The sequence below is a fragment of the Streptomyces sp. NBC_01294 genome (assembly GCF_035917235.1).
Lineage (GTDB): Bacteria > Actinomycetota > Actinomycetes > Streptomycetales > Streptomycetaceae > Streptomyces > Streptomyces caledonius.
The window spans coordinates 2,407,637-2,638,322 of sequence record NZ_CP108423.1 but is presented as its reverse complement, the minus strand read 5'-3'; the positions used below and the strand labels follow the sequence as shown (position 1 = coordinate 2,638,322).

Annotated in this window: 197 protein-coding genes, 1 tRNA gene and 1 riboswitch (2 of these 199 cut by a window edge); of the genes, 125 read left to right on the top strand and 73 right to left on the bottom strand. The window is 71.3% G+C overall.

Translation table 11 applies throughout. The annotated features are described in order from the left end of the window. The 4 genes from OG534_RS11590 to OG534_RS11575 form a co-directional block, all read right to left on the bottom strand. Positions 1-1,021, bottom strand: the 5' portion of a protein-coding gene (locus tag OG534_RS11590) for a type I restriction-modification system subunit M (RefSeq protein WP_326588003.1). It extends 539 nt beyond the left edge of the window; only the first 1,021 of its 1,560 coding nucleotides appear in the window; its start codon is at positions 1,019-1,021; its stop codon lies off the left edge, out of view. Beyond that, positions 1,018-2,568 carry a restriction endonuclease subunit S gene (locus OG534_RS11585; RefSeq protein ID WP_326588002.1) on the bottom strand — a complete coding sequence of 517 codons (1,551 nt, stop codon included), beginning with the start codon at positions 2,566-2,568 and terminating at the stop codon, positions 1,018-1,020. Before OG534_RS11585 ends, OG534_RS11590 begins: the two co-directional genes overlap by 4 nt. A 5-nt stretch (positions 2,569-2,573) precedes the next feature. Then, positions 2,574-6,134, bottom strand: a complete 3,561-nt coding sequence (locus OG534_RS11580) for a DEAD/DEAH box helicase family protein (RefSeq protein ID WP_326588001.1) — start codon at positions 6,132-6,134, stop codon at positions 2,574-2,576. Between the two features lie 114 nt (positions 6,135-6,248). Beyond that, positions 6,249-6,320, bottom strand: a tRNA-Arg gene (locus OG534_RS11575). Between the two features lie 82 nt (positions 6,321-6,402). On the opposite strand from OG534_RS11575, the gene OG534_RS11570 reads away from it, so the two are divergent. The 25 genes from OG534_RS11570 (at position 6,403) to OG534_RS11450 (ending at position 32,805) form a co-directional block, all read left to right on the top strand. Beyond that, entirely contained in the window at positions 6,403-6,897 is a 495-nt protein-coding gene (locus OG534_RS11570) for a response regulator (protein WP_326593560.1), read from the top strand. 142 nt (positions 6,898-7,039) lie between these two features. Beyond that, complete coding sequence (nrtL, locus tag OG534_RS11565; protein ID WP_326588000.1) at positions 7,040-7,990, top strand: ArgS-related anticodon-binding protein NrtL; 951 nt, start codon at positions 7,040-7,042, stop codon at positions 7,988-7,990. A 19-nt stretch (positions 7,991-8,009) separates the two neighbouring features. Further along, positions 8,010-9,401: a diaminopimelate decarboxylase gene (gene lysA, locus OG534_RS11560; RefSeq protein ID WP_326587999.1), complete on the top strand. Its 1,392-nt coding sequence runs from the start codon at positions 8,010-8,012 to the stop codon at positions 9,399-9,401. A gap of 123 nt (positions 9,402-9,524) precedes the next feature. After that, complete coding sequence (locus OG534_RS11555) at positions 9,525-10,829, top strand: homoserine dehydrogenase (RefSeq protein ID WP_326587998.1); 1,305 nt, start codon at positions 9,525-9,527, stop codon at positions 10,827-10,829. A 7-nt stretch (positions 10,830-10,836) separates the two neighbouring features. Beyond that, positions 10,837-11,907 (top strand): threonine synthase, encoded by a 1,071-nt coding sequence (gene thrC / locus OG534_RS11550; RefSeq protein ID WP_326587997.1) that lies wholly within the window; start codon positions 10,837-10,839, stop codon positions 11,905-11,907. Positions 11,908-12,269: 362 nt separating this feature from the next. Then, positions 12,270-13,196 carry a homoserine kinase gene (gene thrB, locus OG534_RS11545; protein ID WP_326587996.1) on the top strand — a complete coding sequence of 309 codons (927 nt, stop codon included), beginning with the start codon at positions 12,270-12,272 and terminating at the stop codon, positions 13,194-13,196. Between the two features lie 430 nt (positions 13,197-13,626). Then, entirely contained in the window at positions 13,627-15,753 is a 2,127-nt protein-coding gene (gene rho / locus OG534_RS11540; RefSeq protein WP_326587995.1) for a transcription termination factor Rho, read from the top strand. 445 nt (positions 15,754-16,198) lie between these two features. Next, a complete protein-coding gene (locus OG534_RS11535) occupies positions 16,199-17,299 on the top strand; it encodes an LCP family protein (RefSeq protein ID WP_326587994.1) in 1,101 nt (366 codons plus the stop codon). A 236-nt stretch (positions 17,300-17,535) separates the two neighbouring features. After that, positions 17,536-17,754 carry a 50S ribosomal protein L31 gene (gene rpmE, locus OG534_RS11530; RefSeq protein ID WP_030708126.1) on the top strand — a complete coding sequence of 73 codons (219 nt, stop codon included), beginning with the start codon at positions 17,536-17,538 and terminating at the stop codon, positions 17,752-17,754. Positions 17,755-17,871: 117 nt separating this feature from the next. After that, complete coding sequence (gene prfA, locus OG534_RS11525; RefSeq protein ID WP_326587993.1) at positions 17,872-18,951, top strand: peptide chain release factor 1; 1,080 nt, start codon at positions 17,872-17,874, stop codon at positions 18,949-18,951. Between the two features lie 51 nt (positions 18,952-19,002). After that, positions 19,003-19,848, top strand: a complete 846-nt coding sequence (gene prmC, locus OG534_RS11520) for a peptide chain release factor N(5)-glutamine methyltransferase (RefSeq protein WP_326587992.1) — start codon at positions 19,003-19,005, stop codon at positions 19,846-19,848. Between the two features lie 49 nt (positions 19,849-19,897). After that, complete coding sequence (locus tag OG534_RS11515) at positions 19,898-20,545, top strand: L-threonylcarbamoyladenylate synthase (RefSeq protein ID WP_326587991.1); 648 nt, start codon at positions 19,898-19,900, stop codon at positions 20,543-20,545. Further along, the gene (locus tag OG534_RS11510) at positions 20,542-21,198 is read left to right on the top strand and encodes an arsenate reductase/protein-tyrosine-phosphatase family protein (protein WP_326587990.1); all 657 of its coding nucleotides are present in this window, start codon (positions 20,542-20,544) and stop codon (positions 21,196-21,198) included. The genes OG534_RS11515 and OG534_RS11510 overlap by 4 nt, the downstream gene beginning before the upstream one ends. 216 nt (positions 21,199-21,414) lie before the next feature. Then, positions 21,415-22,644, top strand: a complete 1,230-nt coding sequence (glyA, locus tag OG534_RS11505) for a serine hydroxymethyltransferase (protein ID WP_326587989.1) — start codon at positions 21,415-21,417, stop codon at positions 22,642-22,644. 116 nt (positions 22,645-22,760) lie between these two features. Then, complete coding sequence (locus OG534_RS11500; RefSeq protein WP_326587988.1) at positions 22,761-24,095, top strand: MraY family glycosyltransferase; 1,335 nt, start codon at positions 22,761-22,763, stop codon at positions 24,093-24,095. A gap of 274 nt (positions 24,096-24,369) precedes the next feature. Next, on the top strand, positions 24,370-24,807 hold the full coding sequence (locus OG534_RS11495) for a hypothetical protein (RefSeq protein WP_326587987.1): 438 nt from the start codon (positions 24,370-24,372) through the stop codon (positions 24,805-24,807). Between the two features lie 211 nt (positions 24,808-25,018). Then, the gene (gene atpB, locus OG534_RS11490; protein ID WP_326593559.1) at positions 25,019-25,855 is read left to right on the top strand and encodes a F0F1 ATP synthase subunit A; all 837 of its coding nucleotides are present in this window, start codon (positions 25,019-25,021) and stop codon (positions 25,853-25,855) included. 71 nt (positions 25,856-25,926) lie between these two features. Next, entirely contained in the window at positions 25,927-26,157 is a 231-nt protein-coding gene (gene atpE / locus OG534_RS11485) for an ATP synthase F0 subunit C (RefSeq protein WP_031039373.1), read from the top strand. A gap of 50 nt (positions 26,158-26,207) precedes the next feature. Beyond that, positions 26,208-26,741, top strand: coding sequence for a F0F1 ATP synthase subunit B (locus OG534_RS11480; RefSeq protein ID WP_045321207.1), 534 nt, complete (start codon positions 26,208-26,210; stop codon positions 26,739-26,741). Next, complete coding sequence (locus OG534_RS11475) at positions 26,738-27,553, top strand: F0F1 ATP synthase subunit delta (protein ID WP_326587986.1); 816 nt, start codon at positions 26,738-26,740, stop codon at positions 27,551-27,553. Before OG534_RS11480 ends, OG534_RS11475 begins: the two co-directional genes overlap by 4 nt. Before the next feature lie 129 nt (positions 27,554-27,682). After that, positions 27,683-29,278, top strand: coding sequence for a F0F1 ATP synthase subunit alpha (gene atpA / locus OG534_RS11470; RefSeq protein WP_326587985.1), 1,596 nt, complete (start codon positions 27,683-27,685; stop codon positions 29,276-29,278). Positions 29,279-29,298: 20 nt separating this feature from the next. Further along, positions 29,299-30,216, top strand: a complete 918-nt coding sequence (locus tag OG534_RS11465; RefSeq protein WP_326587984.1) for a F0F1 ATP synthase subunit gamma — start codon at positions 29,299-29,301, stop codon at positions 30,214-30,216. After that, positions 30,216-31,658, top strand: coding sequence for a F0F1 ATP synthase subunit beta (gene atpD, locus OG534_RS11460; RefSeq protein WP_326587983.1), 1,443 nt, complete (start codon positions 30,216-30,218; stop codon positions 31,656-31,658). The genes OG534_RS11465 and atpD overlap by 1 nt, the downstream gene beginning before the upstream one ends. A gap of 165 nt (positions 31,659-31,823) precedes the next feature. Continuing rightward, complete coding sequence (locus tag OG534_RS11455) at positions 31,824-32,195, top strand: F0F1 ATP synthase subunit epsilon (protein WP_150259378.1); 372 nt, start codon at positions 31,824-31,826, stop codon at positions 32,193-32,195. A gap of 163 nt (positions 32,196-32,358) precedes the next feature. Continuing rightward, a complete protein-coding gene (locus OG534_RS11450; RefSeq protein ID WP_326587982.1) occupies positions 32,359-32,805 on the top strand; it encodes a DUF2550 domain-containing protein in 447 nt (148 codons plus the stop codon). Positions 32,806-32,867: 62 nt separating this feature from the next. On the opposite strand, the gene OG534_RS11445 is transcribed toward OG534_RS11450, so the two are convergent. The 3 genes from OG534_RS11445 to OG534_RS11435 form a co-directional block, all read right to left on the bottom strand. After that, entirely contained in the window at positions 32,868-34,769 is a 1,902-nt protein-coding gene (locus tag OG534_RS11445; RefSeq protein WP_326587981.1) for a glycoside hydrolase family 18 chitinase, read from the bottom strand. Between the two features lie 145 nt (positions 34,770-34,914). Continuing rightward, positions 34,915-35,568 carry a response regulator transcription factor gene (locus tag OG534_RS11440; RefSeq protein ID WP_326587980.1) on the bottom strand — a complete coding sequence of 218 codons (654 nt, stop codon included), beginning with the start codon at positions 35,566-35,568 and terminating at the stop codon, positions 34,915-34,917. After that, a complete protein-coding gene (locus OG534_RS11435; RefSeq protein WP_326587979.1) occupies positions 35,565-36,815 on the bottom strand; it encodes a sensor histidine kinase in 1,251 nt (416 codons plus the stop codon). The genes OG534_RS11440 and OG534_RS11435 overlap by 4 nt, the downstream gene beginning before the upstream one ends. Before the next feature lie 106 nt (positions 36,816-36,921). Here OG534_RS11435 and OG534_RS11430 point away from each other — a divergent pair, with 106 nt between their 5' ends. After that, a complete protein-coding gene (locus tag OG534_RS11430; RefSeq protein ID WP_326587978.1) occupies positions 36,922-37,494 on the top strand; it encodes a hypothetical protein in 573 nt (190 codons plus the stop codon). Between the two features lie 38 nt (positions 37,495-37,532). Here OG534_RS11430 and OG534_RS11425 read toward each other — a convergent pair whose 3' ends face one another. Beyond that, positions 37,533-38,105, bottom strand: coding sequence for a cob(I)yrinic acid a,c-diamide adenosyltransferase (locus tag OG534_RS11425; protein WP_326587977.1), 573 nt, complete (start codon positions 38,103-38,105; stop codon positions 37,533-37,535). Between the two features lie 486 nt (positions 38,106-38,591). Between OG534_RS11425 and OG534_RS11420 the strand changes: the two genes are divergently transcribed. The 3 genes from OG534_RS11420 (at position 38,592) to OG534_RS11410 (ending at position 42,667) form a co-directional block, all read left to right on the top strand. After that, complete coding sequence (locus tag OG534_RS11420) at positions 38,592-39,440, top strand: 3-hydroxyacyl-CoA dehydrogenase family protein (protein ID WP_326587976.1); 849 nt, start codon at positions 38,592-38,594, stop codon at positions 39,438-39,440. 173 nt (positions 39,441-39,613) lie between these two features. Further along, positions 39,614-39,937, top strand: coding sequence for an STAS domain-containing protein (locus tag OG534_RS11415; protein WP_326587975.1), 324 nt, complete (start codon positions 39,614-39,616; stop codon positions 39,935-39,937). Positions 39,938-40,129: 192 nt separating this feature from the next. Beyond that, positions 40,130-42,667, top strand: coding sequence for an ATP-binding protein (locus tag OG534_RS11410; protein ID WP_326587974.1), 2,538 nt, complete (start codon positions 40,130-40,132; stop codon positions 42,665-42,667). 73 nt (positions 42,668-42,740) lie between these two features. On the opposite strand, the gene nucS is transcribed toward OG534_RS11410, so the two are convergent. Next, on the bottom strand, positions 42,741-43,412 hold the full coding sequence (gene nucS, locus OG534_RS11405; RefSeq protein ID WP_031148292.1) for an endonuclease NucS: 672 nt from the start codon (positions 43,410-43,412) through the stop codon (positions 42,741-42,743). A gap of 220 nt (positions 43,413-43,632) precedes the next feature. Between nucS and OG534_RS11400 the strand changes: the two genes are divergently transcribed. After that, positions 43,633-44,025 carry an SCO5389 family protein gene (locus OG534_RS11400; RefSeq protein ID WP_030660337.1) on the top strand — a complete coding sequence of 131 codons (393 nt, stop codon included), beginning with the start codon at positions 43,633-43,635 and terminating at the stop codon, positions 44,023-44,025. Between the two features lie 16 nt (positions 44,026-44,041). Here OG534_RS11400 and OG534_RS11395 read toward each other — a convergent pair whose 3' ends face one another. Beyond that, the gene (locus OG534_RS11395) at positions 44,042-45,073 is read right to left on the bottom strand and encodes an LLM class flavin-dependent oxidoreductase (protein ID WP_326587973.1); all 1,032 of its coding nucleotides are present in this window, start codon (positions 45,071-45,073) and stop codon (positions 44,042-44,044) included. A 228-nt stretch (positions 45,074-45,301) separates the two neighbouring features. On the opposite strand from OG534_RS11395, the gene OG534_RS11390 reads away from it, so the two are divergent. Further along, complete coding sequence (locus OG534_RS11390; protein WP_326587972.1) at positions 45,302-45,628, top strand: ATP/GTP-binding protein; 327 nt, start codon at positions 45,302-45,304, stop codon at positions 45,626-45,628. Positions 45,629-45,699: 71 nt separating this feature from the next. Here OG534_RS11390 and OG534_RS11385 read toward each other — a convergent pair whose 3' ends face one another. The 7 genes from OG534_RS11385 to mce form a co-directional block, all read right to left on the bottom strand. Next, positions 45,700-46,533: an ABC transporter permease gene (locus OG534_RS11385; protein ID WP_326587971.1), complete on the bottom strand. Its 834-nt coding sequence runs from the start codon at positions 46,531-46,533 to the stop codon at positions 45,700-45,702. After that, positions 46,530-47,645: an ABC transporter ATP-binding protein gene (locus OG534_RS11380; protein ID WP_326587970.1), complete on the bottom strand. Its 1,116-nt coding sequence runs from the start codon at positions 47,643-47,645 to the stop codon at positions 46,530-46,532. The genes OG534_RS11385 and OG534_RS11380 overlap by 4 nt, the downstream gene beginning before the upstream one ends. Before the next feature lie 146 nt (positions 47,646-47,791). Beyond that, entirely contained in the window at positions 47,792-48,565 is a 774-nt protein-coding gene (locus OG534_RS11375) for an ABC transporter permease (protein ID WP_326587969.1), read from the bottom strand. Positions 48,566-48,567: 2 nt separating this feature from the next. Further along, on the bottom strand, positions 48,568-49,596 hold the full coding sequence (locus tag OG534_RS11370; protein ID WP_326587968.1) for an ABC transporter ATP-binding protein: 1,029 nt from the start codon (positions 49,594-49,596) through the stop codon (positions 48,568-48,570). Between the two features lie 100 nt (positions 49,597-49,696). Beyond that, a complete protein-coding gene (locus tag OG534_RS11365) occupies positions 49,697-50,635 on the bottom strand; it encodes a cellulose-binding protein (protein WP_326587967.1) in 939 nt (312 codons plus the stop codon). A 196-nt stretch (positions 50,636-50,831) separates the two neighbouring features. Continuing rightward, entirely contained in the window at positions 50,832-55,388 is a 4,557-nt protein-coding gene (gene scy, locus OG534_RS11360) for a polarized growth protein Scy (RefSeq protein WP_326587966.1), read from the bottom strand. Positions 55,389-55,570: 182 nt separating this feature from the next. Next, a complete protein-coding gene (mce, locus tag OG534_RS11355; RefSeq protein ID WP_326587965.1) occupies positions 55,571-55,999 on the bottom strand; it encodes a methylmalonyl-CoA epimerase in 429 nt (142 codons plus the stop codon). A gap of 135 nt (positions 56,000-56,134) precedes the next feature. Here mce and OG534_RS11350 point away from each other — a divergent pair, with 135 nt between their 5' ends. Continuing rightward, positions 56,135-57,334: an acetyl-CoA C-acetyltransferase gene (locus tag OG534_RS11350; protein ID WP_326587964.1), complete on the top strand. Its 1,200-nt coding sequence runs from the start codon at positions 56,135-56,137 to the stop codon at positions 57,332-57,334. Positions 57,335-57,430: 96 nt separating this feature from the next. Next, complete coding sequence (meaB, locus tag OG534_RS11345; protein ID WP_326587963.1) at positions 57,431-58,393, top strand: methylmalonyl Co-A mutase-associated GTPase MeaB; 963 nt, start codon at positions 57,431-57,433, stop codon at positions 58,391-58,393. Between the two features lie 259 nt (positions 58,394-58,652). On the opposite strand, the gene OG534_RS11340 is transcribed toward meaB, so the two are convergent. The 5 genes from OG534_RS11340 to OG534_RS11320 form a co-directional block, all read right to left on the bottom strand. Beyond that, on the bottom strand, positions 58,653-59,210 hold the full coding sequence (locus tag OG534_RS11340; RefSeq protein WP_326587962.1) for a PepSY domain-containing protein: 558 nt from the start codon (positions 59,208-59,210) through the stop codon (positions 58,653-58,655). A gap of 117 nt (positions 59,211-59,327) precedes the next feature. Beyond that, the gene (locus OG534_RS11335; RefSeq protein WP_326593558.1) at positions 59,328-59,804 is read right to left on the bottom strand and encodes a MarR family winged helix-turn-helix transcriptional regulator; all 477 of its coding nucleotides are present in this window, start codon (positions 59,802-59,804) and stop codon (positions 59,328-59,330) included. Between the two features lie 65 nt (positions 59,805-59,869). Beyond that, positions 59,870-60,673 carry an AIM24 family protein gene (locus OG534_RS11330; protein WP_326593557.1) on the bottom strand — a complete coding sequence of 268 codons (804 nt, stop codon included), beginning with the start codon at positions 60,671-60,673 and terminating at the stop codon, positions 59,870-59,872. A gap of 11 nt (positions 60,674-60,684) precedes the next feature. Beyond that, positions 60,685-61,335 carry an AIM24 family protein gene (locus tag OG534_RS11325; protein WP_326587961.1) on the bottom strand — a complete coding sequence of 217 codons (651 nt, stop codon included), beginning with the start codon at positions 61,333-61,335 and terminating at the stop codon, positions 60,685-60,687. Further along, positions 61,335-61,973, bottom strand: a complete 639-nt coding sequence (locus OG534_RS11320) for an AIM24 family protein (RefSeq protein ID WP_326587960.1) — start codon at positions 61,971-61,973, stop codon at positions 61,335-61,337. Before OG534_RS11320 ends, OG534_RS11325 begins: the two co-directional genes overlap by 1 nt. Positions 61,974-62,151: 178 nt before the next feature. Here OG534_RS11320 and OG534_RS11315 point away from each other — a divergent pair, with 178 nt between their 5' ends. The 5 genes from OG534_RS11315 to OG534_RS11295 all read left to right on the top strand — a co-directional run bounded on the left by OG534_RS11315 (position 62,152) and on the right by OG534_RS11295 (position 65,158). Continuing rightward, a complete protein-coding gene (locus tag OG534_RS11315) occupies positions 62,152-62,496 on the top strand; it encodes a DUF3817 domain-containing protein (RefSeq protein ID WP_326587959.1) in 345 nt (114 codons plus the stop codon). After that, positions 62,493-62,789, top strand: coding sequence for an MTH1187 family thiamine-binding protein (locus OG534_RS11310; protein ID WP_326587958.1), 297 nt, complete (start codon positions 62,493-62,495; stop codon positions 62,787-62,789). Before OG534_RS11315 ends, OG534_RS11310 begins: the two co-directional genes overlap by 4 nt. Before the next feature lie 364 nt (positions 62,790-63,153). After that, positions 63,154-63,852, top strand: coding sequence for a hypothetical protein (locus OG534_RS11305; RefSeq protein WP_326587957.1), 699 nt, complete (start codon positions 63,154-63,156; stop codon positions 63,850-63,852). Further along, on the top strand, positions 63,849-64,529 hold the full coding sequence (locus OG534_RS11300; RefSeq protein ID WP_326587956.1) for a DUF4166 domain-containing protein: 681 nt from the start codon (positions 63,849-63,851) through the stop codon (positions 64,527-64,529). The genes OG534_RS11305 and OG534_RS11300 overlap by 4 nt, the downstream gene beginning before the upstream one ends. Further along, entirely contained in the window at positions 64,526-65,158 is a 633-nt protein-coding gene (locus tag OG534_RS11295) for a TetR/AcrR family transcriptional regulator (protein ID WP_326587955.1), read from the top strand. Before OG534_RS11300 ends, OG534_RS11295 begins: the two co-directional genes overlap by 4 nt. 23 nt (positions 65,159-65,181) lie before the next feature. On the opposite strand, the gene OG534_RS11290 is transcribed toward OG534_RS11295, so the two are convergent. Then, positions 65,182-66,216 carry a glycoside hydrolase family 6 protein gene (locus OG534_RS11290; RefSeq protein WP_326587954.1) on the bottom strand — a complete coding sequence of 345 codons (1,035 nt, stop codon included), beginning with the start codon at positions 66,214-66,216 and terminating at the stop codon, positions 65,182-65,184. Between the two features lie 119 nt (positions 66,217-66,335). After that, on the bottom strand, positions 66,336-67,331 hold the full coding sequence (locus tag OG534_RS11285; protein WP_326587953.1) for an ArsR/SmtB family transcription factor: 996 nt from the start codon (positions 67,329-67,331) through the stop codon (positions 66,336-66,338). A 198-nt stretch (positions 67,332-67,529) separates the two neighbouring features. Here OG534_RS11285 and OG534_RS11280 point away from each other — a divergent pair, with 198 nt between their 5' ends. From OG534_RS11280 to OG534_RS11260, 5 genes are all read left to right on the top strand, one after another. After that, on the top strand, positions 67,530-68,786 hold the full coding sequence (locus OG534_RS11280; protein WP_326587952.1) for an MFS transporter: 1,257 nt from the start codon (positions 67,530-67,532) through the stop codon (positions 68,784-68,786). A gap of 20 nt (positions 68,787-68,806) precedes the next feature. Next, complete coding sequence (locus OG534_RS11275) at positions 68,807-69,316, top strand: MarR family winged helix-turn-helix transcriptional regulator (protein ID WP_326587951.1); 510 nt, start codon at positions 68,807-68,809, stop codon at positions 69,314-69,316. A gap of 62 nt (positions 69,317-69,378) precedes the next feature. Continuing rightward, entirely contained in the window at positions 69,379-69,708 is a 330-nt protein-coding gene (locus tag OG534_RS11270; protein ID WP_326587950.1) for a DUF3817 domain-containing protein, read from the top strand. Positions 69,709-69,794: 86 nt separating this feature from the next. Further along, positions 69,795-71,495: an acyl-CoA mutase large subunit family protein gene (locus OG534_RS11265; RefSeq protein WP_326587949.1), complete on the top strand. Its 1,701-nt coding sequence runs from the start codon at positions 69,795-69,797 to the stop codon at positions 71,493-71,495. Positions 71,496-71,548: 53 nt separating this feature from the next. Further along, positions 71,549-72,004 carry a hypothetical protein gene (locus tag OG534_RS11260; RefSeq protein WP_326587948.1) on the top strand — a complete coding sequence of 152 codons (456 nt, stop codon included), beginning with the start codon at positions 71,549-71,551 and terminating at the stop codon, positions 72,002-72,004. A 12-nt stretch (positions 72,005-72,016) separates the two neighbouring features. Here OG534_RS11260 and OG534_RS11255 read toward each other — a convergent pair whose 3' ends face one another. Next, complete coding sequence (locus tag OG534_RS11255; protein ID WP_326587947.1) at positions 72,017-72,637, bottom strand: TetR/AcrR family transcriptional regulator; 621 nt, start codon at positions 72,635-72,637, stop codon at positions 72,017-72,019. A 249-nt stretch (positions 72,638-72,886) separates the two neighbouring features. Here OG534_RS11255 and OG534_RS11250 point away from each other — a divergent pair, with 249 nt between their 5' ends. From OG534_RS11250 to OG534_RS11235, 4 genes are all read left to right on the top strand, one after another. Beyond that, entirely contained in the window at positions 72,887-73,894 is a 1,008-nt protein-coding gene (locus tag OG534_RS11250) for a tetratricopeptide repeat protein (RefSeq protein WP_326587946.1), read from the top strand. Between the two features lie 660 nt (positions 73,895-74,554). After that, on the top strand, positions 74,555-75,199 hold the full coding sequence (locus tag OG534_RS11245) for a DUF6230 family protein (RefSeq protein ID WP_326587945.1): 645 nt from the start codon (positions 74,555-74,557) through the stop codon (positions 75,197-75,199). A 107-nt stretch (positions 75,200-75,306) separates the two neighbouring features. Further along, positions 75,307-75,912 carry a DUF6114 domain-containing protein gene (locus OG534_RS11240; RefSeq protein ID WP_326587944.1) on the top strand — a complete coding sequence of 202 codons (606 nt, stop codon included), beginning with the start codon at positions 75,307-75,309 and terminating at the stop codon, positions 75,910-75,912. Further along, positions 75,902-77,167 carry a hypothetical protein gene (locus OG534_RS11235; protein WP_326587943.1) on the top strand — a complete coding sequence of 422 codons (1,266 nt, stop codon included), beginning with the start codon at positions 75,902-75,904 and terminating at the stop codon, positions 77,165-77,167. The genes OG534_RS11240 and OG534_RS11235 overlap by 11 nt, the downstream gene beginning before the upstream one ends. A gap of 102 nt (positions 77,168-77,269) precedes the next feature. On the opposite strand, the gene pyk is transcribed toward OG534_RS11235, so the two are convergent. The 3 genes from pyk to pta form a co-directional block, all read right to left on the bottom strand. Next, positions 77,270-78,700, bottom strand: a complete 1,431-nt coding sequence (gene pyk / locus OG534_RS11230) for a pyruvate kinase (RefSeq protein ID WP_326587942.1) — start codon at positions 78,698-78,700, stop codon at positions 77,270-77,272. 62 nt (positions 78,701-78,762) lie between these two features. Further along, entirely contained in the window at positions 78,763-79,977 is a 1,215-nt protein-coding gene (locus tag OG534_RS11225; RefSeq protein ID WP_326587941.1) for an acetate kinase, read from the bottom strand. Between the two features lie 47 nt (positions 79,978-80,024). Beyond that, positions 80,025-82,115 carry a phosphate acetyltransferase gene (pta, locus tag OG534_RS11220; RefSeq protein ID WP_326587940.1) on the bottom strand — a complete coding sequence of 697 codons (2,091 nt, stop codon included), beginning with the start codon at positions 82,113-82,115 and terminating at the stop codon, positions 80,025-80,027. Positions 82,116-82,339: 224 nt separating this feature from the next. On the opposite strand from pta, the gene OG534_RS11215 reads away from it, so the two are divergent. After that, positions 82,340-83,365, top strand: a complete 1,026-nt coding sequence (locus OG534_RS11215) for an ATP-dependent 6-phosphofructokinase (RefSeq protein WP_326587939.1) — start codon at positions 82,340-82,342, stop codon at positions 83,363-83,365. 55 nt (positions 83,366-83,420) lie between these two features. Here the strand turns inward: OG534_RS11215 and OG534_RS11210 are convergent, their stop codons facing one another. Continuing rightward, positions 83,421-84,044 (bottom strand): XRE family transcriptional regulator, encoded by a 624-nt coding sequence (locus OG534_RS11210; RefSeq protein WP_385156949.1) that lies wholly within the window; start codon positions 84,042-84,044, stop codon positions 83,421-83,423. 323 nt (positions 84,045-84,367) lie between these two features. Here OG534_RS11210 and OG534_RS11205 point away from each other — a divergent pair, with 323 nt between their 5' ends. After that, positions 84,368-84,760: a MerR family transcriptional regulator gene (locus OG534_RS11205; protein ID WP_326587937.1), complete on the top strand. Its 393-nt coding sequence runs from the start codon at positions 84,368-84,370 to the stop codon at positions 84,758-84,760. 13 nt (positions 84,761-84,773) lie between these two features. Beyond that, positions 84,774-85,124 carry a thioredoxin gene (gene trxA, locus OG534_RS11200; protein WP_326587936.1) on the top strand — a complete coding sequence of 117 codons (351 nt, stop codon included), beginning with the start codon at positions 84,774-84,776 and terminating at the stop codon, positions 85,122-85,124. Here the strand turns inward: trxA and glgB are convergent. The 4 genes from glgB to OG534_RS11180 all read right to left on the bottom strand — a co-directional run bounded on the left by glgB (position 85,114) and on the right by OG534_RS11180 (position 92,721). Further along, the gene (glgB, locus tag OG534_RS11195) at positions 85,114-87,402 is read right to left on the bottom strand and encodes a 1,4-alpha-glucan branching enzyme (RefSeq protein WP_326587935.1); all 2,289 of its coding nucleotides are present in this window, start codon (positions 87,400-87,402) and stop codon (positions 85,114-85,116) included. The two genes, trxA and glgB, sit on opposite strands and share 11 nt — an antisense overlap. Beyond that, a complete protein-coding gene (locus OG534_RS11190; protein ID WP_326587934.1) occupies positions 87,399-88,856 on the bottom strand; it encodes a maltokinase N-terminal cap-like domain-containing protein in 1,458 nt (485 codons plus the stop codon). The genes glgB and OG534_RS11190 overlap by 4 nt, the downstream gene beginning before the upstream one ends. Before the next feature lie 155 nt (positions 88,857-89,011). After that, positions 89,012-90,730 (bottom strand): maltose alpha-D-glucosyltransferase, encoded by a 1,719-nt coding sequence (treS, locus tag OG534_RS11185; RefSeq protein ID WP_326587933.1) that lies wholly within the window; start codon positions 90,728-90,730, stop codon positions 89,012-89,014. Then, on the bottom strand, positions 90,727-92,721 hold the full coding sequence (locus OG534_RS11180; RefSeq protein WP_326587932.1) for an alpha-1,4-glucan--maltose-1-phosphate maltosyltransferase: 1,995 nt from the start codon (positions 92,719-92,721) through the stop codon (positions 90,727-90,729). The genes treS and OG534_RS11180 overlap by 4 nt, the downstream gene beginning before the upstream one ends. 517 nt (positions 92,722-93,238) lie before the next feature. On the opposite strand from OG534_RS11180, the gene OG534_RS11175 reads away from it, so the two are divergent. From OG534_RS11175 to OG534_RS11160, 4 genes are all read left to right on the top strand, one after another. After that, positions 93,239-94,108, top strand: coding sequence for a hypothetical protein (locus OG534_RS11175; protein ID WP_326587931.1), 870 nt, complete (start codon positions 93,239-93,241; stop codon positions 94,106-94,108). After that, positions 94,095-94,625 carry a hypothetical protein gene (locus OG534_RS11170; RefSeq protein ID WP_326587930.1) on the top strand — a complete coding sequence of 177 codons (531 nt, stop codon included), beginning with the start codon at positions 94,095-94,097 and terminating at the stop codon, positions 94,623-94,625. The genes OG534_RS11175 and OG534_RS11170 overlap by 14 nt, the downstream gene beginning before the upstream one ends. 76 nt (positions 94,626-94,701) lie before the next feature. Further along, positions 94,702-97,338: an alpha-glucan family phosphorylase gene (gene glgP, locus OG534_RS11165; RefSeq protein ID WP_326587929.1), complete on the top strand. Its 2,637-nt coding sequence runs from the start codon at positions 94,702-94,704 to the stop codon at positions 97,336-97,338. A 309-nt stretch (positions 97,339-97,647) separates the two neighbouring features. Beyond that, complete coding sequence (locus OG534_RS11160; protein ID WP_326587928.1) at positions 97,648-98,280, top strand: hypothetical protein; 633 nt, start codon at positions 97,648-97,650, stop codon at positions 98,278-98,280. A gap of 142 nt (positions 98,281-98,422) precedes the next feature. Here OG534_RS11160 and OG534_RS11155 read toward each other — a convergent pair whose 3' ends face one another. Then, on the bottom strand, positions 98,423-100,690 hold the full coding sequence (locus tag OG534_RS11155; RefSeq protein WP_326587927.1) for a M4 family metallopeptidase: 2,268 nt from the start codon (positions 100,688-100,690) through the stop codon (positions 98,423-98,425). A gap of 382 nt (positions 100,691-101,072) precedes the next feature. Here OG534_RS11155 and OG534_RS11150 point away from each other — a divergent pair, with 382 nt between their 5' ends. Next, complete coding sequence (locus OG534_RS11150; RefSeq protein ID WP_326587926.1) at positions 101,073-102,548, top strand: sugar transferase; 1,476 nt, start codon at positions 101,073-101,075, stop codon at positions 102,546-102,548. Between the two features lie 20 nt (positions 102,549-102,568). Here OG534_RS11150 and OG534_RS11145 read toward each other — a convergent pair whose 3' ends face one another. Continuing rightward, the gene (locus OG534_RS11145) at positions 102,569-103,513 is read right to left on the bottom strand and encodes a GDP-L-fucose synthase family protein (RefSeq protein ID WP_326587925.1); all 945 of its coding nucleotides are present in this window, start codon (positions 103,511-103,513) and stop codon (positions 102,569-102,571) included. A gap of 284 nt (positions 103,514-103,797) precedes the next feature. Between OG534_RS11145 and gmd the strand changes: the two genes are divergently transcribed. The 4 genes from gmd to OG534_RS11125 all read left to right on the top strand — a co-directional run bounded on the left by gmd (position 103,798) and on the right by OG534_RS11125 (position 108,947). Further along, positions 103,798-104,811 (top strand): GDP-mannose 4,6-dehydratase, encoded by a 1,014-nt coding sequence (gene gmd, locus OG534_RS11140; RefSeq protein WP_326587924.1) that lies wholly within the window; start codon positions 103,798-103,800, stop codon positions 104,809-104,811. A gap of 247 nt (positions 104,812-105,058) precedes the next feature. After that, positions 105,059-107,842, top strand: a complete 2,784-nt coding sequence (locus OG534_RS11135; protein ID WP_326587923.1) for a DNRLRE domain-containing protein — start codon at positions 105,059-105,061, stop codon at positions 107,840-107,842. A 96-nt stretch (positions 107,843-107,938) separates the two neighbouring features. Further along, positions 107,939-108,613, top strand: a complete 675-nt coding sequence (locus OG534_RS11130) for a hypothetical protein (RefSeq protein ID WP_326587922.1) — start codon at positions 107,939-107,941, stop codon at positions 108,611-108,613. A gap of 118 nt (positions 108,614-108,731) precedes the next feature. Continuing rightward, positions 108,732-108,947, top strand: coding sequence for a DUF6458 family protein (locus tag OG534_RS11125; RefSeq protein ID WP_326587921.1), 216 nt, complete (start codon positions 108,732-108,734; stop codon positions 108,945-108,947). A gap of 119 nt (positions 108,948-109,066) precedes the next feature. Here the strand turns inward: OG534_RS11125 and OG534_RS11120 are convergent, their stop codons facing one another. Together OG534_RS11120 and OG534_RS11115 are read right to left on the bottom strand one after the other, a co-directional pair. Beyond that, positions 109,067-110,182 carry a glycosyltransferase gene (locus tag OG534_RS11120; protein ID WP_326587920.1) on the bottom strand — a complete coding sequence of 372 codons (1,116 nt, stop codon included), beginning with the start codon at positions 110,180-110,182 and terminating at the stop codon, positions 109,067-109,069. Next, positions 110,179-110,718 carry a WcaF family extracellular polysaccharide biosynthesis acetyltransferase gene (locus OG534_RS11115; protein ID WP_326587919.1) on the bottom strand — a complete coding sequence of 180 codons (540 nt, stop codon included), beginning with the start codon at positions 110,716-110,718 and terminating at the stop codon, positions 110,179-110,181. Before OG534_RS11115 ends, OG534_RS11120 begins: the two co-directional genes overlap by 4 nt. A 126-nt stretch (positions 110,719-110,844) precedes the next feature. On the opposite strand from OG534_RS11115, the gene OG534_RS11110 reads away from it, so the two are divergent. Continuing rightward, complete coding sequence (locus OG534_RS11110; protein ID WP_442807063.1) at positions 110,845-112,356, top strand: hypothetical protein; 1,512 nt, start codon at positions 110,845-110,847, stop codon at positions 112,354-112,356. Between the two features lie 189 nt (positions 112,357-112,545). On the opposite strand, the gene OG534_RS11105 is transcribed toward OG534_RS11110, so the two are convergent. From OG534_RS11105 to OG534_RS11095, 3 genes are read right to left on the bottom strand one after another with little or no spacing between them, the layout of a single operon-like run. After that, entirely contained in the window at positions 112,546-113,802 is a 1,257-nt protein-coding gene (locus tag OG534_RS11105; RefSeq protein WP_326587918.1) for a hypothetical protein, read from the bottom strand. Continuing rightward, on the bottom strand, positions 113,799-115,577 hold the full coding sequence (locus OG534_RS11100; protein ID WP_326587917.1) for a lipopolysaccharide biosynthesis protein: 1,779 nt from the start codon (positions 115,575-115,577) through the stop codon (positions 113,799-113,801). The genes OG534_RS11105 and OG534_RS11100 overlap by 4 nt, the downstream gene beginning before the upstream one ends. Continuing rightward, on the bottom strand, positions 115,574-116,785 hold the full coding sequence (locus OG534_RS11095) for a glycosyltransferase (protein ID WP_326593555.1): 1,212 nt from the start codon (positions 116,783-116,785) through the stop codon (positions 115,574-115,576). The genes OG534_RS11100 and OG534_RS11095 overlap by 4 nt, the downstream gene beginning before the upstream one ends. 150 nt (positions 116,786-116,935) lie before the next feature. On the opposite strand from OG534_RS11095, the gene OG534_RS11090 reads away from it, so the two are divergent. Continuing rightward, entirely contained in the window at positions 116,936-117,439 is a 504-nt protein-coding gene (locus OG534_RS11090; protein ID WP_442807061.1) for an adenylyltransferase/cytidyltransferase family protein, read from the top strand. Here the strand turns inward: OG534_RS11090 and OG534_RS11085 are convergent. Together OG534_RS11085 and glgX are read right to left on the bottom strand one after the other, a co-directional pair. Next, the gene (locus tag OG534_RS11085) at positions 117,420-118,148 is read right to left on the bottom strand and encodes a CDP-alcohol phosphatidyltransferase family protein (RefSeq protein ID WP_326587915.1); all 729 of its coding nucleotides are present in this window, start codon (positions 118,146-118,148) and stop codon (positions 117,420-117,422) included. The genes OG534_RS11090 and OG534_RS11085 overlap by 20 nt on opposite strands. A gap of 152 nt (positions 118,149-118,300) precedes the next feature. Continuing rightward, a complete protein-coding gene (glgX, locus tag OG534_RS11080) occupies positions 118,301-120,643 on the bottom strand; it encodes a glycogen debranching protein GlgX (protein ID WP_442807060.1) in 2,343 nt (780 codons plus the stop codon). Between the two features lie 183 nt (positions 120,644-120,826). Here glgX and OG534_RS11075 point away from each other — a divergent pair, with 183 nt between their 5' ends. The 8 genes from OG534_RS11075 to OG534_RS11040 all read left to right on the top strand — a co-directional run bounded on the left by OG534_RS11075 (position 120,827) and on the right by OG534_RS11040 (position 129,492). Then, positions 120,827-122,047 (top strand): L,D-transpeptidase, encoded by a 1,221-nt coding sequence (locus tag OG534_RS11075; protein WP_326593553.1) that lies wholly within the window; start codon positions 120,827-120,829, stop codon positions 122,045-122,047. Between the two features lie 153 nt (positions 122,048-122,200). Then, positions 122,201-123,256 (top strand): MSCRAMM family protein, encoded by a 1,056-nt coding sequence (locus OG534_RS11070; protein ID WP_326587914.1) that lies wholly within the window; start codon positions 122,201-122,203, stop codon positions 123,254-123,256. 100 nt (positions 123,257-123,356) lie between these two features. Beyond that, a complete protein-coding gene (locus OG534_RS11065; protein WP_326587913.1) occupies positions 123,357-124,082 on the top strand; it encodes a L,D-transpeptidase family protein in 726 nt (241 codons plus the stop codon). A 168-nt stretch (positions 124,083-124,250) separates the two neighbouring features. After that, positions 124,251-125,492, top strand: coding sequence for a L,D-transpeptidase (locus OG534_RS11060; RefSeq protein WP_398561799.1), 1,242 nt, complete (start codon positions 124,251-124,253; stop codon positions 125,490-125,492). A gap of 95 nt (positions 125,493-125,587) precedes the next feature. Beyond that, positions 125,588-126,355, top strand: coding sequence for an enoyl-CoA hydratase/isomerase family protein (locus OG534_RS11055; protein ID WP_326587912.1), 768 nt, complete (start codon positions 125,588-125,590; stop codon positions 126,353-126,355). A 242-nt stretch (positions 126,356-126,597) separates the two neighbouring features. Beyond that, positions 126,598-127,110, top strand: coding sequence for an ATP-binding protein (locus OG534_RS11050; RefSeq protein ID WP_202199635.1), 513 nt, complete (start codon positions 126,598-126,600; stop codon positions 127,108-127,110). Positions 127,111-127,474: 364 nt separating this feature from the next. After that, on the top strand, positions 127,475-128,308 hold the full coding sequence (locus tag OG534_RS11045) for a polysaccharide deacetylase family protein (RefSeq protein WP_326587911.1): 834 nt from the start codon (positions 127,475-127,477) through the stop codon (positions 128,306-128,308). Continuing rightward, complete coding sequence (locus tag OG534_RS11040) at positions 128,305-129,492, top strand: YncE family protein (protein WP_326587910.1); 1,188 nt, start codon at positions 128,305-128,307, stop codon at positions 129,490-129,492. The genes OG534_RS11045 and OG534_RS11040 overlap by 4 nt, the downstream gene beginning before the upstream one ends. A 133-nt stretch (positions 129,493-129,625) precedes the next feature. Here the strand turns inward: OG534_RS11040 and OG534_RS11035 are convergent, their stop codons facing one another. Further along, positions 129,626-130,864 (bottom strand): cytochrome P450, encoded by a 1,239-nt coding sequence (locus OG534_RS11035; RefSeq protein ID WP_326587909.1) that lies wholly within the window; start codon positions 130,862-130,864, stop codon positions 129,626-129,628. Then, entirely contained in the window at positions 130,845-131,612 is a 768-nt protein-coding gene (locus OG534_RS11030) for a tRNA-dependent cyclodipeptide synthase (protein ID WP_326587908.1), read from the bottom strand. The genes OG534_RS11035 and OG534_RS11030 overlap by 20 nt, the downstream gene beginning before the upstream one ends. A gap of 254 nt (positions 131,613-131,866) precedes the next feature. On the opposite strand from OG534_RS11030, the gene OG534_RS11025 reads away from it, so the two are divergent. After that, entirely contained in the window at positions 131,867-132,079 is a 213-nt protein-coding gene (locus tag OG534_RS11025; RefSeq protein ID WP_326587907.1) for an EF-hand domain-containing protein, read from the top strand. A 55-nt stretch (positions 132,080-132,134) separates the two neighbouring features. On the opposite strand, the gene OG534_RS11020 is transcribed toward OG534_RS11025, so the two are convergent. Beyond that, the gene (locus tag OG534_RS11020) at positions 132,135-132,683 is read right to left on the bottom strand and encodes a PadR family transcriptional regulator (RefSeq protein ID WP_326587906.1); all 549 of its coding nucleotides are present in this window, start codon (positions 132,681-132,683) and stop codon (positions 132,135-132,137) included. An 84-nt stretch (positions 132,684-132,767) separates the two neighbouring features. Here OG534_RS11020 and OG534_RS11015 point away from each other — a divergent pair, with 84 nt between their 5' ends. Together OG534_RS11015 and OG534_RS11010 are read left to right on the top strand one after the other, a co-directional pair. Continuing rightward, a complete protein-coding gene (locus tag OG534_RS11015) occupies positions 132,768-133,517 on the top strand; it encodes a flavodoxin family protein (protein WP_326587905.1) in 750 nt (249 codons plus the stop codon). A 96-nt stretch (positions 133,518-133,613) separates the two neighbouring features. After that, positions 133,614-134,258, top strand: coding sequence for a dihydrofolate reductase family protein (locus OG534_RS11010; protein WP_326587904.1), 645 nt, complete (start codon positions 133,614-133,616; stop codon positions 134,256-134,258). Positions 134,259-134,397: 139 nt separating this feature from the next. Here OG534_RS11010 and OG534_RS11005 read toward each other — a convergent pair whose 3' ends face one another. The 5 genes from OG534_RS11005 to gcvT form a co-directional block, all read right to left on the bottom strand. Continuing rightward, on the bottom strand, positions 134,398-134,910 hold the full coding sequence (locus OG534_RS11005; protein ID WP_442807224.1) for an AMIN-like domain-containing (lipo)protein: 513 nt from the start codon (positions 134,908-134,910) through the stop codon (positions 134,398-134,400). A 192-nt stretch (positions 134,911-135,102) separates the two neighbouring features. Beyond that, positions 135,103-136,485: an L-serine ammonia-lyase gene (locus tag OG534_RS11000; RefSeq protein WP_326587902.1), complete on the bottom strand. Its 1,383-nt coding sequence runs from the start codon at positions 136,483-136,485 to the stop codon at positions 135,103-135,105. 394 nt (positions 136,486-136,879) lie between these two features. Then, positions 136,880-138,136: a serine hydroxymethyltransferase gene (glyA, locus tag OG534_RS10995; RefSeq protein ID WP_326587901.1), complete on the bottom strand. Its 1,257-nt coding sequence runs from the start codon at positions 138,134-138,136 to the stop codon at positions 136,880-136,882. A gap of 15 nt (positions 138,137-138,151) precedes the next feature. Then, entirely contained in the window at positions 138,152-138,532 is a 381-nt protein-coding gene (gene gcvH / locus OG534_RS10990) for a glycine cleavage system protein GcvH (protein WP_326587900.1), read from the bottom strand. Positions 138,533-138,633: 101 nt separating this feature from the next. Next, positions 138,634-139,749 carry a glycine cleavage system aminomethyltransferase GcvT gene (gcvT, locus tag OG534_RS10985; RefSeq protein ID WP_326587899.1) on the bottom strand — a complete coding sequence of 372 codons (1,116 nt, stop codon included), beginning with the start codon at positions 139,747-139,749 and terminating at the stop codon, positions 138,634-138,636. 171 nt (positions 139,750-139,920) lie between these two features. Next, positions 139,921-140,024, bottom strand: a riboswitch (glycine riboswitch). A 206-nt stretch (positions 140,025-140,230) separates the two neighbouring features. Between gcvT and OG534_RS10980 the strand changes: the two genes are divergently transcribed. From OG534_RS10980 to OG534_RS10930, 11 genes are all read left to right on the top strand, one after another. Beyond that, on the top strand, positions 140,231-140,887 hold the full coding sequence (locus OG534_RS10980; protein ID WP_442807058.1) for an AAA family ATPase: 657 nt from the start codon (positions 140,231-140,233) through the stop codon (positions 140,885-140,887). A 320-nt stretch (positions 140,888-141,207) separates the two neighbouring features. Then, the gene (locus OG534_RS10975; protein ID WP_326587898.1) at positions 141,208-141,942 is read left to right on the top strand and encodes an enhanced serine sensitivity protein SseB; all 735 of its coding nucleotides are present in this window, start codon (positions 141,208-141,210) and stop codon (positions 141,940-141,942) included. A gap of 61 nt (positions 141,943-142,003) precedes the next feature. Then, entirely contained in the window at positions 142,004-142,744 is a 741-nt protein-coding gene (locus tag OG534_RS10970; RefSeq protein ID WP_326587897.1) for an enhanced serine sensitivity protein SseB C-terminal domain-containing protein, read from the top strand. Between the two features lie 522 nt (positions 142,745-143,266). Then, the gene (locus tag OG534_RS10965; protein WP_326587896.1) at positions 143,267-144,268 is read left to right on the top strand and encodes an ABC transporter permease; all 1,002 of its coding nucleotides are present in this window, start codon (positions 143,267-143,269) and stop codon (positions 144,266-144,268) included. Positions 144,269-144,346: 78 nt separating this feature from the next. Then, entirely contained in the window at positions 144,347-146,095 is a 1,749-nt protein-coding gene (locus tag OG534_RS10960; protein ID WP_326587895.1) for an ABC transporter substrate-binding protein, read from the top strand. A gap of 149 nt (positions 146,096-146,244) precedes the next feature. After that, entirely contained in the window at positions 146,245-147,252 is a 1,008-nt protein-coding gene (locus tag OG534_RS10955) for an ABC transporter permease (protein WP_326587894.1), read from the top strand. A 134-nt stretch (positions 147,253-147,386) separates the two neighbouring features. Beyond that, a complete protein-coding gene (locus OG534_RS10950; RefSeq protein WP_398561946.1) occupies positions 147,387-148,391 on the top strand; it encodes an ABC transporter ATP-binding protein in 1,005 nt (334 codons plus the stop codon). 14 nt (positions 148,392-148,405) lie between these two features. Further along, complete coding sequence (locus OG534_RS10945) at positions 148,406-149,500, top strand: ABC transporter ATP-binding protein (protein ID WP_326587892.1); 1,095 nt, start codon at positions 148,406-148,408, stop codon at positions 149,498-149,500. A gap of 218 nt (positions 149,501-149,718) precedes the next feature. Then, positions 149,719-150,372 (top strand): trimeric intracellular cation channel family protein, encoded by a 654-nt coding sequence (locus OG534_RS10940; protein WP_326587891.1) that lies wholly within the window; start codon positions 149,719-149,721, stop codon positions 150,370-150,372. Positions 150,373-150,419: 47 nt separating this feature from the next. Then, entirely contained in the window at positions 150,420-151,274 is an 855-nt protein-coding gene (locus OG534_RS10935; protein WP_326587890.1) for a thioesterase family protein, read from the top strand. 183 nt (positions 151,275-151,457) lie between these two features. Beyond that, a complete protein-coding gene (locus tag OG534_RS10930; protein WP_326587889.1) occupies positions 151,458-152,621 on the top strand; it encodes a cysteine desulfurase family protein in 1,164 nt (387 codons plus the stop codon). Positions 152,622-152,678: 57 nt separating this feature from the next. On the opposite strand, the gene OG534_RS10925 is transcribed toward OG534_RS10930, so the two are convergent. Then, positions 152,679-153,371 (bottom strand): N-acetylmuramoyl-L-alanine amidase, encoded by a 693-nt coding sequence (locus OG534_RS10925; RefSeq protein WP_326587888.1) that lies wholly within the window; start codon positions 153,369-153,371, stop codon positions 152,679-152,681. A gap of 60 nt (positions 153,372-153,431) precedes the next feature. Here OG534_RS10925 and mnmA point away from each other — a divergent pair, with 60 nt between their 5' ends. Beyond that, positions 153,432-154,565 (top strand): tRNA 2-thiouridine(34) synthase MnmA, encoded by a 1,134-nt coding sequence (gene mnmA, locus OG534_RS10920; protein WP_326587887.1) that lies wholly within the window; start codon positions 153,432-153,434, stop codon positions 154,563-154,565. Positions 154,566-154,576: 11 nt separating this feature from the next. Here the strand turns inward: mnmA and OG534_RS10915 are convergent, their stop codons facing one another. Then, on the bottom strand, positions 154,577-155,500 hold the full coding sequence (locus OG534_RS10915) for an NADP-dependent oxidoreductase (RefSeq protein WP_326587886.1): 924 nt from the start codon (positions 155,498-155,500) through the stop codon (positions 154,577-154,579). A gap of 103 nt (positions 155,501-155,603) precedes the next feature. Here OG534_RS10915 and OG534_RS10910 point away from each other — a divergent pair, with 103 nt between their 5' ends. From OG534_RS10910 to gatB, 11 genes are all read left to right on the top strand, one after another. Continuing rightward, positions 155,604-156,569 carry a GlxA family transcriptional regulator gene (locus OG534_RS10910; RefSeq protein WP_326587885.1) on the top strand — a complete coding sequence of 322 codons (966 nt, stop codon included), beginning with the start codon at positions 155,604-155,606 and terminating at the stop codon, positions 156,567-156,569. Positions 156,570-156,658: 89 nt separating this feature from the next. After that, the gene (locus OG534_RS10905; protein ID WP_326587884.1) at positions 156,659-157,003 is read left to right on the top strand and encodes a DUF1330 domain-containing protein; all 345 of its coding nucleotides are present in this window, start codon (positions 156,659-156,661) and stop codon (positions 157,001-157,003) included. Positions 157,004-157,005: 2 nt separating this feature from the next. Then, positions 157,006-157,968, top strand: a complete 963-nt coding sequence (locus OG534_RS10900) for a hypothetical protein (RefSeq protein ID WP_326587883.1) — start codon at positions 157,006-157,008, stop codon at positions 157,966-157,968. 31 nt (positions 157,969-157,999) lie between these two features. Continuing rightward, positions 158,000-158,689: an SDR family oxidoreductase gene (locus tag OG534_RS10895; RefSeq protein ID WP_326587882.1), complete on the top strand. Its 690-nt coding sequence runs from the start codon at positions 158,000-158,002 to the stop codon at positions 158,687-158,689. Next, positions 158,686-159,669 (top strand): methionine synthase, encoded by a 984-nt coding sequence (locus tag OG534_RS10890; protein WP_326587881.1) that lies wholly within the window; start codon positions 158,686-158,688, stop codon positions 159,667-159,669. Before OG534_RS10895 ends, OG534_RS10890 begins: the two co-directional genes overlap by 4 nt. Before the next feature lie 30 nt (positions 159,670-159,699). Further along, a complete protein-coding gene (gene ligA, locus OG534_RS10885) occupies positions 159,700-161,901 on the top strand; it encodes an NAD-dependent DNA ligase LigA (protein WP_326587880.1) in 2,202 nt (733 codons plus the stop codon). Positions 161,902-162,297: 396 nt separating this feature from the next. Continuing rightward, the gene (locus OG534_RS10880) at positions 162,298-164,478 is read left to right on the top strand and encodes a putative bifunctional diguanylate cyclase/phosphodiesterase (RefSeq protein ID WP_326587879.1); all 2,181 of its coding nucleotides are present in this window, start codon (positions 162,298-162,300) and stop codon (positions 164,476-164,478) included. 265 nt (positions 164,479-164,743) lie between these two features. Beyond that, on the top strand, positions 164,744-165,040 hold the full coding sequence (gene gatC, locus OG534_RS10875; protein WP_030010586.1) for an Asp-tRNA(Asn)/Glu-tRNA(Gln) amidotransferase subunit GatC: 297 nt from the start codon (positions 164,744-164,746) through the stop codon (positions 165,038-165,040). Between the two features lie 5 nt (positions 165,041-165,045). Then, positions 165,046-166,539 carry an Asp-tRNA(Asn)/Glu-tRNA(Gln) amidotransferase subunit GatA gene (gene gatA, locus OG534_RS10870; RefSeq protein ID WP_326587878.1) on the top strand — a complete coding sequence of 498 codons (1,494 nt, stop codon included), beginning with the start codon at positions 165,046-165,048 and terminating at the stop codon, positions 166,537-166,539. Further along, positions 166,536-166,781: a hypothetical protein gene (locus tag OG534_RS10865; RefSeq protein ID WP_326587877.1), complete on the top strand. Its 246-nt coding sequence runs from the start codon at positions 166,536-166,538 to the stop codon at positions 166,779-166,781. The genes gatA and OG534_RS10865 overlap by 4 nt, the downstream gene beginning before the upstream one ends. A gap of 16 nt (positions 166,782-166,797) precedes the next feature. Beyond that, complete coding sequence (gene gatB, locus OG534_RS10860; protein WP_326587876.1) at positions 166,798-168,309, top strand: Asp-tRNA(Asn)/Glu-tRNA(Gln) amidotransferase subunit GatB; 1,512 nt, start codon at positions 166,798-166,800, stop codon at positions 168,307-168,309. 66 nt (positions 168,310-168,375) lie between these two features. Here gatB and OG534_RS10855 read toward each other — a convergent pair whose 3' ends face one another. The 3 genes from OG534_RS10855 to OG534_RS10845 all read right to left on the bottom strand — a co-directional run bounded on the left by OG534_RS10855 (position 168,376) and on the right by OG534_RS10845 (position 173,394). Next, positions 168,376-170,316 (bottom strand): serine/threonine protein kinase, encoded by a 1,941-nt coding sequence (locus OG534_RS10855; protein ID WP_326587875.1) that lies wholly within the window; start codon positions 170,314-170,316, stop codon positions 168,376-168,378. A gap of 247 nt (positions 170,317-170,563) precedes the next feature. Beyond that, positions 170,564-171,223 (bottom strand): GNAT family N-acetyltransferase, encoded by a 660-nt coding sequence (locus tag OG534_RS10850; RefSeq protein ID WP_326587874.1) that lies wholly within the window; start codon positions 171,221-171,223, stop codon positions 170,564-170,566. Next, positions 171,220-173,394, bottom strand: coding sequence for a penicillin acylase family protein (locus OG534_RS10845; protein ID WP_442807057.1), 2,175 nt, complete (start codon positions 173,392-173,394; stop codon positions 171,220-171,222). The genes OG534_RS10850 and OG534_RS10845 overlap by 4 nt, the downstream gene beginning before the upstream one ends. An 85-nt stretch (positions 173,395-173,479) precedes the next feature. Here OG534_RS10845 and OG534_RS10840 point away from each other — a divergent pair, with 85 nt between their 5' ends. Continuing rightward, entirely contained in the window at positions 173,480-174,214 is a 735-nt protein-coding gene (locus OG534_RS10840; RefSeq protein ID WP_326587873.1) for a siderophore-interacting protein, read from the top strand. Positions 174,215-174,340: 126 nt separating this feature from the next. Here the strand turns inward: OG534_RS10840 and OG534_RS10835 are convergent, their stop codons facing one another. Together OG534_RS10835 and OG534_RS10830 are read right to left on the bottom strand one after the other, a co-directional pair. Then, on the bottom strand, positions 174,341-174,841 hold the full coding sequence (locus OG534_RS10835) for a DinB family protein (RefSeq protein ID WP_326587872.1): 501 nt from the start codon (positions 174,839-174,841) through the stop codon (positions 174,341-174,343). 43 nt (positions 174,842-174,884) lie between these two features. Further along, positions 174,885-175,679, bottom strand: coding sequence for a GNAT family N-acetyltransferase (locus OG534_RS10830; RefSeq protein WP_326593549.1), 795 nt, complete (start codon positions 175,677-175,679; stop codon positions 174,885-174,887). A 60-nt stretch (positions 175,680-175,739) separates the two neighbouring features. On the opposite strand from OG534_RS10830, the gene OG534_RS10825 reads away from it, so the two are divergent. From OG534_RS10825 to OG534_RS10800, 6 genes are all read left to right on the top strand, one after another. Continuing rightward, positions 175,740-176,189: a signal peptidase I gene (locus OG534_RS10825; protein ID WP_326587871.1), complete on the top strand. Its 450-nt coding sequence runs from the start codon at positions 175,740-175,742 to the stop codon at positions 176,187-176,189. A 207-nt stretch (positions 176,190-176,396) separates the two neighbouring features. Next, positions 176,397-178,646: an MMPL family transporter gene (locus tag OG534_RS10820; RefSeq protein WP_326587870.1), complete on the top strand. Its 2,250-nt coding sequence runs from the start codon at positions 176,397-176,399 to the stop codon at positions 178,644-178,646. Positions 178,647-178,685: 39 nt separating this feature from the next. Continuing rightward, a complete protein-coding gene (locus OG534_RS10815; protein ID WP_326587869.1) occupies positions 178,686-179,240 on the top strand; it encodes a GNAT family N-acetyltransferase in 555 nt (184 codons plus the stop codon). A gap of 94 nt (positions 179,241-179,334) precedes the next feature. Continuing rightward, positions 179,335-179,904, top strand: coding sequence for a hypothetical protein (locus OG534_RS10810; RefSeq protein ID WP_326587868.1), 570 nt, complete (start codon positions 179,335-179,337; stop codon positions 179,902-179,904). Between the two features lie 188 nt (positions 179,905-180,092). Further along, on the top strand, positions 180,093-180,284 hold the full coding sequence (locus tag OG534_RS10805; protein WP_326587867.1) for a hypothetical protein: 192 nt from the start codon (positions 180,093-180,095) through the stop codon (positions 180,282-180,284). A 59-nt stretch (positions 180,285-180,343) separates the two neighbouring features. After that, positions 180,344-183,409 carry a helix-turn-helix transcriptional regulator gene (locus OG534_RS10800; RefSeq protein WP_326587866.1) on the top strand — a complete coding sequence of 1,022 codons (3,066 nt, stop codon included), beginning with the start codon at positions 180,344-180,346 and terminating at the stop codon, positions 183,407-183,409. Here OG534_RS10800 and OG534_RS10795 read toward each other — a convergent pair. The 3 genes from OG534_RS10795 to OG534_RS10785 all read right to left on the bottom strand — a co-directional run bounded on the left by OG534_RS10795 (position 183,372) and on the right by OG534_RS10785 (position 185,963). After that, entirely contained in the window at positions 183,372-183,542 is a 171-nt protein-coding gene (locus tag OG534_RS10795) for a DUF6191 domain-containing protein (protein WP_326593548.1), read from the bottom strand. The genes OG534_RS10800 and OG534_RS10795 overlap by 38 nt on opposite strands. A gap of 51 nt (positions 183,543-183,593) precedes the next feature. Next, positions 183,594-184,850 (bottom strand): PQQ-dependent sugar dehydrogenase, encoded by a 1,257-nt coding sequence (locus OG534_RS10790; RefSeq protein ID WP_326587865.1) that lies wholly within the window; start codon positions 184,848-184,850, stop codon positions 183,594-183,596. A gap of 105 nt (positions 184,851-184,955) precedes the next feature. After that, complete coding sequence (locus OG534_RS10785; protein ID WP_326593547.1) at positions 184,956-185,963, bottom strand: aldo/keto reductase; 1,008 nt, start codon at positions 185,961-185,963, stop codon at positions 184,956-184,958. Between the two features lie 73 nt (positions 185,964-186,036). Here OG534_RS10785 and OG534_RS10780 point away from each other — a divergent pair, with 73 nt between their 5' ends. The 6 genes from OG534_RS10780 (at position 186,037) to serA (ending at position 195,877) form a co-directional block, all read left to right on the top strand. Continuing rightward, positions 186,037-186,984, top strand: a complete 948-nt coding sequence (locus tag OG534_RS10780) for a 2-hydroxyacid dehydrogenase (protein ID WP_326587864.1) — start codon at positions 186,037-186,039, stop codon at positions 186,982-186,984. Between the two features lie 282 nt (positions 186,985-187,266). Next, positions 187,267-190,179, top strand: coding sequence for a putative bifunctional diguanylate cyclase/phosphodiesterase (locus OG534_RS10775; RefSeq protein WP_398561832.1), 2,913 nt, complete (start codon positions 187,267-187,269; stop codon positions 190,177-190,179). Between the two features lie 204 nt (positions 190,180-190,383). Then, positions 190,384-192,270: an acetolactate synthase large subunit gene (locus OG534_RS10770; RefSeq protein ID WP_326587863.1), complete on the top strand. Its 1,887-nt coding sequence runs from the start codon at positions 190,384-190,386 to the stop codon at positions 192,268-192,270. 32 nt (positions 192,271-192,302) lie between these two features. Next, positions 192,303-192,827, top strand: coding sequence for an acetolactate synthase small subunit (gene ilvN, locus OG534_RS10765; protein WP_267824446.1), 525 nt, complete (start codon positions 192,303-192,305; stop codon positions 192,825-192,827). A 128-nt stretch (positions 192,828-192,955) separates the two neighbouring features. Then, positions 192,956-193,957 (top strand): ketol-acid reductoisomerase, encoded by a 1,002-nt coding sequence (ilvC, locus tag OG534_RS10760; RefSeq protein WP_326587862.1) that lies wholly within the window; start codon positions 192,956-192,958, stop codon positions 193,955-193,957. Between the two features lie 330 nt (positions 193,958-194,287). Continuing rightward, the gene (serA, locus tag OG534_RS10755) at positions 194,288-195,877 is read left to right on the top strand and encodes a phosphoglycerate dehydrogenase (protein ID WP_326587861.1); all 1,590 of its coding nucleotides are present in this window, start codon (positions 194,288-194,290) and stop codon (positions 195,875-195,877) included. Positions 195,878-195,962: 85 nt separating this feature from the next. Here serA and OG534_RS10750 read toward each other — a convergent pair whose 3' ends face one another. Further along, entirely contained in the window at positions 195,963-197,519 is a 1,557-nt protein-coding gene (locus tag OG534_RS10750; RefSeq protein WP_326587860.1) for an MFS transporter, read from the bottom strand. An 89-nt stretch (positions 197,520-197,608) separates the two neighbouring features. Here OG534_RS10750 and OG534_RS10745 point away from each other — a divergent pair, with 89 nt between their 5' ends. Both OG534_RS10745 and OG534_RS10740 read left to right on the top strand, forming a co-directional pair. Further along, positions 197,609-198,196 carry a TetR/AcrR family transcriptional regulator gene (locus OG534_RS10745; RefSeq protein ID WP_326587859.1) on the top strand — a complete coding sequence of 196 codons (588 nt, stop codon included), beginning with the start codon at positions 197,609-197,611 and terminating at the stop codon, positions 198,194-198,196. A 152-nt stretch (positions 198,197-198,348) separates the two neighbouring features. Next, positions 198,349-199,248 (top strand): hypothetical protein, encoded by a 900-nt coding sequence (locus OG534_RS10740; protein WP_326587858.1) that lies wholly within the window; start codon positions 198,349-198,351, stop codon positions 199,246-199,248. Between the two features lie 209 nt (positions 199,249-199,457). On the opposite strand, the gene OG534_RS10735 is transcribed toward OG534_RS10740, so the two are convergent. Next, on the bottom strand, positions 199,458-199,874 hold the full coding sequence (locus tag OG534_RS10735; RefSeq protein ID WP_442807056.1) for an alcohol dehydrogenase catalytic domain-containing protein: 417 nt from the start codon (positions 199,872-199,874) through the stop codon (positions 199,458-199,460). Between the two features lie 105 nt (positions 199,875-199,979). Beyond that, entirely contained in the window at positions 199,980-201,473 is a 1,494-nt protein-coding gene (locus tag OG534_RS10730) for a PucR family transcriptional regulator (protein WP_326587857.1), read from the bottom strand. Between the two features lie 159 nt (positions 201,474-201,632). Here OG534_RS10730 and OG534_RS10725 point away from each other — a divergent pair, with 159 nt between their 5' ends. Beyond that, a complete protein-coding gene (locus OG534_RS10725; protein ID WP_326587856.1) occupies positions 201,633-202,559 on the top strand; it encodes a proline dehydrogenase family protein in 927 nt (308 codons plus the stop codon). Positions 202,560-202,590: 31 nt separating this feature from the next. Further along, entirely contained in the window at positions 202,591-204,222 is a 1,632-nt protein-coding gene (gene pruA / locus OG534_RS10720) for an L-glutamate gamma-semialdehyde dehydrogenase (protein WP_326587855.1), read from the top strand. A gap of 135 nt (positions 204,223-204,357) precedes the next feature. Here pruA and OG534_RS10715 read toward each other — a convergent pair whose 3' ends face one another. Further along, on the bottom strand, positions 204,358-205,059 hold the full coding sequence (locus OG534_RS10715) for a nitroreductase family protein (protein WP_326587854.1): 702 nt from the start codon (positions 205,057-205,059) through the stop codon (positions 204,358-204,360). Positions 205,060-205,168: 109 nt separating this feature from the next. On the opposite strand from OG534_RS10715, the gene OG534_RS10710 reads away from it, so the two are divergent. Further along, a complete protein-coding gene (locus OG534_RS10710; protein ID WP_326587853.1) occupies positions 205,169-205,723 on the top strand; it encodes a GNAT family N-acetyltransferase in 555 nt (184 codons plus the stop codon). 90 nt (positions 205,724-205,813) lie between these two features. On the opposite strand, the gene OG534_RS10705 is transcribed toward OG534_RS10710, so the two are convergent. Beyond that, the gene (locus OG534_RS10705; RefSeq protein WP_326587852.1) at positions 205,814-207,844 is read right to left on the bottom strand and encodes a phosphocholine-specific phospholipase C; all 2,031 of its coding nucleotides are present in this window, start codon (positions 207,842-207,844) and stop codon (positions 205,814-205,816) included. Between the two features lie 119 nt (positions 207,845-207,963). Continuing rightward, the gene (locus OG534_RS10700; RefSeq protein WP_326587851.1) at positions 207,964-208,977 is read right to left on the bottom strand and encodes an NADP-dependent oxidoreductase; all 1,014 of its coding nucleotides are present in this window, start codon (positions 208,975-208,977) and stop codon (positions 207,964-207,966) included. Positions 208,978-209,078: 101 nt separating this feature from the next. On the opposite strand from OG534_RS10700, the gene OG534_RS10695 reads away from it, so the two are divergent. From OG534_RS10695 to OG534_RS10680, 4 genes are all read left to right on the top strand, one after another. Then, complete coding sequence (locus tag OG534_RS10695) at positions 209,079-209,948, top strand: LysR family transcriptional regulator (RefSeq protein ID WP_326587850.1); 870 nt, start codon at positions 209,079-209,081, stop codon at positions 209,946-209,948. Positions 209,949-210,209: 261 nt separating this feature from the next. Then, positions 210,210-210,338, top strand: a complete 129-nt coding sequence (locus OG534_RS10690) for a hypothetical protein (RefSeq protein ID WP_326587849.1) — start codon at positions 210,210-210,212, stop codon at positions 210,336-210,338. 82 nt (positions 210,339-210,420) lie between these two features. Continuing rightward, positions 210,421-211,461 carry a 3-isopropylmalate dehydrogenase gene (locus OG534_RS10685; RefSeq protein ID WP_326587848.1) on the top strand — a complete coding sequence of 347 codons (1,041 nt, stop codon included), beginning with the start codon at positions 210,421-210,423 and terminating at the stop codon, positions 211,459-211,461. A gap of 226 nt (positions 211,462-211,687) precedes the next feature. Next, positions 211,688-212,773: a branched-chain amino acid aminotransferase gene (locus OG534_RS10680; protein WP_326587847.1), complete on the top strand. Its 1,086-nt coding sequence runs from the start codon at positions 211,688-211,690 to the stop codon at positions 212,771-212,773. Positions 212,774-212,926: 153 nt separating this feature from the next. On the opposite strand, the gene OG534_RS10675 is transcribed toward OG534_RS10680, so the two are convergent. Beyond that, positions 212,927-214,354, bottom strand: a complete 1,428-nt coding sequence (locus OG534_RS10675; RefSeq protein ID WP_326587846.1) for a cytosine permease — start codon at positions 214,352-214,354, stop codon at positions 212,927-212,929. 156 nt (positions 214,355-214,510) lie between these two features. Here OG534_RS10675 and ureA point away from each other — a divergent pair, with 156 nt between their 5' ends. The 6 genes from ureA to OG534_RS10645 all read left to right on the top strand — a co-directional run bounded on the left by ureA (position 214,511) and on the right by OG534_RS10645 (position 222,254). After that, positions 214,511-215,326, top strand: a complete 816-nt coding sequence (ureA, locus tag OG534_RS10670) for an urease subunit gamma (RefSeq protein WP_326587845.1) — start codon at positions 214,511-214,513, stop codon at positions 215,324-215,326. After that, on the top strand, positions 215,323-217,065 hold the full coding sequence (locus tag OG534_RS10665; RefSeq protein WP_326587844.1) for an urease subunit alpha: 1,743 nt from the start codon (positions 215,323-215,325) through the stop codon (positions 217,063-217,065). The genes ureA and OG534_RS10665 overlap by 4 nt, the downstream gene beginning before the upstream one ends. Positions 217,066-217,093: 28 nt before the next feature. After that, a complete protein-coding gene (locus OG534_RS10660; protein ID WP_326587843.1) occupies positions 217,094-218,143 on the top strand; it encodes an agmatine deiminase family protein in 1,050 nt (349 codons plus the stop codon). 40 nt (positions 218,144-218,183) lie between these two features. Further along, the gene (locus tag OG534_RS10655; protein WP_326587842.1) at positions 218,184-218,804 is read left to right on the top strand and encodes a TetR/AcrR family transcriptional regulator; all 621 of its coding nucleotides are present in this window, start codon (positions 218,184-218,186) and stop codon (positions 218,802-218,804) included. Between the two features lie 324 nt (positions 218,805-219,128). Further along, entirely contained in the window at positions 219,129-220,748 is a 1,620-nt protein-coding gene (gene cimA / locus OG534_RS10650) for a citramalate synthase (RefSeq protein ID WP_326587841.1), read from the top strand. Between the two features lie 162 nt (positions 220,749-220,910). Then, positions 220,911-222,254, top strand: a complete 1,344-nt coding sequence (locus tag OG534_RS10645) for a hypothetical protein (RefSeq protein ID WP_326587840.1) — start codon at positions 220,911-220,913, stop codon at positions 222,252-222,254. Positions 222,255-222,321: 67 nt separating this feature from the next. Here the strand turns inward: OG534_RS10645 and OG534_RS10640 are convergent, their stop codons facing one another. Further along, entirely contained in the window at positions 222,322-222,945 is a 624-nt protein-coding gene (locus OG534_RS10640) for a YceI family protein (protein ID WP_326587839.1), read from the bottom strand. 272 nt (positions 222,946-223,217) lie between these two features. Between OG534_RS10640 and OG534_RS10635 the strand changes: the two genes are divergently transcribed. Both OG534_RS10635 and OG534_RS10630 read left to right on the top strand, forming a co-directional pair. After that, entirely contained in the window at positions 223,218-224,801 is a 1,584-nt protein-coding gene (locus OG534_RS10635) for an acyl-CoA carboxylase subunit beta (protein WP_326587838.1), read from the top strand. Between the two features lie 23 nt (positions 224,802-224,824). Continuing rightward, on the top strand, positions 224,825-225,025 hold the full coding sequence (locus OG534_RS10630) for an acyl-CoA carboxylase subunit epsilon (protein ID WP_326587837.1): 201 nt from the start codon (positions 224,825-224,827) through the stop codon (positions 225,023-225,025). Positions 225,026-225,232: 207 nt separating this feature from the next. Here OG534_RS10630 and OG534_RS10625 read toward each other — a convergent pair whose 3' ends face one another. The 5 genes from OG534_RS10625 to OG534_RS10605 form a co-directional block, all read right to left on the bottom strand. Continuing rightward, a complete protein-coding gene (locus OG534_RS10625; protein ID WP_215149809.1) occupies positions 225,233-225,820 on the bottom strand; it encodes a GTP-binding protein in 588 nt (195 codons plus the stop codon). Further along, on the bottom strand, positions 225,801-226,343 hold the full coding sequence (locus OG534_RS10620) for a DUF742 domain-containing protein (RefSeq protein ID WP_326587836.1): 543 nt from the start codon (positions 226,341-226,343) through the stop codon (positions 225,801-225,803). Before OG534_RS10620 ends, OG534_RS10625 begins: the two co-directional genes overlap by 20 nt. Positions 226,344-226,436: 93 nt before the next feature. Further along, entirely contained in the window at positions 226,437-226,850 is a 414-nt protein-coding gene (locus OG534_RS10615; RefSeq protein WP_030037347.1) for a roadblock/LC7 domain-containing protein, read from the bottom strand. Between the two features lie 10 nt (positions 226,851-226,860). Continuing rightward, on the bottom strand, positions 226,861-230,049 hold the full coding sequence (locus OG534_RS10610; protein ID WP_326587835.1) for a sensor histidine kinase: 3,189 nt from the start codon (positions 230,047-230,049) through the stop codon (positions 226,861-226,863). A 292-nt stretch (positions 230,050-230,341) separates the two neighbouring features. Beyond that, positions 230,342-230,686: the 3' portion of a GTP-binding protein gene (locus tag OG534_RS10605; protein WP_326587834.1), read on the bottom strand. 240 nt of this gene lie beyond the right edge of the window; 345 of the gene's 585 nt are visible here — the last part of the coding sequence; its start codon lies beyond the right edge, outside the window; it ends in the stop codon at positions 230,342-230,344.

Genomic DNA, 230,686 nt, shown 5'->3' with positions numbered 1-230,686 from the left:
CGAAGAGCACGTTGTCCGGGAGGACGACTGCCGCTCGGCCGTTCATCTCCATCAACGACATGATGTGCTGGAGGAAGTTGAGCTGCTTGTTGGTGGTGGTGGCGCGGAAGTCATCTCGGTCGTAGGAGATGTCCTGCTTGTCGGCCTTGCCGTCGGTGCCGACGATGGTGATCGCGGACTTCTTGCCGAAGGGCGGGTTGGCGAGGACGAGGGAAGCATGCTGCTTGGGCTGTTCGGCGAGCGCGTCCCCCTCAGTGATGAGGGATTTGCCGTCGGCGTCGCCGATGCCGTGGAGCAGCATGTTCATGGCGGCGAGGCGGGCGGTGCCGGTGACCAGCTCGTTGCCCCAGATCTTGCCGTCCCCAAGGGCGAGCCGCTCCTCGCGGGAGAGGTTCTGCATGTGGTGCTTGCGGATGTAGGCGTGCGCGGCGATGAGGAAGCCGGCGGTTCCGCAGGCGGGGTCGGTGATGGTGTCACCCGGCTGGGGCTGCATCACGTCGACCATGGCGTCGATGAGCGCGCGGGGCGTGAAGTACTGGCCGGCGCCGGTCTTGGTGTCCTCGGCGCCCTTGGCCAGCAGGCCCTCGTAGGCGTCGCCCTTGAGGTCGGTGCCCTGGATCGTCCAGTCTTCCTTGCCGATCAGCTCGACCACGAGCTTTTCGAGGAGGGCGGGCTCGGTGATCCGGTTCTGCGCCTTGGCGAAGATCCGGCCGAGGGTGGTACCGGGGCTCTTGCCGAGCTCGGCCAGAATCTCGCGGTAGTGGACTTCGAGCTCGATGCCCTTCTTGGAGGCGAGCGACTGCCAGTCGTACTTGGCGGGTACGACGGTCCGCGCTTCGGCCTCGGTGAAGGGATCGGAGGCGATCTCGTCGGCCATCTTGAGGAAGAGCAGGTAGGAGAGCTGCTCGACGTACTCGATGGTGGACAGGCCGTTGTCCCGGAGAACGTTGCAGTAGTTCCAGAGCTTCGCGACCAGGGTGTTGGTTTGTGCGTGCGCCAGGGCGGGGGATGCGGGGGTCACAGCGGAAGCTCCTGCTGAACGGCGGTGGCGGGGGAGGGGGTTGAGGCGGGTGCCGGGGGCGGCGCGGCTTCGGCCGCCTTACGCGGCCGGCGGGTGCCCCGCTTGGCCTTGCCGCCCTGTGCTTCGCGCTCGGCCCGCATACGGTCGAGCGCGGAAGAGGTGGGCTCGTCGGAGGTGTTCTGCGGGACGAGCCGCCCGGTGAAGGCGCGGTTCAACAAGGCTCCTCGCAGAACGGCGCTCCTGGCAGAAGAGAGCTTTACTGCTCTCGCGGCAGCCGCGATCGCCGTAGTCTGCTGCTGTACTTCCTCGACGATCTGCTTCTGAGTGGCGATTGGAGGTACAGCTACGGGCAGAGCCCGAATTGAACCAATGTTGACACCCTTGACAGCCACACCACGGGCATGTGCCTTCAGGTACCGCTGCGTGAAGCTGCTTTGAAGATAGAGTTGAAGATATTCAGGATCGATTCCTGGAAGCGGCGCGAGTCGAGCGACATCGCGGCTGACGTTGGCGCCCTTCAGGCCTGATGGGACGACAGCCGATCGATCGTACGAACCTCGCACGGCTAGGAGGACGTCACCTGGCTGGATCCGCGCACCCGCAAACTGTTCGTCAAGATCCTTGCTCGTCAGGTGCAGCTTCTTTTCGTGAAGCGAGCATCCCTTAAGGTCCTTTACTTCCACGTAGGGAACCGTGCCGTCGTGCTTTACCTTCGGCATCAGAATGCCGTAGCGAATGAGTCGGACCGGGTCAGTGAGGGCTTCCAGGCTGTAAACGGTCCAGCTGTCCGGGGATTGGGGGGTGTGGTCCAGGTTGGGTGCAGCAGGTTCCTTGTATTTCTTCACCTGCGTGGATTCCCAGAATTCGCGACGCTGCTTCAGGAAATCCGGAACAACATCGGCGGTTCCGGTGTTCAGTCTTCCTTCTGTGGCTGTGGTGTAGAGAGAGCGGCGCTGCAGTGGGATCAAGGCTTGTACGTGAGCGAGTGAAATTGATGCTGCGTCGAGGCGGGAAAGGTGGTCTTCGAGTGCCTCGACGATACGGTGCTGCTCGGCAAGCGGGGCGAGGGGAAGCCGGATGCTCTTGAGAGAGCTACCCGAGATGCCCGCTTGCCCAGCGGTCGTCTTCACGTGTTGCCGCAGCTGGGTCTGCGTTTCGGCCCAGGCCCATGCATAGCAGAGGAAGCGACTGTCGACCTCGGCAGGCAGAGCAACCCGGATGAGTTTGTCTGGATAGGCCACGACGGGGGCATGGTCAGGTACCCGAGCGCAGGCACCGACCAGCTTGATGTTCCCGTTGTATCGGGTGAACAAAAGGTCCCCGGGCTTAGCGATCCCGTCCTTCGCCTCAACCTCGTCCAACGACATGCCTGTGTAACGGAGATCGGATGTACTCAGCTGCATGGGGCGCACCGCGCTGATGCGAAGGATGGGTACCCCGTCAGGCTCAGTGCCGGGTCGCGAGACATAGATTCCGTTCTTCACGGAATTTGCCATGTCTCCCAGAGCGACCCAACTCCACCCCGTCGGAAGCTCGACGTTGTTCAACCCGCTCAAGCCAATTCTCGATTCAACTCACTCAACAGAGACCGGACGTCCCGCCCCGGGAAAGCGTGCTGGAAACCGCGCCCCCCGCCCTTCCCCTTGAAGGGCTCCGCGTTGAACTCCTTGGTACTGATGCCGACATCACTCGCCACCACGTCCCGTATGGACCGCAGCCACCACAGCTGCTCCTCCGAGAACTCCGCCCCGGCCTGGCTCTGCTTCAGCAGCCACGCCTCGAAGCGCTCCTCCACCGTCTCCCGGTACGGCCGCAGCTCCTCGTCCACGCCCAGCTCGTACCGGATCAGGGAGATCAGATCCGGGACGCCCGCCTCACGGCCGGGGGAGTGCGCCGCCGCGCCCAAGTCCTCGTAATACGTCCACAGGACCTTCGGGGTCCACGCGAAGTGCGGGCGGCGGATCTCCAGCGCCAGTTCCTGGAGCGCCGCGTACGTTTCCGCAGGCGAGACCGATCGCGGGCTCGTCAGGGCGATGCTGACCGCCGCGATGCGGTCGCGCTCCTCCTTCAGGAGCCGGCTCCAGCGGTCGACCTGCTCCTTCGCCCGCTCCTCGCGCGGGATCTTGTTCAGATCCGTCACCGCGACGGGCGTGAACTCGTCGAAGACGTAGTCCTTGTCCCGCCGGATCTCGATGATGTGCCGACGCAGCTCGGGCCGCTCCGTCAGCGGCGCGATCGCGTTCTCGATCAGCGCGCGCGCAGCCGCCTGGCCGCCCTCGTCCAGCGCGCGCTCCTGCCGGTCCGGGTCCACTGCTTTGACGATCGCCCCCGCGATCTCGGACAGCGTCTGCCCGCCCGCAGCCCGCGTCAGCTGGTCGCGCTCCTCCGTCGTCAGCTGCTGGTTCAGGCGCGCCAGCCGGCCCGCCAGGATCTCGGCCTCGTTCGCGCTGATGGACTTCGTACCGGCCTTGTCGAGCAACTTGGCCAGCGACACCTGGCGCTCACCCGCCGGAACCAGCGGGCGGGCGTCCACCAGCGGCGAGTCCGTCACGCCCACCGCGTCCACGAGCACGAAGCGGTCCTTGCGCACCGACGCGTCCGCGTCCGGCGTGACCTCCTGGAGCTCCGTCGCGTCGATGGTCCGGGCGCCGCGCCCCTTCATCTGCTCGAAGAGCACCGCGCTGCGCACCTCGCGCAGGAAGATGACACACTCCAGGGCCTTCACGTCCGTACCCGTCGCGATCATGTCGACGGTCACGGCGACCCGCATCCGGGGCGAGGTCCGCAGCGCGCGGATCAGCTCGTCCGGGTCCTCGCCAGCCTGGCGACTCTTGTACGTGATCTTCTTGGCGAAGTCGTCCCCACGCCCGAAGATCTCCTTGACCTGGGCCAGGACGTCCTCGGCGTGGTCCTCGCCGACCGCGAAGATCAGGGTCTTGGGGAGTTCGCTACGCCCTGGGAACCAGCGCTGCCAGTTGTCCCGATACGCCGTCAGGACCGCCCGGATCTCGTCCACCGTGACCACCGACCGGCCGATCTGCCCGATCGTGTACGTGAAGTCGTCGTCCAGCTCCTGGTAGCGCTGCCGCCGGGTCTTACGGTCCTTGATCCGTACCGTCGTACCCGACTCGATCTTCGCGCCGCCGTTCTCGCGCAGGTCGGTCCGCATCCGTACGACGTCGAAGTCGACGTTCACCCCGTCCGCGACCGCCTGCGGATAGGTGTACTCGGAGACCAGGTTGCGGCCGAAGAAGCCGAGGGTCTGGAGCGTGGGCGTGGCGGTCAGACCGACGAGATGCGCGTCGAAGTACTCCAGGACGCCCCGCCACAGGCCGTAGATCGACCGGTGGCACTCGTCCACGATGATCAGGTCGAAGGACTCGATCGGCACATCGGGGTTGTAGGAGACGTCGATCGGCAGGTCGGTCGCGTACGTGTCCTCGTACGCCTCGCTGTCCGCGGCCTCGTCCGCCTGCTCGTCCTCGGCGAGGGTTTCCCCGCGCAGGAGCGAGTACATCTTCTGGATCGTGCAGATGGTGACCGACGAGGTGTCCTGGAGTCCGGCGGCGCCCAGGCGGTCGACGTTGTAGATGTCGGAGAGCTTGCGGCCGTCGTCGGGCGTCGTGAACTTCCGGAACTCGTCGTACGCCTGCCTGCCCAGGTTGTTGCGGTCCACGAGGAACAGGACCCGGCGCGCCTTGGCGTGCTTGAGCAGTCGGTACGTCTGCGCCACGGCTGTGAAGGTCTTGCCCGCGCCCGTCGCCATCTGGATCAACGCCCGCGCGCGGTCCTCGCCCAGGGACTTCTCCAGACCGGTGATCGCGTCGATCTGGGCGAGGCGCAGGCCGTTGGCCTCCAGTACCGGCAGCTGACGCAGAGCCGCACGGAACGTGAGGGCGCCCGGTGTCTCCTCGGCACGCCGCATCCACGCGGCCACCGTCTCCGGCCGGTGGAACGAGAAGACCTCGCGGGAGCGGGCGTCGGGGTCGAGGCGGTTGATGAAGTACGTCTCGGTGCCGGTCGTCGCGTACCGGAACGCGAAGGGCTCCGCCTCGCGCCAGACCGCGAGGCGGTGCTCCTTCAGGACTCCGGACGCGTAACGGTCGTTCTGCTCGACGGCGCTGGACAGGTGGTCGCCCTCGCGCTTGGCCTCGACCACGCCCACGATGTGCCCGTCGACGTACAGGACGTAGTCCGCGCGGCCGGTCGCGAGGGTGAACTCGCGGACCGCCACGCCCTGACCCGCCTCCGGGTTGACCTGGTCGCGGTCCTGCACGACCCAGCCGGACGCGCGCAGCATCCCGTCGATGGCGTCGCGGGCCTGCACCTCATTGAGCGGGGCCGGCCGCTGCGCACGGTGGATGATCGCCTCGCGGCGCTTGGCGTCCACCTGCCGGGGCTGCTGACGGGCAGCCTCGTACTTCGTCTGCTGAGTGGTGCGCAGCTCATCGATCTGCGAGGTCAGCTGCTCGACGCGGGCCAGCAGCTCGCTCTTGTTCGCGTCGGCGCTGGCGATGAGGTGCTCGGCCTCGGCCCGCGCCTTGCGCTCGGCTTCGAGAGCGTCGCTGGACTCGGCGAGCCGGGTCCGGGCCTGGGTGAGGGCTTGACGGTGGCCGTCGAGGGCCTCCCGCAGCTCGGCCAGCTCGGCCGGGTCCGTGACCTGTGCGCTGTCACCGGGATCGGTGGGCGGTACGAACTCCGCGACCGTCCGCCGCCCCTCGATGGCGTCGTGGAACCAGAGGCCGAGTTTGTAGCAGACGCGTACGGCGGCCAGGGCCCGTGCCGTGTCGAACAGGTGGCTGTGCGCGGCCTTGTTCCGGTCGCGGCGCAGCCGGTCGAAGTCGTCACGGATCTCGGGGACGAGTACGCCGGCGCGCGTCAGCGCGGTCAGCCGGTCGACCTGCCGGTCGCCCTCGATCCGCATACCGATGCGGGTGATCAGCTCCTCGGCGAGGACCTCACCGAACTGGCCGGCCTGGACCAGGGACGAGTTCGGGTGAGTGAATACCGTGGCTTCCGCCGAAGCGCCGTAAAGAGAGAGCAGCGGCTGATGCTGGTAGAGGACCCCGAAGTTCGGTGATCCCTTCGCGAAGTCGCGGAGTCTGTCGTCCACGGTGTCGGTCCCCCCCGAATGCTGGTCTGCGGGTATCCATGGTGCGAAACACAAGAAGACCCTCCGAACAGTAATGACACTGTTTGGAGGGTCTCTTTGGCACTTCCTGCGAAGTGCCCCCGGCAGGATTCGAACCTGCGCACACGGCTCCGGAGGCCGTTGCTCTATCCCCTGAGCTACGGGGGCGCGTCGTTCGCTGTGCGGCGACGGGTTGAACACTACCAGCTTCCTCGGGGTGATCAGGAACCTGTTTCCGGGGGAGGAGGGGGTGGGTCGCCCGCAGGGGGTGGAAGTGGCAAAAACCCGGACGCGGGGGCTCGGCTCGACCTACTCTCGAGTTGTGCCAGGCGTCTCAGGCCGGGTGCTTGTTGTCGACGACAACAAGGTCATCCGGCAGCTGATCAAGGTCAATCTCGAGCTGGAGGGCTTCGAGGTCGTGACCGCGAACGATGGTGCCGAGTGTCTGGACGTCGTGCACCGTGTGGCTCCCGATGTGATCACCCTTGATGTGGTCATGCCCCGGCTGGACGGGTTCGGGGCCGCCGCGCAGTTGCGGGCCGATCCGCGGACCAGGGACGTGCCCCTGGCCATCGTCAGTGCCTGCACGCAGCAGGAGGTGGAGGCCGGGATCACGGCCGGGGTGGATGCCTTCCTCGCGAAGCCCTTCGAGCCCGCCGAGCTGGTACGGGTCGTGCGGCGGCTGGTCGAGCGCAAGGACCGGCGTGACGGGAGAAAAGGGGCGCCCGCCGGGAGGGGGAGGTGACACCCGCCCCCCGAGACGCTTGGCGCGCTCTGCACCCCCTTTGCCTTTGCGCGTGTGCCCGCCGCGCCTTCGTGCGCGTGTGCGCTGTTCACATGGCGAAACCCTTCGCGTGATGGCGGGGGGTCTCCCCTAGGCTGGTCCCGTGACCCCCGCAGACCTCTCCCGTTGCGTCGTACGCGCCGTGCGCTGCGCCGTCGAGGACGGGGAACTGTCAGGGGAAGGGGCCGTGCCGCAGCGTGTCGTCGTCGAGCGGACGCGGCCCGGTGGCGTGGGGGAGTACGCCACCCCCGTCGCCTTCCAGATCGCGAAGAGTGCCGGACGGCGCCCGGCCGAGGTCGCCGACGTGCTGGCCCGCCGACTGGCCGGCGAGCCCGGGATCGAGCGCGTCGAGATCACCGGCGCCGGGTTTTTGAATTTTGTGTTGGACCCCGCATCTGCTGTGCAGATTGTTTGTGCCGTGCGGGCCGGCCGCTACCCGCTCCGCGGCCTCGCCGCCGACGTCGCGGTGTCCGGCGAGCTGCGCGCGCGCCTCGTGCGGCAGGCCGTTGCGCGGATCGAGGCCGTTCAGGGGCTTCCCTCCCTCCCGTACATCCAGAACATCGCGCCCGTCGCCCAGCGGGACGGTGACGTCGTGGCGCGCTACGGGGCCGGTGCCGCGGCCTGGGCCGTGCTCACCGTCCCCGCGCGCGAGACCCCCGTGTTCCCCGACACCCTGCTCCTGCAGGGCGAGGCCAGTGAGTTCTTCCGGGTGCGGTACGCCCATGACCGCGCCTGCGCCCTCGTACGCAATGCCGCGCGGCTGGGCTTTCACCCGGAAGCGGGCGAGGTCGACGCGCCCGCGCTGCTGCGGGTCCTCGCCGACCACCCCCTCGTTCTCGAAGCCGCCGCGCACCACCGTGCGCCCGAGCGGCTCGTCCGGCATCTCGTGGAGCTCGCCGACGCGCTCCTCGACTTCCAGTACCGCGTACTGCCCCAGGGGGACGAGAAACCCTCGGCCGCCCACCGTGCCCGGCTGGCTCTTGCCGAAGCCGCCGGGACGGTGCTGGCCGGCGGCCTGTCCCTGCTCGGCATAGACGCACCGACACGCCTGTGACCTGCAAAGAGAGATACCGATGAGCCGTTCCGCGCACCCCGCCGGACCCCGCCACGCCGACGTCCTGCCCGAGGGGCACTACTCCCCGCCGGCAGCCGACCTGAACGTCCTGGACGAGAAGGTCTGGGCCCGGACCGTCACGCGCGACAGTGAGGGCGTCGTGAGCGTGGGCGGCATCGAAGTCACCAGGCTCGCCGAGGAGTTCGGAACGCCCGCGTACTTCCTGGACGAAGAGGACTTCCGGGCGCGGTGCCGGGCCTGGGCGCACGCCTTCGGCAAGGACGCCGATGTCTTCTACGCCGGGAAGGCGTTCCTCTCCAAGGCCGTCGTGAAGTGGCTGAAGGAAGAGGGGCTGAACGTCGACGTGTGCTCCGGCGGGGAGCTGGGTACCGCCCTCGCCGCCGGGATGCCCGCCGACCGGATCGCATTCCACGGCAACAACAAGTCCGAAGGCGAGATCCGCAGGGCCATCGAGGCCGGGGTCGGGCGCATCGTGCTCGACTCGTTCCAGGAGATCGCCCGCGTCGCGCACATCGCCCGTGAGCTGGGCGTGCGCCAGCCCGTCCAGATCCGCGTGACGGTCGGGGTGGAGGCGCACACCCACGAGTTCATCGCCACCGCCCACGAGGACCAGAAGTTCGGGATCGCCGTCGCGGACGGGTCCGCCGCCGAGGCCGTGCGGCGCGCGCTCGGGCACGACTCGCTGGAGCTGCTCGGCGTCCACTCCCACATCGGCTCGCAGATCTTCGACATGGCCGGCTTCGAGGTCTCCGCCAAGCGCGTCGTGCGGCTGCTGGCCGCCGTGCGCGACGAGCACGGCGTCGAGCTGCCCGAGATCGACCTCGGCGGCGGCCTCGGCATCGCCTACACCTCGAACGACGACCCCCGCGAGCCGCACGAGATCGCCAAGGCGCTCACCGAGATCGTGGCCCGGGAGTGCGAGGGCGCCGGGCTGCGCGCCCCCCGGATCTCCGTCGAGCCCGGCCGCGCCATCGTCGGCCCGACGGCGTTCACGCTGTACGAGGTGGGGACGATCAAGCCGCTGGAGGGCCTGCGGACCTACGTGAGCGTGGACGGCGGGATGTCCGACAACATCCGGACGGCCCTGTACGACGCCGAGTACTCCATCGCGCTCGTCTCCCGCACGTCCGACGCCGAGCCCATGCTCGTGCGCGTCGTCGGCAAGCACTGCGAGAGCGGTGACATCGTCGTGAAGGACGCGTTCCTGCCCGCCGACCTGGCGCCCGGCGACCTGCTCGCCGTCCCCGCCACCGGCGCGTACTGCCGTTCCATGGCCAGCAACTACAACCACGCGCTCCGCCCGCCCGTCGTCGCCGTGCGTGACGGACAGGCCCGAGTGATCGTCCGCCGCGAGACGGAGGAAGATCTCCTGCGCCTCGACGTCGGATGATGAAATAGGTGTCTCACTCAATGGACCGAGGATGGAAAGTGCTGTCCATTGAGTGAGACTGGTTCCACCCGGCGTGCAAACCGCGCGGCGGGTAACGATGGAAGATCGAAAGGCGTAGGTCGAATGATGCGTACGCGTCCGCTGAAGGTGGCGCTGCTGGGCTGTGGAGTGGTCGGCTCAGAAGTGGCTCGCATCATGACGACGCACGCCGACGACCTCACGCAGAGGATCGGCGCGCCCGTCGAGCTCGCCGGCGTGGCCGTGCGCCGCCCCTCCAAGGTGCGCGAGGGCATCGACCCGGCCCTGATCACCACTGATGCGACCGCCCTGCTCAAACGCGGCGACATCGACATCGCCATCGAGGTCATCGGCGGCATCGAGCCGGCCCGCGCCCTCATCACCACCGCCTTCGAGAACGGCATCTCCGTCGTCTCCGCGAACAAGGCGCTGCTCGCCCAGGACGGCGCCGCGCTGCACGCCGCCGCCGAGCAGCACGGGCTGGACCTCTACTACGAGGCCGCCGTCGCCGGCGCCATCCCGCTGGTCCGCCCGATGCGCGAGTCCCTCGCGGGCGACAAGATCAACCGGGTGATGGGCATCGTCAACGGCACGACGAACTTCATCCTCGACAAGATGGACTCCACCGGCGCCGGGTACCAGGAGGCGCTCGACGAGGCCACCGCCCTCGGGTACGCCGAGGCCGACCCGACCGCCGACGTCGAGGGCTACGACGCCGCCGCCAAGGCCGCGATCCTGGCCGGCATCGCCTTCCACACCCGCGTCCGCCTGGACGACGTGTACCGCGAGGGCATGACCGAGGTCAGCGCCGCCGACTTCGCCTCCGCCAAGCGGATGGGCTGCACCATCAAGCTCCTCGCCATCCTGGAGCGCGCCGCGGACGGCGAGTCCGTCACCGCCCGCGTGCACCCGGCGATGATCCCGCTCAGCCACCCGCTCTCCTCCGTCCGCGAGGCGTACAACGCCGTCTTCGTCGAGGCGGAGGCCGCCGGGCGGCTCATGTTCTACGGGCCCGGCGCGGGCGGCGCTCCGACCGCGTCCGCGGTCCTCGGCGACCTCGTCGCCGTCGCCCGCAACAAGCTCGCCGAGTCAACGGGGCCCGGTGAGTCGGCGTACACCCAGCTGCCGGTCAGCCCCATGGGCGACGTCGTCACCCGCTACCACATCAGCCTTGATGTGGCCGACAAGCCGGGCGTCCTCGCCCAGGTGGCGACGACCTTCGCGGAGCACGGGGTCTCGATCGACACCGTAAGGCAGCAAGGACGTCCTGACGGGGTCGGCAAAGAGGCCTCCCTCGTCGTCGTCACTCACCGCGCACCCGACGCCGCCCTCTCCGGGACCGTCGAGGCGCTGCGGAAGCTGGACACCGTCCACGGTGTCGCCAGCATCATGCGTGTTGAAGGGGAGTAAAGGACCCATGAGCAGCAATCGCACCCACCAGTGGCGCGGCATCATCGAGGAGTACCGGGACCGCCTGCCGGTGACGGACTCCACTCCCGTGGTCACGCTCCGCGAGGGCGGCACTCCCCTCGTCCCCGCGCAGGTGCTCTCCGAGCGCACCGGCTGCGAGGTGCACCTCAAGGTCGAGGGGGCCAACCCCACCGGGTCCTTCAAGGACCGCGGCATGACCATGGCGATCACCAGGGCCAAGGAGGAGGGCGCGAAGGCGGTCATCTGCGCCTCCACCGGCAACACTTCGGCCTCCGCCGCCGCGTACGCGGTGCGCGCCGGGATGGTCTGCGCGGTGCTGGTGCCCCGCGGCAAGATCGCCCTCGGCAAGATGGGCCAGGCCCTCGTGCACGGCGCCAAGATCCTGCAGGTGGACGGCAACTTCGACGACTGCCTGAACCTGGCTCGCGCGCTCTCCGACAACTACCCGGTGGCGCTGGTCAATTCGGTCAATCCGGTGCGCATCGAGGGCCAGAAGACGGCCGCGTTCGAGATCGTCGACGCGCTCGGCGACGCACCCGACATCCACGTGCTGCCCGTCGGCAACGCCGGCAACATCACCGCGTACTGGAGGGGCTTCAAGGAGTACAAGGCCGACGGCCTGGCCTCCCGTACGCCCCGCGTGTGGGGTTTCCAGGCCTCCGGCTCCGCGCCCATCGTGCGCGGCGAGGTCGTCAAGGAGCCGCACACCATCGCCACGGCGATCCGGATCGGCAACCCGGCCTCCTGGGACTACGCGCTGGCCGCACGCGACGAGTCGGGCGGCTTCATCGACGAGGTGACGGACCGCCAGATCCTCGCCGCCTACCGGCTGTTGGCCGCTCAGGAGGGCGTCTTCGTCGAGCCCGCCTCGGCCGCGTCCGTGGCCGGTCTGCTCAAGGCCGCCGAGCTGGGCCTGGTCGACCCGGGCCAGACGATCGTGTGCACCGTCACCGGCAACGGCCTGAAGGACCCCGACTGGGCGATCGCCGGCGCACCGCAGCCGGTCACCGTTCCGGTGGACGCCGAAGCCGCGGCCATCCGCCTCGGCCTGGTCTGACACCGCCTCGTTCCGGTCTGACCACCGCACCACCTGCGCGAGCCGGGTTCCGGAGGGATCCTGAAGGCCTCCCGAGGTCTTCCCGAGACCTCCGGAACCCGGCAACTCGCCCCGTACGGCCACAAAAATGCGGCTGAAGTCGGTCGAAGTCGGTCGAAGCCCGCGACACGCATCGTGCGCCTCCTGTGCGCCCTATGTCGCGAGAGAACCTTCCTTCGATACGCTGTACTTACATCCGCCACCGCGCATATGACTGCGGTGCTGCCCCGAGGGCCTTCGGGTGTCGTACGTTCTCCAGTACATTCGCAGCGAGCCAGCGAAGAGCAAAGATCTCGCACAGTCACAAGGAGTGTCATCGGACGATGGCCGGTCCAGCGTTCCGCGCCGCCGCCGTACGGGTGCGCGTCCCCGCCAGCAGTGCCAACCTCGGCCCGGGCTTCGATGCCCTCGGCCTGGCCCTGGGGCTCTACGACGACGTAGTCGTCCGGGTGGCCGACTCCGGCCTGAACATCGACATCGCGGGTGAGGGCGCCGACACCCTCCCGCGGGACGAGAGCCACCTGCTCGTACGCTCCATGCGCACCGCCTTCGACCTGCTCGGCGGACAGCCGCGCGGCCTCGAGGTCGTCTGCGCCAACCGCATCCCGCACGGCCGCGGCCTCGGGTCCTCCTCCGCCGCCATCTGCGCCGGCATCGTCGCCGCCCGCGCCGTGACCATAGGCGGCGAGGCCCGGCTCGACGACGCGGCGCTGCTGGAGCTCGCCACCGAGATCGAGGGCCACCCCGACAACGTCGCCGCCTGTCTGCTCGGCGGCTTCACCCTCGCCTGGATGGACGGGGGCAGCGCCAAGGCCATCCGGATGGAGCCTGCCGAATCCATCGTTCCGGTGGTCTTCGTACCGTCCAGGCCGGTCCTGACGGAGACCGCGCGCGGCCTGCTGCCGCGCAGCGTCCCGCACGTGGACGCGGCCGTCAACGCGGGCCGTGCGGGCCTGCTCGTGGAAGCCCTGACCAGGCGTCCCGAGTTCCTGCTGCCGGCGACCGAAGACCGGCTCCACCAGGAGTACCGGTCCCCGGCGATGCCCGAGAGCGTGGCACTCGTCAACCGGCTGCGGGCGGACGGCATCCCCGCGGTCATCTCCGGCGCGGGCCCGACGGTCCTTGCGCTGGTCGACAACGACGCGGCCGACAAGGTCGCGCAGCTCGCGGGCGAGGGGTGGGCGGCCAACCGGCTCGCACTCGACGCCGCGGGCGCGAGCGTCCTTCCGCTGGGCACCCAGGGCGGCTAGTCCGCCGCTTCGGATGCACAGCCGGCCACGGGGCGGGCGGCCAGGGCAGGCCGCCCGCGCGGAAGGGTGCGATTGCCGGTGATTGAGAGGGGGAATAACTATTGGATCCGGTAGTGTTAGTCTCAAGTGCGCATCGGAAGCCGCCATGGCTCGGTGCTCAGTGTCCCCATTCGGGACCACATTTCTTCCGGGAGCCTCCCCGACTGCTTTGATCACTTCCAGCAGTTATGAGCACGCTCCGGAATCGGCGTGACATTCCCACGCTTTCAGCTCGGGGGCTTCTCGCCGGAACCACCCATGCACGTTTCTCTCCGCCGTATCTATCGGCGGACCACCGCCCCGGCACGGTCCACACCTAGGACTGTTGTCGGACAGCACAACCGGTCGCCGAGCCAGACAGGCCGACGTCCGCTCCAGGGAAGGACCCTTCGTGAGCGACACCACCGATCTGATGGGCGCTGCCGACACCTCTGTCGACACCAGTGCCCCCGCCGCGGGCGCCGCCCCCAAGCGTCGACGCACCGGCACCGGCCTTGACGGCATGGTCCTGGCCGAGCTGCAGCAGGTCGCGTCGGGCCTCGGGATCAGGGGCACTGCGCGCATGCGCAAGAGCCAGCTGATCGAGGTCATCAAGGAGGCGCAGGCGGGCAGCAGCGCCCCCAAGGCCGCGGCCTCCGCCGCCGCTGACACCGCCGAGGCCAAGCCGAAGCGCCGTGCCACCAGCAAGGCCCGCACGGGTGAGGCCGCCGCAGAGGCGCCCGCCGAGAAGCCTGCCGCGCAGGCGCAGATCGAGATCCCGGGCCAGCCGGCCAGCGACGACGCCCCGGTCGGCGAGCGCCGCCGCCGTCGGGCCACGGCCCCCTCCGGCAGCCCGGAGACCTCGGCCCCCGTCGCCGTGCAGGTCGAGCAGAAGACCGAGACCGTACCCGCCGCCACCGCGCCCTCCGAGGCCAAGGCCGAAGCCGCCACCGCGGTCTCCGCCGGCCAGGCGCAGGGCCAGGACGGCGAGGGCCGCGGCCGTCGCGATCGCCGCGACCGCGGTGACCGCGGTGACCGCGCCGAGCGCGGCGACCGACAGCGCGACCGCCGCGACCGCGGCGCCAAGGCCGACGACCAGGGCCAGGGCGGCCAGGGCCAGGGTGGCCAGGCTCCCGGCCAGGGTGCGCAGGGTGGCCAGGGCGGCGGCCGTCAGGACCGCGCCGACCGCCAGCAGCAGGGCGGTCGCGGCCAGGGCCAGGGCCAGGGCCAGGGCCAGGGCCAGGGTCAGCAGGGCCGTCAGGACCGCCAGGACACCGGTCCCCAGGACGACTTCGACGGTGAGGACGGCCGCCGTGGCCGCCGTGGCCGCTACCGCGACCGCCGTGGCCGTCGTGGCCGCGACGAGTTCGCGCCGGCCGAGCCGCAGGTCGCCGACGACGACGTCCTGATCCCCGTCGCGGGCATCCTCGACATCCTCGACAACTACGCGTTCATCCGGACCTCGGGCTACCTGCCCGGCCCCAACGACGTGTACGTCTCCCTCGCCCAGGTCCGCAAGGCCGGGCTGCGCAAGGGCGACCACACCACCGGTGCCGTGCGCCAGCCCAAGGACGGCGAGCGCCGCGAGAAGTTCAACGCCCTTGTGCGTCTGGACTCGGTGAACGGCATGGCGCCCGAATCGGGCCGCGGCCGACCGGAGTTCCAGAAGCTGACCCCGCTCTACCCGCAGGACCGGCTCCGCCTGGAGACCGACCCGGGCGTGCTGACGACCCGCATCATCGACCTCGTGTCGCCGATCGGCAAGGGCCAGCGAGGCCTGATCGTGGCCCCGCCGAAGACCGGCAAGACCATGATCATGCAGGCGATCGCCAACGCGATCACCGTCAACAACCCCGAGTGCCACCTGATGGTCGTCCTGGTCGACGAGCGTCCGGAAGAGGTCACCGACATGCAGCGGTCGGTCAAGGGCGAGGTCATCTCCTCGACCTTCGACCGCCCGGCCGAGGACCACACCACCGTCGCCGAGCTGGCCATCGAGCGCGCCAAGCGTCTCGTCGAGCTGGGTCACGACGTGGTCGTCCTGCTGGACTCCATCACCCGTCTGGGCCGCGCGTACAACCTCTCGGCCCCCGCCTCCGGCCGCATCCTGTCCGGTGGTGTCGACTCGACCGCGCTGTACCCGCCGAAGCGCTTCTTCGGTGCCGCGCGCAACATCGAGGACGGCGGCTCGCTGACCATCCTGGCCACCGCGCTGGTCGACACCGGCTCGCGCATGGACGAGGTGATCTTCGAGGAGTTCAAGGGCACCGGCAACATGGAGCTCAAGCTCGACCGGAAGCTCGCCGACAAGCGCATCTTCCCGGCCGTCGACGTCGACCCGTCGGGCACCCGCAAGGAGGAGATCCTCCTCAACGCGGAGGAGCTCGCCATCGTCTGGAAGCTGCGCCGGGTGCTGCACGCGCTCGACTCGCAGCAGGCGATCGAGCTGCTGCTCGACAAGATGAAGCAGACGAAGTCGAACGCCGAGTTCCTGATGCAGATCGCGAAGACGACCCCGTCGGGCAAGAACGACGACTGAGGTCGGACCACGGCATCACCACGGCAGCCCCCGTCGCACCCGCGGCGGGGGCTGCCGTGCGTCTGAGAGGGCGTCGGCGTGCGCCTGTGCCCGCGTGCGCCTGTGCCCCCGTGCGTCCGTGCCCCTGGTCTCCCCGGGTCCTCCTGTGCCCGTGCCGCCGTCCACGCGGCCGTACGGGGGCCCGTACGGCTGCGTGGGCCCCGTGCGAGCTTCGCCACACTCCCGCCCCCGGTCGACGCCGGCGCGTAGCTCCGTCCGTATGGGGAACCCGCAGGTGGAGGCGGGCCGCGCAGGGTGCCCCGGCCGGTGCCGCGACTGTGGCGATCCGGGCGGTTCCTGTGGGTGTGGAACCCTCCGGCACGTTCGTCCGTCTGTGTCAGAGGACCCGCGGGGTGGACGTCGGGCCGGAACGGATCAGGGGACCCGACTCAGGACCGAGGAGCGCATGACCGAGGACAGCAGGGGCAGCGGCCCGCGTGTCGCGGGCCGGCGCCGACGCAAATCGGCGAAGCGGCGCAGGGCCGTCGTCATCGCCGCCTGGAGCGCTGCCGGAGTGGTCCTGCTGGGGGGCGCGGGCCTCGGCTACTTCTACGTCAAGTTCAACGGCAACCTGAAGACCGTCGACATCGACCAGGCCCTCGGCACCGACCGCCCGCAGAACGTCGACAACGGCTCGATGGACATCCTCGTCCTCGGCTCCGACTCCCGCGGCGGCGCCAACGGCGAGTACGGCCGGGACGACGGCGGCTCCGCCCGCTCCGACACCGCGATGATCGTCCACCTGTACGACGGCCACGAGAAGGCCAGTGTGGTGTCGATACCGCGCGACACCATGACGGCCCGTCCCGAGTGCCCCACCGGCAAGGGGAAGACGGACCCCGGTGGCACCCGCAAGCAGTTCAACGAGGCCTACACGATCGGCGGGGCCGCTTGCGCGGTCAAGACCGTCGAGAAGATGTCGGGGATCCGCATGGACCACTACATCGAGGTCGACTTCACCGGCTTCAAGAAGATCATCGACACCCTCGGCGGGGTCCACGTGACCACCACCAAGCCGATCAAGGACGCGTACAGCCATCTGGACCTCCCGGCCGGTCCCAACCAGCTGAACGGTGAGCAGGCCCTCGGCCTCGTCCGTACCCGCCACGGCGTCGGGGACGGCGGCGACCTCGGCCGAATACAGCTGCAGCAGGCCTTCATCAAGGCCTTGATCAAGCAGGTCAAGGGCGTCGGCCTGTTCGACAACCCCAAGAAGCTGCTCGACCTCGCGGACGCCGGCACCAAGGCGCTCACCACCGACAAGGCGCTCGGTGACGTGAAGTCCCTCGCGGGCTTCGCCCAGGGCCTCCAGGGCATCGACGCCCAGGACATGCAGATGATCACCCTGCCGGTGACGACCGACGCCGTCGACCCGGACCGCGTCACCCCGCTCAAGAAGGGGTCGCAGCTGGTCTGGGACGCCCTGCTGGCGGACCAGCCGATACCCGCCGAGGCCACCGAGCACTCGACCGGAGACAAGAGCACGGCCGGCGGGGTCGTCCAGTAGAGCCCCTTGGAGCCCCTGGAAGCCCCTGCCCGGACAGGTTCCGGGATGGTTCCGGGTGGCTGTCGGGCGGGTTCCGCAGGGGCGCGGAATAGATGCGGGCCCCCCTCCGTTGAGGGAGGCGTCCTCAGAATTTTGACAGGCAGCCCGGTCCTGGCAGACTGGTCTGTCGGCCCCGGTTCACGCAGTGCGCAATTCGGCTCCTGCGACCCGGCGCCCTCCCGAATCTAGGAGACACCTTGAAGCGCGATGTTCACCCCGAGTACGTCGAGACCCAGGTCAGCTGCACCTGTGGCGCGTCGTTCACCACCCGTAGCACCCTGACCGAGGGCTCCATCCGAGCCGAGGTCTGCTCCGAGTGCCACCCGTTCTACACGGGCAAGCAGAAGATCCTCGACACCGGTGGCCGCGTGGCCCGCTTCGAGGCGCGCTTCGGCAAGGGTGCGGCCAAGAAGTAGCGCGACCCAGGCGCCGGTCTGCGGCCGCTCCCTGTCCACTCGGGGGCGGCCGGACCGGCGCCTTTGTCGTCGTTTCGCCAAGCCACCCCGTTCGTACTTTCACCACAGGAGCCCCCGATGTTCGAGGCGGTCGAGGAACTGATCGGCGAGCACGCCGATCTCGAGAAGAGGCTCGCCGACCCTTCGGTCCACTCGGATCAGGCCAACGCGCGCAAGCTGAACAAGCGCTACGCGGAGCTGACCCCGATCGTGGCGACCTTCCGTGCCTGGAAGCAGTCGGCCGAGGACATCGAGACGGCCAAGGAGTTCGCGGCCGTCGACCCGGACTTCGCAGCCGAGGCCAAGGAGCTGACCCAGCAGCGCGAGGAGCTCACCGAGAAGCTCCGCCTGCTGCTGGTCCCGCGCGACCCCAGCGACGACAAGGACGTGCTCCTCGAGGTCAAGGCGGGCGCGGGCGGCGACGAGTCGGCGCTGTTCGCCGGCGACCTGCTGCGCATGTACCTGCGCTACGCCGAGCGCGTGGGCTGGAAGACCGAGATCATCGACGCCACCGAGTCCGAGCTCGGCGGCTACAAGGACGTCCAGGTCTCCGTGCGCACCAAGGGCGGCAACGGCGCCACCGAGCCCGGCCAGGGCGTGTGGGCCCGCCTGAAGTACGAGGGCGGCGTGCACCGCGTCCAGCGGGTTCCGGCCACCGAGTCCCAGGGCCGCATCCACACCTCCGCCGCCGGCGTGCTCGTCACCCCGGAGGCCGAGGAGGTCGAGGTCGAGATCAACATGAACGACCTCCGCATCGACGTGTACCGCTCGTCCGGCCCCGGCGGCCAGTCCGTCAACACCACCGACTCGGCCGTGCGCATCACGCACCTGCCGACCGGTGTGGTCGCCTCCTGCCAGAACGAGAAGAGCCAGCTCCAGAACAAGGAGCAGGCCATGCGCATCCTGCGTTCGAGGCTGCTGGCCGCGGCCCAGGAGGCCGCCGAGCAGGAAGCCTCCGACGTGCGCCGCAGCCAGGTGCGCTCCGTGGACCGCTCCGAGAAGATCCGGACGTACAACTACCCGGAAAACCGGATCTCGGACCACCGGACCGGCTTCAAGGCGTACAACTTGGACCAAGTGCTCGACGGTGACCTCGACCCGGTCATCCAGGCCTGCGTGGACACGGACTCCGCGGCCAAGCTCGCGGCCGCGCACTGACCCTGATCCCTGCTTCACCCCCCCCGTACGACAGCAGCCCGGAGGACCAGCGTGAACTTGCTGCTTGCCGAGGTGGCCCAGGCCACCCAGCGGCTGGCCGCCGCCGGCGTGCCCTCACCGCGCTTCGACGCGGAGGAGCTCGCGGCCTTCGTGCACGGCGTCAAGCGGGGGGAACTGCACCACGTCAAGGACGCGGACTTCGACGCCCGCTACTGGGAGGCCGTCGCGCGCCGCGAGGCGCGCGAGCCGCTCCAGCACATCACCGGCCGCGCCTTCTTCCGGTACCTGGAGCTCCAGGTCGGGCCCGGGGTCTTCGTACCCCGGCCCGAGACCGAGTCGGTCGTGGACTGGGCCATACACGCCGTCCGGGCCATGGACGTGGTCGAGCCGATGATCGTGGACCTGTGCACCGGTTCCGGCGCCATCGCGCTGGCCATGGCGCAGGAGGTGCCGCGCTCGCGCGTGCACGCGGTCGAGCTGTCCGAGGAAGCCCTGCGGTGGACCCGCAAGAACGCCGAGGGCTCCCGGGTCACCGTCCACCAGGGCGACGCCCTGAGCGCGCTGCCCGAGCTCGACGGCCAGGTCGACCTGGTCATCTCCAATCCGCCGTACATCCCGCTCACCGAGTGGGAGTACGTCGCACCCGAGGCCCGCGACCACGACCCGGAGATGGCGCTCTTCTCCGGCGAGGACGGCCTCGACACGATCCGCGGTATCGAGCGCACCGCCCACCGGCTGCTGCGGCCCGGCGGCATCGTCGTCATCGAGCACGCCGACACCCAGGGCGGCCAGGTCCCGTGGATCTTCGCCGAGGAACGGGGCTGGGCCGACGCGGCCGACCACCCGGACCTCAACAACCGCCCGCGCTTCGCGACGGCCCGCAAGGCACTGCCGTGACCGGCGCGACGATTCCCGCCACCACCCTGCTGCACGAGGAGGCCCGCTGATGGCCCGGCGATACGACTGCAACGACGCGACGGACCGTAAGACGGGTCTGCGTGAAGCCGCATCCGCCGTGCGCCGCGGCGAGCTCGTCGTGCTGCCCACCGACACCCTGTACGGGATCGGCGCGGACGCGTTCAGCCCGGAGGCCGTCCACGACCTGCTCGCCGCCAAGGGGCGGGGCCGCGGCATGCCCACCCCGGTGCTCATCGGCTCCCCGAACACCCTGCACGGCCTCGTCACGGACTTCTCCGAGCAGGCCTGGGAGCTCGTCGACGCCTTCTGGCCGGGCGCGCTGACGCTGGTCGCCAAGCACCAGCCGTCGCTGGCGTGGGACCTGGGGGACACCCAGGGCACCGTGGCCGTGCGGATGCCCCTGCACCCCGTCGCCATCGAGCTGCTGACCGAGGTCGGCCCGATGGCCGTGTCCTCCGCCAACCTGTCCGGGCACCCGGCGCCCGAGGACTGCGACGCGGCGCGCGAGATGCTCGGGGACTCCGTGTCCGTGTACCTGGACGGCGGCCCGACGCCCGGCATCCAGCCGTCGTCGATCGTCGACGTCACCGGCAAGGTTCCCGTCCTGCTGCGCGAGGGGGCGCTGACCGCCGAGCAGCTGCGGGAGGTCGTACCCGACCTCGAGGTGGCCCCGTGAGCCCTGAGGGGCGTGGCATAGCAGGGTGGCACCACTCGGCGGGCGCCGAGGAAAACACTTTCCGCATACTCCACGTCAGCACCGGCAACGTGTGCCGCTCGCCGATCACCGAGCGGCTGACGCGGCACGCCCTGTCGCACCGGCTGGGCGGGATCGTGACCGGCGACCTCATCGTGGAGAGCGCGGGGACCTGGGGCCACGAGGGCGCCCCGATGGAGGCCAACGCGGCCGCCGTGCTGGCGGACTTCGGGGCCGACGCCTCCGGGTTCACCGGGCGGGAGCTCCTCGACGAGCACGTCATACGCGCCGACCTCGTCCTGACCGCCACCCGTGACCACCGGGCGCAGGTCATCTCGATGGGTCATTCGGCGGGGCTGCGCACCTTCACGCTGAAGGAGTTCACCCGGCTGGTGCGGGCCATAGACCCGGCCACGCTGCCGCCGCTGGACGACGGCATGGTGGAGCGGGCGCGGTCGCTGGTGCGGGCCGCGGCCGCGCTGCGGGGGTGGCTGCTGGCGCCGTCGCCCGACGCGGACGAGGTGTACGACCCGTACGGGGCCCCGATCACCTTCTTCCGGTCGATCGGCGACGAGATCAACCAGGCGCTGGATCCCGTGGTGACGGCCCTGACGGGTGTGACCGCGCCGCGTTGACCCTGCGGGGTGCGTGTGTGCTCCGCTGCGCGGGGCTTCTCTCCCCGCCCCGCCCTTTCTCCGTTTCCCGGGCGCTGCCCGGACCCGCGCCTCAAACGCCGGCGGGGCTGGATTCGGCCCGGCGGGGCTGAATGTGCGTCGGCGGGGTGAAAGCGGGCGTGATGGGTGGCCTCGGCCTACAGTGGCTGGTACCCGGTACCACCCTGGAGTCGCGCCATGAGCGTCATCACCCAGCCCACGGACCTGCTGCGCCGGCAGGACCCGCAGATGGCCGACGTACTCGCCGGGGAGCGGGACCGGCAGGCCAGCACGCTGCAGCTGAGTGCTGCGGAGAACTTCACCTCGACCGCCGTACTCGCCGCGCTCGGCTCCGCGCTCGCCAACAAGTACGCCGAGGGGTATCCCGGCGCCCGGCACCACGGCGGGTGCGAATACGCCGACCTGGCCGAGCGGATGGCCGTCGAGCGGGCCAAGGTGCTGTTCGGGGCCGAGCACGCCAACGTGCAGCCGCATTCCGGCTCCTCCGCCGTGCTCGCCGCGTACGCCGCGCTGCTGCGCCCCGGGGACACCGTGCTGGCGATGGGGCTCTCGTACGGGGGGCACCTCACCCACGGGTCGCCCGCCAACTTCTCCGGGCGATGGTTCGACTTCGTCGGGTACGGGGTCGACGCCGAGACGGGCCTCATCGACTACCAGCAGGTGCAGGACCTCGCCCGCGCGCACCGGCCGAAGGCCATCGTGTGCGGGTCCATCTCCTACCCGCGCCACCCCGAGTACTCGGCCTTCCGGGAGATCGCCGACGAGGTCGGGGCCTACCTGATCGCCGACGCCGCCCACCCGATCGGGCTGGTGGCCGGCGGGGCCGCGCCCAGCCCCGTGCCCTACGCCGACATCGTCTGCGCGACCACGCACAAGGTGCTGCGCGGGCCGCGCGGCGGGATGATCCTGTGCGGCTCCGAGTTCGCCGAGCGCATCGACCGGGCCGTGTTCCCCTTCACACAGGGCGGGGCGCAGATGCACACCATCGCCGCCAAGGCCGTGGCCTTCGGCGAGGCGGCCGGGCCGGCCTTCACCACGTACGCGCACCGGGTCGTCGCCAACGCCCGGGTGCTGGCGGACGCGCTCGAGGAGCGCGGGTTCGCCATCACCACCGGCGGCACCGACACGCACCTGCTCACCGCGGACCCGGCCCCGCTGGGCATGGACGGGCCGACCGCCCGCGGCCGGCTGGCCGCCGCCGGGATCGTGCTCGACACCTGCGCCCTCCCGTACGGGGATCAGCGGGGCGTCCGGCTGGGCACGGCCGCCGTGACCACCCAGGGGATGGGGGAGGCGGAGATGCTCCGGATCGCGACGTTGTTCGCCGCCGCGCTGCAGGGCGATGGCGCGAAGACACGTACGGAGGTCAATGAGCTCACACTCGAATTTCCCCCTTACAGGGAGTAACTGGTACAAGAAGGGCGTACTGCAACCGGGATACGGTCCCCTCGCGTCCTCGGAGGAGGGGACATCGCAGCTAATGTGTGGGGCTGAGATGGCCGGCGATACATCTGGGGCAGCCCGTGCGTGAATATCTGCTGACGCTTTGCGTCACGGTCGCGGTGACCTACCTGCTGACCGGGCCCGTGCGGAAGTTCGCGATCGCGGCCGGGGCCATGCCGGAGATCCGTGCCCGCGACGTCCACCGCGAGCCCACGCCACGGCTGGGCGGCATCGCCATGTTCGGCGGTCTGTGCGCGGGACTGCTGGTCGCCGACCACCTGCGGAACCTCAACGGCGTCTTCGAGCTGTCGAACGAACCGCGCGCGCTGCTCTCCGGCGCGGCCCTGATCTGGCTGGTCGGCGTCCTCGACGACAAGTTCGAGCTCGACGCCCTGATCAAGCTCGGCGCTCAGATGATCTCCGCCGGCGTGATGGTCATGCAGGGTCTGACCATCCTGTGGATCCCCGTCCCGGGCATCGGCACGGTCCCGCTCACCCAGTGGCAGGGCAACCTGCTCACCGTGGCCCTCGTCGTGATCACCATCAACGCGGTGAACTTCGTGGACGGCCTCGACGGCCTCGCCGCCGGCATGGTCTGCATCGCCGCCGCCGCGCTCTTCCTCTACGCGTACCGGATCTGGTTCGGCTACGGCATCGAGTCGGCCGCGCCCGCGACCCTCTTCGCCGCGATCCTGATGGGCATGTGCCTGGGCTTCCTGCCGCACAACATGCACCCTGCCCGGATCTTCATGGGCGACTCCGGCTCGATGCTCATCGGCCTGGTGCTGGCCGCCTCCGCGATCTCCCTCACCGGTCAGGTGGACCCGGACGCGCTGGCCCTCTTCGCGGGTGGCGAGCGCAACGCGACCCACGCGATGCTCCCCGCCTACATCCCGCTGATCCTGCCCCTGACGGTCATCGCGATCCCGATGGCGGACCTGGTCCTGGCCATCGTCCGGCGTACGTGGAAGGGCCAGTCGCCCTTCGCGGCCGACCGCGGACACCTGCACCACCGGCTGCTGGAACTCGGGCATTCGCACAGCCGCGCGGTCATGATCATGTACTTCTGGTCGGGGCTGATCGCCTTCGGCACGGTGGCGTACTCGGTGCACTCCGCCACGATGTGGATCGTGATGGCGATCGCCATGCTGAGCGCGGTCGGCCTGGTCCTGCTGCTCCTGCCGCGCTTCACCCCGCGCACCCCGCGCTGGGCGGAGGGTCTGGTCCCGCCGCGCTACCGGCACGCCGCACGGGCCGCCGAGGCCGCCGCGGAGGCGGCCGCACGGGACGCCTCGGGCGCGGAGCCGAAGCCCGCCAGGCCCATCGCGGCGGGCGTCTCCGGCGTCAACGGAGCGACCGCCGTGGGCCCCCGTTCGCGCTTCCCCGACCGGCGTAAGGCTGAATCCACCCGCTGACCGCCGGGTCGCATGTCGGACAAGGATGCCCTTTAGCAGACAAGACGCTCTCTTGTCCCGCACACACGCGCAGGGTCCCTCTCATGTGTGACAGTCAGCACATCCGGCAGGTAAAGCTCTCATCAAATAGTTTGTGATACCGTTCACTAAACCCGGCGACAGAGCCGAAGGACCGTAGTGCGACGGTCCCTTGGCCCGAGGTTCCCTCTCGGACCGGGCTTACGCTCGTCCCGTACGAGTCCAGTGCCCCCACCACCACGCGGAGCAAACCGCCATGCGGTCAGATGACGTCCGACTCCTCCTTCAAGCCGCCGTACCCACCGCTGCCGTCGGCGCTCTCGCCGCCGTGATCAGCGGGCTGGTCGTCGGCGGCAAGGGTGTGATCGGGGCCGTCATCGCGACGCTGATCGTGATTCTTTTCATGGGTATCGGATTCGTCGTTCTGCAGCGCACGGCGAAATCACTCCCGCATCTCTTCCAGGCCATGGGGCTCATGCTCTACACGGCCCAGATCCTGTTGCTTTTCGTGTTTGTCGCGGCGTTCAAGAACACCACCCTGTTCCACCCCAAGGCGTTCGCGATCACGCTCGTGGCGACCACCCTCGTGTGGATCGCCGCGCAGACCCGTGCTCACATGAAGGCCAAGATTCTTTACGTCGAGCCGGACTCGACGAAGGGCGACAAGCCCGAAAACCCTGGGCCGAAGTCGTGAAGGGTAGGGCCGGGATAAGTGGGCGTTCGAGATCCTGCTATCGTCCGGTGCCAACTGCGGCACTGCGGGCGCGGGCATCTGAAGCTGACGCCTGTTCCATCGCGAGGCTCGATGCCTGACTGCCGCCCCACCATCCGTAACACCAGTCCAGTGCCGAACCGCGGCTGCGCGCCGCGCCGACACAACGAGGTTGCCGTACCTATGCGCCACGCTGAAGGAGCCCGCGGTGAGTGCTGATCCGACGACGGTGCTCGCCTTCGAGACCGACTGCCACATCTTCGACGGTTGTGGCTTCCCGGCTCCCGGTCTGCACTCGTTCCTGTTCGAGCCGATCTTCGGCAACGCGGACAGCAACACCTACTTCAACAAGACGATGCTGCTGGCCTTGCTCGGCACGGTCGTCATCGTCGGCTTCTTCTGGCTGGCCTTCCGCAAGCCGAAGGTTGTCCCGGGCAAGCTCCAGATGGTCGCCGAGGCCGGGTACGACTTCGTACGCCGCGGCATCGTGTACGAGACGCTGGGCAAGAAGGAGGGCGAGAAGTACGTCCCCCTGATGGTCTCGCTGTTCTTCTTCGTCTGGATGCTGAACCTCTGGTCCATCATTCCGCTGGCCCAGTTCCCGGTGACGGCGATCATCGCGTACCCGGCCGGCCTCGCGGCCATCGTGTACGTGATCTGGATGAGCGTGACCTTCAAGCGTCACGGCTTCGTCGGGGGCTTCAAGAACCTGACGGGCTACGACAAGTCGCTCGGCCCGGTTCTGCCGATGGTCATGGTCATCGAGTTCTTCTCGAACGTCCTGGTCCGCCCCTTCACCCACGCGGTCCGACTGTTCGCGAACATGTTCGCCGGTCACACCCTGCTGCTGCTCTTCACCATCGCCAGCTGGTACCTGCTGAACGGGATCGGCATCGCCTACGCGGGCGTCTCGTTCGTCATGGTCCTCGTGATGACGGCTTTCGAGCTCTTCATCCAGGCTGTTCAGGCGTACGTCTTCGTGCTCCTGGCCTGCAGCTTCATTCAGGGCGCGGTCGCAGAGCACCACTGACCATCCCCCTGAACCCTTAGTCGTCCGGTGGCCAACCCCCACCGGTCCGTGAAAGAGAAGGAAGAACTGGCATGTCCCAGACCCTTGCTGCCGTCTCCGGTTCCCTCGGCTCCATCGGTTACGGCCTCGCGGCCATCGGCCCCGGTGTCGGCGTCGGCATCATCTTCGGTAACGGCACCCAGGCTCTCGCCCGTCAGCCCGAGGCTGCCGGCCTGATCCGCGCCAACCAGATCCTCGGCTTCGCCTTCTGTGAGGCGCTCGCGCTCATCGGTCTGGTTATGCCGTTCGTCTACGGCGTGTGATCTTCGGATTCACGACCATCCACTAGACGAAAGGCACTGATGTGAACCTCATGGTTCTCGCGGCCGAGGAAATTCAGAGTCCTCTCATCCCGCCGCTCCCCGAGCTCGTCATCGGTCTGATCGCCTTCGTCATCGTCTTCGGCTTCCTTGCGAAGAAGCTCCTCCCGAACATCAACAAGGTTCTGGAAGAGCGCCGCGAGGCGATCGAGGGCGGTATCGAGAAGGCGGAAGCCGCTCAGACCGAGGCCCAGAGCGTCCTGGAGCAGTACAAGGCCCAGCTCGCCGAAGCCCGGCACGAGGCCGCGCGCCTGCGCCAGGAAGCGCTGGAGCAGGGCACTGCGCTCAAGGAAGAACTGCGCGCAGAGGGCCAGCGGCAGCGTGAGGAGATCATCGCTGCCGGCCACGCCCAGATCGCGGCCGACCGCAAGGCCGCTTCCCAGGCGCTGCGCCAGGACGTGGGCAAGCTCGCCACCGACCTGGCCGGAAAGCTCGTCGGCGAGTCCCTTGAGGACCACGCCCGGCAGAGCCGCACCATCGACCGTTTCCTCAGCGAGCTTGAGGAGAAGGCCGAGGCAGCCCGATGAACGGAGCGAGCCGCGAGGCGCTGGCCTCCGCGCGTGAGCGTCTCGACGCGCTGACGGACAACACGTCCGTCGACGCGGCGAAGCTCGCCGGTGAGCTGGCTGCCGTCACCGCGCTGCTCGACCGTGAGGTCTCGCTGCGTCGGGTCATCACGGACCCGGCGCAGGCAGGCGAGGCCAAGGCCGAGCTGGCCGGTCGGCTGCTCGGCGGTCAGGTCGGCGGGGAGACCCTCGACCTGGTGTCCGGCATGGTGCGGTCCCGCTGGTCGCAGTCCCGCGACCTGGTGGACTCGCTGGAGGAGCTGGCGGCCACCGCCGACCTCACGGCGGCCCAGCAGGGCGGCGCGCTCGACAACGTCGAGGACGAGATCTTCCGCTTCGGCCGGATCGTCTCCTCGAGCACCGAGCTGCGTGCCGCGCTGACCGACCGTGCGGCCACCGTCTCCGCCAAGAGCGAGCTGCTGCGCAGCCTGCTCGGCGGCAAGGCGAACGCCGTCACCGAGCGCCTGGTGGTCCGTCTCGTCACGCTTCCGCGTGGACGTAGCCTGGAAGCGGGACTCGAGTCCCTTTCCACGCTCGCCGCCGAGCGCCGCAACCGCATGGTCGCCACCGTGACCAGCGCGGTTCCGCTCAGCGACGTGCAGAAGGCGCGTCTCGGCGCGGTGCTGGCGAAGCTGTACGGCCGCCAGATGCACCTGAACCTCGACGTGGACCCCGAGGTCCTCGGCGGGATCTCGGTGCGAGTCGGCGACGAGGTCATCGACGGCACCATCGCGGACCGCGTCGAAGAGGCGTCCCGCCGCATGGCCGGCTGACCAGCCACCAAAAGAACAACGCATTCCTAGCGGCCCGGTTGGGCCGTGCAGAACTTGCAGAAGATTCCTGGGGGTCGCCCCCAGACCCCAAAGAAGCTTCAGGCCCAACAAGGAGAGCAGGGAACCCAGATGGCGGAGCTCACGATCCGGCCGGAGGAGATCCGGGACGCACTGGAGAACTTTGTCCAGTCGTACCAGCCGGACGCGGCCTCGCGCGAGGAGGTCGGAACGGTCAGCGTTGCCGGCGACGGCATCGCGAAGGTGGAGGGCCTGCCCTCCGCCATGGCGAACGAGCTGCTGAAGTTCGAGGACGGCACCCTCGGTCTCGCCCTCAACCTCGAGGAGCGCGAGATCGGTGCGGTCGTCCTCGGCGAGTTCAGCGGTATCGAGGAGGGCCAGCCGGTGCAGCGCACCGGTGAGGTTCTCTCCGTCGGCGTCGGCGAGGGTTACCTCGGCCGCGTTGTCGACCCGCTCGGCAACCCGATCGACGGTCTCGGCGAGATCGCGACCGAGGGCCGCCGCGCCCTCGAGCTGCAGGCCCCCGGCGTCATGGTCCGCAAGTCGGTCCACGAGCCGATGCAGACCGGCTACAAGGCCATCGACGCGATGGTCCCCGTCGGCCGCGGCCAGCGTCAGCTGATCATCGGCGACCGTCAGACGGGTAAGACCGCCCTGGCCGTCGACACGATCATCAACCAGCGCGACAACTGGCGCTCGGGCGACGTGAACAAGCAGGTTCGCTGCATCTACGTCGCCATCGGCCAGAAGGGCTCGACCATCGCGTCCGTTCGCGGCGCCCTGGAAGACGCAGGCGCGCTCGAGTACACGACGATCGTCGCCGCCCCGGCGTCCGACCCGGCCGGCTTCAAGTACCTGGCGCCGTACACCGGTTCCGCCATCGGCCAGCACTGGATGTACGCCGGCAAGCACGTCCTGATCATCTTCGACGACCTGTCGAAGCAGGCCGACGCCTACCGCGCCGTGTCGCTGCTGCTGCGCCGCCCGCCGGGCCGCGAGGCCTACCCGGGTGACGTCTTCTACCTGCACTCCCGTCTGCTGGAGCGCTGCGCGAAGCTGTCCGACGACATGGGCGCCGGTTCGATGACCGGTCTGCCGATCGTCGAGACCAAGGCGAACGACGTGTCGGCGTTCATCCCGACCAACGTCATCTCCATCACCGACGGCCAGTGCTTCCTGGAGTCCGACCTGTTCAACGCGGGCCAGCGCCCGGCGCTGAACGTCGGCATCTCGGTCTCCCGCGTCGGTGGTTCCGCCCAGCACAAGGCCATGAAGCAGGTTTCCGGCCGTCTGCGCCTGGACCTCGCCCAGTACCGTGAGCTGGAGGCGTTCGCCGCCTTCGGTTCCGACCTGGACGCCGCGTCGAAGTCTTCGCTGGAGCGCGGCAAGCGTCTGGTCGAGCTGCTGAAGCAGGGCCAGTACCAGCCGATGCCCGTCGAGGAGCAGGTCATCTCCGTCTGGGCCGGCACCACCGGCAAGATGGACGACGTCCCGGTCAACGACATCCGTCGCTTCGAGTCGGAGCTGCTGGAGCACCTGCGCCGCGAGCGCAAGGACCTCCTCACCTCCATCGCCGACGGCGGCAAGATGTCGGACGACACCCTGACGTCCATCGCTGACGCCATCGCCGGCTTCAAGCGCCAGTTCGAGACCTCGGACGGCAAGCTCCTGGGCGAGGACGCACCGGCCGTCAACGTCTCCAAGTGACGACGGAAGGGACCTGACTCATGGGAGCGCAGCTCCGGGTCTACAAGCGTCGCATCCGTGCCATCACGGCGACCAAGAAGATCACCAAGGCGATGGAGATGATCGCCGCCTCGCGCATCGTCAAGGCGCAGCGCAAGGTGGCGGCATCGATGCCGTACGCGACCGAGCTCACCCGTGCGGTGACCGCGGTGGCGACCGGCTCGAACACGAAGCACGCCCTGACCACCGAGGTCGAGACGCCGACCCGCGCCGCGGTCCTGCTCATCACGAGCGACCGCGGTCTGGCCGGCGGCTACTCCTCGAACGCCATCAAGCAGGCGGAGCGGCTCACCGAGCGGCTGCGCGCTGAGGGCAAGGACGTCGACACCTACATCGTCGGCCGCAAGGGTCTGGCCTACTACGGATTCCGCGAGCGCAAGGTCGCGGATTCGTGGACCGGCTTCACCGACAGCCCGGCCTACGCCGACGCCAAGCGCGTCGCCGGGCCGCTGATCGAGGCCATCCAGACGGAGACGGCCGAGGGCGGCGTCGACGAGCTGCACATCGTCTACACGGAATTCGTGTCGATGATGACGCAGAACCCGGTGGACGGTCGGATGCTGCCGCTCAGCCTTGAGAAGGCTGCGGAGGAGACCGGTGCGAAGGGCGAGATCCTTCCGCTGTTCGACTTCGAGCCGTCGGCGGAGGACGTCCTCGACGCCCTGCTGCCGCGCTACGTCGAGAGCCGCATCTACAACGCACTGCTGCAGTCGGCCGCTTCCGAGCACGCCGCCCGCCGCCGCGCGATGAAGTCGGCGACCGACAACGCCGGGGATCTCATCAAGAGCCTCTCCCGGCTTGCCAACGCGGCCCGCCAGGCCGAAATCACCCAGGAAATCAGCGAGATCGTCGGTGGCGCCAGCGCCATGGCAGACGCGACCGCGGGGAGTGACAAGTAATGACGACCACTGTTGAGACGGCCGCCGCCACGGGCCGCGTCGCCCGGGTCATCGGCCCGGTCGTCGACGTGGAGTTCCCCGTCGACGCGATGCCCGAGATCTACAACGCGCTGAAGGTCCAGGTCGCCGACCCGGCCGAGGACGGCGCGCTCAAGACGCTGACCCTGGAAGTCGCCCAGCACCTGGGTGACGGCCTGGTCCGCACCATCTCCATGCAGCCCACCGACGGTCTGGTCCGCCAGGCCGCGGTGACCAACACGGGCGAGGGCATCACCGTCCCCGTCGGTGACTTCACCAAGGGCAAGGTGTTCAACACCCTCGGTGAGGTGCTGAACTACCCGGAGGAGAACGCCAACGTCACCGAGCGCTGGCCGATCCACCGCAAGGCCCCTCGCTTCGACGAGCTCGAGTCGAAGACCGAGATGTTCGAGACCGGCGTCAAGGTCATCGACCTTCTCACCCCGTACGTCAAGGGTGGAAAGATCGGTCTGTTCGGTGGTGCCGGTGTCGGCAAGACCGTTCTGATCCAGGAAATGATCTACCGCGTCGCCAACAACCACGACGGTGTGTCGGTCTTCGCGGGCGTCGGTGAGCGTACCCGTGAGGGCAACGACCTCATCGAGGAGATGGCCGAGTCCGGCGTCATCGACAAGACGGCGCTTGTCTTCGGTCAGATGGACGAGCCCCCGGGCACCCGTCTGCGCGTCGCCCTTGCCGGTCTGACCATGGCGGAGTACTTCCGCGATGTGCAGAAGCAGGACGTGCTGTTCTTCATCGACAACATCTTCCGGTACACCCAGGCGGGTTCCGAGGTGTCGACCCTGCTCGGCCGTATGCCCTCCGCGGTGGGTTACCAGCCGAACCTGGCCGACGAGATGGGTCTCCTCCAGGAGCGCATCACCTCGACCCGTGGTCACTCGATCACCTCGATGCAGGCGATCTACGTCCCCGCGGACGACCTGACCGACCCGGCGCCGGCGACCACCTTCGCCCACCTCGACGCGACGACGGTTCTCTCCCGTCCGATCTCCGAGAAGGGCATCTACCCGGCCGTGGACCCGCTGGACTCGACGTCCCGCATCCTCGACCCGCGGTACATCGCGGCGGACCACTACGCCACGGCGATGCGCGTCAAGGGGATCCTGCAGAAGTACAAGGACCTCCAGGACATCATCGCGATCCTCGGTATCGACGAGCTGGGCGAGGAGGACAAGCTCGTTGTCCACCGTGCCCGTCGCGTCGAGCGCTTCCTGTCGCAGAACACCCACGTCGCCAAGCAGTTCACCGGTGTCGACGGTTCGGACGTTCCGCTGGAGGAGTCGATCACCGCGTTCAACGCGATCTGCGACGGTGACTACGACCACTTCCCCGAGCAGGCGTTCTTCCTGTGCGGTGGCATCGAGGACCTGAAGGCGAACGCCAAGGAGCTGGGCGTCTCCTGATCCGGCGCGCTCCGCGAGGGGCGCATCCGGTTCACAGGCCACCGGCGGACGCCGACAGCGTCTGCAGACGGAGAGGGGCGGGTGTGTCCCGTCCCTCTCCCCACGCCCATTAGAATTTGACCCAACACCCGGCCGACCCGCCGGGTGGTGACCCGAGGAGCCACCTTGGCTGCTGAGCTGCACGTCGAGCTGGTCGCGGCGGACCGCAATGTCTGGTCCGGCGAGGCCACCCTTGTTGTCGCCCGCACCACGTCCGGCGACATCGGCGTCATGCCCGGTCACCAGCCGCTTCTCGGTGTGCTGGAATCGGGCCCTGTGACCATCCGCACCAGCGAGGGCAACACTGTCGTCGCCGCGGTGCACGGCGGTTTCATCTCGTTCGCGGACAACAAGCTGTCCCTGCTGGCCGAGATCGCCGAGCTCGCGGACGAGATTGACGTCCAGCGTGCGGAGCGGGCACTGGAGCGCGCGAAGGCGGAGGCCGATGCGGCCGCCGAGCGTCGCGCGGATGTCCGGCTGCGCGCCGTAACGGGTTGAACGCCCGTCGGAGTTTGATCGTTTGAGTCCCGGGGGGCGACCGCCGGGACTCGGCAGACCTCAGCCGCGGTCCGTTCTGGAATTTTCCAGACCGGGTCGCGGCTGAGGCGATGCAGGTCCGTTTTTTCTCATGCGTATTCGATGAGCGAGGAGGTCGGTGAAGATGCTCCTCGCTCTGCTTGTGAGCGGCCTGGTCGTAGCCCTGGTGGTGATCGGGCTGTTTGTCTTCGGACTGCGCCGCAGGCTCATCCAGCGGTCCGGCGGAACCTTCGACTGCAGCATGCGCTGGGGTGTGTCCGAGAAACCCGACATCTCCGGCAAGGGCTGGGTGTACGGGGTCGCGCGCTACAGCGGTGACCGGATCGAGTGGTTCCGGGTGTTCTCGTACTCCCCGCGACCGCGCCGGCTGCTGGAGCGCTCCTCCATCGAGGTCGTCGCCCGCCGCGCCCCGGAGGGCGAGGAGGAGCTGGCCCTGCTCTCCGACGCCGTCGTGCTCGGCTGTGTCCACCGGGGGACCCGCCTGGAGCTGGCCATGAGCGAGGACGCCCTGACCGGCTTCCTGGCCTGGCTGGAGGCGGCGCCGCCCGGCCAGAGGGTGAATGTCGCGTAGCGCTTTCAGGACATGAGGAAGCCGGGGAGACGGGGGCGGACCCGTCTCCCCGGCTTCGGCCTTTACTGGAGCCCGGTGTGGATCGCGTTCGCGAGCTCACCGTTCGCGGTGTCGCCGCTGAACTCCCAGAAGAAGGCTCCCTTCAGGCCCTGCTGCTTGGCCCAGGTCATCTTCCCGGCGATGGTGGCGGGGGTGTCGTAGCTCCACCAGTTGCTGCCGCACTTGGCGTAGGCCGTGCCGGCGACGGTGCCGGTGGCCGGGCAGCTGGTCTTGAGCACCTTGTAGTCCTCGATGCCCTGTTCGTACGTGCCCTGCGCCGGTCCGGTGGCGGTGCCGCCGGGGGCCGCCTGGGTGACGCCCGTCCAGCCGCGGCCGTAGAAGCCGATGCCGAGGTTGAGCTTGGCGCCGGGGACGCCCTTGGCCTTGAGCTTGGCGATGGCGTCGGCGGAGTTGAAGCCGGCCTGCGGGATGCCGGCGTACGAGGTCAGCGGGGAGTGCGGGGCCGTCGGGCCCTGCGCCGCCCAGGCGCCGAAGAAGTCGTACGTCATGACGTTGTAGAAGTCGACGTACTGCGCGGCGCCGCCGTAGTCGGCCGCGTCGATCTTGCCGCCGCTGGAGGCGTCGGCGGTGATGGCCGCGGTGACCAGGTTGTTCGCGCCGAACCTGGCGCGCGTCGCCTGCATCAGGTTCTTGAAGGCGGCCGCGCCGCTGGTGTCGCAGGACAGGCCGCAGGCGTTCGGGTACTCCCAGTCCAGGTCGATGCCGTCGAAGACGTCGGCCCAGCGCGGGTCCTCGACCAGGTTGTGGCAGGACTGGGCGAAGGCGGCCGGGTTGGCGGCGGCCTGCGGGAACCCGCCGGACCAGGTCCAGCCGCCGAAGGACCACAGCACCTTGATGTGCGGGTAGGCCTTCTTCAGCTTGCGGAGCTGGTTGAAGTTGCCGCGCAGGGGCTGGTCCCAGGTGTCGGCGACGCCGTCGACGCTCTGGTCGGCGGTGTAGGCCTTGTCGTAGTCGGCGTAGGAGTCGCCGATGGTGCACTGGCCGTTCTGGACGTTGCCGAACGCGTAGTTGATGTGGGTGATCTTGCTCGCCGAGCCCGAGGTGACCAGGTTCTTCACGTGGTAGTTGCGGCCGTAGACGCCCCACTCGGTGAAGTAGCCGAGCTTGACCTTGCCGCCCGGGTCCGGGGGAACGACCCCGCCGGTCGTGGTCACCGTGGTGGAGCCGGAGGAGGGTCCGGTCTGGTCGACGGTGTCACGGGCGGTGACGCTGTACGTGTACGTGGTGCCCTTGGTCAGGCCCGAGTCCGCGTAGCTGGTCCCGGTGACGGTGGCGATCTTGGCGGAGCCCCGGTAGACGTCGTAGTTCTTGACGCCCTTGTCGTCCGTGGCCGGGGTCCAGGTCAGGGTCAGCGAGGTGTCGGCGACGTTGCTCGCGGTGGGGGCGCCGGGAGCGGTGGGGAGAGTGTCGCCGGGCTGGGTGCCGCCGTCGCAGGAGGCGCCGTTGATCTTGCAGCCGCTCGGGGCGCCGGAGCCGGCGCCGTTGAAGCCGAAGCTGGCCGTCCCGCCGGGGGCGAGGGTGCCGTTCCAGCCGACGTTCTTGGCTGTCCAGTGGGTGCCCGAGGAGGTGACGGTGGCGTCCCAGGCCGAGGTGACCGAGGTGCCCGCCGGGTAGTCCCACTCCACGGTCCAGCTGGTGAGGGTGGTGGTGCCGGTGTTCTTGACCACCCACTTGCCCTCGAAGCCGGTGCCCCAGTCGGAGACCTTGGTGTACGTCGCGGTCGCGGAGGTGGCGGCCTGGGCCGGGCCGGCCAGGACGACGAGACCGGTGACGGGCAGGGCGAGCGCGGCCACGACGGCCGCGACGCGGGTGAAGAACCGGGAACGCCTGGTGCGGGGTGGGGATGCTGTGCTCAAGGGTGATCCTCCGTAGGTCCGTCGTGGTCGTGGGGCCGACTTCGACATGGGGTGGGACCTGCGCCGCCCGTGAGCACGCTTTGTCATGGCACGCTCACCACAGTGTGCGGCGAGCGTAGAAAGGTCTGGACCAAGCGTCAAGAGGTCCAGACCTCCTCCGTGAGAACTCGCCGGGAATTCCCCGGAGTTCCCGTCAGCGCTCCAACTCCTGCGCCAGAACGGCCGCTTGGACCCGGCTGCGCAGCTCCAGCTTGCCCAGCAGCCTGCTGACGTGCGTCTTCACCGTCGCCTCGGCCATGGACAGCCGCACCGCGATCTCCGCGTTCGAGAGCCCGTCGCCCAGGCAGCCGAGCACCTCCCGCTCCCGGGGCGTCAGCGAGGCCACCGCGGCCAGCGTCGCCGGCGGGACCTGCGGCCGCCGGGCCTGCGGAGCCGCGAACTCGGCGATCAGCCGCCGGGTCACCGCCGGGGCGATCAGGCCCTCCCCGCGCGCGACCGTCCGCACCGCCTCGATCAGCTCCGCCGCGTCCGCGTTCTTCAGGAGGAAGCCCGCCGCCCCGGCCCGCAGCGCCCCGAAGACGTACTCGTCGAGGTCGAAGGTGGTCAGCACCAGGACGTCGGCCAGCCCCTCCGCGACCACCTGGCGCGTCGCGGACACCCCGTCGAGCCGGGGCATCTGCACGTCCATGAGGACGAGATCCGGCCGCAGCTCCCGGGCCAGGCGCACCGCCTCCTCCCCGTCGCCGGCCTCGCCCGCCACCTCGATGTCGCCCGCGCTGCGCAGGATGAGCACCAGCCCGGCGCGCACCGCGCTCTGGTCCTCCGCCACCACGACCCGGATGGTCATGCCTCCACCGCCTTCTCGTCCGCGGGCAGGGTCGCCCGTACCTGCCACGTCTCGCCGGACCGGCCCGCCGAGAACTCCCCGCCCAGCAGCTCCGCCCGCTCCCGCATGCCGATCACGCCGGCGCCGGAGCCGGGGGCCCGCGGGCCCGCACGGTGCCCGTACGGGGAGTCCACCGCCACGGTCAGCAGGCCGTCCGCCCGGGCCACGCGGACCGTGACCGTGCCCGCGACGGCGTGCTTGAGCGCATTGGTCAGCGACTCCTGGACGATCCGGTACGCGGCCAGGTCCACGGGGGCCGGCAGCGTCTCCTTCTCCGGCGGCCGGTCGTCGTGCAGGACGAAGTCCAGCCCGCTCGCCGAGCCGTTGCTGCGGGCCTGCCCCAGCAGGGCGTCCAGGCCGGCCAGGGTGGGCAGGGCGACGGGCTCCGTCCCGGCTCCGGCGTCCCGCAGCAGCCCGATCAGGCGACGCATTTCGGCCAGGCCCTGGACGCTGTTCTCCCGGATCACCCCGAGCGCCTCGCGGCTGGTGCCGGCCTGGTCGATGGAGAGCGCGGCGGTGGAGTGGATGGCGATCGCGGAGAGGTGGTTGGCCACCATGTCGTGCAGCTCCCGGGCCATCCGGGCGCGCTCGGCGGCGACCGCCTGGCTGCGGTCCATCTCGGCCAGCAGCGCGGTCTGCTCGGCACGCAGCCGGGCGGCCACGGCGGCCTCGCGGTGGTTGCGCAGGGTGGCGCCGGTCAGCGCCGGCGCGAAGCTCACGAGGCCGGTGACCACGCCGATGAGCAGGGCCTCCGGGGTGCGGAACCAGGCCAGGAAGCCGATGGTGACGGCCACGGTGACCAGGCCGGTGCTGATCGGGAGCCGCCGGGCCGCGGCGGGTGACCCGTACACGACGGCCGCGTACATCAGGTCGGTGAAGATCAGGACGGTCACGAGGCTGCCGACCGTGAACTCGTTGGCGATCACGCCGAGGGTGCCGACGGCCAGGGCCAGGGACGGCCTCGTGCGGCGCAGCAGCTCCATCGAGGCGAGGACCACGAGGGGGATCAGGGCGGCCCAGGCGGGCAGGAGGTGCCGGACGGCGCTGCTGTAGACGCCCAGCGACCACATCACCAGGCCCGCGATCAGGCTGACCACGGCGAGGAGGACGTCGTGGCGGTGCGGGCGCAGGCTCTTCTTGGTCACCGTCCCATCCAACAGGGTGCGCGGGGCGCCTGCCTCGGCGGAGAGGCCGAGTTGTCGGTACATCGAAGGATGCAGCCGCTTTTCCTCACAGGCGACGACGAAACGGGCCGGACCCGACGGGAGTCTGGAGGGGAAGCGTCAGTCAGTCCCGAGTGGAACGGAGATCCCCGTGATCGTCGCCCTGATCATCGCCTGCGAGGTCGGCTTCTGGGTCCTGCTGGCCGCCGGCCTGGCCCTGCGCTACCTCGCGAAGATGCCCCGGCTGGGCGCGGCGGTCCTGCTGTGCGAACCGATGCTGGAGCTCGTCCTGCTGGTCGTCACCACGCTCGACCTCAAGAACGGGGCCGCGCCGGACTGGAAGCACGGCGTCGCCGCGCTCTACATCGGCTACACCGTCGCCTACGGCCACTACACGATCAAGTGGCTCGACGGCCACGCCGCCCACCGCTTCGCCGGCGGACCCAAGCCGGCCGGTGCCGGGTACGGCGCGGCGCGGGCCGCCCACGAGTGGAAGCTGTGGGGCCGCACCGTCCTGGCCGCCGCCGTCGCCCTCGGCCTGCTCCAGCTCGCGATCTGGTACGTCGGCGGCGCGGGCGACGTCAGCTCCCTCAAGGCGTGGCAGTCGGGCGCCCTGCGCGCGGTCGGCATCCACGCCCTGATCGCCGTCGCGTACACGGTGTGGCCCAAGAAGGCCCCGGCCGGTGCCGAGGACCGGAACCCGCTCGTGAAGACCGAGCGCTGAGCCCCCGGGGCGGGGGCCCAGGGCCCGGGGCCGGCGGGCTAGCGCTCGCCGCCCGGCACCCAGAGCACGTCCCCGACCTCCTTGTTGGCCACCCGGGCCAGGATGAACAGGAGGTCGGAGAGGCGGTTCAGGTAGGTGGCGGTCAGCGGGTTCATCACCTCGCCGTGCACCTCCAGCGCCGCCCAGGTCGAACGCTCGGCACGCCGCACCACCGTGCAGGCCTGGTGCAGCAGGGCCGCGCCGGGGGTGCCGCCGGGGAGGATGAAGCTGCGCAGCTTCTCCACCTGCTCCAGGAACAGGTCGCAGTCCGCCTCCAGCTTGTCGATGTAGAACTGCTCCACCCGCAGCGGCGGGTACTCCGGCTTCTCGACCACCGGGGTGCACAGGTCCGCGCCCACGTCGAACAGGTCGTTCTGCACGCGGACCAGGACCTTCACGACCTCCGCCGGCAGGCCGCCGAGCGCGATGGCCGTCCCGATGGCCGCGTTGGCCTCGTTGGCGTCCGCGTACGCGGAGATCCGCAGGTCGGTCTTGGCCGTGCGGCTCATGTCGCCGAGGGCCGTCGTGCCCTTGTCGCCGGTACGGGTGTAGATGCGCGTGAGGTTCACCATGCGGCCAGCGTAGTGAGGCCCGGTGGAACGGCGCACGCCGAGCCGACGTGAAGCCGACGCGAGCTCGACGCGAGGCCGACGCGGAGGCCGACGCGAGGCCGACGCGGAGCCGCACGCGGGAGTCGCCGGCGCAGCCGCGCGACCGGTCCGTACGTCCGCAGTAGGACCCGAATGGGCCCATGTAGCCGAAGAGGTTGTGGTTTGACCGGCATGGCCGGAATCGGCATCGGGCCGAACCGGCCGGGTGGACCGGTGTCTTGGCGGGCGCGCGGGCCCCGCGCCACGCCGGGGAGCGCACCGCGCACCGAGCGACTGCGGGCGGCCGGGGAGCGGTTGGGGAACCGCGGGGGGACTGGCCCGTACCGGTGTGATGTCCGTCATCTGAGACGTGACGCGTGTTACTTCGCGGTCACACCGCACCCCCCGGGCGCTAGTCTCCGCCGGAGTGGCTACGTGACTGTGCCGTAGGGAAACGAGGGGTGTGTAGTGGCTGGGAAGCTCGCCGTCATCGGTGCGGGACTCATGGGTTCCGGGATCGCTCAGGTCTCCGCTCAGGCGGGTTGGGACGTCGTGCTGCGCGATGTCACCGACGCCGCGCTGACCCGCGGGACGGACGGGATCAAGGCCTCGTACGACAAGTTCGTCTCCAAGGGCAAGCTCACCGCCGAGGACGCCGAGGCGGCGCTCGCGCGCATCACGACCACCACCGACCTCGACGCCGTCGCCGACGTCGACATCGTGGTGGAGGCCGTCTTCGAGAAGATCGAGATCAAGCACGAGATCTTCCGCGCCCTCGACAAGATCGTGCGCGAGGACGCGATCCTCGCCTCCAACACCTCCGCCATCCCGATCACCAAGATCGCGGCCGTGACGGAGCGTCCGGAGCGGGTCGTCGGCGCGCACTTCTTCTCGCCCGTTCCGATGATGCAGCTGTGCGAGCTCGTGCGCGGCTACAAGACCAGCGACGAAACCCTCGCCACCACGCGGGCGTTCGCCGAGTCCGTCGGCAAGACCTGCATCGTCGTCAACCGCGACGTCGCCGGCTTCGTGACGACCCGTCTGATCTCCGCGCTGGTCGTCGAGGCCGCCAAGCTGTACGAGTCGGGCGTGGCCTCCGCCGAGGACATCGACATCGCGTGCAAGCTGGGCTTCGGACACGCGATGGGGCCGCTGGCCACCGCCGACCTCACGGGTGTCGACATCCTGCTGCACGCCACCAGCAACATCTACACCGAGTCCCAGGACGAGAAGTTCGCGCCGCCGGAGCTCATGCGCCGGATGGTGGACGCCGGGGACATCGGCCGCAAGAGCGGCCAGGGCTTCTACAAGCACTGAGGCCGGGTCGGCGACTGATCCTTTCGTTCGAACGCCTTCACCCCTCAGGGTGATTTAGGTATCGGTTCGCTCACGGTCGGCAACTTCCCTGCCCGCGCGGCAGTCAGTTGCAGTGAGAGTTGCCGACCACGGACCAGTCGGACCATACGTACGCAGTACTGCCGGGAGTACACATGCACATCAGGGGCGACCACGCCGAACTCGCTGTCGGGGGCCGCCTCGACGTGCGCAGCGCGGCGGACGCCCGTACGGCCCTCCACTCCGCCCTCGACGACGGCCACGGCGACCTCGTGCTCGACCTCACCGGGCTCGACTCCTGGGACGCGACCGGCCTCGGCGTGATCATGGGTGCGCACCGGAGGGCCGGGCGGACCGGACGCCGCCTCGTCCTGCGCGGGGTGCCGCCGCAGATGCAGCGCCTGCTCGTGGCGACCCGGTTGCACCGGATCCTCGCGATCGAGGGCGGCCTGGAAGCCGATTCCCTTCCCCGGGTCTGACCCGCAAGCCGCTGACCTTTGCATTTCCTGCGGAAACGTAACGGTCCGGTGGTGATCGCCCCCCTGCGGTTTCCCCCGCCACCGGCCACGGTCTAGGGTTCGGGCGGAAACCGGACCAGGAGCGACAGCGGGTGCGCCGAGGCCGGGCGGTACGACGGCGAGGCGCGCGGCCCGCGATCGGGGGACTGGGTCATGGACCGTACACAGGGGCGGACCGAGCAGGACGAGCAGTCCGCGGGCGGCTCCACGCCGCCCGCACCCCTGCCGGCCGCGCAGGCGGCGCCCATCGCGCCCGCACGGGTCGTCAGGCTGACCGCGGGCGGCTTCACCCTCACCGTGAACCCGGTCGACGGCAGCGAGATCGAGCCGCTGCGGCCCGGCACGGAGCAGGGCCGCCCCGCCAAGCGCGACGCGGCCGCCCGCGCGGCCCGTGACGCCGCCGCACGGCCGCCCGCACTCCCCGGCCCGGCCCTGCCCGCCCGGCCCCTGCTGGAGCGCGGGGAGGAGCAGGAGCGGCTCGTGCGCCTGCTGGGCCGAGGGCGGTCCGTACGACTGACCGGACCCTCAGGATCCGGGCGCAGCGCGCTGCTCGACGCGGTCGCCGCCCAGTGCGTGGGCATCGCGCCCGACGGCGTCGTACGGCTCTCCGGCCACGGGCACCAGCAGCCCGCGGAACTGCTCCAGGCGCTCTACGCGACCGTGTACGAGGCTCCGCAGGAGCGGCCCGAGCGGGACGAGCTCCTCGCCCGCGTACGGGAGATAGGCGCCGTCGTCCTCTTGGACGACCTGGAGATGGGCGGGAGCGCCCTCGACGAGCTGCTGCGCGCCACCCCCGAGTGCGCCTACCTGCTGGCCACGACCCCCGACACCCGCGCCCCCTCCGACGACTCGCACATCGAGGAGGTCTTCCTCGGCGGGCTGGGCAAGGCCGACTGCCTGGAACTGCTCGAGGCGGGCGTCGGACGGCCGCTGACGGACGAGGAGACCGCCTGGGCGGGGGACCTGCGGTTCGCCTCCGAGGGGCTGCCGCTGCGCTTCGTCCAGGCCGCGGCGCTGCTGCGGCAGCGCGACGAGCTCAACCACAGCGACGCGGACGACGAGGAGGAGGAGCCGGGCGTCTTCGAGGAGCGCCCGCGCGACGCCGCCCACGTACCGCTGCCGACCCTGGCCGAGGGCGCGGCCCCGGCGGAGCTGCTGGCCTCGCGGGTCAGCGAATCGGCGCGCGCGGCCCTGCGGATCGCCTGCGCGCTGGGCGGGGAACTGCCGCACCACGCGCACCTGCCGGCCCTGGTGGGGGACACCCACGCCGACACGGCGGTGGCGGAGCTGCTGGCCTGCGGGCTGCTGACGCCCGTCGGGACGCGCTACCGGCTGGCCGCGGGAGTCGCACGCCAGCTGGAGGAGGCCGCGTACGGGGACACCGCGGCGGAGGAGGCCCGTACGGCCGCCCGGCACTACGCCTGGTGGACCGGGCACGCCTCGGTGACCCCGGAGCGGGTCGCGGCGGAGGCGGACGCGGTGCTCGCGGCGCTGGCCGGCGCGGACGTGGTGGCGGCGGTGCTGCTGGCGCGGACGGCGGCTCCGGCGTTCGCGGCCTCGCTGCACTGGGAGGCCTGGGAGCGGGTGCTGCGCTCGGGAGCGGAGGCCGCGCGCAAGGCCGGTGAGGTCGCCGAGCAGGCGTACTTCCACCACGAACTGGGTGTGCTGGCCCTGTGCGAGGGGCGCCTCGACCGGGCCCGGGCCGAGCTGGAGACCTCGATCGGACTGCGGGGCGCGCTGGCGGACAAGCGGGGCACCGTCGCGGGACGGCGGGCGCTGGCGCTCGTCGTCGACCAGGAGGCGGCAGGGGTGGCGGCGTCGCCGCCGCTGCGGCTGGAGGCGCCGGCCCTGGCGGCGGGCTCGGAGGCGGTGACGGCGGTGACCCCGGCCGCCCAGGCCGGTGCGGCCGGTGCGGCCGGTGCGAAGAAGACCCCCGCGGCCGCCTCGACCGCCGTGACCCGCCCGATCCCCTCGACCCCCGCTGCCGCCTCAACCCCTGCTGCCGCCGCGGCCCTCCCGGCCGCGTCCCCCGCGGCCGGCCGGGTCGGCCCGGTGGCCCGTGTGGCCCCGGTGGTTCCGGTGTCCTCCGACGCGGTCACGCGGATGACCCCGGTGGTGCCGGTGACGCAGCACTCGGAGACGCCCACCACGCTGTCGGAGGTGTTCGAGGACGCCTTCCCGCTGACCCCGAAGCAGCCCCCGGCCGCCGCCCCGGAGCCCGCCGCCGCACCGGCCCCGGCCCCCGGCCGTCGCCGGCTGGTGCTGCTGGCCGCCGCGGGAGCGCTGACGGTGGTGGCGCTCGGCACGGTCGTGAGCCTGGCGATGGACTCGTCGGACGAAGCGCCGCCGGCGCAGGGGCCGGCGGTGTCCTCGACCCCGACGGTGTCGGTTCCCACGACCGCGCCCGGAACCAGCGGGAACGATCCTGCACCGGAGGAGCCCGAATCGGCCGCGCCGACCGAGTCCACGGCCCCGGGGGCGAGCGCCGCCCCGTCTCCGGGCCGCACGCCCGCCCGGACCCCGTCCCGCCGCCCGTCCTCGACGCCGCCGAAGACCCCGCCGTCGTCCACCGTTTCGACCCCGCCGCCCAGTAACGAGCCGTCCCCGACCCCGACGGAGACCGCCGCGCCCTCGCCGACGACCACGACTCCGGTGACGGCCACCGCCACGTCCCCGGTCACGACCCCCTGAACGACCACGGCCCCCTGAACGACAACGGCTCCGTCCTCGCGGACGGAGCCGTTGCCACAGGGGGACCGCAGGATCAGAACAGGCGGAGCTTGTCGTCCTCGATGCCGCGCAGGGCGTTGTAGTCCAGGACCACGCAGTCCATCCCGCGGTCCGTCGCCAGGACCTTCGCCTGCGGCTTGATCTCCTGGGCCGCGAAGACGCCGCGGACCGGGGCCAGGTGCGGGTCGCGGTTGAGGAGTTCCAGATAGCGGGTCAGCTGCTCGACGCCGTCGATCTCGCCGCGGCGCTTGATCTCCACGGCCACCGTCGCGCCGGAGGCGTCCCGGCACAGGATGTCCACCGGGCCGATCGCCGTCATGTACTCGCGCCGGATCAGGGTGTAGCCCTCGCCGAGCGTTTCGATGCGGTCCGCCAGGAGTTCCTGGAGGTGTGCCTCGACGCCGTCCTTGATGAGCCCCGGGTCGGTGCCGAGCTCGTGGGAGGAGTCGTGCAGGACTTCCTCCATGGTGATGATGAGCTTCTCGCCCGCCTTGTTGACGACCGTCCACACACCGGCGTCGTCACCGCTCCCTTCTTTGAGGGTGCACGGCGGCGACATCCAGTTGAGCGGTTTGTACGCCCGGTCGTCCGCGTGGATCGAGACACTGCCGTCGGCCTTCACGAGGATCAGACGGGGTGCCGAGGGCAGATGGGCGGTGAGCCGGCCCGCGTAGTCGACGGAGCAGCGGGCAATGACGAGACGCATGGTCGGCAACGCTACTCGACGAGAAGGCCTCCACGCGATTCGCCCCTGAAAGCCCCCTTCGCCGATGGCGCGTTGTATGCGCATTCTCCTGGTGCGCCACCCATGGGGCGCCTACCGTGGTGAGCGGGAGGTTGCGGAGCGTGCACGCTGCGTCGCGATCTCCTTCCCTGCCCGTAAGGCTCCGGCAACCCAATCAGCCGGGGTCGCGAGAGGAGAACCCATGTCGCTCGACGTCTCACCGGCCCTACTCGAACAGGCCGAGCGAGGCGAGGTCGACGAAGCCGCTTTCGTCGACTGCGTCCGGACCTCCCTGCCCTACGCATGGGAGATGATCAGCTCGCTGGTGGCCCAGCTGAAGGTGGACGGCGGACAGTTCGCCGACAACCAGACGCCGCCGCCCGACGAGCAGGCGCGCGGGCAGCTGCTGCGCGCTCTCGCGAGTGACGCGATACGTGGTGCGCTGCAGCGGCACTTCGGAGTGCGCCTGGCATTCCAGAACTGTCACCGGGTGGCGGTGTTCCCGCTGGATCCCTCGGTGGACGACCGGTTGGCCAAGTTCACTTCGATCCGCGGTCAGCTGCTCAACCAGTCGCCGGAGCTGCGGGACTGCTGAGCGGGGCCGGTAGGTCTCAGCCGAGACGGGGCAGGACTTCGGCGCCCAGTCGTCGTAGGTTCTCCTCCGTCGCGGCGAGATCGCCGGAGCCCTCCGTCAGGAGGGCGAAGCGCGTGATGCCCGTCCGTTCCGACGTGGCCGCCAGCCGGTCCGCCGCCGTCTCCGGCGTGCCCACCGGGTGCAGGTCGCACAGCAGCTCCGTGTACGCGACCGGATCCCGCATCGGGCGCACGCGTCCGTCCACCGTCACGTGCGCGTCCAGACCCTGCTTGAGCCAGCCCGGCATCGCCTTCAGCAGGGTCTCCCGTGCGTCCGCCGTGCGGTCCGCGATCTGGCACACCCCGGCGGAGACGTGCCCCGCGCCGGCCACGTGCTCCCGCGAGTGGCCCGCCGCCAGCGCCGTGCTGCGCCACAGCGCGACCATCTCCGCCTTGTTCTCGTCCCCGCAGTGCATGCCGAGCAGCATCGGCAGCCCCCGCTGCGCGGCCAGCCGTACCGACGCCGGCGAGGTGCACGCCACGATGACCTCGGGCCCCGAGCCGTCCCCCTCCAGGGCCTCCGACGGCCGCGGTACGACGGCCACCTCCCGGAAGTCGTACCGCTCGCCGGCGGCTCCCACCCGGGCCTGTGTCAGCCAGCGCCGCAGCAGGTCCAGAGCCTCCGGGAAGCCGTTCTCGTAGCTGTCCAGGCCGCCCCCGAACACCTCCAGGTCGACCCACGGCCCGCCGCGGCCCACCCCGAGGATGAACCGGCCGCCCGAGGTGACGTGCAGCAGCGCCGCCTGCTCCCCGAGGGCCACCGGATGCGTGCTCGGCAGCACGCTCACCGCGGTGCCCACCCGCAGCCGCCGGGTCCGGCCCAGCAGCAACGCCGCCAGGGTCACCGCCGAGGGGCAGACCCCGTACGGGACGAAGTGGTGCTCGGCGAGCCAGACCGAGTCGAGCCCGGCCTCCTCGGCCACCTCGGCGGTCCGCACCGCCCGGTGCAGTGCCTCGCCCTGTCCCTGGCCCGGGAACTGGGCAGCCAGTACAAATGCTCCTACGCGCATCGCCTTTAGCCTCCTCGCGGCTGACGCGGCCTCCCCAGGTGGACCGGTTCTTCCTATGGCAACAACGTCTGACACGTGCCAAAGGCACGGGCTGACACGAAAGTTATTGGGATTGTCGGGCCATTCCTTTTCGTGTTGCCGTCTTCTTCAACCACCCTGCGGGTACCCGGCCTCGCGGCGCGTAGTCTGGGAGAAAGTCACTGCCGTCCGCCCATCCGTGAGGTATACGTGTCACCGCGCAACAACCGCCCCAGGGGCGGCGAGACCCCGGACGAACGCCCCAGCACCGGCCTCGACCGCTACGGGCTGGAGCGCACGGAGGAGTACCAGGGCGAGGACTGGAAGGTCCGTCACGTGGCGGGTGCGAGCGCGGCGGGCAAGCGCTACCGCTGCCCCGGCTGCGACCAGGAGATCCCCTCCGGCACCCCGCACCTGGTGGCCTGGCCGGAGTACGGCGGCGTGGACGACCGGCGGCACTGGCACAAGGCCTGCTGGAACGCGAAGGACCGCCGCACCACGAAGGTGCAGCGGTCCCGTAACGCGCCCAGGTACTGAGGCCCGGCGCCTGATCCGGAGGACACGTCCCGGAGGACACGTCCCGGAGGACACGTCCCGAGCGACAGGCCCTAGACGTCCCTGCGGCCGACCGACAGGTACGAGGCGGTCACCGCCGCGCCCGTGACCAGCACGATGAGCACCAGGTGCGAGAGGTTGCTGGGCGCCGCGCCCAGGTCGCCGCCCTCCTGCATGCCGAACAGCTGGCTCAGCGCCACCGGCACGTTGCGCTGGAGGATCGCGCGGCCGACGGGTGCGACGGCCTCCCAGCTCATGAGCATGGCCCCTATCACCGGCGGCAGCGTGACCAGGCCGAGCATGACGGCGATCGCCCCGGCCGAGTGCCGTACCAGCGCTCCGATCGCGAGTGCGAGCACGCCGAGCAGGGTGACGTAGAGACAGCCGAGCAGCGCGCCGAGCCACTCCACGGCGGAGTGCGTACCCGCCTCGGGGTCGTTGTGGACGAGCGCCGCGGCGATCCCGACCACGAAGACGGACAGCGCGGTGGTGACGAAGGCCGTGAGGCTGAAGACGAGGTACTTCGCGGTGAGCACCCGGTACCGGTCCGGGGCAGCGGTGAACGTGGTCCGCGCCAGCCCGGTGCCGTGCTCCGAGGTGATGGTCAGCACGCCGAGGACCATCACCGCCAGCTCACCCACCAGCAGACCGAAGAGGGCGGGTGTGGTGAAGGTGATCCCCGCGTAGTCCTCGTCCGAGGTCTGCGAGACGAAGAGCAGCCCGACGCCGACGACGGTGAGCACGAGCGAGCCCAGCGTCCACAGGGTGGAGCGGATGGAGACCAGCTTGGTCCACTCCGAGGCCAGTGCGTGCCCCAGGTGCGGCCGCGGCGTGGGCAGCGGCGAGCTGTACGTCACGGCGGTCTGCGAGCCGGAGGGGCTGGTCATCTGGCTTCCTCGGGGTCGTTCTGGGTTGCGCCGGCGAGCTCACCGGGGTTGCTGGGCATCAGGAAGGGCCGGCCGCCCGCTCCGGGCGGCGGCGGCGCGAAGAACCCGGCCTGCGGGACCTCCGGGGTCGCCGGTCCGTCCTCCCACGCCGGGAGGGCCAGCGGCTCGGGCTCCCAGAGCTCGGCACGCGGGTCGTCGGTGGAGGTGTACTCGACGGCGGACTGGGTCATCCGCATGTAGGCCTCCTCCAGCGAGGCCCGGTGGGGCGACAGCTCCCACAGCCGTACGCCGGCCCCGTGCGCGAGATCCGAGATGGCGGGCAGCTCAAGGCCGGTCACGCGCAGTGCGCCGTCGGGCTCCTGGAGGACGCGGGCGCCCGCCTCGGTGAGAACCGTACCCAGCGTGTCCCGGCCATCCGGATCATTGTCGGCCGCGCGTACCCGAGCGAATCCGGCCGAGTTGTGCGCGATGAACTCCTGGGTTCCCATGTCGGCCAGCAGCCGCCCCCGGCCGATCACGATCAGGTGGTCGGCGGTCAGCGCCATCTCGCTCATCAGGTGCGAGGAGACGAAGACGGTGCGGCCCTCGGCGGCGAGCCGGCGCATCAGGTTGCGGACCCAGAGGATGCCCTCGGGGTCGAGCCCGTTGACCGGCTCGTCGAACAGGAGCACCTGCGGGTCGCCGAGCAGGGCGGTGGCGATGCCGAGCCGCTGGCCCATGCCGAGCGAGAAGCCCTTCGTCCGCTGCCGGGCCGCGTCCTGGAGGCCGACGACGGCCAGCACCTCGTCCACGCGCTTCTCCGGGATCCCGGAGAGCTGCGCGATGGACAGCAGGTGGGTCCGGGCCCGGCGGCCGCCGTGCACCGCCTTGGCGTCGATCAGGGCCCCGACGTGCCGCTGGGCGTTCGGCAGCTCGCGGAAGGGGAGGCCGTTGATCGTGACATGACCGGACGTGGGCCGGTCGAGGCCCAGGATCATGCGCATGGTGGTGGATTTCCCGGAGCCGTTGGGCCCCAGGAATCCGGTGACGTGACCCGGCTTGACCTGGAAGGACAGCTGGTCGACGGCGGTCTTGGCGCCGTAGCGCTTGGTCAGGCCGACTGCCTCGATCATCTTGCTGCCCCTTACCAGGCCGGGACGACTTTCGCCCGCGTAAGGGTTAAGAGGATAACGAGGTTCCTGCGGTTCCGTCCCGGGCCGGATCCCTGAGCTGCCCCTGAGTCCGACCCGGGGATCCCCCGTAGTACGCCGGTGGGAGGTCAGGCGTCCCTCTTGCGGAGGACGACGTAGCCCCCGAGTACCGCGGCCAGTGTCCACAGGGCCATGATCCCGAAGCCGCCCCACGGGCCGTACGGGGTCTCGGGGGCCCCGAAGGCGTTGGGCACGACCTGCATGATCCTCGACCCGGCGTTGCTCGGCAGGTACTGGCCGACCGTACGGGTCGCCTCGAATCCGTTGAGGAGGTTCGAGACGATCAGGAAGAACGGGATCAGGATGCTGATCGCGGCGACCGAGCTGCGCAGCATGGCCGCGGCGCCCATGCAGAACAGGGCGAGCAGCGCCAGGTACAGCCCGGCGCCGACCACGGCGCGCAGCACGTTCTCCTCGCCGATGCCGATGCCGAGGTCACCCAGGAGCGCCTGGGTGAGGAAGAACGACACGAAGCTGGTCAGCAGCCCCACGGCCAGGGCCAGCGCCGTCGCCACCGCCATCTTGCCGAGCAGGAAGTGCCCGCGGCGCGGTACCGCGGCCAGCGAGGTGCGGATCATGCCGGTGCTGTACTCGGTGCTCACGACCATCACACCGAAGACGATCATCGCCAGCTGTCCGAATTGCATCGAACCGAGGCTCATGGCGGTGGGGTCGAAGGTGGCCCGCTGGGCCGCGTCCAGGCTGTTCGTGTCGAACGTGGCGCTGAACAGCGCGGCGAACCCGACGGTGACGAGGAAGACGAGGGCGAGGGTCCAGCTGGTGGAGGCGACCGTGCGGATCTTGGTCCACTCGGACTGCAGGACGGCGGGGAAGGACGACATGGTCACTCGCCACCCTTGCGCTGCGCCTCGAAGCCGGAGCCGGCGCCCCAGGCGGGCACGTCGGCCGGCCGGGCCGGGTTGTCCGCGGCCATGCCGGGCGGGGCCGGCGTGCCGGGTGCGCCCGGCGCGTGGGCGTGGTACTCGACGGAGTCCGCCGTCATGCGCATGAACGCTTCCTCCAGTGAGGCCCGCTGCGGGCTGAGTTCGTGCAGCACGATCTGGTGCTGGGCGGCCAGCTCGCCGAGCTGTTCCGCGCTCGCGCCGTCGATCTCCAGCGTGCCGGTGGCGGGGACGCTGATGGCGTCGATCCCGGATTCGTGCAGGACGTCCTTGAGCCGTTCCTGCTGCGGGGAGCGCAGGCGGACGTAACTGCGGGAGTTCTGCTGGATGAAATCGGCCATCGGCAGATCGGCCAGTAACTTCCCTTGACCGATGACGACCAAATGGTCTGCGGTCAGCGCCATTTCGCTCATCAGGTGGGAGGACACGAAGATCGTCCTCCCCTCCGCCGCCATGCCCTTCATCAGATTGCGGATCCAGAGAATTCCCTCCGGGTCCAGACCGTTGACGGGTTCGTCGAACATGAGGATTTCCGGATCACCCAGCAACGCGGCGGCGATTCCCAGCCGCTGACCCATGCCCAGCGAAAATCCTTTGGATTTCTTCTTCGCCACGGCCGTCAGGCCGACCAGGTCCAGGACCTCGGCGACCCGCTGCTCCGGGATGCGATTCGACTGGGCCAGACAGAGAAGGTTGTTGTATGCACTTCGGCCACCGTGCATGGCCTTCGCATCCAGCAGCGCTCCGATGTACTTCAGTGGCTCCGGCAGGTCCCGGTAGTGCTTCCCGTCGATCCGGACCGTACCGCTGGTCGGGTTGTCGAGGTCGAGCATCATGCGCATGGTCGTGGACTTCCCCGCCCCGTTGGGGCCGAGGAAGCCGGTCACCACCCCCGGTCTGACCTGGAAGCTGAGGTGGTCCACGGCGGTTTTGGCACCGAATCGTTTGGTGAGGCCCTCAAGCTCGATCATGCCGCCACGCTAGAACGCCCAAGGGCCCTACGCCACCTCAAGGTGGGGCGTAAGGCCCTTGGATCAGCCGCATTCGCTACCGGCGCGTAAGGCGGGCGTACTAGCGGCTCTGCTGCGCGGGGACGCCGCGGGTGACGGGCTCGTCGTCCACGATCGGGGAGGCCGCCGCGACGGCCGCGCCCGTGAGCGTCGCCAGCATCTCGCGGACGTTGGTCAGCTGCGCGTTGATCGAGTCGCGGCGGTTGGTGAGCGCCGCCAGCTCGCGCTCGGACTCGCTGCGGATGCGGTCCGCCTTGGCGTTGGCGTCGGCCACGATGTCCTCGGCCTGGCGCTGCGCGGTCTCCACGGTCTGACGGGCACGGCGCTCCGCGTCCGTACGCAGCTTCTCGGCCTCCAGGCGCAGCTGCTCCGCGCGGTGCTCGATCTCCGCGAGGCGCTTCTCGGCCTTGGCCTGACGCGCGGCCAGGTCGCGCTCCGACTGCTCACGGCGCTTGGCCAGGTTGGTCTCGAAGTCCGCGGCGGCCTGGGCGGCCTTGGCGCGGGTCTCCTCGAACAGCGCGTCGGCCTCCTCGCGCTTGGAGGCGGCGTCCTTCTGGGCCTCGGAGCGCAGGGTGGAGGCTTCGCCCTTGGCCTTCTCGACGATGCGGACGCCCTCGTCCTCCGCCTTCGACTTGCGGTCGGCGGCGAACGACTCGGCGTCGTTGCGCACCTGCTGGGCAGCCGACTCGGCGAGCTCGCGGTGCTGCTCGGCCGCGCGACGGGCCTCCTCGCGCAGGTCCTTCGCCTCCTCCTCGGCCAGCCGCAGGATCTTCTCGACCCGGGCGCCGAGACCGGCGTACGACGGCTCGGCGTCGTTCACCTGGGCCTGGGCGTTCTGCGTCTCGAGGTGCAGTTCCTCGATCCGCTTTTCCAGAGAGTTGATACGTCCAAGGGCGCTGTCGCGGTCGGAGACCAGCTTGGTAATGCGGTCGTCCACCTGACCGCGGTCGTAACCACGCCGCACGAGCTCGAAGCCGAAGGGGGAGGAAGTGTCGCTCATGGGGTTCCTGTCGAATGAGACCGATGAGGTGCTACGTGAGGTGTTAAGGGGAATCCTAGGCGCCCAGGCGGCGTGTCATCGAGTCAATCCGCGTTTGATCTGGACAATGACACCCCTTTTGAGTGGCAGAACGGCAGAGTGCTTGTCACCCGTTCGCCTGAACCTTCATCAGGTGCACACATCCCTCACCGTTTGGCTACCCCTCCGACGACTTGCCACCCGAACGAGTGGACCCTGCTGTCGCTCCGGCCTTCACGCCCCCCGCGCCCTGGCCGCCGACCGCCGGCTTGCCGCCGCCGGAAGGCGCCTCGAATGATTCCAACGCCTCAAGAACGTCCTGGACACGGGAGATCTCCGCCTGGATGTCCTCGCGCCTGCGCACCAGGACCTCCAGCTCACTGCGGCCCTCGTCGACGAGCCGTTCGGCCTCCGCCCTGGCCTGCGCGAGGGCGTTCTCGGCCTCGCGGGCCAGCTCCGCCTTCTTCTGCTCGGCCTCCTTGAGCAGCGCCTCCGCCTTGCGCACCGCGGCGATGCGCACCTTGCTCGCCTCGCTGCTCGCGTCCGAGACCAGCTCCTTGGCCTTCGCCTCGGCCTCGACGCTCTGCTCGGTCGCCGCCCGCACCAGCTTGTCCACGCGATCGCCGGCCGACTTCATCTGCTCGGCCGACTCCCGACGGGCCCGCTCGTGCAGCTCCTCGACCTCGCCCTCGACGCGGCCGCGCAGCTCCTCCGCCCGTTCCCTTATGGCAGCCGCGTCCGAGCGCGCGCCGATCAGCAGCTCGTCCGCGTCCGTACGGGCCTTCTCCACCATGGAGTTGCCCTCGACGGTCGCCTCCGAGGCGATCCGCGCCGCCTCCTTGCGGGCCGCGTCGACCATCGCGTCGGCCTGCTCCTCGGCCGCCGTCGTGGCGGCGAGGGCCTGCTTCCGCGCATCGCCGGTCAGCTTTTCGGCCTCCGCCGAGGCCTCGGTGATGAGCCGGTCGACCTGCTCCGCGGCCTCGCTGCGGCGCTTGTTGGCCTCCTCGCGGGCCTCGTCCAGCAGCCGCTCGGACTCCGCACGGGCCTCGGTGCGCATGCGCTCCGCCGCGGTCGCCGCCTCGGCCTTGACCCGCTCGGCCTCCGACCGGGTGCGGGTCGCGTGCTCCTGCGCCGAGGACAGCGCCTCCGACGCGTCCGCGCGCAGCCGCTCGGCCTCGCCGGCCGCCTCGCCGACCGTGCGGTCGTTGTCCTTGCGGGTCTGCTCCGTGAGGTTCTCGGCCTCGGACACGGCCTCGGTGATGAGCCGGTCCGCCTGCTCGGCCGCCTCGGTGCGCAGCCGGTTCGCCTCGGCGCGCGCCTCGTCCATCGTCTGCTCGGCGTCCCGCTCGGCGCCCGCCAGCGTCTCGTTCGCCGCGACCGTGACGCGGTCCGCCTCCGCGGTGGCCTCGCCGATGATCCGGCCGCCCTCCGCACGGGCGTCGTCCAGGACCCGGGCCGCCTCCGCGCGCACCCGCTCGGCCTCGGCCTCGGCCTCGCCGACCGTGGCCTCGTTGGCCGTACGGGTCTCGTCGATGAGCCGGTCGCCCTCGGCACGCGAGTCGACCATGATCCTCGCCGCGTCCCGCTCGGCGCTCGCCAGGGTCTCGGCCGCCTGTGCCTTGAGCCGTGCCGCCTGGGTGGTGAGCCGCTCGGCCTCCACCGACGCCTCGCCGACGGTGACCGCGTTGGCGGCGCGGGTCTCCTCGGTGAGCCGGTCCGCCTCCGCCGACGCCTCGGAGATGAGCCGGTCGGCCTGCTCCGCGGCCTCGGTGCGCAGCCGGTTGCCCTCGGCCCGCGCCTCGTCCAGGGTGCCCGCGGCCTCGGCACGGGTGGCCTCCGCGGCCTGCGCCGCCTCGGCCGTGATCCGCTCGGCCTGCTCCGCGGCCTCGGAGACCGTGGCCGCGTTCGCCGTGCGGGTCTCCGCGGTGATCCGCTCGGCCTCCGCCGTCGCGTCGGCCGTGATCCGGGCGCCCTCGGTGCGGGAGGCCTCCAGGGACTCCGCCGCCTCGCCGCGGATCCGGTTCGCGTCGTCCCGGGCGTCGGCCCGGGTACGGGCCGCGTCCCGCTCGGACGCGGCCAGCGCGTCCGTCGCCTCGGTACGCACCCGCTGCGCGTACTCGGCGGTGTCGCTGCGCAGCTGCTCGGCCTCGGCGATCGCCTCGCCGACCGTCCGCTCCGCCAGTGCCTTCGCCGCGTCCGTCTCCGCGCGCGCCTCGGTGCGGGTCCGGTTGGCGTCCTCGGTGGCCCGCTCCCGCTCCGCGTAGGCGTCGGAACGGACCCGGCCGGCCTCTTCCTCGGCCTCGGTCCTCGTACGCTCCGCCGAGTGCTCGGCGGCGCTGCGCAGTCCGGCGACCTCCTCCTCGGCCTGCTCGTGCAGCCCGGCCACGGAGTCCCGCACCTGCTGGGCGGTGGCCTCGGCCGCCGACACCAGCTCCGATGCCCGGCGCTCGGCCTCCTCGGTCAGGCGGGCCGCCTCGGCCTGCGCCTCCTCCGAGCGGCGGCGGGCCGCGGCCAGCAACTCCTCGCTCTGCTCGCGGGCCTGGGCCCGCTCCTGTTCCGCGTCCGTCCGGGCCGACGCCAGGGTCTCCTCGGACTCCCGGCGGCGCCGGGCGGCCTCCTCCTGCGCGGCGGCCAGCGCCTCCGCGGCCTCCGCGGCGACCCGCTCGGCCGCCGCCTTCGCCTCGGCGCGCAGCCGGTCCGCGGTCTCGTGCGCCTCCGTGCGCACCCGCTCCGCCTCGGACTCGGCCTCGCTGCGCAGTCGTACGGCGACCTGTTCGGCCTCCGCGCGCACCCGGCCGGCGTCGTCCGCCGCGTCGTCCCGAAGCCGCTCGGCCTCGGTCTCCGACTGCGTCTGCAGCGTGCGGATGCGCTCCGCCGACTCGGCGCGCAGCCGGTCGGTCTCCTCCGCGGTCTCGCGGCGGATGTTCTCCGCCGCCGCACGGGCGTCGCGCAGCGTCTGCTCGGCCGTGGTCAGCCGGCTCTCGGCGTCCGTGTGCAGCCGTACGAGCTCCTCGTCGGCCTCCACGCGCTTGGCGGCCAGCGCCTGCTCGGTCTCCTCGCGCCGGGCGAGGGCCGCCGCGTCCGCCTCGGCCCGGACGCCCTCGGCCTGCTCCTCGGCCTCGGCGCGCAGCCGCTCGGCCTCGGCGCGGGTCCGCTCCAGGGTCTCCTCGGCCTGCTTGCGCAGGTTGCCGGCCCGCTCGACGGCCTCGGCGCGGACCCGCTCGCTCTCGGCGGTCGCCCCGCCGCGCAGCTCGTCCGCGTCCGCCTTGGCCTTGCCGAGCAGCTCCTCGGCGGTCCGGGCCGCCTCCTCGATCTGCTGGACCGCCTCGCGGCGGGCCTCGCCGCGGATCCGCTCGCCCTCGGCGACGGCCTCCGCGCGCAGCTGTTCGGCCTCGCCGCGCAGCCGCCGGGCCTCCTCCTGGAGTTCGACCGTGCGGGCCCGGTACTCCTCGGTGTCGTCCTTCGCGGCACCCTTGAGCTCGTCGGCCGTGGTCGCCGCCTGCAGGCGCAGCCGGTCGGCCTCGGTCTCGGCCTCGCGGCGGATCCGGTCGGCCTCCTCGGACGCGGCCCGGGTGGTGGCCCGGGCGTCCTCCGAGGCCTTGTTCAGTACGTCCTCGGCGGTGCGGGCGGCCTTCGCCAGCTGGGCCGCCATGTCCTCGGCCGCGGCCGTACGGGCGTGCTCGCCGGCCTCGGTGCGCAGCCGCTCGGCCTCCGCGCGGGCGTCGGCCAGGGACTGCTCGGCCTCGGCCTTGAGGACCTCGGCCTCCTTGGTGGCCTGGCCGACCAGCCGGGCGACCTGCTCCTTGGCGGTACGGGTGCGCTGCTCGTTGACGGACTCCGCGGACGCGAGCTGGCGGGACGCGCTCTCCTTGGCCTCCGCGAGCACCTTCTCGGCCTCGGCGCGGGCCTCGCGCAGTGCGGAGTCGGCCTCCTGCACGCGGGACTCGGCCAGCCGGCCGAGGTCCATGGTCTGCTGGCGGGTCTGCTCGGCCTCGGCGGAGGTGGTGGAGCGCAGCCGCTCCGCGTGCTGGCTGGCCTCCTGGGCCTGCGAGGAGGCGGCGGTCAGCAGCCGCTCGGCCTCCTTGCGGGCGCGCAGCAGGGTGGCCTCGGTCTCCGCACGGGCGGCCTCGGCGTCGGCGGCCATCCGGCGCCGGGTCTCCTCGGCGACCCGGGCGGCCTCGGCGCGGGCGGCGTTCAGGGACTGCTCGGCCTCGGCGCGGGACTCCTCCATGAGCCGGCGCGCCTGGGACTCCGTACGGGCGCGCAGCTGCTCGGCCCAGGCAACGTTCTCGTTGACGTGCGCCTCGACGGTCTGGCGGCGTTCGCCCAGCTCCTGGTCCAGGCGCTGGCGCCGGTTGACGGCCTCGGCGTGCAGTTCGGCCTGGAGGCGCGCCTGGTGTTCGGCGTGCTCCTGGAGGATGCGCTGGGTCTGCGCCCGGGCGTCGCGCAGCTCGCGCTCGGCGTCGGAGCGCATCTGGTCGGCCTGGATCTGGGCATTGCGAAGCAGCTGCTCCGCCTGGTACCCCATGTCCGCGCCGTCGTAGGCGGGGCGGGACGCCAGAGATCGGCGTACCTCGTGGAGCTTGGCGCGCAGCACCTCGACCTGGTATCCCAGGTCCTCAGCGTGCTGGACGGCCTTCCCGCGCTCCTTCTTCAGCCGCTCCATCTCGGCCTCGAAGCGCGAGAGATGGTCGGCCTCGGCCTGATGGCTCTCCTGGCTTTCGTAGCCCCGCACAGCGCGGTCCCATCCGTCCCCTGGTCGCAAGCTCACTCCCAATGAGCATCGCTCGCCCGCTGAACGACGCCCCCGGGGGAATGGTGTCAGATACCGGGGCAGGGGACACAGGCCCCGACCCCCGTCTCCGCACCGAACCCCGGCCGAGCCATGGCCACTCTACCGGCCGGGGAATCGGGACATCAGTGGTCGGGGCTGGAGGTGACCAGTTCGGTGAGGACCCCGTGGCAGTCCTTGGGGTGCAGGAAGGTGATCGAGGAGCCCATGGAGCCGATCCGGGGCTGGTCGTAGAGGACGCGGACGCCCTTGCCGCGGATGGCCTCGGAGTCGCCCTGGACGTCCTCGGTGCCGAAGGCGATGTGGTGGACGCCCTCACCGTTCTTGGCGAGCCACTTGCCCACCGCGGAGTCCTCCCGGGTGGGCTCCAGGAGCTGGAGGTAGGAGGCGCCCCCGTCGGAGGTTTCGTTGATCTTCAACATGGCCTCGCGGACGCCCTGCTCCTCGTTGACCTCGGTGTGGAACACCTCGAAGCCGTACGTGGCACGGTAGAACTCGACAGTCTTGTCCAGGTCGAAGCAGGCGATCCCGATGTGGTCGATTCTTGTCAGCATGGGGACAGTGCACTCCCGAAGGGGGTGGTCACGCAACGTGCGCGCGATCACACCGGCAGCCCGATGACCGCTGCGGTACCGCCCAGTACATTCACGTAAACCCTCGTTCACTCCTCATCCAAGGGGCTGTGCCTCATGTCCGGATCGAACAACACCACTTCTGTGATCGTCGCCGGGGCCCGCACGCCCATGGGGCGGCTGCTCGGCTCGCTGAAGTCCTTCTCGGGTGCCGACCTCGGCGGCTTCGCCATCAAGTCCGCACTGGAGCGGGCCGGGATCTCCGGCGACCAGGTCCAGTACGTGATCATGGGCCAGGTGCTCCAGGCCGGCGCGGGCCAGATCCCCGCCCGCCAGGCGGCGGTCAAGGCCGGCATCCCCATGAACGTGCCCGCGCTCACCATCAACAAGGTGTGCCTCTCGGGCCTGGACGCGATCGCGCTGGCCGACCAGCTGATCCGCGCCGGTGAGTTCGACATCGTGGTCGCGGGCGGCCAGGAGTCCATGACCAACGCCCCGCACCTGCTGCCCAAGTCGCGTGAGGGCTTCAAGTACGGCGCCATCGAGATGCTCGACGCGATGGCCTACGACGGCCTGACCGACGCCTTCGAGAACATCGCGATGGGTGAGTCGACCGAGAAGCACAACACCCGCCTGGGCATCGAGCGCGCCCCACAGGACGAGTTCGCCGCCTCCTCGCACCAGCGGGCCGCGGCCGCGCAGAAGAACGGTGTCTTCGAGGCCGAGATCACCCCGGTCGAGATCCCGCAGCGCAAGGGCGACCCGGTGGTCTTCTCCACGGACGAGGGCATCCGCCCCGAGACCACGGTCGAGTCCCTGGGCAAGCTGCGCCCGGCCTTCGCCAAGGACGGCACGATCACGGCCGGCACCTCCTCGCAGATCAGCGACGGCGCGGCCGCCGTGGTCGTGATGAGCAAGGCGAAGGCCGAGGAGCTCGGCCTGGAGTGGATCGCCGAGATCGGCGCCCACGGCAACGTGGCCGGCCCGGACAACTCGCTGCAGTCGCAGCCGTCCAACGCGATCCTGCACGCCCTGAAGAAGGAGGGTCTGGAGGTCTCCGACCTGGACCTCATCGAGATCAACGAGGCGTTCGCGGCGGTCGCCGTGCAGTCAATGAAGGACCTCGGCGTGACCCCGGAAAAGGTGAACGTCAACGGCGGCGCCATTGCCCTGGGACACCCGATCGGCATGTCCGGCGCCCGCGTGGTGCTGCACCTGGCGCTGGAGCTCAAGCGCCGCGGCGGCGGAATCGGCGCGGCCGCGCTGTGCGGCGGCGGCGGTCAGGGCGACGCGCTGATCGTCCGCGTCGCCAAGTAGGCACAGCCAGGGCCGCCGCGTCCCGACCGGGACCGGCGGCCCGACCGTACCCGTACCCCGTACCGACCCGTACGAGAACCGAGGAGCGCAGCACGTATGACGGCGGTGGACGTCCCCCAGCTGGTGGCCCAGGCCCGTGAGGGCCGGCCCAGAGCGGTGGCCCGGCTGATCTCCCTGGTCGAGGGGGCGTCCCCGCAGCTGCGCGAGGTGATGGCCGCGCTGGCCCCGCTGACGGGAGGGGCGTACGTGGTGGGGCTGACCGGGTCGCCGGGTGTCGGCAAGTCGACTTCGACGTCGGCGCTGGTGTCCGCGTACCGCAAGGCCGGCAAGCGGGTCGGCGTGCTCGCCGTCGACCCGTCCTCGCCGTTCTCCGGCGGTGCGCTGCTCGGTGACCGGGTGCGGATGTCGGACCACGCCTCGGACCCCGGGGTCTACATCCGCTCCATGGCCACCCGCGGCCATCTGGGCGGGCTCGCGTGGGCCGCCCCGCAGGCGATCCGGGTGCTGGACGCGGCCGGCTGCGAGGTGATCCTGGTCGAGACGGTCGGGGTCGGGCAGTCGGAGGTGGAGATCGCCTCGCAGGCCGACACTTCGGTGGTGCTGCTGGCTCCCGGGATGGGCGACGGGATCCAGGCCGCGAAGGCGGGGATCCTGGAGATCGGCGACGTGTACGTGGTCAACAAGGCGGACCGGGACGGTGCGGACGCCACGGCCCGGGAGCTGAACCACATGCTGGGGCTGGGGGAGGCGCGGGGCCGGGAGGACTGGCGGCCGCCGATCGTGAAGACGGTCGCGGCCCGCGGGCAGGGCATCGACGAACTCGTCGAGGCGCTGGAGAAGCACCGGGCGTGGATGGGCGAGCGGGGGGTGCTGGCCGAGCGGAGGGCTGCGCGGGCGGCGCGGGAGGTCGAGACGATCGCGGTGACGGCGCTGCGGGCGAGGATGGCGGACCTGCACGGGGACGCGCATCTGGATGCGCTGGCGGCCAGGGTTGCCGTGGGCGAGCTGGATCCTTATGCGGCGGCGGATGCGTTGCTGGCCACGCTGACCGAGGCGTAGGCCCGCTGGGCGGGTGCGGGGCCGCGGCGCTGCCGCGGGCCCGCGCCTCAAGCGCCGGCGGGGCTGAGAGGTCGGGGTTCCGCCCCGGGCCCCGCGCCTCACACGCCGGCGGGGCTGGATGTGCCGGGGCTGAGAGGTCGGGGTGCTGCCCCGGGCCCCGCGCCTCACACGTCGGCGGGGCTGGATGTGCCGGGGCTGAGAGGTCGGGGTGCTGCCCCGGACTCCGCGCCTCAATCGCCGGCGGGGCTGGACGAAGGTGTCAGTTGTTGTCGTCCGAGTTGGACTGGGTCACCTTGCCCGTGGCGTGGTCCACGTGGGCGGTCCAGGAGGTGCCGTCCGAGGACCGCACCTCGACCTCCCAGTAGTGGGCGTTGCCGTCCTCGTCGTCCTCCCACTGGACGGACCAGACCTGACCGGGGTGGGCGGCCAGGGCGGCCTTCATCGCCTGGTCGGCCGTGACCTTGGCGGCGAGCAGTTCCTTGTGCTCGGCGGCGTTCTCGTTCGTGTCGCGGTTGCGCTCGGTGACCGCGCCATCCGCCGCCACCTCCAGCTCGGCGTGCCCCTTGCCGTCCTTGGTGATCACGTCGACGTTCCAGACGGTGTCGTCCTTGTCGAGGGACTCGACAACGCCCGGGTAGTGCTTCAGGGCTGCCGCGGACGCCTGCTCGGCCGTCTCGGCGGTGGGGACGGCAGAGACGGCGGCGACGGCGGCCACGGTTCTCGCCGTGTCGGCGGATGCCGCTGTCGCGGCCGCCACCGGGCCTCCCGCCATCAGGACGACGGATGCGGCCGCGGAGACGTACAGGGTGCGCTGCATGGCAGGACCTCCTCGGGCCGGCCAGGGCGCCTACGGTTGCTCGGCGGCGGCCGGCGGTGGGCGGATACCGCCCATTCTCCGGCCGGCCGCCATGCGGGGCGCGCCGAGCGCCAGGGTTCAGGCCCTGCCGCGGGTGCCGCGCAGGTGCTCCGCCACCGGGGTCAGCGAGGCGCGCAGCGCCGCCAGGGCCTCCGGCGGCAGCAGGTCGATGAAGTGCCGGCGGACGGACGCCACGTGGTGCGGGGCGACCTTGCGCATCGTCTCCATGCCCTCGTCCGTGAGCACCGCGTACAGGCCGCGGCGGTCGGACTCGCAGTTCACCCGGCGGACCATGCCCGCCGCCTCCATGCGCGTGATCTGGTGCGACAGCCGGCTCTTGGACTGCAGCGTGGCGGTCGCGAGATCGCTCATGCGCATCCGGTGGTCCTCGGACTCCGACAGGTTCACGAGGATCTCGTAGTCGTTGTTGGTGAGTCCGAACGGCTGGAGATCCTTTTCCAGCTGGTGCATCAGCAGTCTGCTGACGTCCAGGTGGGTGCGCCAGGCGCACTGCTCGGCGTCGGTCAACCAGCGCGTGGCCGTCTCGGTCTCCATGGTCTCCATGAATGAACTCTACCTAAAAAGTTGAATTGCGTACAAAGATGCTGGCGTCTGGGGGATCACAGTCCGAAGCGGCGCTGGAGATCACCCAGCTGTCCCGGCATCCGCGGTACGCCCAGCTGCCCCATCGGGCCCTGGCCGGCCCCCGGGACGCCCTGTGCGTTGCCCGTCGCCGCGCCGGCGCCGACCGCGCCGACCGACTGCTCCGCCATCAGCATCTCCGACGACTGCAGCAGCACCGTGCCCGCTCCGACGAACTCGAACTGGTGTTCCTCGCCCGAGCTGCCCCCGATGCCGGTCAGCGAGCGCAGTCCGCCCATCACGCCCGACATGTAGCCGTGGTCGTAGTGGTGGCACGGCGAGGGGCAGTCCGCCCAGCCCACCAGCGCCTGCGGGTCCACGCGCAGCGGCGGCTCCATGAACACCACCGGTCCGTTGGACGCCGCCACGAACTTCCCGGTTCCGATCAGCGTCAGGAAGCCCGGGACGATCGACTGCTTCAGGGCGAGGGAGGGCTGGTACGCGAGCAGGTTGCCTGACCGGATCGTCAGATTCCCGTTGTCCAGGTCGTACGAGTTGACATCGAAGGCCCGGTCGGCCAGCAGCATCTTGCCCTGGCCCTCGGCCACCACCCAGTCGCTGGCGTGCAGCGGCGAGTGGAAGCTGGTGCGCAGCAGGCGGTCGAAGCGCCCGTTGCCGATGCCGTTGAACTCGATGCGCCCGTAGTACGAGATCATCTTGCCCTTCTGCAGGAACCACTGGCTCCCCTTGAGCTCCACGCAGAAGGTGTACGCGTTCACGTTGTCGTCGGAGGGCAGCGTGTACGGGTCGAAGACCGTCGGGCCGCCGGGTCCGCCGGTCACAGGGCCAAAGTTCACAGCTTCTCCTCGGAGGCCTGTACGTACACCGCGCCCTGGCCGGACAGCTCCAGCTGGAACGCCTCGCCCGAGCCGCGCCCCACCATGTCCCGCCAGCCGAGCGCGGTGGAGAGCTTGTTGCGCACGTCGCCGTGGTGGGCGACGTACGCCTGCGGGTCCACGTGGATCGGGCGCTGCGGGGTGATGGGGAGCTCGATGACCCCGCCATGGGCCATCACGGCGACCGAGCCGTGGCCCTTGAGGGTGGTGGTGAACAGGCCCTGGCCGGTCACCTGGCCGCGCACCATGCCCATGACCCCGCCCTGGGAGCCCATGAACATCGTGCCCTGCTGGAGGGTGCCGTCGAAGGCGAGCAGCCGGTCGGCCTCGACGTAGAGGGTCTCGCCGGTCAGATTGATCACCTGGATGTGGTGGCCGCCGTGGCCGAACATCACGGTGCCGCTGCCCTCGACCGTCATCAGCGGGGTCTGCTCGTTCGCCACCCGGCGCCCGATCATGCCCATGACGCCGCCCTGACCGCCCGTCACGCTCGGGGTGAAGGAGACCTCGCCGCGGTACGCGAGCATCGCGCCGCGCTGGCTGTACATCTTCTGGCCCGGGACGACCTGCGCCTCGACCATCTTCGAGTTGATCTCGCGGAACGGCATCAGACGTCGCCCCCGACGGTGTTGCGCTCGCTGGGCTGCACGTACACCAGGCCCTCGCCCTCGAAGCGGATCTGGAACGCCTCGCCGGAACCCTCGCCGATCAGTGTGCGGAAGTTCACACCGGACTGGAAGGACTGCTGGAGGTTGCCGGTGTGCGCGATGTACGCCCCCGGGTCCACGGAGAGCGGGTACTGGGAGCTGACGCGCAGCACCACGGCCGGGCCGTCGGAGACGATCGCCGCCTGGCCCGAGCCCTCGACGGTCGTGGTGAACAGGCCGTTGCCTGTCGTCGCGCCGCGCAGCCCGGTGAAGGTCGTGCCGGTCCGCAGGCCGGCGTCGGTGCACAGCAGGTTGCTGGACTCGACGTAGAGCTTCTCGCCGCGCAGATTGACCAGATTGATCTCACTTGCGCGGTCGGCGAAGAAGCAGGTGCCGTGCCCCTGTACCTCCATCACCGTCATCTGTTCGCCGGTCAGCCGGCGGGTCACCATGCCGCGGAGGCCTTCGCCGCCGCCGGACATCTTTTTGAAGGCCATCTGCCCGTCGTACGCGACCATGGAGCCGTTCTTCGCTTTCACGGCGTCCCCGGTCAGGTCGACGGCGAGCACCTTGCTGCCTTGAAGTCGGAACTGAGCCACGGGAAGACGTTATCGGCAGCGGGCGAGCCCGAACAGGGCCCCGTGGCCGATATATGCCACACCCGGGCGGTATGGGGGCGATCCAGGCCCGCCGCGCAGGGGGAGGGGCCGGGTCAAGATCCCGTAAAGCGGCTGCGACACTGGGACGGACCCTGGCCTCCACACCCGAAGGTTCCACGTGGACATCAAGACCGCCTCCGCCCTGCACCGACTGCGCCTCGTCTCCGTCCCGGAGGCGCTGTCGTTCCCGGCCCTGCTGATCTTCGGCTCGCTGCTGAGCCGGGTCTCGGACATCGACTACCTGATGCTGCCGCTCGGCGCCATCCACGGAATCCTGTTCGTCGTCTACGTGCTCTTCCTGCTGGACGTCTGGAACAAGGCCAAGTGGCCCTTCAAGAAGGTCGTGTTGTTCTTCGTGCTCTCGCTGGTGCCCTTCGGCGGGCTGTACGGCGACAAGCTGCTCAAGCGGGACGAGGGCGACAGCGTGATCGCGGCCCGTGCGCGCGAGGCGGCCGACGCGTGATCGTCGCCTTCTCGGTGACCCCGCTGGGGGTCGGCGAAGAGGTCGGCGAGTACGTCGCCGACGCGGTCCGCGTGGTCCGCGAGTCCGGGCTGCCGAACCGCACCGACGCCATGTTCACCACCGTCGAGGGTGAGTGGGACGAGGTCATGGACGTGGTCAGGCGTGCGGTGGCCGCGGTCGAGGAGCGGGCGCCCCGGGTCTCCTTCATCCTCAAGGCCGACATCCGTCCCGGCGTCCGCGACGGGATCACCTCGAAGGTGGAGACGGTGGAACGGCACCTCGCGGGGGGCTGACGCGCCCGGCTGCCGTGCCCCTCTTCTTTTGCAGCGCCCCTGGCCTATTCGGCCGGGGGCGCTTTTGCGTGCGTGGGCGTGGGCGTGGGCGCGGGCCGGGGGTGGGGGCGCGGGCTGCGCTCCGGCTTCCTGGGGCTCCGCCCCAGACCCCGCGCCTCAAACGCCGGCGGGGCTGGGTGGGTGCGCCTCAAACGCCGGCGGGGCTGGGTGGGTGCGCCTCAAACGCCGGCGGGGATGGGGCGGGTGGCGGGCTGGGTGGGTGCGCCTCAGGCGTCAGGGCTGGATGGAGGGCAGTTGAGCGATCGCTCAAAGTGGCTTAGGGTGCCGGTTGAGCGGTCGCTCAAAACGAGAATCGGGGGCGGGCATGGGCCTGTACGTCGAGACGTCGATCCGTGCCGGGATGGACGAGCTCTGGGAGCGCAGTCAGGATCCCGCGCAGCATCAGCGGTGGGACCTGAGGTTCACCTCCATCGGGTACCTCCCGCGGGCCGAGGGCGAGCCCCAGCGGTTCCGGTACGCGACCCGCGTGCTGCCCTTCCTCTCCGTCGACGGGACCGGGGTCTCCGCCGGAGAGCGGCACCGGGACGACGGGACCCGGGTGTCGGCCCTGCGCTTCGCCTCGGAGCATCCGCTGTCGCTGCTCGCCGAGGGCAGCGGGTACTGGCGCTACGTGCCGGGGCCCGACGGGATCCGCTTCCTCACCGGCTACGACTACCGCCCGCGCTGGGGCCGCTTCGGGGCCCTCGCCGACCGGCTGGTGTTCCGCCCGCTCATGGGCTGGGCCACCGCCTGGTCCTTCGACCGGCTGCGGCTGTGGTGCGAGCGCGGCACCCCGCCGGGCCTCGCCCTCGCCCGGGCGATCGGCGAGAGCGTCCTGCGGGCCCTGCTGTGCGCGGCCGCCCTGGTGTACGCGCCGCCCGCCGTCGCCCTGCTCGTCCTGGCCGCCGCCCTGCTGCTGCCGCCGCTGCCCGGAACCCCGGCCGCCCGCCGCTGCCTGCGCACCCCGCCCGGCCGCACCCCCGCCTCCGCACCCCGCCTGCTCAGCACCCTGGAGCCGTCATGACCTCCATCTTCCGCGCCCACATGGGCGCCGACTTCGACCGGCTGCACCCGCAGATCCAGCGGAGGTTCTCGGTCGGGCTGGAGAGCGGGGAGGGCTGCATCGGGCGCGGCACCATGGACCGGATATGGCACGGGCCCCGCTACGTGAAGCCGTTCCTCCGGCTCGGCGGCATGCGCAACATCCTGGTGCCGCGGGAGGGGCGAGACGTCCCGTTCGTCATCGAGAACCTCCCCTACCTCGACTCCTTCGGGCGGGAGACCGTCACCTTCGTCCGGACCTTCCGGCTGCCCGGCGGACCCCACCGCTTCGACGCCACGATGGTCCACAGCCCCGAACGCGACTGCGTCCTCGACTACCTGGGCACGCACCAGCACCTCGCCAGCGACCTCCACATGAGCGCCGAGCCCGACGGCTCGCTGCTCATCCGCTCCGGCGAGCACCGCTTCCGCGAAGGCCGCGTGGACGTCCGCGTCCCCGATCTGATCGGGGGGCAGGCCGAGGTGCGCGAGTCATTCGACGACGCCACCGGCCGGTTCCGGATCCGGGTGCGGGTGGTCAACCGCCACGTCGGACCGCTCTTCGGCTACGAGGGCTCCTTCACCGCGCAGTACGTCGACGCGCGCTCCCACGGCGTGCGCGGCGACCTGCGGCCGGTCCGCGAGGAGGTCCGGGCATGAGCGCGGCCACCAAGGAGAAGCTCCTCGAAGGGGCCCTGCGCACCCTGGTCGAACAGGGCATCGCCAAGACTTCCGCCCGCACCATCGCGGCCACCGCCGGGGTGGGGCAGGGCCTGATCTTCTATCACTTCGGCTCGGTCGACGAGCTGCTCGCCGCGGCCTGCCGGTTCGGCGCCGAGCAGCGGGTGGCCCGCTACCGCGACCGGCTCGCCGAGCTGGGCAGCCTCGCCGAACTGCTCCAGTTCGCCCGGGAGATGCACGTCGAGGAGCGGGCCGCCGGGCACGTCGCCATGCTCGGCCAGCTGCTGGCCGCGGGGCAGAGCTCGCCCGCCCTCGCGGCCGCCACCGCCGCCGGGCTCGGGCTGTGGATCGACGAGCTGGAGGCGGTGCTCACCCGGCTGCTGGCGGCGACCCCGCTGGACGGGTTCGCCGACCCGGCGGGGCTGGCCCGGGCCACGGCCGCCTCCTTCGTCGGCATCGAGCTGTACGAGGGGGTGGACCCGCAGGGCGCCGGCAGTGCGCTCGACGCGCTGGAGCAGCTCGCCGGGCTGGCCACGGTGCTGGAAGGCCTGGGTCCGCTGAGTCAGCGCGCGGTGCGGCACGGTCTGCGCCGCGGTACCCGCGGCTGACCTCGGAGTTCCGGCCGCGGGGCTCATTCCCTGGCGCGCCGGGCCAGGCCCAGCGCGTAGTCCGGCCACCACGCCCCGGCCTGCGGGCCGCCGCGGCAGGAGCCGTCGGACTCGCCGGGCCGCTTGACCCAGAGGTACGCGTCGACGAGCGGGTCGCCGGTCCGGTCGGTCGGCGGCGTTCCGAGGGCGCGGCCCGGCGGATTGCACCCGGCCTGGCTCCGGCTGCCCGGCAGCGGCCCCTCGCCGTTGCGGCTGGTGTCGATGACGAAGTGTTTGTTCCCGGTCCGCTCGGACAGCTCGGCGCCGTACGCCCGGGTGGCCGCGTCGGGCTGGAAGTCGGAGACGTTGAGGGCGAAGCCGTCCGCGCGCTCCAGGCCCGCCGTGCGGAGGGGGTCCACCAGGTCCGCCGGGTCGGGGATCCGGGCCGGACCGCCCGCGTCCAGGTAGACCTTCGTGTTCCTGTTCTTCTTGAGCCGGTCGACGGCCTCGGAGAGCAGCCGGTGGCGCTCGGCGCGCTGCTCGGCCCGGACGCAGCCGTCGACGACGTGCGCGAGGGCGTCCGGCTCCAGGATGACGACGGCCCTGGTGTCCTTGACGGCGTCGGCGACGGCGCCGATCCAGGTGCGGTAGGCCCGGGCGTCGGCTGCGCCGCCGGCCGGCTGCCGCCCGCAGTCGCGGTGCGGGAGGTTGTGGGCGGCGAGCAGCAGGGTCCGCCCGGCGGCCCGGGCGCCCGCCGCGGCCCGGCGGATCCGGGGGCCCGGATTCCCGCCCGGCGCCCACAGGGTCATCGGGCGGTCCGCGATCCGGCGCAGCACCTGGGCGTCGCTGTTGCGACCCGCCGCCTCCCAGGCGGCGACCTGCCGTGCGGCGGCGCTGTGCGGGTCCACCCAGTACGGGGACTCGCCGGCGACGGGGGAGGGAGCCGGGGGCGTGGCGGCGGCAGTGCCCGGGTGGGGCGGGGGTGCGCCGGTGCAGGCGGAGCCCGCCGCGAGGAGCAGGAGGACGCCGAGGGCGGTGGCGGGAGTTCTGAAGGGCTGCCTGCGAACGGCGGGGGGCATCCGGCTTCCTCTTCCTCAGGACGAAGGTCGGGCAGCGGACCGAAATACCGGGACATGGTGACATAACGGACAGTTGGTGCGGCGGTCCGACACCACGCCCACGTGGTCGGCGCGCGGGGTCAGCGCGCGGGGTCCCCCGTGGTGAGGGCGATGGCCAGCGGGGTGCGCTCGTACAGGACCTGGTGGCCGTGGCGGGCGGAGATGAGCAGCCCCGCCGCGTGCAGGATCCCCAGGTGGGCCGAGACCGTGGACGGGGCCAGACCCAGCCGATGCGCCAGGGCCGTGGTGGAGGACGGCTCGTCCAGCGCGCACAGCACGTCGGCCCGGACCCGGCCCAGCAGCCGGGCGAGCGCGGCCGGGGTGTCCTCCCGTACGGGGGTCCACAGGGCGCCGATGCCCCGGGCCGGGTAGACGACGGTCGGCTGCCAGGGCGGGTCGAAGCCCCCCGCGATCTGCGGCCAGACGAAGGCGCTCGGCATGAGGAGCAGGCCCTGGCCGCCGAGGACGCGCTCGTGGTGACTGGGCCGCTCGATGGTCAGGGTGAGGGAGGCGGCGTCCCAGGAGAGGTCCGGGTGCAGGCCGTCGAAGAGCGACTCCAGTCCGCCGGCGGCGAGACGGCGGGTGTGGAAGAGGACGTCCGCCTCCAGCAGGGCCCGCAGCCGTGGCCAGTGCGGCTCGACCAGGACGCTCCAGGCCCGCTCCAGCAGATCCGCCAGCTCGTGCACCGCACGCGCCGGATCGGCGAGCATCGCCCGGCCCGGTTCGCTGTCGAGCGCGCCCGGCGTGCAGGCCAGCGCCTTGCGCATGTCCTCGCGCGCCTCGGCCGGATCGGCCGCGCGGACCAGGGCGATCTCCTCCTCGAAGGAGACGCCGGGCCCGCTCGGCGGCGGGCTGATGAAGTCCGTACTGTGCCCCCGGCGCGGCATCAGCAGCCACAGCGGCCGCAGGTCCAGCCCGTCGGCGGCGGCGCGGATCCGCCGCAGCCAGGGCAGGTGGTAGCCCTGCCGGTCCGGGCGGGTCAGGGTGCGGACCGCCTCCTGCGTCTCCCACACGGGCGACAGGGCGAACCGGCACCGCAGCAGGTCCCCGTGGCCGAAGCGGTGGTGCAACCCCATCCGGCTCCCCTCCCTCTTCTCCACGTCCTCCGCGCGATGACGCGTCTCAGGGGACGCCGTCTCAGCGGCGCCGTCCCGGGGGACCTCGTCCCAGGAAACCCCGTCCCAGAGGACCCCGTCTCCCGGGACACACTGCCTCAATATTCGGCCTCAGGCGAATCAATGGGGCGCCGGACCCCGGGCCGGGACGCTGGGCCCATGCCAGCCGACACCCAGGCGCCCGGGCGGTCCACGCCGCCACCGGGCTACCGCTCCGTGTTCCGGGTCCGGGAGTTCCGGACCGTCTTCGCCGCCCACCTGATGTCCGTGTTCGGCGTGGTCGTCGCCGAGATCTCCCTGTCCGTCCTCGTCTACCGCCTCACCGGCTCGCCCCTGATGAGCGCGCTCACCTTCGCCCTCGGCTTCCTCCCGTACGCCCTCGGCGGCACCCTGCTCGCCGGGATCGCCGACCGGCACCCCGCCCGGCGGGTGCTCGTCACCTGCGACCTCGTCTGTGCGCTCTGCGCGGCGGCCATGGTGCTGCCGGGCACCCCCGTCGCCGTGCTCCTCGTCCTGCGCTGCGCGATGGCCTTCGTGGCGCCGCTCTTCCAGGGCACGCGCAACGCCTCCCTCTCCGACGTCCTCGGCACCGGCGACGCCTTCGTCCTGGGCCGCTCGCTGCTGCGCATGGTGGCCCAGAGCGCCCAGCTCATCGGCTTCGGCCTCGGCGGGCTGCTGCTCACCGTGGTCGCCCCGCGCGGGGCCCTCGCCCTCACCGCCGCCGGCTTCCTCGGCTCGGCGCTCCTGCTGCGGCTCGGTACCCGCAGCCGCCCCGCCCGCACGGGCGCCCGCACCTCCCCGCTCGCCGGACTGCGCGCCGTCCTCGGCCGGCGCCGGCTGCGCGCGCTCACCCTGCTGTTCTGGCTGCCGCCGGTCTTCCTCGTCGTCCCCGAGGCCCTGCTCGCCGCGTATGCCCACGGCATCGGCGTCGGCACCGCCGCCCTCGGGCTGATGATGTGCGCCATGCCCGTCGGCACCATCGCCGGGGAACTCTGGGCCGGCTCCGCCCTCACCGCCCGGACCCGGTCGCGGATCGTGGCCCCGCTCGCCGCCGCCGGCCTGCTGCCCCTGCTGCTCTACGCCGGCCGGCCGGGCGTGCCCCTCGCCCTCACCGCGCTGCTGCTCGCCGGCCTGGCCCACGCCTACACCCTCGGGCTGGACCAGTGGTACGTCGACGCCGTGCCCGACGAGCTGCGCGGCCGGGCGATGACCCTGCTCAGCACCGGCCTGATGACCCTCCAGGGGGTGGGCATGGCGCTGGCCGGCCTGGCCGCCGAGTTCCTTCCGGTGCACGCGGTCGTCACCGGCGCCGGGATCCTCGGCACGGCCGTCGTGCTGCTGCTCCTGGCCGAACTCCGGGCCGCCGCCCGGCAGGAGGAAGGACTGAAGGATGAGACGGGCCTCGCCGTGAAGTGACCTCCCGGTAGGGTCGACGCGTGCCCAAGCCGCTCAGCCTTCCCTTCGACCCCATCGCCCGCGCCGACGAGCTCTGGCAGCGACGTTGGGGGCCCGTGCCCTCGATGGCCGCGATCACCTCGATCATGCGCGCCCACCAGATCCTGCTCGGCGAGGTCGACGCGGTCGTCAAGCCGTACGGACTGACCTTCGCGCGGTACGAGGCGCTGGTGCTGCTCACCTTCTCCAAGGCCGGCGAACTGCCGATGTCGAAGATCGGCGAGCGGCTGATGGTCCACCCGACCTCGGTGACGAACACGGTGGACCGGCTGGTGAGGTCCGGACTCGTCGACAAGCGGCCCAACCCGAACGACGGACGCGGCACCCTGGCCTCCATCACGGAGAAGGGCCGCGAGGTCGTCGAGGCCGCCACGAAGGACCTGATGGAGATCGACTTCGGCCTCGGTGTGTACGACGCCGAGGAGTGCGGGGAGATCTTCGCGCTGCTGCGCCCGCTGCGGGTGGCCGCCGCCGACTTCGAGGAGGCGTAGCCCGCCCCCGGGACCCGGGCCCGCGTCAAGATCGAGCAAAACGGACGGTTAGGCTCGTCCGCATGAAACGAAGCGTGCTGACCCGCTACCGCGTCATGGCCTACGTGACCGCGGTCATGCTCCTGATCCTGTGTGCCTGCATGGTGGCGAAGTACGGCTTCGACACCGGCGCCGGCCTGACCTTCGCGGTCTCCCAGGCCCACGGTGTCCTCTTCATGGTCTACCTGGTCTTCGCCTTCGACCTGGGCTCCAAGGCCAAGTGGTCCTTCGGCAAGCTGCTCTGGGTGCTCGTGTCGGGCACGATCCCGCTGGCCGCCTTCTTCGTCGAACGCAAGGTCCGCGACGAGGTGGAGCCGCTGGTCAGCGGCTCGCTCGCGACCGCCAAGGCCTGACAGGCGACGTACGTCACCCACCCCCGGGCGAGTCCCCGGGGGTTTCCCATCGACATTTACTAGGACGTCCTAGTAAATTCATGGGTATGGACGCTGACGCCATCGAGGAGGGCCGCCGTCGCTGGCAGGCCCGTTATGACAAGGCCCGCAAGCGCGAGGCGGACTTCACCACGCTCTCCGGTGACGCCGTCGAACCGGTCTACGGCCCCCGGCCCGGCGACGCGTACGAGGGGTTCGAGCGCATCGGGTGGCCGGGTGAGTACCCCTACACCCGAGGCCTGCACGCCACCGGGTACCGGGGGCGGACCTGGACCATCCGGCAGTTCGCCGGGTTCGGGAACGCCGAGCAGACCAACGAGCGCTACAAGATGATCCTGGCCGCCGGCGGCGGCGGGCTCTCCGTCGCCTTCGACATGCCGACCCTCATGGGGCGCGACTCCGACGACCCGCGCGCCCTCGGCGAGGTCGGGCACTGCGGGGTCGCCATCGACTCCGCCGCCGACATGGAGGTCCTCTTCAAGGACATCCCGCTCGGCGACGTCACGACCTCGATGACGATCTCGGGCCCCGCCGTACCCGCCTTCTGCATGTACCTGGTCGCCGCCGAGCGGCAGGGCGTGGACCCGGCCGTGCTCAACGGCACGCTCCAGACCGACATCTTCAAGGAGTACATCGCCCAGAAGGAGTGGCTCTTCGAGCCCGAGCCGCACCTGCGCCTCATCGGCGACCTCATGGAGTACTGCACGAAGGGCATCCCGGCCTACAAGCCGCTGTCCGTCTCCGGCTACCACATCCGCGAGGCCGGGGCGACGGCCGCGCAGGAGCTCGCGTACACCCTCGCCGACGGCTTCGGCTACGTGGAGCTGGGCCTCTCGCGCGGCATGGACGTGGACCACTTCGCGCCCGGTCTCTCCTTCTTCTTCGACGCGCACCTCGACTTCTTCGAGGAGATCGCCAAGTTCCGCGCCGCCCGCCGGATCTGGGCCCGCTGGATGAAGGAGGTCTACGGGGCCAAGAGCGAGAAGTCGATGTGGCTGCGCTTCCACACCCAGACCGCCGGTGTCTCGCTGACCGCGCAGCAGCCCTACAACAACGTCGTGCGCACCGCGGTGGAGGCCCTCGCGGCCGTCCTCGGCGGCACCAACTCCCTGCACACCAACGCCCTCGACGAGACCCTCGCCCTGCCGAGCGAGCAGGCGGCCGAGATCGCCCTGCGCACCCAGCAGGTGCTGATGGAGGAGACCGGCGTCGCCAACGTGGCGGACCCGCTGGGCGGTTCCTGGTTCGTGGAGCAGCTCACCGACCGCATCGAGGCCGAGGCCGAGAAGATCTTCGAGCAGATCAAGGAGCGCGGGCTGCGCGCCCACCCGGACGGGCAGCACCCGATCGGGCCGATCACCTCGGGCATCCTGCGCGGCATCGAGGACGGCTGGTTCACCGGGGAGATCGCCGAGTCCGCCTTCCAGTACCAGCGCTCGCTGGAGAAGGGCGACAAGCGGGTCGTCGGCGTCAACGTCCACCACGGGTCGGTCACCGGCGACCTGGAGATCCTCCGGGTCAGCCACGAGGTGGAGACCGTCCAGGTACGGGAGCTGGCGGCGCGCAAGGCGCGGCGCGACGACGCCAAGGTCACCGCGTCGCTGAAGGCCATGCTGGACGCGGCCCGGGACGGGTCGAACATGATCCCGGCCATGCTGGACGCGGTGCGGGCCGAGGCCACGATGGGCGAGATCTGCAACGTCCTGCGCGACGAATGGGGCACCTACACGGAGCCGCCGGGCTTCTGACCCCCCATCGGCCGGGCCGGCACGGACCGGTCATGGCGCCCTACGGTGGCGGCATGACCGGTCTTCCTGTCCCCGTACGGGGTGTCAGCGCACGCGTGATGATGAACAAGGGCGGCTGCGGGGGCTACTACGCCTACCTCGTGGCCGACTTCGAGCCGCCCGGCCCGGACGGCCGGACGGATCTGGTGAACCTGGTCCCGGAGCAGCGGCTGCCCGCGGACCTCCTCCCGGCCGTGCGGGCGGGGATCGAGCTGGGGCTGGACGGGGTCGCGGCCGTGGTGCGGCTCACGGACGGCGGCGTGTACGACGCGGACGCCTGGGACATCGGCTACCGGACGGCCGGGGCGGAAACGGCCCGGGCCGCCCTCGTCGCGGCCGGGCTGCGGCCCGCCGAGGAGGCGGACGCCCTGCGCTGGGCGCAGTGGCCGGGCCGGCCGAGGCCCTGGCCCGGCCACAATCCCCGGTCCGAGGAGCTGTACGAGCGGATCCGCCGGGCGGGGCCCCGCTGAGGCGCGGTCAGGTCAGGCCGGGTCCGGGCCGCGGAGGCCGTGCATCAGCAGGGCCGTGAAGGTGGCCACCCAGACCTCGTCCACCGGCTCGGAGCTCACCAGGGCGCGGTGCACCACCGTGCCCGCGATCACGTCGAAGATCAGGTCCGTGGTGCGGCCCGCGAGGGACGCGTCCTCCTCGTAGGGAAGTTCGCCGCGTGCCTGGGCCCGCTCGCGGCCCAGTACGACGAGACGTTTCTGCCGGTCCACGATCGCCGACCGGATCCGGTCACGCAGGGCCTCGTCCCGGGTGGACTCGGCGACGACCGCCATCAGGGCGGTACGGGCCTCCGGGCGCCGCAGCAGCTCCGCGAACCGCAGGACCACGTACTCGATGTCGGCTTCCAGGGAGCCCCGGTCCGGCAGCTCCAGCGAGTCGAACAGTTCCGCGACCGCGTCCACGACCAGCTCGTTCTTGCCCGCCCAGCGGCGGTAGAGGGTGGTCTTGGCAACGCCCGCGCGGGCCGAGACGTCGCCCATCGTCAGCTTCGACCAGCCCAGCTCGACCAGTGCGTCCCGGGTCGCGGCGAGGATGGCGGCGTCCGCTGCGGCGCTGCGGGGGCGACCGGTGCGGCCGGGGCTGGGGTTGCGCATGGCCGAGACCATACCCGTCGGTAGCCGAACGGGCCTCTGTGGTTCAGATCACTGGCGCCGCGGGGGCGCGCAAGTCCTCCGGGCGAGTTACGCTACGGCTCGTAGCGTAAGAGCGACAACCACGCGAAGAGCTACAGGCGCCAGGTGGGGACCCGGCGCCGCCCAGCATCACGATCGCGACAGTACGACGGCACGGCCAATTCACGCGATCTTTTTCGTCGGCGCGCGCACACGGGGGAGGATGTACGCATGCAGCCCAGAAACATGTCCATGAGCGGCGTCGTCGACCTCGCCGCGGTGAAGGCGGCCGGCGAGGCCAAGGCCAAGGCCGAGCAGGCCCGCGCCGAAGCGGCGCGCCAGGCCGGTCAGGGTGGCGGGACCGGCCCGTCCTCCGGTGCGGTGCCGCCGTCCGCGCTCGTCATCGACGTAGACGAGGCCGGCTTTGAACGCGATGTGCTCCAGCTTTCCGCCGAGGTTCCGGTCGTCCTGGACTTCTGGGCCGAGTGGTGCCAGCCGTGCAAGCAGCTCAGCCCGCTGCTGGAGCGTCTGACCGTCGAGGCGAACGGCCGCCTCGTGCTGGCCAAGGTCGACGTCGACGCCAACCAGATGCTGATGCAGCAGTTCCAGATCCAGGGCATCCCGGCCGTCTTCGCCGTGGTCGCCGGTCAGGTGCTGCCGCTCTTCCAGGGCGTGGCCCCCGAGCAGCAGATCCGCGAGACCCTCGCCCAGCTGGTCCAGGTCGCCGAGGAGCGCTTCGGGATCATCGGCATCGAGGTGGACCCGAACGCGGAAGGTGCCGCTCCGGCCGCCGGCGAGGCCGAGGCCGAGACTCCGGCCGGCCCGTACGACGCGCTGCTGGAGGCGGCCGTCGTCGCGCTCGACGCCGGTGACCTGGGCGGTGCGATGCAGGCGTACAAGAACGTACTGACCGACGACCCGGGCAATACCGAGGCCAAGCTGGGCCTGGCCCAGGCCGAGCTCCTCGCCCGCGTGCAGGACATGAACCCGCAGGTGGTGCGCACCGCGGCCGCCGAGAACCCGCGCGACCCGGCGGCGCAGATCGCCGCGGCCGACCTCGACCTGGCCGGCGGTCACGTGGAGGACGCCTTCGGGCGCCTGGTGGACACCGTGCGCGTCACGTTCGGTGAGGACCGGGACGCCGTGCGGCTGCGGCTGCTGGAGCTGTTCGAGGTCATCGGCGCCGACGACCCCCGGGTGACGGCCGCGCGCACGGCGCTCGCGCGGGTGCTCTTCTAGGCCGGCTTCGAACCGACTTCGAACCGGCTCGGAACCGGCTTCGAGCCGCCTGCGGGCCCCGCCGCGCGGGCCCCGGGGAGCCTCCCGGCCGTCGGCGGGCCACCGGCGATTTGTTGACACGGAGATAAACAGCAGCCGCGCTTTGCCAAAACTTGGCAATCGCGGCTGCTGTTACTCGCAGTAAATCGAACCCCGTGAACTGTCCGGTGTGTTCACCATTTCACCGTTCTGTCGTGGCCGTAGGTGACACCCTGTGTTGCTGCCCGACGGCGGGGGGTCGTACTCAGGTTATCTGGCCGTTACCCGCCAGTAACGAACCCCCTTGTGCCCCGGCCGGGAATGGACCACGATCGGCGACGCTCGGTCCTTCCCGCAGAGCCGCTCACTCGGAGCCGCGGTGAAGGGTCCCCACCGAGCCGGCCGGTGGCAGTGGCACCGGCCGTGGGACAGGGGGGTCTCTGCCGCACCGGCGGGGCCTGTCCTCCAGGTTGCGCGAACGCGTGGCCCAGTGGTTGTCGCTCGGGGGTGATCGCCGGTGTTTCGGACGTGGCACAGCTGCGGCCCGGCCGCCTGCGCTTCTTCCCGAGGACGTAGCACTTCTCCCATCCCAGGACGGGCACGGCCCGGACCGGAGATGTACGTCCGAGAAGGAGGAACGAAATGAGTTCTCAGGTTCGTGGCGGGACCAGATGGAAGCGCTTCGCGCTCGTCATGGTGCCGAGCATCGCGGCCACGGCCGCGGTCGGTGTGGGTCTGGCGCAGGGCGCTCTCGCGGCGTCGTTCAGCGTCTCCGGCCAGGACTTCAAGGTCTCGGCCGACAAGCTCGACGGTGAAAACCTCATCCAGTACGGCGGTATCGCCGAGGGGCACGACCTCAAGACCGGCAAGGCGGTCCAGCACCCGGTCACCATTTCCGGGTTCAGCAACGCCAAGATCACCAACATGTGCCAGTCCCTGGTCACCCCGACTCCGCTGGGCCCCATCACGCTCCAGCTGAAGACCGGTCACAAGGGCACCCCGGCCGTGGCGACCAACATCTACCTGGATGTTGCCGAGCTCGACACGGACGCCGAGTTCACCAACCTGGACATCGGCGTTGCGGTCGGCGACCCGAGCCACAAGACCAAGCCGCAGGCCGGCACGGTCGCCAGCCCGTACGCGTTCTCGCAGCGCGCCGACCGGGCCGTTCTGACGAACGTCAAGCAGAAGGCGTGGGCCACCACGGCGGGCACCTTCAAGCTGCCCAACCTGAAGCTGCGCCTGATGGGCGGCGACCAGCCGTGCTACCAGGACGTCAAGGACTGATACGTCCCGGTGAATGACCGGAAGGGCGGGTGGCGGCAGCCGTCGCCTCCCGCCCGTCCGGGCTCCACAGAGTTCTCCGTACCACCGTTTCCAGGGAGCTGTTGTCCATGAACCCCCAGGCCCCGGTTTACGTTCGCGCTGAAAACGACGCCTGGCCCACCGTGGTGTACTACCGCTTCCATGCCTGGCGCGGTCACCGTCCCTTCTGGGCCGGTCTGTTCACACTCCTCGGTGGCCTCCCGATCGCGTACTTCCCGTACGCGGACCTCCGGCTGGGCAACGTCAGTCTCGCGATGGCCACCACGGGCGGCGCGGGCGCACTGATCATCGGTGTACTGCTGATCACGCTGGGCCTGGCCCTCTGGTTCCAGGAAACCATCCGCGTCTTCGCCGGCGTGGCCGCGATCCTGCTGGCCCTCGTCTCGATTCCGGTGTCCAACCTCGGCGGCTTCTTCGTCGGCTTCACCCTCTCCATGGTCGGCGGCGCTCTCGCGCTGGCCTGGGCTCCGGGGCAGCCGGCGGACGAGGAGCCGGAGGAACAGCAGCCGGCGCTCCGGCAGCCGGCCGCGGTCGGCCTGGATAAGGCGGAGGAGCCGGCGGGCATTCAGGACACCCAGGGCATCCCGGGCATCCCGGGTCCCCGTGGGACGGAGACGGCACACGCGAGCGAGACGACTGCCCACGCCGATGGCGGGAGGAACAGTGCGGGGTGACGAGACGCAGCGGGGCGTGGCCCCAGGCGCAGAGTCCCGTGTAGTGAAGGGGCCGCGGCACGCGGCGCCGCGAAAGTCGCTGCTGAACAAGATCCAGATACCCGTCGGCAAGACGATGGCGCTGGCGGCGATGCCGACGGCCGTGTTCGTCGGGATGGGCATGGCGCCGAAGCTGGCCGTGGCCGACGACAAGGAGATCCCCTTCGCGCCGGGGCCGTGTGTGACACGGTCCGACGAACCCGCGGAGACCGAGTCGAAGTCCCCGTCCCCGACGCCTTCGACCACGCCTTCGCCGAGTACGTCGCCCAGCGCGACGCCCTCACCGTCCGCGTCCGCGAAGCAGAAGCCGAAGCCGACCGCTTCTCCGGAGGCGACCAAGCCCCCGACGACGAACGAGACGGCCCCGGCCGCCACGCCGTCGCCGGCCAAGACCCCGAACCCGCTGGATCCGCTGGGCGTCGGTGACGCGCTCAAGGACCTCGTCGACGAGCTCAGCCGGCCGCTCAAGGACCGGAACGCGACCCCGACCCCGACGCCCACGCCGTCCACCACGGCCACACCGACCCCGGACCCGGTTGCGGACGCCATCCGCGACGCGGCGAAGCGGGCCGGAGCCGAAGTCTCGGAGCTGTCCGACGAGGTCAAGAAGACCGAGGACAAGCCGAAGGACGAGACGGGCGAGGCGACCGAGGACAAGGACGAGGACAAGTCCGAGGACGAGGACAAGGACGAGACCGAGGCGACGAAGGACCCGGACGGGAAGGAACCTTTCCCCTGCCCGACCTACGACGCCCAGGCACTGGCCGACGCCGAGCTGGAGAAGGGCATCCCGCTCCTGCCGGACGAGCCCTGGTACCTCGACAGCTCGCTGCTGACGCTCTACGGCCTGGACTACCACGGCATCGTCGAGGTGAAGACGGGCAGTGGCAAGACCAAGAAGGTTCTGAAGTTCACGGCGGACTCGCTGGACATCAAGGACCTGTACCAGACGGTCGGCAAGTCGGGTCACGTCGCCCACCTGAAGTCCCGCCCCGGCTCCACGTCCAAGATCCGCGGCGGCACGGTGACGATGTACACCGAGAGCCTGAAGGGAAACCTGTTCGGTCTGATCCCGATCGAGTTCACCCCGAACAGCCCGCCGCCCCTGAACGTCCCGTTCGCGTTCTTCACGGACGTGAAGGTCGTCCAGGCCGGCCAGTTCGGCGGCACCCTGACGGTCCCGGGCCTGAAGAACTACATAGGTCCGCCGGAGTAGTCCGGCGCGACGCTCGTGTGAACACGCCGAGGGCGGCACCCCGCATCACTGCGGGGTGCCGCCCTCGGCCTCTGTGCGGCAGAGTCGTGCGGTGCGGCGGGGTCAGGCGCCCGTGCCGCCGCCCAGGTGGTGGACCCGGACCATGTTGGTGGTGCCGGGGACGCCGGGGGGCGAGCCGGCGGTGATGATCATGGTGTCGCCGTCGTTGTAGCGGCCCAGCTTGAGCAGCTCGCCGTCCACCAGGTCGACCATCGCGTCGGTGGTGTCCACGTGCGGGACGATGTAGGAGTCGACGCCCCAGCTCAGCGTGAGCTGGTTGCGGGTGTTGACGTCGGTGGTGAAGGCCAGGATCGGCTGGGTCACGCGGTAGCGCGACAGCCGGCGGGCCGTGTCACCGGACTGGGTGAAGGCGATGAGCGCCTTGCCGTCGAGGAAGTCCGCGATCTCGCACGCCGCGCGGGCGACAGAGCCGCCCTGGGTACGGGGCTTCTTTCCCGGGACCAGCGGCTGCAGGCCCTTGGAGAGGAGCTCCTCCTCGGCCGCCGTGACGATCTTCGACATCGTCTTGACGGTCTCGATCGGGTAGGCGCCGACCGAGGACTCGGCCGACAGCATGACCGCGTCCGCGCCGTCGAGGATCGCGTTGGCGACGTCGGACGCCTCCGCGCGCGTCGGGCGGGAGTTGGTGATCATCGACTCCATCATCTGGGTCGCGACGATCACCGGCTTGGCGTTGCGGCGGCACATCTCGATGAGCCGCTTCTGGACCATCGGGACCTTCTCGAGCGGGTACTCGACGGCCAGGTCACCACGGGCCACCATGACCGCGTCGAAGGCGTCGACCACGGCTGCCATGTTCTCGACGGCCTGCGGCTTCTCGACCTTGGCGATGACGGGGACCCGGCGGCCCTCCTCGTCCATCACCTTGTGGACGTCCTTGACGTCGTTGGCGTCGCGGACGAAGGACAGGGCGACCATGTCGCAGCCCATCCGCAGGGCGAAGCGGAGGTCGTCGACGTCCTTCTCCGACAGGGCGGGGACGTTCACGGCGGCACCCGGCAGGTTGATGCCCTTGTGGTCCGAGATGACACCGCCCTCGATGACGATGGTCCTGACCCGCGGGCCCTCGACCTCCGTCACCCGGAGCTCGACGTTGCCGTCGTTGATCAGGACCTGGTCGCCCTTGGTGACGTCACCCGGGAGGCCCTTGTAGGTGGTGCCGCAGATGGACTTGTCGCCCGGGACGTCCTCGGTGGTGATGGTGAACTCGTCACCGCGCACCAGCTCGACGGGACCCTCGGCGAAGGTCTCCAGGCGGATCTTCGGACCCTGGAGGTCGGCCAGGACGCCGACGGCGCGCCCGGTGTCCTCGGAGACCTGCCGGACGCGGTCGTACCGCTCCTGGTGTTCTGCCTGGGATCCGTGGCTGAAGTTGAATCGGGCCACGTTCATACCTGCCTCGATGAGAGCCTTCAGCTGCTCATACGAGTCGACGGCGGGGCCCAGCGTGCAGACGATTTTGGAACGGCGCATGGAGCGGATCCTATCGGTTTGTTTCGTAGCGGAATATTCCGGCTGGTGGAAAGTCCAAGTGACTACCCGGTAACCAGCGCGTACGCCTGGGTGGCGATCTCCAGTTCCTCATCCGTCGGGACCACCGCCACGGCCACCCGGGCATCGTCCGCCGAAACCAGCCGGGGCTGCGGGGAGCGCGCCGCATTGGCGTCGAGATCCAGTACCAGGCCCAGCCCGGCCAGGCCGTCCAGCGCGGCTTCGCGGACCTGGTGGGCGTTCTCGCCGACCCCGGCCGTGAACGCCACCGCGTCCACCCGCCCCAGCACGGCCGAGTAGGCACCGATGTACTTCTTCAGACGGTGGACGTACGCGGCGAAGGCGAGGCTCGCGGCCTCGTCGCCCTCGCCCGCCCGCCGCATCACCTCGCGCATGTCGTTGTCGCCGCACATGCCCAGCAGACCGCTCTTCTTGTTCAGGAGCGAATCGATCTCATCCACCGAGAAGCCGCCCACCCGGGCCAGGTGGAAGACGACCGCCGGGTCGAGGTCGCCCGACCGGGTCCCCATGATCAGCCCTTCCAGCGGGGTCAGGCCCATGGAGGTCTCCACACACACGCCGCCGCGGACGGCCGAAGCGGAGGCGCCGTTGCCCAGGTGCAGGACGATCACGTTCACGTCCTCCACCGGCCTGCCCAGCAGCCCGGCCGTCGCCCGGGAGACGTAGGCGTGGGAGGTGCCGTGGAAGCCGTACCGCCGGATGGAGTACGCGTCGGCGGTCGCGGCGTCGATCGCGTACCGCGCCACGTGCTCCGGCATCGTCGAGTGGAAGGCGGTGTCGAAGACCGCGACCTGCGGGAGGTCCGCGCGCAGCGAGCGCGCCACCTCGATGCCCGTCACGTTCGCCGGGTTGTGCAGCGGAGCCAGGGGGATGAGGCTGCGGATCTCCGCCAGCACCTCGTCGTCGATCACGGTCGGCTGGGTGAACCTCGTCCCGCCGTGCACCACCCGGTGCCCCACCGCGGCCAGTTCGGGGGAGTCCAGGCCCATCCCGTCGGCGGCGAGCTCCGCGGCCACGGCCTTCAGGGCGTTCTCGTGGTCCGCGATCGGGCCGAGCTGCTCGCGCTTGCCGCCCGCGGCGCCGGGACCGGTGAGCGGCTCGTGCACCAGCCGGGAGGTCTCCTCGCCGATGCGCTCCACGAGGCCGACGGCGAGGCGGGACCGGTCCGCCATGTCGAGGAGCTGGTACTTGACCGACGAGGAGCCGGAGTTGAGGACGAGTACGCGCGATGCGGTCACGATGAGGGTCTTTCCTTGTCGCGGGCGGTGGGAGGGACGGGGAGGGATCAGGCGGTGGCGGTGGGCGCCGGCGCGCCCTGCGCCTGGATCGCGGTGATGGCCACGGTGGTGACGATGTCCTGGACGAGCGCACCGCGCGAGAGGTCGTTGACCGGCTTGCGCAGCCCCTGGAGCACCGGTCCGACCGCGACCGCGCCCGCCGAACGCTGCACGGCCTTGTACGTGTTGTTGCCGGTGTTGAGGTCGGGGAAGATCAGCACCGTCGCGCGGCCGGCCACCTCGGACCCGGGCAGCTTGGTCGCGGCGACCGAGGGCTCCACGGCCGCGTCGTACTGGATCGGACCCTCGATCCGCAGGTCGGGGCGCTGCTCGCGGACGATCTCGGTGGCCTTGCGGACCTTGTCCACGTCGGCGCCCGAGCCGGAGGTGCCGGTCGAGTACGAGAGCATGGCGATCCGGGGCTCGACGCCGAAGGCGGCGGCGGTGGCGGCCGACTGTACGGCGATGTCGGCGAGCTGCTCGGCGCCCGGGTCCGGGTTGACGGCGCAGTCGCCGTAGACCAGGACCCGGTCGGCCAGGCACATGAAGAAGACCGAGGAGACGATGGACGCCTCCGGCTTGGTCTTGATGATCTCGAAGGCCGGGCGGATCGTCGCCGCGGTGGAGTGCACCGCGCCGGAGACCATGCCGTCGGCCAGGCCCCGCTGGACCATCAGCGTGCCGAAGTAATTGACGTCGGTGACCACGTCGTTGGCCAGCTCGACGGTCATGCCCTTGTGTGCGCGGACCTGGGCGTAGTACTCGGAGAAACCTTCCCGCAGGGGGGAGGTCGCCGGGTCGATGAGCTGCGCGCCCGAGAGGTCGATGCCGAGGTCGCCGGCCTTCTTCAGGATCGCCTGCTCCTCGCCCAGCAGGGTCAGGTCGCAGACCCCCCGGCGCAGCACCACGTCCGCGGCGCGCAGCACGCGCTCCTCGGTGCCCTCGGGCAGGACGACGCGGCGGCGCTCCGAGCGGGCCCGCTCCAGCAGCTCGTGCTCGAACATCATCGGGGTGACGCGATCCGAGCGGGCCACCGACAGCAGTCCGCGCAGCTCGCCGGTGTCCACGTGCCGCTCGAACAGGCCGAGCGCCGTTTCCAGCTTGCGCGGGGTCGCGGAGTTCAACCGGCCCTGCAGCGAGAACAGTTCGCCGGCGGTCGGGAAACTGTTGCCGGCCACCGACACCACGGGCGTGCCGGGCGCCAGCTTGGAGGCCAGCGTCAGGATGTCCTTGCCCGGGCGCTCGTTCAGGGTGAGCAGCACACCGGCGATCGGCGGGGTGCCCGAGGCGTGCGCGGCGAGCGCGCCGATGACCAGGTCGGAGCGGTCGCCCGGCGTGACGACCAGGCAGCCGGGGGTCAGGGCGTTCAGGAAGTTGGGCAGCATGGCGCCGCCGAAGACGAAGTCCAGGGCGTCGCGCGCCAGCCCGGCCTCGTCGCCGAGGAGCACCTCGCCGCCGAGCGCCCGGGTGATCTGGGCGACGGTCGGGGCGGCCAGCGACTTGTCGTCCGGCAGCACGTAGCAGGGCACGGGGAGCCGGGCGGCCAGTCGCTCGGCTATCGCGTCACGGTCCTCCGCGGCCACCCGGTTGACGACCATCGCGACCACGTGGCAGCCCAGGCTCCCGTAGGCGCGGTACGCGTTGCGGGTCTCGGCGCCCACGGCCTCGGCCGGGTGCTTGGTGCCGCCCACCACGGGGACGACGACCGCGCCCAGCTCGTTGGCGAGGCGCGCGTTGAGCGCCAGCTCGTCGGGGAGGTTGGTGTCCGCGTAGTCGGTGCCGAGGACGAGCATGACGTCGTAGTCGCGGGCCACCCGGTGGTAGCGGTCGACGAGTCGGGAGACCAGCTCGTCGGTGCCCTTCTCGGCGAGGACCGACGAGGCCTCCTGGTACTCCATGCCGTAGGCCGTCGAGGCGTCCTGGTCGAGCCGGTAGCGGGCCCTGAGGAGGTCGAAGAGGCGGTCGGGTGCGTCGTGGAGCAGTGGACGGTAGACGCCGACCCGGCCCGTCTGCCGGGTCAGCAGCTCCATGATCCCCAGCTCGACGACCTGGCGGCCGTCCCCCCGCTCGATACCGGTCACATACACGCTGCGCGTCACGCCCGCTCTCCGTCCCATGCCGTGGATGTCTTTTTGATCTGGCTTGACCTCTTGACAATACCTCTGTCAGTAGCTAGGACGCCCCCCGGGAAAAGGCCTGACCGGGAGGGCCGAAAGGCCTGTGGGGCGGAGCAGCACAAAACGCGCGACACCCCCGGCCCGTGGAACAATCGGACAGGCTTCATCATTACGCCCTTCATATGTACGGCAGGAGACACAGCACGATGCGTATCGGAGTTCTCACCGCAGGCGGCGACTGTCCGGGCCTCAACGCTGTCATCCGGTCGGTCGTACACCGTGCCCTGGTCGGGCACGGCGACGAGGTCATCGGTTTCGAGGACGGTTTCAAGGGCCTCCTCGACGGCAATTTCCGGTCCCTCGACATCAATGCCGTCAGCGGCATCCTCGCCCGCGGCGGCACGATCCTCGGCTCGGCGCGCATGGAGCGCGCCCGTCTCCACGAAGCCGCCGAGAACGCGCAGGAACTGGCGAAGCGCTACGGCATCGACGCCCTCATCCCGATCGGCGGCGAGGGCACGCTGACCGCCTCCCGGATGCTGTCGGACGCCGGGATGCCGGTCGTCGGCGTCCCGAAGACCATCGACAACGACATCTCCTGCACCGACCGCACCTTCGGCTTCGACACCGCCGTCATGGTCGCCACCGAGGCCATCGACCGCCTCAAGACCACCGCCGAATCGCACCAGCGCGTGATGGTCGTCGAGGTCATGGGCCGCCACGCGGGCTGGATCGCCCTGGAGTCGGGCATGGCCGGCGGCGCCCACGGGATCCTCCTGCCGGAACGCCCCTTCGAGGTGGACGCGCTGGTGAAGATGGTGGAGGAACGCTTCGCCCGCGGGAAGAAGTTCGCCGTGATCTGTGTCGCCGAGGGCGCGCACCCGGCGGAGGGTTCCATGCCGTACGAGAAGGGCGCGATCGACGCGTACGGTCACGAGCGCTTCGCCGGCATCGGAAACCGCCTCGCGATCGAGCTGGAGCACCGCCTGGGCAAGGAGGCCCGCCCGGTCATCCTCGGCCACGTCCAGCGCGGCGGTGTGCCCACCGCGTACGACCGCGTGCTCGCGACGCGCTTCGGCTGGCACGCCGTCGAGGCCGTCCACCGGGGCGACTTCGGCAACATGACCGCCCTGCGCGGCACCGACGTCGTGATGGCCCCGCTCGCCTCGGCGACCATGGAGCTGAAGACCGTGCCCGAGGGGCGCATGTACGAGGCCGAATCGGTCTTCTAGGCCGTGTCCGGGCGGGACCTTCGTCCCGGATTTCCCCGCCGAACGGCCCTGGTTCCTACGCGGCACCGCCCGCGAGCTGCCAGAACCGGTCCACGATCTCGACGAGGAACTCCCGGCCCGCGTCCCCGCTGCCGGCCTCGCCCTGGCCGCCGCCCCAGCTGAGCGTCGCCACCATCCGCGACTGGTAGTCCCCGTGCAGCCGCTCCAGCACGCCCTCCAGATGGTGCTTGGGGATCGGCAGCAGCTTGTTCAGCGGCTTCACGTACGCCTGCCAGCGCGTGGTCACCGCACTGCGCAGCAGGTCGGCCAGCTCCTCGTGCTTGCCGGTCGCCGTCACGAACTGGGCCAGCGTCAGACCCAGAACCGTGGCCAGGGCGGCGGACTGCCGCTCGTTGCCCTTCCAGCGTCCGGTGTCCTCCATCTTCTGGTACGAGTTCGTGTCCAGGCCGACCCGCCGGGCCAGCTCGTCCGAGGCCAGGCCCCGGGCGATGCGGTGCTCCCGCAGGGTGACCGGCTCGGCCAGCAGCTCCCCGGGTGAACACCACAGGACCCCGGCGAGCGCCGTGAGCTCGGCCGAAGAGGGTGATATCTCGCCACGCTCCCAGGCCATCACGGTCTCGGGCGCGACGACGAGTCCGTACTGGGCGCGCAGGCCATAGGCGACATGACCGGGAGCCATGCCCAGGGCCGCGCGCAGGCGACGCGCGGCGGGGGCATTGAATGGTGGGCTGGAGTGCACACCGCACACCGTAGAAGTGGCCAGGCTGTGGCGCCTACAGACCAAACAAACAAGCCCATACCTCGTAGGAACGTCCTATGAAGTAGAGGCGTTTCGCCGGGTTTCCCGGCGACTGTCCGGTAATCGGTGAGCTCGAAGATCCTTTGATGCGTACGGTTCCAGCCAGAGCCCGCCGATGCAAGAGCCATCACACCCTTCACACAACTTGAACCGGACACCTTTGCTCTTGCCTTGACGTCGGCGTCAAGGCTTACGGTCGCGGCATGCGCATCGGCGAACTGGCGGAACGCGCCGGGACCAGCACCCGGACGCTGAGGTACTACGAGTCGCGCGGGCTGCTGCCCGCGCGGCGGGCCGGCAACGGATACCGGACCTACGACGAGGACGACCTGCGGCTGCTGAGCCAGATCCGCATGCTGCAGGACTTCGGCTTCGAGCTGGAGGAGACCCGCCCCTTCGTGGACTGCCTGCGGGCCGGCCACCCGGCCGGGGACTCCTGCCCCGCCTCCCTCGCCGTGTACCGGCGCAAGCTCGCCGAGCTGGACGGCCTGATCGGCCAGCTGGCCGACGTGCGCGAGCAGGTCGCGCGGCAGCTGGCCGATGCGGAAGCGGCGGCCGGCGAGGCGGCCGCGCCCAGATGCGAGATGACCGGATGAGAGGGATGGGGACATGAAGGCCGACGGTGTGGCGCAGGTGACCGACGCGGATTTCGAGGCCGAGGTGCTCGGGGAGCGGGGGCGGCCCGTCCTCGTGGAGTTCACGGCGGACTGGTGCGGCCCCTGCCGCCAGATCGCGCCCGTCCTGTCCGCGATCGCCACCGAGGAGGCCGACCGGCTCAAGGTCGTGCAGATCGACGCGGACAGCAACCCCGATTCCGTCTCGCGGTACGGGGTGCTGTCCATGCCGACCCTGCTCGTCTTCCGCGACGGCGAGCCCGTGAAGCAGATGATCGGGGCCCGGGCCAAGCGCAGGCTCCTCCAGGAGCTGGAGGAGGAGCTCGCAGGCGCCCCTAAGGCCTGAACCAGACCGTCGCCAGGGGCGGGAGGGTCATGCGCAGGCTCGCCGGGCGGCCCTGCGCCGGCTCCGGCTCCGGCCGCAGCGGCTGCGTGTGGTGGATGCCGCTGCCGCCGTAGGCCTCCAGGTCGGTGTTGAGCACCTCCCGCCACAGCGGCACCTCCTCCGGCACCCCGACCCGGTAGCCGTGCCGGACCACGGGCGAGAAGTTCGACACCGCCAGGAGCTGCGAGCCGTCCTGCGCGTACCGCAGGAAGGCAAAGACGTTGTCCTCGGCGGCGTCCGCCTCCACCCAGGCGAAGCCCTCCGGCACGGTGTCCCGCTCCCACAGGGCGGGCGCCGCCGTGTAGGTACGGTTCAGGTCGCGCACGAGGGTGCGCACGCCCTGGTGGTCGCCGGCCGCCGGATACGAGGAGTCCAGCAGCCACCAGTCCGGCCCGTAGGTCTCCGACCACTCCGACCCCTGGGCGAACTCCTGCCCCATGAACAGCAGTTGCTTGCCCGGGTGGGCCCACATGAAGCCGAGGTACGCCCGGTGCGCGGCCCGCTTCTGCCACCAGTCGTCCCCGGGCATCTTCGACACCAGCGATCGCTTGCCGTGCACCACCTCGTCGTGCGAGATCGGCAGCACGTAGTTCTCGCTGAAGGCGTAGATCATCCCGAAGGTCATGTCGTGGTGGTGGTACTTGCGGTGCACCGGCTCCTTCGACATGTAGCGCAGGGTGTCGTGCATCCAGCCCATGTTCCACTTCAGGCCGAAGCCGAGCCCGCCGGAGTCCGTCGGCCGGGTCACGCCCGTCCAGGCCGTGGACTCCTCCGCGATGGTCACCACACCCGGGCAGCGCCGGTAGACGGTCGCGTTCATCTCCTGGAGGAACGCCACCGCGTCCAGGTTCTCCCGGCCGCCGTGCTCGTTGGGCGACCACTCGCCCTCGCCGCGCGAGTAGTCGAGGTAGAGCATCGAGGCCACCGCGTCCACGCGCAGCCCGTCCACGTGGAACTCCTCGCACCAGTACACGGCGTTGGCGACGAGGAAGTTGCGGACCTCCTTGCGGCCGTAGTCGAACTCCAGCGTCCCCCAGTCCGGGTGCGCGGCCCGGCGCGGGTCCTGGTGCTCGTACAGCGGCCGTCCGTCGAACTCCGCGAGCGCCCACTCGTCGCGCGGGAAGTGCGCGGGCACCCAGTCGACGATCACCCCGATCCCGGCCCGGTGCAGCGAGTCCACCAGGAAGCGGAAGTCGTCCGGGGTGCCCATCCGCGAGGTCGGCGCGTAGAAACCGGTGACCTGGTAGCCCCAGGAGCCGCCGAAGGGGTGCTCGGCGACCGGCATCATCTCCACGTGCGTGAAGCCCAGCTCCCTGACGTACGCGGGGAGCTGCTCGGCGAGCTGCCGGTAGGACAGCCCGGGCCGCCACGACGCCAGGTGCAGTTCGTACACCGAGAAGGGCGCCTGGTGCGGCGGCCGGCTGCCGCGCTCCGCCATCCACCCCCCGTCCTGCCACTCGTACCGGGAGGAGGTGACCACCGACGCGTTCGCCGGGGGGACCTCCGCGGACCGTGCCATCGGGTCGGCCCGCAGGGTGTGACTGCCGTCCGGGCGCGTGATGTCGTACTTGTACAGCGTGCCCTCGGCCACGCCGGGCAGGAACAGCTCCCACACGCCCGTCGCACCGAGCGAGCGCATGGGGTAGGCGACGGAGTCCCAGTACGAGAAGTCCCCGGTGACCCGGACCCCCTGGGCGTTCGGCGCCCATACCGTGAACCGGGTGCCGGCCACGCCCTGGTGCTCCATCGGCTGGGCGCCGAGCGCCGTCCACAGCTGCTCGTGGCGGCCCTCGCCGATCAGGTGCAGGTCCAGCTCGCCGAGCGCCGGCAGGAACCGGTACGGGTCGTGGATCTCCACCTCGTCGCTGTCGTACGTCACCAGCAGCCGGTACTCCGGCACCCCGGTCAGCGGCAGCAGCCCGGAGAACAGCCCGTCGCCGTCGTCGTGGAGCTCGGCCCGCAGCCCCTTGGCGACGATGGTGACCGCCTTGGCGTACGGGCGCAGCACGCGGAAGGCCACCCCGCCCCGCTGGGCACGGGCGCCCAGGACCGCGTGCGGATCGTGGTGGCGGCCCTCCAGCAGCCGGGCCCGTTCGTCACCGCCGAGCGCGGGGGCCGGGCGGACCCCGCGCTCGGGGGCGGCGCGGCGGGCCCGCGGCGCGCGGGCCTTCTTCGCCGCCGCCGGGGCGGGTGCGGCTTCGTCGCGGACGGTCGGTGACGGCTGTCGTGCGGCGCTCACGCGAGCGGCCTCCTCGGGGGCTTCGGGTGGGGGTGGGGGAGCGGGTGCGGTGCGATGGAGCCGGGGGCGGGCGGGGTGGGCGGCATGCGGTGGGCGGGTCGTGCGGGCTCCGAGAGCCGCCGGATCGCGGCCATCGGGACGTGCAGCCAGTCGGGGCGGTGCCGGGACTCGTAACGGGCCTCGTACACCGCCTTGTCGGTCTCGTACGCGCGCAGCAGCACGGGGTCCTCGCGCGGGTCCCGGCCCGTGGTGCGGGCGTAGCCCTCGCAGAAGGCGGCCCGGCAGTCGTCCGCCCAGGCGGGGGCGAACGGCCGGTGCGAGCGGGCGGCGTAGTCGAAGGAGCGCAGTATCCCGGCGATGTCGCGCACCGCCGGTTCGGGACGGCGCCGGTCGGCCAGCGGACGGGCCGGCTCGCCCTCGAAGTCGATCAACGACCAGCCGCCGTCGAGGGTGCGCAGGGTCTGACCCAGATGGAGGTCCCCGTGGATCCGCTGGGCGGGCACCCCCGCCCCGCGGGACGCCGCCAGGGCGTCGAAGGCCCCCCGCAGCCCCGCCTCGTAGGGCCGCAGCGCGGGCACCTCCCGGGCGGTGGCGGCCAGCCGCGCGGTCATCCCGGCGGCCAGCCGGGCGGTCTGCTCCGGGCCGAGCGCCACCGTGGGCAGCGCCGCGGCGAGCGCGCTGTGCACCTCGGCGGTGGCCCGGCCGAGCGCGTGCGCCTCGGCGGTGAAGTCGGCCCCGGCGCCGAGCCGGCGCAGCGCGAGCTGCCAGCCGTCGTCAGAGCCGCGCAGGTACGGCTGGAGCACGCCCAGGGTCAGCGGTTCGCTCCCGGGCGGCTCCGCCTCGTACCAGGCGACCGGCGCCGGGACGCGGGTGCAGCCGGCGGCGGCCAGGGCCCGGGGCAGTTCCAGGTCGGGGTTGACCCCGGGTCCGACCCGGCGGAACACCTTCAGGATGAACGAATCTCCGTAGATCAGCGAGGAGTTCGTCTGCTCCCCGGACAGTGGCCGCGGCGCGAGTCCCGCCGGGATCGGCGTGGCCGGATCCCGGTCGAAGCGCAGCGGGCCGAGCACGCCGGGGGAGCGCAGCCGCTCCAGCAGCATCGCCGCGAGCCGGGGATCGCCCAGCGCCTCGTAGACCGCCCGGCCGGCGTACGGGCCGTCCTCGGCGTGGCCGATCAGGGTCGGCGCGAGCGCGGGCGGCAGGGACGGTCGGATGCCCAGAAGCAGTTGGTAGCAGTCCCCGTCGACGTCGAGGAGCAGGTGCAGCAGTCCCGGGGTGGAGCCCGGCGGCAGCAGCTCGGCCGCCGAGACGGTCCTGAGCCTGCTGATGGTGCGGCCCTTGCCCGCGAACCAGCGCTGTGCGGGCAGCCAGGCCCTCAGCATCGGTTCCAGCGGGGCGATCCCGGCGGCCCGGTCGGCCGTCAGCCGGCTCCGGGCGGATGCAGCCTCCGACATGGCGTCGCGTCCTTTCCCCGGGCCGTCACAGAATGCGCAGAGTGTCCCGGATGCGCGGCAGTTGCTTATCCGGCATGTGCGAGTGTCGGGTCAGGATGATCCGTACAGGGGCGGGCGATTGACCCATTCGAGCTGCCCGCCCCGTACTGGGCCCGCTACTCGGCGCGTTGTTCGCCGCGCTGTTCGGGCCGCAGCCGGAACCAGTAGAAGCCGTGTCCCGCCAGGGTCAGCAGGTACGGCCACTGACCGATCGGCGGGAAGCGCACGTCACCCGTGAGCTCCACCGGGACCCGCCCGTTGAACGACTGCAGATCCAGCTCCGTGGGCTGCGCGAAGCGCGAGAAGTTGTGCACGCACAGCACCAGGTCGTCTCCGTACTCGCGGAGGAACGCGAGCACCGCCGGGTTCGACGACGGCAGTTCGGTGTACGAGCCGAGTCCGAAGGCGGGGTTCACCTTGCGGATCTCGATCAGCCGGCGGGTCCAGTGCAGCAGCGACGAGGGCGACGCCATGGCCGCCTCGACATTGGTGACCTGGTACCCGTAGACCGGGTCCATGATGACCGGCAGGTTGAGCCTGCCCGGATCGCAGGAGGAGAAACCGGCGTTGCGGTCCGGGGTCCACTGCATCGGGGTGCGGACGCCGTCGCGGTCGCCCAGCCAGATGTTGTCGCCCATGCCGATCTCGTCGCCGTAGTAGAGGATCGGCGAGCCGGGCAGCGACAGCAGCAGGGCGGTGAACAGCTCGATCTGGTTGCGGTCGTTGTCCAGGAGCGGGGCGAGCCGGCGCCGGATGCCGATGTTGGCCCGCATCCGCGGGTCCTTGGCGTACTCGGCGTACATGTAGTCGCGCTCTTCGTCCGTGACCATTTCGAGGGTGAGCTCGTCGTGGTTGCGCAGGAAGATCCCCCACTGGCAGCGGTCCGGGATCGCCGGGGTCTTGGCCAGGATTTCCGAGACGGGGTAGCGGGACTCTCTTCGGACCGCCATGAAGATGCGCGGCATGACGGGGAAGTGGAACGCCATGTGGCACTCGTCCCCGCCCTTCGCGTAGTCCCCGAAGTAGTCGACGACGTCCTCGGGCCACTGGTTGGCCTCGGCGAGCAGCACGGTGTCCGGGTAGTGCGTGTCGATCTCCGCCCGGACCCGCTTGAGGAGGGTGTGCGTGCGCGGCAGGTTCTCGCAGTTGGTGCCCTCCTCCGCGTACAGGTAGGGCACGGCGTCGAGGCGGAAGCCGTCGATGCCGAGGTCGAGCCAGAAGCGCAGCGCGGAGACGATCTCCTCCACCACGGCCGGGTTCTCGTAGTTGAGGTCCGGCTGGTGGGAGAAGAACCGGTGCCAGTAGTACTGCTTGCGGACCGGGTCGTACGTCCAGTTCGAGGTCTCGGTGTCGACGAAGATGATGCGGGCGTCCTGGTACTGCTTGTCGTTGTCGGCCCACATGTAGTAGTCGCCGTACGGACCGTCCGGGTCCTTGCGCGACTGCTGGAACCACTCGTGCTGGTCGCTGGTGTGGTTCATGACGAAGTCGATGATCACCCGCATGCCGCGGGTGTGCGCGGCGTCCACGAACTCCACGAAGTCGGCGAGGTCGCCGAATTCGGGCAGCACGGAGGTGTAGTCGGAGACGTCATAGCCCCCGTCGCGCAAGGGGGAGGCGAAGAACGGCGGCAGCCAGAGGCAGTCGACGCCGAGCCACTGGAGGTAGTCCAGTTTGGCCGTGAGCCCCTTCAGGTCCCCGACGCCGTCGCCGTTGCTGTCGTGGAAGGAGCGGACGAGGACCTCGTAGAAGACGGCCCGCTTGAACCAGTCGGGATCGCGGTCCTTGGCGGGGGTGTCCTCGAACGTGTCGTGGACGGGATCGTTGATCATCATGTGGTGGGTGACCCTCCGGTGGGCGGGGACGGTCGCAGAGCGGCCAGTACGTGCGCGGGCGTTCGGCCCGGCTCTAGGCGCACGTAGTTCGCCCTGCCCCAGTGATAGGTCTCGCCGGTGAGCTCGTCGCGCACCGCGAGGGACCCGTGCCAGTCGAGGCCGAGTACCGGCATGTCCAACGAGACCGTCGCCTCCTGGGTGTGGTGCGGATCGAGGTTGACGACCACCAGTACGGAGTTGGCGCCCGCGTGCTTCGAATAGGCGATCACCTGTTCGTTGTCGGTCGAGTGGAAGTGGATGTCGCGCAGCTGCTGGAGCGCGGGGTTGCGGCGGCGCAGCCGGTTCAGGGCGGTGATCAGCGGGGCGATGGTGGTGCCCGCGCGGTCGGCGGCGGCCCAGTCGCGGGGCCGGAACTCGTACTTCTCGGAGTTCAGGTACTCCTCGCTGCCCTCCCGCACCGGGGTGTTCTCGCACAGCTCGTAGCCGGAGTAGATCCCCCAGGCGGGCGAGAGGGTGGCGGCGAGGACGGCCCGGACCTCGAAGGCCGGACGGCCGCCCTGCTGCAGGTACTCGTGGAGGATGTCCGGGGTGTTGACGAAGAAGTTCGGCCGCATCACGGACGCGGACGGGGTGGCCGAGAGCTCGGTCAGGTACTCGGTCAGCTCGGCCTTGGTGTTGCGCCAGGTGAAGTACGTGTACGACTGCTGGAAGCCGACGGCGGCGAGCGCGCGCATCATCGCGGGGCGGGTGAAGGCCTCCGCCAGGAAGATCACGTCGGGGTCGGACTTGTTGATGTCCGCGATCACCTTCTGCCAGAAGACGACCGGCTTGGTGTGCGGATTGTCGACGCGGAAGATCCGGACGCCGTGGTCCATCCAGTACCGCAGGATCCGGCACGTCTCCTCGACGATGCCGGCCATGTCGGTGTCGAAGTGGATCGGATAGATGTCCTGGTACTTCTTCGGCGGGTTCTCGGCGTACGCGATCGTCCCGTCGGCCCGGTGGCGGAACCACTCCGGGTGCTTCTCCACCCAGGGGTGGTCCGGGGAGCACTGGAGGGCGAAGTCCAGCGCGATCTCCAAGCGCAGCTCGCGGGCGCGCGCGACGAACGCGTCGAAGTCCTCGATGGTGCCCAGTTCGGGGTGGACGGCATCGTGGCCGCCCTCGGTGGAGCCGATGGCCCACGGCACCCCCGGATCCCAACTCCCCGCGGACAGGGTGTTGTTCGGACCCTTGCGGTACGTGCTCCCGATCGGGTGGATCGGCGGCAGGTAGACCACGTCGAAGCCCATCGCGGCGATCGCCGGCAGCCGCTCCGCGGCGGTCCGGAAGGTCCCGCTGACAGGAGCCTCGCCCGGCTCCAGCACCGCTCCCTCGGAGCGCGGGAACAGCTCGTACCAGGAGCCGAAGAGCGCCCGCTTGCGCTCGACGAGCAGGGGCAGCGCCTTGGAGGCGGTCACCAGCTCCCGGTACGGGCGCCGGGCGAGCGCCGCGTCCACGGCGGGGGCGAGGGCGGCCGCGTACCGTTCGGCGGCCGGCCGGTCCTCGTCCCGCATGACCTCGGCGGCGGCCAGCACGGCCTCCCGGCCGTCGCGCTTCGGGATCCGGGCCCCGGCCCGCTCGTAGAGCTCCGCGCCCTCCAGCAGCATGAGCCCGGTGTCGATCCCCGCGGGGATCTTGATCGCGGCATGGGCGCGCCAGGTGGCCACCGGGTCGCTCCACGCCTCGACCGTGTACGTCCACCTCCCCTCTACCTCGGCGGAGATCCGGGCCCCCCACCGGTCGGTGCCGGGGGCGAGTTCGCACAGCGGTACGGGTGGCCGCAGCCGCCCGCTCGGATCGCGCAGCACGATGTGCGCGGCGACGGCGTCGTGTCCTTCGCGGAACACGGTGGCGGAGATCTCGAAGACCTCGTCGACGACCGCCTTTGCGGGTCTGGCGCCGCAGTCGACGGCGGGGCGGACGTCCAGCACGGGAATGCGACCGATCATGATGGGATCACCTGGGGGCAGTTCGCAGGGCTCGGTGACAACAGGCCAGTCGGAGTCACGACTGGTAGTGCACGCTCTGTTCGCTCTGTTTCTAGCCGCTCACGGGACGGCTGGGCTGCGGGCATGGCCGCTCCTGTCCGCGTTCACTCGGGTGGCGGGGAGAGGGTTTGTGGGCGGGCGCCTCGTGCGTGTACGACGTGTACCCGGGGAGCCCTTCCCACTCTCACCCCGCCCAATCCGCGCACTCGGTTAACTACTCGTACGTAGTCGCACGGGCAATACCAAGCCCCGGGTCGACATCCGGCGGGGCTCCGTCAAGTCGGCCGGAACTAGGTGACGTAGGGGCGCACACCACCTGTCCCACCGGCCCCGCGGGCCCCTCCCGGACCGTCGGGGAGGCCCCTTCGGGAGATGGTGGCCCGTCCTCCCGAGGGGCGGGAGCGACCGGTGTTCCGGGGGTCCGGTGCGCGGTCCGGTGGGCGGTCTTCCGCTTCATCCGTACGAGGGACAATGCCCCATGGACTCGGAGGCACTGCACGAACGGATCGGCGCACACCTGCGCGCCGAAGACCCCCGGCTGCGGCAGGCGGCCGCGCGGCAGGCGGCGGCCGTGGCATGGGAACCGGACCAGGAGCGGTACCTGGCCTCCGCGCTGGCCGACGCCGCCGGCCGGGAGGACGACCCGGCCGCCCTCGCGGCGGAACTCGACGCGCTGCCCGCCGTCGAACCGGCCCTGGACGACCTCGCGCTGCAGCGGCTCGCCGGCCTGCGCACCGACTCCCCGGTGGTGGCCGCGCTCCTCGCGCGGGCCGCGCGGCTGCAGATCGCCGGACCGGCGGAGCCCGTCGGCGACGGGACACGGGTGGTCGTGCGGTGCGTGCGCGGCATCCCGCACACCGGCCTCCCGCTGCGCACCCGGGACGGGGCGTGGGTGGTGCTGCAGCGGATCGAGTTCTACGGCAAGGCCGTGGACCGGCTGGATCCCGGCTGCTCGGGGCGGGTGCTGCTGTCCGGACACGGCGCGCGGGAGCTGGCCGAGTGGGACTGCCTGGACGCCGAACCCGGGGCCCGGGAGCACGTACCGGGGCTGCGCTCGGCCGACCCCCGGGCGCGCCGGCGCGCCGCCGAGGGCATCGCGGACCGGCCGGACGCCTGGGCGCCGGAGGTCGGCCGCTACCTGTGCGGTGCGCTGGCGCGGGCCGCCGTACGGGAGACGGACCACGACGCGCTGGAGTCCCAGCTGAAGGCGCTGCTCGGCCTGTACGCCTTCCTGGCGCCGCCCGCGTACGCCCTGCTGCGCACCCTGGACCGCGGCGCCCTGCCGGAGGCGCTGCGGCCCTGCCTGGACCGCCTGTTGGAGGTGCAGGCACCCGATGCCGTTCGATGAGACCAGCCCGGCGATGAGGCGGCTGTTGGCCCGCGTGGATACCGCGGGGATCCGGGAGACCGAGATCCCGGAGCCGATGCGGGAGGCGCTGCGCGGCGGCTGGGTCCGGCGGGGGAGCGGGGCGTACGTGCTCGCGGCGTTCGCACGGACGCCCGGCGGGCCGTACCAGGACCTCGTGCACGAGGAGAGCACCGTCAACGGGCGGAGCATGGACGACCTCGACCTTCCGGCGGCCGGCCCCGTACGGGAGGCGGCGGTGCTGCGGCGGTGCATCGCCTACGCCCGGGCCGCGCTCGCGGGCCGCCCGGCGGGGGCGGCCACCGCCTACGTGTCGCTGACCCTCGCCGGATGCGACGGACCGGCGCCCACGGGATACGTGACCCTCTGCGGGCGGTACGAGGGCGTGCGCCCCTACATCCGCTCCGTGGCGGACCTCGACGACGGGTCCGTCGCCGCGGGCGCCTTGGAACGCCGCCCCGCCCGAGGCGCCATGGCCGGAACCCACGGGCCTCGCTAGCCTTCCCGGGGTGATGCGCGGGTGCACAGCGTGGTGCGGCCGCTCCGATCCGTAATCCCCTGCGAAGGTGGAACACGTGAAGGCTATCCGTCGATTCACCGTGCGCCCCGTCCTCCCGGAGACCCTGCTGCCGCTCACCGACCTCGCGCGCAATCTGCGCTGGTCGTGGCATGCCGAGACCCGTGAACTCTTCCAATCCGTCGACCCCGAGGGCTGGCAGGCCGCCGGCGGCGATCCCGTCCGCCTGCTCGGCGCCGTCTCCGCCGCCCGGCTCGCCGAACTGGCGGAAGACCGCCGGTTCCTGCGGCGGCTCGCCGTCGTCGCCGCCGACCTCGATGACTATGCGAACGGCGGGAGGTGGTACCAGAGCCAGGAGAACGGCGCGGAACTGCCCGCCGCCATCGCCTATTTCTCCCCCGAATTCGGCATCACCGCCGCCCTGCCGCAGTACTCCGGCGGCCTCGGCATCCTCGCCGGGGACCACCTGAAGGCCGCCAGCGACCTCGGCGTCCCGCTCATCGGCGTGGGACTCCTCTACCGGCACGGCTACTTCCGGCAGTCGCTGTCCCGCGACGGCTGGCAGCAGGAGCACTACCCGGTGCTCGACCCCAACGAACTCCCGCTCTCCCTGCTCCGCGAGGAGGACGGGTCCCCCGCCCGCGTCAGCCTGACCCTGCCCGGCGGCCGCGCCCTGCACGCGCACATCTGGCAGGCCCGCGTCGGCCGGGTGCCGCTGCTGCTCCTGGACTCCGACGTCGAGGACAACGACGCCGCGGCCCGCGAGGTGACCGACCGCCTCTACGGCGGCGGCAGCGACCACCGGCTGCTCCAGGAGATGCTCCTCGGCATCGGCGGCGTCCGCGCCGTCCGGCTCTACTGCGGACTCACCGGCCACCCCGCCCCCGAGGTCTTCCACACCAACGAGGGCCACGCCGGCTTCCTGGGGCTGGAGCGCATAAGGGAACTGGAGAGGGAGCAGGGGCTCGGCTTCGACGCCGCCGTCGAGGCGGTGCGCGCCGGGACCGTGTTCACCACGCACACCCCCGTCCCCGCCGGGATCGACCGCTTCGAGCGGGCCCTGGTCGCCCGGCACTTCGGGGAGGGCGGGGAACTGGCCGGCGTACCGGTCGACCGGATCCTGGAACTGGGCGCCGAGAGCTTCCCCGGGGGCGACCCCGGGGTGTTCAACATGGCGGTGATGGGCCTGCGCCTGGCCCAGCGGGCCAACGGGGTGTCCACCCTGCACGGCGAGGTCAGCCGGGAGATGTTCGCCGGTCTGTGGCCCGGCTTCGACCCGGCCGACGTGCCCATCACCTCCGTGACCAACGGGGTGCACGCCCCGACCTGGGTGGCCCCCGAGGTGGTCCGGCTCGGCGCCCGCCAGATCGGCGCGGGCCGCACCGAGGACGCCCTGTCGGTCGGCGGCTCCCAGCGCTGGGACGCGGTCGCCGAGATCCCGGACCAGGACGTGTGGGATCTGCGGCGGGTGCTCCGGGAGCAGCTCGTCCAGGAGGTACGCGACCGGCTGCGGGCCTCGTGGCGCCAGCGCGGGGCCGCCGACGCCGAACTGGGCTGGGTGGACTCCGTCCTCGACCCCGACGTGCTGACCATCGGCTTCGCCCGGCGCGTGCCCTCGTACAAGCGGCTGACGCTGATGCTGCGCGACCCGGACCGGCTGCGCAGGCTGCTGCTGGACCCGGACCGGCCGGTGCAGATCGTCGTGGCGGGCAAGGCGCATCCGGCCGACGACGGCGGGAAGCGGCTCGTGCAGGAACTGGTGCGGTTCGCGGACGACCCGCGGGTGCGGCACCGGATCGTCTTCCTGCCCGACTACGGCATGGCCATGGCGCAGAAGCTCTACCCGGGCTGCGACGTCTGGCTGAACAACCCGCTGCGGCCGCTGGAGGCGTGCGGGACGAGTGGGATGAAGGCCGCGCTGAACGGCTGTCTCAACCTGTCCGTGCTGGACGGGTGGTGGGACGAGTGGTTCGAGCCGGACTTCGGCTGGGCCATCCCGACCGCTGACGGCCTCGGCGCGGACGAGGACCGGCGGGACGACCTGGAGGCCAATGCCCTCTACGAGCTGCTCGAGGGCCGGGTCGCGCCCCGGTTCTACGACCGGGCCGGGCGCACCGGGCTTCCGGTGCGGTGGATCGAGATGGTCCGGCGCACGCTCGTCTCGCTGGGGCCGAAGGTTCTCGCGGGACGGATGGTGCGGGAGTACGTGGAGCGGCTCTACACGCCGGCCGCGCTCGCCCACCGGGCCCTCGACGTCGGGGCGGCGCGTGACCTCGCCTGGTGGAAGGGGCGGGTCCGGGCGGCCTGGCCGCGGGTCTCCGTCGAGCACGTGGAGACGCTGGCCGCGGCTCCCGTGAACGGCACCGCGGAGCTGGGCGCCACCCTCACGCTGCGGGTGCAGGTGGCGCTGGACGCCCTCGGGCCCGAGGACGTGGAGGTCCAGGCCTTCGCCGGCCGGGTGGACCCGCAGGACGTGATCCGGGACGGGCGGACCTTCCCGCTCAAGCCGGCCGCGGGTCCCGACCTGGAGGGGCGCTGGGTGTACGAGGGCCCGCTCGCCCTCGACCGCACGGGGCCCTTCGGCTACACGGTGCGCATCCTGCCGGCGCACCCGCTGCTGGCGACCCATGCCGAACTGGGGCTGGTCGCGGCCCCGGTGGAGACGGACTCCGGGGGCGGGGTACTGCTCCGGTAGGCGCGCGGAGCCACCGGTTCAGGGGACGGGCGGCAGGTCCACCGGCCGCCCGTCCTCCCCGGGCCGGGCTCCCGTGGGGCCCGGGTCCGGGCTCCGTCCGGGCTCCGTCCGGGCTCCGTCCGGGCTCCGTCCGGGCTCCGTCCGGGCCCGGGCCGGTCTCCCGTCCGGGTGGTCCCGGCGGGGACCTCACGGGTGAACCTTCGAACGCGCTGCGCATGCCGAAACGTTTCAGCCACCCCCTCCGCTCCTACGCTGCCCGCGGATGCCACTGGACCGGCATCCGCGGAACCCTAGGAACGGACTCCCCCCATGCGTCTTCGCACCACCGCCGCCGTGCTGGCCGGCGCTCTCGCGCTCGTCCTGCCCACCGCCGGGCCGTCGCTGGCCGACACCGGCGATCGCGCCCTCGGCTCGCTGTACTACGAGTACCTCGACGAGTCCGGCTCCGAGCGCAGCGGCCGGATCAGGCCCTCGGACAGCGACACCTGCTACCTGCTGACGGGCACCTCCCGGGACGAGCCCGCCGTGGAGGTGCGCAACGCGACGAGGTCGCGGGCGCTGCTCTTCGACAACCGCAGCTGCACCGGTGCGGCGGAGAAGGTGCTGAAGCCGGGCGAGCGGGCCGACGGCCTGGAGGTCGTCTCGGTCCGCTTCAATCGGACCGGCGGCGACGGCGGCGACGGCGGCAACGACGGCCGCGGCGACTGGGACAGCGGCGGTGACCAGGGCCGCGGTGACCAGGGCGGTGACGACCAGACCGGCGACGACCAGGGCGACTGGGACCAGGGCCGCGGTGACCAGACCGGCGACGACCAGACCGGCGACGACCAGGCCGACTCGGACCAGGGCCGCGGTGACTGGCAGGGCCGTGAGGACGCGGACGCCGAAGAGGCGGTGGAAGAGGAGGACTTCCTCTCCCTCGTCTTCCGCGCCATCGGCTGACCCGGCCGTCTCCTGACGCGGGACCGGCCCCGGCCCGTCCCGCCGGGCGGAGCCCATGGAACAGGGCCGCCCGGGGAGGTTTCCTCCCGGGCGGCCCCGTGATCTATCTGTTCAGCTGTCGCTCACGCTGCCCCGGTTGGGGTCAGAAGGTGAGCTTCCAGCTGTCGATCTTGCCGGTGTCGAGGCTCGCGAGGTCCGCGACACGGAGCTTCCAGACGCCCGCCGCGACCTCGGAGGAGGCGTTCACGGTGAAGGACTGGACGATGTTGTCCGCGCTGCCGCCGGTGCGGTTGCGCAGGTTGTAGACGGTGCCGTCGGGGGCGACCAGGTCGACCCTGAGGTCACCGACGTAGGTGTGCTGGATGTTCACGTCCACCTTGAGGGCGCTCGAGGCGTTGCCCGTGCGGTTCACGGTGACCGGGGACTCGACGGTCGCGTTGTCCGCGATCGCGTAGTCGTTGGTGTTCTCGAAGACGGTCTGCTGCGTGGTGCCGACCGTCCAGGTGAACGACGCGGTGCCCGTCTGGTTCTGTGCGTCCCGCACCGTCACGGTCACGTTGGACGTGCCCGCGGTGGAGGCCGTACCGGAGATCAGACCGGTCGAGGCGTTGATCGACAGCCCGGCCGGCAGGCCGGTCGCCGAGTAGGTCAGCGCACCGGGGTTGGTGCTGCTGGCCTGGATCTGGAGGCTGACGGCGCTGCCCGTGACGGTGTTCTGGTTGCCCGGGCTGGTGACCGAGACGCCGTTCACGATGCGCGGGCCGACGTTGATGCCCGCCCAGGCGTTGGCCGCGTTGTTGTAGGTCACCGAGCCGGCACCGTACAGGTCGGCGGCGGCCTGCAGGGTGGCCGTACGCGCAGCCGCGTAGTTGGTGTTCGACTTGAACAGACCGGTGGTCAGCGCGCGGAACCAGATCTTCGAGGCGGCGTCGCGGCCGATCGCGGTGACCGGCAGGCCGTCGGAGGTCGGCGAGTCGTAGCTCACGCCGTTGACGACCTTGGCGCCCGAGCCCTCGGAGGCCAGGTAGTACCAGTGGTTGGCCGGACCCGAGGAGTAGTGGACGTCGATGGAGCCGATGCCCGAGTACCAGGCGTCCTTGGACGAGCCGTCCTTGCTGGGCTTGTCCATGTAGCGCAGCGGGGTGCCGTTGCCGCGGATGTCGATCTTCTCGCCGACCAGGTAGTCGCCGACGTCCTGCGGGTTGTTGGCGTAGAACTCGACGGCCGCCGCGAAGATGTCGGAGGTCGCCTCGTTCAGACCGCCGGGCTCACCCGAGTAGGTCATGTTGCCGGTGACCGAGGTGAGGCCGTGGGTCATCTCGTGCGCGGCCACGTCGGTGGAGGTGAGCGGCTTGGCGTTGCCGTCACCGTCGCCGTACGTCATGCAGAAGCAGGAGTCCTGCCAGAACGCGTTCACGTAGTTGTTGCCGTAGTGGACCCGGCTGTACGGGGCCACGCCGTCGTTGCGCAGGCCGTTGCGGCCGTGCACGTTCTTGTAGTAGTCCCACGTGACCGCGGCGCCGTAGTGCGCGTCGGCGCCGGCCGTCTCCAGGTTGGACGGCAGGTTGTTGCCCCAGATGTCGTCCGGGCCGGAGAAGAGCGTGCCGGTGCCGGACGTGCCGCGGTTCAGGTTGTACGTCTTGTGGGCGCCGCGGGCCGCGTCGGTCAGGGTGAAGTTGCTGCCCGACTGCGAGGTCCCGAGCGTCACCTGGCCGCTGTACATCGTGTTGCCGGTGCCGGTCTCGACGGCCTGCCACTCGGTGATCTTGGCGCCGGTCTTGGCGTTGGTCACCACGTGCAGCTCGTTCGGCGTGCCGTCGTGCTGGAGTCCGCCGACGACGGTCTCGAACGCGAGGACCGGAGCGCCTTCGGCCGCCCAGATCACCTTGCGGGCGCCCTTGGAGGCCTTGGCCTCCTTGGAGCCCTCGGCGCCGGCGGCCGAGACGGCCTGGCTCTCGGCGGCCGCAGGGGTGACGGTGGCGTTGGTGTCCGCGACCTTGATCTCGTGCTGGGTCGCCTTGGTCACGCTCTTGGTGACGCCGTCCTTGGCGTGGACGGTGAGGTCACCGCCGAGCACCGGGAGTCCGTCGTAGGTGCGCTCGTAGGTGGTGTGCGTGGTGCCGTCCGCGTCCTTGACCACGTCGCGGACGACGAGCTTCTCGCCACTGCCGAGGCCGAGGGCCTTGGCGGCCTGCGCGGTGGTCGAGTTGGCCTCGGCGAGGAGCGTCGCACGCTCCGAAGCGCTGAGTACGCGATTGGCCGCGCCCGGGTTGGACTGGACGGCCTTGGGTGCCTGTGACGCGGTGGCGTCGGCGGTGGCGGTGCCGGTCTGTATGCCTACGGCGAGCAGGGCTGCCGCGGCAACGAGAGCGCCGGCCGCGGTGGCACGCCTCTGGGGGGTGGACCTCAACGCAGACTCCTTCTGCAAGGGGGGTTCCGGATGGCTGGGTGGGCCTCCGGGCAGAACAGGGCTGGTGCGATGAACGGTCGAAGAGTGCCACTTGCAGAGGGAGATGTCAGGGTCGCGTCAAAAGGTTGGCCGGAAACGGTTCGTTGTCCGAAGATACGTATCCGGTATCCGAACCATTCACCTTCGTATGCCTGAGAAGGCGTCCGGCATTCGGAACGGCTGATACCGGTTGCTAACACTTGGGCAACAAGAGGCTGCGTTGACCCAAACGGCATTTACCGTACGGGTGTTTGTCGTACTGTTTCCCGGTGCGGCAGATGTTCGTTGCCAGGGGAAGCCATGGACACCCGCCACTGTCATAGACCACGTGCCAGGGGGGCCCATGAGGCATGTCCATTTTCCTGCGCAAAGAGTGGCCAGAGCGGCCCAGGAGTCGGTCGTGCCCGCGCGACGCCTCGGGGACAAGGCCCGCTGGTACCGCCCGGCCGCAGTCGCCGCCGACTTCTTCGGCGCGGCCCTTCCCGTAGGGCTCGTCTTCGACGCGGCGCAGCAGGTCCGGCCCCTCTACTGCGCCCTGGCCGCCGCCGTGGCGTGGACCGGGGTGCAGGCGCTGCGCCGGCGATACTCGCCCCGGGTGCTCGGTGAGTCCCGCGGTGTGCTACCGGTCGTCCACGACTGGCTGATTCTCATCGGCGTGCTCGCCGTGGCCCGCGTGGTCACCGAGGAGGCCACCCCGCGGCTGGCCGCTCTGGGGGCCCTGCTGCCCGCTCTGCTCATCACCGTCGCCTGCCACAAACTGACCTACCGCCACCTCTCGGCCGCCCGCCGCGAGGCCCAGGCCGTCAGCCGGGTGCTCGTCATAGGCGAGCCCGACGCGGCCGAGGACGTCATCGCGCACCTTGCCGCCCGTACCGACCACCCGTACGTGGTCGTCGGCGTGGTCCCGGTCGGCGGCGGGTCGGTCGTCAGCGGGGTGCCCGTGGCGGCCCGGCTCGACGCGGCGGCCCCCGAAGCCGCGGGCGGCGACGCCGCGGCGGTGCTCGGCGCCGTCCGCAGCCACCATGCCGACCTGGTGCTCGTCGCCCCCGGCGTGCGGATCACGGGGGAGCGGCTGCGCCGGGTCGCCTGGGCGCTGCACGACGCCGGACTGGAACTCGCCGTCTTCCCCGGCCTGGTGGAGGTCTCCGTCAAGCGGCTGGAGACCCTGTCCGCCGGCGGACTCGCCGTGCTGCGGGTCGCGCCGCCGGTCAGCCGCGGCGTGCAGACCGTGCTCAAGTCGGCCCTGGACCGGGCGGGAGCCGCGGCCGGACTGCTGGTGCTCTCCCCGCTCTTCCTCGGGATCGTCCTGGCCATCCGCTTCGGCTCGCGCGGCCCGGCCTTCTACCGCCAGCAGCGCATCGGCCGCGACGGCGTCCCGTTCGTCATGTGGAAGTTCCGCACCATGGTCGTGGACGCCGAGGCCCTCAAGGCCGAGCTGTCCGGGGCCAACGAGAACGACGGCCTGATGTTCAAGATGCGCCGCGACCCCCGGGTGACCCGGGTGGGCCGGCTCCTGCGCCGCACCTCGCTGGACGAACTGCCGCAGCTGGTCAACGTACTGACCGGCGACATGTCGCTGGTCGGCCCGCGTCCGCCGCTGCCGGAGGAGGTGGCGCAGTACGACGAGGTCGAGCTGCGCCGGCTCACCGTGCGGCCCGGGATGACGGGGCTGTGGCAGATCAGCGGAAGGTCCGACCTGTCCTGGGATGAAACGATTCAGCTTGACCTGCAGTACGTCGACAACTGGTCCTTCACCAGTGACGTCGACGTCATGGGCCGCACGCTCCGCGCCGTCGTCGACGGTCGCGGAGCGTACTGAGGCCGAGGCCGCCTGTGCGATCAGCTCTGCTCGCGCCACCACTTGTACGTGGAGGCGATGCCGTCCCGCAGCGGGATGCCGGGCTTCCAGCCGAGCGAGGTCAGGCGGCCGACGTCCAGCAGCTTGCGCGGGGTCCCGTCCGGCTTGGAGGTGTCCCAGGCCAGGCGGCCCCGGAAGCCGGTCACCTCGGCGACCGTCTCCGCCAGCTCCCTGATCGTCAGGTCCTCGCCGCAGCCGATGTTGACGGGCTCGTCGCCGTCGTAGTCGGACAGCAGCACGGCGCAGGCGGCGGCCAGGTCGTCCACGTGCAGGAACTCCCGGCGCGGTGTGCCCGAGCCCCACAGGGTGACCTCGTCGCGGCCCTCGGCGGCGGCCTCGTGGAAGCGCCGGATGAGCGCGGGCAGGACGTGCGAGGACTCCAGGTCGAAGTTGTCGCCCGGGCCGTAGAGGTTCGTCGGCATGGCCGAGATGTACGAGGCCCCGTACTGCTTGCGGTACGACTGGACCTGGACGATGCCGGCGATCTTCGCGAGGGCGTAGGCCTCGTTGGTCGGCTCCAGCGGGCCGGTCAGCAGCGCGTCCTCGCGGATGGGCTGCGGGGCCAGCTTCGGGTAGATGCAGGACGACCCGAGGAACAGCAGCCGGCCCACGCCGGCGGCGTGGGCGCCGCCGATCACGCTGAGCTGGATCTGCAGGTTCTCCTCGAGGAACTGCACCGGGTAGGTGCTGTTGGCCATGATCCCGCCGACCTTGGCGGCGGCCAGCACGACGGCGTCCGGGCGGACGTCCTTGAGGTACGCGCCCGTCGCGGCGGCGTCGCGCAGGTCGAGGTCGGCACGGCCCCGGGTGAGCACCTCGTGGCCGTCGGCGGTCAGCCGCCGGGCGACCGCGGACCCCACGAGGCCGCGGTGGCCCGCGACGAAGACGCGGGCGTTCGGGGGCAGGAGCGGCAGCGAACTTGTCATACCGCCGATGATGCCAGTCCGCTCCCGCGGGGGTCGCAGTGGTCCGGGCCCGCGAGCCCGGACCCGCTGCCGGGCTCCCGCGCGGGCGCGGGTGGAGGGGCTGTGCGTGTCGTGTGCGGGGCCTGTGGAGGAATCCGCCGCAAAGGCGGTGGGACCGGGCGTGTACGGTACCCATCCAGTCCCCGGTTCCGGCCGGTGCGCCGGGCCGTCTGCCTGCCGGGACCTCGATCGGGTGGGGCGCCCCGCTCATCACAACTGACCGAAACCATCCCCAGGGGGACCGTATGGGCAAGACCGCACTGATCACCGGCGTCACCGGACAGGACGGCTCGTACCTCGCCGAACTGCTTCTCTCCAAGGGATACACGGTGCACGGGCTGGTGCGGCGGTCGTCCAGCTTCAACACGGAGCGGGTCGACCACATCTACCAGGACCCGCACACGGCCAACCGGTCCTTCGTGCTGCACCACGCCGACCTCTCCGACGGCGTCGCGCTGGTGAACCTGCTCCGCGACATACGCCCCGACGAGGTCTACAACCTCGGCGCCCAGTCCCACGTCCGCGTCTCCTTCGACGCCCCCCTCTACACGGGCGACGTGACCGGCCTCGGCGCGCTGCGGCTGCTGGAGGCGATCCGGGCCAGCGGTGTCGACACCCGCATCTACCAGGCCTCGTCCTCCGAGATGTTCGGCGCCACCCCGCCCCCGCAGAACGAGGGCACCCCGTTCCACCCGCGCAGCCCGTACGGCGCCGCGAAGGTCTTCGCGTACTGGACCACGGTGAACTACCGCGAGGCGTACGACATGTTCGCCGTCAACGGGATCCTCTTCAACCACGAGTCCCCGCGCCGCGGCGAGACCTTCGTGACCCGCAAGATCACCCGCGCGGTCGCCCGCATCAAGGCCGGCCTCCAGGACCACCTCTACCTCGGCAACCTCGACGCGGTGCGCGACTGGGGCTACGCCCCCGAGTACGTGGACGCCATGTGGCGGATGCTCCAGCAGGACGAGCCCACCGACTACGTCGTCGCCACCGGCGTGGCCGCGACCGTCCGCGAGTTCGTCGAGTCCTCCTTCACGCACGCCGGTCTCGACTGGACCGAGCACGTGCGCTACGACCCGAAGTACGAGCGCCCCAGCGAGGTCGACGCCCTCATCGGCGACGCTTCGAAGGCCCACGACCTGCTTGGCTGGAAGCCGTCGGTCCTGGTGGCGGAGCTGGCGCAGATCATGGTCGACGCCGACATCCGTCAGGTCGAGGACCAACTGGCGGGCGTGACGGTCCGCATCGACCGCTGAGGCCTTATATTTCCCCTACGGTTTGCTGTGTTCCGGCCATACTCCGCAGCTCTGCGATGGTGTGGCCGGGGTAAACCTGCCGTATGTCCGTAGTGCACCCTCCATGCTGAACCCTGTTGATTCCAAGTTGGTATGCAATGGGTCAAGTGAGGTGACCGGGCCCTCGCGTGAGCCCTAGTCTGCGCCAGTACATATGGCTGTTCGGATAGTTCCAGCCATCAAACCGGGCGATTGCCCTGGGGGGCTCATGCGTAGATCCAGAGGGCTGACTGCCGCCCTCGTTCTGTCACTGGCCGGTGCCGGCACCGGCATAGGCTTCGTGCTGATGCCTCAGGCGTCGGCCATCACGCCGCCAGTGGCATTCACCGCCGACGAGCTGCCGACCTGGCAGCCGGACGGCATCGTCTGGGCCATGGCCCAGACGAACGGCACCGTCTTCGCCGGCGGTACCTTCTCGGCCGTCCGCCCGCCCGAGGGCACCGCGGGCGCGGAACAGGAAGCCGTGAACTTCGTCGCGCTCGACGCGGCGACGGGTAACCCCACCTCGTGCAAGCTCGCCTTCACCATCGGCGAGGGCACCGCGACCGTGCGTGCGCTGGTCGTCTCGAAGGACAACAAGACCCTCTACGCGGGCGGCTCCTTCGGTGCCGTCAACGGCACCCCGGTCTCCAGCGTCGCGGCGATCGACATCGCGACCTGCACCCCCAAGGCATCGTTCCACCCGAGCTTCCCCGCCACCGTGCGGGCGCTCGCCGTCACCGACGACACCCTGTACGCGGCCGGCGACTTCTACGCAGTCGAGGGCCAGACCCGCGAGCGGTTCGCCGCCGTGGACGCCTCCTCCGGTGCGCTCAAGCCCTTCGTCGCCAACGCCGACGAGCCGGGCCGCGCGATCGAGGTCACCCCCGACGGCAAGAACGTGCTGCTGGGCGGCGACTTCTTCACGGTCAACGGCTCCAACAGCCACGCCCTGGCCGTGGTCAACGCCACCACGGGCGCGGTCGCCAAGACCTACACCAACATCCCGTCGAACTCGGTCGTCAAGGACATCTCGACCGACGAGAACGGCGGCTTCTACACGGGCAACGAGGGCTCGGGCGGCGGCGTCTTCGACGGCCGCATCGGCCTGCGCCTGAGCGACTTCAGCGAGAAGTGGCGCGACCGCTGCCTCGGCGCGACCCAGTTCGTCCTGCCGTACGAGGGCGTGCTCTACAGCTCCTCGCACGCGCACGACTGCTCCACCGAGCTCGAGTTCCCCGACGGCAAGCGGAACTTCCTGCTGGCCCAGCCGACCAACCACGAAGGCGCCGCCCCCGCGCCCGTGGACGGCTTCGTGCGCGGCCCGGGCAAGCTCGGCTGGCACCCCACGGCCAACGACGGCCTCGGCGAGGGCATCGGCCCGCGCGTCATGGCCGTGGCCGAGAAGAACGACGTCAAGTACATGTGGGTCGGCGGTGAGTTCACCCTCATCAACGGCAAGGCCCAGCAGGGTCTGACCCGCTTCGCCTCCACCGGCGACGTCGGCGCCCCGACCACCCCGGTGGCCAGCGCCGCGAGCGTCAAGCCCGGCGAGGTCCAGGTCCGCTGGCGCACCAGCTACGACGCGGACGACAGCAAGCTGACGTACCGCATCTACCGCAACGGCTCGGCGACGCCGGCCGCCACGGTCACCGCGAGCTCGCTGGAGTGGGAGCGCCCGCAGGCCTCCTGGAACGACACCACGGTCAAGGCCGGCCAGACCTACACCTACCGGGTGACCGCGACCGACGCGGCGGGCAACACCAGCGCCCTGTCGGCGGTCTCCTCGGTGACGGTCCCGAGCTCGGTCCAGTCCTACCCGAACCAGGTCCGCGCGGACGGCGCCCAGCTGTACTGGCGCTACGACGACACGGTCAGCCCGTACGTCGCCGACTCCTCCAACGGTGGCAACACCAGCGGCATCCAGGTCAACGCCCCGGCCCTGCGCCAGACCCCCGGCGCCGTCTCCGGCACCAGCACGGCGATGGGCTTCAACGGGACCAGCCAGCAGGTGCACGGTGACCGCCGCCAGACGGTCGGCAACACCTTCACCGTCGAGACCTGGTTCAAGACGAACACCACGCGCGGCGGCAAGCTGATCGGCTTCGGCAACAACACCACGCGCAACAGCGGCACGTACGACCGGCACATCTACATGACCAACACCGGTCGGCTGGTCTTCGGCGTCTACAACGGCTCGACCAGGACCGTCTCCACGGGCCTGTTCGAGACGTACAACGACAACAAGTGGCACCACGTGGTCGGCACCCAGGGCCCCGGCGGCATCACGCTGTACGTCGACGGCCAGAACAAGGGCACGCTGAACGCCGCCAGCAACCAGGCCTTCGCGGGCTACTGGCACGTCGGTGGCGACAACCTCGCCAGCTGGCCGACCCGTCCGACGAGCAACTTCTTCGCCGGTCAGATCGACGAGACGGCCGTGTACCCGACGGCGCTCACCCAGGCCCAGGTCAAGAACCACTTCGACCTGGCCAAGGCCCCCACCGACACGGTCTCCTCGGTCAAGACGACCGAGGACACCTACATCAACCAGGGCGCCCCGAGCACCGCCTACGGCACGGCCACCTCGCTCGCCGTGCGCGGCAGCGGCTCGCTGTACCAGTCGTACCTGCGCTTCGACCTGCCGGCCGCCCCGGCCGGCCAGGTCCTGAAGTCCGCCTCGCTGCAGTTCAAGACCAGCACGCAGGCGGGTGCCGGCACCGCCGACACCGTGTCCGTGGTCCCGGTCACCGGCAACTGGACCGGTGCGAGCACCACCTTCAACACCAAGCCCGCCCTCGGCACCGCCCCGCTCGGCAGCATCGCGGGCGTGCCGGACGGCTCGGCGATCCACAGCGTCGAGCTGGACACCGCCGCCCTCACCACGGTGCTGGGCATCAGCTACAGCATGGGCCTGACGAGCTCGGGCAGCGACCCGCTGTGGATCTGGTCCTCGGAGGCCACGGCGGCGGAGGGCACTCCGCAGCTGGTTCTCACCTTCGGCGCCAACTAGCCACACGAAGCAACCGCCTGATGGCGTGCGGGGCCCGGCTCTACGTGGCCGGGCCCCGCACGCTTGTCACACCCCCTTGAGTACGGGAGCAACCCGATGTACCGACGCTCCGCAGCGGCTGCTGTCCTGCTGACCGCCGCCCTGACGCTGACCGCCTGCAGTTCGGGCGGGGACAAGTCCGACTCCGGGGCGAAGGCGAAGCCCCCGGCCTCGTCGGCGGTCCCCGACCCCGCGGACACCCCGCCCCCGTCGGCGCCCGCCGCCGACGCGAAGCCGAGCGGGCCGGTCCTGCCCGACGCGAAGCTCACGCCGAAGACGGGCAGCTTCACGGCGCAGGAGAAGAAGTACCTGAGCGGGCGGGTCCCGGAGAAGATGGACCCGGCGGCCGTCCTGCAGACCGGCCAGGACGCCTGTCAGCGGGTGGAGCGCACCGCCAAGCGCGACAAGGACGCGGCGACCGGCGCCGTCATCACCGGCGAGATCGCGGGCGCCAAGGACGCGATCACGCACCTGTGCCCGGAGCAGAAGCCGATCCTCGCCGCGGCGGAGAAGGGCTTCCCCGAGGGCAACCGGAAGGCGCCGGCGGCCGGCAGCTACCGGGCGCTGACCCAGGCCCTGAACTGCACCTGGGAGGCCAAGGGCAAGGACGGCTCGATCCTCGCCTCGGGCCCCGAGACCCCGCCCAAGGCGGGCGACAAGATCACGGCGACCATCCCGGCGGGCACGGCGGAGTTCAACTCGTCGGGCTGCTACGCCTGGATCCCCGCGTAACCCTGCCGTAGCGGCGCAAAACGCCCCCGAGGACCGGACTGCCGGCCCTCGGGGGCGTTTTCGTGTTCCGGACCCGGGTACCCGCGCGGTCACAGCCACGACAGCGGAAGGCCAACTCATGGGCATCGGTGGATGCATCGTCCTGATCGTGGTGGGCGCCGTCCTCACCTTCGCGAGCGACTGGGAGATGGAGAGCGTCAACCTCGATCTCGTCGGTCTGATCATGATGGCGGTCGGAGGGATCGGCCTCGCCGTCTACACCAGCATCCTCAAGCGGCGCCGCTCCACGGGTGCGATACCGGTGGTGGAGGAACACCGCCGGGACGTCATCTGACGCCGGACGGACGCCGGACGGGCGCCGGACGACGCCGGGAAGGCGCCGCATGACGGCGCGTGTGGCCGGATGACCCCGGAGGGGCGCCGCACGACGGCCGCGCGACGTCCGGTCCGGCCTCAGCCGCGCAGCGCGCCCTCGTACACCGGGAGCAGGGTGTCCAGGACCGCGTCCATCGAGAAGGCGTCCGCGGCCAGCTTGCGGGCCGACAGCGAGGCGGCGTGGTTGGCCGCCGGGTCCAGCAGGTCCAGCACCGCCGCGGCGACGCCCGCCGGGCCGGGGTCGACCGCGAGACCCGCCCCGGCCCTCGCGATGTCGCGGGCCAGGCCGTTGGAGTGGGTCACCACCGAGGGGACGCCGACCGAGAGCGCCTCCAGCACGGACATCGGGAACGGCTCGTCCACGGACGGCAGGACGTAGACGTGGGCCCGGCGCAGCTCCGCCAGCACCTCCGTGCTGGACAGCGCCCCCGGGACCGAGAACCGGTCCGTCAGGCCCAGGGCCCCGATCCGGGCGCGTACGGCCCCCAGCTCGCCCTCGTCCGGGCCCGCGACCACGAAGTGCGCCTCCGGGTGCGCCGCGAGGACCTCCGGGGCCGCGTCCACGAAGTCCACCGGCCGCTTGCGGGCCTGCAGGCGCGCCGAGTACAGGATCCGCGGCGGGCCGACGGGCTGCGGCCGTTCCTCCTGCGCCGGGGTGCCGTTGACCAGGCGGACCGCGTTCGCCAACGGCCCGCCGACCACCGCGTCCAGGCCCTCCCGCTCGTGCGGGGTCAGGTACAGCACCGCGTCCGCGCCGCGCAGCAGCCGCCGTACCGCCACCGCGTCCAGCACCTTGGCCAGCAGCTTCTCGCTCGGGTCGACCATCCCGTGGGTCTGCAGCACCAGAGGCTTGCCCGCCCGCAGCGCCGCCAGGGCCACCGGCAGGGTCACCAGGTCGCGCGCCAGGTGCACGTGCACGAAGTCGGCGTCCCGCACCAGGCGGCCGGCCGAGGCCAGCAGCGCCGGCGAGGTCATCCCGCTGAAGCCGAGGGGGAGCAGGCGACGGGCCGGGAACAGCTTCGCCGGTACGCCCTCCACGGACGTGGGCCACACCTCGAAGCCCTCGCCCAGCGCGAGCAGCCGCGCCTCGTGGCCCCGGGCCCGCAGCCCCTTGGCCAGGTTCAGCGCGACCCGGACCGGCCCGCCGAAGGCGTGCGAGGGGGAGTGCAGGGTGACGGCGTGCAGGACTCTCACTTCGGCTCCTCCACCGGGCGACGGCGCCCGTCCTGGGTCTGCAGGGTCAGCTCCGGCAGGTCCTTGTGCACCACCGAGCCCGCACCGGCGACCGCGCAGCGTCCCACGGTGACCCCGGCCAGCACGGTCGCCCGCACGGCCACCCACGCGCCGTCCTCGATCGTGATCGGCGCGTTGCGGTAGCGGAAGTCGGCGGCCCGGTGGTCGTGCGAGCCGGTGCACAGCAGGGCCTCCTGCGAGAGGCAGACGTGCGAACCGATCGTGACCGGCTCCAGGTTCAGCAGCCAGGCGCCCTCGCCGATCCAGGTGTGGTCCCCGACGTCAAGCTTCCACGGCCACAGCACGCGCACCCGGTGCCGTATCAGCACGCCCTCGCCGATCTGCGCCCCGAAGGCGCGCAGCAGCGACACCCGCAGCCGGGCCGGACAGAACCAGCTCATGAACAGCGTGTTCATCACGGCGAACCAGAGCGCCTGCGTCAGCAGCCCGCGCCCCTTGTCGTATCCGGACAGCGTGAAGGCAGGAAGGTCCCGCAACAGAAAACCCCGATCATCCACCCCCAGACTCCGTCTGGGGGGACCCCCTTCGAACGCGCCTCCCCGGGCGCCGCCCGCTCAGACTAGACTGCGCGCGAACCAGGCACATGGGGTGGGGGCGCGGCAGTGGCAACGGACATACGCAAGCCCTCCGTCGTACCCTCGCGGGCTCCCGCCGAGGACGAGAACCAGTGGGGCCGGGTCACCACCCCGCGCACGCTGCTCTCGCGGGCCCTGTCCGTCCCGCTCGCCCTCGGGTTCACCGTCTTCCTGCCGCTCTTCGTCGCCGTCCAGAACGGCGCCGGCCAGCGCGACGCGGCCTTCTGGCTCCAGCTCCTGCTCGCCATGTACGCGGGCGCCCGGCTCTCCGCGATGGTGCTCACCAGCCGGCGCAAGCTGCTCCAGGGCTCCTTCTGGCTCTTCGTCTACATGGCCATGGGCGTGGCCCCGCTCGCGCAGGCCGTCCTCGGCCAGGTCCCCACCCCCGTCGTCGGCCCCCGCTCCGACCTGACCGTCGCCATCGGGCTGGTGCTGCTCGGCTGCACCGCCTACGACGTCGGCGTGCTGCTCGCCCGCCACCGGCCGACCGGCCGCGCGGGCGGCTCCCAGAAGGAGCCGCGCCCGATCATGGCCAACCGGCGGCGCCTGCAGCTGCTCACGGTCCTGTCCTTCGGGTGCAGCGCGGTCTTCATCATGAAGCTCGGCGGCCCGGCGGTCTTCTTCTCCAGCCGCCAGGAGATCATCGCGGGCATCGAGGAGGCGGGCGTCTCCAACGGCGACGGCCAGGCCGGCCAGGCCCTGCTGCGCGGCTTCGGCACCGTACCGGCGCTGCTCGCGCTGCTGCTCTACACCCGCTGGCTGATCACCTCGAAGTTCGCCCGGCGCAAGGTCTCGATCATCGTCACCTGGGGAGCGCTCGCCGCGCTGAACCTGGTGGTCAACAACCCGATCTCGAACCCGCGCTACTGGTTCCTGACCGTCATGTTCGCGCTGCTGTTCACGGTCTTCCCGGTGAGCGCGGCGATGTACCGGGTGGCGCTGTCGATGGCCGTGGTCATCGCGCTCCTCGTCTTCCCGTTCGCGGACCGCTTCCGCTACGACGAGAAGAACTACCGGCCGGTCGAGACCACGTCCTTCCTGGAGCCGATGGCCCTCAAGGACTACGACCAGATCGGCATGTTCGCGAACACCATCACCTACTCGGACTCCGGCCCCGGCCACTTCTACGGCCGCCAGCTCGCCGGGTCCGTGTTCTTCGCGGTGCCCCGCTCGATGTGGCCCGGGAAGCCGCGGGACACGGGCGTGATGGTCGGCCAGTGGATGGGCACGGTCAACACCAACCTCTCCTCCCCGATCTGGGCGGAGCTGTGGCTCGACTTCGGGGCGCTGGGGATGGGGGCCGGGCTGCTGGGCATGGGGTACGCCTCGGCGCGCGTGGACCGGCGCTATGCGAAGCGGGCCACGAGGCGGTCGCCACCGGGCAGCCTGATCTCGGTGGTCGTCCCGCTGGTCGCGGGCTACTCCTTCATCCTGCTGCGCGGGCCGCTGCTCCAGGCGTCGGGGCGGGTCGCGATCGCGGCGCTCTGCCTCGCGCTGGTCGCGACCTACCGCACGGACAAGTCCACCACCCTGCGCTAGCCCTGCCCGTGCCCGGGTGCGGCGCCGTTGCCGGGGGCGCTGCCCCCGGACCCCCGCGCCTCAAACGCCGGCAATTCCAGCCCCGCCGGCGTTTGAGGAGCGGGGTTCGGGGCGGAGCCCCGGGTATTTCAGCCCCGCCGGCGTTTGAGGCGCGGGTCCGGGCAGAGCCCGGGATCGGCGGGCAGCGGGTCAGACGGCGGGGAGGCGCTCGGGTTCGCTGTCCTGCGGAGCAGGGGCGCGCAGGCGGGCGACCCGCCACCACGCGGCCAAGGCCTTGAGGGCCGAGCCGGCCGCCAGGCCCCACGCGGCGCCCGCCACACCCGCCACCGCGTACCCGCCCAGCAGCAGCCCCACGGACAGCAGCGAGAACACCACCTGCAGGGACAGCGTGGCCTTCGGCGCGAGCACCCGCAGGGTGAGCAGGGCGCAGGTGCCCAGCCCCATCACGGCGTACTGCGCCCCCGTGGCCGGCAGCAGCGCGGACGCCGCCGCCCAGGTGTCGCCCAGGAGTTCCCGCCCCAGCCGGTCCGGCAGCAGGTACAGGGCCGTCGCCCAGCCCGCGCCCACCGCGGCCAGCACCAGGCCCAGCGCCGCAGTCGCCCGCACCGTGGCCCGCTTGCCGCCGAGCCGCCCGAGCACCGGCGGCCCGAAGGCGTTCGCGGAGTTGAACAGCACGTTCAGCGGCCCGAAGAGGGTGGTCGCACCCCGCAGCGCGCCGACGGCCAGCGGTGTCGCGAAGACGCCGAGGCCCAGCACGGCGAGCTGGCTGGAGCCGTTGCCCACCGCGAACTCGACCACGAACCGCTGCCCCAGGTGACCCCGTCGCAGGTACGGCCGCAGATCGGCGCGGGAGCCGCGTACGTACGGCCGCAGCAGCCACAGCCCCGCCGCCAGCGCGGGCAGCGCGGACAGGCCCCACACCAGCACCAGCCGCCCCGCCGAGGCCCCTTCGGGCTGTACGGCCAGCGCCGCGACCACGCACACCAGCCGCAGTGCGTCGGCGGCCAGCGCCCGCTCGGGGGCGCGCAGCGCGGAGAAGCAGTAGCGCAGCCCGTCCTGGAGGAGCACCAGCGGCAGGACGAGGCCCAACGCGAGGAAGGCCCGCCCGGTGGCCCCCGGGAGCGCGAGGCCGACCAGCGCGAGCAGCGCGCCCACGGCGGCCGACGCGGCCCCGGTGAAGCCGACGGCCGAGCGGCACACCGCGCCCAGCTTCCCCCAGACTTCGTCCGGGGGGACCCCCTGCCCCTTCTCCAGGACGAGGCTCTGGCCCACGTAGGCCATGTTCAGTCCGAGGAGCACGCTGAACGTCACGTACACCATCGAGAAGTCGGCGAACCCGGACGCCGAGGACAGCCGGGCGGCGAGCACCAGCACCAGGATGTTCGTGGCGCTGGACGCTGCCTGGTCCAGCACGGACGCGACGGCGGCGAGGCCGCGTCGGCTCATCTGCGGCCCATGCGCACGGTCCGCAGCGCGACGGTGTCGGTGCCGTCACCCGGGATGTGCTGCTCGGGCTCGGCGACCTCGTAGGGGATCGGCTGCGGCGTGGACGTGCCGGGCTTCCCGGGCTTCCCGGAGGCGCCGGACGTGCCGGGGCCCGCGGCCGGGCCGGGGGTTGCCGGGGCGTCCTTGCCCTTGCCGCGGCCGCGCTTGTCGCCGGGCAGCGGTGCGTGCAGCACCGCGCCGAGCACCGTGCCGCCGGCGCCGCCGATGAGCTCGCGGATCCGGGACAGGTCGGTGCGGTGGATGGCGCGCGGGTCGCACACGACCAGGACGCCGTCGACGCGGTCGACCAGCGCCAGGGCGTCGGCGTACGAGAGGACGGGCGGCGCGAGCACGACGACGGTCGAGTTGGGGGCGTCGGCCTCGGAGATCAGCCGGGTGGCGCGGGCGGAGGTCAGCGCGCGCGGCACGTTGCGGGCCCGTTCGCCGGGGATCAGGTCGAAGGAGCCGGACTCCCCGGCGTCCACGACGAGCTGGCGTCCGTCGGGCCACTCGGAGTCGCCGTGGCGCCCGGCGGGCGCCGGGCTGCCCGGGTTCTGGCTCCAGCGGGGCCGCCCGCCGGCGTCCGTCGGCAGCTGGCTGGCCAGGACCGGCGTACGCAGGTCGGCCTCGATGAGCAGTACGTCCTTGCCGGTCTCCGCGAAGGAGGCGGCGAGGTTCACGGCCACCGCGGCGGCGGTCTCGCTGCTGCCGCGCGGGGCGACGACGAGCAGGCGGCGCCGGTCGGCGAAGCGGGAGTCGTAGGCGAGCCGGAAGGCCACCGAGCGGTACGCCTCGGCGAGCCGGGGATCGGCCTCGCCGGCGGCGAGCAGCGGCCCGCCGCCCGTCCGGTCCCGGGGCAGGTAGCCGAGGACGGGCGCGCGCAGCGCCCGCGCCACGTCGCCCTCGGAGCGCGGCGCCGGGTCGAAGACGAGCCGGACCCAGGCGGCCAGCAGGCCGAGCGCGAGGCCCACCGCGGCGCCCAGCGCGAGCGACATCACGATGCCGGGGCCATCGGCTCCGGGGGGCGCGGTCGCGGCGCTGGTGACCCGGCCCGGGGTCATGTCGAGGGCTTCGAGCTTGGTGATCTTGCTGTTGTATCCGCCGACCTCGCTCTGCAGGTCGGTCTTGGCGGAGGTGGCCGTGTCGCGCCCGGCGCCGGCGGGCATCCGGGAGATCTCCTTGGACAGCTCGTCGAGCTGCTTGGCGATCGGGTCGCGCTGCTCCTTGTAGCCCTTGACCATCTTGTCGCGGGTGGCGTCGAGGGACTCCTGCCGCTTGAGCAGGTACGCCTCGGTCATCGCGTTGGCGCGCTTGGCGGCCTCCTTGGGGGAGGACGCCGTGTACGTGAAGCGCAGCACCATGGTCTGCGGCGGGTTGGTCACCTGCAGACCGCTGCGCAGGGCGGCGAAGCCGGACGCGGACACGCCGAGCCTCTTCGCCGCCTCGTTGGCTATGGAGGAGCTGAGCGCGACCTGGCGCTCCGAGCCGATGTTGATCGCCTTGTCCGGGGCGAGGCTCGGGTTGAACGGGTCGTCGGTGGGCGCGCGCAGCACGACGTCGGCGGTCGCGACGTAGGTGTCGGCGGTGGAGACGCCGAGGTAGACGCCGCCCAGCAGGCCGACCCCGATGCCCGCGCCGATGAGCCTGCGGTAGCGCAGGAGCTGGCGGAACTGGTCCCTGAGGAGGTCGGGTTCGTCGTCGGCCGGTGCCGCTGCCGGGCGGTTCGTCTCGATCACGGCCGGGTTCCCCCAAGTGCTTCGTCTATCAGTGCGTCGATGCGGGCCAGGCCCGCTTCACGGCTCAGGTGGGCCGCCACGTGGCGGGGTCCGGCCGCTCCCAGTGCGTCCGCGCCGTCCGGGTCCTCGGCCAGGGCCCGTACGGCCTTCAGCAGGGCCTCGGGGTCCTCCGGCGGTACGAGCACCCCTGCGCCCGAGCGTTCCACCTCCTGGGCGGTTCCGCCCTCCGCCGCCACGGAGGCGACGACGGGCCGGCCGGTCTGGAAGTAGGAGGTGAGCTTCGACGGGACGCTCATGTCCAGCACGGCGGCGTGCTGCGTGACCGCGAGTACGTCCGCCGCGGCGAGGATATCCGGGAACTCGCCGTCAGCGGCAGGGGGGATGATGTCCAGATTCGGCACATCGGCCGAGAGGTCCGCGAGGGCGGCGCGCTGGCTGCCGTCGCCCATCAGGACGAAGCGGACGTTCGGATCCAGCCGGGCCGCGCCCACGAGGACTTCGAGCCCCTGCTTGAGGCCCATGTTCCCGGAGTGCAGGACGACGGTCTCGCCGGGACTCCAGCCGAGGTGGCGGCGGGTCTCGCCGCGCGGCTTGGTGGGCACCGACACGTGGGACCAGTTGGGGACGAGGCGGATCCGGTCCGGGTCCACGCCCATGCCGACGACCCGGTCCACGAAGGTCTCGTGGATGACGCCGACGAGGGTGGCCCGCTTGAGGGCGTACGCCTCGGCGCGGCCGGCGATCGCGGCGGCCTTGTCGCCGCCGCTGATCCCGCTCTGCGCGGCGGCGGCGCCCATCAGGTCCTGGACGACCGGGACATACGGGACCTTCCACCGCGCCGCGAGCCGGGCGGCGAGCACGCCGCCGGCCAGGCTGGGCATCTGGGCGAGCACCGCGTCCGGCTTGGGCATCCGGGGCGGGGCCACGGCGCCGTGCAGCAGAATCGATCCTTCAAAAAGCGCGCGCTTCACGGCGGTCTGGCGGGGCGGCACGGTGTGCGCACGCCGGTGCACGGTGACCCCCGCGCGCTGTTCCGTGCGCTGGAGCGCCCCCTTGTACTCCGGCTCGACCGACCACGCCGGGTAGTGCGGCATGCCGGCGAGGACGTGAGTCTCGTGGCCGAGATCCGCCCAGTGCTCCGCGATCTGGGTGGCGTACGGGCCTATCCCCGCGTGCTCCGGAGCGTAATTGGTGGAAACCAGCAGCATGCGCCGCTGACCGGATCTGGACACCGAGCGTCCCCTCTTCCCCTGGATGATGCGCACGTCACCCTATTCGTTCACCCGCGTGCTGCGGAACGTGCACGCTATTGTCTGCTAATCAGCTGCACCGGGGGGTGCGGCCGCTGGGGATAACAGATGACGGAGCACGACATGTCCGACTTTGGCGCGCCTGCGCGTAGACCGTATCGAGTCGGCTATGCGCCGGGAGCCTACGATCTGTTCCACATCGGACATCTGAACATCCTTCGGCACGCCCGCAGCCAGTGCGACTACCTCGTCGCCGGAGTGGTGTCCGACGAGATGGCCGAACTCGCCAAGGGGCGCCGCCCGATGATCCCGCTCGTCGAGCGCCTGGAGATCGTCCGCAGCGTGAAGTACGTGGACGCCGCCTTCGTCGAGACGGTCCCGGACAAGGTGGAGACCTGGAAGCAGGTCCGCTTCGACGTCATCTTCAAGGGCGACGACTGGCGGGGCACCCCCAAGGGCGACAAGCTGGAGAAGGACTTCGCCGCCCACGGCGTCGACGTCATCTACTTCCCCTACACCGTGCACACCTCCAGTACCCAGCTGCGCCGGGCACTGGACGCGCTCGCGGAACCCGCCGCGCTGCCGGGGCAGGTCACCGGGGAACGGCGCTGAGCTCCCGGAACCACTTCGCGAGGAACGCCAGCAGGAAGAGGCCGGCGACCACGCCCAGTCCCGCGTACGCCCAGGCGAACAGCTTTCCGCCGCCGAGCAGCAGGAACACCAGGCAGAACACCCCGTAGTCCACGGGCAGCAAGGCCACCGCGCGCAGGGTCGACGGCGCGGCAGCGGGGCTTCCCGGGGCGGGCTTGGGCTTGAGCTTCTCGGTCAGCAGCCCGCCGAAGAAGGTCACGACCGAGGCGAACTGGAAGCCCAGCGGCACCAGCAGCCAGCCGCCGGCGCCCCCTTCGATCCCGTACTCCGCGGGGAAGCGGTAGAAGGCGATCAGCACGCAGGTGTGCAGCGCGGTGAGCTTGGCGCAGTCCACGACGTGGTCGAGCCACTCGCCCGCGGCGCTGCCGCCCCCGCGCAGCCGGGCCAGCTGCCCGTCGGCGGAGTCGAAGGCGAACCCGACGGCGAGGGCCGCCCACACCGCGATCCCGAGCCCCCACGAGGGCGCGGCCAGCGCGACCGCGGCCACGGCCGCGAAGCTGAAGGCGGCGCTGACCAGCGTCACCTGATTCGGGGTGAGCCCGAGCGCGTACGAAGCGGCGGCCAGGTAGCGCCCGGCGGGCCGGTTGACGAACCGCGAATACAGCGACACCCCCTTCGCCGATTTCTGCGCCCCGCGCAGTTCCTGCAGCGCGGTATTGACTCTGCCCATGCAGGGACCCCCTCGATGACGATGTCGATCGAACACATCATCGCAGGGCGAACGTGGGGGTCGGTTTCGTGTCCGTGACGGTCCGGCCCCCGCCGGTCGGCCCGGTCGGTCGGCTCGGTCGGCCCCGTCGGCCGACCGGTGAGCCGGCCCCGTCAGCCGGCCACCCGGAGCAGGAGGACCGAGCGGGCCGGGACGGTCAGGGTCTCCCCGCCGCGGTGACGGGTGAGGGGAGCGTCGGACTGGGCCTCCAGGGTGGTGTCCAGGACGACCTCGTACGTCTCGGCCCACGGCGCCCCCGGCAGGACCCACGCCACCGGCCGGTCCCCGGTGTGCAGCAGCGCGAGGAAGCTGTCGTCCGTCACCTGCCGGCCCCGCTCGTCACGGCCCGGGATGTCCCGTCCCGACAGGTACATCCCCAGCGCGGCCGCGGGCGCGTACCAGTCCCGCTCGGTCATCTCCACGCCCGCCGGCGTGAACCAGGCCAGGTCCCGCAGCCCGTCCACGCCCTGCGGCCGCCCCGAGAAGAACGCCCGCCGGCGCAGCACCGGATGCGCGTGGCGCAGCGAGATCAGCCGGGAGGCCAGCGCGAACAGCGACTGCCAGGCCGGGTCCTCCAGCAGCGACCAGTCCACCCACCCCGTCTCGTTGTCCTGGCAGTACGCGTTGTTGTTGCCGCCCTGCGTGCGCCCGAACTCGTCGCCCGCCACCAGCATCGGCACCCCCGTCGACAGCAGCAGGGTGGTCAGGAGGTTGCGCAGCTGGCGGCGGCGCAGCACGCCGATCCGGGCGTCGTCGCTCTCGCCCTCCGCCCCGCAGTTCCACGAACGGTTGTCATTGGTCCCGTCCCGGCCCTCCTCGCCGTTCGCCTCGTTGTGCTTGCGCTCGTAGGACACCAGGTCGCGCAGGGTGAAGCCGTCGTGCGCGGTCACGAAGTTCACCGAGGCGTACGGGCGCCGCCCGCCCCAGGCGTACAGGTCGCTCGACCCCGACAGCCGGTACCCGAGATCCCGTACGTCGGGCAGCGCACCGCGCCAGAAGTCCCGTACGGCATCCCGGTAGCGGTCGTTCCACTCCGTCCACAGAGGTGGGAACGCCCCCACCTGGTAGCCGCCCGAGCCCACGTCCCACGGCTCGGCGATCAGCTTGACCCGTCGCAGGACCGGGTCCTGGGCGATCACCGCGAGGAACGGGGACAGCATGTCCACGTCGTGCATCGAGCGGGCCAGCGCCGCCGCCAGGTCGAAGCGGAAGCCGTCCACCCCCATCTCCGTGACCCAGTAGCGCAGCGAGTCCGTGATGAGGCGCAGCACGTGCGGACGCCCCGCGTGCAGGGTGTTGCCGCAGCCGGTGTAGTCGGCGTACCGGCGCTGGTCGGACTGGAGCCGGTAGTAGCCCCGGTTGTCGATCCCGCGCAGCGACAGCGTGGGACCCAGCTCGCCCGCCTCGGCGGTGTGGTTGTAGACCACGTCGAGGATGACCTCGATCCCCGCCGCGTGCAGCGCCCGGACCATCCGCTTGAACTCCCCGACCTGCTGCCCGGCCGTACCGCTCGACGAGTACCCGGCGTGCGGGGCGAAGTAGCCGACCGAGTTGTAGCCCCAGTAGTTGCGCAGTCCCCGGCGCAGCAGGTGGTCCTCGTGCGCGAACTGGTGCACCGGCAGCAGCTCGACCGCGGTGACCCCCAGCTTCGTCAGGTGCTCGATCGCCGCCGGATGGGCGAGGCCCGCGTACGTGCCGCGCAGTTCCTCGGGAATACCCGGATGGCGCATCGTGAAGCCGCGCACGTGCAGCTCGTAGATCACCGAATCGGCCCACGGGGTCTTCGGCCGGACGTCGTCCGCCCAGTCGTCGTCATCGTGGACGACCACGCCCTTCGGGACGAACGGCGCGGAGTCCCGGTCGTCGCGCACGGTGTCCGCGATGTACTGCTGCGGCCAGTCCCGGACGTGCCCGTACACCTCCGGCGGCAGGGTGAAGTCGCCGTCGACGGCCCGTGCGTACGGGTCCAGCAGCAGCTTCGCCGGATTGTGCCGCACACCCGTCCAGGGGTCCCAGCGGCCGTGCACCCGGAATCCGTACCGCTGCCCCGGGCGCACGCCCGGCACGAAGCCGTGCCAGATCTCGTGCGTGAGCTCCGTCAGGGAGCAGCGGGTCTCCGTGCCCGGGGACCCGTCCCCGTCGAACAGGCACACCTCCACCGCCTCCGCGCCCTGCGCCCACAAGGCGAAGTTGGTGCCCGCGGTCCCGTCCGGACCGTGGTGGAACCGGGCCCCCAGCGGATGCGAGGACCCCGGCCACACCGCCGGCCCCGGGCGGGCCTGTACCCGTAACACCGCGCCCTTGACCTGGCCGTTCGGCCGGCCGTTCTGTTGGCCGTTCGATCGGCCGTTCGGTTGGCCGTCGATGTGCGGTACGGGGGCGGCATGGCCGCTCCGCACCGCTTCGACGGCATGGCTGACGGCTTCCACCGCCTCTTGCTCGGCTGCGCTCGACACTGCCCGCCTCCACGGCTCCTCGGTACCGGCGGGGGTAGGGGAGAGTGCGGCCCCGGCGTCCCGGCCTGGGCCCGCCCCCGTCTGGTCCTTCACACTGTTCTGCCCGGACTGTTCTGCCCGGAACGTGCCCCGCCCTCACGTTTCCCCCGGAGGGGCCCGGTCGTTGGAGGGATCGTGACACTTCTGACGAGGCGGGCAGGGGCGGGCTTGGCCGCCGTGGCGGCATGGGCGGGCCTGCTGGGCGGCCTGGCCGGATGCACCAAGGACGGCAAGTCCCCGGTCGAGATCCAGCTGCCCGGCAAACCACGCTCGCCGGACGACGCCATCCGCATCACCCCCGACGACAACGCCAAGGGGGTCCAGGCCGACGGACGGCTGACGGTCACCGTGCCCGAGGGCCGGCTGGAGCGGGTCGTGGTCACCAAGGTGGAGGACGCCCAGCAGGAGCAGGTCCCCGGCGCCATCGCCGCCGACGGGCTCAGCTGGAGCCCCGACCCGGAGCACGGCCGGCTCGCCCTCGCGGCCAAGTACACCGTGGACGCCGTCGCCCTCGACGGGCACAACCGCCGCCAGGCCCGGCACACCACCTTCACCACCTACGTTCCCGAGGAGCGCTTCATCGGCTACTTCAAGCCCGAGAACCGCTCGACCGTCGGCACCGGCATGATCGTCTCCTTCAAGTTCAGCCGCGCCATCGAGCGCCGCGCGGAAGTCGAACGGGCCATCACCGTCACCTCCGACCCCGCCGTGCCGGTCGTCGGCCACTGGTTCGGCAAGGAGCGGCTCGACTTCCGGCCCAAGGCGTACTGGAAGCCCGGCACCCGGGTCACCGTGAAGATGAACCTGCGCGACGTCGAGGGCGCGTCCGGCTCGTACGGCATCCAGGACAAGAGCATCACCTTCACCGTCGGCCGCTCCCAGATCTCCACGGTGGACGCGGCCGCGCACACCATGGAGGTCCGCCGGGACGGCGAGCTGCTGTCGACCGTGCCGATCAGCGCCGGAGCGCCCAAGACCACCACGTACAACGGGAAGATGGTGGTGATGGAGCTCTTCGACGTCACCCGCATGAACGGCCAGACCGTCGGATTCGGCGGCGAGTACGACATCCCCGACGTCCCGCACGCCATGCGGCTCACCTCCTCCGGGACCTTCCTGCACGGGAACTACTGGTCCAGCCCCGACACCTTCGGCACCACCAACGTGAGCCACGGCTGCGTGGGGCTGCGCGACGACAAGGGCGGCGGCTCGGACACCCCCGCCGGCTGGTTCTTCGACCGGACCCTGATCGGGGACGTGGTGGAGGTCGTGAACTCGCAGGACAAGACGGTCGCCGCCGACAACGGGCTGGGCGGCTGGAACATGTCCTGGGCGGACTGGGTCGCGGGCTCCGCGATCGCCTGAGCATCCGGCCCACGGGTACGGGCTCCTGCGCACGGACGGGTGATTCGTGTGACCGGAATGCCGTAGCGGGCGAGTGTCCTCCCGCACGGACGTACGGGGCTCCCCCCAGCCTGTCAGGGCAGCAGACCAGCCCAGGGCGACGGACGGAGCGGCATGGCAGCCAGGACAGCAAGGGTGTGGCCGCTCGGCCTCGCCGCCGCGACGGTGCTCGCCGCGGCGGCGCCGGCCCACTGCGCGGGCACGGACGCGCCTCCTCCCGCGCCCCCGGCCTCCGTACGGCCCGTCGTGCCGTCCGCCGGACCGTCCGCCGAACAGCCCGCCGCACCGCGGCCGGCTCCGCCCGGCAGCGCCGCGGTGGTGCTGCGCACCACGGACCGGGACACCGGGGCGCCCCTGCCCGGCGCCCGGTTCGAGCTGTGGCGGGAGACCAACGACCAGGCCGGGCTCCAGACCGGCGGTGCGGGCGCCGACGAGAAGCACGACGGCGCCGTTTGCGTGAGCGACGCCCGGGGCAGCTGCACCGTGGCGCTGCCGGTCGGCGAGACGTACTACTGGCTGGAGGCCGTCGCCCCCGCCGGCTACGAGCGGCCCGGCGAGGCGGTCACCGCCTTCGACCTGGGCGCGGACGAGGCCGAGGAGGGAATCGTCCTCGACGTCACGAACCGGAGGCGGGGCGCGCAGTACAGCGGCGAGGTGCGGGTCCTGAAGAAGGACTGGAAGACCGAGGGGCCGCTGCACGGCGCGGTGTTCGAACTCTGGAGGGAGACCAACCGCACCGCGGGGCTCCAGATTCGCGGCATCAACGCCGACCACCTGGTCAGGCCCGGCTGCGCCACCGACGCCGACGGCGCCTGCGACTTCGACGGGCTCGCCGACGGCTGGTACTACCTCGTCGAGACGGACGTGCCCGAGGGCTACCTCCTCCCGGAGGAGCCGGTGACCGGGCCGCGGTGGCTGGACGAAGAGACCCCGGACCAGCGGCTCGTGGTCACCCTCTACAACAAGCGCGACAACCGCACGTCGCCGCCGCCGAGCACGGACGAGGACGCGGAGGAGGCCGAGGAGGACGGGGCGGCCGACGGGGCCGTGGACGCGAGCGAGGCCGAGGATGAGGCCGGGGCCGAGGACGGGGCCGAGGACGGGGCCGAGGACGGGGCCGAGGACGCCCGCCGGGCCCGGTCCCCGCTCTCCGCTGCGCCGGAGGAGTGACCCGCCCACCCGGCCGGCGCATCCGCGCGGGCGCCACGCCCGGCCCGCCCGGTTGGCTGGGCCGCGAGGGCCCGGCTCGCGGGCCCGAGGAGGAGCCGACATGACCACACGTCAGGCGACAGGTCCCCTGGCCGGGACGGCCGCCCTCGGCGCCCTGCTCGCCCTGGCGCTCGTGAGCCCGTCCCCCGCGGCGGCTGCCCCGGCTGCCCCGGCGGCCTCGGAGCCGGAGAGCGCGTGCGTGGCGGGCACCGGCCCCTACCAGAGGGAGCTGGAGGACCACCTGGGGCTGGCGGTCGACGGCGTGCAGTCCTCGGCGGACTGCCACGCGGTCCGCGCCTTCCAGCGCAAGCACCGCGTCACCCCCGCGGACGGCTACCCGGGCGTGACCACCTTCCGCACGATGCTCGTCGTGGCCGCTCGCTCGGACCCCAACGCCGCGGGCGACTGCCCCGTCCGCACCCACCGCGTCACCTGCGTGGACATGGACCGGCAGCTGCTCTGGGTCCAGCGCGACGACGACGTCCTCTTCCCGCCCGTGCCCATCCGCACCGGCCGCGACACCCAGGAGACCCGCCGCGGCTGGCACGAGGTGTACTGGCGCAGCAAGGACCACAAGTCCACGCTGTACGACAACGCCCCCATGCCGTACGCCCAGTTCTTCGACGGGGGACAGGCCCTGCACGGCACCCGCGGATTCCTCTACGGCCTCGGCGGTTCCGCCGGCTGCGTCAACCTCGCCGAACCGGACGCGGAACGCCTGTGGAACCTGCTGACCAAGGGTGACGCCGTCTACGTGTGGGGCACCAAGCCCGGCACCGAGGACTGACCCGCCCGACCCGCCCCACCGGCCCCGCCCGACCCGCTCCACCGGCCCCGCCACCGTGCCGGGACCTCTCCGGCACTTGGGACGGAACGGTGACAAGACCGTAGCTCGTCGTGATCCTCCCGTGTGATTCCATGTCGACATGCGCGCGACTGTCCGCGCGCGGGGGACATGGGGAGAACACGAGTGAACCTGCAGCCGATACGCGGGCGCGCCCGCACCGGCCTGCCGGCCCTTCTGCTGGGGGCGGCCCTGCTGTTCACCACCGCCTGCAGCGGCGGTGGCGGCGGAAACGGCAGCGGCAGTGGCGGCGACAACGGTGGGGGTGGCGGCAAGACCGGCACCGAAGCCTCGAAGGCCGTCGTCAGCGTCAAGCCCGACGACGGGGCCAAGGAGGTCGCCACCAGTGGCGTCCTGAAGATCACGAGCGCCGGCGGCAAGCTCGCGACGGTGACCGTCGCCGACACCAAGGGCAATGCGGTCGAGGGCAAGCTCGCCGACGACGGCGCGAGCTGGGAGCCGCTGCGCCACCTGGCCTCGGCCACCGAGTACAAGGTGCACGCGGTCGCCAAGGACGAGGCCGGCCGGGAGTCCGCCAAGGACACCAGCTTCACCACCCTGACCCCGACGAACACCTTCATCGGCCACTACACGCCCGAGGACGGTTCGACGGTCGGCGTGGGGATGCCGGTCTCGATCAACTTCACCCGGGGGATCACCAACCCCGAGGCCGTCGAGAAGGCCATCACCGTGACGGCCGAGCCGGCCGTGCCGGTCGAGGGCCACTGGTTCGGCAACGACCGCCTCGACTTCCGCCCCGAGAACTACTGGGCCGCGGGCACCAAGGTCACCGTGAAGCTCTCCCTCGACGGTGTCGAAGGCCGCCCGGGCGTCTACGGCAAGCAGACCCGTACGGTCACCTTCACCATCGGCCGCTCGCAGGTCTCCACGGTCGACGCGAGCGAGAAGCAGATGCAGGTCGTCCGTGACGGCCAGGTGCTCAAGACCATCCCGATCACCGCGGGCGCCCCGTCGACCACCACGTACAACGGGCAGATGGTCATCAGCGAGAAGTACAAGGTGACGCGCATGAACGGCGCGACCGTCGGCTTCGGCGGCGAGTACGACATCGCCGACGTCCCGCACGCCATGCGCCTGTCGCAGTCGGGCACCTTCGTCCACGGCAACTACTGGGCCTCCTCGGGCACCTTCGGCTCGGCGAACGTCAGCCACGGCTGCGTGGGCCTGCGCGACCAGCGCGGCGGCGGCGACCCGGGCGCCCCGGCGGCCTGGTTCTTCAACGAGTCGCTGATCGGCGACGTGGTCGTCGTGAAGAACTCGAAGGACAAGCAGATCGCCCCGGACAACGGCCTCAACGGCTGGAACATGCCGTGGGCGGAGTGGATCAAGTAGCCGCGTCCCGTACGCCCCGTACGTGATCCGGTGGCCCGGTGCTGTGACCCACAGCACCGGGCCACTTCACGTTAACCGACGCTAACCTGGCCCGTATGACCCTCTCTCTCGAAGTCTCCGAAGGCGTCGGCACCCTCCGTCTGGACCGGCCGCCCATGAACGCCCTGGACATCGCCACCCAGGACCGGCTGCGCGAGCTCGCGGTGGAGGCGACCGACCGGGCCGACGTCCGGGCGGTCATCATCTACGGCGGCGAGAAGGTGTTCGCGGCGGGTGCGGACATCAAGGAGATGCAGACGATGGACCACGCGGCCATGGTCGCCCGGTCCCGCGCGCTCCAGGACGCCTTCACCGCCGTGGCCCGCATCCCCAAGCCGGTCGTCGCGGCCATCACCGGCTATGCGCTCGGCGGCGGTTGCGAGCTCGCTCTGTGCGCCGACTACCGGATCGCCGCCGACAACGCGAAGCTCGGCCAGCCCGAGATCCTGCTCGGCCTGATCCCGGGCGCGGGCGGCACCCAGCGCCTGTCCCGGCTGGTCGGCCCGTCCAAGGCCAAGGACCTGATCTTCACCGGGCGCATGGTCAAGGCCGACGAGGCGCTCACCCTGGGCCTGGTCGACCGCGTGGTGCCCGCCGCCGAGGTGTACGAGCAGGCGCACGCCTGGGCCGCCAAGCTGGCGCAGGGACCGGCGATCGCGCTGCGCGCCGCCAAGGAGTGCGTGGACGCGGGTCTGGAGGCCGACATCGACACCGGCCTCACCATCGAACGCAACTGGTTCGCGGGCCTGTTCGCCACCGAGGACCGCGAGCGCGGCATGCGCAGTTTCGTCGAAGAGGGCCCGGGCAAGGCGAAGTTCGTCTGAGTCCGCCCGCCGGTCCTCCCTGTGGGTGGATTAGCCAGGCCTTAAGGCAGCCTTAAGCAGAAACGGTGATCCACTCACCGTGATCATTCCCCTCCGGTCCGTCACCCCAGGTCAGGGTGCGTAACGAGGCCCCCCGGTTGCCTCCCGCATATGACAGGACACCCCCTTGGATTCGTTGAATCCGGGGGGTGTTTTCCTGTGGAACGGCCCGGAGGGGCAGGTCGGCCGTCCATGATGGGTGCATGGCGGGCCTGGAGGGTGTGGAACAGCCGCGGCAGCGCGGCAGCGCTTCGGCGGTACGGCTCACGGCGGCCGTCGAGGACGAACAGGGGCTCAAGGCGCTGGAGTTGTACGGGAATCCGGCCGAGGCGGAAGTGACGTTGCCGTCCATGCCGGAGTCGGCCAGTACCGCGCGCCGGCTCACCCAGTGCGTGGTGATCCGCCTTTGGGGCCTCTCGCCGCAGATCGCCGAGCACGCCGTCCTGCTGGTGTCCGAACTCGTCGGCAACGCGGTCCGGCACACCGGCGCCCGCTCCTTCGGTTTACGCATGCTGCGGCGGCGCGGCTGGATCCGGGTGGAGGTGCGCGATCCCTCGCGCGGGCTGCCCTGTCTGATGCCGGTCCACGAGCTGGACACCACCGGCCGCGGCCTCTTCCTCGTCGACAAGCTGTCGGACCGCTGGGGCGCGGACCTGCTGCCGCGCGGGAAGATCACCTGGTTCGAGATGCGGGTCGCCGACCGCCAGAACGCCTGAAGCCCCCGGTTCGCCGTGTGGGGCGGTGTGGGGGCTTCATGGGTGCGCCGAGGATCTAAGGGGGTGTGATCCTCGGCGTGGCGACTTCGCTCGGGTCAATGGGAAGTCGTGCTTCCGACTATGGCAGACGAGGGTCCAATCGCCAAAAGTGCCTACTCGGACATAAGTGTGCAAATAATAAGACTTTCTAGCTAAATCCTAGGTGAGGTGAGCCACTCGCCTCGTAATCCATGAGTAACCATCGGCTGCTCTGAGTAAATCGTTGATCACATAGCGAGTGGATCGCCCGGTCGGCCCCTTCCGGTAGACGTCCCGAATTGGGTCAATCATTACCTTCCGGGTCATCCGCCCCTTAAATGGGCAGGTGCTCTCACTTCCAGGCCGCCGCGCGGCCCTGCGTTCGGCCGTGCGCGCGGCCGGTCTCGGGGTGGCCGGCGCCGCGGCGGCCGGTCTCACCGCCGCCTGCGGACCGGGCCGCCCCGCCGCCCCGCCCGCCGCCCGGCCCTCGGCCTCGCCCTCCGCCCCGCCTCCGGGCCCGGCCCGGCCAGCCCGGCCGTCTCGGGCCGCCGCGGCCGTCCCGCGCCGGTTCGCCGGGCAGCCCGTCGAGATCGGCCACGGCCCGCGCGACCGCCCCGAGGTCGCCCTCACCTTCCACGGCAACGGGGAGCCCGCCATCGCCCGGGCGGTGCTGGCCGAGGCCGAAAGGGGGGGCGCGCGGGTGACCGTACTGGCGATCGGGGCCTGGCTCGACGCCCACCCGGACATGGCCCGCCGGATCCTCGACGGCGGTCACGAGCTCGGCAACCACACCCAGCGCCACCTCGCGATCAACGGCATGCCCGAGGCGGAGGCCTACGCCGAGATCACCGGCTGCGCCCAGCGGCTCAAGCGGCTCACCGGCTCCATCGGCACCTGGTTCCGCCCGTCCCAGACGCAGTACGCCACCCCGCTCGTGCGCGAGCTCGCCCAGCGGGCGGGTTATCCCCACGTCCTGTCCTACGACGTGGACTCCCTCGACTTCACCTCGCCCGGCGCCGCGGCCGTCATCCGCACCGTCACCGGGACGATCCGACCCGGATCGGTGGTGAGCCTGCACTTCGGCTACGCGGACACGGTCGACGCGATGCCTCCCCTCCTCGAAGAACTCGCGCGCCGCAAGCTGCGCGCGGTGACCACCACGGAGCTGCTGACCACATGACGACCATCCGCCTTCCCCGGAAGGCCACCGTGCTGCTGGCCGGTCTGGTCCTCGCCGCCCTGGCCGGCTGCGGATCAGCCGACAAGGGGCCTGCCGAGGCGCTCGGCTCCAAGGGCCCGGCCGAGCCGGTCAAGGCCGTGCCGCCCGCCCCGCCCGGCCTGCCCGGCATGCCGCCGCTCCTCGATCCGAACGACGTCTACGCGGCGGACCGGCCGGGCAAGCTCTCCCCGGTGGTCAAGGACTTCCCCTCCCGCGTCTACGTGCCGAACACCGCCTCCAACACGGTGTCCGTCATCGACCCGGCGACCTACCAGGTCATCGACACCATCCCGGTCGGCATCCAGCCCCAGCACGTGGTCCCGTCCTGGGACCTGAAGACCCTGTGGGTCAACAACAACCGCGGCCACACGCTCACCCCGATCAACCCGGCCACCGGCGAGGCCGGAAAGCCCGTCGAGGTGCACGACCCGTACAACCTGTACTTCACGCCGAACGGCAAGTACGCCATCGTCATGGCCTCGATGGACAAGGAGCTGGTCTTCCGCGATCCGCACACGATGGACCGCGTGAAGACCGTCCCCGTGACCTGCTTCGGCGTCAACCACGCGGACTTCTCCGCCGACGGACGCTACTTCATCGTGAGTTGCGAGTTCTCCGGCGAACTCCTCAAGGTCGACACGGAGAAGATGGAGGTCATCGGCCAGCAGAAACTGCCGTTCGAGGGCGCGATGCCGCAGGACGTCAAGGTCTCCCCGGACGGAAAGACCTTCTACGTCGCGGACATGATGGCCGACGGCATGTGGGTGCTCAGCGGGGACACCTTCGAGACGCCCAAGCTGCTGCCCACGGGCAAGGGCTGCCACGGCCTGTACGTGAGCCGCGATTCCAAGGAGATGTACGTCTCCAACCGGGGCGAAGGGACCATCTCGGTCTACAACTTCCCGCAGAACAAGCTCACCAAGAAGTGGACGCTCCCCGACGGCGGCAGCCCCGACATGGGCGGGGTCTCGGCCGACGGCAAGGTGCTGTGGCTGTCGGGCCGCTACAACTCCGAGGTCTACGCGATCGACACGGTGACCGGCAAGCAGCTCGCCCGGATCCCGGTGGGCGGAGGCCCGCACGGGCTCGCCGTGTACCCGCAGCCCGGCCGCTACTCGCTCGGCCACACCGGAATCTTCCGGTAGCCCGCCCGGGCTCCGGCTCCGGCCCTGCCTCGGCTCGCCCCCGGCCCCGGCTGTTCCGTACCGCCGGACGAGGCAGTGCCCCGGGAGCTCGCACAGCTCCCGGGACACCGCCGCCGGCCCGTCCGGCTCCGGGCTACCAGGCGACCGGAAGACGCTCCGGCAGCCGCTTGATGAAGCCCGTACGCCAGACGAGGTTCTCGGCGGGCACCGCGAGCCGCAGCCCGGGCAGCCGGTCGACCAGCACCTCCAGCGCGATCTCGGCGTGCGCCCGGCCCAGCGCGGACGCCGGGCAGAAGTGCCGGCCGGCGCCGAACGCGAGGTGGGCGTTGGGGCTCTCGCGCTCCAAGTCCAGCTCGTCCGGGTTCTCGAAGGCCTCCGGGTCAAAGTTGGCCCCCTCCAGCAGGACGAGCACGAGCTCGCCCTCCTTCACCAGGACGTCGCCGACCTGGACGTCCGCCAGGGCGATGCGCGGCAGCCCGTCGCCGACGGACAGGTTCCAGCGCAGCAGCTCGTCGACGGCCTTGCCCATGCGCTCCGGGTGCCGGCGCAGGTACCCGACGAGCTCGGGCCGCTGCAGCAGCGCCAGGACGGCGAGGGTCAGGAAGGCCGAGGTGGAGACGGCGCCCGCGCCGAAGAGCGAGACGGCGACCGTCGCGAACATGTCGTCGGTCAGGTGCGCCGACTCCGGATCGGCCTCCTTCAGCCCGGCGAACTTCCCGAGGAGCCCCGTACGCTCCTCGGGAGTCAGCGCGAGCTGGACGCCGAGCTGGCCGGCGAAATAGCCCACGTCCTTGTACCAGTTGAGGGCCGAGTCCGCGAACGGCTCGCGTGCGGTCATGAACGCGACGTCCAGACCCGACATCAGCCGGCGCCAGTCCTCGAAGGGCACCCCGAGCACCTGGCAGTGCAGCGCCGCGGAGAAGGGGTCGGCGAACCCCGCCCGGAGGTCGGCCGGGCCGCCCTCGGCCACGATCCGGTCGATGAGCTCGCCGGCCTTGGCGCGCAGCTGGTCCTGGAGCCCCTTCTGGCGCGGGTTGAGCGCCTTCATCACGGCGTTGCGCAGGCCGGCGCTGTTGATGTTGCCCATGTTGTTGACGACCTCGGGCGGGATCGTCAGCGCGTACTGGCGGGGGACACCGGCGTTCGCGGTGTCCTTGAGGCTGAAGCGCTCGTCCTCCAGCACCTGCTTGGCCAGCGCGTAGCTGCTCACCAGCCAGGCCGGGTCCCCGGTCAGGGTGCGGACCCGGGCGACCGGAGCCTTCTCGCGCAGCCAGGTGCACTCCTCCGGGAGCACGTCACCGCGCCGCGAGAGCGGGAAGTCGAGGAGCGGCCGCTCCCCGGTCTCCCGGCCCTCAAGCTGCTCGACGCTCATCGACGATCCTTTCGGTCTGTGCGTGGTTCGCGGTGCTGTGCGGCGCCTTGGCCGCGGCGGTCTCGGGCCGTACGACGGCGTACGCCTGGTTGCGGGTCGCGCGCAGTCCCCCACCGCGCGCGAAGAGCACGTCCGTCAGCGGCATCTTGACGTGGTAGGCCGCCACCGAGGACGGCACGTCGAGAATGCTCGGGGTGTCCACGAAGAACGGCAGCTCGGCCGCCATGTAATCGAAACAGACCTGCAACTGCTCGTCTGTGATCGATTCACCTTCCGGCAACTTGGAGCCGACAAAGTGCATGGCCATCTTCTCGCAGCCCTTGCGGAATTCGTCATCGGTTTCCAGGAAATGCAGGACGCGCCGGTGCAGCAGTTGGTAGACGGGATTCGACTGGAACTCGGAAAGTGCTCTCACGCGGATATCGGCCTGTGGAGGTCCTGACTCCTCCACGCCCTTGAGAATCCGCCGCCGGACCGCCTTGATTTCCTTCGTGGCGCGCCTCTCCGCGTGCTCCCGGGTGTAGCCGAAGGCGGCGAACATCCGGTCGACGTGGAGGTCTGCGTAGACGAAGTCGACTTGGGCGAAGCGGGTCGTGGCCCACTGGGCGAGACTCGTGATGCGCTCGGAGGTGAAGTAGCTGTTTCCGGGACTCACTCCGATGAGCACATGGTCGCCGTCTTCCCAGATATGGCGGCAGGTGCGGGTGAAGGGCAGAACTTCGAATGATGCGTCAGCTGTGATCGTCACCTGTGTGATCGCCCTTGTTGCCGCTTGTCCCTGGGAGCCCTGCGCTCCTGGTGTGGCGGCAATGCCGTTACGTTATGCGGTGGCCCCGGAGCGTGACAAGTGGGGGCCGGATTTGTTGGCTGGAATTATCGCTTCCGTATTGCGGAAGGGCAATGCAATTTCTATCTGCCGCTCGAACGGGACCCGAGGCGGGGGCGGGCGCGCGAGGCCGCTACCCTGAGCCGGTCAACAAGCACCAAGAAGGGGTGGACCCAGTGGCGGACATCGAGAGCGCACGGACCACGTTCGACAAGTTCGACGTGAACGGTGACGGCTTCGTCACGGCCGACGAGTTCAAGGCGGCCATGGCGGCCATGGGCGACCCGTTCGTCACCGGCCCGGTCGCGGACGCCGTGATCGCCGCCAAGGACGCGAACGCCGACGGCCTGCTGAGCTTCGACGAGTTCTGGGCCTCCCTGAACAAGTAGTCCGAGCAGCCCCTCCGCGCCCGCCCCGGCCCGTCGGCCGGGGCCGGCGCGTGTGTCAGGCCTGCGGTCCGGACATGTCCTCGACCTCGGCGAGGGCCTCCTCCAGCCAGTGCAGCCAGAACGTCTCCAGGGCGATCCCGCCGTGCAGGACGAGCCGGCGCAGCCGGTCCTCCACGGCGTCCCGCCCCGGCGGGAAGTCCTTCTCCTCGATGGCCTCGTACTGCGCCAGCTGGCGCTGGTGCAGGTCCAGATGGCGCCGGAGCTCAGGGCCGAGCCCCTGCGGCCCCACGACGCCCGCCGCACGGATCCGCAGCAGCAGCGGGTCGCGCATCGGCTTCGGGTCCTGGCTCTCGCCGACCCACCGGGCCAGCTCGGCGCTGCCGTCGGGCAGCACCTCGTACTCCTTCTTCTGCCCCCGCACGGGCACCTCGCTGGGCAGCTCCCGGATCAGCCCGGCCTGCTCCAGCCGTCCGAGCTCGCGGTAGATCTGCTGGTGCGTGGCCGACCAGAAGTAGCCGATCGACTTGTCGAACCGCCGGGTCAGCTCCAGCCCGGACGAGGGCTTCTCGAGCAGGGCGGTGAGGATGGCGTGGGGCAGGGACATGGCGCCATCCTAGGTTTGCGGCGGCCGTCCCCGTACGGGCGCCGTCCGCTGGCGCCCCCGACCCGCCCTGCCCAGGCTGGGGACGTGGCTGCCGACTACGATCCCGCGAACGGTACGGACCCCGCGAGCCCCGCGGACTACGCCGACCTCACCGCCGTCTACGTGAACTGCACGCTCAAGCGCTCGCCCGAGACCAGCAACACCGACGGCCTGATCGACAGGAGCCGCGCGGTCATGCAAGCGGCCGGCGCCCGGACCTCGGTGATCCGCGCCGTCGACCACGACATCGCGACCGGCGTCTGGCCGGACATGACCGAGCACGGCTGGGAGAGCGACCAGTGGCCGGTCCTCTACAGCCAGATCATGGACGCCGACATCCTCGTGCTGTGCGGCCCCATTTGGCTGGGCGACAACAGCTCCGTGATGAAGCAGGTGATCGAGCGGCTCTACGCCTGCTCCTCCCTGCTGAACGAGCACGGCCAGTACGCCTATTACGGCCGGGTCGGCGGCGCGCTGATCACCGGCAACGAGGACGGCGTCAAGCACTGCGCCATGAACATCCTCTACAGCCTCCAGCACCTCGGCTACGCGATCCCGCCGCAGGCCGACGCGGGCTGGATCGGCGAGGCCGGGCCCGGCCCCTCCTACCTGGACCCCGGCTCGGGCGGCCCCGAGAACGACTTCACCAACCGGAACACCACCTTCATGTCCTGGAACCTGATGCACCTGGCCGCCCTGCTCAAGCGCTCGGGCGGCATCCCGGCGCACGGCAACCAGCGCTCGCTGTGGGACGCGGGCTGCCGCTTCGACTTCCCCAACCCCGAGCACCGGTGAGCCGTGCCGCGGCAGCGCGCCGAACGGTTGGCCGCACAGCGATGAGTTTCGTCCGCCCGGGCGGTCTCATCCCTGTCGACAAGGCTGGAGGAAGCCGTGGATCAACTGCTGAGAGTTCAGAACTTCAACGTCTCGCGCGACGGGTTCGGCGCCGGTGAGCACCAGAGCCTGGAGCGGCCGTTCGGCGACGCGGATCCAGGGAAGATGTTCGCGTGGGCCGGAGCCACGGCGAGCTGGCCCAACCGCACCGACCCCGGAGGGAGCCGGGGCCTCGACGACTACTTGACCCGGGACTTCGCGCACAACATCGGTGCCGAGATCATGGGCCGCAACAAGTTCGGGCCCCAGCGCGGCCCCTGGCGCGACCACGACTGGCGCGGCTGGTGGGGGGAGGAGCCCCCGTTCCACACCCCGGTGTTCGTCATGACCCACCACGAGCGTCCTTCGTTCACCCTCTCCGACACCACCTTCCACTTCGTCGACGCCGACCCGGCCACGGTCCTCGGCATGGCGCGGGAAGCGGCGCAGGGCAGGGACGTCCGGCTCGGCGGCGGGGCCACCACCATCCGGGAGTTCCTCGACGCCGACCTCGTCGACACCCTGCACGTGGCGGTCTCGCCGGTGGAGATCGGCTCCGGGGCACGGCTCTGGGAGTCCCCCGACGAGCTGCTCGACCGGTTCCACCTCGATGTCGTGCCCAGCCCGAGCGGCGTGACGCACCACCTGTTCTGGCGGCGCTGACCGGACGCCCTGGCCGGGCAGAGGTGTGCTCAGGACTGGTTCGGCAACGGCGATCCGAGCGCGATGCGGATCCGTCCGGCGGGCCGACGCGGGGGCCCGGGGCGCGTGCGACGCCCCGGGCCCGTCGGTCGGGTGTGGTTCAGTGCGCGATGTCCACGACGAACCGCTCCGGCGAGTGCAGGGTGTAGGCGCGGTAGTACGGCAGGGTGTCGAAGGCGGCGCCGAAGGTCACGTACCCCTCGTAGTCGCCGGTCAGGGCCATGCCCTTGAGCTTGCTGAGGTAGATCTTCTGCAGCTTGGGCCCCTTGTAGACGCTCTCACCCGCGTCGTTGTGCGCGGCGGCGGGGTTGAGGCGGATCTCCAGGAAGTGCTTCCCGGCCAGCGGCACGGGCTTCCCGGACCCGTCGTAGATCAGCTGCGATACGGGAGTGACGGTCACCGTGGGGACGTACCCCTGCAGGTCGATGACGATCCGGTCGAACGTGGCGTGCCCGCCCCAGCGGGCATTGACCACGAGCGGGGTCTGAGTCTGGGGCTGGGTCTGGGCGGCGGCGGTGTGGGTGGAGGCCGAGGCAGGCGCGGCGAACGAAAGGCAGGCGGCGAGCAGAACACCGGTTGCCAGGGCCACGAACTGCCGGAGACGCGGGTGGATCATGACGTCCCCTCGATTCTCGAGAGTGGGGACTGGTGGCACAGCCTAGGACGCCACGGGGGATCGCGCAGTTCCGGCCGATTTCCGGCCGGTTTCCGGGCAGCCCGGCGGGGGACGCCCGAGGGGCCCGGCGCGGGAACGGCGGAGGGGCCCGGCGGATGTGCCGGGCCCCTCCGTGTCACGCCGGCCGCGTCAGCACTCGATGACGTTGACCGCGAGGCCGCCGCGGGCGGTCTCCTTGTACTTGACCTTCATGTCGGCGCCGGTCTCCTTCATGGTCTTGATGACCTTGTCGAGGGAGACCTTGTGGCTGCCGTCGCCGCGCATCGCCATCCTGGCGGCGGTGACGGCCTTGACCGCGGCCATGCCGTTGCGCTCGATGCAGGGGATCTGCACCAGGCCGCCGACCGGGTCGCAGGTCAGGCCGAGGTTGTGCTCCATGCCGATCTCGGCCGCGTTCTCGACCTGCTCCGGGGTGCCGCCGAGGACCTCGGCGAGTGCGCCGGCCGCCATCGAGCAGGCGGAGCCCACCTCGCCCTGGCAGCCGACCTCGGCGCCGGAGATCGAGGCGTTCTCCTTGAACAGCATGCCGATCGCGCCTGCCGCGAGGAGGAAGCGGACCACGCCGTCCTCGTCCGCGCCCGGCACGAAGTTCATGTAGTAGTGGAGCACCGCAGGGAGGACGCCCGCGGCGCCGTTGGTCGGGGCCGTCACGACGCGGCCGCCCGCCGCGTTCTCCTCGTTGACCGCCATCGCGTAGATCGTCGCCCACTCGCTGCGGTGCAGCAGCGGGTCGCCCTCGGTGCGCAGCTGGCGCGCCGTGGAGGCGGCCCGGCGCTTGACCCGCAGGCCGCCCGGGAGGATGCCCTCGCGGGACATGCCGCGCGCGACGCAGGTCTGCATGACGCGCCAGATCTCCAGGAGGCCCTCGCGGATCTCGTCCTCGGTGCGCCAGGCCTTCTCGTTCTCCAGCATCAGCGAGGAGATCGACAGGCCGGTCTCGTTCGCGAGGCGCAGCATCTCGTCGCCGGAGCGGAAGGGGTACTTCAGCACCGTGTCGTCGAGCTTGATCCGGTCCTCGCCGACCGCGTCCTCGTCCACGACGAAACCGCCGCCGACCGAGTAGTAGGTCTTCTCCAGCAGCGGGGTGCCCGCGGCGTCGTACGCGAAGAGCGTCATGCCGTTCGCGTGGTAGGGCAGGGAGCGCCGGCGGTGGAGGATCAGCTGGTTCGGCTCGTCGAAGGCGATCTCGTGGACATCGCCTATCTCCGCGCCCAGCAGCCGCAGGCGGCCGCTCTTGCGGATGCGCTCCACCTCGTCGTCCGCCGTCTCCACGTTGACCGTGCGGGGGGAGTGGCCTTCCAGGCCCAGCAGCACCGCCTTGGGGGTGCCGTGCCCGTGGCCGGTCGCGCCGAGGGAGCCGAAGAGCTCGGCCCGGACGGAGGCGGTCTGGGCCAGCACGCCGTCCTTCTTGAGCCGCGTCACGAACATGCGGGCCGCGCGCATCGGGCCGACCGTGTGGGAGGAGGACGGGCCGATGCCGATGGAGAAGAGATCGAACACGGAGATGGCCACGGTGGCGGACTCCCTTGTCTGCTCGTGGGGTGGGAGGGGGGCAGGAGAGGTGGATTGATCGGGTTTTGTCCGACAGACGAGCTTAACGCGGTGAGGTGAACGTTCTGTCTGCCGCACGAAGTGGGAAGGATGACGCGGCCGGGTCCGGGGGGTGCCGGCGCCGTGATCAGGGCGGCGGCCGGGACGGTCGGCCGGGACGGCCGCGGCCGGGGTCGTCCCGCTGTGGGCGACGGTGACCAGCAGCGGAACGGATGAGGCGGAGGACCCGGGTCCATCCACAGGGCCGGGTGTTCCTGGTGCGTGGTGCGTGGTGCGTGGTGCGTGGTGCGTGGTGCGGAGAAGGAGAAGGGCCCGGCCCTGTGGATGACACGGCCGGGCCCTTCCAAGCCGTTGCCTAGAGCGACGGGTACAGCGGGAACTTCGCGGCGAGCGCAGAGACGCGCGCCTTCAGGCCCTCGCTGTCGTACGCGGGCTTCAGCGCGGCCGCGATGATCTCGGCGACCTCGGTGAATTCCTCGGCGCCGAAACCGCGCGTGGCCAGGGCCGGCGTACCGATCCGCAGACCCGAGGTGACCATCGGCGGCCGCGGGTCGTTCGGGATGGCGTTGCGGTTGACCGTGATGCCGACCTCGTGCAGGCGGTCCTCGGCCTGCTGGCCGTCCAGCTCGGAGTTGCGCAGGTCGACCAGGACCAGGTGCACGTCGGTGCCGCCCGACAGGACGGACACGCCGACCTCGGTGACGTCCGGCTGCACCAGGCGCTCGGCGATGATCTTCGCGCCCTCCAGGGTGCGCACCTGGCGCTCCTTGAAGTCCTCCGAGGCCGCGATCTTGAAGGAGACGGCCTTGGCCGCGATCACGTGCTCCAGCGGGCCGCCCTGCTGACCCGGGAAGACCGCGGAGTTGATCTTCTTGGCCAGCTCCTGCGTCGACAGGATGACACCGCCGCGCGGACCGCCGAGGGTCTTGTGCGTGGTGGTGGTGACGACGTGGGCGTGCGGCACCGGGTTCGGGTGCAGACCCGCGGCGACCAGGCCGGCGAAGTGCGCCATGTCGACCATCAGGTACGCGCCGACCTCGTCCGCGATCCGGCGGAAGGCGGCGAAGTCCAGCTGGCGCGGGTAGGCGGACCAGCCGGCGACGATCAGCTGCGGCTTGGACTCCTTGGCGAGGCGCTCGACCTCGGCCATGTCCACCTGTCCGGTCTCGTCGACGTGGTACGGGACCACGTTGTAGAGCTTGCCGGAGAAGTTGATCTTCATGCCGTGGGTCAGGTGACCACCGTGGGCCAGGCTCAGGCCCATGATCGTGTCGCCCGGCTTGAGCAGCGCGAACATCGCGGCGGCGTTCGCCTGCGCACCCGAGTGCGGCTGGACGTTCGCGGCCTCGGCGCCGAACAGCGCCTTGATGCGGTCGATCGCGATCTGCTCGACCACGTCGACGTGCTCGCAGCCACCGTAGTAACGGCGGCCCGGGTAGCCCTCGGCGTACTTGTTGGTCAGGACCGAACCCTGGGCCTCCATGACGGCGATCGGAGCGAAGTTCTCCGACGCGATCATTTCCAGGGTGGACTGCTGGCGCACGAGTTCGGCGTCGACGGCGGCGGCGACGTCCGGGTCGAGCTCGTGGAGAGGGGTGTTCAGTACAGACATCAGGGTCCCCTGGGGTCAGTTACCGGCGGTGAGCTTGGTGTACTCCTCGAAGGAGAGCGTGTCCTTCGGCTCCTCCGAGAGACGCACCTTGAAGAGCCAGCCACCCTCGAACGGGGCGGTGTTCACGAGCGCCGGGTCCTCCACGACGTCCTGGTTGGCCTCGACGATCTCGCCGGAGACGGGGGAGTACAGGTCGCTGACCGACTTCGTCGACTCCAGCTCGCCACAGGTCTCGCCCTCGGTCACGGTCTCGCCGGCCTCGGGGAGCTGGGCGTAGACGACGTCACCGAGCGCGTTGGCCGCGAACTCCGTGATGCCGACCGTCGCGACGCCGTCCACGGCGTCCGACAGCCACTCGTGCTCCTTGGTGTAACGCAGCTTCTCGGGGTTGCTCATGACCTGATTCTCCTGGATGCGGGGGAGTGGATACGAACTGTGGTCTTGGGTACTGAGACGGCGCCGTACGGGTACCCGTACGGCTGACGCGGTGAGTGGAACTACTTCTGCCGCTTGTAGAACGGCAGCGCCACGACCTCGTACGGCTCATGCGTACCGCGAATGTCGACGCCGACGCCGGAGGTGCCGGGCGCGGCGTGCGCCGCGTCCACGTACGCCATCGCCAGCGGCTTGCCCAGCGTCGGGGAGGGGGCGCCCGAGGTGACCTCGCCGATCACCTTGCCGTCGGCGACGACCGGGAAGCCGGCGCGCGGGACGCGGCGGCCCTCGGCGATCAGACCGACCAGCTTGCGCGGCGGGTTCGTGGCGGCGCGCTCGGCGGCGGACTCCAGTGCGGCGCGGCCGACGAAGTCCCCCTCCTTCTCGAACTTCACGACCCGGCCCAGCCCCGCGTCGAAGGGGGTCAGGGAGGTGGTCAGCTCGTGCCCGTACAGCGGCATGCCCGCTTCCAGGCGCAGGGTGTCGCGGCAGGACAGGCCGGCCGGGACCAGGCCGACGCCCTCGCCCGCCTTGGTCAGCGCCTGCCACAGCTCCACGGCGTGTTCGGGGGCGACGAACAGCTCGAAGCCGTCCTCGCCGGTGTAGCCCGTACGCGCGATCAGCGCGGGCACGCCCGCGACGGTGCCCGGCAGGCCGGCGTAGTACTTGAGGCCGTCCAGGTCGGCGTCGGTGAGGGACGCCAGGATGCCGGGGGACTCCGGGCCCTGCACCGCGAGCAGCGCGTACGCGTCGCGGTCGTCGCGGACCTCGGTGTCGAAGCCGGCGGCACGCTCGGTCAGGGCGTCGAGGACGACCTGGGCGTTGGAGGCGTTGGCGACGACCATGTACTCGGTCTCGCCGAGGCGGTAGACGATCAGGTCGTCGACGATCCCGCCGTCCTCCTGACAGATGTGGGTGTAGCGGGCGCGGCCGACTCCGACGGTGGAGATGTTGCCGACCAGCGCGTAGTCCAGGGCCTTGACGGCCTCGGGGCCGGTCAGGGTGATCTCGCCCATGTGGGACAGGTCGAAGAGACCGGCCCTGGTGCGTACGGCGTTGTGCTCGTCGCGCTCGCTCGCGTACCGCAGCGGCATGTCCCAGCCCGCGAAGTCGGTCATGGTCGCACCGAGCGAGCGGTGCAGCGCATCGAGGGCGGTCAGACGGGGGGCAGTGCTCATGGGTGTGGCTCCCGGGTCCCAGGGCATCGACATGACATGACGAGGACGTTCCTCCCCATCTGTCATCGGAACCTGAGAGGTTCGCCGAGAGTTCCGCCGATCGTCCGATCGCCGGTATCCCCGGTTTGCACCTTGGGTGGAGCTGTCGCGCAGCTCGCTTTTCAGATCTGCCTCATCCACGCGGTACGGGGCCTGAGAGATTCAAGGGAGGTTCTTGCTCCTTCGGCGCCCGCGCACGGCCTTGCGGCGTGCCGGGACTCTCCCGCGCGGATTCAAGCGGCCGGTATGCAGTTGGTCCAGATGGCGCACATCATTGCACGCCATGTCCGTGATCGGGCGTGGGGGTCCGAAAGTTCGTACGGCCCTCCGAAGGGTCGGACCGGAACCGGGCCTGCCGGATTACCGTCTCTTTACACTCAGTGGGCAAGGGTCCTTCGGACCCGATTCGGGGGAGGCGAACACTGTGCGGAGATTCGGAGTGGTGACGACGACGGGAACCGTGGACGCGGTGCCGGCCCAGCGCGGCGCGCGCCGGCGCAAGGGTGCGGCTGACGCGGGCCTCGGCCCCGTACGCGACCTGCGCGGACCGGCGGTGTGCGGCCCGCAGGGGCTCGGCTTCGCGGAGGGCGACATCGTCGTGGTGTCCGGCCTGCCCGGCGGCGGCAAGAGCACGCTGATCAAGCGCGCGGCGCCCGAGGGCGGGGCCGTCGACTCCCAGGACACCCGCGAGTGCTGGGAGCGCCGGATGCCGGGGGCGCTGCCGTACGCGGTGTACCGGCCGCTGGTGCGCGCCGCGCACTACTGGGGGCTGTGGCGGCTGCTGCGCTCCGGGGCCTCCGTGGTCGTGCACGACTGCGGCACCCAGACCTGGGTGCGAAGCATGCTCGCGGTGGCCGCGCGGAGGCGGGGCCGCGCGCTGCACCTGCTGCTCCTGGACAGCAGTCCCGAGGAGGCCCTGTCCGGCCAGGCCGCGCGGGGGCGCCGGGTGTCGGCGTACGCCTTCGCCCGCCACCGGCACGCCGTGGGCCGTCTGCTGCGCAACGCCGAGGCGGGGCGTCCGCCCGCGGGCTGCGCCTCGGCGACCCTCCTGGACCGCCGCTCGGCTGCCGCCGTGACCCGCATCGGCTTCCACGACTGACTGCCACCGGCCTGACCGGGGCCCGCCGGGTGCGGCGCCGTTGCCGGGGGCGCTGCCCCCGGACCCCCGCTCCTCAAACGCCGGAGGGGCTGAAATTGCCCGCGCGCCCTTCCAGGCATGGGCCGGCCCACTCCAGCCCCGCCGGCGATTGAGGCGCGGGTCCGGGGCGGAGCCCCGGCAGTGGCGGCGCGCCCGGCGGGTCACATCCAGCCCCGCCGGCGATTGAGGCGCGGGTTCCGGGTGGAGCCCCGGCAGCGGCGGCGCGGCGGGGCCGGTAACCTGCGGGGCGACACGCGCGGGATCACACAGAGGCAGGGCAGATGCAGGGCAGCGGCTGGCCGGAGAACGAGCTGGAGCAGGTGCTGGGGGCGGCGCTCGGGCAGCCGGACGCCGGGGCCCGGATCCTGGAGGTGCTCGGGCGCAGCCAGGTGTGGGTGCCCCTGCCCGGCGGTGGCGGCCCCGCGTCGCCCGGCCTCGACCTGCCCACGATGGACATCGGCGGGGCGGCGTACGTCCCCGTCTACAGCTCCGAGGACCAGTTCCTCGCCTGCGTCGGCCCCGGCATGGACTTCGCGGTGGCTCCCGCCGTCCAGTTCGCCCGCGGCCTGCCCCCGCAGCTCGGCATCGCGCTCAATCCCGAGGGCGCCGTCGGCGTCCCGCTCCCCCCGCCCGCCGTGGCGGAGCTCTGCCGCACCGGCCGGACCCCGCTCGACGGCACCTCCACCGGCGGCCGCGTCCGGCTCTACGAGCCCGACTGGCAGGAAGACCCGGTGGACTTCCTGGCCGCCGCCGCCGAGGAGTTCCGCGCCACCGGCGTGGTCGCCGCCGCGCACCGCTGCCTCGCCAGCATCGAGGGCGGGGCGCCGGAGCTCTTCATCGGTGTCCGCCTGCTGGGATGGGAACCCGAGATGCAGGGCGCCCCGATGGACGCCCTCGGGCGGGCCCTGACGCGTGTTCCGCCGCCGTGGCCCGTGCAGTTGATCCTCCTGGACGCCGCCCAGGACCCGGTCACGGACTGGATTCGTGAGCGCGTACGCCCCTTCTACCTCCCGTAGCGCCGCTTAAGCTGTTCACGCGTTGACGACGGGCGGAAGAAGAGACGAAGAGGGGTACCGGGTGAGTGCGTCAGGCACGGCCGCGGCCGGGCAGGTCGAGCACATGATGCGCCAGGTGACTCCCGGGCGCTACGAGAGCTACGAGTCGCTCCTGCATGCCCTCTCAGAGGGCCGGCTGTGGATGCTGCTCTGGCAGGGACAACCGGGCTCCCCGGACGCACAGTACGGCGGCATGGAGGTCGAGGGCCTCGGATACGCGCCCTGCGTCACCTCCCCGCAGGAGCTGGCCGCCAGCGGCTGGAACCGGGGCTACGAGGTGGTCACCGGGCGGGACATCGCCCGCGCCCTGTACCCGGACCGCTGGGGCCTGTGGCTCAACCCGCACGCCCAGGGCGGCGGCCTCGGCGTCCCCTGGGCCGACCTGCGCCGGATCGCCACCGGCCTGGACCGGATGCCGGCCGGCCCGCTGCGGCTCTCCGAGCCCGCCATCGAGCTGCCGCAGTTCTACGGACTGCTGACCCAGCACGCGCACCGCACCCCCGCCGTCCGGTCGCTGCGCCGTGCGTGGGTGCAGCCGGCGCTCGGATCCCCGTACCTCGCGGTGGGGATCGACCTGTACGACGCCTCCGCGCCCGCGCTGGAATCCGTACGGGAGATGATGCGCCAGTCGGTCGGGGTGGTCCCCGAGGGCGTGCCGGTGTGCACGGTCGCGCTGGCGGACGAGCACGACCCGGTGGCGATGTGGCTGCGGGCGCAGACCCGCCCCTTCTACGACCGCGAGGGCCAGGCCCCGACGTACTGAGGACGCGGGCGGCGTCTCACCCCGCCCGTGCCCCTGTCCATCCCTCTCCATCACGCTCCCGGCCGTTCCACCCCTGTCCGCATCGCGAGACGCCCGTCCCGAGGCCGCACCGGAGATCCTCCGGTGCGGCCTGCGTCGTATGCGCTGAAAACCGGCCAAAATCCCGGTGTCCCGGGGCGGTTGGCCGCGATGTCCGGTCCGTGTGCATCAGGCCCCGTTGTTCCGCTGAGCCGGGCGACGAGTCCGGATACCGGGAGGTTCGGCCGCAGATTACGGTTGCGCATCCATTCCCCGGCAGGTCTGGCGGGTGATCGAGAACGCGATAAAGACTCCCCCCAACCGAAGGCCGGGCCATCCGGGCCCTGCATAAGGAACAGCCCGTCAGGCTGACTTCAGGCTCGCCGTTCCACCCACGCCGACGCAGCCGCCGGCACCCACGCCAACAGTGCCACCGATGTGAACCAAGCCGCTACGGCGGCGGCCAGGGCCGGCCACCGTCGGCCGAGAGGGGTCCCCACCACGATGACGGCTTCACCCACAGCGCCCAGTGAGCCGGTGCTCCCGCAGACCGACGGGATATCCGTCGGGGCGACGCAGAAGCGGATCGAGGGGCGTTCGCTCGGTCAGATCGCGTGGATCAGACTCAAGCGGGACAAGGTGGCGATGGCCGGCGGCACGGTCGTGCTGCTGCTGGTGGTCCTCGCGATGCTCTCGCAGCCGATCCAGTGGATGTTCGGCCTGGACCCGGACGCGCTGAACCAGGACCTCATCGACCCCTCCCTGGCCACCCCCATCGGCTCCTTCGGCGGCATCAGCTGGGAGCATCCCCTCGGCGTGGAGCCGAAGTTCGGCCGCGACATCGCCACCCGCATCCTGGAAGGCTCCTGGGTCTCCCTGCTGGTCGCCTTCGGCTCGACCGTCGTCTCGGTGTTCATCGGCTCCGTGCTGGGCGTCATCGCCGGGTACTACGGCGGCTGGGCCGACACGGTGATCAGCCGCATGATGGACACCTTCCTGGCCTTCCCGCTGCTGCTCTTCGCGATCTCCATCTCCGCCGCCCTCCAGGGCGGGGCCTTCGGCCTCGACGGGCTGCCGCTGCACATCAGCGTGCTGATCTTCGTGATCGGCTTCTTCAGCTGGCCCTACATCGGACGCATCGTGCGCGGCCAGACCCTCTCGCTGCGCGAGCGGGAGTTCGTCGACGCGGCCCGCAGCCTCGGCGCCCGCGGCCCCTTCATCGTCTTCCGGGAGCTGCTGCCCAACCTGGTGGCCCCGATCCTCGTGTACGCCACGCTGCTCATCCCGACCAACATCCTCTTCGAGGCCTCCCTGAGCTTCCTCGGCGTGGGTATCCAGCCACCGCAGGCCTCATGGGGCGGAATGCTCAGCTCCGCCGTGGACTACTACAAGGTCGACCCGATGTTCATGGTCGTCCCGGGCATGGCGATCTTCCTCACCGTGCTCGCTTTCAACCTCCTCGGCGACGGCCTGCGCGACGCCCTGGACCCCAAGAGCTCGCGCTGATCCTCCCGTTCCTTGGGCACCCGGCCGAGGCACCGCCAGTACCCACCATCACTCCGAATCAGGGGGCATCACTCCGCCATGAGAAGCAGGTCGAGAACAGCCGCGGCGCTCGCCGCCGCCATCACCGTCGTCCTCACCGCCTCCGCCTGCAATGGTGGTGACAAGACCGGCGGTGACGACAAGTCGGCCGGCACCAACGCCGCAGTCAAGGCCGTGGTCAACGCCTCCGACAAGAAGGGCGGGACGGTCGTCTACGAGGCGTCCGACACCCCCGACTCCTTCGACCCCGGCAACACGTACTACGGCTTCGTCTTCAACTTCAGCCGTCTGTACGCCCGTTCGCTGACCACCTTCCCGCCCGCCGCGGGCGCCGAGGGCAACAAGGTCGTCCCGGACCTCGCCGAGGGCCTCGGCACGCCGAGCGACGGCGCCACCACCTGGACGTACAAGCTCCGCAAGGGCGTGAAGTACAGCGACGGCACGGAGATCACCTCCAAGGACGTCAAGTACGCGATCGAGCGCAGCAACTTCGCCCGCGACGTGCACTCCAACGGCCCGAGCTACTTCGCCACGTACCTCAAGAACAACGAGACCCCGTACGAGGGCCCGTACAAGGACAAGTCCGACACCGGGCTGAAGTCCATCGAGACCCCCGACGACCAGACGATCGTCTTCAAGCTGAAGCAGCCCTTCGCCGAGTTCGACTACCTGCTGGCCAACCCGCAGTCGGCCCCGGTGCCGAAGGCCAAGGACAACGGCGCGGACTACGTCAAGAACATCGTCTCCTCCGGCTCGTACATGTTCGAGAAGTACGAGCAGGACAAGGAAGCCGTCCTGGTCCGCAACCCGCACTGGGACGCCTCCACGGACCCGCTGCGCAAGCAGCTCCCGGAGAAGATCGTCGTCAAGCTGAAGGTCAACCAGGAGACGATCGACTCCAACCTGAAGGCCGGCAACACCCACATCGACATCGTCGGCAACGGTGTGGCCCAGCAGACCCAGACCGAGCTGCTGACCTCGAAGGACCCCAACACCGACAACGCCGAGGGCGGTCGCCTGGTCTACATGGCGATCAACCAGAAGGTGGCGCCCTTCGACAAGCTGGAGTGCCGCCAGGCGGTCCAGTACGCGATCGACAAGGTGTCGGTGCAGACCGCCTTCGGCGGCCCGACCCGCGGCGCCATCGCCAACACGGTCCTGCCGACCGACATCCCGGGTCACGTGGACTTCAACACCTACGAGACGGCCGGCAACAAGGGCGACGAGACCAAGGCCAAGGCCGCGCTGACCGCCTGCGGCCAGCCGAACGGCTTCGAGACCACCATCACCGCGCGCAACGACCGCGCCGGCGAGGTCGACATGGCCACGGCCATCCAGGCGTCCCTGAAGAAGATCGGGATCACGGTCAAGATCCAGCAGTTCCCGGCCGGCAAGTACTTCAGCGACTACGCGGGCGTCCCGAAGTTCACCGAGGACAACAAGATCGGCCTCATGATGATGCAGTGGGGCGCCGACTGGCCGAGCGGCTTCGGCTTCCTGCAGCAGGTCGTCCACGGTGACGCGATCGGCAAGACCGGTAACACCAACCTGTCGCAGCTGAACGACCCCGAGATCAACAAGATGCTGAACGACAACATCGCCACCACCGACGCCGCCGCCCGCGAGAAGGTCTACGGCGACATCGACAAGAAGGTCATGGACCGCGCGGTCATCGTGCCCCTTACCTACTTCAAGGTGCTGCACTACCGCTCGCCCAAGCTCAGCAACGTGGTCTCCAACCCGGCGTGGAGCGGTCAGTACGACTACCTCAACATCGGCCTGAAGTAACCCCGGGCCTTACGTCCGCAGGCAGTTTGACCCTCTCAGCCAGATCTGCCAGAACCGTGGAAGGCAGGTGAAGGCAGCAGTGCGCGCCGGTCCGTCCCGCTCCCCCGACCGGGGAGCGGGCGGACCGGCGGACGCCGAAGCCGACCCTCGTGTTTGTGTACATCGTCCGGCGGCTGTTCGCCGCGGTGTTCCTGCTGCTCATCGTCAGCGCGATCACCTTCGCGATCTTCTTCCTGCTGCCCCGGCTGGCCGGCGGCACGGTCGACTCGTTGGCCACCCAGTACGTGGGCAAGAACCCCTCGCCCGAGTCCATCGCCGCGGTCAAGAAGAACCTCGGCTTCGACCAGCCCCTGTACGCGCAGTACTGGGAGTTCCTGAGGGGCATCGTCGCGGGCCGCGAGTTCAACTTCGGCCCCAGCCCCTCGCAGTGCCACGCCCCCTGCCTCGGCTACTCCTTCAAGGACCACGTCGAGGTCTGGCCCGACATCGTCACCCGGCTGCCCGTCACCGCCTCCCTCACCCTGGGAGCGGCCGTCATCTGGCTGGTCACCGGTGTCACCACGGGCGTGATCTCGGCCCTGCGGCCCGGCTCGCTCTTCGACCGGCTCGCGATGGGCGTGGCCCTCGCCGGCGTCTCGCTGCCGATGTTCTTCACCGGCACGCTCGCCCTGGCCGTCTTCGTCTTCAACTGGCCCGTGTTCACCAACGTCTACGTGGACTTCTCCGACGACCCGGCCGCCTGGGTCCAGGGGCTGGTCCTGCCCTGGTGCACGCTCGCCTTCCTCTACTCCGCGCTCTACGCCCGGCTCACCCGGGCCGGAATGCTGGAGACCATGAGCGAGGACTACATCCGCACCGCGCGCGCCAAGGGCCTGCGCGAACGGGTGGTCGTCACCCGCCACGGGCTGCGCTCCGCGCTGACCCCGATCGTGACCATCTTCGGCATGGACTTCGGGCTGCTCCTCGGCGGCGCCATCGTCACCGAGACGGTCTTCTCGTACCACGGTGTCGGCGAGTACGCCTACCAGGCGATCGCGGTCAACGACCTTCCGAAGATCCTCGGCGTGACCCTGTTCGCCGCCTTCTTCATCGTGTTCTGCAACCTGGTGGTCGACCTCGTCTACGCCATCATCGACCCGAGGGTGAGGCTGTCGTGACCGACCCGACTCAGAAGGGGAACGGCGCCGGCGCGGGCGCCCGTACCACGGACACCGCCACCGGCACGGCCCTCGCGTCGGACCCGGTCGGCGGCCGTCCCTCCGAGGCCTTCCTCGACGTCCGCGACCTCAAGGTGCACTTCCCCACCGACGACGGCGTCGTCAAGTCGGTGGACGGACTCTCCTTCCAGCTGGAGAAGGGACAGACCCTCGGCATCGTGGGCGAGTCCGGCTCCGGCAAGTCGGTCACCTCGCTGGCCGTCATGGGACTGCACCGGGTGGGCAACGCCGGTCGCTCCAACGTCGAGATGTCGGGCGAGATCTGGCTCGGCGGCAGGGAACTGCTGTCCGCAGAGCCCGAGGAGGTGCGCAAGCTGCGGGGCCGCGACATGGCGATGATCTTCCAGGATCCGCTGAGCGCGCTGCACCCGTACTACACGATCGGCTCCCAGATCGTGGAGGCGTACCGCGTCCACAACGCCGTCGACAAGAAGACGGCGCGCAAGCGGGCCGTCGAGATGCTCGACCGGGTGGGCATCCCCGAGCCGGCCAAGCGCGTCGACGACTACCCGCACCAGTTCTCCGGCGGCATGCGCCAGCGCGCGATGATCGCGATGTCGCTGGTCAACAACCCCGACCTGCTGATCGCGGACGAGCCGACCACGGCCCTGGACGTCACCGTGCAGGCGCAGATCCTGGACCTGATCCGCGATCTGCAGAAGGAGTTCGGCTCCGCGGTCATCATGATCACGCACGACCTCGGCGTGGTCGCGGAGATGGCCGACGAGATCCTCGTGATGTACGGCGGCCGGTGCGTCGAGCGGGGCACCGCGGAGAAGGTCTTCTACGAGCCCCGCCACCCCTACACCTGGGGCCTGCTGGGCTCGATGCCGCGCATCGACCGCGAGCAGACCGAGCGCCTCATCCCGGTCAAGGGCTCGCCGCCCAGCCTCATCAACATCCCCGACGGCTGTGCCTTCAACCCGCGCTGCCCGTACGCCGACGTGCCCAAGGGCAACGTGACCCGTACGGTCCGGCCCGAGCTCACCCAGGACGACAGCCGCCACTGGTCCGCCTGCCACATGTCGCAGGACGAGCGGACCCGGATCTGGACCGAAGAGATTGCGCCGAAGCTGTGACCGAGACGCCTGACATGAAGAAGACGGAAAAGGCGGTCATCCCCGCGCAGGCCACGGACTCTCCCGAGGTCCTGCTCAAGGTCACCGGGCTGCAGAAGCACTTCCCGATCACCAAGGGGCTGATCCGGCGGCAGGTGGGCGCGGTCAAGGCCGTCGACGGCCTCGACTTCGACGTCCGGCGCGGGGAGACCCTCGGCATCGTCGGCGAGTCCGGCTGCGGGAAGTCGACCATGGGCCGGCTGATCACGCGGCTGCTCGAACCGACCGGCGGATCGATCGAGTTCGAGGGGAAGGACATCACGCACCTGGGGGTGGGGGGCATGCGCCCGCTGCGCCGCGACGTGCAGATGATCTTCCAGGACCCGTACGGCTCGCTGAACCCGCGCCACACGGTGGGCACCATCGTCAGCGCGCCGTTCAAGCTCCAGAAGGTCACCCCCGAGGGCGGGCTCAAGGCGGAGGTCCAGCGGCTGCTGTCGCTCGTGGGCCTCAACCCGGAGCACTACAACCGCTACCCGCACGAGTTCTCGGGCGGCCAGCGCCAGCGCATCGGCATCGCGCGGGCCCTGGCGCTCAATCCCAAGCTGGTGGTCGCGGACGAGCCCGTTTCGGCGCTGGACGTGTCGATCCAGGCGCAGGTGGTCAACCTGCTGGACGACCTCCAGCAGGAGCTCGGCCTCACCTACGTGATCATCGCGCACGACCTGTCGGTCATCCGGCACGTCTCCGACCGCATCGCGGTGATGTACCTCGGCAAGATCGTCGAGCTGGCCGACAACAAGTCGCTGTACGGGGCTCCGATGCACCCGTACACCACGGCCCTGATGTCGGCCGTGCCGGTGCCCGACCCGAGGCGGCGCGGCGCGAAGAGCGGCCGCATCCTGCTCAAGGGTGACGTGCCGTCGCCGATCTCCCCGCCGAGCGGCTGCCGCTTCCACACCCGGTGCTGGAAGGCCACGCAGATCTGCACGACGCAGGAGCCGCCGCTGCTGGCCCTGAAGACGGGCCACCAGGTGGCCTGCCACCACCCGGAGAACGCCCCCGACCAGGCTCCGGGCCACCAGCCCCTGCCGGGCGCGGCAGAGGCAGTGGCCAAACCCACGGAGTAGACGCCCCGGCAGGGCCGGACCCGCGCACCAGCCGCCCCGACCCTGCCGGACCTCCACCCGAAGCCAGCCTCGCCGACCTCATCCAGCCTCGCCGGCGTTTGAGGCGCGGGGTCCGGGGCGGAGCCCCGATCCTTGAGCCGCGCGGCACCAAATCAGCCGCACCGCGCCCGGCCCGCCCCCCACCACGCCGGCGGGATCCGAGGGGCGACAATGAGCCAGTGCTCCACGATCTCTTCCCGCCCGGGATCCAGCATGCCCTGGACCTCGCCGGCATCTTCGTCTTCGCCACAGCAGGCGCCCTGCTCGCCGTCCGCAAGAACTTCGACGTCTTCGGCATCGCGGTCCTCGCCCTGGTCACGGCCCTCGGCGGCGGCCTCTTCCGTGACCTCGTCATCGGCGCCGTCCCGACCGCATTCGCCGAGCTCAGCTTCTTCGTCACCCCGCTGGTCGCCTCCGCGATCGTCTACTTCCTGCACCCCGAGGTCCAGCGGATCAACCGCGCCATCAACGTCTTCGACGCCGCCGGCCTCGCGCTGTTCTGCGTGACGGGCACGACCAAGGCGTACGAGTTCGGCCTCGGCCTCACCGCGTCCGCGGCGCTGGGCGTCGCCACCGCCGTCGGCGGCGGTGTCCTGCGCGACGTGCTCGTCAACGAGGTGCCCTCGCTGCTGCGCGACCGCGAGATGTACGCCGTCCCCGCCATGGTCGGCGCCTCGATGGTCGCCCTCTTCATCGGCTTCGACGCCCTCAACGCCGTCACCACCGGCCTGGCGATCGTCACCACGTTCGTTCTGCGGATCCTCGCCATGCGCTACCACTGGCGGGCGCCGCTGGCCTGGAATCGACGCTCGGCGGTGGCCGAAGAGCCGTAACAGAAGAAAGCTACCGCTTAGTAGCAAGCCGGTGTACCGTCGTTTTCATGTCACACGCAGCTGCCAAGGCATCCATCGGCGACAGTGAGTTCGACCGCGACACCACCATCACCGCACGCGCGGGCGAGCCCGGGGTGTACGACGCGGAACTCTCCGCCGGCTGGACGATCATCGCCGCCGTCAACGGCGGATACCTGCTGGCCCTGGTCGGCCGGGCCCTGTCCGCGACCCTCCCGCACCCGGACCCCTTCACCGTCTCCGCGCACTACCTGACCTCCTCGGTGCCCGGCCCCGCCGTGATCCGCACGCAGGTCGTCCGCGTCGGCCGCACCCTCTCCACCGGTCAGGCCTCGCTGTTCCAGTACGACGAGAGCGGCAACGAGGTCGAGCGCATCCGCGTCCTCGCCTCCTACGGCGACCTCGCGGCCCTGCCGGACGACGTGCGCACGGTCGCCAAGCCGCCCGTCATGCCCGCCTACGAGGACTGCATCGGCCCGGAGGCCGGCCCGGCCCCGATCCCCGGCAGCTCCGCGATCGTGGACCGGCTGCGGCTCCGGCTGGACCCGGCGACCGCGGGATGGGCCCTCGGCGCCCCCTCGGGCAAGGGTGAGATGCGGGCCTGGTTCGAGCTGGCCGACGGCCGGGACGCCGACCCGCTCTCGATCCTCCTCGCGGTGGACGCGCTGCCGCCGACCGCGTTCGACCTCGGCCTGGTGGCCTGGACCCCGACGGTGGAACTCACCACCCACGTCCGCCGCCGCCCGGCCCCCGGCCCGCTGCGGGTCTCCATCACCACCCGCAACCTGGCCGGCGGCTTCCTGGAGGAGGACGCCGAGGTCTGGGACTCGACGGACCACCTGGTGGCCCAGTCCCGCCAACTGGCCCGCGCGCTCCGTTCCTGAGGGGCGGATTCAGCCCCGCCGGAGTTTGAGGCGCGGGGTCCGGGGCAGAGCCCCGGGAACGGCGGGGCGGGGCCCGGGACGGCGACCCGCGAGAGCGCGCGGCGGGTCCAGGCCCAGCCGCGCGCCCGGCCCGGGGTCCCGCCGGGCGGACCGGCACCGGCGGGCTCGTAGAATCGGGGGATCATGGCCTACCTCGACCACGCCGCCACCACTCCGATGCTGCCGGAGGCTGTCGCGGCGATGTCCGCGCAGTTCGCCGCCACGGGGAACGCGTCTTCCCTCCACGCCGCCGGCCGCCGGGCCCGCCGAACCGTCGAGGAGGCCCGCGAGGCCTTCGCCGAGGCGGTCGGCGCCCGCCCCAGCGAGGTGGTCTTCACCGCCGGTGGCACGGAGGCCGACAACCTCGCCGTCAAGGGCCTGTACTGGGCCCGGCGCGACGCCGACCCGGCCCGGACCCGGGTCATCGCCAGCCCCGTCGAGCACCACGCCGTGCTCGACGCCGTCCACTGGCTCGCGGAACACGAGGGCGCGCAGGTCGAGTACCTGCCCGTGGACCGCTACGGGCGCGTGCACGCCGACGCCTTCCGGGAGGCCGTCGCGCGCAACCCCGACGACGTGGCCCTGGCCACCGTCATGTGGGCCAACAACGAGATCGGCACCGTCATGCCGGTCCGCGAACTGTCCGCCGTCGCCCGCGAGTCCGGGATCCCGCTGCACTCCGACGCCGTGCAGGCCTTCGGGCAGCTCGACGTCCACTTCGCCGACAGCGGCCTCGCCGCCATGACCGTCAGCGGCCACAAGGTCGGCGGGCCCTACGGCATCGGCGCGCTGCTGCTCGGCCGCGACCAGAGCCCCGTACCCGTCCTGCACGGCGGCGGCCAGGAGCGACACGTCCGCTCCGGCACCCTCGACGTGCCGGCGATCGCCGCCTTCGCGGTGGCCGCCGTCCTCGCCGCCGAACGGCGGGAGCGCTTCGCCACCGAGATCGGCGCGCTGCGCGACGAGCTGGTCGCCGCCGTCCTCGCGGCCGTGCCCGACGCCGTCCTCGGGGGAGACCCCGACGAGCGGCTCCCGGCCAATGCCCACTTCAGCTTCCCCGGCTGCGAGGGCGACTCCCTGCTGCTCCTGCTCGACGCCCAGGGCATCGAGTGCTCCACCGGCTCCGCGTGCACCGCCGGCGTGGCCCAGCCGAGCCACGTCCTGCTGGCCACCGGCACCGACCCGCAGCTGGCCCGCGGCACCCTGCGCTTCTCCCTCGGCCACACCTCAACCAAGGAGGACGTCGCCGCCCTGGCCGCGGCCATCGGCCCGGCGGTGGAACGCGCCCGCACGGCGGGCCTCAGCTAGCGCGGACCTCGGCCGGGGCCGGCCTCGGCCGGCGGATCCCGGACCGGGGCTTGCCGGTCAGGCCTGGTCCGCGCCGGGTCCCGGTCCGTCGAGCTCCGCGCGGACCAGGCGTATGTACCGGTCCCAGTCCCAGTGGCGGCCCGGATCCGTGTGGTCCGCGCCCGGCACCTCGGAGTGCCCGACTATGTGCGTGCGGTCCGCCCGTATGCCGTACCGGCGGCAGACGTCGGCCGCCAGCCGGGCCGAGGCCGCGTACATCGCGTCCGTGAAGTCCTGCGGGCGGTCCACGAAGCCCACGTGCTCGATGCCCACACTGCGCTCGTTCATCGAGCGGTTGCCCGCGTGGAAGGCCACGTCGAGCTCGCGCACCATCTGCTCCACATGGCCGTCCCCGCGCACGATGTAGTGCGCCGAGGCCTTGTGCCACGGGTTCTTGAAGGCGTCCACCGAGGACTGGAAACCACCCTGGGTGACATGGACGACGATCCGGTCCACCCGGTAGTCGTCGGGGCGGTCCGCCAGCCGCCAGTTCGCCGGGGAGGCCGCGGTCCAGCTCGCGCCCAGGTGGTCGAGCTCGCCCTCCTTGCGCGGCTTGGCCACCCCGGGCAGCAGCCACCAGCCCCGGGCCATCTCGTCCCGGCCGGCGACCGCCGCCACCGCGAGCACCCCGAGCCCGCCGAACAGCACGGCCCTGCGGGTCCGGGTCGCCGGCTTCTTCTCGCTGTTTCCCTGCTTGACGATGTGATCCACCCCCTGTACCCGACAACGCGCTGTGACCCCGCTCGGTTCCCCCGTACTCTGGACGGTGCTATGACTGAGAACCTGCCGCGCACCGCCCGCCCCCTTCGTGTCCTGGCCGCCATGTCCGGCGGCGTGGACTCCGCCGTCGCCGCCGCCCGCGCGGTCGAAGCCGGGCACGACGTGACCGGCGTCCACCTGGCGCTCTCCGCGAACCCGCAGTCCTTCCGGACCGGCGCCCGCGGCTGCTGCACCATCGAGGACTCCCGCGACGCGCGCCGCGCCGCCGACGTCATCGGCATCCCGTTCTACGTCTGGGACCTGGCCGAGCGCTTCCGCGAGGACGTGGTCGAGGACTTCATCTCCGAGTACGAGGCCGGCCGCACCCCGAACCCCTGCCTGCGCTGCAACGAGAAGATCAAGTTCGCGGCGCTGCTCGACAAGGCCCTCGCGCTGGGCTTCGACGCCGTCTGCACCGGCCACTACGCCACCGTCGTGCTCAAGGAGGACGGCGCCCGCGAGCTGCACCGCGCCTCCGACATGGCCAAGGACCAGTCCTACGTCCTCGGGGTCCTGGACGAGAAGCAGCTGGCCCACGCCCTCTTCCCGCTCGGTGACACCCTCACCACCAAGGAAGAGATCCGCGCCGAGGCCGAGCGGCGGGGCCTCGCCGTCGCGAAGAAGCCCGACAGCCATGACATCTGCTTCATCGCCGACGGCGACACCCAGGGCTTCCTCGCGAACCGCCTGGGCAAGGCCGAGGGCGACATCGTCGACGAGGCCGGCGAGAAGATCGGCACCCACGAGGGCGCCTTCGGCTTCACCATCGGCCAGCGCAAGGGCCTGCGCATCGGCCACCCGGCCGCCGACGGCAAGCCGCGCTACGTCCTCGACATCTCCCCGGTGAACAACACGGTCACCGTCGGTCCCGTCGAGGCCCTCGACGTCACCGCCCTCACCGCGATCCGCCCCCGCTGGTGCGGCTCCACGGCCGCCGCCCCGGGCACGTACACCGCCCAGCTGCGCGCCCACGGCGGCGAGACCGAGGTCTTCGCCGAGCTCGTGGACGGCGAGCTGCGCGTCTCCTTCTCCGAGCCCGTCCGCGGCGTGGCCCCCGGCCAGGCGATCGTGCTCTACGACGGCACCCGCGTGGTCGGCTCCGCCACCATCGCGACGACGGCGCGGACCGCGGCCGCCTCCGTCTGACGGGCGTCCGGTCAGACCACCGTCAGGACGATCTTGCCGGTGGTACGGCCCTGCTCGCCGAGCTCGTGGGCCTTCGCGGCCTGCTCCAGCGGCAGGACCGTGTCGATCAGCGGCTTCAGCAGGCCCTGCTCGACCAGGGCCGCGATCTCCTCCAGGCCCTTCAGGTCCGGCTCCACGATGACCCAGGCGGCCTGCACGCCCTGCGCGTCGGCCGGGATGCCGTCGGGGCCGGGCAGGGTCACCAGGTGGCCGCCCGGCTTCAGCACCTTCAGCGAGCGCTGCCCGTAATCCCCGCCGATGGCGTCGATCACGATGTCCACGTCCGAGACGACGTCCTCGAAGTCCGTGGTGCGGTAGTCGATCAGCTCGTCGGCGCCGAGGTCGCGGAGCAGGTCGTGCTTGGCCGCGCTCGCGGTGCCGATCACGTACGCGCCGCGGGCCTTGGCGATCTGCACGGCCAGGTGGCCGACGCCGCCGGCCGCGGCGTGCACCAGTACGCGCTGGCCGGCCGAGACTCCGGCGGTGTCCACCAGCGCCTGCCAGGCGGTCAGCGCCGCCAGCGGCAGCGCGGCGGCCTCCACGTGGTCCAGCGAGGCGGGCTTGCGGGCGAAGTGCCGGGCGGGAGCGGTCACGTACTCCGCGTAGGCGCCGGCCTGCTGCGGGAAGCGGGGCATCCCGTAGACCTCGTCGCCCACCCGGTGGAAGGTCACGCCCGGTCCGACGGCCTCGACCGTGCCGGACACGTCCCAGCCGACCTGCGGCACCGGCCCCCAGGGGATCAGGGCGCCGCTGGCCCGGGTCTTCCAGTCGACGGGGTTCACCCCGGCCGCGTGGACCCGTACCAGGATCTCGCCGATGGCCGGCTCCGGCCGGTCCAGCTCGGACTCGGTCAGTACCTCGGGTCCGCCCCACTGGCTGACGACGATGGCGCGCATGTGTTTCTCCTCGGGTGTGTCCGGTGTTGCCGTGGCTACACCTTCGGCTCCGGAGGCATGCCGTGGTATTGGCCAGACGGCCACCATGTGACAGAATCTGGCCATGCATCGGATCGCAGTACTGGCCCTCGACGGCGTCCCCCCGTTCGAGCTCGGGATCCCCTCCCGGGTCTTCGGGAACGCCTTCGACGAGGCCGGTGCGCCGCTCTACGAGCTGACCGTCTGCACCGCCGACGGGCAGCCCGTGACCAGCGACGCGGGCTTCACGATCGGCGTCTCGGCGGGCCCCGAGGCCCTCGCCGCAGCCGACACCGTGATCATCCCGCCCACGGACTCCATGGACGAGCTCGTCCACGGCGCCCCCCTGTCACAGGCGCTGGCGGACGCCCTCGCCGGGATCAGGCCCGGCACCCGGATCGTCTCCCTGTGCACCGGCTCCTACGTGCTCGCCGCCGCCGGGCTGCTCGACGGCAGGCCCGCCACCACGCACTGGCTGCACGCGGTCGAGTTCCAGCGGGGCTTCCCGCGCGTCCGGCTCGACGAGGACGTCCTCTTCGTCGACGACGGCGACATCCTCACCTCCGCGGGCGTGGCCGCCGGCGTCGACCTCTGCCTCTACATGATCCGCCGCGACCACGGATCCGCCGTCGCCAACCGCGCCGCGCGGCTGTGCGTCGTACCGCCCTGGCGCGACGGCGGACAGGCCCAGTACATCGACCGGCCCGTTCCCGAGCCCACCGTCGCCACCACCACCGCCACCCGGGCCTGGGCCCTGGAGCGCCTCGCCGAGCCGGTCACCCTCGCCGAACTCGCCGCCCACGCCCGGATGAGCCTGCGCACCTTCACCCGGCGGTTCCGCGACGAGGTCGGGATGACCCCGGTGCAGTGGCTCACCGCCCAACGCCTCGAGGTGGCCCGCCACTTGCTGGAGGACAGCGACCTGCCGGTCGACCTCGTCGCCCACCGGTCCGGCTTCGGCTCCGCCAACTCCCTGCGCCAGCACATGCGTGCGACCCTCGGCGTCTCCCCGATCGCCTACCGGCGCACGTTCCAGCCCGCCTCCGCATGACCCCGCAGGTAATCGCCGCCGTGGCCGCGCCCTGACAGGATCGGATCAACAGCCCGCACCGACGGGCCCGGTCGACGAGGGAGAAGACCATGACCGCGTACGCCATCGGCCACATCCGTCCCGACACGATGAACGAGGACATCCTCCGCTACATCGAGGAGATCCAGGCCACGATGGACCCCTTCGGCGGCCGCTTCCTCGTCCACGGCAAGGAGGTCGAGGTCAAGGAGGGCCCCTGGCCCGGCACGGTCGTCGTCATCGGCTTCCCGGACATGGACCGGGCCCGCGCCTGGTACGACTCGCCCGCCTACCGGGCCCTCCTCCCGCTGCGCACCGCCCACATCCAGGGCGAGGTCATCCTCGTCGAGGGCGTCCCGGCCGACTACGACGCCAGGAAGACGGCCGCCGCCCTGCGCGAGGCCGCGGGACTCTGACGATGGGCAACCGGGCCGTGTTCGTGCTCTCGGGCCCCGGGGGGCACACCCGCCACCGCTCCTCCTACGGCGCGGTGGGCCTCGACCTCGACCTGCTGGCCGGGCCGCAGGCGGTGCTTCCGTTCCTGCGTGGCCACGTCAGGGAGGACGACTGGTACCCCGACGACATGGTCGAGGCGGGCGTCCTCGCCGACCAGACCCGCCGGCTCCTGCTGTTCTTCGCCTGGGAGGGACCCGTCGCCTCCCTGCGCACCCGGGCCGCCACCCTGGAGCTGCTGCGGCACGCCTGGCCCGGATGGGAGGTGCGCTGGCTCTACGACGGCCAGACCGGGCTGCGCGCCCACCTCGGCCTCGACCCCGAGGAGATACCGGCTGCCGCGTGCCCCGGCCCGGTGCTGGAGCCGGACGACGAGGAGTTCGACGACCCCGACCCGATGGTGGCCGTGGTCACCGTCGGCCGGGAACGCTGCCACGTCCTCGCCGGCATCGGTGACCATCCGGTCGAGGAGGGGCCTGCCCTGCTGGACCGGCTCCGGGGCGCCGCGGACCACGGAAGCCACCGGCTGCGGGCGGACGCCGGCATCCACGTGGACCCGGAGCGGCGCCGGGTCGGCTGGTGGCTGAACACGGCCCGGTCGCACGCCCGTACGCCCACCGCCCGCTGGCCCGGCTGGACCGTGGAGTTCTGGGAGGACCGCTGGGCCGAGCACGTGCGGGCCTCCGGCGGCCGCTTCGCCCCGCCCGCGCCGGACCGCGCCGCCGCGCTGGCCGAAGTACGGGACCACGCCCTGGAGCGGTGGGCCGGGCCGCGGGGCGACACGCGGGCCCGGATCGTCGCGGCGCACCCGCACTGGGTCGTCGGCCAGGGCTTTTCCCCCGGGGTCGCGGCGGCCGAGGCGGCCGTCGCCCGTTCTGTCATCGAGGCGGCCCACGCCGCGGCCGCCGGCCTTCGGCCTTCGGAGTGACGGCACCCGCAGGGGTGCGAGCATGGGCGGTATGGCTACTCACCTGATCACCGGTGCCGGATCCGGCATCGGCGCCGCCGTCGCGACCCGGCTGCACGCCCGCGGCGACGACCTCGTCCTCCTCGCCCGTGACGCCGCCCGCGGAAAGCAGCTCGTCGAGCGCTACCCCGGCTCCCGGGCCCTCGTGGGCGACCTCGCCGATCCCGACCGGCTCTCGTGGGCCTTCTCCAAGCAGGCGATCCCCGAGCGCATCGACTCCCTGCTGCACATCGCCGGGATCGTCGACCTCGGACCCGTGGGGGACCTGCGGCCCAAGACCTGGCACCAGCAGCTCAACGTGAACCTGATCGCCCCCGCCGAGGTCACCCGGCTGCTGCTGCCCACCCTGCGCGCCTCCAGGGCCACCGTCGTCTTCGTGAACTCCGGCGCCGGCCTCACCGCGCACGCCGACTGGAGCGCGTACGCCGCCTCCAAGCACGGGCTGAAGGCCCTCGCCGACTCGCTGCGCGCGGAGGAGCGGGCCAACGGCATCCGCGTCACCTCCGTCTACCCGGGCCGGACCGCCAGCCCCATGCAGGCCAAGGTGCACTCCCAGGAGGGCAAGGAGTACGACCCCGCCGACTGGATCGACCCCGAGTCGGTGGCCACCACCATCGTCATGGCCGTCGACCTGCCCCGCGACGCCGAGGTCAACGACCTGAGCGTCAGGCCGGGCCGATGACCGCGAGCGCCACCGGCGTCGGTTCGCTGCCCGGCGGCGACGCCCGCGAGGCCGCGAAGACCGTCACCGGATCCTTCGAGGAGTTCCCGTACCTCCCCGAGCTGCCCGCCCGGGGCCCCGGCGCCGACATGATCGGCCGCTCCCTCGGCCTGCTCGTCGACATGTACGCCCACGTCGAGCCCAGCGGCTGGCGGATCAGCGACCGTCCCGGGCGGGACTCGAAGCGGGCCCGCTCCTGGCTCGGGGAGGACCTCGACGCGCTGGAGGAGTTCACCCAGGGGTACACGGGGAAGCTCAAGGTCCAGGCCGTCGGGCCGTGGACCCTCGCCGCCGCCCTGGAGATGCACGGCGGCGAGGCCATGCTGCAGGACGCGGGGGCCTGCCGGGACCTCGCCGGGTCGCTGGCCGAGGGACTGCGCGAGCACCTGGCCGACGTGCGCAGACGCATTCCCGGCGCCGACGTCGTGCTGCAGATCGACGAACCGTCCCTGACGGCGGTCCTGCTCGGCCGGGTCCGCTCCGCGAGCGGCTACCGCACCTACCGCGCCGTCGACCGGCAGGTGGTCGAGGGCGCGCTGCGCGACCTGTTCGCCGTCCACGACGGGGAGGTCGTCGTGCACTCCTGCGCGCCCGAGGTCCCCTTCGGGCTGCTGCGGCGGGCCGGCGCCACAGGCGTGTCGTTCGATTTCTCCTTGCTCACCGAGCGCGAGGAGGACGCCATCGGCGAGGCCGTCGAAGGCGGTGCGAAACTCTTCGCCGGAGTGGTGCCGGGCACCGACGCCCCGTTGTCGGACCCTGCCGGTAGCGTCATGGGTGTCAGGAAGCTTTGGCGCAGGCTGGGGCTGGCCCCGGGGACTCTGGCGGAGTCCGTCGTGGTCACCCCGTCGTGCGGTCTGGCGGGTGCTTCGCCCGCCTACGCCCGCGCGGTGCAGGCCCATTGCGTCAGGGCGGCGAGGTCGCTCGCCGACAACCCTGAGTGACGGTCGAGACGGGCCACGGGAGGACACGGCATGGCAGCCGAACAGCAGGACACGGCAGTACCGACGGCGGTGCGTGAGCAGCACCAGCTGCTGGCCGAGCAGGTCGAGGAGCACCGCTTCCGGTACTACGTGAACGACCAGCCGGTCGTCAGCGACGCCGAGTTCGACAAGCTGCTGCGCTCGCTGGAGGCGCTGGAGGAGCAGTACCCGGAGCTGCGCACGCCCGACTCGCCCACCCAGAAGGTGGCCGGGGCGTACGAGACGGACTTCGCCTCCGTCGTGCACCGCGAGCGCATGCTCTCCCTGGACAACGCCTTCGACGACGAGGAACTGGCCGCCTGGGCCGAGCGGGTGGCCCGGGACGTGAACACCAAGGACTACCACTACCTGTGCGAGCTGAAGGTGGACGGCCTCGCCGTCAACCTCACCTACGAGAACGGCCGTCTCACCCGCGCCGCCACCCGCGGCGACGGCCGCTCCGGTGAGGACATCACGCCCAACGTCCGCACCATCGCCGAGATCCCGGACCGGCTGAAGGGCGAGCGGATCCCGGCGCTCGTCGAGATCCGCGGCGAGGTCTACTTCCCGATGGAGAAGTTCGAAGAGCTCAACGCGCGTCTCGTGGAGGCGGAGGGCAAGCCCTTCGCCAACCCGCGCAACGCCGCGGCCGGTTCGCTGCGGCAGAAGGACCCGAAGGTCACCGCGAGCCGCCCGCTGCACATGGTCGTGCACGGCATCGGCGCCCGCGAGGGCTTCGAGATCGAGCGCCAGTCGCAGGCGTACGAGCTGCTGCGGGAGTGGGGCCTGCCCACCGCCCGGCACAACGCGGTGCTCTCCTCGCTCGCCGAGGTACGGGAGTTCATCGCCCGCTTCGGCGAGAACCGGCACTCGGTGGAGCACGAGATCGACGGCGTGGTCGTCAAACTCGACGAGATCGCCCTCCAGGGCCGGCTCGGGTCCACCGCGCGCGCCCCGCGCTGGGCGATCGCCTGGAAGTACGCCCCCGAAGAGGTCAACACCAAGCTGATCGACATCAAGGTCGGCGTCGGCCGCACCGGGCGCGTGACCCCGTACGCGCAGGTGGAGCCGGTCACGGTGGCGGGCTCGGAGGTCGAGTTCGCGACCCTGCACAACCAGGAGGTCGTCAAGGCCAAGGGCGTCCTCATCGGGGACACCGTGGTGCTGCGCAAGGCGGGCGACGTCATCCCCGAGATCCTCGGCCCGGTGGTGGACCTGCGCGACGGCAGCGAGCGGGAGTTCGTGATGCCGGCCCAGTGCCCCGCGTGCGGGACGGAGCTGCGGCCCATGAAGGAGGGGGACATCGACGTCCGGTGCCCCAACGCCCAGACCTGCCCCGCCCAGTTGCGCGAGCGGCTCTTCTACCTGGCCGGCCGGCAGTCCCTGGACATCGAGAACTTCGGCATGGTCGCGGCGGCCGCGCTGACCGGCCCGCTGGAGCCCGCCGAGCCGCCGCTGCTCGACGAGGGCGACCTCTTCGGCCTGACCATCGAACAGCTGCTGCCCATCAAGGCGTACGTCCTGGACCCGGACAGCGGGCTGCCCAAGCGGGACCCGAAGACGGGCGAGGAGAAGATCGTCACGGTCTTCGCCAACCAGAAGGGCGAGCCGAAGAAGAACGCCCTGTCCATGCTGGAGAACATCGCCGCCGCCAAGGACCGCCCGCTCGCCCGCATCATCAACGGCCTGTCGATCCGTCACGTCGGACCGGTCGCCGCGGAGGCCCTCGCCCGCGAGTTCCGCTCCATCGAGCGCATCGAGCAGGCCACCGAGGAGGAGCTGACCGCCACCGAGGGGGTCGGCGCGATCATCGCCGCCTCCCTCAAGGAGTGGTTCGCCGTCGACTGGCACCAGGAGATCCTGCGCAAGTGGCGGGAGGCCGGGGTACGGATGGAGGAGGAAGGTTCCTCCGAGGAGGCGGGGCCGCGGCCGCTGGAGGGGCTGACCGTCGTCGTCACCGGCACTTTGCAGAGCCACACGCGGGACGGGGCCAAGGAGGCCCTGCAGAGCCGCGGCGCCAAGGTGACCGGATCCGTGTCCAAGAAGACCTCGTTCGTCGTGGTCGGCGACAACCCGGGCTCGAAGTACGACAAGGCCGTGCAGTTGAAGCTGTCCATCCTCGACGACGCCGGCTTCGCGGTGCTGCTGGAGCAGGGCCCGGACGCGGCACGGGAGGCCGCGCTCGCGGTGGACGGCGAAGGCGAAGGGGAGTAATACCGAGCAGTACGGGAGGGGAATCGCCGAAGGGGAGTAGCGAAGGCGAACGGATGCGTGGCGTGCGGCCGTACGGGCGGGCGCACGCCAGGCGCGGCGGACGGTGGTAAACGGCCGGTACAAGGCTGGTCGCAGGGCGGTGACCTGTCGGATCATCGGATGGGTGATGAGGGGGGCCCGGTCCAAACTCACCCGTTCGGCGGATACCGTACTGATGAGGATGGCTGGGTCGCATTCGGGCAACCACTGCCGACCGCTGCCCCTGGAAGCCTTGCGCGTCCTACTGTTGAGGGGTGCGCCTGTCGTGCACGGCTGCAGGATGCGATGTCGGCCGTGGTGGCATGACATCGGGGCCATCGCGTGACATCGGCATCGCCGGCTGTGAGAGGTACGGGCATGAAACCCACCGAAAGCGCCGACCCGTCACCTGAGTTCGGCGGGGAAATCCCGTCCATGCGGGCGGGCAGGCTCGGTGTCCTGGGAGGCAGGACACCGGAGACCCGACCGATCGACACCGGCACGGGTGGGCAGGAACGGCGCGGAGTGCTGCCCTTCCTCGTCGTGGGCCTCGCGGTCGTGGTGCTCGGCGCCGGCATCGTGTCCGCGCTGAACGGCAGTCATGCGCTGTTCCCCGGCGGCCCGGTCGGCTGGGCGCTGGCCCTCCTCACCGGCATCATCGTCGGCCACCTGGTCGCCCTGGGCCGCGACCGCTGGTGGGGCGGCACCGGTTCGGGCGCCGCGCTCACCCTCGGCGTGCTCCTCCTCTACGGATGGGTGCCCGCGGGACTGGTCTCCCTCGCCGTGGTCTCCCTGGTCGGGGCCGCGCGCCGGCACCGCTGGCGGCAGGGGCTGCTGCACGGCGCCGTGGACATCCTCGGCATCGGCGCGGGCGCCCTCGTCCTCGGCGCCTTCGGCGTGACGCCCACGGTCGAGACCCCCTGGCTGCCCACCGGCTGGGGACTGGAGGCGGTCCCCGAGGTCGTCCTCGTCGCCGTCGCCTACCTCGCCGTCACCCGCTTCCTGCTCTGGATCGCCCTGTCCCGCCGCGGCAGCGGCCTGCCCACCGTCGCCCGCACCGCGCTGCTCCGGCAGGCGTTAGTAGCCGTGGCGCTGCTCGGCATCGCCCCCCTCATCTGTGTCGTCGCGGTCACGCAGCCGGTGCTGCTGCCGCTGTTCGCCGTACCCCTGATCGCGCTGGACTCCACCCTGTGGATCGCCCGGGCGCGCGCCGAGGAGCAGCTGCGCGATCCCCTGACCGGGCTGCCGAACCGGCAGTGGCTGCTGGAGCGGGCCTGGTCGGCTCTGGACGAGGCTGAACGTTTGGGCACCCGGGCAGCTCTTGTGCTGATCGACCTGGACCGCTTCCGCGCGGTCAACGACACCCTGGGCCACCTGGCGGGCGACCGCCTGCTCCTCCAGATCGCCGACCGGCTGCGCCAGGCCCTGCCCGAGGACGCCGAGGCCGCCCGGCTCGGCGGCGACGAGTTCGCGGTCCTGCTCCCCGTCGCCGATTCCACCACCAGCGCCCAGCGCATCGCCCGCCACCTGGTCGCCGAGCTCAGCTCCCCCCTCGACCTGGACGGCCTCACGCTCGTCCTGGAGGCCAGCGCCGGCCTCGCCGTCTTCCCCGACCACGCGCTGGACGCGGAGGGGCTGCTGCGGCGCGCGGACGTGGCCATGTACCAGGCGAAGCGCGACCGTACGGGCGTGGAGGTGTACGAGTCCAAGCGGGACAGCAACACCCCCGACCGCCTGGGCCTCCTCGGCGACCTCCGCAGGGCCCTCGACGCCGGCGAAGTGGAACTCCACTACCAGCCGAAGGTCCGCTTCGACGGCCAGGTGGCCGGACTCGAAGCCCTCGTGAGATGGGTGCACCCGGAACGGGGACGGGTGTCCCCGGACGAGTTCATCGCGATCGCCGAGACCTCCGGACTGATGCCGCACCTGACGGAGTACGTCCTGGAGACCGCCCTCGCCCAGGTGGCGCGGTGGCGGGCCCAGGGCCTGAAGGTCCCGGTCGCCGTCAACGTCTCGCCGCGCGACGTCCACACCCCCGGCTTCGCGGGCGCGGTCGCCGCGAGACTGGCCCGCCACGGAGTGCCGGCGAGCGGGCTGCAGCTGGAGATAACGGAGCACGTGCTGCTGGAGGACCCGCAGCGGGCGGCCGACACCATGGCCGGGCTCACGGGCCACGGCGTGAAGATGTCCCTGGACGACTTCGGCACCGGCTACTCCTCGCTGGTCCACCTGCGCCGCCTGCCGGTCAGCGAGCTCAAGATCGACCGGTCGTTCGTGGGCCGGCTGGCGGTCGACGCGCAGGACGCGGAGATCGTCCGCTGCACGGTGGACCTGGCGCACTCGCTGGGCCTGCTGGTCGTTGCGGAGGGCGTGGAGGACGACGAGACGTGGGAGCGGCTGCGGGACCTGGGCTGCGACGCGGTGCAGGGCTGGCTGGTCGCCGCCGCGATGCCGCCGCAGGAGGCCACCGCCTGGCTGCTGGCCCGCGGAGAGCGCGGCTGGCGCCGCCCGGCGGACATCACGGCCGAACTCGCGGCCGCCGAGGCCGACGCGGTCTGATCCCAGCTACGGCGCCTTAAACGCCGGCGGGGCTGCAAGTTCAGCCCCGCCGGCGTTTGAGGCGCGGGGTGCGGGGCGGAGCCCCGGTCTTTGAGCCGCGCCGGCGATTGAGGCGCGGGGTCGGGCGGCGCCCGGGAGGCTCCGCGCAGCGGCTCGCGCGGCGAACCCGCGGCGGCCCGAGCCAAACCGTTTCGCAGGCCGGGGGCCGGGCCCCATAGGATTGGGTCCGAAACGAAACATCCACCCACCCCCAGAGGATCGCTGCATGCCTGGCATTACGCGCGAGGAGGTCGTCCACCTCGCTCGGCTGGCGCGCCTTGAGCTGTCCAGCAACGAGCTGGATCACTTCGCCGGACAGCTCGGCGACATCATCGGCGCGGTCGCCCGCGTCTCCGAGGTCGCCGACCAAGACGTCCCGCCGACCTCCCACCCGCTGCCGCTGACGAACGTCATGCGCGCGGACGAGGTCCGTCCGTCGCTCACCCCCGAGCAGGCGCTCTCCGGTGCTCCCGCCCAGGAGCAGCAGCGTTTCAAGGTGCCGCAGATCCTGGGGGAGGACTAACAACCATGGTCGACATCATCAAGCTCACGGCCGCCCAGACCGCCGAGAAGATCGCCTCCGGCGAGCTCACGGCCGTCGAGGTGACCGAGGCCCACCTCGCCCGCATCGACGCCACCGACGAGAAGGTCAACGCCTTCCTGCACGTGGACCGCGAGGGCGCGCTCGCCCAGGCCCGCGCCGTCGACGCCAAGCGCGAGGCCGGCGAGAAGCTCGGCCCGCTGGCCGGCGTGCCCCTCGCCCTCAAGGACATCTTCACCACCGTCGGGGTCCCGACCACCGTCGGTTCGAAGATCCTCGAAGGCTGGATCCCGCCGTACGACGCCACCCTGACGCGCAAGCTCAAGGAAGCGGACGTCGTCATCCTCGGCAAGACCAACATGGACGAGTTCGCCATGGGGTCCTCCACCGAGAACAGCGCCTACGGCCCCACCGGCAACCCCTGGGACCTCACCCGGATCCCCGGCGGCTCCGGCGGCGGTTCCGCGGCGGCCCTCGCCGCCTTCCAGGCCCCGCTGGCCATCGGCACGGACACCGGCGGCTCCATCCGCCAGCCCGCCGCCGTCACCGGCACGGTCGGCGTGAAGCCCACGTACGGCGGCGTCTCCCGCTACGGCATGGTCGCGTTCTCGTCCTCCCTCGACCAGGGCGGGCCCTGCGCCCGTACGGTCCTGGACGCAGCCCTCCTGCACGAGGTGATCGCCGGGCACGACCCGCTCGACTCCACCTCCATCGATGCCCCGGTCCCGCCGGTCGTCGAGGCCGCCCGCAACGGCTCGGTCGCCGGCATGCGCGTCGGTGTGGTCAAGCAGTTCGCCGGCGAGGGCTACCAGGCCGGTGTCGTCCAGCGCTTCAACGAGGCGGTGGAGCTCCTCAAGGAGCTCGGCGCCGAGATCGTCGAGCTGGACTGCCCGTCCTTCGACCTCGCGATGGCCGCGTACTACCTGATCGCGCCGTCCGAGTGCTCCTCGAACCTGGCCCGCTTCGACGCCATGCGCTACGGCCTGCGCGTCGGCGACGACGGCACCAAGTCCGCCGAGGACGTCACGGCCCTGACCCGCGAAGCCGGCTTCGGCGACGAGGTCAAGCGCCGCATCATCCTCGGCACGTACGCGCTCAGCTCCGGCTACTACGACGCGTACTACGGCTCCGCCCAGAAGGTCCGCACGCTCATCACCAAGGACTTCGAGAAGTCCTTCGAGCAGGTCGACGTGATCGTCTCCCCGACGACCCCGACCACCGCCTTCCCGATCGGTGAGCGCACCGACGACCCGCTGGCGATGTACCTCGCGGACCTGTGCACCATCCCGACCAACCTGGCCGGCAACTCCGCCATGTCGCTCCCCTGCGGCCTGGCACCCGAGGACGGTCTCCCGGTCGGACTGCAGATCATCGCCCCCGCGATGAAGGACGACCGGCTCTACAAGGTCGGCGCGGCCGTCGAGGCCGCCTTCGTCGCGCGCTGGGGTCACCCGCTGCTCGAGGAGGCACCGTCGCTATGAGCACCAGTGCACTGTCCAAGGCCAAGGGCTTCAAGAAGTCCAAGACCGGCACCTACCTGTCGATCGGCACCACCGCCTTCGGCGCCATCAGCGTGATCAAGCAGGTCAAGAAGGCCCGCACCGAGAACGACATGCTGAAGCTCGTCGACGCCGCCGTGTCCGCCGCCGCCATCGTCACCGGCCTCGCGATCCTGTACCGCGAGCTGAAGCGCCTGGGCGACGACGACGTCCTGCTGGGCTGAGAGGGAAAGTTTCACCGTGACCTTCACCGAACTGCTGTCGTACGAGGACGCTCTCGCCTCGTTCGACCCCGTCATGGGCCTTGAGGTCCATGTCGAGCTCGGCACCAAGACGAAGATGTTCTGCGGCTGCTCCACGGAGCTCGGCGCCGAGCCCAACTCGCAGACGTGCCCCACCTGCCTCGGCCTGCCCGGCTCGCTCCCGGTCGTCAACGCGATCGGCATCGAGTCCGCCGTCAAGATCGGCCTCGCGCTGAACTGCGAGATCGCCGAGTGGTGCCGCTTCGCCCGGAAGAACTACTTCTATCCGGACATGCCGAAGAACTTCCAGACCTCCCAGTACGACGAGCCCATCGCCTTCAACGGCTTCCTGGACGTCCAGCTGGAGGACGGCGAGATCTTCCGCGTGGAGATCGAGCGCGCCCACATGGAGGAGGACACCGGCAAGTCGCTGCACGTCGGCGGCGCCACCGGCCGTATCCACGGCGCGTCCCACTCCCTGCTGGACTACAACCGCGCCGGCATCCCGCTCATCGAGATCGTCACCAAGCCCATCGAGGGCGCGGGCGAGCGGGCCCCCGAGGTCGCCAAGGCGTACGTCGCCGAGCTGCGCGAGGTCATCAAGGCGCTCGGCGTCTCCGAGGCCCGCATGGACAAGGGCCAGATGCGCTGCGACGTGAACCTGTCGCTGCGCCCGACCCCCGAGTCCGAGTTCGGCACCCGCAGCGAGACCAAGAACGTCAACTCGCTGCGCTCCGTCGAGCGCGCCGCGCGCTTCGAGATCCAGCGGCACGCGGCCGTGCTGACCTCCGGCGGCACCATCGTCCAGGAGACCCGGCACTTCCACGAGGAGGACGGCTCCACCACGGCCGGCCGCATCAAGGACAACGCCGAGGACTACCGGTACTTCCCGGAGCCCGACCTGGTCCCCGTCGCCCCGGCCCGTGCGTGGGTCGAGGAGCTGCGCGGGGCCCTGCCCGAGATGCCGCGCGTGCGCCGCAACCGGCTCCGCGAGGACTGGGGCGTCACCGAGCACGACATGCAGTCGATCCTCAACGCGGGCGCGGTGGACTCCATCGTCGCCACGATCGAGGCGGGCGCCGACACGACCGCCGCGCGCAAGTGGTGGATGGGCGAGCTGGCCCGCAACGCCAACGAGCAGGGCGTGGTCGTCGACGAGCTGCCCATCACCCCGGCGCAGGTGGCCCGGGTCGCGGCCCTGGTCGCGGACGGCTCGCTCAACGACAAGCTGGCCCGCAAGGTCCTCGAAGGCGTCCTCGCCGGCGAGGGCACCCCGGACGAGGTCGTCGAGAAGCGCGGCCTGAAGGTCGTCTCGGACGAGGGCGCGCTCGGCGCGGCCGTGGACGAGGCCATCGCGGGCAACGCGGCCATCGCGGACAAGATCCGCGGCGGCAAGATCGCCGCCGTCGGCGCCCTGGTCGGTGCGGTCATGAAGACCACCCGCGGCCAGGCCGACGCGGCGCGCGTCAAGGAGCTCATCCTGGAGCGCCTGGGCGTCTCCGAGGGCTGAGAGTGAACGAAGGGCGCCCCGCACCGGTTCCGTACCGGTGCGGGGCGCCCTTGCGTGTACCTGGGCTCAGCGCTTCAGGGTGGGGCTGGCGAGGACGACGTACCCGTCCTTGAGGCCGCAGGTGTCCTCCACCCGGATCCGCAGCCGCAGGGCGCCCTTGACCTCCACCGTCTTGGAGACCGGCTTGCCCAGGACGACCTCCTCGTTGAAGAGGGCGGGCTGGTCGTCGATGGAGACGGAGATGCGGCCCCGCTCGACGGGCGAGTTGTCGGCGATCCCGGCCGTGAACTCCAGCTGGGACCAGGCCCGGTTGAGGTTGAACTCGGCGGACGAGGTCTGCGAGCAGTCCGCGATGAAGGAGCTGCCGTAGGACTTGGTGTTCAGCGTGGCGGCCTCCACCCGCAGGCCGTTCAGCCCGTCGATGGGCTGGAGGTTGGTCAGGTCCGCCACGTTGCTCGCGGGCGCGGTGCCGGGGTCGCTCGGCCCCGGACTGCCCGACGGGCCGGACCCGCTGCCCGGCGGGTCCGACGGGGTGGCGCGCGAGGCGGAGGGCATGGGATCGGCGGGAGCGCTGGTGGCGCCTCCGGCGCTCGGGGTGGAGCCGCCCGCCTGGACGCCCCCGCTCTTGTCCTTGTCCTTGTCGCCCAGGAGCTGTACGCCGGCCACCGCGAGGGCGGCCAGCACCAGCACCGCGGCCGCCGAGCCGAGGATCAGGCCGGTCCGCCGCTTCTTCGGGCGCGGCGGCTCGGGGGCCGGGACGGGGGCCGGCATTGGAGCCGGTGCCGGGTTCAGGTGGTACGTCGGCCCGTACCCGGCGGGCACCGACTCGGGGAGCGGGGCCTGGGCCGGGACCGTGGCCGGATCAGGGCCGGGATCCGGCACCGTCGCCGCGGCCGTGGGCACGTACGCCGCGGGCGGCGGTGCCGCGGGAGGCTGGGACACGGGCGGCTGCGACACGGGAGGCTGGGACACGGGCTGAGCAGCCACCGGCGGCGGGGTCGTGGGCTGCGCGGCCACCGGCGGCGGCGTGGCGGGCTGCGGGGGGACCACCGACACCGGCGGCGCGGCCGGGCGCGGCGGGGTGTCCTGCACGACCCGCTGCGAGGTGGAGGTGGTCGTCGACACCACCGCGTGGCGGACGTCCTTCATCCAGCCGGCCAGGTTCACCGGCCGCTTCCCCGGGTCGGCCGCGTAGATCGAGGTGATCCGCGCCCGCTGCTCGGCGTCCAGCGCGGCGATCTGCGGGAGCGCCGCCAGGGCGTGCGCCAGCTGCTCCGCCGTGGCGGGCGGCGACTCCCCGCTCAGCAGGAAGTACGCGATCGCCCCGAAGGCGTACCGGTCCGTGCCCGGCGTCCGCTTGCCGTCGAAGACCTCGGGAGCGGCGTAGCCCGGGGTGAACCAGACCTCCGCCGTCTGGTGGTCGGCGGTCAGCTTGCTGAGGCCGAAGTCCACCAGCGTGGCCTGCCCGTGCTCGTCGACCATCACATTGCCGGGGGAGAGGTCGCCGTGGATGACCTGGCGGCCCGACGGGGTGGCCTTGCCCGAGTGCAGCCAGTCCAGTACGTCGGCCAGCTGCTCCAGCGTGCGCATCACCTCGCGCCGTTCGGCGGCGGTGGCGAGGGTCCGCTCGGCCCGCCAGTCCCGCAGGTCCAGCCCGTCGACGTGGTTCATGACGAGGACGAGCGCCCGCCCGGTGAGGGTCGAGGACTCCCCGGGCCGGTGGATCGGCGGCCCCTCGAAGTGCTCCCGTACGCCGACGACTCCGGGCCGGTGGACGAACCGCAGCAGTTCGGCCTGCTCGTTCCACTTCTGGCTGATCCGGTCGAAGACGTCGGGCGTGATGGTCGTCTTGGAGTCGAGCACCTTGACGACCACGGGCTCGGATCCGCCGGCGAGTTCGATCTCCGCGAGATAGAGCACGGCCTCCCCGCCGCGCCCGATCGACCGGAGCAGGCGGTACCGGTCCGCCGCCGCGTCCGGACCGATGTGCAGGTTCTGACTGGTCAATGTCCCCCACCTCAACATGCTTTGAGTGGGCATCAGCTTCCCGGGGGGAGACGCGCGAGGTCAATGGGAATCGGGAATCCCCCCGGGGTGCAGCCTTTTCGCGGGCGAGCGCCGGGGAGCGTCTGCGACTGCCTGCGCGTTGCAGGGGAGCGTTCGCGGCCGGACACGCCGCCGGGCGCCCGGCTCGCGGAACCGCCCGGTGGGCGGGTTCCGTTCGCCGGACGCCCGGTCGAAGGGGCGGCTCGGGTCAGCCGGTTGCCGAAGCGGCTCCCGAAGTGCCTCCCGAAGTGCCTTCCGAAGCGGCTCCCGGAGCGTTGAAGAAGGCCAGCCGGGCCGGCTTCGCCGGGAGGTAGACCTCGGGCAGGTCGATCTCCGGGAGGACGACCTCCGGTCCGAGCACGAAGCCGGAGCGCTCCATGCGGGCGACGGCCTTGGTGTTGCGGGCGTCCGGTTCGACGACCACGCGCCGCGCGGTGCCGTCGGAGAACACGAACCCGATGAAGGCGGTCATCAGGGCCCCGGTGAAGCCGTGCTCGGCCGCACCCTCGATCGGGCCGATCAGCAGGTGCACGCCGACGTCCCCGGGCTGGACCTCGTAGCACTCGCTGACCCGGTCCTCGGCGCAGTCGTACGTCTGGAACAGCGCGACTTGCTCGCCGTCGCGGCTGACCATGTAGGCGTGGTGGGTGGTGCGGCGGTCGACGTCCTCGTAGATCTCCTGGACCAGTTCGCGGCCGGCCTCGCCCATGCCCCAGAAGCGGGCCCGCTCCTGCGTGACCCAGCTGTGGATCAGGTCGGAGTCGGCGGCCGGGTCGACGGGGGTGATGGTGACCGTGCCGAAGCCCTCGACGTGGTGGGTGTGAACGGGCTGTCTCGCGGAGACGGAGGCGGTGGCGGTGGCGGTCATATCGATTCCTTGGTGAGCCGGGTCCAGTCGGTGACGACGGGGACGAGTTCGCAGTGCGCCCACTGGGGCAGCTGATCGCGGTGGTGGGGTGAGCCGGTGACGCCGTCCGCGCCGAGCGGGACCGCCCAGAGGCTGTCCTCGCGGCGGGCGAGGTCCCAGACGTAACGGGCCGCCGATGCACGGGCGGTGAGGTCCGTGAAGCCGGGCACGGTGGAGGTGGCGTTCACGCAGTCGTGGTCGCCGCCGAGGCCGGGCCACTCCGTGGCCTCCGGGTCGGGCACGGCCTGCCAGGGGGTCAGGCGGTGGACCTCGGACCAGGGGGTGTCGGGGGCGCCGGCCGCGGCCGTCTCCTCCAGCGCGGCGCGGACGTGCGCCGCACGGTCGAGGCCGGGGACGAGGGAGGTGGTGAGCAGGCCTTCGAGGGCGTAGCCGATCCGCGGGACCAGGTACAGCCAGGGATGGAAGACGTCCGGGCCGGTCGGCGCACCCCACAGGTCCGAGAAGACGGGATCGGCGGCGAAGCGGCGTACGATCGCGGTCCGGAAGGCCGAGAAGACGGTGGCGTCGGTGCTGTCGGCCGCCATGTGCCGGTCCCAGGCCAGCAGCCGCTCGCGCAGCGCCTGCGCCGCAGGGGTCAGGTCCTCGAAGCCCGGGAGCAGGGCGAGCAGGGGCGCGGCCGAGGCCAGGTGCGTGTCCCGGTGTACGTCGGCCATCGCCTTCGGGGACCAGTCCGCGGAGCCGCTGAGCAGCTCGCGAATGCGGTTGGCGCGGTGCGGGGGCGCGAACTCGACGCCGAGCGGGGAGGCGATCCCGCGCGCGTTCGCCATGACGGTGAAGCCCTGCACGGGCTCGGCGGGGGTCGGGGCCCAGCCCTGCCAGGCGTGCTGCGGGTCCCAGGCGGGCACGGGGCGCAGCCGGTTGGTGCGGTGGCGCAGCGGCACGGCGCCCGCGACGCGGTGCAGCAGGCCGCCTGCGGTGTCGGCGGCGTGGACGACGTTGACCGGCTCGGCCCAGCCGTCGAGGGCGCGGTCGATGTCGGCGACGGTGCGGGCGCGCAGGAGGGCGGGGAGGGCGGCGAAGCCGAGGTCCCGGCGGACCCGGGGCGGGTAGCGCAGGGAGAGGGTCTGCGTGCTGCCGTCGGCTTCGGCAGCGGGGTCGCCGCCTGGGTTGGCGCCGGGCTCGCCGTCCGCGTGGATGATCACGGGGCCGCGGGCGGTCTCGAGGATCTCCACCTCGACGTCGTCGCCGCCGGCCACGCTGATGGTCTCGGTGTGGCGGGTGACGGACTCCCAGACGCCGTCCGGGCCGAGCGCCTCGACGGCGGAGTCCGCGCCGCGGCGCAACTGCTCGACGTACAGGTCCTGGTAGTCGGCCATCGCGTTGGTGATCGCCCAGGCGGCGCTGCCGGTGTGCCCGAAGTGGGCGAGGCCGGGGACGCCGGGGACGGCGAGGCCCAGGACGTCGTAGTCCGGGCAGGAGAGGCGTATCTGCTGGTAGACGCCCGGGTCCTCGATGAACCGGTGCGGGTCGCCCGCGATGATCGCCGCGCCGGTGGTGGTGCGGTCGCCCGGCACCAGCCAGCCGTTGCTGCCGGCCGTGCCGGGGCCGTCGGTGGCGAAGAGGGTGACCGCCTCGTCGCCGAGGGCGCGGGCCACGCGCTCGCGCCACAGCTTGGTGGCGAAGCCGGCGAACAGGATGTGCGTGGCGATCCAGATGGCCAGCGGCACCCACGGCTCCCAGGGGGCGGGGGAGAGGCCGGTGCGCGCGAAGCGTTCGTCACGGGCGGCGCCGGCCGCGAGACCGTCGTTGACGCCGTCCACGTACGCGCGGACCCAGGCGGCGGTGCCGGGGTCGTCGGCGGCCATGGCCTCGTAGCAGCGGCGGGCCGTGTCGGCGAGACGGCACTGGCGGGCGAAGCGGTCCCAGGAGACGGAGTCCGCACCGAGGAAGGAGGCGCTGGAGCCCTCGGCGCGGTGCCGTTCGACCTCGAGCTGCCAGGCGCGGTCGAAGGCGGTGACGCGGCCCTGCGCGTAGGCGAGCCGGAGTTCGTCGGATGCGCGGAGGTGGGGGATGCCCCAGGGGTCGCGGTAGACGTCGTACGATGCCGAAGTCTCCCCGCGGGGCCCGCCCTGGGCCCGCGCGTACGACTCCGGGTCGCTCTCGCTGCTCACACTGCTCACGCTGCTCACACTCTTCCCCAAGGTGCATTAGGTTAGGCTGCCCTAACTATAGAGGCGCACAGGGGAGGGGTTGGACATGGCTGTCGGCAAGGGCTGGGAGGGCGTGGTCCTGAAGCTCATGAGGGGCAAGGACTTCACGTTCACGGTGACGGGGGCGGAAGACGTCACGGAGCACTACCGCCGGGTGTACTTCACCGACGGCGGGCTGCTGGCGGCCGCGGGCGAGTCGCTGCACCCGACGATGTGGGTGCGGGTCTGGTTCCAGGGCGCGGGCAAGCCGCACCAGCGCGCGTACACGCTGGTGGACCCGGATCCGGCCGCGGGGACGTTCTGCTTCGAATTCGCCCTGCACGACGGCGTGGCCAGCGACTGGGCGCGCGGGGCCAAGGCGGGCGACACGATCGACGCCACCATCCAGGGCACCGGGTTCACCGCCCCGACGCCGTCGCCGGAGCGACTGCTCGTCATCGGCGACCCGGCGTCCCTCCCGGCGATCAACTCGCTGCTGGACGCCTTCCCGCAGACCCCGGCGACCATCTGGTTCGAGACGCAGCACGCCGCGGACGCGGAGCTGCCGGTACGGCTGGACGCGGACCGGCACGACATCCGCCGGGTGCCGCGGGGCGGCGCGGACCTGGTCGACCGGGTCAGGGCCGAGCTCCCGGAGCTGGTCGGGGACCCGGAGTCGGCGTACGTCTGGCTGGCCTGCGACACGGCGACGACCCGCACCCTGACGGCGTACCTGCGCAAGGAACTCGCCCTGCCGAAGCAGCGGGTGAACGGGCTGGGGTACTGGCGGGCCGCGGCCTGAGGCACCGGGGCGGCCGGCCGAGCACGCACCAGGGCGGCCGCCCAGGTGAGGGCCCGGGTGGTCGCCTGAGGGCGGGCCGGGCGAGTGTTCGAGGCGCCGGCCCGCGCGGTCGTCCGCAGGGTGGGCTCAGGCGCCGGTGACGCCGTCGATCCCCTCGCGGAGGAAGTCGGCGTGGCCGTTGTGGCGGGCGTACTCGTGGATCAGGTGGAGCATGACCAGGCGCAGCGAGGCCTCCTCCTTCCAACTCGGCACGTACGCCGTCACGTCCAGGGACTCGGCGGCGGCCTCGATGCGACGGGCGTGCGCGACCTCGTCCTGCCATGCGGTGAACGCCTCGTCGCGACTGGCGCCGGACGCGTCGTAGGCGGCCTGGAAGTCGTGCGTGTCCGACCACAGGTGCGGGAGGTCCTCGCCACTCAGGACGCGACGGAACCAGTGCCGCTCGACCTCGGCCATGTGCCGGACCAGCCCGAGCAGGGACAGCGTGGACGGCGGCATCGAGGCACGGCGCAGCTGCTCGTCGGTGAGGCCCTCGCACTTCCAGGCGAGAGTGGCCCGGTGGTAGTCGAGGAAGGTGCAGAGCGTCTCGCGCTCGGCACCCGTGAGGGGAGGGCTGATGCGTTCCATGCGGCCGATCCTGCCCCTTGATCCACAGCCGCGGAACCCCTGATCAGTCCTGCGACCACATGTACGGCACCGTGACGCCCAGGACCCCGAAGCCCAGCCGCTCCAGGATCGGGCGGCTGTCGTCCGAGGCGTCCACCTGGAGGTACTCGATGCCGCGCTCGGCCGCCAGGCGGGCGCGGTGGGCGACCAGCAGGCGGTAGATGCCCCGGCCGCGCCATTGCGGGATCGTGCCGCCGCCCCACAGGCCCGCGAAGGCCGTGCCCGGACGGATCTCCATCCGCGCCGCGCTCACCGGGGTGTCGCCCGCCATCGCGAGCACCACCGCGATGTTCTCCGGCTCGCTGCGCAGCATGCCGAGCACGGACTCCCGGATCCGCGGCCGTTCCGTCCCGAAGGCCCCCGTGTGGACGTCCATCATCAGGTCGACGCCGGCCTCGTCCGTGACCGTCCGCAGCGTGATCCCCTCCGGCGGCTCGACCGGCAGCTGCGCGAGCTCGGCCACCCGGCCCACCATCAGGGTCTCGGGCGGCTCGGGTACGAAGCCCGCCGCCCGCAGCCGGTCCGCCAGGTCCGCCGGCCGGTCGTGGTCGTACAGCTTCCACTCGAACTCCGGACACCCGCGGTCCGCGAAGAACGCCACCTGCGCCGCGATCTCCGCATCCGCCGTCCCCTCGTCGAGGTCCGACCAGAGCACGCCGTTCCACCCGAGGCCGGGCACGCTGTGCCGTACGACCGCACCCGCCCGCTCCACCCTGGCCTGCGGCGCGTCCGGCTGCGCACCCTCGCGCATCTCCGCGTCGTACCGGGCGCGCACCTTCACAAGCTCATCAAGATCCATCGTCATCGCCCCAGCTCATCAGTGTCCGGCCGGTCACCACAACTGCATTAGCCTCACCCCGTGAACGACGACTCCACCATCTACACCGGCAAGGCCGCCCCCGACGCGGCAGCCGACCGCGGCTGGCTCCTCGGCCACTTCAAGGACCCTGCCGATCCCCGTCACAGCGAGGACGTGGAGATCAAATGGGGCGTCCACCCCAAGGGCGACGCACGGGAGCGGTGGGCGACCGCCGAGCGGCGCACCGCACTGCTGGTGCTGATCAGCGGACGCTTCCGGCTGGAGTTCCCGGGGCGGACCGTCGTCCTCGCGGAGCAGGGCGACTACGTGCTCTGGGGGCGGGGCGTCGACCACTCCTGGTACGCGGAGGAGGACGCGGTCGTCCTCACCGTCCGGTGGCCCTCGATCCCCGGCTACCGGGTGGACGAGCCCGAGGGCCGGGCAGTGGCCGGCGCGGCGGCGGCCGGCCAGGCGGTGGCCGGCCAGACCCCGGACCTCCTGCCGCGCTGACCTGCGTACCGCACCTTCCGGACCCCTGTGACGATGCACACGAAAGGGGCCAACGATCACGAAACACTGAGATCGTGCAGGGTGTAGACCATCTGGGCCGAACTCCGGGGCGATCCCCCGGGCCGACGGCCGGGCCTTCACGAGTTCAGGCGTTCTTTGCGACGGGCTGCCCCCGGTAAAGATCCGAACCACCAGGGAGCACGTCCGTTGGCAGTAATCGCACGGTGGTGCATGCGCCACCGTCTCCTCGCCGTGCTGATCTGGCTGCTCGCACTCGGCGCCACCGCGGCGGCCGCCGGGACCGCCGGATCGGCGTTCTCCAACGACTACGAGGTCCCCGGCACCGATTCCGGCAGGGCGAACGACCTCCTGCGCGAGGGTTTCCACGGTCAGGGCGGAGACACCGACACCATCGTGTGGCGGGCCCCGGACCAGCAGAGCGTGCGCACCCCGGACATCGAACAGCGCATGACCCGGGCACTCGAAGCCGTCGCCGGACTCCCCGGAGTCGGATCGGTCGCCGGACCCTACGGCCCCCACCCCGAGAGCGCCGCGCAGATCAGCCCCGACGGGCACACCGCCTACGCCGTGGTGACCTTCGAGAAGCAGGCGGACGCCGTCCCCAAGGCCCAGGCCAAGGCGGTCGTCGACGCCGCGAAGAACGCCACCACCGAGGCCGGCGGACTGCAGGTCGAGCTGGGCGGCCGCGCCGTCCAGCTCACCGAGGCCCCCACCGCGCACCTCGCCGAGGTCATCGGGGTCGTCGTCGCGGCCCTCGTGCTCTTCCTCGCCTTCGGCTCGCTCGCCGCGAGCCTGCTGCCCATCGCGACCGCCCTGGTCAGCGTGGGCACCGCCTATTTCGGCATCACCCTGCTCGGACACGTGATGCCGGTCGCCGACTTCGCCCCGCTGCTCGGCACCCTCATCGGCCTCGGCGTCGGCATCGACTACGCGCTGTTCATCGTCACCCGGCACCGCAAGGGCCTCGCGCGGGGCCTCGCGGTCGAGGAGGCGGCCGAGAGCGCCGTCGCCACCACCGGCCGGGCCGTCGTCTTCGCCGGCGCCACCGTCTGCATCGCGCTGCTCGGCATGCTGGTGCTGCGGCTGGACTTCCTCAACGGCGTCGCCATAGCCGCCTCCGTGACGGTCGTCCTGACGGTCGCCGCCTCGGTCACCCTGCTGCCCGCCCTCCTCTCGTACATCGGCATGCGCGCCCTTTCGCGCCGCGAGCGCCGCAAGCTCGCCGCCGAGGGCCCGCAGCCCGAGCAGACCTCCGGCTTCGCCGTCCGCTGGTCCGGCTTCGTCGAGCGCCACCCCAAACTGCTGGGCGTCGTCGCCACCGCGGTCATGCTGGTGCTGGCCCTGCCCACCTTCTCCCTCCACCTGGGCACCTCCGACCAGGGCAACAACCCGGCCACCTCCACCACCCGGCAGGCCTACGACCTGCTGGCCGAGGGGTTCGGGCCCGGCACGAACGGCCCGCTCGCCGTCGTCGCCCGCCTGGACGGGGCCGGCGACCGGCTCGCCGTCGACCAGCTGGCACAGGCACTGCGCACCACGAAGGGCGTCGCCTCCACCGGCCCCGCCGTCTTCAACCGCAGCGGGGACACCGTCGTCCTGACCGTCGTACCGGACTCCTCCCCGCAGTCCCGGGCCACGAGCGACCTCGTCGACTGGCTCCGCCAGGACGTCATCCCGCGGGCCGGGCACGGCAACTCCATGGAGGTCCACGTCGGCGGGGTGACGGCCTCCTACGACGACTTCGCCGAGGTCATCGTCGGGAAGCTGCCGCTCTTCGTCGCCGTGGTCGTCGCCCTCGGCTGCGTGCTCCTGCTGCTGGCCTTCCGGTCCATCGGCATCCCGGTCAAGGCCGCGGTCATGAACGTGGCCGCCGTCGCCTCCTCCTTCGGCGTCGTGGTCGCGATCTTCCAGTGGGGCTGGGGCAGCGAACTGCTGGGCCTGGGCAGCGCCGGGCCCATCGAACCCTTCCTGCCCGTGATCATGGTGTCCGTCCTCTTCGGACTGTCGATGGACTACCAGGTCTTCCTCGTCAGCCGGATGTACGAGGAGTGGCTGGAGACCGGCGACAACCGGCGGGCCGTGCGCGTGGGCCTCGCGGAGACCAGCAGGGTCATCAACTCGGCGGCCGTCATCATGATCTCCGTCTTCCTGGCCTTCGTGCTCAGCGGCGACCGGATCATCGCGATGTTCGGCATCGCGCTCGCCTCGGCCGTGGCCCTCGACGCCTTCGTCCTGCGCACCCTCCTCGTCCCGGCCCTGATGCACATGCTCGGCGGCGCCAACTGGTGGCTGCCCGCCTGGCTCGAACGGCGGCTGCCCCGGATCAGCATCGAGCCCCCGGAACACCGTCCGCATGCGAAACTTCCGGCACAGCGGCCCGCCGCCGTCCCCGCCACGAGCGAGGACAGCGCCGAGCCCGTCACAGCCTCCCGGTGATCCGGCAACCCGCCGCACGAGACCCAAGGAAGAAGCCGCATGTTCTCGATAGACCTCGCCGAAGGCGCCCAGCTGTTCCCGCTGGAAGCCCGGCACGCCGAGGAGTTCTTCGCCCACATCGAGCGGGGACGCGAGTTCATCGGCCAGTACGTGCCCTTCCCGGACCGGTCCCCCGACGTCGAGTCCGCCCGGGCGCTGCTGGCCAAGTACGCGGTCAAGGCCGGTGAGGACGGCGCTCGGTTCTTCGGCATCCGGCTCGACGGCACCCTCGTGGGCGGGGTCCTCTTCCCGGCCTTCGAGGCGGACACCGGCAACTGCGAGATCGGCTGCTGGCTGGAGCCCGCCGCGGCCGGCCGCGGCCTGGTGACCCGGGCCTGCCAGGTCCTGATCGACTACGCCTTCGGCGAGCGCGGCATGCACCGCGTCGAGTGGCACGCCGCCTCCGCCAACAAGAAGAGCCTCGCCGTGGCCGAGCGCCTCGGCATGACCCGCGAGGGTGTCATGCGGCAGAACCACCTCCACCGCGGTGTCCGCCAGGACACCGAGGTCTGGTCGATCCTCTCCCACGAGTGGGCCGCGGCCCGATCCGCCTAGGACCAGAACGGGCCCCGCCGACCGCGGGGCCCCGGGTGGCCACAACCCGCGGATTCTCAGAAAACTCTCAGACAGGGCGCCTACGGTGCCCCGCATGGACACCACCAAGACCCCCGCCCCGAACGCCTCCGAGGCGGACACCTCTCCGGTCGACCTCGACAAGGCCGAGACCCCCCAGCCCGCCGAGGCCGACGCCGGCACCGCACTCACCGACGCCGACCTGGACGACGACACGTTCGCCGAGGACCAGGCCGAGGACGAGGAGCCGAGCCACGTCGGATCCGCGGCCTCCGCGATCGTGGCGGCCGGTCTCGGTGTCGTCGCCCTCAGCGGCAGCTGGGTCGCGGGCATCGTGTCCGAGCGCGCGAGCGTCGCCGCCCGTCTGGAGCTGAGCCAGGCCGCCGACGCCAACGCGCAGATCGCCGCCCAGTTCGTCGACCCGTGGCACGCCACCGCGATGGTGAACGGCGTCTTCGCCGCCCTCGCCCTGATCATCGCCACCTTCGTGCTGGCCCTCCCCGCCTTCAGCACCCCCGAGCGCACCCTCCCCACCTGGGTGCGGTCCGTCTCCTGGGCCGGCATCGGACTGGGTGCCCTCGGCGTCCTGCTCTTCGTCCTCATGTACTTCGACCTCCTCCTCGCCATCCCCAAGGCAGCGGGCTAAGCACCCGCCCGGCCGGGCCCGGGCACGGCCTTAGGTCTCCGCCGCCCGTCCGGGGAACCACGGCCCCCGGACTAAGGCCCCCTGCCCCCGCAGATGCGGCATGCGACCGATGTGCCGGTACCCCTTGGGGCGCGAATCTTGGATCACACCGAACGAGGTGCCCGAGAAACGCGACCAGGGAGTACGAGATGTTCGAGTACGAGATCGCCACCGCCGCCCGCCGCGCCGACCTCCTGCGCGAAGCCGCCGAGTTCCGCGTGGTCCGCCAGGCGCAGCAGGCGCGCCGCGCCTCCTCGCGGAGCCAGGAACCCGGAGGGCCGGTGAGAGGACTGCGCAGTCGCCTCACCCGCACCGCCCGCCCCGCGCCCCGCCCCGCGTGAACTGACGCACGATGGGGAGCGCACCGATAACGAGTGCCGCCGGGCAGGACGTCTGTGCGATGCTCGGCGGCGTGGAGACCAGATCCGTCAGCCCGGTGTTCGTCGGCCGAGCCGACGAACTGGCCGTGCTCACCGACGCACTGACCCGCGCCGAAGGCCAGGAGCCGCAGGCGATGCTCATCGGCGGCGAGGCCGGGGTCGGCAAGACCCGCCTCACCGAGGAGTTCCTCTGCGAGGCGGACCGCCGCGGCGCCGTCGTCGCCGTCGGAGGCTGTGTGGAGATCGGGGCGGAGGGACTTCCCTTCGCCCCGTTTTCGACGGCCCTGCGCACCCTGCACCGTCTCCTCCCCGAAGAGCTGGCCGCCGCAGCCGCCGGCCAGGAGGACGAGCTCGCCCGGATCCTTCCCGAACTGGGCGACACCCCGCGCGGACCGCACGACGAGGAGAGCACCGCCCGGCTCTTCGAACTGACGGCCCGGATGCTGGAGCGGCTCGCCGCCGACCGCACCGTCGTCCTCGTCCTGGAGGACCTGCACTGGTCGGACACCTCCACCCGGCACCTGCTCTCCTACCTCTTCCGCAGCCTCGCCGGCGGCCGGCTCGTCGTCGTCGCCACCTACCGCGCGGACGACGTCCACCGCCGCCACCCGCTGCGCCCGCTCCTCGCCGAACTCGACCGGCTCCGCACCGTCCGCCGCATCGAGCTGTCCCGCTTCAGCCGGGCCGAGGTACGCCGCCAGCTCGCGGGCATCCTCGCCGCGCAACCCGACGAGGACTTCGTCGACTCCGTCTTCGACCGCTCCGACGGCAACGCCTTCTTCGTCGAGGAACTCGTCGCCTCCCGGGCGAGCGGCTGCCGCACCGGACTCACCGAATCCCTGCGCGACCTGCTCCTCGTGCGCGTCGAGGTCCTCCCCGACGAGACCCAGGGCCTGGTGCGCATCGTCGCCGAGGGCGGCTCCGCCGTGGAGTACCCGCTCCTGCGCGCCGTCGCCGGGCTCTCCGAGGACGAGCTGATCGAGGCGCTGAGGGCCGCGGTCGGCGCCAACATCCTGCTCGCCACCCCGGACGGCGACGGCTACCGCTTCCGGCACTCGCTGGTCCGCGAGGCCGTCAGCGACGACCTGCTGCCCGGCGAGCGCGCCCGCGTCAACCGCCGCTACGCCGAGGCCCTGGAGACCGACGCGTCGCTGATCCGCGCCGAGGAGCGGGTCATCCGGCTCGCCAGCTACTGGTACCACGCGAACGACCCCGCCAAGGCGCTGCCCGCCGTCCTGGTCGCCTCCGTCGCCGCCCGCCGCCGGCACGCCTACTCCGAGCAGCTGCGACTGCTGGAGCGGGCCATGGACCTGTGGGACAGCGTTCCGCCGGAGGTCCGCGAGGCACTTCGCCCGGCGGACTACACCGACGTGTACCCGCCGTGCGGCTGCGACCCGGCCAGCACCCCGCTGCAGCGGCTCGACCTGCTGGCCGAGGCGACCGTCGCGGCACGCTACGGAGGCGAGCGCGAACGCGCCCTGAAGATCACGAAGACGGCGCTGCGCCTGCTGGAGGAGGACCGCGACCCGCTGCGGTCCGCCTGGTTCTGGACCGAGCGCTCCCGGCTGGTCGCCGGCCTCGGCCGCGGCGACGGGTGGGAGGAGATCGCCAAGGCGCAGGACCTCGTCCGGGGGCTGCCCCCGTCCCGGGTGCACGCCGAGGTCCTGGTCTGGGCCGCGGGCTGGGGCATGCTCCACAAGCCCGGCCCCGACAACCTCGCCGCCGCCGAACGCGCCGTCGAGTACGCGCGCATGGTCGGCGCCGAGGACACCGAGCTCAACGCACGGATCACGGTCGGCTGCCTGCTCACCGACTCGGGCGACGGCCCGGGCGGCCTCGCCGAGATGCACGCGGTCAGGGAACGGGCCACGGAACTCGGGCTCACCATGCTGGCAGGACGTGCACATATCAACCTCACCTCTCAGTTGGAAAGCATGGGCCGGTCCCGCGAAGCCGTGGAACTGGCCGAACAAGGGGCTGAACTGGTCAGGAGGTCCCGGCTCCTGGACACCGAGGCCTGGGTCTGCGGAAACATGGCCGAGAGCCTTTACAGCCTCGGCCGCTGGGACGAGGCCGTCGAGGCGGCCCGACGCACCGTGCTCGTCGGCCAGAGCGCGGCCCCGCGCGGCTCCGGTTCCGCACGACTGGCCTACCTGGCGCTGGCCCGGGGCGAGTTGGCCGAGGCGGCCCAGCAGTTCGCCGCCGCCCGCGCCCACTTCGGCACGCACGATGCCCAGCCGCAGCACCGGATCCCGCTGTACCGTCTCGCGATCGGGCTCGCCGCGGGGGAGGGCCGCATCGCCGACGTCCGCGCCGAGACGGCCGCCGCCATCGCCTACGGTTTCCCGCTCGGGCAGCACCGCTACGCCTGGCCCCTGCTGCTCGCCGCCGCCTCCGCCGAGGCGGACGCCCGGGGACTCCCGGCCGCCGACGCCGGCCGGGACGCCGCCCTGGACGTGCTGCGCACCGCCGCCCGCCGCCTCGCCACCCCGGTCCCGGTGTGGGGCGCCCACGCCGAGTACGTCCGGGCCGAGCTGCTGCGGGCCGAGGCCCGCGACACCGTCGCCGACTGGGCCGCCGTCGAGGAGGCCATCCGCCCGCTGGAGCGCCCGTACCTGCTGGCCCGGGCCCGCCACCGGCTCGCCGAGGCCATGCTGGCCGCGGGCGGAGACCGGGAGCCCGCGGCGGTCCTGCTCCGCGAGGCCTACGCCACCGCCGACCGGATCGGCTCACGCAGGCTGCGTGAGGACCTGGCCCTGCTGGCCCAGCGCGCCCGGCTGCCGCTGACCGCGGCCGACGCGTCCCCGGCCACGCCCGCACCGCGGACCGACCCGGCCGAGGCCCTCGGGCTGACCAGCCGTGAGCGGGACGTGCTGCGCCTGGTGGCGGCCGGCAGCACCAACCGCAAGATCGCCGAAGAGCTCTTCATCTCCCCGAAGACGGCGAGCGTGCACGTGTCGAACATCCTGGCCAAGCTCGGCGTCGCCGGCCGGGGCGAGGCGGCCGCCCTCGCGCACCGGCTGCGGCTCTTCGGCCCGCCCGTCCCGGTCAGCCCCCTCCCGGAGGCTGCTCGCCGAGGCGTATGAGCACCTTGCCGGATGCGAGGTCTATCGGACCCCGTCCCGGGTCGTTGTCATTGACGTCGGTCCGGGACAGCTCCAGCCGCTTCTTCTCCTCGTTCGTGTGTTTGCGCCCCGGGTTGAACAGCTCCTCGATCATGTTGAACACCGCATCCACCGCACCCTTCGCCCCCAGCCGGGGACACGCCGGTCACCGCACCGTCAGTGTCAGGATCCTGTCGTCGCCCGCCTCCGGCGACCCGCGCCCGTCCGTCTCGCTCGTCACCAGCAGCAAGCGGTCTCCGCCGAGCGCCACCACCGTCCGCAGCCGCCCGTACTTGCGCTCCAGGAAGGCCTCGGGCTCCGCCACCGGTGCCGTCCCGGCCAGCGGGATCCGCCACAGCCGGTTCCCCCTCAGCCCGGCCATCCATATCGACCCCTCGGCCCAGGCGATCCCGCTCGGCGAGGCCTCGTCGGTCTTCCACACGGCCACCGGATCGCGCATGCCCGGCTTGCCCGCCTTCCCCTCGGCCTCCGGCCAGCCGTAGTTCGCGCCGGGCTCGATCAGATTCAGCTCGTCCCAGGTGTTCTGGCCGAACTCGGCCGCCCACAGCCGTTTTTCCTTGTCCCAGGCCATGCCCTGCACATTGCGGTGCCCGTAGGAGTAGACGACCGAATCCGCCTCGGGATTCCCGTGCACCGGATCCCCGTCCGGCGTCATCCGCAGGATCTTGCCGCCCAGCGACTTCTTGTCCTGTGCGAGCCCGGTGTCCCCGGTCTCGCCCGTCCCCGCGTAGAGCATCTTGTCCGGGCCGAAGGCGATCCGGCCGCCGTTGTGGATGAGACCCTTCGGGATGCCCCGGAACACGGTGTCCGGCGCGCCCAGTTGCTGCCCGGCCGGTCTCTGCTCGTCGTACCGCAGCCGGGCGATGCGGTTGTCCGACTCGGTCGTGAAGTACACGTACACCAGCCGGTCCGAGGCGAAGGACGGCGACAGCGCGAGGCCCATCAGCCCGCCCTCCCCGCCCGGGGCCACCCCCGGCACCTCGCCGATCCGCGTCACGGTGCCCGAACCCGCCGCGACCCGGCTGATCGTGCCCTTGTCCCGCGAGGCGATCAGCAGGTCCCCGCCGGGCAACGGGGCCACGCCCCACGGCGACTCCAGGCCCTTGGCGACCTCGCCGGTGACCGTGACCGCCCCCTTTGCCGGCGGGCCGGTGGCCTCGGCCGAGGCGGACGGTCTCCCCGACGGGCCCGCCGACCCGGAACCGGACGCCGACCCGGCCGCCGCCGTGCCCGGGGGAGCGCTGCCCCGACCCGCGTCCGGGGCGCCCGCCGGCGAGCATCCCGTCGCCAGCAGAGCGCCGCACCCGGCCAGCGCGACCGCCGCCAGCACGCTCCGGCGCGGCCCGCCCCCGGCCCCGTACCCCAGCTGCCCGGGAGAAATCGAGGTACTTCCGTATCGCATCGCCCTGCTCCCTTCCGGTCCTCCGATCGTGCCCTTCATCTGTCTCAACAGCTGCGGCAGTTCCCGAAGTTCCACCACTCGTACACTCGATCGAGTGGTTGTCGGTCAGTCCCAGGCTCCCACCTCGAACGGAAGGGCCGCGATCTCGTCCAGGTCCGCGGCCGAGAGCCGGACCTCCGCCGCCCGCGCGTTCTCCGCCGCCCAGTGCGCCCGGTCGGCGCCCGGCACCGGCACCACCTGCGGACCCTGCGCCAGCACCCACGCCAAGGCCACCTGCGCGGCCGTGACCCCGGGCCCGTGCCGCCGCGCCACCCGCCGCAGACCCGCCACCAGCACCTGGTTCGACGCCATCGCCTCCGCCGTGAAACGCGGATGCCGGGCCCGCACGTCCTGCGACTCGAAGCCCTCGCCCGGGGTGAGCGTCCCGGTGAGGAACCCGCTGCCCAGCGGCATCGCCGCCAGCAGCCCCACCCCGCGCGCCGCGCACCACGGCAGCAGCTGCCAGGCCGCCTCCGGCGACCACACCGACAGCTCCGCCTGCACCGCGCTCACCGGGAACACCTGCTGCAGCCGCTCCAGGTGCCGAAGCGTCGTCCGGTACCCCCGGTCACCGCGCCGCCCCGCCCCCGGACCGGCCCCGGCGCCCAGCGCGCAGAAGCCGAGCGCCCGCACCTTCCCCGCGCCCACCAGCTCCGCCATGGCCCCCCAGGTCTCCTCCACGGGCACCTCCGGATCCACCCGGTGCAGCTGGTAGAGGTCTATGACATCGGTCCGCAGCCGCCGCAGCGAGGCGTCGCAGGCCCGCCGCAGATAGCCCGGCCGCCCGTCGGCCACCACATGCTGGTCACCCGCCCGCAGCCCCACCTTGGCCGAGACGAACGCGTCCGACCGCCGCTCCCGCAGCACCCGCCCCAGCAGCAGCTCGTTGGTGTACGGCCCGTACACATCGGCCGTGTCCAGCAGGTTCGACCCCAGGTCCAGCGCCGCGTGCACGGCGGCCAGCGACTCGTGTCCCCGCCGCCGCGAAGGCGCGTACGCCCAGCTCATCGGCATACAGCCGAGGCCGACGGCGCCCACGGTCAGCGCCCCCGCCCCGATCGACCTGCGCTCCACCCCTGCGTCCCCCTCCCACTCCGGCACACAAACTAACGGCTTGATCCAGTTGGCTTGGCATAGCCTCGTGATCATGACTGCAACGACCCGGGACGTCTGGCTCCCCTTCCGCGCCGAGGAGATCGACGGTCTCCCCGACGGCTTCCGGTACCGCCTCTGGGACGGCGAGGACGCCTTCCCGGCCGATCCGGCCGACTGCGTCTTCTACGTCACCCCCTACATGAAGTCCCCCGAGGTCACCGTGCGCCCGCTGGCGGCGATGCCCGCCGTCCAGGTCGTCCAGACCCTGACCGCCGGCATCGACCACGTGATGGGCGGCCTCGGCGACCTGCGCCCCGGGGTACGGCTGTGCAACGCCGTCGGGGTCCACACGGCCAGCACCGCGGAGCTCGCCCTCACGCTGACCCTCGCCTCCCTGCGCGGCATCCCCGGCATGGTCCGCGGCCAGGACCGCGAGGAGTGGCGCTCCGGGTTCTACGACGCCCTCGCCGACAAGTCAGTTCTGATCATCGGCTACGGATCGATCGGCTCGGCCATCGAGGACCGGCTCGTTGCCTTCGAGTGCGGACCGGTCGCACGGGTGGCACGTACGGCACGGACCGCCGCCCGCGGACCCGTGCACGCCCTCGCCGACCTTCCCCGGCTCCTGCCGCAGGCCGACGTGGTGATCCTCGTGACACCGCTGACCGAGGAGACCCGGGGCCTGGCCGGCGCCGACTTCCTGAGCCGGATGAAGGACGGCGCCCTGCTGGTGAACGTGGCACGCGGCCCCGTCGTCGACACCAAGTCCCTGCTGGCGGAGGTGGAATCGGGCCGGCTGCGCGCGGCCCTCGACGTCACCGACCCGGAACCGCTGCCCGCGGGCCACCCGCTCTGGCATGCTCCGAATGTCCTGATCACGCCTCATGTCGGCGGCAGCAGCTCGGCGTTCGAGCCGCGGGCCAAGCGCCTGCTGGCGCGCCAGCTCACCCGGTTCGCCGCCGGAGAGCCCGTCGAGCACACGGTGCTGATCACCGAGTGACGCGCGGTGCGCACGCTCTGGAGTCACCCGGATGCGCTCTGTGGGCACAACTCCCCGAGTGGTAACGGAGAGTAGAGCAACTATGTCCCTGAGTGACGAAAGTGGTGTATCGTCCGGAAGAAGGGGCTGCGCCACGAACGTCTGGCGCTGGGGAGTGATCGGACACTTTGGGGGGCGACGGGCGATGCACGGCCAATGGACGAAGGATCCGATGCGGCACAGCCGCCGGAGGCGACGCTGCCGAGACTGGGCTGCACCGGAACCAGCCGGCGAGGGGGACCGGTGAGTGCCCCGGGGGCGGCGCTCCTGAACCGGCCGACCGTCTCGGGCGCAGGCAGGGGCCTGGCGATGCAGCTGCTCCTCGCGGTGGTCTGCGGCGGGTACGCCGTGGGCGCCGCCCTCAACTGGGGATCGGAGGAAGTCGCCGAGATCATGGGCGACTTCGGACTCAGCGCGGCCGGCTTACTCGCCGCCGTCTCCTGCTACTCCTACGCGCGGGCCATCGACAGCCGTGAACGCCCCGCCTGGCTGCTCTTCGCCTTCTCCTCCCTCATGGGCGCCTGCGGCAACGCGGTCTGGGGCTGGTACGAGGTGATCCTCGGCGAAGCGGTGCCGAAGCCCTCGCTCGCCGACTTCGCCTTCCTCTGCTTCGCCCCGCCCGCCATCGTGGGCCTGCTCGTCCTCGCCAAACGCCCGGTCACCCGCGCCGGCTGGGTGTGCCTCGGGCTCGACTCCTGGCTCATCGGCGGCTCCCTGCTCACCCTGTCCTGGAGCCTGGCGCTGGCCCACGCGGCGCGGACCGCCCAGTCCGGCGCCCCCGGCAGCGTCCCGCGCGCCGCGCTCTCCCTCGCCTACCCGCTCCTGGACATCGCGCTCGTCTCGATGGTCCTGGTCCTGCACTTCCGGCGCAGCGAGACCAACCGCTCCGCCGTCAACACCGCCATCGCGGCGCTGGCCCTGACCGTGCTCAGCGACGCCCTGTTCACCTCGCCCCTGCTGAGCGCCGAGTACCAGTCCGGACAGCTGCTCGACGCCGGCTGGTTCGCGGGCTCGCTGCTGCTCGCGTACGCGCCCTGGGGCGCCCGGCGCATGCACCCGGGCCCGGAGCCGGCCGGGCACCCGCGCGGGGACCGGCTGCACAGCCGCCCGATCACCGGCTCGCTGCCCGCTCTCACCCCGTACCTCGCGGCCGCCGTGTGCACCCTCGGCATCCTCTACAACGTCGTGGACGGCCGGAAGGTGGACCGGATGGTCGTCTTCACCGGCTGCACGGTCGTGCTCGCCCTCGTCATCCGGCAGGGCATCATGCTCCTCGACAACATCGCGCTGACCCAGGAACTGGCCCAGAAGGAGAACCACTTCCGCTCCCTGGTCCAGGGCTCCAGCGACGTCATCATGATCGCCGCGCCCACCGGGACCCTGCGCTACGTCAGCCCCGCCGCCGCCGGGGTCTACGGCCGCGAGGCCGAGGAGCTGGTCGGCACCGAGCTCGCCACCCTGATCCACCCCGACGACCTCGGCCGCGTGGTCCACGAGGTGCGCCGCTTCCTCGCCGCACCGCCGACCGAGGAGCCCACCACGCGCATCGAGTGCCGCTTCAAGTCGGGCGGCGGCGAATGGCTCAACGTGGAGTCCACCGTCAACCGCCACCAGGGCGGGCTCATCCTCAACAGCCGCGACGTCACCGAGCGGGTCCGGCTCCAGGCCCAGCTCCAGCACAGCGCCGAGCACGATCCGCTGACCGACCTGCCCAACCGGGCGCTGTTCACCCGGCGCGTGCGCCAGGCCCTCACCGGCCGGCGCGCGGGCGACCACAGCACCGCCGTGCTCTTCATCGACCTCGACGGCTTCAAAGCGGTCAACGACACCATCGGCCACCAGGCCGGCGACGAGCTGCTCATCGAGGCCGCGCGCAGGCTCCAGGACTCGGTGCGGGCCGGGGACACCGCGGCCCGCCTCGGCGGCGACGAGTTCGCCGCGCTGATCCTGGGCGACGGGAACCGCGACCGGAGCGCCCGCGAGCACCAGGCGCGCGAGATCGCCGACCGGCTGCGCACCACCCTCTCCCAGCCGTACCGGATCGGCGGCAGCGAGGTCCGGGTCGCCGCCAGCATCGGCGTCGCCTTCGCCGACCCAGGCATCACCCCTTCGGACCTGATGCGCAACGCGGATCTCGCGATGTACCGGGCCAAGGCGGGCGGCAAGGACCGCGTCGAGGTGTACGCCCCGCAGATGCAGGCCGAGGTCGTGCGGAAGGCCGAGCTGGCGGGCCGGCTGCGGACCGCACTGCACGAGGGCGAGTTCGCCCTGCTGCACCAGCCCGTGGTCTCGCTGGCCACCGGCGAGGTCTCGGCCGTCGCCGCGCAGGCCCGCTGGCGGTCCGCCCAGGGCATCCTCTTCACCCCGGCGGAGTTCCTCCGGGTCGCCGAGTACAGCGAGGGTGGCACGGGCGCGGGCGGCGCGTCCGGCACGGGCGGCTCCGGCGCCGCCGGGCCGGACGCCTCGCGCACCGCCGAGCTGGGGCGCTGGCTGCTGGAGGAGGCCGTGGAGCAGGCCGCCGACCGGCACCGCGCCGGGCACGACGTCCCCGTGGCCGTGCGGATGACCGCCCAGCGGCTCCTGGACCGCGCCATGCCGCTCGGCTCGGTGGAGGCCCTGCTGACCCGGCACGGCCTGCCGTCCGGAGCCCTGGTGCTCGAGCTCGCCGTATCCGACCCCAGAGTGCCCTTCGACGACCTGGAGCGCCGCCTGACCGCCCTGCACCGGCTCGGGGTGGGTATCTCCCTGGACGGCTTCGGCAGTGGCTACGCGGCCATCAGCGCCCTGCGCCGCCTCCCCGTGGACATGCTCAAGCTGGACCGGGGCCTGGTGGAAGGGGTGGTCGAGTCCGCCCGCCTGCACAAGATCACCGCCGGTCTCTTGCGGATCGCAAACGACCTGGGCATGCGGTCCGTGGCCGACGGCGTGGACCTGCCCGAGCAGGTCATGGCCCTGCGCGCGATGGGGTGCACACACGGCCAGGGAATGGCCTTTTCCGGACCGCTCGACGAGTACAGGCTGCGGCGCGCGCTGGTGCGCGGTACGTTCCCAGTACCGGGCGGAGCAGCCCAACCAGCACTGGCCGGCGGTTCCCCCGGGGGCTCGATGGCCATCCGCAGAGGCTCACATAATGAGACGCCCGTCCCACCTACTTGACATCACCCTCCCGCCAGAGGGAGGGTCAGTGCCATGCGCACCCGAATTCTCGTACTTGGAAAGCGCGTCGGCTGAAGCTGGGACCTGCATGTCCCCGCTCAACACACCCGACGCGCTCCCCTCGCTTGCCTCCTGGCACGAGGGGTTTTTTGTTGCACTGGCACAGAGTCGAATCCGCGTAAAACCCTCAGCTTCGAGAAGAGAATGCCGATGACCGAGCAGGCCACCGGGGCCCACCATCCGCAGCCGCGGCCCCGTTCCGGCGGACAGCAGTCCGTCGCAGTTGAGCACGTCACGGGTGCGCAGTCCCTCATCCGCTCTCTCGAAGAGGTGGGGTGCGACACCGTCTTCGGGATTCCGGGAGGTGCCATCCTCCCCGCGTACGACCCGATGATGGACTCCAAGAAGGTCCGTCACATCCTGGTCCGGCACGAGCAGGGGGCCGGTCACGCCGCCACCGGCTACGCGCAGGCCACCGGCAAGGTCGGCGTCTGTATGGCCACGTCCGGTCCGGGCGCCACCAACCTGGTCACCCCGATCGCCGACGCGCACATGGACTCCGTCCCGCTCGTCGCGATCACCGGCCAGGTCTCCTCCAAGGCGATCGGCACCGACGCCTTCCAGGAGGCGGACATCGTCGGCATCACGATGCCGATCACCAAGCACAACTTCCTGGTCACCAGGGCCGAGGACATCCCGCGGACGATCGCCGAGGCGTTCCACATCGCCTCCACCGGCCGCCCCGGCCCGGTCCTGGTCGACATCGCCAAGGACGCCCTGCAGGCGAAGACCACCTTCTCGTGGCCGCCCGCCCAGGACCTCCCCGGCTACCGGCCGGTCACCAAGCCGCACGCCAAGCAGATCCGCGAGGCCGCCAAGCTCATCTGCCAGGCCAAGCGCCCGGTCCTGTACGTCGGCGGCGGCGTCATGAAGTCCGGCGCGACCGCCGAGCTGAAGGTCCTGGCGGAGCTGACCGGGGTCCCGGTCGCCACCACCCTGATGGCGCTGGGCTCCTTCCCCGACAGCCACCCGCTGCACGTCGGCATGCCGGGCATGCACGGCTCCGTCACCGGCGTCACCGCGCTGCAGAAGTCGGACCTGCTGATCGCCCTCGGTACCCGCTTCGACGACCGCGTCACCGGCAAGCTGGACAGCTTCGCCCCCTTCGCCAAGATCATCCACGCGGACATCGACCCCGCCGAGATCGGCAAGAACCGCGCGGTCGACGTCCCGATCGTCGGAGACGCCCGCGAGGTCATCGCCGACCTGATCCAGGCCGTCCAGGCCGAGCACACCGAAGGCAACGCCGGCGACTACTCCGCCTGGTGGAACGACCTCAGCCGCTGGCGCGACACCTACCCGCTGGGCTACGACCTGCCCGCGGACGGCAGCCTCTCGCCCCAGCAGGTCATCGAGCGGATCGGCGCGCTCGCGCCGAAGAGCACGATCTTCGCGGCCGGCGTCGGCCAGCACCAGATGTGGGCCTCGCACTTCGTCAAGTACGAGGAGCCCCGCACCTGGCTGAACTCCGGCGGCGCCGGAACCATGGGCTACGCGGTCCCGGCCGCGATGGGCGCCAAGGTCGGCATGCCCGAGCGCACGGTCTGGGCGATCGACGGAGACGGCTGCTTCCAGATGACCAATCAGGAACTGGTCACCTGCGCCCTGAACAACATCCCGATCAAGGTCGCGATCATCAACAACGGTGCCCTGGGCATGGTCCGCCAGTGGCAGACGCTGTTCTACAACCAGCGGTACTCCAACACCGTCCTGCACGCCGACGAGACCGGCCACGACACGGTCGGCTCCCAGCTCGGCGAGTCCGTCGCACCCCGCAAGGGCACGCGCGTCCCGGACTTCGTCAAGCTGTCCGAGGCCATGGGCTGCGTGGCGCTGCGCTGCGAGGACCCGGCAGACCTGGACAAGGTCATCGCCGAGGCCAACGCGATCAACGACCGCACCGTCGTGATCGACTTCATCGTCCACGAGGACGCCATGGTGTGGCCGATGGTCGCCGCCGGCACCTCCAACGACGAGGTCATGGCAGCCCGGGGCGTCCGTCCCGACTTCGGCGACAACGAAGACGACTGAGCCGAGAGAGCCTGAGAGAGAGAACGCCTCACATGTCCAAGCACACGCTCTCCGTCCTGGTCGAGAACACGCCCGGCATCCTCGCCCGGATCGCCGCGCTGTTCTCCCGCCGCGGGTTCAACATCGACTCCCTCGCGGTCGGTGTCACCGAGCACCCCGACATCTCCCGCATCACCATCGTCGTGAACGTCGAGGACCTCCCGCTGGAGCAGGTGACCAAGCAGCTGAACAAGCTGGTCAACGTGCTCAAGATCGTCGAGCTGGAGTCCCACAACGCCATCGAGCGTGAACTCGTCCTGGTGAAGGTCCGCGCCGACAACGAGACCCGGTCGCAGATCGTCGAGATCGTCCAGCTGTTCCGCGCCAAGACGGTCGACGTCTCCCCGGAGGCCGTCACCATCGAGGCCACCGGCGGTACCGACAAGCTCGGCGCGATGCTCAAGATGCTGGAGCCCTTCGGCATCAAGGAGCTCGTGCAGTCCGGAACGATCGCCATAGGGCGTGGCGGCCGGTCCATCACGGACCGCAGTCTGCGCGCGCTCGACCGCAGCGCCTGACCGGCCGGCGCACCGGACGCCACCCGTCGCGTCAGACACGCTCAGCTCGCATAGCGAGACCGAGAAACTCAGATTCCGTTCCCCGCCGTACGGTGGGAGCAACACCAGCGCACCAAGGAGATATCCCAGTGGCCGAGCTGTTCTACGAGAACGACGCCGACCTGTCCATCATCCAGGGCCGCAAGGTCGCGGTCATCGGTTACGGCAGCCAGGGCCACGCCCACGCGCTGTCGCTCCGTGACTCCGGCGTCGACGTCGTCGTCGGCCTGAAGGAGGGCTCGAAGTCCAAGGCCAAGGCCGAGGAGCAGGGCCTGAAGGTCGTCCCCGTGGCCGAGGCCGCCGCATGGGCGAACGTCATCATGATCCTGACCCCGGACCCGCTGCAGGCCGAGATCTACGAGGAGTCCATCAAGGAGCACCTCGAGGAGGGCGACGCGCTCTTCTTCGGTCACGGCTTCAACGTCCGCTACGGCTTCATCAAGCCCCCGGCCAACGTGGACGTCGCCCTGGTCGCCCCGAAGGGCCCGGGGCACCTGGTCCGCCGCCAGTACGAGGAAGGCCGCGGCGTGCCCTGCATCGCGGCCGTCGAGCAGGACTTCACCGGCAGCGCCTTCGCGCTGGCGCTCTCGTACGCGGCCGGCATCGGCGGCACCCGCGCCGGCGTCATCAAGACCACCTTCACCGAGGAGACCGAGACCGACCTGTTTGGTGAGCAGGCCGTCCTCTGCGGTGGTGCGTCCGCGCTGGTCAAGGCCGGTTTCGAGACCCTGACCGAGGCCGGCTACCAGCCGGAGATCGCGTACTTCGAGTGCCTGCACGAGCTGAAGCTCATCGTGGACCTCATGTACGAGGGCGGCCTGGAGAAGATGCGCTGGTCGGTCTCCGAGACCGCCGAGTGGGGCGACTACATCACCGGCCCCCGCGTCATCACCGACGCCACCAAGGCCGAGATGAAGAAGGTCCTCGCGGAGATCCAGAGCGGCGAGTTCGCCAACACCTGGATGGCCGAGTACAAGGCCGGTCTGCCGAAGTACAACGAGTACAAGAAGGCCGACGAGGAGCACCTGCTCGAGACCACCGGCAAGAAGCTGCGCAAGCTGATGAGCTGGGTCGACAGCGACGAGAGCTGATCGCGTGGCGGCGGGGCCGGGACGGTGCGTCCCGGCCCCGCCTCACCCGGGTGGACCGCCATCCGGTCGGCTCAAGGACCGGCCCGAGGGCCGGTCGGAGAACCAGCCGGAGGGCCGGGAATCCGGCCCTCGGGGACGTGGCTTGTCCACCCCGGCCAACCACGGACGGGTGATCCTTCCGTACAGGCGGAAATCCGGTCCGTCAGCGCCACTACACTGCTCAACACATACGCGTCAGGCCCACAGTGTCGTGCGTCTTCCACGCGGCTACCCCCTCCACCGCCTGCGGCCGTCGGGACGGCCGTCCGCACTGGACTTGTGAGGACCCACGTGAGCTCGAAACCTGTCGTACTCATCGCCGAAGAGCTGTCGCCCGCCACGGTGGACGCACTCGGTCCGGACTTCGAGATCCGGCACGTCAACGGAGCCGACCGCGCGGAGCTGCTGCCCGCGATCGTCGACGTCGACGCGATCCTCGTCCGCTCTGCCACCAAGGTCGACGCCGAGGCCATCGCCGCGGCGAAGAAGCTGAGGGTCGTCGCGCGCGCCGGCGTCGGTCTGGACAACGTCGACGTCTCCGCCGCCACCAAGGCCGGCGTGATGGTCGTCAACGCCCCGACCTCGAACATCGTGACCGCGGCGGAGCTCGCCTGCGGCCTGCTCGTCGCCACCGCCCGCAACATCCCGCAGGCCAACACCGCCCTGAAGAACGGTGAGTGGAAGCGGAACAAGTACACGGGTGTCGAGCTCAGCGAGAAGACCCTCGGCGTCGTCGGCCTCGGCCGCATCGGCGTCCTGGTCGCGCAGCGCATGTCGGCCTTCGGCATGAAGATCGTCGCGTACGACCCCTACGTACAGCCCGCGCGCGCCGCCCAGATGGGCGTCAAGATGCTGACGCTGGACGAGCTCCTGGAGGTCGCCGACTTCATCACCGTGCACCTGCCCAAGACCCCCGAGACCCTCGGTCTCATCGGGGACGAGGCCCTGCACAAGGTGAAGCCGTCCGTCCGGATCGTCAACGCCGCCCGCGGCGGGATCGTCGACGAGGCCGCCCTGTACACGGCCATCAAGGAGGGCCGCGTCGCCGGCGCCGGCCTCGACGTGTACGCCAAGGAGCCCTGCACGGACTCCCCGCTCTTCGAGCTCGACCAGGTCGTCTGCACCCCGCACCTCGGCGCGTCCACGGACGAGGCCCAGGAGAAGGCCGGTGTCTCGGTCGCCAAGTCGGTGCGCCTCGCGCTCGCCGGCGAGCTCGTGCCGGACGCGGTCAACGTCCAGGGCGGCGTCATCGCCGAGGACGTCCGTCCGGGCCTGCCGCTCGCCGAGAAGCTCGGCCGCATCTTCACCGCCCTCGCGGGCGAGGTCGCGGTCCGCCTCGACGTCGAGGTCTACGGCGAGATCACCCAGCACGACGTCAAGGTGCTCGAACTCTCCGCGCTCAAGGGAGTCTTCGAGGACGTCGTCGACGAGACGGTCTCCTACGTCAACGCCCCGCTGTTCGCACAGGAGCGCGGTGTCGAGGTACGCCTGACCACCAGCTCGGAGTCCCCGGACCACCGCAACGTCGTGACCGTGCGCGGCACCCTGTCGGACGGTCAGGAGGTCTCGGTCTCCGGCACGCTCGCGGGCCCGAAGCACCTTCAGAAGATCGTCGGCATCGGCGAGTACGACGTGGACCTGGCGCTCGCCGACTACATGGTCGTGCTGCGCTACACCGACCGACCCGGCGTCGTCGGCACCGTCGGCCGCGTCCTCGGCGAGGCCGGTCTGAACATCGCGGGCATGCAGGTCGCCCGCGCGGAGGAGCACGGCGAGGCGCTCGCCGTCCTCACCGTCGACGCCGAGGTGCCGGGAGACGTCCTCGCGGACATCTCCGCCGAGATCGGCGCCGTGTCCGCGCGTACGGTCAGCCTCGGCTAGCCCGCTCGGTCAGTGAGGTGAGGAAGGGCCCGGGGAGAGACCCCCGGGCCCTTTCGCGTTCCGTCGGCCGTGCCTGCCGCACCGATCAGTTGTACGTCGCCTCCTGGACGCGGGCCCCGGAAGCGCCGGCCGGATCCGCCGCGGCCGGGGCCGGGGCTTCGATCCCCCGCATCAGGGCCGCGGCGAGCACGGCCGCACCGAGCAGCAGCGCCGTACCGCCCCAGGCCGCGTACTGCATGCCGTGGACGAAGGCCTCCCGGGCCAGGGCCAGTACCTCTTCGCCGGCCGCCCCGCCGATCCGGTGGGCGGTGGCGACGGCCCCGCCCAGGGTCTCCCGCACCGCGGGCTCGGAGTCCGCCAGGTCACCGCGGTAGACGGCGGTGCTCAGGCTGCCCAGCAGGGCCATCCCGAGCGCGCCGCCGAACTCCTGGCCGGTCTCCAGCAGCGAGGCGGCGGAACCGGCCTTCTCGGCGGGGGCCGAGGCCAGAGCCATGTCGGACACCAGGGCCATCACGGTGACGATGCCCGAGGCCAGCACCGCGGCGCCGGTCAGCAGCAGCCACAGGGAGTCGGTCCCGACCAGGCCGACCAGCGCGAACCCGGCGGCGGCGAGGGCGAACCCGCCGGCGATCACGTAGGCCCGGTCCACCTTCTGGGCCAGGGCCGCGCCGACCGGGGCCGCGGCGCCGATGACGAGCGAGGGGGCGAGGCTCCACAGGGCTGCTTCCAGGGGGCGCATCCCGAGCACCGACTGGAGGTACTGGGTGGTGAAGTAGGCCGAGCCCATCATGGCGAAGGCGGCGATCGTGTTGAGCCCGATGCCCGCGCCGAAACCGCGGCCCCGGAACAGCGTCCGGCTCACCATGGCGTCGTCACGGGTGCGCAGGCGGCGGACGAAGACGTATCCGAAGGCCAGGCCGACGGCGAGGCAGCCCAGGTAGAGCGGTTCGAAGCCGTCGGCGGCGATCTCCTTGAGTCCGTAGACGACCGGCAGTACGGCGGCCATGGACAGCGGGACCCCCAGCAGGTCGAAGCGGCCGGGGGCCGGGTCCTTGAACTCCGGGACCAGCACGGGGACCAGGACCAGCAGGAGCAGCATCGCGGGCACGTTGACGAGGAAGACCGAGCCCCAGGAGAAGTGGTTCAGCATCACACCGCTGAGGACGGAGCCGAGGGCGATTCCGCCGGTCATGGCCCCGGACCAGATGGCGATGGCCCGGCTGCGCTGCCCGGGGTCGTGGAAGAGGTTGCGGACGAGGGCCAGCGTGGAGGGCATCAGGGTGGCGCCGCCGATGCCGAGGAGCACGCGGGCCGCGATGAGCATCTCGGCGCTGGTGGCGTACGCGGCGCCGACCGAGGCGAGGCCGAAGGCGGCCGCACCGATCAGCAACAGCTTGCGGCGGCCGATCCGGTCGCCCAGCGAGCCCATCGTGATCAGCAGGCCGGAGAGGGCGAAGGCGTAGCTGTCGAAGATCCAGAGCTGCTGGGTGGCGCTCGGTTCGAGCTGCTCGGTGATCGCGGGGATGGCGAAGTAGAGGACCGAGACGTCCATCGAGACCAGGAGCAGGGGCAGCAACAGGACCGTGAACGCGGTCCATTCGCGGCGGCCGGCGCGGCGCGGTGTGGCGGCGGGGTTCGTCATGAGCAGCAATGTACATACGTCTTAAACGCTTGTCTATGACGGTTGTCTGAAACTGTTGTCTGAGACGCTTGTCTTGCTACGGTGTGGCCATGGGACATCGCGAAGATCTGCTCGAAGGCGCCAAGAAGTGCCTGGTCGAGAAGGGGTTCGTGCGCACCACCGCGCGCGACATCGTCAGCGCCTCGGGGACGAACCTGGCGTCCATCGGTTACCACTACGGATCGAAGGACGCCCTGCTCGCCCAGGCCTTCATCGCGTTGATGGAGGAGTGGGGCGATGTCTTCCAGGCCGGAGTGACCGGGGAGGGCGGCTCGCTGGAGCGGTTCCGCCAGGTCTGGGAGGGCGTCGTCGCCCAGCACGAGGAATCGGGCCCTGCCTGGGCGGCCAGCATCGAGATCGCGCTGAGCGGGGACCGGCTCCCGGCGCTGCGGGCCCTGCTCGCGGCCTCGCAGGCCGAGGGGCGCCGGGGCCTGGTCTCGATGCTGACCGGCATCCCGGAGGACCGGATCGACGAGCGGCAGGTGCGCACGCTGGGCGCCTTCTACCAGGCGCTGCTGAACGGCCTGATGATCCAGTGGGTGTTCGATCCGGAGTCGGCCGCCACGGCGGAGGAACTCACCGAGGGCATGCGCCGGGCCGCCGAGGCGATGATGCGCCCGAAGGGCGCCGAGGGCTGAGCGGAGCCGGAACCACCGCCGGGCGCGCCCCGTCCCACTGCCGAATCGGCCCGAGACGAGGGGGAGTCGCCATGGCGGGAGCGGGAGCGGGAGCAGGTTCGGGAGCGGGTTCGGGAGCGGGTTTCAGGGCGCGCGGTGGGATGCGGTCGGGGATGCGGGTCGGGGTGATGCTGTGCTGCCTCGCGGCCGCGGTGCTGACCGCCGGGTGCGGTGCGCAGCAGCCGGAGCAGGGCGCACCGCGGGACGTTCCGCACCACGCCCCGCCGGCGGACTCCCGGCCGCGGATGCAGCAGGTGGCCGCCGCCTGGGAGGGATCGGCTGCCCTCCGGCAGTGGCGCGAGGGCTTCCACCCCCTGGACCCGCAGGACTGGCAGCCGCCGGGCGGCTTCCGCTCCGGGCAGGACAAGGCCGCCTACGCGGCGGGGAACTTCGTCCTGCGCACCGGGCTGCCCGACACGCCGCCGCCGGCCACCCCGGTCCACTGGCCCGACGGCAGCACGCTCCTCCTGCCGCTGCAGACCGCGGCGCAGACGTACGGAGAACTCGACGGGGAACTCGACCGGGACCCGGACCGCGAACCCGCCCTGCAGATCACGGGCGTCCGCTTCGGCGAGACCACCGTGCGCACCAGCCGCGGCCCGGCGCGGGTGCCCGCATGGCTGTTCGCCGTGGAGGGGTACGACACCCCGCTCGCCCGGATCGCCGTCGGCCCGCAGGAGCTGCCGAAACCCCCGGTGGAGCCGCTGGAGGACATCGACGGCGGCACGGCTTCGCTGTTCGGCCACTCGGGCGCCCCGGACGCGACGGCCTTCAGCGTGACGGCGGGTCACGGCAGCTGCGACGGCGGGGTCGCCGTGGACGCCCTGGAGGGCGCCGGCACGGTGGTGCTGGCCGGCCGCATCCTGCCCGGCGCCGAACTGCCCCCGGGCGCGGCCTGCGACGCGGCGATGCGCATGCAGAGCGTCCCGGTCACGCTGAGCCGGCCGGTGGGCGACCGGATCGTCGTCGACGCCGCGACCGGTGCGCCGCTGGAGCGCAGCCAGGGCCGCTGACCGCCCGAGCGGCGCTGTCCGTCACACGGTGATGACCACCTTCGCCCGTGCGTGCTCCACTTCGAGGGACCTGATGGCCTCGGGCACCTCGCGGACGGGGACGGGACGGCGCCCGGCCCGTCACGAGGAGGGCCATCGGCCGCGGCAGGCTGCCGCCTTCGGACACGCCGCCACCGGAGAGGACGAGCGTCCCCTCCTCACCCCGGGCGTCAGCACGCGCCGTCCCGGGAGCAGTCGACGACGTGGCCGGCGTCGAGCGACCGGACCAGGTCCACGTTCCTCGTCCCGCACACGGCGGTCACCTCCGCGCCGAGCGCCTCGGCGATCTGGACGGCGAACGTCCCCACCCAGCCTGACGCGCCGTTGACCAGGACCCGCCGTACCGGCCGCACGCGCCCCAGGTCGCGCAGGCCCATGAGGGCGGTGTTCCCCGCGAGCGGGACCGAGGCCGCCTGCTCGAACGTCAGGTCGGCGGGCTTCGCCTCCACCATGTCGGCCGGGGCGCACACGTACGCGGCGAACGCTCCCTCGGCCTCCCCGAACACCGCGTCACCGGGGCGCAGTCGCGTGACGTCCTTGCCCAGCCCTTCCACCCGGCCGGCGGAGTCCGTGCCGCGTATCCGCACCTTCGGCCCGCCAGACCGAGCACCAGGCGCGCCGGGTACGGGTCGCGGTCGCCGACCACGGGCCGGTCGACCTTCTTGGGTGGGGCCCGGAAGCAACCCCCACCCTCAGGCGAGGCGGGAGGCCTTGAGGACCATGTGGAGCAGCAGGCGGTCCTCGCCCTCGTCCAGGTCGAGGCCGGTCAGCTGCTCCACCCGGGCGAGGCGGTAGTAGAGGGTCTGGCGGTGGATGCCCAGGGCGGCCGCCGCCCGGCCCGCCTGGCCGGCGCAGTCCAGGAACACCTCGGCGGTACGGGCGAGTTCGCGGTGGGCCGGGGTCAGCAGGGTGCGGGCCGCCGGGTCGTCCACCGGGTCGGCGGCGAGGGTCGCCAACAGCCGGTACGGGCCGATCGCCGACCACTGGGCGACCGGGCCGAGCCGGGGCTGGGCGACGGCCGCCCGGGCCGCGGCGACGGCCTGCTCCCAGGCGGCGGGCAGCTCCGCGAGGCCCCGGACGGGGTCGGCGACGCCGGCGGTCATCCGGTGGCCGGCGGACGCCGTGGCCACGGCGCTCCCGGCCGGCGACCTGGCCGGCGCGGCGGCGGCCGAGGCTCCGCCGGAGGACTTGCCCGATGCCCCGGCGGGTACCCCGGCAGAGGACCTGGCCGACGACTTGCCGCCCGATGCCGCGGCCGAGGCCCCGCCGGGCGACTTGCCAGAGGCTCCGCCAGGGGACTTGCCCGATGCCGCGGCGGCCGCCCCGCTCGATGCCCCCGCCGGTGCCCCGCCCGCGGCCCCGCCCGAAGGTCCGGCGCCGGTCGTGCCCGCTGGGTCCGCCGTGCGCGGCAGCAGCTTGGCCATCGCCGCCGTCAGGGCCGGGCCCAGCGCGTCCGTCGAGCGCAGCCGGAGCAGGACCGCCAGCGCCGGGGCGCGCGCAGGCCCCGCTCCGTGCCCCGTCCCCGGACCGGTGGCGGCGCCCGCCCCGCCCCGCCCCGGTACGACGCACACCGCGGCCGCGCCCGGCACCGACGCCGGGGCCTCCCCGGTCCACGGCGCCACGCAGACCGCCGCGTGCAGCCCGTCCCCGCCCGGGCCGAGGGCGACCCGCAGCGCGGCCACCGCCATCTCCTGCTGCCAGCCCCGCGCGGCCGTGAGCACCGCCAGGAACTCCCGGGACAGGTCGGCCCCCGCCTTCGCCTCCTCGGCGAGCAGCACCCCGATCCGCTCGGCCACCTCCATGGCCGCGGCCAGCGCCGCCGGCTCGGGGCCGGGATGGCCGGGCTCCTGGTCGAGGAGCCACACGTAGCCCTGGACGATGCCCCGGTACCGCACCGGGAGGCAGATCCGTCCGCGGAACACCCCCGCGTCGGGCGCCGCCGGGATCCGCACGGGCCCGGTGGCGCGGGCGATGCCGAAGCCCTCGAACCAGGAGCGGACCGCCGCCGTCGACTGCCGCGTCAGGATCGAGCGGGTCCGTACCGGGTCCAGCGTGAGCTCGCCGGAATCGCTGTCGCTGTCGTGCGCGCCGAAGGCGATCAGGCGGAAGTCCCGGTTCTCCAGGGTCGCCGGGGCGCCGAGCAGCGCCGAGATCTCGTCCACCAGGTCCTGGTAATCGCCCTTCACGCGGACATTCTCCCACCCCCGCACGGGCTCTTCAGACAGATGTATGAGATCCGGGACACGGATGCGTGACAGCTGTCGATGGCCGAGGATCAAAGCGATCCTTAGGTTTCACGGTGGTTTTACTTGAGCTTTTCTTCTGCCACCCGCTGGAGGTGCCCCGTGCTGGGTCCCGTGATCCTCGCCGCTTCGCGCAGCGACAAGATGCGCCGAATCGTCTCTGCCGCCCCGGTGACCAAGCCCGTGGTGAACCGGTTCATCCCCGGTGAGACGGTCGACCAGGTCATCCCGATCGTCGAGGACCTCACACGCAACGGCCTTGAGGTCACCCTCGACGTCGTGGGCGAGGACATCACCGCGGTGGAGCAGTCCTACGCCGCCCGTGACGCCTACCTCCAGCTCATTGGGCGTCTCGCGGCACTCGGCCTCGGCGAGAAGGCCGAGATGTCCGTCAAGCTGTCGATGTTCGGCCAGGCACTGGAGGGCGGCCACGAGCTGGCCCTCGCCAACGTCCGCCCGGTCGTCGAGGCCGCGGCCGCCATCGGCACCACCGTGACGCTCGACGCCGAGGACCACACCACCCTCGACTCGATGTTCGCCATCCACGAGGAGCTGCGGAAGGACTTCCCGCAGACCGGCTGCGTGATCCAGGCCTACCTCTTCCGCACGGAGGCCGACGCCCGCCGCCTGGCCGACGCCGGCAGCCGCGTCCGGATCGTGAAGGGCGCCTACAAGGAGCCCGCCGAGGTCGCGTACCAGGACAAGGCGGAGATCGACAAGGCGTACGTCCGGATCCTGAAAATCCTCATGGACGGCGAGGGCTACCCGATGATCGGGTCCCACGACCCGCGTCTCATCGCCATCGGCCAGGAGCTCGCCCGCAAGGCCGGGCGCAAGCTGGACGAGTACGAGTTCCAGATGCTGTACGGCATCCGCAGCGAGGAGCACCTGCGACTCGCCGCCGAGGGCCACCGGATGCGCGTCTACACCGCGTACGGGACGGACTGGTACGGCTACTTCATGCGCCGCCTCGCGGAGAAGCCGGCCAACCTCCTCTTCTTCGTCCGCTCGATGATCACCAAGAACTAGCCAAGAACCAGGTCAAGGAGTTACCAGCCCCATGGATGCTGTGACCCAGGTCCCCGCTCCGGTCAACGAGCCGGTCCACTCGTACGCCCCCGGCACCCCGGAGCGCGCGCGGCTCGAAGTGCAGCTCAAGCAGCTGTCCGAGAACCCGATCGACCTCCCGATGACGATCAACGGCGTCAAGCGGATGGGCGGCGGCGAGCGTTTCGACGTGGTCCAGCCGCACGACCACAAGTCGGTGCTCGGCACCTTCGCCCACGCCACCGAGGCCGACGCCCAGGAGGCCATCGACGCCGCCCTGGCCGCCGCCCCGGCCTGGCGCTCGATGTCCTTCGACGACCGCGCCGCGATCATCCTGCGCGCCGCCGAGCTGCTGTCCGGCCCGTGGCGCGAGAAGCTCGCCGCCTCGACCATGCTGGGCCAGTCGAAGACCGCGCAGCAGGCCGAGATCGACACCCCGTGCGAGCTCGTCGACTTCTGGCGCTTCAACGTCCACTTCGCCCGCCAGATCCTGGCCGAGCAGCCGGTCGCGAACTCCGCCGGCGTGTGGAACCGCAGCGACCACCGCCCGCTCGAGGGCTTCGTCTACGCGATCACGCCGTTCAACTTCACGGCCATCGCGGGCAACCTGCCGACCGCCCCCGCCCTCATGGGCAACGTGGTCCTGTGGAAGCCGTCCCCGACGCAGACCCACTCGGCGGTCCTCCTCATGGAGCTCCTGGAGGAGGCCGGCCTGCCCAAGGGCGTCATCAACCTGGTGACCGGCGACGGCATCGCCGTCTCCGAGGTGGCCCTGAACCACCCCGAGCTGGCCGGCATCCACTTCACCGGCTCGACCAAGACCTTCCAGTACCTGTGGAAGACGGTCGGCAACAACATCGAGAAGTACAAGTCCTACCCGCGCCTGGTCGGCGAGACCGGCGGCAAGGACTTCGTCGTCGCGCACCCGTCCGCGGACCGCGCGATCCTGAAGACCGCGCTGACCCGCGGCTCCTTCGAGTTCCAGGGCCAGAAGTGCTCGGCGTCCTCGCGCGCCTACGTCCCGGCCTCGATCTGGAACGACGGCTTCAAGGAGGCCTTCGCGGCCGAGGTCGACGGCATCGCCATGGGTGACGTCCGCGACCTGACCAACTTCATCGGCGCCGTCATCGACGAGCGTTCGTTCGCGAAGAACAAGGCCGCGATCGACCGTGCGATCGCCGACCCGACCTGCGAGATCGTCGCGGGCGGCACGTACGACGACTCGGAGGGCTACTTCGTCCGCCCGACCGTCATCGCCTGCACGGACCCTTCGAGCGAGGTCTTCACAACCGAGTACTTCGGCCCGATCCTCGCCGTGCACGTCTACGACGACGCCGACTACGACGCGATGCTGGCCCAGATGGAGTCCGTCTCGGCGTACGCCCTGACCGGCTCGATCATCGCGGCGGACCGGTACGCGGCGGCGGACGCGATGGAGAAGCTCCGCTTCGCGGCGGGCAACTTCTACATCAACGACAAGTCGACCGGCGCCGTGGTCGGCCAGCAGCCCTTCGGCGGCGGCCGCGCCTCTGGCACGAACGACAAGGCGGGCGCCGCGACCAACCTGCAGCGCTGGACCTCGACCCGCTCCATCAAGGAGACCCTGGTCGCGCCGACCGAGTACGGCTACCCCCACATGGGCTGACCTCCGCCCCGCTGAACCCCGCCCCCGCTCCGGTACCCCCAAGTCCGGAGCGGGGCCGTCGCCCTTCCGGGGCCGTCGCCCTTCCGGGGCCGTCGCCCTTCCGGGGCGGTCGCCCTTACGGGGCGCCCCGGCGGCCTAGACCTCCACGATGACCTGGTCGAGGGACTTGCGGACCAGGTCGGGGACCTCGCAGTCGGCGGCCGGGTAGCCGACCGGGATGACCGCGAAGGCCTTCTCGTTCGCCGGGCGGTTCAGGACGTGGCTCAGGAAGCGCATCGGGCTCGGGGTGTGGATCAGTGCGGCGAGGCCCGACAGGTGGAGGGCGGACAGGAGCATGCCGACCGCGATGCCGACCGACTCGTCGACGTAGTAGTGCTTGCGCTTCGTGCCGTCCGGGCCGAGCCAGTGGCGCTGCTGGAAGACCACGACGAGGAACGGGGCGTCCGTGAGGTGGGTCTTGACGGCGTCGGTGCCGAGCGGGCGCAGGGCCGCCAGCCATTCGTCGCCGAGGCGGCCGTCGTAGGAGATCAGCTCCTCCTGCTCGGCGGCGGCGCGGATCTGCTCCCGTACGGCCGGGTCCTTGACCAGGACGAAGGTCCACGGCTGCTGGTGGGCGCCGGAGGGGGCGGTCGCCGCGCACGCGATCGCGTCCCGGACCACCTGTTCGGGCACCGGGTCGGGGGAGAAGTGGCGTACGGTCCGCCGCTCGTCCATGCGGGCCCGCAGCTCGGCGGCGCGCGCGAGCGATTCGGCGCTCACCATCCGCTCGGGCCGGTAGGGGGCGGGACGGTACGGCTGGCCGTGGATCGGGGTCCACTGCTGGGTATCGGGCGACATGCGGCGAGTGTGCCGAGGCAATGGTCCAGACCGCCAGAGCCGTGTCGGCCGATTCCGGCCGGTGGACGGCGTCCGGCGTCCGCAATGCGGTCCTTGGTACGGTCGCGGGATGAGAGACCGGGACGCGGGCGTGCGCGTCGCGCACACCGCCGAGCTGACCGACGACGAGCTCCGCGAGGTGCGGGCCCTGCTGGACGCCGCCTTCGAGGGGGACTTCGGCGACGAGGACTTCGAGCACGCGCTCGGCGGGATGCACGTGCTGGTCCGGGACGCGGGGGGCGACCTCGTCGCGCACGGCAGTGTGGTGCAGCGGCGGGTCGTGCACGGCGGGCGGGCCCTGCGGACCGGGTACGTCGAGGCCGTGGCCGTACGGGCCGGCCTGCGGCGGCGGGGGCTCGGCGGGCAGGTCATGGCCGAGCTGGAGCGGACCGTCGCGCGGGCGTACGTCCTCGGGGCGCTGTCGGCGTCGCAGGAGGGGGCCGGGCTCTACCTCGCCCGCGGGTGGGCGGTGTGGCCGGGCGGGATCGGGGCGCTCTCGCCGGACGGGCCGGTGCGGCTCCCCGAGGAGGAGGGCTCCACGTACGTGTGGGTGCCGCCCGGCGGGATCCGGCTGGACCCCGCCGGGCGGCTCGACTTCGACTGGCGGGACGGGGACGTCCTGTAGCCACGACGGGCTGCGACGGGCTGCGACGGGCTGCGACGGGCTACGAGGCGCTGCGACCCGCTGCGACGGGCCACGACCGTCTGCGACCGGCTACGACCCCGAGATGCTCGGCGCGCCCGACTCGATGTGGCCGGTGTAGCGGCGCGACCAGGTGCCGTCGGAGTCGGCCAGGATCGTGAAGTCGTACCAGCCGTTGCTGTAGGCCACGGCGTTGAAGTAGTCCTCGCGCGAGGAGTTCGCCGGGACCGTGTAGGTCCACGGGCCGTCCGTGCGATAGGCGTTCGAGCGGATCGTGAAGGTGACGGGTGAGGCGGAGGCGTTCTTCATCCTGAAGTAGACGGCCGTCTTGCCGGTGCCCGGCTCCACGGCGAAGCGGGCCGCGACCTCGATGTCCTTGCCCGCCTTCGACGCGTCGCCGATGAAGCGGCGCAGGAAGCGGTTCGGCCCGTACATCGAGATGTCGTACTTGCCGGAGCCGTGGCCGAGGCCGATGTTGAAGTAGTCGCTGCCGGTGGCGCCCGCGTCGACCGTGTACTGCCAGGCCGCCGTGTCCCGGTGCTGGTGCGGGTGGATCGAGAAGTGCGCCGCCTGCTTCGCCTCGGCGCCCTGGTTGGTCATGGAGAACCAGGCCAGGATCTTGCCGGCCGCCCCGAACTCGAAGCGGTCCAGGTTGCCGTTCACCTGGTACGGCAGGGCCCGCGCCGGGCGGGTGCCCGGCTCCTGCGCCGGCAGGGCGTTGTCCTGCGGCACCGGGTTGGGCAGCGGGCCGCAGGTGGCCTGGCCGATCACCTTGGCGGTGGACGGGAGGCCCGCGGGGACCCCGTAGACCGGGTGCGCGAAGTCGAAGACGCCGGTCAGGTCGCCGGTCACCTTGCGGCGCCACGCGCTGATGTTCGGACAGGTGGCGGGGGTGCCGAGGGCGGCCGACCACTTCTCCATGAACCGCAGGACCGAGGTGTGGTCGAAGACCTCCGAGCTCACCCAGCCGCCGCGGGTCCACGGGGACATGACCAGCATGGGCACGCGGAAGCCGAGCCCGATCGGGGCGCCGTCCAGGTACTCGCCGGGGGTGCCCGGCGGGGCGACCGGCGGCGGCACGTGGTCGAAGAAGCCGTCGTTCTCGTCGTAGTTGAGGAAGAGGACCGTGGAGTCGAAGACCTCCGGGTTCGCGGCCAGGGCGCGGTAGACCAGGTCCACGAAGTGCGCGCCGTCGCCGGGCGGGGCGTAGGGGTGCTCCGAGAACGCCTCGTTGGCCACGACCCAGGACACCTGGGGGAGGGTGCCCGCGAGGACGTCGGCGCGGATCGCGGCCGCGATGTCGTCCGGGGTGGAGCCGGTGACCTTGGGGACGGAGCCCATGCCCCGGTCCCACAGCGGGTTGCCGGGGGCCGCGTCGGTGAACTTCTTGAAGTAGGCCAGACCGTTGTCCCCGTAGTTGTCCTGGGCGTTCTGGTAGACCTTCCAGCTCATGCCGGCCCGCTGGAGGGCCTCCGCGTACGTCTCCCAGGTCAGCCCGGACTCGTCGCCGCCGTCCTTGCTGGAGGCGTCGATCTTGCCGCTCCACAGGAAGGTGCGGTTCGGGCCGGTCGCGCTGAGCGCGGAGCAGAAGTACGCGTCGCAGATCGTGTAGTGGTCGGCGAGGCCGTGGTGGAAGGGTATGTCCCCCCGGTCCAGGTAGCCGAGGGTGCGGGTGTTGGCCACGCCGAGGACCCAGTTGTCCATCCGGCCCTTGTTCCAGGCCGCGTGCTGCGAGGTCCAGCTGTGCGGGAGGTCGCCGTTGCACTGGGCCAGGGTCTCGCCGTCGACCCCGCCCGCCGGCGGGGTGGCGGACAGCTTCCACGGGTACTGGCGGCCGCCCCAGTTGGGCTGGTTGAACATGCCCCAGCCGCCCGGGATGTTGCCGGCGGCGCGGTCGCCGAACCCGCGGACACCCTTCAGCCTGCCGAAGTAGTGGTCGAAGCTGCGGTTCTCCTGCATGAGGATCACCACGTGCTTCACGTCGGTGATGGTGCCGGTCGCGGCGGCCGCGGCCGCCGTCGCCGGCAGGGCCGCGGGCAGGGTCGCCCCCGCCATCAGCCCGGCGCCGATTCCCACGAAACCTCTGCGGCTGATCGGTGTCACTGGCCCCTCGCCTCCAACTCAAGTGCCCCGGCGGCACATTGACGGCAAGAGTGACGGGGACCGCGCCAAAGGTCTACATCCGTGCGGTAAGAGTTCGGTGAACTTCCGGGTGGCCGGAATCAGCTGTCGATCCGCACGAGCATCTTGCCCATGTTGTCCCCGCGGAGCATGCCGCGGAACGCGTCCACGGTGTGGTCGAATCCCTGCACAACGGTGGTATCGGTACCGATCCGGCCACTGCGCAGATGGGGGACGAGGAAGTCCTCCAGCTCGTCCTGCAGATTGGTGTGATGGCGAACCAATACTCCTTCCAACCGAAGCGACTTGTGGACGACCTCGAAGAGGTTGCGGGGCGCGGCGGGGGACCGGTCGCCGTTGTAGGTGGAGACGGCGCCCACCCAGGCGATCCGTCCGAACTCGCGCAGCGAGTCGATCGCACCCGCCAGGTGCTCGCCGCCCACGTTGTCCACGTAGACGTCGATGCCGTCGGGCGCCGCCTTCGCGAGCTGCTCGCCGACCGGGCCGTCGTGGTAGTCGAAGGCCGCGTCGAAGCCGAGTACCCCGGTGAGGTGGCGGACCTTGGCCGCCGAGCCCGCGCTGCCGATGATCCGGCGGGCGCCGAGCAGCCGGGCGATGTGCCCGGTGGCCGTGCCCACCCCGCCCGCGGCGGCCGAGACGAAGAGGTCCTCGCCCGGGCGCAGCGCCGCGGTCCGGGTCAGGGCCGCGTACGCGGTCAGGCCCGTGCCGCCCAGGATGGACAGGTACGCCTCCAGGGGGACGCCCGCGTGGCCCCGCAGCTTGCGGGTGCCGTCCACGCCGAGGGTGACGAGGGCGTGCGTACGCCAGCCCGCGCGGTGGAAGACCAGGTCGCCCTCGGCGAGGCCCGGGTCGCGGGAGGCGATCACCCGGCCCACCGAGCGTCCCTCCAGCGGGGTGCCCAGCTCGAAGCCGCCCTCGCCGCCGTCCATCATCCCGCGGTGATACGGATCCACGGAGAGCAGCAGGTTCGCCACCAGGGCGGTGCCGGGGCCCGGCTCCGGGACGGGGGAGGAGACGTAGGCGAAGTCGGCCGCGGCGGGGAAGCCGACGGGACGGGCGATCTGGTGGACGGCGCGAGCGGTGTTCGTGGTCATGTCCCCGACGCTAGGAAGGAATCCGCGGGCCGGGCAGGGGGTTGCGTTCATGGAAGCCGCACAGCCATGAACAACGCTCATAGAACGAGGTGGGGGCCCCGATGTCCGATCTCCTCCCGCAGGAACTGCGGATCCTGGTCGCCGTCGCGGAGACCGGCGGCTTCTCCGCCGCGGCCGCCGCCCTCGGCCTCACCCAGTCGGCCGTCTCCCACTCCGTGCGCGGCAGCGAGGCCAAGCTCGGCACGGTGCTCTTCGGGCGGGGGCGGAGCGGGGCCTCGCCCACCCGGGCGGGGGAGCGGGCGGTCGCACACGCCCGCCGGATCCTGCGCCTGTACGAGGTGATGGGCGCGGAGGTGCGCGGCGCGGGCCGGGACACGGTGGAGGGGGTGCTGCGGATCGCCGCGTTCCGCAGCGCGGCCCTGCACCTGCTGCCGCCCGCCCTGGAGCGGCTGGCCGCCCGGCACCCCGGCATCCGCCCCGAGGTGCGCGTGGTGCGCGAGATCGGCGCCGGCGCGGCGGGGGAGGTGGCCGAGGGCCGCGCCGACCTGGGCATCGCCACGCTGGGCTCGCCGGAGGGTGCCCCGCCCGGCCTGCTGAGCGGAGTGCTCGCGGAGGAGGCGTACCGCTTGGTGCACCCGGCCGGGCATCCGGATCCGAAGGCGCTGCCCCTGATGGACTGGGACGAGAACTGCGGCTCCTACACGCGGTCCTGGTGGCGCTCCCAGGACTGGATCCCGAGGGCGACCGTCAAGGCCGAGGACGACGCGATGGTGCTGACCATGGTCGGCCGCGGGCTCGGCATGGCGATCATGCCCGAGCTGTCCCTGAGGGAGGCGACGGAGGCGGTCGACATCACCGATCTGGGTCCGAGCGGGCCGGTGAGGCAGGTGGGCTACGTCACGACGCCGGAAGCCGCCTCGACCCTCGCCGTCAGGGCTCTGATCAGGGAACTTCGCTCCACGAAGGGCTGAAACGGACCCGTGGGGCGGAGCTTTTCGAGGGGTTCCCCGTCTCAGATAGTAGGAAGTCCGAGTAATTGCCGAGACATACAGCGGGACCTGACCTAGCTTTGTAAGAAGCCGAACGTCTCGCCGATCAGGCGAATGGCGGTCGAGAGCGCGCGCCCCTGGCAGGCAATCCCTGCGGCGCACTGCTCCCCGCCTCTTCCGGCGCCTTGAAGGAACCCCTCATCCGTGGCCCCGCCACGCCGTGATCTCAAGGAGTCGATCACCATGACCGCAACCACCGCCACCCGCCGCGTCCGCCACGCCTCCCGCTCGGCCGACGACCGCAAGAACGCCGCCGCCGCCCTCCAGCGGGCCCTCGACCGCCGCGACAACGGCGGCTCGACCGGCCACTGACCAGCACCCCGTCCGGGACATTCTGCGTCCATATGATGGACGCAGAATGTCTGAGGGCTGGGACACGGAGTACGGTTTCGCCATGTCGACCAGCATCAATCTCGCAGTGATCCCCGGTGATGGCATCGGCCAGGAAGTCGTGGCTCAGGGACTCAAGGTCCTTACCGCGGTCCTGCCCCAGGATGTGAAGCTGGAGACCAAGCCCTACGATCTCGGCGCCCAGCGCTGGCACCGCACCGGTGAGACCCTCCCGGACGCGGAGCTCGAAGCCCTCAAGCACCACGACGCGATCCTGCTGGGCGCCATCGGCGACCCGTCGGTCCCGTCCGGCGTGCTGGAGCGCGGCCTGCTGCTCAAGCTGCGCTTCGCCTTCGACCACTTCATCAACCTGCGCCCGTCGAAGCTGTTCCCCAACACCGCCACCCCGCTGGCCGGTCGCCCGGACATCGACTTCGTCGTGGTCCGCGAGGGCACCGAGGGTCCGTACACCGGCAACGGCGGCAGCCTGCGCACCGGCACCCCCGCCGAGGTGGCCACCGAGGTCAGCATCAACACCGCGTACGGAGTGGAGCGCGTCGTCCGTGACGCGTACGAGCGGGCCAACTCCCGCCCCCGCAAGAAGCTGACGCTGGTCCACAAGAACAACGTCCTCGTGTACGCGGGCCACATGTGGAAGAACATCTTCGACAAGGTCGGCCAGGAGTACCCCGAGGTCACCACCGACTACCTGCACGTCGACGCCGCGACGATCTTCTTCGTCACGCAGCCCGAGCGCTTCGACGTCATCGTCACGGACAACCTCTTCGGTGACATCCTCACCGACCTGGCCGCCGCCGTGACCGGCGGAATCGGCCTGGCCGCCTCCGGGAACATCAACCCGACCGGCGCCTTCCCGTCCATGTTCGAGCCCGTCCACGGCTCGGCCCCGGACATCGCCGGCACCGGCAAGGCCGACCCGACCGCGACGATCCTCTCCGTCGCCCTCATGCTGCGGCACCTGGGCTACGAGGCCGAGGCCGTCCGCATCGAGGACGCGGTCTCCGCCGACCTCGCGGAGCGCGACGGAACCTTCCGCTCCACCGACGCGATCGGCGACGCCCTCGCCGCCCGAGTAGCCGGCTGACCCGGCCGCTCCACCTCAGGAAGCCGCCGGGGCACAATGGGACCCGGCGGCTTCTCCTGTGCGGCCTCCAGGTGCCACCATCGCCCCTGGGCCGCACTCCCCGCTTCTCCGAAGCCTGCCCGCGCGCGATAATCGAACGCGAGGCCGCGAAATGCGGGGAAGCTCGGACGTCCTAGTACGCCGTGAGCGCGGTCCGCCATACACAACCGGTGAAGGACAAGCACTCATGACGACGCCCACGATCGAGCTCAAGCCCTCCTCGAACCCGCTGTCCGATGCGGAGCGCGAGGCGATCCTGGCCAGCCCCGGCTTCGGCCGCCACTTCACCGATCACATGGTGACGATCAAGTGGACCGAGGGCCGCGGATGGCACGATGCCGAGCTGGTCCCGTACGCGCCGCTCTCGATCGACCCGGCGAACATGACGCTGCACTACGCGCAGACGATCTTCGAGGGCCTGAAGGCCTACCGCCAGCCCGACGGCACCGTGGCCACCTTCCGCCCCGAGGCCAACGCCGCGCGCTTCCAGGCCTCCGCCCGCCGCATGGCGATGCCGGAGCTGCCGTCCGAGCTGTTCATCGAGGCCTGCGACGCGCTGATCAAGCAGGACCGCGCCTGGGTGCCGGACTCCGGCGAGGCCTCCCTGTACCTGCGGCCGTTCATGTTCGCCTCCGAGGTCGGCCTGGGCGTCCGCCCGGCCAACGAGTTCCTCTTCATCGTCATCGCCTCGCCCGCCGGCGCGTACTTCCCCGGTGGCGTCAAGCCCGTCTCCGTCTGGCTCTCCGAGGACTACGTCCGCGCGGTCAAGGGCGGCACCGGCGCGGCCAAGACCGGCGGCAACTACGCGGCTTCGCTGGTCGCGCAGGCCCAGGCGGCCTCGCACGGCTGCGACCAGGTGGTCTGGCTCGACGCCGTCGAGCACCGCTGGATCGAGGAGATGGGCGGGATGAACCTGTACTTCGTGTACGGCGACCGCATCGTCACCCCGGAGCTCACCGGCTCGCTCCTTCCCGGCATCACCCGCGACTCCCTCCTCACCATCGCCCGCGACCTCGGCTACACCGCCGAGGAAGGCCGGATCACCACCGAGGACTGGAAGCGCGACAACGAGAACGGCACCCTCACCGAGGTGTTCGCCTGCGGCACCGCCGCCGTCATCACCCCGGTCGGCTCGGTCAAGTCCGAGCGCGCCAACTGGACCCAGGGCGACGGCGAGCCCGGCCAGGTCACCATGCGCCTGCGCAAGGCGCTGCTGGAGCTCCAGACCGGCCACAGCGCCGACACCCACGGCTGGATGCACCCGCTCGGCTAGTCCGCAGTGCCCCGCACCGCCCCGTAGGACCCGTACGGCCGAAGGCCCCCGCGCACTGCGCGGGGGCCTTCGGCCGTGTCGGCGGGGAGAGGAGCGGGGGAGAGGGGAGGGCAGGGGAGGGAGGTGGGGTCGGCACTCCCACCGCTCCCGCCGCTAGTCGGCCGCCACCGCCACCTGCCCCGCAGGACCGGCGGCGGGTGCCGCCTGCGGCCGGACGGTCAGCGCGGCGTACACCACGCCGCCGACCAGCCCCGACAGGATGAAACTGCAGTCCACCCCGCTGGTGAGGGCCAGCAGCGGGCCCTCGTACACCGGGGTCGACACGGCGGCGAGTCCCACGGCCGCGCCGGCCGCCCACGAGACGGTGGCGCGGAGGTTCCAGCCACCGGTGTACCAGTAGACGCCGCCGCGGGCCCGGCGGTTGAACACCTGGAGGGCGTCGGGATCGTAGACCCCGCGGCAGCGCACGTGGCCGATCAGGGTGATCACGGCCCACGGGGTGCCGATCGCGGTCAGCAGCAGCACGAAAGAGGTCATCGCGGACTGCACGTTCCACTCGAAGGAGCCGAAGAAGACGAAGGCGGTGGCGACGACCGCGGCGATCACGGTGGCCGTGGTGCGGGTGGCCCGGGGGATGATCGCGTCGAGGTCCAGCCCCATGGAGTAGAGCATCAGCCCGGCGTTGCCCACCGAGCCGACCGCGGCGGCGACCAGCAGCGGGACCAGGTACCAGAACGGCGCGGCCTCGACGAGCGGGCCGGCGTAGTCCAGGCCCGCCCGGGCGGCCAGCGCGGTGTAGGTGCCGAAGAGCTGCGGTATCAGCAGGCCGATCAGCAGGCCGAAGGCGGTGGCCCAGAGGACCTTGCGGGAGCCGTGCCGGCGCGGGGAGACGTAGCGGGTGTAGTCGCCGAGCAGGGTGATGAAGGCGACGGGCCCGCTCAGCCCGGCGGCCACGGCGGCCAGCACCCACGTCGGCCAGAAGGAGCCGAGCAGGTACGAGGTCTCCGGCGGGGCCGCGGTGGTGAAGTCAGGGGCGTAGGCGAGGAAGCCGACGGCCAGCAGCGCCACCATGCCGATGGACAGCACCTTGCTCATGCGCAGCAGCAGCCGGTAGCCGAAGACGGCCGCGACGACGGTACACGCGGCCAGGACGCCGTACATCGCGGCCCGGGAGACGCCCGTGTCCGGGAGCCCGGTCAGCCGGGCCAGCGTGCCGACCATCACGTCGCCGCCGATCCACAGGGTGAGGGCGGTGTAGCCGAGGGAGAGCAGCAGACCCACCACCGAGCCGACGAGCCGGCCGCGGACGCCGAACTGTGCGCCGCTGGAGGTGGAGAGGTTGGTCGCGGTGCGCAGGGAGACGAGTGCGAGCGGCGCGGTGAAGGCGATACCGACGAGGGTGCCGGTCACGATGGCCGTGACCGAGGGCCACAGGCCCAGTCCGAAGGACGGGGGCAGCCAGCCGAAGACGATCACACCGAGGCAGAGGTTGGAGCCGAGGAGGATCGAGATCAGGTCACGGGGACCGCTCGTCCGCTCCTCCTCGGGGATGGTGTCGACTCCGCGCTGTTCGATGGGCATGGGGGACTCCCTTGGCAGGGCGGGGGGTGGTTGCGCATGTGTTTGAGCGACACTCAATGTGACTCAAGCCCTGCTCCCAGGTCAATGATTCCCTGCAACGAAATGAAGAGTTAGAGTGATGCTCTAACCCATCGACTCAAGAGGTGGTGGATCGGCGTGCGGCTGACCCCTACGGAGCGCGACCGGCTGCTGCTCCGCAGCGCTGCGGAACTGGCCAGGGCCCGGCGGGCCCGCGGCCTGAAGCTCAACGTCCCGGAGGCCACCGCGCTGATCGCGGACACGGTCTGCGAGGCCGCGCGCGACGGCAAGCGGCTCGCGGAGGCGATCGAGGAGGCCCGCAGCGTGCTGGGCCCCGGCGACGTCCTGCCGGGCGTGGCCGACGTGGTCACCGAGGTGCACGTGGAGGCCGTCTTCGACGACGGTTCCCGCCTCGCGGTGGTCTCGTCCCCCATCCAGGGCGCGGCGCCGCTCGGCGACGACGCCCCGGGCGCGGTCGTCCCCGGCCCCGGCGTCCCCCAGCCGGAGCCGGTCCTCACCCTGCACGTGCGCAACACCGCCGCCGTGCCGGTGAGCGTGACCTCCCACTTCCACTTCTTCGAGGCCAACCCGCGGCTCGACTTCGACCGCGCCGCCGCCTACGGGATGCGGCTGTGCGTGCCCGCGGGCTCGTCCGTACGGTTCGACCCGCACGGCGAGGGCGAGGTCGGCCTCGTCCCCATCGGCGGCGACCGCATCGCGATCGGCTTCGCGGGGCTGGTCGACGGCCCGCTCGATGCCCCCGGAGCCAAGGAGGAGGCCCTGCGCCGCGCCGCGGCCTGCGGCTACCTGGGCGTCCCCGATGCCCCGGAAGCCCCTGGAGCCCCTGGAGCCCCTAGAGCCCCTGGAGCCCCTGGAGCCCCTGGAGCCCAGGGTTCCCCGACCGCGGCCGGCCAGGCCGAGTCCACCGACCGCCCGGAGGGGACGACGGCATGAGCAGGCAGACACCGCACACCGACCACAGCGCGCACTGCGCACCGGGCAGCCGGCACATCGACCCGCACGAGTACGCCTCCGTCTTCGGCCCGCGCGCCGGGGACCGGGTGCGTCTCGGTGACTCCGGGCTGACGGTGCGGGTGGAGTACGACGCGCAGAAGCCCGGTGACGAGTTCCTGGCCGGTTTCGGCAAGACCGCCCGGGACGGCCTGCACCTGAAGGCCGCCGCCGTCCGCGAGACCTGCGACGTCGTCATCAGCAACGTCCTGGTCATCGACGCGGTCCTGGGCATCCGCAAGGTGTCGATCGGTATCCGCGAGGGCCGTATCCATGCGATCGGGCGGGCCGGCAACCCGGACACCCTCGACGGCGTCGACGTCGTCGTCGGCACGGGTACCTCGATCGTCTCCGGCGAGGGCCTGATCGCCACCGCCGGCGCCGTCGACACCCACGTGCACCTGCTCTCCCCGCGCATCATGGAGGCCTCGCTCGCCGCGGGCGTCACCACGGTCATCGGCCAGGAGTTCGGCCCGGTGTGGGGCGTCGGCGTCAACTCCCCGTGGGCGCTGAAGCACGCCTTCAACGCCTTCGACGCGTGGCCGGTGAACATCGGTTTCCTGGCCCGGGGTTCCTCTTCGGACGCCGCTCCGCTGGTGGAGGCCCTGGCCGAGGGCGGTGCCTGCGGTTTCAAGGTCCACGAGGACATGGGCGCTCACGCCCGCGCCCTGGACACCGCCCTGCGGGTGGCCGAGGAGTACGACGTACAGGTCGCGCTGCACAGTGACGGCCTCAACGAGTGTCTCTCCGTCGAGGACACCCTGCGGGTCCTGGACGGCCGCACGATCCATGCCTTCCACATCGAGGGCTGCGGCGGCGGGCACGTGCCGAACGTGCTGAAGATGGCGGGCGTGCCGAACGTCATCGGCTCCTCCACCAACCCGACCCTGCCCTTCGGCCGGGACGCGGTGGCCGAGCACTACGGCATGATCGTCTCCGTTCACGACCTCAAGCCCGACCTCCCGGGCGACGCGGCCATGGCCCGCGACCGGATCCGGGCCGGCACCATGGGCGCCGAGGACGTGCTGCACGACCTCGGGGTGATCGGCATCACCTCCTCCGACGCCCAGGGCATGGGCCGGGCCGGCGAGACGATCCGCCGCACCTTCGCCATGGCCGCCAAGATGAAGGGCGAGCTGGGCCCCCTGGCCGGCGACGGCGAGGGCGACGACAACGCCCGGGTCCTGCGCTACATGGCCAAGCTGACCATCAACCCCGCCATCGCCCACGGCCTGGCCCACGAGATCGGCTCCATCGAGACCGGCAAACTCGCCGACATCGTCCTGTGGCGCCCCCAGTTCTTCGGCGCCAAACCGCAGCTCGTCCTCAAATCCGGCTTCCCCGCCTATGGCGTCACCGGCGACCCCAACGCCGCCACCGACACCTGCGAACCCCTCGTCCTTGGACCGCAGTTCGGCTCGTACGGAGCCACCGCCGCCGACATCTCCGTCGCCTTCGTCTCGGCCGCCGCGGCCGCCCTGGGCAGCGACGAGATGCCGACCCGGCGCCGTCGGGTCGCCGTCCGCGGCACCCGCGGGATCGGCCCCAAGGACCTGCTCCTCAACTCCCGGGTGGGCGCGGTCGACGTGGACGCGCGCAGCGGACTCGTCTCCCTCGACGGGGAACCGCTGCGCTCCGAAGCCGCCGAATCGGTCTCCCTGAACCGCCTGTACTTCCTGTAACCGGCACAGCCTTTAAGGACCTCCTGCCATGACTGCCACACAGCCCGCCAAGCCGGTCGACGCCGGCTTCCGGATGCCCGCCGAGTGGACGCCCCACGAGCGCACCTGGATGGCCTGGCCCAGCCCCAATCCGACCTTCACCAACGCGCAGGAGCTCGCCGAGGCCCGCGAGGCCTGGGGCGCCGTCGCCCGCGCGGTGCGTGCGTACGAGCCGGTGACCCTCGTGGTCTCGCCCGGCGACGCTGACAGCGCCCGCGGACACGTCGGCGACGACGTACAGCTCGTCGAGCAGGAGCTCGACGACGCCTGGATGCGCGACATCGGCCCGACCTTCGTCACCAACGACGCCGGCGAGCTCGCGGCCGTCGACTGGACCTTCAACGGCTGGGGCGCCCAGGAGTGGGCCCGCTGGGACCACGACTCGAAGATCGCCCGGCACGTCTCGGACGTGGCCGGCACCCGTACGTACAGCACCGAGCTCGTCAACGAGGGCGGCGCCATCCACGTCGACGGCGAGGGCACCGTGCTCCTCACCGACACCGTGCAGCTGGGCGAGGGCCGCAACCCCGGCTGGACCCGCCAGCAGGTCGAGGCCGAGATCCACGCCCACCTCGGCACCACCAAGGCGATCTGGCTGCCGTACGGCCTGGCCGGCGACTACGGCACCTACGGCACCCAGGGTCACGTCGACATCGTCGCCGCCTTCGCCCGCCCCGGCGTCGTCATGGTGCACACCCAGCCCGACCCGGCCCACCCGGACCACGAGCGCTGCAAGACGATCGCGGCCATCCTGCGCGCGTCCACGGACGCCCGGGGCCGGCAGCTGGAGGTCGTGGAGATCCCGGCGCCGACCGTGCTGGAGGAGGACGGGGAGTGGGTGGACTACTCCTACATCAACCACTACCTGTGCAACGGCGGCGTGGTGCTGTGCTCCTTCGACGACCCGCGCGACGAGGAGGCCGCAGAGATCTTCCGCGGACTGTTCCCCGAGCGGACCGTGACACTCGTTGACGCACGTACGATTTTCGCCGGGGGTGGCGGTATCCACTGCATCACCCAGCAGCAGCCGAAGGTCTGATCCGCAGACGGCCGGCAGCCGACCGACAAGGAGTGGGGCCATGGTGGCGGGTGGAGTACCGGTGCGCGCGGCGCGGAAGAACGCGCCCCCGCGCGAGGACGTACTCGTCGCCGCCATGGCCACGATCGCCGAGCGCGGCCTGGAAGGCCTGACCATGGCCGGTCTGGGCCGCGAGGTCGGCATGAGCAGCGGCCACCTCCTCTACTACTTCCGCAGCAAGGACGAGCTCCTGCTGCAGACCCTGGAGTGGAGCGAGGCCGAGCTGGGCAGCGCGCGGCGGGCGCTGCTCTCCCGTCGCGGCCCGGTGTGCGAGCGCCTGCAGGCGTACGTCGACCTGTACGTGCCCACGCAGGCCCGCGACCCGCACTGGACGCTGTGGCTGGAGGTCTGGAACCGGTCCCAGAACGCCGGCCCCCAGGAGCGCGACCGGCAGGCGGCCATCGAGGGCGCCTGGCACCGCGACCTGGTGGCCCTGCTCGCCGAGGGCATCTCGCGCGGGGAGTTCCGCCCGGTCGACGCCGAGCGCATGGCGACCCGCATCCGGGCCCTGCTCGACGGCTTCAGCATCCAGCTGGCGGTGGGCCTGCCGACGATGGACCGCGAGGCCATCCTCGACCACGTCCGCGAGTTCCTCACCGACGCGCTCACCCCTCGGGGTTAACCGCGCGGGCACGCTGCCCGCATGCTGAGATCCCTGTCCATCCGCGGCGAGCGGTGTGGCACACTGCCAGCGTGCCTGCTCAGCTCATGATTATCGCCAGCAGCGCGCCGGTCCCCAGTGGCCGCTGAACCGTGGAAGAACTCCGCGGAAGCGGCCACCGTGCCTCGGACCCGCGCGCAGACCTCTCGCTACCCGCGAGAGGTTTTTTCGTTTCCCGGAGCATCCAGACCGGGACGGGACCGCGCGCGATGATGGGGGCAGTGACGGCGGCCTGCCCCTTTGGCGGGCATCCGGAACCACTCATCCGACAGGAGTCAGATCAGCATGACGACGACACCAGAGGCGGCAGCAGCGGTCCTCGACGACAGCTTCCACGTCTTCGACACCACCCTGCGCGACGGCGCCCAGCGTGAGGGCATCAACCTCACGGTCGCCGACAAGCTGACGATCGCCCGGCATCTGGACGACTTCGGAGTGGGCTTCATCGAGGGCGGCTGGCCGGGCGCCAACCCCCGTGACACCGAGTTCTTCGCCCGCGCCCGCGCGGAGATCGCCTTCAAGAACGCCCAGCTGGTCGCCTTCGGCGCGACCCGGCGCGCGGGCGGCTCGGCCGCCCAGGACCCGCAGGTGCGGGCCCTGCTGGAATCCGGCGCCCCGGTGATCACGCTCGTCGCCAAGTCGCACGACCGCCACGTCGAGCTCGCCTTGCGCACCACCCTGGACGAGAACCTGGAGATGGTCCGCGACACCGTCTCCCACCTGGTCGGCCAGGGCCGTCGCGTCTTCGTCGACTGCGAGCACTTCTTCGACGGCTACCGCGCCAACGCCGAGTACGCGAAGTCCGTCGTGCGCACCGCCCACGAGGCCGGCGCCGACGTCGTCATCCTCTGCGACACCAACGGCGGGATGCTGCCCGCGCAGATCACGGCGACCGTCGCGACCGTCCTCGCCGACACGGGCGCCCGCCTGGGCATCCACGCCCAGGACGACACCGGCTGCGCCGTCGCCAACACCCTCGCCGCGGTGGACGCGGGCGCCACCCACGTCCAGTGCACGGCGAACGGCTACGGCGAGCGCGTCGGCAACGCCAACCTCTTCCCCGTCGTCGCCGCCCTGGAGATCAAGTACGGGCGCAAGGTGCTCCCCGACGGCGCGCTCGCCGAGATGACCCGGATCTCGCACGCGATCGCCGAGGTCGTCAACCTCACGCCCTCCACGCACCAGCCGTACGTGGGCGTCTCCGCCTTCGCGCACAAAGCGGGCCTGCACGCCTCGGCGATCAAGGTCGACCCGGACCTCTACCAGCACATCGACCCCGAGCGGGTCGGCAACACCATGCGGATGCTGGTCTCCGACATGGCCGGCCGCGCCTCCATCGAGCTCAAGGGCAAGGAGCTCGGCGTCGAGCTGGGCGACGACCGTGCGCTGATCTCCCGGGTCGTGGAGCGGGTCAAGGAGCGGGAGCTCCAGGGCTACACGTACGAGGCGGCCGACGCCTCCTTCGAGCTGCTGCTGCGCGCCGAGGCCGAGGGCCGGGCCCGCAAGTACTTCCGGATCGAGTCGTGGCGGGCGATCGTCGAGGACCGCCCGGACGGCACCCACGCCAACGAGGCCACGGTCAAGCTGTGGGCCAAGGGCGAGCGGATCGTCGCGACGGCCGAGGGCAACGGCCCGGTCAACGCGCTGGACCGGGCGCTGCGGGTGGCGCTGGAGCGGTTCTACCCCCAGCTGGCCAAGTTCGAGCTGGTCGACTACAAGGTCCGCATCCTCGAAGGTACGCACGGCACGGCGTCCACGACCCGCGTGCTGGTCGCCACGACGGACGGCGTCCGCGAGTGGTCCACGGTCGGCGTCGCCCCGAACGTGATCGCGGCGTCCTGGCAGGCCCTGGAGGACGCGTTCACGTACGGCCTGCTGCACGCGGGCGTCGAACCGGCCGAGTAGCCCCGTCCAGGACGTGGTCCGCCCGGGCGGACCACGGATCACGTCCTGGACGCACTCGCGGGCACTCGGGGCCACTCGCGGCACTCCGGGGGACTCCGGGGCCGGCATGTGCCTTATGTGCTGCTCACACAGGAAAGTCCCAGTTCAGGTAGCGTCGTCCGTATGAGGACCAGGCTGATATCCATACGCATGGGATCGCTGATGTCCGGTCTGCTGCTGGCCCTGTCGGTGACCGCTCTCGCGGTGGCCCCACAGGCGTCGGCCGCCACCGGAGTCGCTGCCGTGGCGGAGGCCCTCAAGGAGGGCCCGGTCTACGTCGACCCCCGAGCCGAGGCACAGCTGCCCCCGGCCGAGGCGGAGGCGCTCGCACAGAAGATCAAGGACGCCGGGAAGCCGGTGTTCGTCGCGGTGCTGCCGGCCACCGCCGAGTTCCCCGAGGACAAGGTCCTCGGCGCCGTCCGCACCGAGACCGGCATCACCGGCCTCTACGCGATCCGGCTCGGCGACGGCTTCAAGGCGGGCGCCGACCGGGCGGTCATGCCGGCCAACGCCGTCCGCAACCTCACCGACGCCGCCAAGACCGGCGCACCGGTGGACGCGACCACCCAGCTCAACAATTTCGTCGACCAGGCCCTGAGCCAGGCCAGGGGCAGTGCCCCCGCCTCCTGGGGCAGCACCGGCGCTGAAGAAGGCGCCCCGGTCGGCGGGCTGATCGCACTCGGCGCGGTGGCCGTGATCGGCGGCGGCGGTGCGTACGCGCTGGTCCGCCGCAACAGGAAGAAGAAGGAAGAGACCCGGCGCGAGGCCATCGAGCGGCTCGGCGTGGTCGTCGACGAGGACATCACGGCCTTCGGCGAGGAGCTGGAGCGACTGGACTTCCACCCCGGCGAGCCCGGCGCCGACGACGCCATGCGCAAGGACTACGAGCAGGGGCTCGACTCGTACGACAAGGCCAAGCAGATCATGGGCTCGGTCCAGTACCCCGACGAGGTCAAGGGAGTGACCCAGGCCCTGGAGGACGGCCGGTACGCCCTGGCCCGCCTGGACGCGCGCCGGCAGGGGAAGCCGGTGCCCGAGCGCCGCTCGCCCTGCTTCTTCGACCCGCGCCACGGGCCGAGCAGCGAGGTCGCCACGTGGGCTCCGGCCGGCGGGACCTCCCGTACGGTGCCCGTCTGCACGGCGGACGCCGTACGCCTGCGCGACGGGCTGGACCCGGCGGTCCGCACGGTCGAGACCGAGCACGGGCCGCGGCCGTACTACGACGCCGGCCCGGCGTACGGTCCCTGGGCCGGCGGTTACTTCGGCGGCGGCATCCTGCCCGGCCTGCTGGCGGGCACGATGCTCGGTTCGATGATGTCCAGCCCGGCCTACGCCGCGGACTACGGCGGCGGCACGGGCAGCGGCTTCGAGGGCGGGGACGTCTCCGGGGCCGACTTCAACCCGTCCGACTTCGGCGGCGGCGGATTCGGCGGGGGCGGCGGCTTCGACGGAGGGGGAGGCTTCTAGCCTCCCCCCGGGTTCCGCGCGCCAAGGGGTTCTCCGCCCGGTCCGGGCGGATCTGCGGATCCGCAGGTCAGGCCTGCTTGATGGCCGAGATGTCGAAGGTCAGCTTCACCTTGTCGCTGACCATCACGCCGCCGGCCTCCAGCGCGGCGTTCCAGGTCAGGCCCCAGTCGGAGCGCAGGATCTCGGCGGAGCCCTCGAAGCCCACGCGCTCGCTGCCGTAGACGTCCGTGGCGGAACCGGTGAACTCCAGGTCGATGGAGAGCGGGCGGGTGACGTCCTTGATCGTCAGCTCGCCGGTGAGGCGGTACGCGTCGCCGCCGAGCTGACGCGCTTCCGTGGACCGGAAGGTCATCAGCGGGAAGGCGTCGGCGTCGAAGAAGTCACCGCTGCGCAGGTGGGCGTCGCGGTCGGCGATGCCGGTGGTGATCGAGGGGATCTTGACGTCGATGACGGCCGTGGAGCGGGCCGGGTCGGTGCCGTCCAGGTGCAGGGTGCCCTCGTGCTCCGCGAAGGAGCCGCGGACGTTGGTGACCATGGCGTGGCGGACGGTGAAGCCGATGCTGCTGTGGGCGGCGTCGATGGCGTAGTCGCCGGTGAGGGCGGCGAGAGCCGGGTCCACGGCCAGCGTGGCGACGGCGGCGGCGCCGTCCTGGACGTCGGCGGTACGGCTGCGGCGGTTGAACATACCCATGACTTGCTCCTCGGTGGTGTCCTGCTCGGTGGATCCGGTCTGTTGAAGCTTCAACGACTTCAACGAGAACGACGCTAGACCCATTCCGTTCAAATTTCAACATCTAGGCGGTGTGTCAGGACGTTTTGTGAAAGTCCTACAAAGGACAATGGGTCCGTCTGGTGGAGTCCTCGCATCTCCCGGCCGTTCTGTGCGGGCCGGACAGCGGAAGACTCCGGAGACTGTGCGGAATGAACGGAGGTTTTTCGTCGCGATCTTCGTAAGGTCGGTACATGACCGTTGTGGACCAGACCCCGAGCGAGCCGACGGACGCCCGCGGGCGCGTGGCCGAGCTGCACTCCCTGCGTGAGCAGGCGCGGCGCGGCCCCAGTGACCGGGCGACCGAGACCCAGCACGCGAAGGGCAAGCTGACCGCCCGTGAGCGCATCGCGCTGCTGCTCGACGAGGGTTCGTTCAAGGAGGTCGAGCAGCTGCGCCGGCACCGGGCGACCGGGTTCGGCCTGGAGGCGAAGAAGCCGTACACCGACGGTGTCATCACCGGCTGGGGCACGGTCGAGGGCCGCACGGTCTTCGTCTACGCACACGATTTCCGGATCTTCGGCGGTGCGCTGGGCGAGGCCCACGCGACGAAGATCCACAAGATCATGGACATGGCCATCGCGGCCGGTGCCCCGCTGGTCTCCCTGAACGACGGCGCCGGCGCCCGTATCCAGGAGGGCGTCTCCGCCCTCGCCGGTTACGGCGGCATCTTCCAGCGCAACACGAAGGCGTCGGGCGTCATCCCGCAGATCTCGGTCATGCTGGGCCCGTGCGCGGGCGGCGCGGCGTACTCGCCGGCCCTGACGGACTTCGTGTTCATGGTCCGCGACACCTCGCAGATGTTCATCACCGGCCCGGACGTGGTCCGCGCGGTGACCGGCGAGGAGATCACCCAGAACGGGCTCGGCGGCGCGGACGTGCACGCCGAGACCTCGGGCGTGGCGCACTTCGCGTACGACGACGAGGAGACCTGCATCTCCGAGGTTCGCTACCTCATCTCGATGCTGCCCTCGAACAACCGTGAGAACCCGCCGGTCCACGAGACGAGCGACCCCGCGGACCGCCGCAGCGAGGTCCTCCTCGACCTGGTGCCCGCCGACGGCAACCGCCCCTACGACATGCTCAAGGTCATCGAGGAGCTCGTCGACGAGGGCGACGTCCTGGAGATCCACGAGCGCTGGGCCCGCAACATCATCTGCGCCCTGGGCCGGATGAACGGACAGGTCGTCGGCATCGTCGCCAACCAGCCCGGCCACCTCGCCGGCGTCCTGGACATCCACGCCTCCGAGAAGGCCGCGCGCTTCGTCCAGCTCTGCGACGCCTTCAACATCCCGATCATCACGCTGCTGGACGTCCCCGGCTTCCTGCCGGGCGTCGACCAGGAGCACGGCGGCATCATCCGCCACGGCGCCAAGCTGCTCTACGCCTACTGCAACGCCACCGTCCCGCGGATCTCCCTGATCCTGCGCAAGGCCTACGGCGGCGCCTACATCGTCATGGACTCCCAGTCCATCGGCGCCGACATCACCTACGCCTGGCCCACCAACGAGATCGCCGTCATGGGCGCCGAAGGCGCGGCCAACGTCATCTTCCGCAAGCAGATCGCGGACGCCGAGGACCCCGAGGCCATGCGCGTCCGCATGGTCAAGGAGTACAAGGCCGAACTGATGCACCCGTACTACGCGGCCGAGCGCGGCCTCGTCGACGACGTCATCGACCCCGCCGAGACCCGCGAGGTGCTCGTCAGCGCCCTCGCGATGCTTCGCAACAAGCACGCCGATCTGCCGTCGCGCAAGCACGGCAACCCGCCGCAGTAACCGCGAAGGAGACCTGCCACCTCATGACCAACGCCACCGACACCCTGCTGCGCGTCGAAAAGGGCAACGCCGAGCCCGAGGAGCTGGCCGCGATCACCGCGATCCTGCTCGCCCGCGCCGCCGCCACCCCCGACGCGGCCACCGTCCGCACGCCCCGCCAGGCCGGCTGGCGCCGCCTGGAGCGCACCCCGGGCTTCCGCGCCCCGCACAGCTGGCAGGGCTGAGTCCCAGAGCCCCGAAGGCCCCGCACCCGTCCAGGGTGCGGGGCCTTCCGCGTACCGAGAACCGCGTACCCCGCCTTCCGTTCCGCGCACCCCGGCCTCCCGCGCACCGCGTACCGCGCGTACCGCCGTCCAGGCGAAGGCCCCGCCCCATGGCGAAGGCCCCCGCGTCGTGGGACACGGGGGCCTGTCGGGTACAGCGGTCCACTCCTACCGCAGGCGCGCCATGAGGGCGTGCTCGACGAGCGTGATGAGTGCGCTCTTGGCGTCCGCGCGGTGGCGGGCGTCGGTGGTGATGATGGGGGCGTCCGGGCCGATCTGCAGGGCCTCGCGGACTTCCTCCGGCGTGTACGCCTGGTTCCCGTCGAACCCGTTGAGGGCCACGACGAACGGCAGGCCGCTGTTCTCGAAGTAGTCGACGGCGGGGAAGCAGTCGGCGAGGCGGCGCGTGTCGACGAGTACGACGGCGCCGATGGCGCCGCGGACGAGGTCGTCCCACATGAACCAGAAGCGGTCCTGGCCCGGTGTACCGAAGAGGTACAGGATCAGGTCCTGGTCCAGGGTGATGCGGCCGAAGTCCATCGCGACGGTGGTGGTCGTCTTGTCACCGGTGTGGGTGAGGTCGTCGATCCCGGCCGAGGCGCTGGTCATGACGGCTTCGGTGCGCAGCGGGTTGATCTCGGAGACCGCGCCGACGAACGTGGTCTTGCCCACGCCGAAGCCGCCCGCCACCACGATCTTCGCGGAGGTGGTGGAGCGAGCGGGAGCCGCTCCGCCGTTAGAGCTTGCGAAGTCCACTGAGCACCCTTTCGAGCAGTGTCACATCTGGCTGGCCGCCGGCAGACTCGTCGCCGCCGGGCTGGTGAATGGCGACAAGGCCCGCTTCCGCCAGGTCGGCGACGAGGATGCGGGCGACACCAAGAGGAATGGAGAGAAGTGCCGAGATCTCCGCGACGGATTTGATCTCCTGGCACAGGCGGCAGATGCGCTGGTGCTCGGGCAACTGCCCTTGCAGGCGCGACGGATCCGCCGTGGTACTGACCAGCGCCTCGATGGCGAGCTGGTAGCGCGGCCGAGTACGGCCGCCGGTCATCGCGTACGGACGCACCAGCGGGTTGTGGGCCTTCGGAGCCGGCTGCCGTGCGGCGCGCGGAGGCGGCTGCGGAGGCATCTGGGGCTGTCCGTACGGCTGCTGGTGCTGGTAGGGGTACTGCTCCGGCACGGGCTGGCTCGGCGCGGAGGGGAAGTTGAAGCGGTTCTGGTCGTGCCCACCCTGCGGCTGCTGCGGGCCGCCATAAGGATGTCCTCCGGGTGTTGTCACGTTTCCTCCTCCGACTCCAAGTACGCAGTACTCCCTGTGGAACCGCGCCACCGCACCCTATGGTGCGATGGCGCGAAACGCACTGCCTGTCTGCTAGTTGAGAAGGCTTCCCTGCAGTTCGGCACGCAGGTCCGGGGTGAGGACACTGCCCGCGCGATCCACCAGAAGCGCCATCTCGTAGCCTACGAGGCCGATGTCGCACTCGGGGTGCGCGAGCACCGCGAGGGACGATCCGTCCGAGACGGACATGAGGAAGAGGAATCCCCGGTCCATCTCGACCACGGTCTGGTTGACGGCGCCGCCCTCGAAGATGCGGGAGGCCCCGGCGGTCAGCGAGGTCAGTCCGGAGGCCACGGCCGCCAGCTGATCGGCGCGGTCCCGCGGGAATCCGTCGGACATCGCCAGAAGAAGGCCGTCGGCGGAGACCACCACCGTGTGGGACACCCCTGGGGTGTTGTCCACGAAGTTGGTGATCAACCAGTTCAGGTTCTGTGCCGCCTGGCTCATCGGGCTCACACTAACGCTCCTGGTCATAGCTGTTACTTGACTGCTCAGAACCCGCGCTGCGTCCCTGCTGGACACCGCGCCGCAGGTTGCTCAACCTGCCGCGGACGTCCTCCGGAGCGCGGGAGACCTGGGGGCCGCCCTGCGGGGTCGTCTCCGCTGCGCCCTCGACCAGGTTGGCCTTGGGCACGCGCCGAGGGAGACCGGACGGGGTGACCCCGCCCGCCTTCGGCTCACGGAGCTTGCCGGCCTGCTGCCAGCGTTCGTCGTTGCGCGAACGCCAGGCCGCGGTGCCTTCAGTTTCCTCCGGGGCCTGCTCCTGAGCGGCGGGCTGCTGACGCGGCGAACGCTGCTCGAAGAGGGATCCGGTGGACTCCGTTTCCTGCTGTCCCGGCTGCCGCTGCTGCGGGCTGCCGCGGCGCGGCAGGCCCGCTCCGGTCATCGCGTGACCGGTGTCGGCTGCGGCACCCGGACGGTCGAAGCCTACGCGTTCCTGAGCCGGTTCGGGGACGGCCCGGGATTCCGATTCGGTCCCGTAACCCTGCTGGTAGGCAGCCGGATACGTGTTCTGCTGGGGCCACTCGGCCTGCTCTGACCGGGCTTCGTAGCCGCCGTCGTAGCTCTGAGCGGCCGGCTGCTGGTCCGGGTAGCCGTCTTCCGTATAGCCGTAGTCCTGCTGCGGGTACGCCTCGTAGCCCTGCTGCGCCTGCGGTGCCTCGTACGAGGTGTCGTAGGCCTGCCCGGACGGCTGCTCGTAGCCCTGGTACTCCTGGTACCCGTGCTCCGGCTGAGGTTCCGGATACTTCTGCGCGGACGGATCGGCGAACTGCTGCTGGTCCTGCGGGTAGCCCACCTGCGCCGCCAGGGCGGCGCGGCGGTCCTGCTGTCCCAGGGACCGGACCACCGGGTCGGCCGGGAGGCCGTCGGCGCCCTGCTGGTCGTACCGCGAGTCGTCGAAGCCGAGCTCGGCGGCGGTGCGCAGCGGGGGAGCCAGCTGGGCCTTCTGCTCCGGGATGATCTGGGAGACCGTGAAGTCGTCCTCGGGGATGCCCTCGCCACCACCACCGTGCGTGATGGCGTCGGGGAGCATGACCAGCGACGTGGTGCCGGCCGCCTCGCCCGAGGGGCGCAGCTGGACGCGGATGCTGTGGCGGTCCGCCAGCCGGCCGACCACGAACAGACCCATGCGCTGCGAGATCGCGGCGTCCACGGTCGGCGGGTTGGCCAGCTTGTGGTTGATGTCCGCGAAGTCCTCGGCGGTGAGGCCGATGCCCTTGTCGTGGATCTCGACCATCACGCGGCCGTCGGGCAGACGCGTGGCGTTGACGCGGACCTTGGTCTGCGGGGAGGAGAACGTGGTGGCGTTCTCCAGCAGCTCGGCGAGCAGGTGCACGAGGTCGGTCACGGCCTGGCCGTGGATCTCGGCGTCGGAGACACCGGAGAGCTCGATGCGCTCGTACTGCTCCACCTCGGAGGAGGCGGCGCGCAGCACGTCGACGAGGGGCACCGGCTGGTCCCAGCGGCGGCCCGGGTTCTCACCCGCGAGGATGAGGAGGTTCTCGCCGTTGCGGCGCATGCGGGTGGCCAGGTGGTCCAGGCGGAAGAGGTTCTCCAGCTGGTCCGGGTCGGCCTCGTTGTTCTCCAGGTCGGTGATGAGGGTCAGCTGGCCCTCGATCAGCGACTGGTTGCGCATGGAGAGGTTCGTGAAGATCGCGTTGACGTTCCCTCGCAGGAGCGCCTGCTCGGCGGCGAGCCGTACCGCTTCCCGGTGGACCTGGTCGAAGGCGCGGGCGACCTCGCCGATCTCGTCCTGGGAGTCGATGGGGATCGGGTGGACGCGGGTGTCGACCTTGCCCGGATCCGTGCGCGAGAGCTGGTCGACGAGCATCGGCAGGCGCTGCTCGGCGATGTCGAAGGCGGCGCTGCGCAGGCGGGCCATCGCGCGGCCCATCTGGCGGGCCATCATGCCGGCCAGGATGAAGGCGGCGAGCAGGGCCACGACCACGATGGCGCCGTTGGTGATGGCGTCGGTGCGGGCGTCGTCGGAGACCGCGACGGCGTCGTTGACGGCCTTGGCGAGGAGTTCCTTCTCGATCTCGTCGTAGCCGTCGAACTTCGCGGTGGCGGCGGCCTGCCAGAACACCGGGTTCGTCCCGCCTTCGGCGAGCTTCTTCTTGCTGTCGCCGCTGGCGATGGCGTCGGTCATGCCGAGCAGCGGGTTGTCGTCGATCGTCGGCGGCGGAACGAAGCGGGAGCCGGCCTGCTCGGCCTGGTGCTTGGCCGCGGCGAGCTTGGCCTTGCCCTCCTCGGACTTCTTGGCCATGACCACCTTGAGGCGGTTCACGTCCTCCTCGGTGCCCGCCGCGACGTACTCGCCGATGGCGATTTCCTCGAGGTAGGCGTAGGAGGAGAAGGCGACGAGCTGGGCCTTGCGGACGCCCTCGTCCGTGCTCGGGCGGACCAGCAGGTGGGTGCCGACGGAGCGCTGCAGCGAGTTCGCCGCCTTGGCCAGCTGGATCGCGTAGACCATGCGGCCGTACGAGGTCACGTTGCCGGTGCCGAGACCGAGCTCGTTGGCGAACTGCATGAGGTAGTGCTGGACCAGCACATAGCCCTCTTCGGTCGGGATGGGCCCGCGCGAGGAGGGGAGGCGCTTCTTGGCCGTCTCGAGGGCGGCCTGGTACGCGCTTTCGCGGACGTCCTTCAGCTTGGGCTCTTCGTTGCGGAAGAGGCCCAGGCGCCGTTCCAGGCCCTGGTTCTTCGGCATGTCCTGGACGGCGGTGTCGAACTTCCCCTTGGCCGCGGTGGTGACCGCGTAGGCCTCGGTGACGCGCTTGTCCTGGGTCTGGCCGTTCAGGAGCGGCTCGGCCGTCAGGTCACGCTCGTTGAGCAGTGCCTGGCTGTACTCCGAGGCGGCCTGGACGACCCTGGCTATCTTCTCGGCGTCCTTGGCCTCGTTCCAGGTGTCGACGGAGCCCTTCACCTGGAAGCCGCCCATGACCAGCCCGACGAGGGCGGGCACGAGCAGGATGGCGTTCAGACGGGTCGGCACGCGCCAGTTGCGGGGCGAGAACCTGCTGCTGCTCCCGCTGCTCGCGGGCGGGTCCACGGGCACGTCGACGGGCGACGCGGCCGCTCGCGGCGGCGGGGTGAAGTTGCCGCGCGCGGGTTCATCCGCGGGGCTTGCGTTGCTTCGCCTCACTCGACCAACAACCTCTCGGCGGTGCTACTAGCTAGTTCGTTGAATTCCAGCACGGTTAACGGCCGTGTTCCAAACAGTTGAAACCGGCCATACCCAGAGCCTTATGCCCCACATAAATCGGACATAAAGAGCGTCCTGCGGCAAAAATCGGGGGAGTTGTGAGCACAGGGGCACCAACCGAACGCACCCCGTTGCCAACTGGCTTCAATTCTCTGTCGAAACGTTATGAACGAGAAGGGCGGGCCGTGTCGTAGGACACAGCCCGCCCCTTCCGCGCGGCTATTGAACCGTGCTACTTGAGCCGCGCCATGAGGGCGTGCTCGACGAGCGTGATGAGTGCGCTCTTGGCGTCCGCGCGGTGGCGGGCGTCGGTGGTGATGATGGGGGCGCCGGGGCCGATCTGCAGGGCCTCGCGGACTTCCTCCGGCGTGTACGGCTGGTGTCCCTCGAAGCCGTTGAGCGCGACGACGAACGGCAGGCCGCTGTTCTCGAAGTAGTCGACGGCGGGGAAGCAGTCGGCGAGGCGGCGCGTGTCGACGAGTACGACGGCGCCGATGGCGCCGCGGACGAGGTCGTCCCACATGAACCAGAAGCGGTCCTGGCCCGGTGTACCGAAGAGGTACAGGATCAGGTCCTG

Bases quoted from the DNA above. Each gene is read 5' to 3' on its own strand.
- lysA (WP_326587999.1), top strand. From the start codon at position 8,010: ATGAGCCGTTCCGCGCACCCCGCCGGACCCCGCCACGCCGACGTCCTG.
- OG534_RS11555 (WP_326587998.1), top strand. From the start codon at position 9,525: ATGATGCGTACGCGTCCGCTGAAGGTGGCGCTGCTGGGCTGTGGAGTG.
- thrC (WP_326587997.1), top strand. From the start codon at position 10,837: ATGAGCAGCAATCGCACCCACCAGTGGCGCGGCATCATCGAGGAGTAC.
- thrB (WP_326587996.1), top strand. From the start codon at position 12,270: ATGGCCGGTCCAGCGTTCCGCGCCGCCGCCGTACGGGTGCGCGTCCCC.
- OG534_RS11535 (WP_326587994.1), top strand. From the start codon at position 16,199: ATGACCGAGGACAGCAGGGGCAGCGGCCCGCGTGTCGCGGGCCGGCGC.
- prfA (WP_326587993.1), top strand. From the start codon at position 17,872: ATGTTCGAGGCGGTCGAGGAACTGATCGGCGAGCACGCCGATCTCGAG.
- OG534_RS11515 (WP_326587991.1), top strand. From the start codon at position 19,898: ATGGCCCGGCGATACGACTGCAACGACGCGACGGACCGTAAGACGGGT.
- glyA (WP_326587989.1), top strand. From the start codon at position 21,415: ATGAGCGTCATCACCCAGCCCACGGACCTGCTGCGCCGGCAGGACCCG.
- OG534_RS11495 (WP_326587987.1), top strand. From the start codon at position 24,370: ATGCGGTCAGATGACGTCCGACTCCTCCTTCAAGCCGCCGTACCCACC.
- atpE (WP_031039373.1), top strand. From the start codon at position 25,927: ATGTCCCAGACCCTTGCTGCCGTCTCCGGTTCCCTCGGCTCCATCGGT.
- OG534_RS11480 (WP_045321207.1), top strand. From the start codon at position 26,208: ATGGTTCTCGCGGCCGAGGAAATTCAGAGTCCTCTCATCCCGCCGCTC.
- OG534_RS11475 (WP_326587986.1), top strand. From the start codon at position 26,738: ATGAACGGAGCGAGCCGCGAGGCGCTGGCCTCCGCGCGTGAGCGTCTC.
- atpA (WP_326587985.1), top strand. From the start codon at position 27,683: ATGGCGGAGCTCACGATCCGGCCGGAGGAGATCCGGGACGCACTGGAG.
- OG534_RS11465 (WP_326587984.1), top strand. From the start codon at position 29,299: ATGGGAGCGCAGCTCCGGGTCTACAAGCGTCGCATCCGTGCCATCACG.
- atpD (WP_326587983.1), top strand. From the start codon at position 30,216: ATGACGACCACTGTTGAGACGGCCGCCGCCACGGGCCGCGTCGCCCGG.
- OG534_RS11450 (WP_326587982.1), top strand. From the start codon at position 32,359: ATGCTCCTCGCTCTGCTTGTGAGCGGCCTGGTCGTAGCCCTGGTGGTG.
- OG534_RS11445 (WP_326587981.1), bottom strand. From the start codon at position 34,769: ATGTCGAAGTCGGCCCCACGACCACGACGGACCTACGGAGGATCACCC.
- OG534_RS11440 (WP_326587980.1), bottom strand. From the start codon at position 35,568: ATGACCATCCGGGTCGTGGTGGCGGAGGACCAGAGCGCGGTGCGCGCC.
- OG534_RS11435 (WP_326587979.1), bottom strand. From the start codon at position 36,815: ATGTACCGACAACTCGGCCTCTCCGCCGAGGCAGGCGCCCCGCGCACC.
- OG534_RS11425 (WP_326587977.1), bottom strand. From the start codon at position 38,105: ATGGTGAACCTCACGCGCATCTACACCCGTACCGGCGACAAGGGCACG.
- OG534_RS11415 (WP_326587975.1), top strand. From the start codon at position 39,614: ATGCACATCAGGGGCGACCACGCCGAACTCGCTGTCGGGGGCCGCCTC.
- OG534_RS11410 (WP_326587974.1), top strand. From the start codon at position 40,130: ATGGACCGTACACAGGGGCGGACCGAGCAGGACGAGCAGTCCGCGGGC.
- nucS (WP_031148292.1), bottom strand. From the start codon at position 43,412: ATGCGTCTCGTCATTGCCCGCTGCTCCGTCGACTACGCGGGCCGGCTC.
- OG534_RS11400 (WP_030660337.1), top strand. From the start codon at position 43,633: ATGTCGCTCGACGTCTCACCGGCCCTACTCGAACAGGCCGAGCGAGGC.
- OG534_RS11395 (WP_326587973.1), bottom strand. From the start codon at position 45,073: ATGCGCGTAGGAGCATTTGTACTGGCTGCCCAGTTCCCGGGCCAGGGA.
- OG534_RS11385 (WP_326587971.1), bottom strand. From the start codon at position 46,533: ATGACCAGCCCCTCCGGCTCGCAGACCGCCGTGACGTACAGCTCGCCG.
- OG534_RS11380 (WP_326587970.1), bottom strand. From the start codon at position 47,645: ATGATCGAGGCAGTCGGCCTGACCAAGCGCTACGGCGCCAAGACCGCC.
- OG534_RS11375 (WP_326587969.1), bottom strand. From the start codon at position 48,565: ATGTCGTCCTTCCCCGCCGTCCTGCAGTCCGAGTGGACCAAGATCCGC.
- OG534_RS11370 (WP_326587968.1), bottom strand. From the start codon at position 49,596: ATGATCGAGCTTGAGGGCCTCACCAAACGATTCGGTGCCAAAACCGCC.
- OG534_RS11365 (WP_326587967.1), bottom strand. From the start codon at position 50,635: ATGAGCGACACTTCCTCCCCCTTCGGCTTCGAGCTCGTGCGGCGTGGT.
- mce (WP_326587965.1), bottom strand. From the start codon at position 55,999: ATGCTGACAAGAATCGACCACATCGGGATCGCCTGCTTCGACCTGGAC.
- OG534_RS11350 (WP_326587964.1), top strand. From the start codon at position 56,135: ATGTCCGGATCGAACAACACCACTTCTGTGATCGTCGCCGGGGCCCGC.
- meaB (WP_326587963.1), top strand. From the start codon at position 57,431: ATGACGGCGGTGGACGTCCCCCAGCTGGTGGCCCAGGCCCGTGAGGGC.
- OG534_RS11340 (WP_326587962.1), bottom strand. From the start codon at position 59,210: ATGCAGCGCACCCTGTACGTCTCCGCGGCCGCATCCGTCGTCCTGATG.
- OG534_RS11335 (WP_326593558.1), bottom strand. From the start codon at position 59,804: ATGGAGACCGAGACGGCCACGCGCTGGTTGACCGACGCCGAGCAGTGC.
- OG534_RS11325 (WP_326587961.1), bottom strand. From the start codon at position 61,335: ATGCCGTTCCGCGAGATCAACTCGAAGATGGTCGAGGCGCAGGTCGTC.
- OG534_RS11305 (WP_326587957.1), top strand. From the start codon at position 63,154: ATGGGCCTGTACGTCGAGACGTCGATCCGTGCCGGGATGGACGAGCTC.
- OG534_RS11300 (WP_326587956.1), top strand. From the start codon at position 63,849: ATGACCTCCATCTTCCGCGCCCACATGGGCGCCGACTTCGACCGGCTG.
- OG534_RS11295 (WP_326587955.1), top strand. From the start codon at position 64,526: ATGAGCGCGGCCACCAAGGAGAAGCTCCTCGAAGGGGCCCTGCGCACC.
- OG534_RS11290 (WP_326587954.1), bottom strand. From the start codon at position 66,216: ATGCCCCCCGCCGTTCGCAGGCAGCCCTTCAGAACTCCCGCCACCGCC.
- OG534_RS11285 (WP_326587953.1), bottom strand. From the start codon at position 67,331: ATGGGGTTGCACCACCGCTTCGGCCACGGGGACCTGCTGCGGTGCCGG.
- OG534_RS11280 (WP_326587952.1), top strand. From the start codon at position 67,530: ATGCCAGCCGACACCCAGGCGCCCGGGCGGTCCACGCCGCCACCGGGC.
- OG534_RS11270 (WP_326587950.1), top strand. From the start codon at position 69,379: ATGAAACGAAGCGTGCTGACCCGCTACCGCGTCATGGCCTACGTGACC.
- OG534_RS11265 (WP_326587949.1), top strand. From the start codon at position 69,795: ATGGACGCTGACGCCATCGAGGAGGGCCGCCGTCGCTGGCAGGCCCGT.
- OG534_RS11260 (WP_326587948.1), top strand. From the start codon at position 71,549: ATGACCGGTCTTCCTGTCCCCGTACGGGGTGTCAGCGCACGCGTGATG.
- OG534_RS11255 (WP_326587947.1), bottom strand. From the start codon at position 72,637: ATGCGCAACCCCAGCCCCGGCCGCACCGGTCGCCCCCGCAGCGCCGCA.
- OG534_RS11250 (WP_326587946.1), top strand. From the start codon at position 72,887: ATGCAGCCCAGAAACATGTCCATGAGCGGCGTCGTCGACCTCGCCGCG.
- OG534_RS11245 (WP_326587945.1), top strand. From the start codon at position 74,555: ATGAGTTCTCAGGTTCGTGGCGGGACCAGATGGAAGCGCTTCGCGCTC.
- OG534_RS11240 (WP_326587944.1), top strand. From the start codon at position 75,307: ATGAACCCCCAGGCCCCGGTTTACGTTCGCGCTGAAAACGACGCCTGG.
- pyk (WP_326587942.1), bottom strand. From the start codon at position 78,700: ATGCGCCGTTCCAAAATCGTCTGCACGCTGGGCCCCGCCGTCGACTCG.
- OG534_RS11215 (WP_326587939.1), top strand. From the start codon at position 82,340: ATGCGTATCGGAGTTCTCACCGCAGGCGGCGACTGTCCGGGCCTCAAC.
- OG534_RS11210 (WP_385156949.1), bottom strand. From the start codon at position 84,044: ATGGCTCCCGGTCATGTCGCCTATGGCCTGCGCGCCCAGTACGGACTC.
- OG534_RS11205 (WP_326587937.1), top strand. From the start codon at position 84,368: ATGCGCATCGGCGAACTGGCGGAACGCGCCGGGACCAGCACCCGGACG.
- trxA (WP_326587936.1), top strand. From the start codon at position 84,774: ATGAAGGCCGACGGTGTGGCGCAGGTGACCGACGCGGATTTCGAGGCC.
- OG534_RS11190 (WP_326587934.1), bottom strand. From the start codon at position 88,856: ATGTCGGAGGCTGCATCCGCCCGGAGCCGGCTGACGGCCGACCGGGCC.
- treS (WP_326587933.1), bottom strand. From the start codon at position 90,730: ATGATGATCAACGATCCCGTCCACGACACGTTCGAGGACACCCCCGCC.
- OG534_RS11180 (WP_326587932.1), bottom strand. From the start codon at position 92,721: ATGATCGGTCGCATTCCCGTGCTGGACGTCCGCCCCGCCGTCGACTGC.
- OG534_RS11175 (WP_326587931.1), top strand. From the start codon at position 93,239: ATGGACTCGGAGGCACTGCACGAACGGATCGGCGCACACCTGCGCGCC.
- OG534_RS11170 (WP_326587930.1), top strand. From the start codon at position 94,095: ATGCCGTTCGATGAGACCAGCCCGGCGATGAGGCGGCTGTTGGCCCGC.
- OG534_RS11160 (WP_326587928.1), top strand. From the start codon at position 97,648: ATGCGTCTTCGCACCACCGCCGCCGTGCTGGCCGGCGCTCTCGCGCTC.
- OG534_RS11150 (WP_326587926.1), top strand. From the start codon at position 101,073: ATGAGGCATGTCCATTTTCCTGCGCAAAGAGTGGCCAGAGCGGCCCAG.
- OG534_RS11145 (WP_326587925.1), bottom strand. From the start codon at position 103,513: ATGACAAGTTCGCTGCCGCTCCTGCCCCCGAACGCCCGCGTCTTCGTC.
- gmd (WP_326587924.1), top strand. From the start codon at position 103,798: ATGGGCAAGACCGCACTGATCACCGGCGTCACCGGACAGGACGGCTCG.
- OG534_RS11135 (WP_326587923.1), top strand. From the start codon at position 105,059: ATGCGTAGATCCAGAGGGCTGACTGCCGCCCTCGTTCTGTCACTGGCC.
- OG534_RS11130 (WP_326587922.1), top strand. From the start codon at position 107,939: ATGTACCGACGCTCCGCAGCGGCTGCTGTCCTGCTGACCGCCGCCCTG.
- OG534_RS11125 (WP_326587921.1), top strand. From the start codon at position 108,732: ATGGGCATCGGTGGATGCATCGTCCTGATCGTGGTGGGCGCCGTCCTC.
- OG534_RS11105 (WP_326587918.1), bottom strand. From the start codon at position 113,802: ATGAGCCGACGCGGCCTCGCCGCCGTCGCGTCCGTGCTGGACCAGGCA.
- OG534_RS11095 (WP_326593555.1), bottom strand. From the start codon at position 116,785: ATGCTGCTGGTTTCCACCAATTACGCTCCGGAGCACGCGGGGATAGGC.
- OG534_RS11090 (WP_442807061.1), top strand. From the start codon at position 116,936: ATGACGGAGCACGACATGTCCGACTTTGGCGCGCCTGCGCGTAGACCG.
- OG534_RS11085 (WP_326587915.1), bottom strand. From the start codon at position 118,148: ATGGGCAGAGTCAATACCGCGCTGCAGGAACTGCGCGGGGCGCAGAAA.
- OG534_RS11070 (WP_326587914.1), top strand. From the start codon at position 122,201: ATGGCAGCCAGGACAGCAAGGGTGTGGCCGCTCGGCCTCGCCGCCGCG.
- OG534_RS11065 (WP_326587913.1), top strand. From the start codon at position 123,357: ATGACCACACGTCAGGCGACAGGTCCCCTGGCCGGGACGGCCGCCCTC.
- OG534_RS11060 (WP_398561799.1), top strand. From the start codon at position 124,251: ATGGGGAGAACACGAGTGAACCTGCAGCCGATACGCGGGCGCGCCCGC.
- OG534_RS11055 (WP_326587912.1), top strand. From the start codon at position 125,588: ATGACCCTCTCTCTCGAAGTCTCCGAAGGCGTCGGCACCCTCCGTCTG.
- OG534_RS11050 (WP_202199635.1), top strand. From the start codon at position 126,598: ATGGCGGGCCTGGAGGGTGTGGAACAGCCGCGGCAGCGCGGCAGCGCT.
- OG534_RS11040 (WP_326587910.1), top strand. From the start codon at position 128,305: ATGACGACCATCCGCCTTCCCCGGAAGGCCACCGTGCTGCTGGCCGGT.
- OG534_RS11035 (WP_326587909.1), bottom strand. From the start codon at position 130,864: ATGAGCGTCGAGCAGCTTGAGGGCCGGGAGACCGGGGAGCGGCCGCTC.
- OG534_RS11020 (WP_326587906.1), bottom strand. From the start codon at position 132,683: ATGTCCCTGCCCCACGCCATCCTCACCGCCCTGCTCGAGAAGCCCTCG.
- glyA (WP_326587901.1), bottom strand. From the start codon at position 138,136: ATGTCTGTACTGAACACCCCTCTCCACGAGCTCGACCCGGACGTCGCC.
- gcvH (WP_326587900.1), bottom strand. From the start codon at position 138,532: ATGAGCAACCCCGAGAAGCTGCGTTACACCAAGGAGCACGAGTGGCTG.
- gcvT (WP_326587899.1), bottom strand. From the start codon at position 139,749: ATGAGCACTGCCCCCCGTCTGACCGCCCTCGATGCGCTGCACCGCTCG.
- OG534_RS10975 (WP_326587898.1), top strand. From the start codon at position 141,208: ATGCAGGGCAGCGGCTGGCCGGAGAACGAGCTGGAGCAGGTGCTGGGG.
- OG534_RS10965 (WP_326587896.1), top strand. From the start codon at position 143,267: ATGACGGCTTCACCCACAGCGCCCAGTGAGCCGGTGCTCCCGCAGACC.
- OG534_RS10960 (WP_326587895.1), top strand. From the start codon at position 144,347: ATGAGAAGCAGGTCGAGAACAGCCGCGGCGCTCGCCGCCGCCATCACC.
- OG534_RS10945 (WP_326587892.1), top strand. From the start codon at position 148,406: ATGAAGAAGACGGAAAAGGCGGTCATCCCCGCGCAGGCCACGGACTCT.
- OG534_RS10935 (WP_326587890.1), top strand. From the start codon at position 150,420: ATGTCACACGCAGCTGCCAAGGCATCCATCGGCGACAGTGAGTTCGAC.
- OG534_RS10930 (WP_326587889.1), top strand. From the start codon at position 151,458: ATGGCCTACCTCGACCACGCCGCCACCACTCCGATGCTGCCGGAGGCT.
- mnmA (WP_326587887.1), top strand. From the start codon at position 153,432: ATGACTGAGAACCTGCCGCGCACCGCCCGCCCCCTTCGTGTCCTGGCC.
- OG534_RS10915 (WP_326587886.1), bottom strand. From the start codon at position 155,500: ATGCGCGCCATCGTCGTCAGCCAGTGGGGCGGACCCGAGGTACTGACC.
- OG534_RS10910 (WP_326587885.1), top strand. From the start codon at position 155,604: ATGCATCGGATCGCAGTACTGGCCCTCGACGGCGTCCCCCCGTTCGAG.
- OG534_RS10905 (WP_326587884.1), top strand. From the start codon at position 156,659: ATGACCGCGTACGCCATCGGCCACATCCGTCCCGACACGATGAACGAG.
- OG534_RS10900 (WP_326587883.1), top strand. From the start codon at position 157,006: ATGGGCAACCGGGCCGTGTTCGTGCTCTCGGGCCCCGGGGGGCACACC.
- OG534_RS10895 (WP_326587882.1), top strand. From the start codon at position 158,000: ATGGCTACTCACCTGATCACCGGTGCCGGATCCGGCATCGGCGCCGCC.
- OG534_RS10890 (WP_326587881.1), top strand. From the start codon at position 158,686: ATGACCGCGAGCGCCACCGGCGTCGGTTCGCTGCCCGGCGGCGACGCC.
- ligA (WP_326587880.1), top strand. From the start codon at position 159,700: ATGGCAGCCGAACAGCAGGACACGGCAGTACCGACGGCGGTGCGTGAG.
- OG534_RS10880 (WP_326587879.1), top strand. From the start codon at position 162,298: ATGAAACCCACCGAAAGCGCCGACCCGTCACCTGAGTTCGGCGGGGAA.
- gatC (WP_030010586.1), top strand. From the start codon at position 164,744: ATGCCTGGCATTACGCGCGAGGAGGTCGTCCACCTCGCTCGGCTGGCG.
- gatA (WP_326587878.1), top strand. From the start codon at position 165,046: ATGGTCGACATCATCAAGCTCACGGCCGCCCAGACCGCCGAGAAGATC.
- OG534_RS10865 (WP_326587877.1), top strand. From the start codon at position 166,536: ATGAGCACCAGTGCACTGTCCAAGGCCAAGGGCTTCAAGAAGTCCAAG.
- OG534_RS10850 (WP_326587874.1), bottom strand. From the start codon at position 171,223: ATGACCGCCACCGCCACCGCCTCCGTCTCCGCGAGACAGCCCGTTCAC.
- OG534_RS10840 (WP_326587873.1), top strand. From the start codon at position 173,480: ATGGCTGTCGGCAAGGGCTGGGAGGGCGTGGTCCTGAAGCTCATGAGG.
- OG534_RS10835 (WP_326587872.1), bottom strand. From the start codon at position 174,841: ATGGAACGCATCAGCCCTCCCCTCACGGGTGCCGAGCGCGAGACGCTC.
- OG534_RS10830 (WP_326593549.1), bottom strand. From the start codon at position 175,679: ATGGATCTTGATGAGCTTGTGAAGGTGCGCGCCCGGTACGACGCGGAG.
- OG534_RS10815 (WP_326587869.1), top strand. From the start codon at position 178,686: ATGTTCTCGATAGACCTCGCCGAAGGCGCCCAGCTGTTCCCGCTGGAA.
- OG534_RS10810 (WP_326587868.1), top strand. From the start codon at position 179,335: ATGGACACCACCAAGACCCCCGCCCCGAACGCCTCCGAGGCGGACACC.
- OG534_RS10805 (WP_326587867.1), top strand. From the start codon at position 180,093: ATGTTCGAGTACGAGATCGCCACCGCCGCCCGCCGCGCCGACCTCCTG.
- OG534_RS10800 (WP_326587866.1), top strand. From the start codon at position 180,344: ATGCTCGGCGGCGTGGAGACCAGATCCGTCAGCCCGGTGTTCGTCGGC.
- OG534_RS10795 (WP_326593548.1), bottom strand. From the start codon at position 183,542: ATGATCGAGGAGCTGTTCAACCCGGGGCGCAAACACACGAACGAGGAG.
- OG534_RS10790 (WP_326587865.1), bottom strand. From the start codon at position 184,850: ATGCGATACGGAAGTACCTCGATTTCTCCCGGGCAGCTGGGGTACGGG.
- OG534_RS10780 (WP_326587864.1), top strand. From the start codon at position 186,037: ATGACTGCAACGACCCGGGACGTCTGGCTCCCCTTCCGCGCCGAGGAG.
- OG534_RS10770 (WP_326587863.1), top strand. From the start codon at position 190,384: ATGCCGATGACCGAGCAGGCCACCGGGGCCCACCATCCGCAGCCGCGG.
- ilvN (WP_267824446.1), top strand. From the start codon at position 192,303: ATGTCCAAGCACACGCTCTCCGTCCTGGTCGAGAACACGCCCGGCATC.
- OG534_RS10750 (WP_326587860.1), bottom strand. From the start codon at position 197,519: ATGACGAACCCCGCCGCCACACCGCGCCGCGCCGGCCGCCGCGAATGG.
- OG534_RS10745 (WP_326587859.1), top strand. From the start codon at position 197,609: ATGGGACATCGCGAAGATCTGCTCGAAGGCGCCAAGAAGTGCCTGGTC.
- OG534_RS10740 (WP_326587858.1), top strand. From the start codon at position 198,349: ATGCGGGTCGGGGTGATGCTGTGCTGCCTCGCGGCCGCGGTGCTGACC.
- pruA (WP_326587855.1), top strand. From the start codon at position 202,591: ATGGATGCTGTGACCCAGGTCCCCGCTCCGGTCAACGAGCCGGTCCAC.
- OG534_RS10715 (WP_326587854.1), bottom strand. From the start codon at position 205,059: ATGTCGCCCGATACCCAGCAGTGGACCCCGATCCACGGCCAGCCGTAC.
- OG534_RS10710 (WP_326587853.1), top strand. From the start codon at position 205,169: ATGAGAGACCGGGACGCGGGCGTGCGCGTCGCGCACACCGCCGAGCTG.
- OG534_RS10700 (WP_326587851.1), bottom strand. From the start codon at position 208,977: ATGACCACGAACACCGCTCGCGCCGTCCACCAGATCGCCCGTCCCGTC.
- OG534_RS10695 (WP_326587850.1), top strand. From the start codon at position 209,079: ATGTCCGATCTCCTCCCGCAGGAACTGCGGATCCTGGTCGCCGTCGCG.
- OG534_RS10690 (WP_326587849.1), top strand. From the start codon at position 210,210: ATGACCGCAACCACCGCCACCCGCCGCGTCCGCCACGCCTCCCGCTCG.
- OG534_RS10685 (WP_326587848.1), top strand. From the start codon at position 210,421: ATGTCGACCAGCATCAATCTCGCAGTGATCCCCGGTGATGGCATCGGC.
- OG534_RS10680 (WP_326587847.1), top strand. From the start codon at position 211,688: ATGACGACGCCCACGATCGAGCTCAAGCCCTCCTCGAACCCGCTGTCC.
- OG534_RS10675 (WP_326587846.1), bottom strand. From the start codon at position 214,354: ATGCCCATCGAACAGCGCGGAGTCGACACCATCCCCGAGGAGGAGCGG.
- OG534_RS10665 (WP_326587844.1), top strand. From the start codon at position 215,323: ATGAGCAGGCAGACACCGCACACCGACCACAGCGCGCACTGCGCACCG.
- OG534_RS10660 (WP_326587843.1), top strand. From the start codon at position 217,094: ATGACTGCCACACAGCCCGCCAAGCCGGTCGACGCCGGCTTCCGGATG.
- OG534_RS10655 (WP_326587842.1), top strand. From the start codon at position 218,184: ATGGTGGCGGGTGGAGTACCGGTGCGCGCGGCGCGGAAGAACGCGCCC.
- cimA (WP_326587841.1), top strand. From the start codon at position 219,129: ATGACGACGACACCAGAGGCGGCAGCAGCGGTCCTCGACGACAGCTTC.
- OG534_RS10645 (WP_326587840.1), top strand. From the start codon at position 220,911: ATGAGGACCAGGCTGATATCCATACGCATGGGATCGCTGATGTCCGGT.
- OG534_RS10640 (WP_326587839.1), bottom strand. From the start codon at position 222,945: ATGGGTATGTTCAACCGCCGCAGCCGTACCGCCGACGTCCAGGACGGC.
- OG534_RS10635 (WP_326587838.1), top strand. From the start codon at position 223,218: ATGACCGTTGTGGACCAGACCCCGAGCGAGCCGACGGACGCCCGCGGG.
- OG534_RS10630 (WP_326587837.1), top strand. From the start codon at position 224,825: ATGACCAACGCCACCGACACCCTGCTGCGCGTCGAAAAGGGCAACGCC.
- OG534_RS10615 (WP_030037347.1), bottom strand. From the start codon at position 226,850: ATGAGCCAGGCGGCACAGAACCTGAACTGGTTGATCACCAACTTCGTG.